The organism is Bacillus sp. XT-4, assembly GCF_050864245.1.
Lineage (GTDB): Bacteria > Bacillota > Bacilli > Bacillales > Bacillaceae > Bacillus > Bacillus altitudinis.
In genome coordinates this window covers 172,541-349,509 of the sequence record NZ_JBPAFI010000004.1, presented here as the reverse complement: position 1 = coordinate 349,509, position 176,969 = coordinate 172,541, and the positions used below count along the sequence as shown (strand labels likewise).

Annotated in this window: 192 protein-coding genes, 1 tRNA gene, 1 rRNA gene, 5 pseudogenes and 1 riboswitch (1 of these 200 cut by a window edge); of the genes and pseudogenes, 57 read left to right on the top strand and 142 right to left on the bottom strand. The window is 41.1% G+C overall.

Annotation, left to right across the window (positions count from 1 at the left end):
• Positions 1 to 80: ribosomal RNA gene (locus ACRRMM_RS13975) — 16S ribosomal RNA — on the bottom strand; the annotation flags it as partial.
• Positions 81 to 516: 436 nt separating this feature from the next.
• A riboswitch (TPP riboswitch) is annotated at positions 517 to 619 on the top strand.
• Between the two features lie 97 nt (positions 620 to 716).
• Between ACRRMM_RS13975 and thiT the strand changes: the two genes are divergently transcribed.
• Complete coding sequence (gene thiT, locus ACRRMM_RS13970) at positions 717 to 1,292, top strand: energy-coupled thiamine transporter ThiT (RefSeq protein ID WP_007500615.1); 576 nt, start codon at positions 717 to 719, stop codon at positions 1,290 to 1,292.
• A gap of 240 nt (positions 1,293 to 1,532) precedes the next feature.
• On the opposite strand, the gene ACRRMM_RS13965 is transcribed toward thiT, so the two are convergent.
• A complete protein-coding gene (locus tag ACRRMM_RS13965; protein WP_081114809.1) occupies positions 1,533 to 2,087 on the bottom strand; it encodes a GNAT family N-acetyltransferase in 555 nt (184 codons plus the stop codon).
• 149 nt (positions 2,088 to 2,236) lie between these two features.
• Here ACRRMM_RS13965 and ACRRMM_RS13960 point away from each other — a divergent pair, with 149 nt between their 5' ends.
• Genes ACRRMM_RS13960 through ftsW form a run of 3 tightly spaced genes read left to right on the top strand, consistent with a single transcriptional unit; the run spans position 2,237 to position 5,204 of the window.
• A complete protein-coding gene (locus ACRRMM_RS13960; protein ID WP_008344040.1) occupies positions 2,237 to 2,896 on the top strand; it encodes a DUF1232 domain-containing protein in 660 nt (219 codons plus the stop codon).
• Between the two features lie 14 nt (positions 2,897 to 2,910).
• Positions 2,911 to 4,065: a rod shape-determining protein RodA gene (rodA, locus tag ACRRMM_RS13955; RefSeq protein WP_428828572.1), complete on the top strand. Its 1,155-nt coding sequence runs from the start codon at positions 2,911 to 2,913 to the stop codon at positions 4,063 to 4,065.
• A 5-nt stretch (positions 4,066 to 4,070) separates the two neighbouring features.
• A complete protein-coding gene (ftsW, locus tag ACRRMM_RS13950; RefSeq protein ID WP_414834422.1) occupies positions 4,071 to 5,204 on the top strand; it encodes a putative lipid II flippase FtsW in 1,134 nt (377 codons plus the stop codon).
• Between the two features lie 31 nt (positions 5,205 to 5,235).
• Here ftsW and ACRRMM_RS13945 read toward each other — a convergent pair whose 3' ends face one another.
• Complete coding sequence (locus tag ACRRMM_RS13945) at positions 5,236 to 6,783, bottom strand: flotillin family protein (protein WP_007500611.1); 1,548 nt, start codon at positions 6,781 to 6,783, stop codon at positions 5,236 to 5,238.
• Between the two features lie 11 nt (positions 6,784 to 6,794).
• On the bottom strand, positions 6,795 to 7,325 hold the full coding sequence (locus ACRRMM_RS13940; protein ID WP_056702380.1) for a hypothetical protein: 531 nt from the start codon (positions 7,323 to 7,325) through the stop codon (positions 6,795 to 6,797).
• Between the two features lie 205 nt (positions 7,326 to 7,530).
• On the opposite strand from ACRRMM_RS13940, the gene ACRRMM_RS13935 reads away from it, so the two are divergent.
• Positions 7,531 to 8,010 (top strand): DinB family protein, encoded by a 480-nt coding sequence (locus tag ACRRMM_RS13935; RefSeq protein WP_019743389.1) that lies wholly within the window; start codon positions 7,531 to 7,533, stop codon positions 8,008 to 8,010.
• A gap of 40 nt (positions 8,011 to 8,050) precedes the next feature.
• On the opposite strand, the gene ACRRMM_RS13930 is transcribed toward ACRRMM_RS13935, so the two are convergent.
• Together ACRRMM_RS13930 and betB are read right to left on the bottom strand one after the other, a co-directional pair.
• Positions 8,051 to 9,259, bottom strand: a complete 1,209-nt coding sequence (locus tag ACRRMM_RS13930; protein ID WP_008344050.1) for an iron-containing alcohol dehydrogenase — start codon at positions 9,257 to 9,259, stop codon at positions 8,051 to 8,053.
• Between the two features lie 27 nt (positions 9,260 to 9,286).
• Positions 9,287 to 10,756: a betaine-aldehyde dehydrogenase gene (gene betB / locus ACRRMM_RS13925; protein ID WP_008344052.1), complete on the bottom strand. Its 1,470-nt coding sequence runs from the start codon at positions 10,754 to 10,756 to the stop codon at positions 9,287 to 9,289.
• Positions 10,757 to 10,962: 206 nt separating this feature from the next.
• On the opposite strand from betB, the gene cudC reads away from it, so the two are divergent.
• Together cudC and ACRRMM_RS13915 are read left to right on the top strand one after the other, a co-directional pair.
• Positions 10,963 to 11,520 carry a choline uptake/conversion transcriptional regulator CudC gene (cudC, locus tag ACRRMM_RS13920; protein WP_017359004.1) on the top strand — a complete coding sequence of 186 codons (558 nt, stop codon included), beginning with the start codon at positions 10,963 to 10,965 and terminating at the stop codon, positions 11,518 to 11,520.
• A 72-nt stretch (positions 11,521 to 11,592) separates the two neighbouring features.
• A tRNA-Ala gene (locus tag ACRRMM_RS13915) sits at positions 11,593 to 11,665 on the top strand.
• 59 nt (positions 11,666 to 11,724) lie between these two features.
• On the opposite strand, the gene ACRRMM_RS13910 is transcribed toward ACRRMM_RS13915, so the two are convergent.
• The 21 genes from ACRRMM_RS13910 to ACRRMM_RS13810 form a co-directional block, all read right to left on the bottom strand.
• Positions 11,725 to 12,171: a hypothetical protein gene (locus ACRRMM_RS13910; protein WP_017359003.1), complete on the bottom strand. Its 447-nt coding sequence runs from the start codon at positions 12,169 to 12,171 to the stop codon at positions 11,725 to 11,727.
• Between the two features lie 103 nt (positions 12,172 to 12,274).
• Positions 12,275 to 13,096: a peptidoglycan recognition protein family protein gene (locus ACRRMM_RS13905; protein ID WP_146270389.1), complete on the bottom strand. Its 822-nt coding sequence runs from the start codon at positions 13,094 to 13,096 to the stop codon at positions 12,275 to 12,277.
• 19 nt (positions 13,097 to 13,115) lie between these two features.
• Positions 13,116 to 13,379, bottom strand: a complete 264-nt coding sequence (locus tag ACRRMM_RS13900) for a phage holin (RefSeq protein ID WP_008361671.1) — start codon at positions 13,377 to 13,379, stop codon at positions 13,116 to 13,118.
• 12 nt (positions 13,380 to 13,391) lie between these two features.
• Entirely contained in the window at positions 13,392 to 13,604 is a 213-nt protein-coding gene (locus tag ACRRMM_RS13895) for a BhlA/UviB family holin-like peptide (protein WP_008344062.1), read from the bottom strand.
• 56 nt (positions 13,605 to 13,660) lie between these two features.
• Positions 13,661 to 13,807 carry an XkdX family protein gene (locus tag ACRRMM_RS13890; RefSeq protein ID WP_008344064.1) on the bottom strand — a complete coding sequence of 49 codons (147 nt, stop codon included), beginning with the start codon at positions 13,805 to 13,807 and terminating at the stop codon, positions 13,661 to 13,663.
• Complete coding sequence (locus tag ACRRMM_RS13885; protein ID WP_008344067.1) at positions 13,808 to 14,155, bottom strand: hypothetical protein; 348 nt, start codon at positions 14,153 to 14,155, stop codon at positions 13,808 to 13,810.
• A gap of 2 nt (positions 14,156 to 14,157) precedes the next feature.
• On the bottom strand, positions 14,158 to 15,576 hold the full coding sequence (locus tag ACRRMM_RS13880) for a hypothetical protein (RefSeq protein ID WP_008344069.1): 1,419 nt from the start codon (positions 15,574 to 15,576) through the stop codon (positions 14,158 to 14,160).
• Between the two features lie 33 nt (positions 15,577 to 15,609).
• The gene (locus ACRRMM_RS13875; protein ID WP_008344072.1) at positions 15,610 to 16,740 is read right to left on the bottom strand and encodes a pyocin knob domain-containing protein; all 1,131 of its coding nucleotides are present in this window, start codon (positions 16,738 to 16,740) and stop codon (positions 15,610 to 15,612) included.
• 7 nt (positions 16,741 to 16,747) lie between these two features.
• A complete protein-coding gene (locus tag ACRRMM_RS13870) occupies positions 16,748 to 16,921 on the bottom strand; it encodes a phage portal protein (RefSeq protein WP_017359001.1) in 174 nt (57 codons plus the stop codon).
• Positions 16,918 to 17,247, bottom strand: a complete 330-nt coding sequence (locus tag ACRRMM_RS13865; protein ID WP_146270391.1) for an XkdW family protein — start codon at positions 17,245 to 17,247, stop codon at positions 16,918 to 16,920. The genes ACRRMM_RS13870 and ACRRMM_RS13865 overlap by 4 nt, the downstream gene beginning before the upstream one ends.
• Positions 17,248 to 17,257: 10 nt before the next feature.
• Entirely contained in the window at positions 17,258 to 18,136 is an 879-nt protein-coding gene (locus ACRRMM_RS13860) for a hypothetical protein (protein WP_008344078.1), read from the bottom strand.
• 15 nt (positions 18,137 to 18,151) lie between these two features.
• Entirely contained in the window at positions 18,152 to 18,535 is a 384-nt protein-coding gene (locus ACRRMM_RS13855; protein ID WP_008344081.1) for a phage tail protein, read from the bottom strand.
• 11 nt (positions 18,536 to 18,546) lie between these two features.
• Positions 18,547 to 19,470: a YmfQ family protein gene (locus tag ACRRMM_RS13850; RefSeq protein ID WP_035701130.1), complete on the bottom strand. Its 924-nt coding sequence runs from the start codon at positions 19,468 to 19,470 to the stop codon at positions 18,547 to 18,549.
• Positions 19,457 to 20,503, bottom strand: a complete 1,047-nt coding sequence (locus tag ACRRMM_RS13845; protein ID WP_008344084.1) for a baseplate J/gp47 family protein — start codon at positions 20,501 to 20,503, stop codon at positions 19,457 to 19,459. The genes ACRRMM_RS13850 and ACRRMM_RS13845 overlap by 14 nt, the downstream gene beginning before the upstream one ends.
• On the bottom strand, positions 20,496 to 20,918 hold the full coding sequence (locus ACRRMM_RS13840; RefSeq protein WP_008344087.1) for a DUF2634 domain-containing protein: 423 nt from the start codon (positions 20,916 to 20,918) through the stop codon (positions 20,496 to 20,498). Before ACRRMM_RS13840 ends, ACRRMM_RS13845 begins: the two co-directional genes overlap by 8 nt.
• A gap of 14 nt (positions 20,919 to 20,932) precedes the next feature.
• Positions 20,933 to 21,199 carry a DUF2577 family protein gene (locus ACRRMM_RS13835; RefSeq protein WP_017358996.1) on the bottom strand — a complete coding sequence of 89 codons (267 nt, stop codon included), beginning with the start codon at positions 21,197 to 21,199 and terminating at the stop codon, positions 20,933 to 20,935.
• Positions 21,196 to 22,206 (bottom strand): XkdQ/YqbQ family protein, encoded by a 1,011-nt coding sequence (locus tag ACRRMM_RS13830; RefSeq protein ID WP_017358995.1) that lies wholly within the window; start codon positions 22,204 to 22,206, stop codon positions 21,196 to 21,198. The genes ACRRMM_RS13835 and ACRRMM_RS13830 overlap by 4 nt, the downstream gene beginning before the upstream one ends.
• 11 nt (positions 22,207 to 22,217) lie before the next feature.
• On the bottom strand, positions 22,218 to 22,886 hold the full coding sequence (locus ACRRMM_RS13825; RefSeq protein ID WP_008344093.1) for a LysM peptidoglycan-binding domain-containing protein: 669 nt from the start codon (positions 22,884 to 22,886) through the stop codon (positions 22,218 to 22,220).
• Positions 22,879 to 26,859 carry a transglycosylase SLT domain-containing protein gene (locus ACRRMM_RS13820; protein ID WP_432450826.1) on the bottom strand — a complete coding sequence of 1,327 codons (3,981 nt, stop codon included), beginning with the start codon at positions 26,857 to 26,859 and terminating at the stop codon, positions 22,879 to 22,881. The genes ACRRMM_RS13825 and ACRRMM_RS13820 overlap by 8 nt, the downstream gene beginning before the upstream one ends.
• A gap of 1 nt (position 26,860) precedes the next feature.
• Complete coding sequence (locus tag ACRRMM_RS13815) at positions 26,861 to 26,998, bottom strand: hypothetical protein (RefSeq protein WP_008344097.1); 138 nt, start codon at positions 26,996 to 26,998, stop codon at positions 26,861 to 26,863.
• Between the two features lie 41 nt (positions 26,999 to 27,039).
• Positions 27,040 to 27,480, bottom strand: coding sequence for a phage tail assembly chaperone (locus ACRRMM_RS13810; RefSeq protein ID WP_008344099.1), 441 nt, complete (start codon positions 27,478 to 27,480; stop codon positions 27,040 to 27,042).
• 150 nt (positions 27,481 to 27,630) lie between these two features.
• On the opposite strand from ACRRMM_RS13810, the gene ACRRMM_RS13805 reads away from it, so the two are divergent.
• On the top strand, positions 27,631 to 27,720 hold the full coding sequence (locus ACRRMM_RS13805; RefSeq protein WP_074041930.1) for a putative holin-like toxin: 90 nt from the start codon (positions 27,631 to 27,633) through the stop codon (positions 27,718 to 27,720).
• Positions 27,721 to 27,997: 277 nt separating this feature from the next.
• Here ACRRMM_RS13805 and ACRRMM_RS13800 read toward each other — a convergent pair whose 3' ends face one another.
• The 18 genes from ACRRMM_RS13800 to ACRRMM_RS13715 all read right to left on the bottom strand — a co-directional run bounded on the left by ACRRMM_RS13800 (position 27,998) and on the right by ACRRMM_RS13715 (position 39,264).
• The gene (locus tag ACRRMM_RS13800; protein ID WP_003213309.1) at positions 27,998 to 28,441 is read right to left on the bottom strand and encodes a phage tail tube protein; all 444 of its coding nucleotides are present in this window, start codon (positions 28,439 to 28,441) and stop codon (positions 27,998 to 28,000) included.
• Between the two features lies 1 nt (position 28,442).
• A complete protein-coding gene (locus ACRRMM_RS13795) occupies positions 28,443 to 29,789 on the bottom strand; it encodes a phage tail sheath family protein (RefSeq protein WP_041091932.1) in 1,347 nt (448 codons plus the stop codon).
• Between the two features lie 3 nt (positions 29,790 to 29,792).
• Complete coding sequence (locus ACRRMM_RS13790; RefSeq protein ID WP_008344108.1) at positions 29,793 to 30,005, bottom strand: hypothetical protein; 213 nt, start codon at positions 30,003 to 30,005, stop codon at positions 29,793 to 29,795.
• The gene (locus ACRRMM_RS13785; RefSeq protein ID WP_041091933.1) at positions 29,992 to 30,447 is read right to left on the bottom strand and encodes a phage tail terminator family protein; all 456 of its coding nucleotides are present in this window, start codon (positions 30,445 to 30,447) and stop codon (positions 29,992 to 29,994) included. Before ACRRMM_RS13785 ends, ACRRMM_RS13790 begins: the two co-directional genes overlap by 14 nt.
• Before the next feature lie 4 nt (positions 30,448 to 30,451).
• Entirely contained in the window at positions 30,452 to 30,949 is a 498-nt protein-coding gene (locus ACRRMM_RS13780) for an HK97 gp10 family phage protein (RefSeq protein ID WP_025207873.1), read from the bottom strand.
• Positions 30,946 to 31,302: a YqbH/XkdH family protein gene (locus ACRRMM_RS13775; RefSeq protein ID WP_017367938.1), complete on the bottom strand. Its 357-nt coding sequence runs from the start codon at positions 31,300 to 31,302 to the stop codon at positions 30,946 to 30,948. The genes ACRRMM_RS13780 and ACRRMM_RS13775 overlap by 4 nt, the downstream gene beginning before the upstream one ends.
• On the bottom strand, positions 31,299 to 31,682 hold the full coding sequence (yqbG, locus tag ACRRMM_RS13770; RefSeq protein WP_007500574.1) for a protein YqbG: 384 nt from the start codon (positions 31,680 to 31,682) through the stop codon (positions 31,299 to 31,301). Before yqbG ends, ACRRMM_RS13775 begins: the two co-directional genes overlap by 4 nt.
• Before the next feature lie 13 nt (positions 31,683 to 31,695).
• On the bottom strand, positions 31,696 to 32,619 hold the full coding sequence (locus ACRRMM_RS13765) for a phage major capsid protein (RefSeq protein ID WP_008344119.1): 924 nt from the start codon (positions 32,617 to 32,619) through the stop codon (positions 31,696 to 31,698).
• Positions 32,620 to 32,641: 22 nt separating this feature from the next.
• On the bottom strand, positions 32,642 to 33,730 hold the full coding sequence (locus tag ACRRMM_RS13760; RefSeq protein ID WP_428828574.1) for an XkdF-like putative serine protease domain-containing protein: 1,089 nt from the start codon (positions 33,728 to 33,730) through the stop codon (positions 32,642 to 32,644).
• A gap of 34 nt (positions 33,731 to 33,764) precedes the next feature.
• Positions 33,765 to 35,222 (bottom strand): phage portal protein, encoded by a 1,458-nt coding sequence (locus tag ACRRMM_RS13755; RefSeq protein ID WP_428828575.1) that lies wholly within the window; start codon positions 35,220 to 35,222, stop codon positions 33,765 to 33,767.
• Positions 35,219 to 36,520, bottom strand: a complete 1,302-nt coding sequence (locus ACRRMM_RS13750; protein WP_160758062.1) for a PBSX family phage terminase large subunit — start codon at positions 36,518 to 36,520, stop codon at positions 35,219 to 35,221. Before ACRRMM_RS13750 ends, ACRRMM_RS13755 begins: the two co-directional genes overlap by 4 nt.
• Before the next feature lie 8 nt (positions 36,521 to 36,528).
• A complete protein-coding gene (terS, locus tag ACRRMM_RS13745) occupies positions 36,529 to 37,176 on the bottom strand; it encodes a phage terminase small subunit (protein ID WP_007500563.1) in 648 nt (215 codons plus the stop codon).
• A gap of 152 nt (positions 37,177 to 37,328) precedes the next feature.
• The gene (locus tag ACRRMM_RS13740; RefSeq protein WP_428828576.1) at positions 37,329 to 37,847 is read right to left on the bottom strand and encodes a sigma-70 family RNA polymerase sigma factor; all 519 of its coding nucleotides are present in this window, start codon (positions 37,845 to 37,847) and stop codon (positions 37,329 to 37,331) included.
• Positions 37,848 to 37,971: 124 nt separating this feature from the next.
• On the bottom strand, positions 37,972 to 38,157 hold the full coding sequence (locus tag ACRRMM_RS13735; protein ID WP_370648332.1) for an XtrA/YqaO family protein: 186 nt from the start codon (positions 38,155 to 38,157) through the stop codon (positions 37,972 to 37,974).
• 17 nt (positions 38,158 to 38,174) lie between these two features.
• Positions 38,175 to 38,579 carry a hypothetical protein gene (locus ACRRMM_RS13730; protein ID WP_019743564.1) on the bottom strand — a complete coding sequence of 135 codons (405 nt, stop codon included), beginning with the start codon at positions 38,577 to 38,579 and terminating at the stop codon, positions 38,175 to 38,177.
• A gap of 102 nt (positions 38,580 to 38,681) precedes the next feature.
• Positions 38,682 to 38,876 (bottom strand): hypothetical protein, encoded by a 195-nt coding sequence (locus ACRRMM_RS13725; RefSeq protein ID WP_238548182.1) that lies wholly within the window; start codon positions 38,874 to 38,876, stop codon positions 38,682 to 38,684.
• Positions 38,854 to 39,006: a hypothetical protein gene (locus ACRRMM_RS13720; RefSeq protein WP_162835675.1), complete on the bottom strand. Its 153-nt coding sequence runs from the start codon at positions 39,004 to 39,006 to the stop codon at positions 38,854 to 38,856. Before ACRRMM_RS13720 ends, ACRRMM_RS13725 begins: the two co-directional genes overlap by 23 nt.
• 18 nt (positions 39,007 to 39,024) lie before the next feature.
• Complete coding sequence (locus ACRRMM_RS13715; protein WP_017358976.1) at positions 39,025 to 39,264, bottom strand: helix-turn-helix transcriptional regulator; 240 nt, start codon at positions 39,262 to 39,264, stop codon at positions 39,025 to 39,027.
• Between the two features lie 159 nt (positions 39,265 to 39,423).
• Here ACRRMM_RS13715 and ACRRMM_RS13710 point away from each other — a divergent pair, with 159 nt between their 5' ends.
• From ACRRMM_RS13710 to bioB, 3 genes are all read left to right on the top strand, one after another.
• Positions 39,424 to 39,801, top strand: coding sequence for a helix-turn-helix domain-containing protein (locus tag ACRRMM_RS13710; protein WP_007500560.1), 378 nt, complete (start codon positions 39,424 to 39,426; stop codon positions 39,799 to 39,801).
• Between the two features lie 243 nt (positions 39,802 to 40,044).
• On the top strand, positions 40,045 to 40,395 hold the full coding sequence (locus tag ACRRMM_RS13705; protein ID WP_003213146.1) for a hypothetical protein: 351 nt from the start codon (positions 40,045 to 40,047) through the stop codon (positions 40,393 to 40,395).
• 147 nt (positions 40,396 to 40,542) lie between these two features.
• Positions 40,543 to 41,538, top strand: coding sequence for a biotin synthase BioB (bioB, locus tag ACRRMM_RS13700; RefSeq protein ID WP_428828577.1), 996 nt, complete (start codon positions 40,543 to 40,545; stop codon positions 41,536 to 41,538).
• A gap of 40 nt (positions 41,539 to 41,578) precedes the next feature.
• Here the strand turns inward: bioB and ACRRMM_RS13695 are convergent, their stop codons facing one another.
• The 4 genes from ACRRMM_RS13695 to ACRRMM_RS13680 all read right to left on the bottom strand — a co-directional run bounded on the left by ACRRMM_RS13695 (position 41,579) and on the right by ACRRMM_RS13680 (position 44,781).
• Positions 41,579 to 42,052: a hypothetical protein gene (locus ACRRMM_RS13695; protein WP_007500557.1), complete on the bottom strand. Its 474-nt coding sequence runs from the start codon at positions 42,050 to 42,052 to the stop codon at positions 41,579 to 41,581.
• Positions 42,053 to 42,222: 170 nt separating this feature from the next.
• On the bottom strand, positions 42,223 to 43,056 hold the full coding sequence (locus ACRRMM_RS13690; RefSeq protein WP_024719699.1) for an undecaprenyl-diphosphate phosphatase: 834 nt from the start codon (positions 43,054 to 43,056) through the stop codon (positions 42,223 to 42,225).
• A 124-nt stretch (positions 43,057 to 43,180) separates the two neighbouring features.
• Positions 43,181 to 44,323, bottom strand: a complete 1,143-nt coding sequence (locus ACRRMM_RS13685) for an AI-2E family transporter (protein ID WP_099496708.1) — start codon at positions 44,321 to 44,323, stop codon at positions 43,181 to 43,183.
• 65 nt (positions 44,324 to 44,388) lie between these two features.
• Positions 44,389 to 44,781 carry a DoxX family protein gene (locus tag ACRRMM_RS13680; RefSeq protein WP_008344160.1) on the bottom strand — a complete coding sequence of 131 codons (393 nt, stop codon included), beginning with the start codon at positions 44,779 to 44,781 and terminating at the stop codon, positions 44,389 to 44,391.
• Between the two features lie 200 nt (positions 44,782 to 44,981).
• Here ACRRMM_RS13680 and ACRRMM_RS13675 point away from each other — a divergent pair, with 200 nt between their 5' ends.
• Positions 44,982 to 45,971, top strand: coding sequence for a Gfo/Idh/MocA family protein (locus ACRRMM_RS13675; RefSeq protein ID WP_019743561.1), 990 nt, complete (start codon positions 44,982 to 44,984; stop codon positions 45,969 to 45,971).
• A gap of 55 nt (positions 45,972 to 46,026) precedes the next feature.
• Here ACRRMM_RS13675 and ACRRMM_RS13670 read toward each other — a convergent pair whose 3' ends face one another.
• From ACRRMM_RS13670 to ACRRMM_RS13630, 9 genes and pseudogenes are all read right to left on the bottom strand, one after another.
• Positions 46,027 to 46,551: a type 1 glutamine amidotransferase domain-containing protein gene (locus ACRRMM_RS13670; protein WP_008344162.1), complete on the bottom strand. Its 525-nt coding sequence runs from the start codon at positions 46,549 to 46,551 to the stop codon at positions 46,027 to 46,029.
• Positions 46,552 to 46,641: 90 nt separating this feature from the next.
• Positions 46,642 to 47,595, bottom strand: coding sequence for a methyl-accepting chemotaxis protein (locus ACRRMM_RS13665; protein ID WP_370529237.1), 954 nt, complete (start codon positions 47,593 to 47,595; stop codon positions 46,642 to 46,644).
• Positions 47,587 to 48,489, bottom strand: a pseudogene (locus ACRRMM_RS13660) (HAMP domain-containing protein); the annotation flags it as partial. The gene ACRRMM_RS13665 and the pseudogene ACRRMM_RS13660, both read right to left, overlap by 9 nt.
• 510 nt (positions 48,490 to 48,999) lie before the next feature.
• Positions 49,000 to 49,947, bottom strand: a complete 948-nt coding sequence (locus tag ACRRMM_RS13655) for a methyl-accepting chemotaxis protein (protein ID WP_370539194.1) — start codon at positions 49,945 to 49,947, stop codon at positions 49,000 to 49,002.
• Positions 49,939 to 50,835: pseudogene (locus ACRRMM_RS13650) on the bottom strand (HAMP domain-containing protein); the annotation flags it as partial. The pseudogene ACRRMM_RS13650 and the gene ACRRMM_RS13655, both read right to left, overlap by 9 nt.
• 317 nt (positions 50,836 to 51,152) lie before the next feature.
• The gene (locus tag ACRRMM_RS13645) at positions 51,153 to 52,103 is read right to left on the bottom strand and encodes a methyl-accepting chemotaxis protein (protein ID WP_370529239.1); all 951 of its coding nucleotides are present in this window, start codon (positions 52,101 to 52,103) and stop codon (positions 51,153 to 51,155) included.
• A pseudogene (locus ACRRMM_RS13640) lies at positions 52,098 to 52,985 on the bottom strand (cache domain-containing protein); the annotation flags it as partial. The gene ACRRMM_RS13645 and the pseudogene ACRRMM_RS13640, both read right to left, overlap by 6 nt.
• A gap of 282 nt (positions 52,986 to 53,267) precedes the next feature.
• Entirely contained in the window at positions 53,268 to 54,095 is an 828-nt protein-coding gene (locus ACRRMM_RS13635) for a methyl-accepting chemotaxis protein (protein WP_370539193.1), read from the bottom strand.
• A 114-nt stretch (positions 54,096 to 54,209) separates the two neighbouring features.
• Positions 54,210 to 55,076, bottom strand: a pseudogene (locus ACRRMM_RS13630) (cache domain-containing protein); the annotation flags it as partial.
• 339 nt (positions 55,077 to 55,415) lie between these two features.
• Here ACRRMM_RS13630 and ACRRMM_RS13625 point away from each other — a divergent pair.
• Entirely contained in the window at positions 55,416 to 56,156 is a 741-nt protein-coding gene (locus ACRRMM_RS13625) for a protein-glutamine gamma-glutamyltransferase (RefSeq protein ID WP_008345763.1), read from the top strand.
• A 21-nt stretch (positions 56,157 to 56,177) separates the two neighbouring features.
• Here the strand turns inward: ACRRMM_RS13625 and ACRRMM_RS13620 are convergent, their stop codons facing one another.
• The 6 genes from ACRRMM_RS13620 to ACRRMM_RS13595 form a co-directional block, all read right to left on the bottom strand.
• The gene (locus ACRRMM_RS13620; protein WP_008345765.1) at positions 56,178 to 56,426 is read right to left on the bottom strand and encodes a hypothetical protein; all 249 of its coding nucleotides are present in this window, start codon (positions 56,424 to 56,426) and stop codon (positions 56,178 to 56,180) included.
• Between the two features lie 24 nt (positions 56,427 to 56,450).
• Positions 56,451 to 57,482 (bottom strand): nitronate monooxygenase, encoded by a 1,032-nt coding sequence (locus ACRRMM_RS13615; protein ID WP_428828578.1) that lies wholly within the window; start codon positions 57,480 to 57,482, stop codon positions 56,451 to 56,453.
• 14 nt (positions 57,483 to 57,496) lie between these two features.
• Entirely contained in the window at positions 57,497 to 57,898 is a 402-nt protein-coding gene (locus ACRRMM_RS13610) for a secondary thiamine-phosphate synthase enzyme YjbQ (RefSeq protein ID WP_008345770.1), read from the bottom strand.
• 135 nt (positions 57,899 to 58,033) lie between these two features.
• On the bottom strand, positions 58,034 to 59,326 hold the full coding sequence (locus ACRRMM_RS13605) for a hemolysin family protein (RefSeq protein ID WP_007500537.1): 1,293 nt from the start codon (positions 59,324 to 59,326) through the stop codon (positions 58,034 to 58,036).
• A 48-nt stretch (positions 59,327 to 59,374) separates the two neighbouring features.
• Positions 59,375 to 60,049 (bottom strand): zinc metallopeptidase, encoded by a 675-nt coding sequence (locus ACRRMM_RS13600; protein WP_024719711.1) that lies wholly within the window; start codon positions 60,047 to 60,049, stop codon positions 59,375 to 59,377.
• Between the two features lie 80 nt (positions 60,050 to 60,129).
• Entirely contained in the window at positions 60,130 to 60,354 is a 225-nt protein-coding gene (locus ACRRMM_RS13595; protein ID WP_008345775.1) for a hypothetical protein, read from the bottom strand.
• 126 nt (positions 60,355 to 60,480) lie between these two features.
• Here ACRRMM_RS13595 and ACRRMM_RS13590 point away from each other — a divergent pair, with 126 nt between their 5' ends.
• On the top strand, positions 60,481 to 61,467 hold the full coding sequence (locus ACRRMM_RS13590; protein WP_249670095.1) for a potassium channel family protein: 987 nt from the start codon (positions 60,481 to 60,483) through the stop codon (positions 61,465 to 61,467).
• Here the strand turns inward: ACRRMM_RS13590 and ACRRMM_RS13585 are convergent.
• The 5 genes from ACRRMM_RS13585 to ACRRMM_RS13565 all read right to left on the bottom strand — a co-directional run bounded on the left by ACRRMM_RS13585 (position 61,464) and on the right by ACRRMM_RS13565 (position 66,166).
• A complete protein-coding gene (locus tag ACRRMM_RS13585) occupies positions 61,464 to 61,865 on the bottom strand; it encodes a YugN-like family protein (RefSeq protein ID WP_008345780.1) in 402 nt (133 codons plus the stop codon). The genes ACRRMM_RS13590 and ACRRMM_RS13585 overlap by 4 nt on opposite strands.
• A 29-nt stretch (positions 61,866 to 61,894) precedes the next feature.
• The gene (locus tag ACRRMM_RS13580; RefSeq protein WP_008345782.1) at positions 61,895 to 62,113 is read right to left on the bottom strand and encodes a spore germination protein; all 219 of its coding nucleotides are present in this window, start codon (positions 62,111 to 62,113) and stop codon (positions 61,895 to 61,897) included.
• A 115-nt stretch (positions 62,114 to 62,228) separates the two neighbouring features.
• Positions 62,229 to 63,584: a glucose-6-phosphate isomerase gene (locus ACRRMM_RS13575; protein WP_024719715.1), complete on the bottom strand. Its 1,356-nt coding sequence runs from the start codon at positions 63,582 to 63,584 to the stop codon at positions 62,229 to 62,231.
• 126 nt (positions 63,585 to 63,710) lie between these two features.
• Complete coding sequence (locus ACRRMM_RS13570; protein WP_008345787.1) at positions 63,711 to 64,883, bottom strand: iron-containing alcohol dehydrogenase; 1,173 nt, start codon at positions 64,881 to 64,883, stop codon at positions 63,711 to 63,713.
• A gap of 119 nt (positions 64,884 to 65,002) precedes the next feature.
• Positions 65,003 to 66,166, bottom strand: coding sequence for an iron-containing alcohol dehydrogenase (locus ACRRMM_RS13565; protein ID WP_017358962.1), 1,164 nt, complete (start codon positions 66,164 to 66,166; stop codon positions 65,003 to 65,005).
• A gap of 144 nt (positions 66,167 to 66,310) precedes the next feature.
• Between ACRRMM_RS13565 and ACRRMM_RS13560 the strand changes: the two genes are divergently transcribed.
• Positions 66,311 to 66,547, top strand: a complete 237-nt coding sequence (locus tag ACRRMM_RS13560) for a DUF378 domain-containing protein (RefSeq protein WP_008345792.1) — start codon at positions 66,311 to 66,313, stop codon at positions 66,545 to 66,547.
• 66 nt (positions 66,548 to 66,613) lie between these two features.
• On the opposite strand, the gene yugI is transcribed toward ACRRMM_RS13560, so the two are convergent.
• From yugI to ACRRMM_RS13545, 3 genes are all read right to left on the bottom strand, one after another.
• On the bottom strand, positions 66,614 to 67,006 hold the full coding sequence (gene yugI, locus ACRRMM_RS13555; protein ID WP_008345795.1) for a S1 domain-containing post-transcriptional regulator GSP13: 393 nt from the start codon (positions 67,004 to 67,006) through the stop codon (positions 66,614 to 66,616).
• 198 nt (positions 67,007 to 67,204) lie between these two features.
• Complete coding sequence (locus tag ACRRMM_RS13550; protein WP_008345797.1) at positions 67,205 to 68,398, bottom strand: aminotransferase; 1,194 nt, start codon at positions 68,396 to 68,398, stop codon at positions 67,205 to 67,207.
• Complete coding sequence (locus ACRRMM_RS13545; protein WP_007500517.1) at positions 68,399 to 68,899, bottom strand: Lrp/AsnC family transcriptional regulator; 501 nt, start codon at positions 68,897 to 68,899, stop codon at positions 68,399 to 68,401. It abuts the gene before it with no gap.
• Between the two features lie 178 nt (positions 68,900 to 69,077).
• Here ACRRMM_RS13545 and ACRRMM_RS13540 point away from each other — a divergent pair, with 178 nt between their 5' ends.
• Positions 69,078 to 69,902 (top strand): alpha/beta fold hydrolase, encoded by an 825-nt coding sequence (locus ACRRMM_RS13540; protein ID WP_017358960.1) that lies wholly within the window; start codon positions 69,078 to 69,080, stop codon positions 69,900 to 69,902.
• Here the strand turns inward: ACRRMM_RS13540 and ACRRMM_RS13535 are convergent.
• Positions 69,899 to 70,159, bottom strand: a complete 261-nt coding sequence (locus ACRRMM_RS13535) for a DUF1871 family protein (RefSeq protein ID WP_025207895.1) — start codon at positions 70,157 to 70,159, stop codon at positions 69,899 to 69,901. The two genes, ACRRMM_RS13540 and ACRRMM_RS13535, sit on opposite strands and share 4 nt — an antisense overlap.
• A gap of 83 nt (positions 70,160 to 70,242) precedes the next feature.
• On the opposite strand from ACRRMM_RS13535, the gene ACRRMM_RS13530 reads away from it, so the two are divergent.
• Both ACRRMM_RS13530 and ACRRMM_RS13525 read left to right on the top strand, forming a co-directional pair.
• On the top strand, positions 70,243 to 71,418 hold the full coding sequence (locus ACRRMM_RS13530; RefSeq protein WP_428828580.1) for a MalY/PatB family protein: 1,176 nt from the start codon (positions 70,243 to 70,245) through the stop codon (positions 71,416 to 71,418).
• A 133-nt stretch (positions 71,419 to 71,551) separates the two neighbouring features.
• Entirely contained in the window at positions 71,552 to 72,844 is a 1,293-nt protein-coding gene (locus tag ACRRMM_RS13525) for an ATP-binding protein (protein ID WP_428828581.1), read from the top strand.
• On the opposite strand, the gene ACRRMM_RS13520 is transcribed toward ACRRMM_RS13525, so the two are convergent.
• Positions 72,845 to 73,021, bottom strand: coding sequence for a hypothetical protein (locus ACRRMM_RS13520; protein ID WP_008345810.1), 177 nt, complete (start codon positions 73,019 to 73,021; stop codon positions 72,845 to 72,847).
• 93 nt (positions 73,022 to 73,114) lie between these two features.
• Between ACRRMM_RS13520 and ACRRMM_RS13515 the strand changes: the two genes are divergently transcribed.
• Positions 73,115 to 73,507 (top strand): kinase-associated lipoprotein B, encoded by a 393-nt coding sequence (locus tag ACRRMM_RS13515; protein ID WP_041091822.1) that lies wholly within the window; start codon positions 73,115 to 73,117, stop codon positions 73,505 to 73,507.
• On the opposite strand, the gene kapD is transcribed toward ACRRMM_RS13515, so the two are convergent.
• Positions 73,504 to 74,121, bottom strand: a complete 618-nt coding sequence (gene kapD / locus ACRRMM_RS13510; RefSeq protein WP_025207898.1) for a 3'-5' exonuclease KapD — start codon at positions 74,119 to 74,121, stop codon at positions 73,504 to 73,506. The two genes, ACRRMM_RS13515 and kapD, sit on opposite strands and share 4 nt — an antisense overlap.
• Positions 74,122 to 74,339: 218 nt before the next feature.
• Between kapD and ACRRMM_RS13505 the strand changes: the two genes are divergently transcribed.
• From ACRRMM_RS13505 to ACRRMM_RS13495, 3 genes are all read left to right on the top strand, one after another.
• Complete coding sequence (locus ACRRMM_RS13505; RefSeq protein ID WP_220482436.1) at positions 74,340 to 75,518, top strand: MFS transporter; 1,179 nt, start codon at positions 74,340 to 74,342, stop codon at positions 75,516 to 75,518.
• 108 nt (positions 75,519 to 75,626) lie between these two features.
• On the top strand, positions 75,627 to 77,528 hold the full coding sequence (locus ACRRMM_RS13500; RefSeq protein ID WP_428828582.1) for a transglycosylase domain-containing protein: 1,902 nt from the start codon (positions 75,627 to 75,629) through the stop codon (positions 77,526 to 77,528).
• An 18-nt stretch (positions 77,529 to 77,546) separates the two neighbouring features.
• Positions 77,547 to 77,957 carry a thiol-disulfide oxidoreductase DCC family protein gene (locus ACRRMM_RS13495; RefSeq protein WP_035389247.1) on the top strand — a complete coding sequence of 137 codons (411 nt, stop codon included), beginning with the start codon at positions 77,547 to 77,549 and terminating at the stop codon, positions 77,955 to 77,957.
• Between the two features lie 42 nt (positions 77,958 to 77,999).
• On the opposite strand, the gene ACRRMM_RS13490 is transcribed toward ACRRMM_RS13495, so the two are convergent.
• Positions 78,000 to 78,557 (bottom strand): YufK family protein, encoded by a 558-nt coding sequence (locus ACRRMM_RS13490; protein ID WP_017367952.1) that lies wholly within the window; start codon positions 78,555 to 78,557, stop codon positions 78,000 to 78,002.
• Between the two features lie 185 nt (positions 78,558 to 78,742).
• Between ACRRMM_RS13490 and malK the strand changes: the two genes are divergently transcribed.
• The 7 genes from malK (at position 78,743) to ACRRMM_RS13455 (ending at position 87,733) form a co-directional block, all read left to right on the top strand.
• Positions 78,743 to 80,344: a malate sensor histidine kinase MalK gene (malK, locus tag ACRRMM_RS13485; protein WP_008345824.1), complete on the top strand. Its 1,602-nt coding sequence runs from the start codon at positions 78,743 to 78,745 to the stop codon at positions 80,342 to 80,344.
• Positions 80,337 to 81,044 (top strand): response regulator, encoded by a 708-nt coding sequence (locus tag ACRRMM_RS13480; protein ID WP_035389249.1) that lies wholly within the window; start codon positions 80,337 to 80,339, stop codon positions 81,042 to 81,044. The genes malK and ACRRMM_RS13480 overlap by 8 nt, the downstream gene beginning before the upstream one ends.
• Before the next feature lie 395 nt (positions 81,045 to 81,439).
• Positions 81,440 to 82,522, top strand: a complete 1,083-nt coding sequence (locus tag ACRRMM_RS13475; RefSeq protein WP_047945344.1) for a BMP family lipoprotein — start codon at positions 81,440 to 81,442, stop codon at positions 82,520 to 82,522.
• A 159-nt stretch (positions 82,523 to 82,681) separates the two neighbouring features.
• Entirely contained in the window at positions 82,682 to 84,217 is a 1,536-nt protein-coding gene (locus ACRRMM_RS13470; RefSeq protein ID WP_008345830.1) for an ABC transporter ATP-binding protein, read from the top strand.
• Entirely contained in the window at positions 84,210 to 85,256 is a 1,047-nt protein-coding gene (locus ACRRMM_RS13465) for an ABC transporter permease (RefSeq protein WP_428828583.1), read from the top strand. The genes ACRRMM_RS13470 and ACRRMM_RS13465 overlap by 8 nt, the downstream gene beginning before the upstream one ends.
• Entirely contained in the window at positions 85,257 to 86,216 is a 960-nt protein-coding gene (locus ACRRMM_RS13460) for an ABC transporter permease (protein WP_008345835.1), read from the top strand.
• 179 nt (positions 86,217 to 86,395) lie between these two features.
• Positions 86,396 to 87,733 carry a 2-hydroxycarboxylate transporter family protein gene (locus ACRRMM_RS13455; RefSeq protein ID WP_017367956.1) on the top strand — a complete coding sequence of 446 codons (1,338 nt, stop codon included), beginning with the start codon at positions 86,396 to 86,398 and terminating at the stop codon, positions 87,731 to 87,733.
• Positions 87,734 to 87,804: 71 nt separating this feature from the next.
• Here ACRRMM_RS13455 and ACRRMM_RS13450 read toward each other — a convergent pair whose 3' ends face one another.
• The gene (locus tag ACRRMM_RS13450; RefSeq protein ID WP_017358947.1) at positions 87,805 to 88,014 is read right to left on the bottom strand and encodes a hypothetical protein; all 210 of its coding nucleotides are present in this window, start codon (positions 88,012 to 88,014) and stop codon (positions 87,805 to 87,807) included.
• Between the two features lie 219 nt (positions 88,015 to 88,233).
• On the opposite strand from ACRRMM_RS13450, the gene ACRRMM_RS13445 reads away from it, so the two are divergent.
• The 7 genes from ACRRMM_RS13445 to mnhG are packed head-to-tail and all read left to right on the top strand — an operon-like array spanning position 88,234 to position 94,010.
• On the top strand, positions 88,234 to 90,645 hold the full coding sequence (locus ACRRMM_RS13445; RefSeq protein WP_407974479.1) for a Na+/H+ antiporter subunit A: 2,412 nt from the start codon (positions 88,234 to 88,236) through the stop codon (positions 90,643 to 90,645).
• Positions 90,642 to 91,073, top strand: a complete 432-nt coding sequence (locus ACRRMM_RS13440) for a Na(+)/H(+) antiporter subunit B (RefSeq protein WP_008345843.1) — start codon at positions 90,642 to 90,644, stop codon at positions 91,071 to 91,073. The genes ACRRMM_RS13445 and ACRRMM_RS13440 overlap by 4 nt, the downstream gene beginning before the upstream one ends.
• The gene (locus ACRRMM_RS13435; protein WP_003213576.1) at positions 91,073 to 91,414 is read left to right on the top strand and encodes a Na(+)/H(+) antiporter subunit C; all 342 of its coding nucleotides are present in this window, start codon (positions 91,073 to 91,075) and stop codon (positions 91,412 to 91,414) included. The genes ACRRMM_RS13440 and ACRRMM_RS13435 overlap by 1 nt, the downstream gene beginning before the upstream one ends.
• Positions 91,407 to 92,885: a Na+/H+ antiporter subunit D gene (locus ACRRMM_RS13430; RefSeq protein WP_249670092.1), complete on the top strand. Its 1,479-nt coding sequence runs from the start codon at positions 91,407 to 91,409 to the stop codon at positions 92,883 to 92,885. Before ACRRMM_RS13435 ends, ACRRMM_RS13430 begins: the two co-directional genes overlap by 8 nt.
• Before the next feature lie 6 nt (positions 92,886 to 92,891).
• Complete coding sequence (locus tag ACRRMM_RS13425; protein ID WP_008345848.1) at positions 92,892 to 93,371, top strand: Na+/H+ antiporter subunit E; 480 nt, start codon at positions 92,892 to 92,894, stop codon at positions 93,369 to 93,371.
• Positions 93,371 to 93,652, top strand: a complete 282-nt coding sequence (locus tag ACRRMM_RS13420; RefSeq protein ID WP_008345849.1) for a Na(+)/H(+) antiporter subunit F1 — start codon at positions 93,371 to 93,373, stop codon at positions 93,650 to 93,652. Before ACRRMM_RS13425 ends, ACRRMM_RS13420 begins: the two co-directional genes overlap by 1 nt.
• On the top strand, positions 93,636 to 94,010 hold the full coding sequence (mnhG, locus tag ACRRMM_RS13415; protein WP_008345852.1) for a monovalent cation/H(+) antiporter subunit G: 375 nt from the start codon (positions 93,636 to 93,638) through the stop codon (positions 94,008 to 94,010). The genes ACRRMM_RS13420 and mnhG overlap by 17 nt, the downstream gene beginning before the upstream one ends.
• A 90-nt stretch (positions 94,011 to 94,100) precedes the next feature.
• Here mnhG and ACRRMM_RS13410 read toward each other — a convergent pair whose 3' ends face one another.
• The 6 genes from ACRRMM_RS13410 to degQ form a co-directional block, all read right to left on the bottom strand.
• Positions 94,101 to 94,490, bottom strand: coding sequence for a hotdog fold thioesterase (locus ACRRMM_RS13410; RefSeq protein WP_008345855.1), 390 nt, complete (start codon positions 94,488 to 94,490; stop codon positions 94,101 to 94,103).
• 23 nt (positions 94,491 to 94,513) lie between these two features.
• A complete protein-coding gene (locus ACRRMM_RS13405; protein ID WP_007500477.1) occupies positions 94,514 to 95,155 on the bottom strand; it encodes a response regulator transcription factor in 642 nt (213 codons plus the stop codon).
• Between the two features lie 80 nt (positions 95,156 to 95,235).
• The gene (locus ACRRMM_RS13400; RefSeq protein ID WP_060781354.1) at positions 95,236 to 97,542 is read right to left on the bottom strand and encodes a sensor histidine kinase; all 2,307 of its coding nucleotides are present in this window, start codon (positions 97,540 to 97,542) and stop codon (positions 95,236 to 95,238) included.
• A 13-nt stretch (positions 97,543 to 97,555) separates the two neighbouring features.
• Positions 97,556 to 97,726 carry a competence pheromone ComX gene (gene comX, locus ACRRMM_RS13395; protein ID WP_017358941.1) on the bottom strand — a complete coding sequence of 57 codons (171 nt, stop codon included), beginning with the start codon at positions 97,724 to 97,726 and terminating at the stop codon, positions 97,556 to 97,558.
• A complete protein-coding gene (locus ACRRMM_RS13390; RefSeq protein WP_079920598.1) occupies positions 97,704 to 98,627 on the bottom strand; it encodes a polyprenyl synthetase family protein in 924 nt (307 codons plus the stop codon). The genes comX and ACRRMM_RS13390 overlap by 23 nt, the downstream gene beginning before the upstream one ends.
• A 151-nt stretch (positions 98,628 to 98,778) precedes the next feature.
• Positions 98,779 to 98,919 (bottom strand): degradation enzyme regulation protein DegQ, encoded by a 141-nt coding sequence (degQ, locus tag ACRRMM_RS13385; RefSeq protein WP_003213123.1) that lies wholly within the window; start codon positions 98,917 to 98,919, stop codon positions 98,779 to 98,781.
• A gap of 505 nt (positions 98,920 to 99,424) precedes the next feature.
• Between degQ and ACRRMM_RS13380 the strand changes: the two genes are divergently transcribed.
• On the top strand, positions 99,425 to 99,778 hold the full coding sequence (locus ACRRMM_RS13380) for a hypothetical protein (protein ID WP_019744042.1): 354 nt from the start codon (positions 99,425 to 99,427) through the stop codon (positions 99,776 to 99,778).
• Positions 99,779 to 99,814: 36 nt separating this feature from the next.
• On the opposite strand, the gene ACRRMM_RS13375 is transcribed toward ACRRMM_RS13380, so the two are convergent.
• From ACRRMM_RS13375 to ACRRMM_RS13335, 9 genes are all read right to left on the bottom strand, one after another.
• Positions 99,815 to 101,041: an EAL and HDOD domain-containing protein gene (locus ACRRMM_RS13375; protein ID WP_428828983.1), complete on the bottom strand. Its 1,227-nt coding sequence runs from the start codon at positions 101,039 to 101,041 to the stop codon at positions 99,815 to 99,817.
• Between the two features lie 140 nt (positions 101,042 to 101,181).
• A complete protein-coding gene (locus tag ACRRMM_RS13370; protein WP_017358937.1) occupies positions 101,182 to 102,651 on the bottom strand; it encodes a nicotinate phosphoribosyltransferase in 1,470 nt (489 codons plus the stop codon).
• 17 nt (positions 102,652 to 102,668) lie between these two features.
• Positions 102,669 to 103,220 carry a cysteine hydrolase family protein gene (locus tag ACRRMM_RS13365; RefSeq protein ID WP_428828584.1) on the bottom strand — a complete coding sequence of 184 codons (552 nt, stop codon included), beginning with the start codon at positions 103,218 to 103,220 and terminating at the stop codon, positions 102,669 to 102,671.
• 60 nt (positions 103,221 to 103,280) lie between these two features.
• Positions 103,281 to 103,688, bottom strand: a complete 408-nt coding sequence (locus ACRRMM_RS13360; RefSeq protein WP_007500468.1) for a YueI family protein — start codon at positions 103,686 to 103,688, stop codon at positions 103,281 to 103,283.
• Positions 103,689 to 103,715: 27 nt separating this feature from the next.
• The gene (locus ACRRMM_RS13355; RefSeq protein ID WP_008345876.1) at positions 103,716 to 103,964 is read right to left on the bottom strand and encodes a YueH family protein; all 249 of its coding nucleotides are present in this window, start codon (positions 103,962 to 103,964) and stop codon (positions 103,716 to 103,718) included.
• A gap of 94 nt (positions 103,965 to 104,058) precedes the next feature.
• Entirely contained in the window at positions 104,059 to 104,280 is a 222-nt protein-coding gene (locus tag ACRRMM_RS13350; RefSeq protein WP_008345878.1) for a spore germination protein, read from the bottom strand.
• Positions 104,281 to 104,381: 101 nt separating this feature from the next.
• Positions 104,382 to 104,603 (bottom strand): spore germination protein, encoded by a 222-nt coding sequence (locus ACRRMM_RS13345; protein WP_008345880.1) that lies wholly within the window; start codon positions 104,601 to 104,603, stop codon positions 104,382 to 104,384.
• A 68-nt stretch (positions 104,604 to 104,671) separates the two neighbouring features.
• Positions 104,672 to 105,775: an AI-2E family transporter gene (locus ACRRMM_RS13340; protein WP_008345881.1), complete on the bottom strand. Its 1,104-nt coding sequence runs from the start codon at positions 105,773 to 105,775 to the stop codon at positions 104,672 to 104,674.
• Between the two features lie 184 nt (positions 105,776 to 105,959).
• Entirely contained in the window at positions 105,960 to 106,196 is a 237-nt protein-coding gene (locus tag ACRRMM_RS13335; RefSeq protein WP_003213721.1) for a YuzF family protein, read from the bottom strand.
• A 180-nt stretch (positions 106,197 to 106,376) separates the two neighbouring features.
• Here ACRRMM_RS13335 and ACRRMM_RS13330 point away from each other — a divergent pair, with 180 nt between their 5' ends.
• Positions 106,377 to 107,861 carry an esterase/lipase family protein gene (locus tag ACRRMM_RS13330; RefSeq protein ID WP_428828585.1) on the top strand — a complete coding sequence of 495 codons (1,485 nt, stop codon included), beginning with the start codon at positions 106,377 to 106,379 and terminating at the stop codon, positions 107,859 to 107,861.
• On the opposite strand, the gene ACRRMM_RS13325 is transcribed toward ACRRMM_RS13330, so the two are convergent.
• The 8 genes from ACRRMM_RS13325 to ACRRMM_RS13290 form a co-directional block, all read right to left on the bottom strand.
• A complete protein-coding gene (locus ACRRMM_RS13325) occupies positions 107,858 to 108,391 on the bottom strand; it encodes an HD domain-containing protein (protein ID WP_017358935.1) in 534 nt (177 codons plus the stop codon). The two genes, ACRRMM_RS13330 and ACRRMM_RS13325, sit on opposite strands and share 4 nt — an antisense overlap.
• Positions 108,392 to 108,535: 144 nt before the next feature.
• Positions 108,536 to 109,279, bottom strand: a complete 744-nt coding sequence (locus ACRRMM_RS13320; protein WP_065461580.1) for a (S)-benzoin forming benzil reductase — start codon at positions 109,277 to 109,279, stop codon at positions 108,536 to 108,538.
• Positions 109,280 to 109,376: 97 nt separating this feature from the next.
• On the bottom strand, positions 109,377 to 109,874 hold the full coding sequence (essA, locus tag ACRRMM_RS13315; protein ID WP_008345889.1) for a type VII secretion protein EssA: 498 nt from the start codon (positions 109,872 to 109,874) through the stop codon (positions 109,377 to 109,379).
• On the bottom strand, positions 109,855 to 112,752 hold the full coding sequence (esaA, locus tag ACRRMM_RS13310; RefSeq protein ID WP_428828586.1) for a type VII secretion protein EsaA: 2,898 nt from the start codon (positions 112,750 to 112,752) through the stop codon (positions 109,855 to 109,857). The genes essA and esaA overlap by 20 nt, the downstream gene beginning before the upstream one ends.
• Positions 112,749 to 117,224 carry a type VII secretion protein EssC gene (essC, locus tag ACRRMM_RS13305; RefSeq protein ID WP_428828587.1) on the bottom strand — a complete coding sequence of 1,492 codons (4,476 nt, stop codon included), beginning with the start codon at positions 117,222 to 117,224 and terminating at the stop codon, positions 112,749 to 112,751. The genes esaA and essC overlap by 4 nt, the downstream gene beginning before the upstream one ends.
• A 51-nt stretch (positions 117,225 to 117,275) precedes the next feature.
• Complete coding sequence (gene essB, locus ACRRMM_RS13300) at positions 117,276 to 118,589, bottom strand: type VII secretion protein EssB (RefSeq protein ID WP_428828588.1); 1,314 nt, start codon at positions 118,587 to 118,589, stop codon at positions 117,276 to 117,278.
• Between the two features lie 14 nt (positions 118,590 to 118,603).
• Positions 118,604 to 118,843 carry an EsaB/YukD family protein gene (locus tag ACRRMM_RS13295; protein ID WP_008345897.1) on the bottom strand — a complete coding sequence of 80 codons (240 nt, stop codon included), beginning with the start codon at positions 118,841 to 118,843 and terminating at the stop codon, positions 118,604 to 118,606.
• Positions 118,844 to 118,938: 95 nt separating this feature from the next.
• Complete coding sequence (locus tag ACRRMM_RS13290) at positions 118,939 to 119,232, bottom strand: WXG100 family type VII secretion target (protein ID WP_003213769.1); 294 nt, start codon at positions 119,230 to 119,232, stop codon at positions 118,939 to 118,941.
• A gap of 407 nt (positions 119,233 to 119,639) precedes the next feature.
• On the opposite strand from ACRRMM_RS13290, the gene ACRRMM_RS13285 reads away from it, so the two are divergent.
• From ACRRMM_RS13285 to ACRRMM_RS13275, 3 genes are all read left to right on the top strand, one after another.
• Positions 119,640 to 120,869: a PucR family transcriptional regulator gene (locus tag ACRRMM_RS13285; RefSeq protein WP_007500450.1), complete on the top strand. Its 1,230-nt coding sequence runs from the start codon at positions 119,640 to 119,642 to the stop codon at positions 120,867 to 120,869.
• Positions 120,870 to 120,979: 110 nt separating this feature from the next.
• On the top strand, positions 120,980 to 122,116 hold the full coding sequence (gene ald, locus ACRRMM_RS13280; RefSeq protein WP_048002196.1) for an alanine dehydrogenase: 1,137 nt from the start codon (positions 120,980 to 120,982) through the stop codon (positions 122,114 to 122,116).
• Positions 122,117 to 122,232: 116 nt separating this feature from the next.
• Entirely contained in the window at positions 122,233 to 122,829 is a 597-nt protein-coding gene (locus ACRRMM_RS13275; RefSeq protein WP_017358928.1) for a biotin transporter BioY, read from the top strand.
• Between the two features lie 49 nt (positions 122,830 to 122,878).
• Here the strand turns inward: ACRRMM_RS13275 and ACRRMM_RS13270 are convergent, their stop codons facing one another.
• Positions 122,879 to 124,207: a Na+/H+ antiporter family protein gene (locus ACRRMM_RS13270; protein ID WP_008345907.1), complete on the bottom strand. Its 1,329-nt coding sequence runs from the start codon at positions 124,205 to 124,207 to the stop codon at positions 122,879 to 122,881.
• A 139-nt stretch (positions 124,208 to 124,346) separates the two neighbouring features.
• The gene (locus ACRRMM_RS13265; protein WP_206115701.1) at positions 124,347 to 125,837 is read right to left on the bottom strand and encodes a leucyl aminopeptidase; all 1,491 of its coding nucleotides are present in this window, start codon (positions 125,835 to 125,837) and stop codon (positions 124,347 to 124,349) included.
• A 326-nt stretch (positions 125,838 to 126,163) separates the two neighbouring features.
• Between ACRRMM_RS13265 and ACRRMM_RS13260 the strand changes: the two genes are divergently transcribed.
• Entirely contained in the window at positions 126,164 to 126,640 is a 477-nt protein-coding gene (locus ACRRMM_RS13260) for a divergent PAP2 family protein (protein WP_008346791.1), read from the top strand.
• A gap of 40 nt (positions 126,641 to 126,680) precedes the next feature.
• Here ACRRMM_RS13260 and ACRRMM_RS13255 read toward each other — a convergent pair whose 3' ends face one another.
• The 4 genes from ACRRMM_RS13255 to ACRRMM_RS13240 form a co-directional block, all read right to left on the bottom strand.
• Positions 126,681 to 127,325 carry a 3D domain-containing protein gene (locus ACRRMM_RS13255; RefSeq protein WP_065460986.1) on the bottom strand — a complete coding sequence of 215 codons (645 nt, stop codon included), beginning with the start codon at positions 127,323 to 127,325 and terminating at the stop codon, positions 126,681 to 126,683.
• A gap of 99 nt (positions 127,326 to 127,424) precedes the next feature.
• Positions 127,425 to 127,745, bottom strand: a complete 321-nt coding sequence (locus ACRRMM_RS13250; RefSeq protein ID WP_003212933.1) for a YuiB family protein — start codon at positions 127,743 to 127,745, stop codon at positions 127,425 to 127,427.
• Between the two features lie 81 nt (positions 127,746 to 127,826).
• Entirely contained in the window at positions 127,827 to 127,952 is a 126-nt protein-coding gene (locus tag ACRRMM_RS13245; protein WP_008346797.1) for a YuiA family protein, read from the bottom strand.
• 135 nt (positions 127,953 to 128,087) lie between these two features.
• On the bottom strand, positions 128,088 to 129,305 hold the full coding sequence (locus tag ACRRMM_RS13240) for an NAD(P)/FAD-dependent oxidoreductase (RefSeq protein WP_162149727.1): 1,218 nt from the start codon (positions 129,303 to 129,305) through the stop codon (positions 128,088 to 128,090).
• Between the two features lie 390 nt (positions 129,306 to 129,695).
• On the opposite strand from ACRRMM_RS13240, the gene yumC reads away from it, so the two are divergent.
• Complete coding sequence (gene yumC, locus ACRRMM_RS13235; protein WP_007500433.1) at positions 129,696 to 130,694, top strand: ferredoxin--NADP reductase 2; 999 nt, start codon at positions 129,696 to 129,698, stop codon at positions 130,692 to 130,694.
• Positions 130,695 to 130,740: 46 nt separating this feature from the next.
• Here the strand turns inward: yumC and ACRRMM_RS13230 are convergent, their stop codons facing one another.
• A complete protein-coding gene (locus ACRRMM_RS13230; protein WP_008346803.1) occupies positions 130,741 to 130,947 on the bottom strand; it encodes a hypothetical protein in 207 nt (68 codons plus the stop codon).
• Positions 130,948 to 131,149: 202 nt separating this feature from the next.
• On the opposite strand from ACRRMM_RS13230, the gene ACRRMM_RS13225 reads away from it, so the two are divergent.
• The 3 genes from ACRRMM_RS13225 to ACRRMM_RS13215 all read left to right on the top strand — a co-directional run bounded on the left by ACRRMM_RS13225 (position 131,150) and on the right by ACRRMM_RS13215 (position 133,332).
• Positions 131,150 to 131,566, top strand: a complete 417-nt coding sequence (locus ACRRMM_RS13225; protein ID WP_017358924.1) for a hypothetical protein — start codon at positions 131,150 to 131,152, stop codon at positions 131,564 to 131,566.
• Between the two features lie 118 nt (positions 131,567 to 131,684).
• Entirely contained in the window at positions 131,685 to 132,452 is a 768-nt protein-coding gene (locus ACRRMM_RS13220) for a MerR family transcriptional regulator (RefSeq protein WP_017367975.1), read from the top strand.
• The gene (locus ACRRMM_RS13215) at positions 132,436 to 133,332 is read left to right on the top strand and encodes a DUF2268 domain-containing protein (protein WP_407974482.1); all 897 of its coding nucleotides are present in this window, start codon (positions 132,436 to 132,438) and stop codon (positions 133,330 to 133,332) included. Before ACRRMM_RS13220 ends, ACRRMM_RS13215 begins: the two co-directional genes overlap by 17 nt.
• Before the next feature lie 231 nt (positions 133,333 to 133,563).
• Here the strand turns inward: ACRRMM_RS13215 and erpA are convergent, their stop codons facing one another.
• From erpA to ACRRMM_RS13200, 3 genes are all read right to left on the bottom strand, one after another.
• On the bottom strand, positions 133,564 to 133,926 hold the full coding sequence (erpA, locus tag ACRRMM_RS13210; protein ID WP_017358921.1) for an iron-sulfur cluster insertion protein ErpA: 363 nt from the start codon (positions 133,924 to 133,926) through the stop codon (positions 133,564 to 133,566).
• Positions 133,927 to 133,999: 73 nt separating this feature from the next.
• On the bottom strand, positions 134,000 to 134,854 hold the full coding sequence (gene dapF, locus ACRRMM_RS13205) for a diaminopimelate epimerase (protein ID WP_007500427.1): 855 nt from the start codon (positions 134,852 to 134,854) through the stop codon (positions 134,000 to 134,002).
• 270 nt (positions 134,855 to 135,124) lie between these two features.
• The gene (locus tag ACRRMM_RS13200; protein WP_008346813.1) at positions 135,125 to 135,361 is read right to left on the bottom strand and encodes a YuzB family protein; all 237 of its coding nucleotides are present in this window, start codon (positions 135,359 to 135,361) and stop codon (positions 135,125 to 135,127) included.
• Positions 135,362 to 135,616: 255 nt separating this feature from the next.
• Here ACRRMM_RS13200 and ACRRMM_RS13195 point away from each other — a divergent pair, with 255 nt between their 5' ends.
• Complete coding sequence (locus ACRRMM_RS13195; RefSeq protein WP_057079128.1) at positions 135,617 to 136,684, top strand: NAD(P)/FAD-dependent oxidoreductase; 1,068 nt, start codon at positions 135,617 to 135,619, stop codon at positions 136,682 to 136,684.
• Positions 136,685 to 136,732: 48 nt separating this feature from the next.
• On the opposite strand, the gene ACRRMM_RS13190 is transcribed toward ACRRMM_RS13195, so the two are convergent.
• Together ACRRMM_RS13190 and ACRRMM_RS13185 are read right to left on the bottom strand one after the other, a co-directional pair.
• The gene (locus tag ACRRMM_RS13190; protein WP_017367979.1) at positions 136,733 to 136,963 is read right to left on the bottom strand and encodes a hypothetical protein; all 231 of its coding nucleotides are present in this window, start codon (positions 136,961 to 136,963) and stop codon (positions 136,733 to 136,735) included.
• Positions 136,964 to 137,063: 100 nt separating this feature from the next.
• Complete coding sequence (locus ACRRMM_RS13185) at positions 137,064 to 137,393, bottom strand: YuzD family protein (RefSeq protein WP_008346819.1); 330 nt, start codon at positions 137,391 to 137,393, stop codon at positions 137,064 to 137,066.
• 121 nt (positions 137,394 to 137,514) lie between these two features.
• Between ACRRMM_RS13185 and ACRRMM_RS13180 the strand changes: the two are divergent.
• Positions 137,515 to 137,814, top strand: a pseudogene (locus tag ACRRMM_RS13180) (NifU family protein).
• A 194-nt stretch (positions 137,815 to 138,008) separates the two neighbouring features.
• On the opposite strand, the gene ACRRMM_RS13175 reads toward ACRRMM_RS13180, so the two are convergent.
• From ACRRMM_RS13175 to yutH, 6 genes are all read right to left on the bottom strand, one after another.
• On the bottom strand, positions 138,009 to 139,979 hold the full coding sequence (locus ACRRMM_RS13175) for a prolyl oligopeptidase family serine peptidase (protein ID WP_428828589.1): 1,971 nt from the start codon (positions 139,977 to 139,979) through the stop codon (positions 138,009 to 138,011).
• Between the two features lie 102 nt (positions 139,980 to 140,081).
• Positions 140,082 to 141,014 carry a homoserine kinase gene (gene thrB / locus ACRRMM_RS13170; RefSeq protein ID WP_017358917.1) on the bottom strand — a complete coding sequence of 311 codons (933 nt, stop codon included), beginning with the start codon at positions 141,012 to 141,014 and terminating at the stop codon, positions 140,082 to 140,084.
• Positions 141,011 to 142,075, bottom strand: coding sequence for a threonine synthase (gene thrC / locus ACRRMM_RS13165; RefSeq protein WP_041507721.1), 1,065 nt, complete (start codon positions 142,073 to 142,075; stop codon positions 141,011 to 141,013). The genes thrB and thrC overlap by 4 nt, the downstream gene beginning before the upstream one ends.
• On the bottom strand, positions 142,075 to 143,376 hold the full coding sequence (locus tag ACRRMM_RS13160) for a homoserine dehydrogenase (RefSeq protein ID WP_017358915.1): 1,302 nt from the start codon (positions 143,374 to 143,376) through the stop codon (positions 142,075 to 142,077). Before ACRRMM_RS13160 ends, thrC begins: the two co-directional genes overlap by 1 nt.
• A gap of 222 nt (positions 143,377 to 143,598) precedes the next feature.
• Positions 143,599 to 144,567 carry a 2-hydroxyacid dehydrogenase gene (locus ACRRMM_RS13155; RefSeq protein WP_017367983.1) on the bottom strand — a complete coding sequence of 323 codons (969 nt, stop codon included), beginning with the start codon at positions 144,565 to 144,567 and terminating at the stop codon, positions 143,599 to 143,601.
• A 74-nt stretch (positions 144,568 to 144,641) separates the two neighbouring features.
• Positions 144,642 to 145,682, bottom strand: a complete 1,041-nt coding sequence (yutH, locus tag ACRRMM_RS13150) for a spore coat putative kinase YutH (RefSeq protein ID WP_035389301.1) — start codon at positions 145,680 to 145,682, stop codon at positions 144,642 to 144,644.
• 113 nt (positions 145,683 to 145,795) lie between these two features.
• On the opposite strand from yutH, the gene ACRRMM_RS13145 reads away from it, so the two are divergent.
• Positions 145,796 to 146,296 (top strand): phosphatidylglycerophosphatase A family protein, encoded by a 501-nt coding sequence (locus ACRRMM_RS13145; RefSeq protein ID WP_024719755.1) that lies wholly within the window; start codon positions 145,796 to 145,798, stop codon positions 146,294 to 146,296.
• Positions 146,297 to 146,338: 42 nt separating this feature from the next.
• Here ACRRMM_RS13145 and ACRRMM_RS13140 read toward each other — a convergent pair whose 3' ends face one another.
• The 3 genes from ACRRMM_RS13140 to ACRRMM_RS13130 are packed head-to-tail and all read right to left on the bottom strand — an operon-like array spanning position 146,339 to position 147,860.
• Positions 146,339 to 147,109, bottom strand: coding sequence for a TIGR01457 family HAD-type hydrolase (locus ACRRMM_RS13140; RefSeq protein WP_008346835.1), 771 nt, complete (start codon positions 147,107 to 147,109; stop codon positions 146,339 to 146,341).
• A 21-nt stretch (positions 147,110 to 147,130) separates the two neighbouring features.
• Positions 147,131 to 147,565 carry a DUF86 domain-containing protein gene (locus tag ACRRMM_RS13135; protein ID WP_024719757.1) on the bottom strand — a complete coding sequence of 145 codons (435 nt, stop codon included), beginning with the start codon at positions 147,563 to 147,565 and terminating at the stop codon, positions 147,131 to 147,133.
• A gap of 19 nt (positions 147,566 to 147,584) precedes the next feature.
• The gene (locus tag ACRRMM_RS13130) at positions 147,585 to 147,860 is read right to left on the bottom strand and encodes a YutD family protein (RefSeq protein WP_008346837.1); all 276 of its coding nucleotides are present in this window, start codon (positions 147,858 to 147,860) and stop codon (positions 147,585 to 147,587) included.
• A 120-nt stretch (positions 147,861 to 147,980) separates the two neighbouring features.
• Here ACRRMM_RS13130 and ACRRMM_RS13125 point away from each other — a divergent pair, with 120 nt between their 5' ends.
• Positions 147,981 to 148,616 (top strand): YhcN/YlaJ family sporulation lipoprotein, encoded by a 636-nt coding sequence (locus ACRRMM_RS13125; protein ID WP_007500413.1) that lies wholly within the window; start codon positions 147,981 to 147,983, stop codon positions 148,614 to 148,616.
• A 39-nt stretch (positions 148,617 to 148,655) separates the two neighbouring features.
• On the opposite strand, the gene lipA is transcribed toward ACRRMM_RS13125, so the two are convergent.
• A complete protein-coding gene (lipA, locus tag ACRRMM_RS13120; protein WP_008360456.1) occupies positions 148,656 to 149,552 on the bottom strand; it encodes a lipoyl synthase in 897 nt (298 codons plus the stop codon).
• 311 nt (positions 149,553 to 149,863) lie between these two features.
• Here lipA and ACRRMM_RS13115 point away from each other — a divergent pair, with 311 nt between their 5' ends.
• A complete protein-coding gene (locus tag ACRRMM_RS13115) occupies positions 149,864 to 150,808 on the top strand; it encodes a M23 family metallopeptidase (protein ID WP_234805353.1) in 945 nt (314 codons plus the stop codon).
• 81 nt (positions 150,809 to 150,889) lie between these two features.
• Here the strand turns inward: ACRRMM_RS13115 and ACRRMM_RS13110 are convergent, their stop codons facing one another.
• Complete coding sequence (locus ACRRMM_RS13110) at positions 150,890 to 151,120, bottom strand: hypothetical protein (RefSeq protein WP_191219094.1); 231 nt, start codon at positions 151,118 to 151,120, stop codon at positions 150,890 to 150,892.
• Between the two features lie 223 nt (positions 151,121 to 151,343).
• On the opposite strand from ACRRMM_RS13110, the gene ACRRMM_RS13105 reads away from it, so the two are divergent.
• Positions 151,344 to 151,808, top strand: a complete 465-nt coding sequence (locus ACRRMM_RS13105; RefSeq protein WP_191219093.1) for a DUF2691 family protein — start codon at positions 151,344 to 151,346, stop codon at positions 151,806 to 151,808.
• 78 nt (positions 151,809 to 151,886) lie between these two features.
• Here ACRRMM_RS13105 and yunB read toward each other — a convergent pair whose 3' ends face one another.
• The 4 genes from yunB to ACRRMM_RS13085 all read right to left on the bottom strand — a co-directional run bounded on the left by yunB (position 151,887) and on the right by ACRRMM_RS13085 (position 155,388).
• Entirely contained in the window at positions 151,887 to 152,657 is a 771-nt protein-coding gene (gene yunB, locus ACRRMM_RS13100; RefSeq protein ID WP_007500406.1) for a sporulation protein YunB, read from the bottom strand.
• 69 nt (positions 152,658 to 152,726) lie between these two features.
• Positions 152,727 to 153,032, bottom strand: coding sequence for a YunC family protein (locus ACRRMM_RS13095; RefSeq protein WP_007500404.1), 306 nt, complete (start codon positions 153,030 to 153,032; stop codon positions 152,727 to 152,729).
• 67 nt (positions 153,033 to 153,099) lie between these two features.
• Positions 153,100 to 154,473: a bifunctional metallophosphatase/5'-nucleotidase gene (locus tag ACRRMM_RS13090; RefSeq protein WP_191219092.1), complete on the bottom strand. Its 1,374-nt coding sequence runs from the start codon at positions 154,471 to 154,473 to the stop codon at positions 153,100 to 153,102.
• Between the two features lie 63 nt (positions 154,474 to 154,536).
• Positions 154,537 to 155,388, bottom strand: coding sequence for a DUF72 domain-containing protein (locus ACRRMM_RS13085; protein WP_007500400.1), 852 nt, complete (start codon positions 155,386 to 155,388; stop codon positions 154,537 to 154,539).
• Positions 155,389 to 155,700: 312 nt separating this feature from the next.
• Between ACRRMM_RS13085 and ACRRMM_RS13080 the strand changes: the two genes are divergently transcribed.
• Together ACRRMM_RS13080 and ACRRMM_RS13075 are read left to right on the top strand one after the other, a co-directional pair.
• Complete coding sequence (locus ACRRMM_RS13080; RefSeq protein WP_191219091.1) at positions 155,701 to 156,873, top strand: PucR family transcriptional regulator; 1,173 nt, start codon at positions 155,701 to 155,703, stop codon at positions 156,871 to 156,873.
• A 64-nt stretch (positions 156,874 to 156,937) separates the two neighbouring features.
• On the top strand, positions 156,938 to 158,095 hold the full coding sequence (locus ACRRMM_RS13075; protein ID WP_191219090.1) for an oxalate decarboxylase family bicupin: 1,158 nt from the start codon (positions 156,938 to 156,940) through the stop codon (positions 158,093 to 158,095).
• Positions 158,096 to 158,143: 48 nt separating this feature from the next.
• Here the strand turns inward: ACRRMM_RS13075 and ACRRMM_RS13070 are convergent, their stop codons facing one another.
• Both ACRRMM_RS13070 and ACRRMM_RS13065 read right to left on the bottom strand, forming a co-directional pair.
• Positions 158,144 to 159,337, bottom strand: a complete 1,194-nt coding sequence (locus ACRRMM_RS13070) for an MFS transporter (protein ID WP_249476565.1) — start codon at positions 159,335 to 159,337, stop codon at positions 158,144 to 158,146.
• Positions 159,338 to 159,500: 163 nt separating this feature from the next.
• Positions 159,501 to 160,736, bottom strand: coding sequence for a pyridoxal-phosphate-dependent aminotransferase family protein (locus ACRRMM_RS13065; protein ID WP_249476564.1), 1,236 nt, complete (start codon positions 160,734 to 160,736; stop codon positions 159,501 to 159,503).
• 173 nt (positions 160,737 to 160,909) lie between these two features.
• Between ACRRMM_RS13065 and ACRRMM_RS13060 the strand changes: the two genes are divergently transcribed.
• A complete protein-coding gene (locus tag ACRRMM_RS13060; RefSeq protein ID WP_041507729.1) occupies positions 160,910 to 161,788 on the top strand; it encodes an endonuclease I family protein in 879 nt (292 codons plus the stop codon).
• A 15-nt stretch (positions 161,789 to 161,803) separates the two neighbouring features.
• Here ACRRMM_RS13060 and ACRRMM_RS13055 read toward each other — a convergent pair whose 3' ends face one another.
• From ACRRMM_RS13055 to ACRRMM_RS13010, 10 genes are all read right to left on the bottom strand, one after another.
• Positions 161,804 to 162,547, bottom strand: a complete 744-nt coding sequence (locus tag ACRRMM_RS13055) for an IucA/IucC family C-terminal-domain containing protein (RefSeq protein WP_428828590.1) — start codon at positions 162,545 to 162,547, stop codon at positions 161,804 to 161,806.
• Positions 162,548 to 162,568: 21 nt separating this feature from the next.
• Positions 162,569 to 163,606 carry a FecCD family ABC transporter permease gene (locus ACRRMM_RS13050; RefSeq protein WP_008346986.1) on the bottom strand — a complete coding sequence of 346 codons (1,038 nt, stop codon included), beginning with the start codon at positions 163,604 to 163,606 and terminating at the stop codon, positions 162,569 to 162,571.
• Positions 163,599 to 164,615, bottom strand: coding sequence for a FecCD family ABC transporter permease (locus ACRRMM_RS13045; protein ID WP_008346988.1), 1,017 nt, complete (start codon positions 164,613 to 164,615; stop codon positions 163,599 to 163,601). Before ACRRMM_RS13045 ends, ACRRMM_RS13050 begins: the two co-directional genes overlap by 8 nt.
• A 70-nt stretch (positions 164,616 to 164,685) precedes the next feature.
• Positions 164,686 to 165,639, bottom strand: a complete 954-nt coding sequence (locus ACRRMM_RS13040) for an ABC transporter substrate-binding protein (protein ID WP_007500381.1) — start codon at positions 165,637 to 165,639, stop codon at positions 164,686 to 164,688.
• Positions 165,640 to 165,778: 139 nt separating this feature from the next.
• Positions 165,779 to 166,681 (bottom strand): alpha/beta hydrolase, encoded by a 903-nt coding sequence (locus ACRRMM_RS13035; RefSeq protein ID WP_008346992.1) that lies wholly within the window; start codon positions 166,679 to 166,681, stop codon positions 165,779 to 165,781.
• A gap of 71 nt (positions 166,682 to 166,752) precedes the next feature.
• A complete protein-coding gene (locus ACRRMM_RS13030; RefSeq protein WP_428828591.1) occupies positions 166,753 to 167,664 on the bottom strand; it encodes an alpha/beta hydrolase in 912 nt (303 codons plus the stop codon).
• 299 nt (positions 167,665 to 167,963) lie between these two features.
• Positions 167,964 to 168,770 (bottom strand): HAD-IIB family hydrolase, encoded by an 807-nt coding sequence (locus ACRRMM_RS13025; RefSeq protein WP_008346996.1) that lies wholly within the window; start codon positions 168,768 to 168,770, stop codon positions 167,964 to 167,966.
• 216 nt (positions 168,771 to 168,986) lie between these two features.
• Positions 168,987 to 169,415 carry a phosphate-starvation-inducible protein PsiE gene (psiE, locus tag ACRRMM_RS13020; protein WP_052320794.1) on the bottom strand — a complete coding sequence of 143 codons (429 nt, stop codon included), beginning with the start codon at positions 169,413 to 169,415 and terminating at the stop codon, positions 168,987 to 168,989.
• A 38-nt stretch (positions 169,416 to 169,453) separates the two neighbouring features.
• Positions 169,454 to 170,761 (bottom strand): HAMP domain-containing sensor histidine kinase, encoded by a 1,308-nt coding sequence (locus tag ACRRMM_RS13015; RefSeq protein ID WP_428828592.1) that lies wholly within the window; start codon positions 170,759 to 170,761, stop codon positions 169,454 to 169,456.
• Positions 170,748 to 171,443, bottom strand: a complete 696-nt coding sequence (locus ACRRMM_RS13010; protein WP_008347003.1) for a response regulator transcription factor — start codon at positions 171,441 to 171,443, stop codon at positions 170,748 to 170,750. The genes ACRRMM_RS13015 and ACRRMM_RS13010 overlap by 14 nt, the downstream gene beginning before the upstream one ends.
• Positions 171,444 to 171,679: 236 nt before the next feature.
• On the opposite strand from ACRRMM_RS13010, the gene ACRRMM_RS13005 reads away from it, so the two are divergent.
• Positions 171,680 to 172,885: a DUF418 domain-containing protein gene (locus ACRRMM_RS13005; protein WP_428828593.1), complete on the top strand. Its 1,206-nt coding sequence runs from the start codon at positions 171,680 to 171,682 to the stop codon at positions 172,883 to 172,885.
• A gap of 77 nt (positions 172,886 to 172,962) precedes the next feature.
• Here ACRRMM_RS13005 and ACRRMM_RS13000 read toward each other — a convergent pair whose 3' ends face one another.
• Positions 172,963 to 173,901 carry a helix-turn-helix transcriptional regulator gene (locus ACRRMM_RS13000; RefSeq protein WP_428828594.1) on the bottom strand — a complete coding sequence of 313 codons (939 nt, stop codon included), beginning with the start codon at positions 173,899 to 173,901 and terminating at the stop codon, positions 172,963 to 172,965.
• Positions 173,902 to 173,984: 83 nt separating this feature from the next.
• Between ACRRMM_RS13000 and ACRRMM_RS12995 the strand changes: the two genes are divergently transcribed.
• Entirely contained in the window at positions 173,985 to 174,629 is a 645-nt protein-coding gene (locus ACRRMM_RS12995) for an FMN-dependent NADH-azoreductase (RefSeq protein ID WP_428828595.1), read from the top strand.
• A gap of 78 nt (positions 174,630 to 174,707) precedes the next feature.
• Here the strand turns inward: ACRRMM_RS12995 and ACRRMM_RS12990 are convergent, their stop codons facing one another.
• Both ACRRMM_RS12990 and ACRRMM_RS12985 read right to left on the bottom strand, forming a co-directional pair.
• Entirely contained in the window at positions 174,708 to 176,564 is a 1,857-nt protein-coding gene (locus tag ACRRMM_RS12990; protein WP_428828596.1) for an alpha/beta fold hydrolase, read from the bottom strand.
• A 57-nt stretch (positions 176,565 to 176,621) separates the two neighbouring features.
• Positions 176,622 to 176,969: the 3' portion of a TetR/AcrR family transcriptional regulator gene (locus tag ACRRMM_RS12985; RefSeq protein ID WP_428828597.1), read on the bottom strand. It continues 219 nt past the right edge of the window; the window shows 348 of its 567 coding nt (coding positions 220-567); the start codon falls outside the window, past its right edge — the gene reads right to left on this strand; the stop codon is at positions 176,622 to 176,624.

Here is a 176,969-nt window from a genome sequence, read left to right as displayed (position 1 = left end):
CTCCCTTCTGTCCGCTCGACTTGCATGTATTAGGCACGCCGCCAGCGTTCGTCCTGAGCCAGGATCAAACTCTCCGAGGTATGCAGGATGCATATCACACATGCGTTGCTACACGATGTAGCGAACTTAGCATGTGATCATTTCCTGCCTCGTCAGTCTGACTGACTACCTATGATGTATCATAGGATTTTTTTATAAAAACTCGAATTAACAGGTACGTTTTGTCTTGTTTAGTTTTCAAAGATCATCTTCGTTATCGCTCAGAAGCGACTTTATTAATATAACATTCTATCAAAATGAAGTCAACAACTTTTTTCTCGAATGTTATTTCTCAACCGCGCTGTTTCAGCGGCGAATACAAATATAACACCTTTTAAAAGAAGAAACAAGTATTTTTTCTAAATAATTTATTTTTCCTTATCTCTTTCTATATATTCGTACAAAAAGGGCTTCTCTCAGTAATTCACTATTGTTGATCCTGTAGGTCTTTAGTATATTTATAATAGATTGAAATTAAATAACCGCAGGGGGAGCTTCGTGCTGAGAGTGAACAATTCGTTGTTCTGACCCTTTGAACCTGTCAGTTAATACTGAAGTAGGAATGTGGAATCACTTGCATACATGCATTGTATTCAAGCCGATATGTTTTTCTATGAATCACATACTCATCCTGACATGGTCTCTCCTTGCACAATTCGTGAAAAGGGGATTTTTTTATGCAGCAATCAAATCAATTAGTACGACTGATGGAGATCGCCATCATGACTTCTCTTGCACTTGTTTTAGATTATTTATCAGGTCTCTTTTTAAGAATGCCAAACGGCGGGTCAATTGCACTGATCATGATTCCTGTCATCCTCATGTCCATTAGATGGGGCGTGTCTGCTGGATTTATCATCGGTGTGTTAATCGCAGGACTGCAGCTGATGAACAATCCTATTATTGCTACACCTGTACAAGGATTTCTCGATTACTTTGTCGCATCTGTTGTGATTTGTTTAAGCGGGCTATTCTCAGGATCAATTAAAAAAGCCATTCAGGATAAAAAGCGAAAGAAACAATTCTTCTATATTATCCTAGCTGTATTTGTCGCCAGTTTCTTCAGACTGCTGACGTTCTTTATTTCAGGTGTAGTTTTCTTTTCTCATTATGCACCAAAAGGAACACCAGGATGGGTGTATTCATTAGTTTATAACAGCACATATATGATTCCTTCATTTATCATTTGTAGTATTGTTCTTTGTTTACTCATCCCTAGTGCGTCTCGTTTGGTTTTTCCTCGACAAAAATAACCCAGCTGTTTCAGCGGGTTATTTTTTTATGCATAATTTGCTGCTCTATTGAATCTATTAATAGTAGAAGATTTCATGCTGGAGGTACGACAATGAATCCTTACTCCATTATGCTGTGCTGTTACATCCTCAGTCTCGCCTACTTTTTGGCCAGTTTCTATGAGGCATTAAAAATAGCAGGTGTGAAAGGAAAAGTAGAGGCTTCTCCTTTTATATCTTATATTTTACTCGCCACCCTTTTTACTTTTTTCTCTCATTATTACTGGAAGCTGACGATATAATTTGTTGAACATGATCACTTAGGACAGATAGTTCCCATCCATACCCTATTTCCTCATGTTTCTCACCAGCCATCTCGAACTGGCTGGTGACGGCAAAACTGGGTTGAAGCTTTTGATAAAATTGCTTAGCTGAATTTTGCTCAAATACCCAGAGCAGCATATTCTGATAGCCTTTCTCTATTAAATAATCCACACCTTTTGCAATCAAAGCCATACCCGCTCCTGATTTCTGTTTTCTCTGCAACAAATAGATGGCATAAAGCTCACCATCATATATTGAATATCTCTCATCACGCTGTTTTCCGAAGGAAGCAAAACCAAATACTCCGTCAGCATCCTCTGCGACAAACGTGCCTTCAAGCGACCTGCTTCTCCAGCTCTCTTCCCGCTCCTCTACATTCAAAGCATCTAAATACTCTTGTGAAATAATGCCGTGATAAGTCGTTTGCCAGCTCTTCACATGAATTTCGGCAATTTTAGGAATATCATTATGTACTGCATGTCTAACCTTCATCTGCACACCCCTTTTAGCCATTTCCTACTCTATGTTTCATATGATAAGTTGCTATTTTATAAAATTCAATCCCTAATGGATATTCGTTGACATTTTGTCAACACCCCTATATATTGGGTACGACTTCTTCTATTGAAGAGTTGAACTTTATGGAAAGGGTGAAGAAAGAGATGGAATTTAAAACAACTGAGCTTCGGCAGTTTTTAAAAGAACAACTGCAAATACGTTCTCTTTCATTAAGAGAACTCAGTACACAAACAGAAATTGATAAAGCGACACTGTCTAGAATCATGAACGGAAAAAGAAAACCGACTTTGAACCATTTACAGCGGCTTTCAGATGCTCTACACATTTCTTTAGATCATCTATTGGCCACGGCCGGATTCTCAATTAAAAACGAAAGAGTTCACGGTAATACGTTCATTCAAGCAGTAGAAGAGATTGAGCGAACGCTGAAAGATCATGATGTCTATGACGGGACGTTCAGCGAGAATGAATTGAAACAGAAGTTAAATGAATATGAAACCTATAGTCAATCAGATGAGGGAAAAGAAACAATCTCAGCAAAGTTTGAAAAAAAGATAGATACGATAAGTGGTGTTGGGCCATTTCTTGATCAATTGAAAAGCATGTACTGCTCGTTCATGAGCGGACGGGGGACTTCTCGAGAATTGATGTTGATGGGAGGCGCATTACTTTACTTCATTATGCCCGTTGATTTAATACCAGATTATATTTTTCCGATCGGCTATATTGATGACGCTGCAGCGGTGCAGGTCGTATTAAACCAGCTGACAAATAGGTCATAGCAGGTGACGGAGACATGAAAAAACAGAACAGCATTGACTTCGCATTATTATTCACTGTCATTTGCTTCTTTGTGATCAGCCTACTAGCTGTGTATAGCGGATCGGGACAGTATGAAACGCAAGATATGTTTTATTTCGTCAAAAGACAAGTTTTCTGGTATATCGTCGGCTTTGGCCTTATGGCGGCAGTTGCTTACTTTGATTATGAACTGCTTGAGCGGTTATCTTTTCGATTATTTGCAGGTGGTCTCTTCCTCATCATTCTCGTTCATTTTTTTGGCACGAATCAAAATGGCTCCCAAAGATGGATCAGCTTGGGGCCCATGAAAGTGCAACCATCAGAATTTATGAAAATTTTTGTCATTCTTCTGTTAGCGGCTATTTTAAATCGATACAAACATCAGCGCTTTTCGTTTAAAGAAAGCATGATTCCTACAATGAACATCATATGCTGGACCGCTGTTCCTTTTTTCCTGATTTTAATTCAGCCAGATTTGGGGACGGCACTTGTGATCTTGTCTATCGCTTTTACACTGATGCTTGTGTCAGGCATTTCAAGTAAAATGATCGCTGCATTAATCGCTTCTTTTCTCGCGCTTCTTGCATTTTTGACCTACTTGCACAATGAACATTTTGAGCACTTTACAAAAGTGATTAAACCTCATCAGCTTGATCGCATTTATGGGTGGCTTTCCCCAGATGAATTTGATTCGACATATGGGTATCAACTAAAACAAGCAATGCTTGGCATTGGGTCAGGACAATTATCAGGAAGCGGTTATACAAAAGGAAATCAAGTACAAGGGGGAAATATCCCTGAAGCCCATACAGATTTTATATTTGCAGTTATTGGTGAGGAGTTTGGTTTTATCGGCGCCTCCCTATTGATCTGTTTATATCTTATGATGATCTATCGAATGATTCATGTGGCTATGCATGCGAATACCCTTTATGGGCTGTATATATGTGCTGGGGTGGTTGGACTGATCGTCTTTCAAGTCTTCCAAAACGTAGGGATGACAGTAGGGCTAATGCCCGTGACTGGTCTTGCCCTTCCTTTTATCAGCTATGGGGGCAGTGCGCTTTTAACCAATATGATCGCCATTGGCCTTGTGTTTAGTGTCAATCTGAGGTCCTCATCCTACATGTTTGGACGTAACTGGGATTGAAGGTGATGTCATTGATTCTTTCTCACCTAAAAAAAATCGACCACATTCTTGCTGGGACGATTGTTTGTCTTTGTTTCTTTGGATTACTGATGGTGTACAGTGCGAGTTATCCTTTAGGCGAAATAAAATATGGACAGGGCAGCTACTTCTTCATGAAACAGTGGCAATGGCTTTTGATTGGGTTCTTCTTTTTCATCGCTGCGGCCCTGGTTCCATATCAAGCTTACCGTAAATATATTCGGTGGCTTGTGATGCTGTCATTGTTATGTCTTATCCTTGTCCTGCTTCCTGGAATTGGTGTTGTCAAAAACAATTCACAGCGATGGATTCAATTGGGCTCTCTGATCATCCAGCCGTCTGAGGCTGTGAAATTAGTGATGATCATCTATTTTGCCTATGTATATGCAAGGAAACAAGCGTACATTACATCCTTTAAAAAAGGAGTACTGCCTCCACTTCTTCTTTTAAGTCTAGCTTTTTTATTGATTTTAAAACAGCCAGATTTAGGTACAGCAGTTTCTATTTTATTGAGCTGCGGTATCGTCTTATTATGTGCTGGACTTAAAACACGCCACCTCATTCTACTAGGTTCGACGGCTGCGGCAGGGATCACTTTTTTTGCTGTGACCACTCCTTATCGCTTGAAACGAATCACTTCTTTTCGTGATCCTTTCATGTATGAGGATGGAGATGGTTATCAGCTAATCCATTCTTATCTCGCCATGAATTCAGGAGGGCTGACTGGGAATGGTTTAGGCGGAAGCATTCAAAAACTAGGGTTTCTTCCTGAAGCCCATACAGATTTTATTATGGCCATCATCAGTGAAGAGCTGGGAATCATGGGGCTGTCGTTTGTGTTGGGTGCCTACCTACTCATCATGTATCGCGCCGTTCGAATCGTTCAAGGTTTACAAGATCCATTTGGAAAGCTATTAACGATCGGGCTTACTTTTCAAATCATGATTCAAGCAGGCTTTAATCTAGGAGCTGTCTTCGGGCTTCTCCCCATTACAGGCATACCCCTCCCCTTTATTAGCTACGGCGGGTCTTCATTGGTGTTCATGATGATATCCGCAGGCATTCTTGTGAATCTTTCTTCATCTATCAAAAGAGACCGGCATGTGCCCCAAGTAAAATAGACACCCTCTATCAGAAGGTGTCTTTTGATTTTTATTCTTCTATTTGACGATCAGCGATTTCTTTTTTTCTTGGCTGTTTGATTTCATTCGTCAGTTCTTGGATGCTTTGTTTCACATTGCCTTTGCCAGAGAAATTCTCAATAATTTCTTTAACATCAATTCCAGAAGAAGCTTTCAGACTTTCTTGAAGACTGGACATAAGGTTTGTCGCATAGCTGGTCACTTTGTTGGCGCCGCTGCCTTCCCCGTTACCACCTGTATCAACAACTGTAATTTTATCAATGTTAGAAAGTGGAGCAGATACTTGTTTCGCATATTCAGGTAGCATTTTTACAATCATATCAAGAATCGCCGCTTGACCATACTGTTCGAATGCTTCTGCAATTTTCTCTTTCGCTTCTGCTTCCGCAAGTCCTTTCAACCTAATGACTTCTGCTTCTGTTTCCCCTTTTGCACGATCGGCTTCCGCTTTGGCAAGCCCGTCAATCCGAACTTTCTCTGCTTCTGCTTTTGCCATTGCTTCAATGCTGTATTTCTTCGCATCTGCTTCTGCAAGACGCTTCGCTTTTTCCGCCGCAGCCGACTGCTCAACAGCATAACGGTCCGCATCTGCTTTCTTTTTCACTTCAGAATCGTATTGACGCTCACGACGCTGGATCTCTTTTTCTTCTAATTCAATTTGCTTCTGACGTTCAATGATTTTGACTTGCATTTCTTGTTCAGTTACATGCTGACGATTACGAGCTGTTTCAAGATCGTACGCTTGGTCGGCGCTTGCTTTTGCTGTATCTTGTTCACGTCTGAATTCTGCTCTTTTCAGCTCGTTGATTTTTTCTGCTTCAGCGATTTCAGTGGCACGCTCAAGCTCAGATTTCTTCGCATCTTTATCTGCTTCTGCACGTTTGATACGTGTTTCTTTATCTGCTTCTGCTGTTGCAATATCTGCATCGCGTTTCACTTGAGCAATTCTAGGTTTACCTAGTGATTCTAAATAGCCATTTTTATCACGGACATCTTTGATTGTAAACGATACAATGACAAGACCCATTTTCGCTAAATCTTGAGAAGCGACACGCTGTACTTCTTGAGAAAATTTCTCTCTGTTTTTATAAATCTCTTCAACTGTCATTGACCCTAAAATGGAGCGAAGGTGTCCTTCTAGTACTTCTCTTGCTTCATTTTCACGATCTTCTTTTGTTTTCCCTAAAAACTGCTCTGCCGCAGTGGCGATTTCTTCAATTGATCCGCCAATTTTAATGATCGCCGTTCCATCGGCCATGACTGGTACACCTTGTTCAGTATAGACTTCAGGCGTTGAAACATCTAGCTTGCTAGATAGTAAGCTGAGCGGCTCTGCTTGTTGAAAAACAGGGAGTACAAAGGTACCTCCACCTCTTACAATCTTAATCTTGTTTCCACCTTCATCCACGTGGACATTTTTACTTCCGAGGTAACTTCCTGTGACGATTAATGCTTCATCTGGACCAGCTGTCCGGTATTTCGAAACAAATACACCAATAAGTGCAATGAGAATCACAAGCACAATTCCAATAATAATTAATATGGTTGTTCCTGGCATAGCATTCCCTCCTAGATTTCTTCATTTGGTATAACAGATAACACGCCTTTGTTCACTTCGACGACCAGCACCCGGGTTCCATATGGAATCTCCTCTTCGTCGAAACTGACGGCAGGCTTTGAGATTTTCCCGCTGTTACTAATTAACAGCACTTCTCCAAACCCATCTTTTGGTACAGATACAATGATCTCCCCAGTTCTTCCTTTTAGGTCGGCCTCCGTATATGAAAGGGATTCTTCAGCAGAGGAAAGCGGGACTAAGACAAATACATTTAAACAAGTAACGAGAACCACTGCGAGAATGGTAGATAATACTGCGCCAAGTCCACTTCCTACAATTGCTGTTTTTTCAGAGATAAATCCTCCAGCCGAGAAAAAGGTAAGAAATGCGAGGATCAATGTTGGTTGAAGGAACGGGACAGGAATCGCTTCAAACAATCCATCAAATACATCGCCAAAAAAGACGAAAACAAGCGTCAGGATTCCTGATACCATCAATATGTATAAGTACAGCGTCTGAAGAGGCAGCCCAAACACATCCATCTTCCTCACCCTTTCTTTATGAAATGAGCAGCCTTTCATTCATTTAGACCATGCTCACATCCAAGTGTATTCCTTCTAACAGGTAATACGAACCACTTTTGTAAAGGTTTCAAATTTCCTTACAATTCTTCAAAGGAATTCAACGATAGCTCAAGAATGATTGTCATGTACCAGTATGTTAAAATTTGATCTTGAGGTGATGAAAATGAGTTTATTACATGATGCAAGACAAGAATTGTGGCAAGAGCTGCAAGGTTTGAACGAAGAACAATTGAATCAAAAATTATCTGATGATACTTGGAGTATTCAAGAGGTGGCAGATCATTTAAAGAAGATGGACCTAGTTGCAGCAAAACATCTAGCTGCCGAGGGGAAAAAAGCACCGATTAAAGAATATGAGCCAAAGCCGGTGGAAATGGCAGAGGATCGTTCAAGAAAAGCCACTGCGCCTAGTATTGTTGAGCCAGAGCGCAAGCATGTGACACCTACACATTTAAAAGATGAGCTTGATACAGCTCGTGAGAAATTAAATCAAATTTTATCAACGTTTACAGAGGAAGATTTCAAACGCGTGATTGCACATCCTGTGTTTGAAGAACTTTCATTAAAGCAATACCTTGATTTTATCGGCGCACATGAAAAGCGCCATATTCATCAAATTAAAGAAATTAAAGAACAGCTATAAGATGTAAAAAAGACTCCCTTTTGGGAGCCTTTTTTCATTGTTACACTGTTTTAGGTGTTAAATCAAAGCAGCGAGCGTAAATCCAGTTGTATGCTTTTTCGTTGAGGTCTCTTGGGTTTCCAACTGTTTGCGGATCTTTCATTGCTTCTTTAGATAAACGGTCGATCATATCTTTTGGTACACCTTGTTCTTCTAATGAAGGAACTTCTAGGTCTTCCACTAAATCATACATCCAATTCACTGCTGCTTTTGCAGCTTCCTCTGTTGTCATTCTGCTTGTATCAATTCCGAATGCTTGCGCAATTCGAGCGAACTTCTCTGGGTACCCTTTCCAGTTATATTCCATGACAGGTCCCATCATTGCCGCTACACATTGGCCATGTGCGACAGGAATAATCCCCCCAAGCGTTTGACTCATCGCATGGGCTGCACCAGCTGATTCACTTCCATAGGAAAGTCCTGCAAGCATCGCAGCTTGTGCCATTCCATATCTTGCTTCTAAATCCTCTCCATCAGCAAAGGCACGGCGAATATAATGAGCAGCATATTCAATGGCCATGAGCGCTACCGCATCTGTAATTGGCTGAGCAAACTTCATCGTATAGCATTCGATCGCGTGCGCAAGCGCATCGATACCCGTCATAGCCGTCACATGCGGCGGCATAGATACATGAAGCTCAGGGTCAATCACTGTTAGGTGAGCTGCAATGAGTGGGCCACCTGTGTTGAATTTGAATTCCCTTTCTTCGTCAGTAATCACTGCCCACTGCGTGACCTCTGAACCTGTACCAGCCGTTGTCGGAATTGTGGTTAACGGAGGGATTCTATTTTCAAGCGGTTTTTTCCCCTCAGCCGCTTCGTAATCAAGAACTGATCCTTCATGAGTCGCTTCCACACCAATAGCCTTCGCTGTATCCATTGAGCTTCCGCCGCCTACTGCAACTAAACCATTACAGCCTTCTTTTTCATATAACGCAGATCCTTCATTCACTAAACGGACTGGCGGGTTTGGTTCTACTTTATTAAATAGAACCACATCAACTTGTGCTTCTTTTAATGAAGCAATCACTGGATCTACAACACCCGCTTGATAAATACCAGGATCTGTGACAAGCAATACCTTTGAAACGCCGTATGCTTTCACTTCTTCCCCAACATGTTTCACTGCCCCAATGCCATGCTTGATGACAGTCGGAATTTCAAACGTATGGAATTTTTGCATGCTTTCAATTTTCATATTTAAAGTCATATAGAATCTCCTCCAGATAAGTGATATTTATTTAAACCAATGAACCGCTTCTGGTTTTGTATTTCGATATAAATGTTTTAGTTCCGTATATTCTTCAAGGCCCGTACGTCCTAATTCACGTCCAAGACCTGATTGTTTATACCCGCCCCACGGTGCTTGGGCAAAATAAGGATGGAAGTCGTTGATCCATACCGTGCCTAATCTTAATTGACGAGCCACTCGTTCGGCTTTGCCGATATCAGAAGACCACACCGCTCCTGCTAAACCATAAATCGTGTCATTTGCCAGCTCGATGACTTCTTCCTCTGATCGGAAGGATTCGACAGTGAGGACTGGTCCAAACACTTCTTCCTGTACAATTCGCATGTCTGATGTACAGCCTGAGAAAATCGTCGGCAAGTAGAAGAACCCTTTTTGAAGCTCCTCTGCTTCAGGTCGTTTCCCACCTGTTTCTAATGTTGCGCCTTCGTCTAAACCGATGCTGACGTATTTTTCTACTTTTTCTCGATGCTCAGCTGAGATGAGCGGTCCGCTCTGGGTTCCTTCATCAAAGCCGTTGCCTAGCTTGATTTTTTTCGTACGCTTCACCAGTTCTTCTAAAAATTCATCATGAATAGATTCTTCCACTAACAAGCGTGAACCTGCTGAACACACTTGCCCTGCATGGAAAAACACAGCATTCATTGCCTGGTCAACCGCTACGTCTAAATCAGCATCTTGAAAGACGATATTCGGGTTTTTCCCGCCGAGCTCAAGGGCGATTTTCTTCACATTCCCGCTGGCTCCCTGCATGATTTTCTTACCTGTTTCAATACCGCCTGTGAATGAAATTAAATCGACTTGGTCATTGACAGCCAGCTCATCTCCAACAGTTGCTCCAGGTCCAAGTACTAAGTTGGCAACGCCTGCTGGAACACCCGCTTCTTCCATAAGTTTGAAAACTTTGATCGTGGTTAATGGTGTAATTTCACTTGGCTTTAGTACGATTGTATTTCCAGCTGCAAGTGCAGGAGCGATTTTCCAGCTCGCTTGAAGCAATGGATAGTTCCAAGGAGTAATTTGACCGCATACACCGACAGGTTCTCGGACTAATTCACTTTTTGAGTTTGGAATAGGCGATGCAATGATTTCCCCGCCATCCTTATCAGCAAGCCCCGCATAATATTGGAACACGTTCGCAATATCGTCCATATCCGCTTTGCTTTCTTCTAATGTTTTGCCGGTATCAAGTGATTCTAATTTGGCTAATTCATCTAGGTCTCGCCTAATCAATTCAGCAATTTTAAACACAATATTTCCTCTTTCAAGTCCAGGCATGTTTGCCCAATCACCTTGATCGAAGGTTTTTCTCGCTGCCTTAATGGCTAACTGCGCGTCATTTCTTGATCCTTCACTGACTGTCGCGATCACTTCTTGATTAAATGGATTGATGATATCTCTTGTGTCGCCACTCTTAGCGCCAACCCATTGTCCATCGATAAATAGTGTTTGACTCATAGAAGGAACCTCCTCTGATTCTCTTTGGTAAGTTTGTTAAATAAAAATTTAACGTTTTGAACATAATTAACTTAACATGTTCAAATTTTTCTGTCAAAGGGGGATATGCTTCTTTTATTTTGACATTTTGCATTCTTTCGTTAACATATAGTCCATAAAGATTTTTTTGAACGTATTGAATTCACTTAATAGAAAGCAGGGACAAGATGAAAAAGCAGGAACAGCCACAAGCAGAAGAACGCATTTTAGCTGCTAAAGATCTCGTCATTGATTCCATCGCTGAAACAATGGATCTCTATGGCATTACTAGAAGTGCGGGTATTCTATATGGGACGATGTATTTAAATGAGGAAATGACGCTGGATGAAATGCGTGAAGAGCTGCAAATGAGTAAGCCTAGTATGAGTACGGGTGTGAAAAAACTGCAAGACATGAATATTGTCAAAAAGACCTTTCACCGCGGCCGAAGAAAACACAGCTTTGTTGCTGAGAAAGACTTTTTTAAGTTTTTCATGAACTTCTTCCCGCAAAAATGGGAACGAGAGGTCGAGGTTAATCTAGCAGCGATTGAAGAAGCGCAAGAACGCCTTCAAGGTGTAGCTCGTGATGATCAGGCGGAGGAACATGAAAGAGAGGAAGCGAAACAGCTCATTGAACAGCTTGAAAGCTCAAAAGCCTACTACGACTGGCTTAGACGATTAGCCCACTCGGTTCATTCGGGAGAAATCTTTGACTATATTCCGATTGATCAGAAAGAAAAATAGCCGGAGTGTTTGTGTTTTACAGCTTGAATTTTACAGGAGGATTGATTATAATAAGTTATGTCGTAATGCTTCGGGGCATTAGCTCAGCTGGGAGAGCGCTACGCTGGCAGCGTAGAGGTCAGCGGTTCGATCCCGCTATGCTCCATTATCAAAAGCCTATCCAATGATGGATAGGCTTTTTCATTTGATTTTACTCATAAAAGCTTATTTGTCTGGTTCTTGAATTTGATAACCAAAGACTCCTTTTATCTCAACATCCCCACAGCCTTCTTTTTTGGTCAGTTTAATACCATGGGGTCTATAAATGTAGCGCCCACTTGATAAAATTCGGTCTGTTGCACTTAGATCATATTGGTTACCTGTATACTCTTTGACTGATGACGGAAAATCCGTTCCTGATAAGGATGTTCTGTAGAGTGTCACCTCTAAAGTACAACCCTCTGCATTTAGTATAGAAAATTGGTAGCCATAAGTAGATGGATATTGTTCAGGATTATTTTGACCTCCTGGTACCCACAGATCTTTTTCCTGTTCCGTCATGATGAAATCAACTTCTACTTCTCGATAAATGGTCTTAGCTGCAACCTTTTCCATATTAAAATGGAACATGACAATGAAACAAAGAGACATCATTACACATATCCGCTTCATACAACCCCTCCATTCATTTTTACCATTATACAACAAATAACGCCAAAAATGGTTTTATTTTACTTTTTTTATAATGGATAAGGGTTGATTCATTCCATATGTGTTAACTTTCTATGACCTTACTTAATGTTTCTTTGGTCTTTGGACCATATATGCCATCCGGGGTTAACCCATGCATCATTTGAAATCGAGACACTGCATTCGCAGTTTTGGGTCCGTAGTACCCATCGATTCCATTGTTGATCGCTCCCTTATCAGGATAAAAATAAATCGATGCTAAGGCTTGTTGTACAGCTTTTACAGCTGACCCTTTTGTAAGAGGCTTCGTCACTTTTAAAATACCTGCAGGCAAACTGTATGTTTTTTTGACCTTGTTGGTTTTAGATGTTGATCTCGTTGATATGGTTTTGATAGATGTTTCTTTCACAGGTTTAGCTGTTGTCATTTGACTTGTAGATGCTGATGCAATACCAGCTTTGAAGCCATCCCACCGATTTAACAGCTTACGCGGACACTCCTTCCCGCTCCAATGCTTATGTGGCACCACGTTAGATAAAGGAATTCCTAAATCCTCCATCAGTTTCCGAATAAGCCATTGGGCGTTTTTAACAGCCTGTTCAAAGTTAGCGCCTGCATTTTCACAAATTTCAATTCCAATTGATTTCATATTGCCGGTTCCCCTGCCATCTCCTGCGTGCCAGCCATTTTCGTTTAAAGGTAAATGCTGATAAATGACCTGATCATCGACCGTGTAGTGCCAGCTAACCCCGGTACTTGCCCGAGCAACAAATGCTGCATGATTTGCCGCATCAGCCCCCCGTCCAGTGTTCGATGTATTATGCACCGTAATATAGAGCGGCTTCATCCTGTTTCCTGGTCTGTTGCGATTTTGTTTTGGGATGAGTGCTTGAATGATCTTCACCATATTGTTTCTCCTTCAAAAATTATTTTGTTAACCCTCTTTGTTTCAGGGCATCTTTTTGCAATTGACCTTTATAGGTCACATAATTATTTTTAAACCAAGCGATCACGGCAGTGACCATAGTGAAAATTGTGGAACCTGCCACATATAGTGCCTCTCCTACGGTTTGCACTTGCTCCTCGCTAATCGGCAGCACTGTTTGTCCAAACATGACAAGCGTTTGGTTGATAAGCGCAATAAAAAGAAGCACTGTGCGAATCACAGTGCCTTTGTCGAATGTTTTCATGATGTTTTCCTCCTATTTTAAATTCCGTTCAATTTTATCGAGCTTGTCGATCACGACGTCATACTTCTCACTAAACTTTGCTAACACATCATTTTGCGCCTCGATTTGTTCATTGAGTTTGTTTTCTCTTTCCTTTGTTGTGTTTAATACGTAAAACAGCACCCAACAGAACAACACCGCAAACGGTCCTTGTGTCATTAAATATTGAGTCAAATCCATTTCCACTACACTCACCTACTCCCTCACTTTGCACATTCTAAAAGAAGGCAAAATAAAAACGCCTATTCAGCGTTAGTTGCATATTCTTCGTTTGTTATTTCTTTGTATTGTTCCGGCGTAATCTTCTCGAAACGAACAAATTTTGCTACATCTTCATTTTCATAACACTTCCATTGATAGAACAATGAAATACTACGGAACCAATCCAATTACATAACCCCCTTTTCAGTCAGCAGCATGACAAGTTCTGATGTTGTTTTTGATTGTTCTTTTGCTCTCTTTTCTGACTCGGCCAGCTGCTCAAGCAAATCGGCGTTTTGCTGTTTTAATAGATCCATATCTGATGTTGGCAGCGGCTTTACCTGAAAGTGATCAATGTATTCTAGAGTTGCCGACTCATACCATGCCCTTTTCTCTTCATTGTATTTACCTTTATACAAACCATCTTGAGGTCTTACATCTGTATGCCCTTTTAGGATGTCTTCGCCTTCTTCAATTTCTATTTCTTCTCCCGGGATGTAATTGAATTTATCATCGTATTTATATATCCATTTCAATTTTATCCCTCCTGTGCCGATATGAATTTAAAGCCGAAAGTAATAAATTCATTTGTATTTGTCGTATTGGAAACGCTTTGTATATACACATTACCATCAGTATTAATATGTGTCCTGTGTGTTTGCGGTGTTGAAGCAGCACCAATACTTGATGCTACCCCTATAAAATGCATCCCCTGTATAGGACGATAACCACTTGGCAATGTGAAAGCAGGTACTTCAAAACCTATAGTACCTCCTGTCATAGCTCCAATTAACTCCACCTCTCCAAATGGATTCTTATAAAATTGCACTTTTTGAGTGCCATATTGTTTCCATCCGTTTAATAGAGTGGTTGGGGACTTCCATTCTATTTTCTCTGTGTCGGTTAACAAACGTTTCCAGCCAGTAAAAACACCATCAGTATGCACTGTTCCAAACCAATGCATATTGTCATAACTTCTAATGATATGAAGAGTCTTACGTTTACCGGCTGCTTCTAGAATATCTACATTAAACCACGAGGCATCGGTCGTCGTTGGCATATTCACTGCATTCGTTCCAGAGACATAATAAAAACCAGAGGGCAAGGTGAGTATATCTGTGCCAGTTGGAATAAGCATTCTAGTTCCATTTGCATTTAATAATGGATGATCGTTCAGCCTCTTCCACCCGCTCCATTCTTGCTGAGTGCCCGTGACATCAGTCGTTGATCGATTGATGTACATATCACCTGTATTATTTGCCCCTATAATCCAGCCATAGGTATTTTCACTAAAAACAGATAAGGCTCTCATAGAACTTCTTGTTGGCAGATCAGGGTGTGCTTCATGGATATACCACGAATGGACGCCTGGTAATTTTGTGAGCTTATCTAAAATACTAGGATCATTTGCATTAATTCTTTCGTAAGCCCTTCCGTCATCAGCAGTAATTTTAGATAATTGTCCTGCATCCCATTTATTTCTTTCATTTTGAGTAGGTAATTGAAGCCAGTTGATTCCGACATCATTCACATGATAGGAAAAACAAAATGCGTTGCCCGATGTATCAATTGCAATTCCTACACCGATGTTATTTTGACCTACTAACTGAAAGCCTCTTAAAGCCGCATTCCCGATTGCGGGAGAATCGACTACTCCAGAACCTCCTGGCGCATAAAATGAACAGGCACCTAAAGATTTAATTCCATTATAAATACTCCCGCCAGCAGGGATATTAACCAACTGGGCCCCGTTATCATTCGTCATTTTATAGAGCTGGGATTGATTCCATTTCTGCTTTTCTGTTTCAGCTGCATGAGATGTTGTGTCATTTTTGTGTTGATTGATTTGGTCCAATAGTCCAGCATCATTTTCAAGAATTACTTTAACCATGTTATTAAACAGTTCCGCATGGGCTTTGTCACTGGTTTTGAAAATACGAGGTGTCTTTATCTCCATCAGATTCTCCTTTCACCTTTCAGTTTTATTACATTATCTTGTACTGAACTTAAAACCAAATGTAATAAACTCAGTGGGATTGGCATTATTTGAAGAAGACTGCACACATACATTTCCATTCTTATCTATTAATGTACGATGAAATTGAGGTACTCCTGGTGTCCCTATACTTGAAGCAACTCCTATAAAATGCATCGCTTGCTGCGGCCGATATGGTGCAGGCAAGTTAAACACTGGATTATTTCCTAAAATCCCACCTTTTATCGCACCTACGATCTCGACTTCCCCTAAGAGATTCTTTCGATATTTAACTGGTAAATTAACAGGATCATATTCTTGCCAGTTGCCTTTAATTTCTTTAGGTGTTTCCCAAGCACCATCTAATAAATCGGAAAGCGTTATTTGCTTCTCCCAAGGTGTCCATGATTCTGCATTGTGTTTAAGAACTCTAAAGTAGGTGTTCTTCCCATAAACAGATTCATAAGCTATTTGAACTAATGTATTGCCATAACTCATGACCAATAAAAACACTCGATTCAAGGAAGAAGAGGGACCGTTTACTCCTGTATTATATATGAGATACATCCCTGTCTCAGTAAGGGTATTGTAGTCTGTCTCGCTAGAAAATCCATGATAAAAGGGCTTTCCATTATCTTGAGTGATTTTTACTAATTGACCGTTATCCCACCTGTTTCTATCGCTTTCTGTAGGCAGCTTTGTCCAAGTAATCGATGTATGACCGGTCTGATAATAAAAGGAATAAGCAATCCCAGAACTATCCACCGCAAAGCCAGTGCCGATATTTTCTTGTCCTACTGTCTGCAGTCCCCTGATTGAAACATTCGATGAAGCCGGGGAATCCTCCACACCAGCAGCTGCATAAAATGTACAAGTTCCTTTATCTTTTATCGCATCAAATATTCTTCCATCAGTTGACACATTGATCAGCTGTCTTCCACTATCTGCTGTGATTTTATAGCTCTGTGAATCATTCCATTTTTTCTTTTCTATTTCAGATGCGTGTACTTTCGCATCATTTGTATGTTTTAAGAACTGCTCTATTAATCTATGATCATTTTCAAGAAGTACTTTGACCATGTCATTAAACAAATCAGCATGTGCTTTATCATTTACTTCAAAAGGCTTTGGTTCTTTTACTTCCATTCAATTTTCACTCCCTTTCTTTGATGCTTGGTGCCATTTCTTTCAGCTGCTCTAGAGTAAGAATTCTTTGCTCATATCCTTCATTTAAATCTTCCATTGAACAATCACCTAGTTCGACTGCTTGTTTGACCAATTCAGGGGTCACCCATTTAAAATATAATGCCATTACCCAATAATTCATGATTCACTATCTCCTTTAAATAAAAGGATCTCATTTTTTAGCTTCTTTAGTTCGCTTGTTAAATGATTACATTGATGTTCAAGCTGTTTTCTCATTAGCTTTTCTTTAGCTACTTCTTGTGCTAGATAATCTAGCGGCAGAGGTGGTTGATATCTTGGATTGATTTGACATTCCTCCCACCATTCTTTCAATTCTTCTACCGTTGGCTCGGGCACATCTAGATGCCACTCGTTTATATACGAACCGTCTCCGTCATTTCTAAGTTCAAAATCTTTTTGCGGGTCTGCATCGGGGTATTTATACTTAATGGCTTCATATAAAATCATCAGAATCCTCCTATACTCTCGGGAAATTTCGTCCGCCTATTTCTGTAATGTCGAAATAGTTGTACCAGCCTGAATTTTCCGACACATATCGACTAACGTCTCCGTCATACCCTACATATAGGTACATTTCTAAATAGTCTCCCTTATTCGCTGGCACATTGGCAGCACCATAAAGCCCGGTACTTAAGCTCAATGTATCAGATGGGCTTGCAGGGCTTTGTCTATGGTGAGCAATATTTTTATATCTTTTTCCATTCAAATAGATCGATAATTCAAAGTTCGCGTATCGTTGAAAGCTTTCAATATAAACACCTGCATTCACTGAATACATTCCGTTTTCAGGGCAGATGAACCGATTATTTTTGATATCAAAATTGTTATGACTGTCTTTAATTTTTCGATTAAAAAGGACTTTTTGATACTCTCCTTTGGTTAATAACTGCTTTCCAGTTGTACCTATATTGGCATGACAAAACCCTGAGATTTTGTGCCATTCAGTCCAGCCAGACCCCGTCCACCAGTGACGACACCACGTACCTGTACTATCAAAATAGCTGCCTGCTTCGTTTCCAGTTCCATAGTAATATTGAATAAATCGAAAGTTACTATATTTTTCATTTTTCACAAAGCCAAATCTCGTAGGATAACCGGTATCATTCGCTTGTCCAATATCCATAAACGTAATACCTATTGGATATTCCTCGCCGCTGACTGATGCATCTTGAATGGCTTGATCGCCTGTTAATTTGAATAAACTTTCATTCGTGATCCCTGCTATTTGTTGACTGAGCGCATTGTCATTCTCCACAAGTGTGTTGACCATCCGGTTAAATAAGTTGGCATGGGCTTTGTCAGAGGTTTCAAACGGTAAAGGTGATTTTATGTCCACTTCTTTTCCCCTCCATTAATAAATATCATCAATCTCAAAAACAAATTCGATGTCGCCGTCTTTTTGTTTGTCTGTCATGGTTCGGATGGCGGTGAATTTGCCCGCTTCGTCGACAAGGGCTAGTTCATTGATGACTTCGCCTGCGAGTTCTCCTTCAGCGATGGTGCAGGTGTAGCGGATTTTTGCCGGTTCCATGAAGGTAAACGAGTCAATATTTTTTTGAATCAGTTCTTTTTTGAGTGCTTGTTCGGTTCCGTCAAGAGAGATTGGTTTTCCATCCTTTGTTCCTCCACTTCCGAACGCCATTTTGACGACTTTTGTGAGTTTTGTTCCTTCTGCTCGTGCCTTTGCCATTTGTTGACGTGCATATAGTGTGGTTACGGTTAATTGATCAGCCATTGTGATCCTCCTTATAGGTCTATTTTTTTAGAAGTTGCTGCTAGCATTTTTGATCCATCAAGTGGAACGGATCCATCGAGAATCCAGTAATGCTCCTTAATCAGTAAACTGCCGCCTTGTTCATTTTGAACATGTACTGGTAAGCGGAACGTCATCCTCTTTTTTGTTTGATGTAAAAGCTGGTTCTTTGCGCGAAAAGTCAGCGTAGCTGCTTGCTTCGTTTCATGAGATGCTCCAGTCATGACATAATTCATACGATATGCTGTTTCTTTCTCTTGTTGAAGCGGCATTCTCATCTTTAATGAATGCCGAAAACGAGCTGGGACCTCCGTAGCACCTCGTATCCCGCTAAGATAGAACGTTCCATTTAATACGAATTCACCATTGAGTAAAATTGGAATATGATCGAAAAAGCCCACTCTGCTTCGCAGTGTGAGCCGCTGGTGATGATCATTTTTTTCATGAACATCTGTATGATGAATGGCGGTGAACGTATACGCCAAATGTGCTGGCTTTAACGTTTCGAGTATTTCGACGATATATCTTGTGTTTTGCAGGTCATCTAGGTTGACACGCAATGCAAAATGATAACGGTTGACTGTAAGACGGATGATCGCACTTGGATTTTTAAGAAATCGATTCACAGATTTCTCTAATGAAAGATACGTAATTGGTGGAATGTTCGACATCATATTGAGTAATCGTGCCCTGCGCAGCTCAATCGAATCATCTGACTCTCGCTGCACCTTGAGCATTCTCTCCCACCGATTCAATCCCCACGTCGCTGTTAAAGGGAAGAACTGATCCGTTACATCAAAAATGGATTCGTCCAATTGTTCAAACTCTGGCGCCTCCGTTTTTAGTAAATGATCCACATCATAAATCTCTGTGAAATATGGCGGCAAGTAGTTTTTCATTTCATCAAGTTTGCTCAATAACCTTCACCTGCCTCAGACGTGGTATCTCAATGTCCTGTAATACTAAGTTTTTTGACTCCCCATTCAATAAGACGTTTGCATAATCGGACACACTCTCTGAATGGTACAAAATATCATTTAAAGCGGACATTCGAATCGTACTTTTTTCAAATGCGATTGATTTTAACAGTGCTTTGACCTTTTCTTCTATTTCTTTTTGCGCACCCTCAAGTGTCCAGTCCATCTGAAGTTCGACGGACACTTCTACGTCAATATCCAGCCACTTGGCGCTTTCCACAGTTGCTTTTGAGCCAATAGGAGCTTGCCCTTCTCCTTCTCCCGGTACAGGATCGATATACTCCTGGACCCTTTTGACAAGAAGCTCAGAGGCTACATCTAGATTGCCGTCTGTGATGACAATTTTGACCGTTCCCTCTCCATTCCATAGCGGGAACACTTTCGCTCTGCCGACACCAACCACTTCCTCGGCCCACTTTTTGTAATGTGCTCTGTTGGCACTGACAGCCTCTCGCCTTGCGCGTATTAAATACCGATCGTATAATGACGCATCATCTTCTTCCTCTTGCCCTGGTATCACCAATTCCTTCATGATCATCGACTCTAGACCTGGAATGGTATCAAGCGATAGCAGCGGCTGACCTGTTAATTGCCCATTGCCGGCTGTACCAGTTGTCTCGCATTCTAGTGTACCGTCCTTTGAAAATTGAAAATAAACGTCTTCAATAAAGAATCTTGATCCTGCTGGAATGTTTACGTTCTCTGGTTGAATGGTTACGGACCACACCGCTTTGGTGGCTGGCTTTCGTTCAATCCCTACTTCTGCCGCTCGGCGATCTAAAAATTCCCCCTGTGCTGTATCAGCAAAGACAAGCTCAAACACTTGATCAAGCCAAATATACGACTGAGCCAGTTCAGCAGCAGCAGGCGCCAAGGCATTCCAAATGACGCTGTTTTCTCTTTTATCTATGTCATCTGGCAGCCTGTCCAGCATTCTTTCCATCAACGCCTCATACGTTTGCTCCTCAAACATCTCCCTCCATCACCTCCTCTATTTCTAATGTGCCTTCATCTGTGACAATGGTTAGTTTGACTTGAAAGGCATCATTTTGCTTCGTGACCTCTATCTCTTCAATATGATCAATCCGCTCATCAACGACCAATGCTTCTTCAAGCAATCTTGGAATCTCCATTTCTTTGTATTCATCAGTTGCTTCAGTATCAGTCAATAGCTCCTGAATTTCAGTGCCAATATCGTGACTGTAAATGGGATGTGCATAGCGCTCTGTTCGCAATGTCATATAAATAAATTGACGGATCGATTCAATGCCTGTAATGGCTTCATTTGTCAGCCTGCCATTTTCAAAATCTATGCGATACGTCGTCGAGGTTTCTACCTCTTCATCTTCCTCTGTTTCCTCGATTTCTTCCTCTGGTGAAAGTGCCACGTTCATCACCTCCCTTACAATTTGTCGATGATGTAAAAGGACTGCCCTCCTGCCATTGCAAGTACCATAATGCTGTCTCCCCTTTTCAACTCATCATCCTCACCCTTATTTAAGCGTTTAGGCCAAATAAGCAGTTCTTCCGGAATGATCAGCTTACTATTTTCATTTAATCGGATGTGAAGAGGCGAAGCCATTGTGACCTCTCCAATCACCAGATCAATTGGAGAAGCTGCGTCTACTGCATTGACAGCGAGTCGTTTAATTGCTTCACTTAATCTCATGCTTGATCACCCTTTGGCATGGAATTTTTCTCAACGACGTCAATTGTCATGGTGTGCTTCACTCCATTGAATTCATGCTTGTCTTGATCGATCCAGTAAGTTTTTTTGATGTTGATTTCAGGGATTTTCAAATAGATTGGCAAACCGCTTTGCAGTTCAGGGATTCCGAGTGCTTGTATGCTTTTCACTTCTTGTTTGACGCCTTTTTTTTCAGCTAGGCGTACTTTCGCTCTTTTTTGAAGCTGCGGCTGGTTGATTTGACCTGTGACCGTCTCCACATGCTGTAAAATGCCGTACTGACTCTGACCCGCTTTGTCCTGTTCGATCACCACAATATCTGATTTGCTACCTTTTTTCTTATTCTTACCCTGTTCGTCTACAGACGTGCGCATCTTCACACGTGTTGCTGTCTCTTCAATGGAGGTGCTGTACTGATAACCGATGAGGTTGACGCCTGATTCAATGACCCACACGTCCTCTGGATCGGGCCAAGCTCTCAGCCCCATCTTGCCTTTAGCAGAATAAATTTGATAATTTCTACCGGTTTGCCGCTTCGTTTCCTTCAATGCTTTTAAAATGATGTCATATAAACTCGTGTCATTTTTAAAGACGAGAGACTTCATGACATGTCCTGTATTTGTGATGGATGTCATAGGAATTTGAAAGTCTGCCCCGATCCGCCTCAAAATTTGATCTGCCCGTTGATTTGAAAAAACATATACATCTTGGTTTTTCACTAAATATTGGAGCATATCGTATGCGGTAAAGGTCAGCTTTCCTTCAACAGGCGTCCTAGAAAACACGATGCCTCTGAACAGCTCTTTTCCTTTCCATTTAAAAAGAACCGTGTCTCCTTCTGAGACACGGTAATATGTTTGACTGCCTTGCTTTGTGATAATATTCGCCTGAATAGAGCGAGGGGCCTGATACCTTTGCCCCTGAAGTGTCACACTCTCTGTGACAAGCTCATACATCGTGCCGCTTCTGATGGCAAAAAGCTCAATCAATGTCAGCCCCCCTATTGTGGTATTTTCAATTTTTGCCCTGGAAAAATCCAATATCCCGGCTGTTTAATATTGAGTTTACTTCGTTTGATCATCGCTGCTTTATTGGCATTCCAAATACGCCGCCATTTTGTACTATCGCCATAAAAACGGCCTGAAATGGCCCAAAGAGTATCTCCTTTTTTGACAGTGTACAATTTTGGTGGTGTTTTTGAGGGTCTTTTCTTTTTCGTTTGTTTCGCTTTTTTCTTTCGCTTGATTTTCCTAGGCGATGCGGTTTTATATTCCTTTAACTCGATCGTAAATTCACGATCGCCTATGTCATAAGACCCTTCCTTGTGTGTGAAGCTCTCAATGCTGCACGTCATATTGATTTTAGTCCCTGTCACAATCAGTCGCACTGACTTCTTTGAACGCATCATTCGTTCAATTTTCGCTATTGCATTCTCTGGTGATGGAATGCTTTTATATTCAGCAATTGGCGAATATTTCTTAGGAAATAATGAGGTGAATGATACTTGTTTAGCCGATGGTACATCAATAAAAGTCAGTTCTCCAAAGGAGGAGACCTTTACTGTTTCATTTTGTACATTATTTGTGATCTCAAGTTCGGATGGAAGCACAGGGAATCGCAACTTCTCCTTGCCTTGGGAAATCCACAATTGATACACTGATTTACCCATCGATCACGACCCCTTTCGTTCCTGTCTGAAGCTCTACTTCCAATTCGTCTACAAGCATTTGTCTAATTTTTTCGACAAGCGATTGCTGATCCTGTCCATTATGGAAATGCTGATCACCATTGAACTGGATGGTGATTTGTTTATTACTAGACGTTGTTGCAGTCCCAGCTGACTGTGCTGAGGTGACTTGCTGCATCTGTGATTCTGGTAAAGGAGCAGATGCATTTGATGGATCATAGACTTGCATCCCAAGTGCCTTGGCTGCCTGCGTCAATAAATATCTCCCGCGAATGCCTCTTTCTTCTGGAATAATCCATTCGCGTTTGTTTCCTTCACCGACTCTAGCTACCTGCTCCTGAGTAATCAGACCGCCATTGGCGTAGCCTTTATAAGGACCGCCTCTTCTCATACTCCGTAATCCCGGTGTATTGAAGACTGTTCCATATCTGCCCTTAATGTAGTTAATGGCTGCTACGGCATTATGAATTGGGTTCCAAATATCATTCATGCCCTTGCCTTTATTGGAATGGAAGGTCGGTCCAATGGTTTGCATTAACCCTTTAGAAGGCGTTCCCTTCTTGGCGTTGGAATCCCACAAGTTGATGGCTTTCGGGTTACCATTTGATTCGTGCTGAGCGATTGTCATAAGACCTGGAAGCCAGCTCATCGATGTACCAGTGGCCATCAGAGCTGCCATGAGCCATTGCTGAACACTAAGACCTGAAGCACCCATACCGCTGAACGCTCCGATTAATGAACCCGCTTGATTTTCAGCAAACTTTTTCACATCAACTGAATCGAGCCCTTTGACGACACCAATCGATGCGAATTTCCCTAGACTCATCATGACACGTGAAGGAGAATGAATGTCTAGTTCTTCTCTAAACGCCTGTTCCACTTTCTTCGCCATTTCTTTGGCAGCTTGTGTGACTTCACTTGCTTTTGAACGCATGCCGCTATTGAAGGCGTCAATCATTCCTGAACCCCATCCTGGTGATTCTTGTTTGGCTTGCTGGAATGGTTGTTTGACGTGTTGGTCTACATATTGGTTTGTGCCAATTGATGTGGCATTTTGACCTGATGCAAAGCCACTAACAGTTCCAGAACCCCAAGTTGGTGATGCTGTCATCACTTGTTGGTATGGTGCTTTTACACGACTTTGCAAAAAGCTGTCAGTTCCTGTTGGTGTCATTTGCTGGCCAGTAGCAAATGCCGATACCGTTTGTTGTCCGTACTTTCCTGAATCTGATGTCATTTGATTAAATGGCTGCTGAATGTTTTTTTGCTTCCATTGATCAAGTGAAACCACCTTTTGATTCAGCCCTTGTTCAAAATCATGATTAAATTGCTCGCCTATGCTGGCGGCTTGGATGTTTCCATTCATTGAAACCGTTCCACCAATCGAACCGGCAGAAGCATTTGGAGCTGCTGGAGCATTTGGCGTTATTGGAGTTGGAGAGCTAGAAACTGGACTTGCTGCTCCGCTGCTGCTTGGCACAACAGACATTCCAAGATGAGAAGCAGCCTGTGCAAGCAGCATCTTCCCACGTCCCCGATTATTTTGAGTTGGAATGACAAATTCGTTACCTGCTTCACCAATCCATGATAAGGTAGGTTGGGTGATATAGCCGCCTGTGGCTTTTTGATCAGGTTTAAAATCTTTCCGCCCTTTTTCCCGACCTTTTTCAAATTTCACAATATGCTTACCAATAACTTCCGCGCCTTTACTTTTAATTAAATCCCATGTATCTCCTAAAATATTTTTACCCCAAGACTTTACATCATTCCACTTATTTGTCCACCAGTTCTTATTAAATAGGGTAGAAGAAGCAGTTGCTTTTGCAGCTGACCAAATTGTTTTTGATTGTTCCCATTTATTTTTCGACCAATTTTTTACATCATTCCACTTCTCGCCCCACCAATCTTTATTAAAGACAGTTTCACGGATTTTTCCTTTAATTGAGTTCCATATATCAACGGCACCATCCCATTTTTCTTTGGTCCATTTTTTTACGCTATCCCATTTTTCTCCCCACCACTCTCCGTTAAAAACGGTCTCACCAAGTTTTTTTGTGATAGAATTCCATATCTCGACTGCACCGTCCCATTTTTCTTGCGTCCAATCTTTGATAGCATCCCATTTCTCGCTCCACCATTCTCCATTAAATACAGTAGATTCTAAAGCTCCAGTAACGTACCCGGCCTGTTCTGCCCACCATTCTGAATTAAATAGTGTATTAGATGCTGTTGTTTTTATATCTTCCCATTTTTCACTTAAGTTCCCTAAAGATTTCTCTGCGGAGGTTTTAACACTTCCCCACTTTTCACTCCACCAATCCTCACTAAATAACGTATTTGAAATATTCTCTTTTAATTTTGAGGTATCAAATAATTCCCCAAGTTTTGATCCACCTAAAGTTCCGGCGATGCTCCCAGCAACACCCCCAACAGCAGCTCCTACAAACGGTATAGGAATTAGAGTTTGGCCTATTGCTGCTCCACTGATTCCTCCTGCAAGCCCTCCAGAGAATCCACCTACTTTTTCTCCAACGTTTTCTTTCGTTGTTCCTATCAAATCTGTAGCACTTAATAAGTTCCCCAAGATAGGTACTCTCTTTAAAAGCTGGCTACTTCCTTTTCCTATATTTTTAAGTACACCTCCTAATCCACTTAGCCCTCCACTACCTTTCATCAAGCCCGCAAGTCCGGCTACAGAGGCTACTATGCCTGTGGTTTTCTTCAATCCACTAGGTACTTTTTCAAAAATCTTACCTGCACTTGTTTTAAGTTTTCCTAATCTACCTTGAGGTCTTCTATACCTCTCCGTTCTTGTTGTGGCGGTAGGATTTGAGGGTTGTCTTTGTGAACGACCATTTCTATTTCTTGTCCTATTAGAGCCACGCCTACTTAAACCACGAGCACAACAAGGGCAACAACTACTACGAAACAAACCTTTTCCATTTCGATTATTTTGCTGCGTATTAGGAGTTGGATTTGTTGGGGTTTCTGTCGTTTGATTTTGAGCTGATGAGTTAGTGTTGTTTTCGCTCGATTGGTTTTTCGGACCAAGTATCAAATCTAATCCTTTGTTAAACCATTTATCTAGATACTCTTCAGGATTGATTTTAATTTTCTCACTAATTCGTCCTATTACTTCTTGCTTGTATTCGTCTATTTTCGTTTCAACCCAAGGTAGCGCCTTCTCATCCCAAAATTTCCTTGGGCTTAATTTTTCCTTCAATTTATCTGAGACGTCACCTGCATATTTTTCAATTTCTTTTAACGCCTTGTTCCCCAAATTCCCCAGCCAGCTTTGTTTGTTTTCCTGCGTTTTTGTAGCAGCTGTCGCATTAGGTTTTTTTTTGATTTTCTTTTCTTTCACAACTGACTCTGCCTGATCTCGTTTTTTCAACTTACTCTTTGCATTGTCTTGAACAGACACTCTGATCTCATGTTTAGCCATTGTCAAGCTTTTGAGTGTCTTTTTGATTCGTTGAATGGCAGCAGTGGCTTGGTCAACCATGTTTAATCTCATATAGTACGTTCTGTTCATGAGCTGAAGGATTGATTTTTTGATTGATGACATTTTTCCTGACAACTGATCATTCAGTTTGAACGTCACCAGGATTGGACTTGTTCCGGATTGTTTCAATCGATCTATACTGGATTTAATGACATCTAGTCCTTTTGCTTGAATCGATATGACCATCTGTTTCGGTATCATGTTCAGCTGGTTTGTTAATGATTTGAGATCACGATAGATTCCTTGATCTAGCTTCATGGACAATACAGAAAACCTTCTCATCGATAAATTGAGGTTCCTTAGCTTCTTTTCATCCATTTCCAGGCTTATTTTCACCGGTTTTCTAAATGGTTTGAGCTGCTTCTCAAACGTTTGAAATCGTTTTTGAATGCGCAATAGCTTCTTTGATACTTTGTCTTCTAATTCAAATCGTGCAGTGAGCTTCGCCAGTTTATTTCCCTCCTTTCTTTGCTTCTTTTTCTAGCATGTCGAGTTTGTAGCTGATGAGTCCGAATAAGAATGCCTTAAATTGTCTTGGTGCTTCGTATAAATCGAGGAGTTCTGATGGGGAATAGTGAAGCTCGTGCATGGCGTAATATAAAAACACCGCTTCCTTATCCCCATCTTTTATTAGTTTTTTGCTGCGTCTTCTAAATCTTCAATTTCGTCTTCGAATCCATTGATTTCAATGGCCTTGTTTAACCAGTTTGCGTATTCACCGCCGACAGATAAAACACGTTTTGCAACTTCAACTGGATCTTGTGTGCTGTAGGCTTCTCTTAATTCCTTTGAGCGGAAATCTGGATAAATCGTCGATTCAATGGCAATTCGTGCATAGAAGCGCTGGCTGTCTAAGTCTTTTACGCGGCCTCTGCCTTTGACATTTTTGAACGTGGTGTTTTCTTTTTCCAGTTCATCAATACGTTCCGTAGTAATCGCTTTGAAGACAAAAGGAATGACATTCCCTTTTTTATCAACAAAACGCTTAGAAATTGGTACTTTGACCTCTTCTGCTTCTACTGTTTGTCCTGGCATAAAAAATGAAAGATCAAATGTTTGTTTTTCGCTCATGTTTAAAAACTCCCTTTTGTTTGTTTTTTGAATACAAAAAAGCACATCCATTTTTGAATGTGCTTTCCAATCTTTTCATGTATAATATAACTCGTACAATTGAACGGCTTGCTCAAGGGTGTCTGGCTCATCCCCGATAGGAAGGGGGTGATGCTCATGTCAACGTTCCAAGCGATTTCCCTAATGCTTTTATTCGGGATGTTTATCCTTGCTTTGTTGACGTATATAAACAAAAAATAGACTCCCCCTTGAGCTTTGGTAGGTGAAAGGGAAAGTCTATCCTTAAAACTATCTAATTGATAAGCCAGCCCCTTGAAGGGCCTCATTGTACATTGCCGGGATGTTAGCGCATCCTGGCTTCTTTTTATTGTATGCAAATCGCTTTGCATGTAAACATCATTTTGTGTGTTATTGAATGCAATGTGCATTACAAATGCATTCATTTTTCATTACATTTGCATTATAGCATATTTGGTTTTTATTTAGCTAATTAATTAGCTAATTTCCTCCACATTACTTAGAAAGAATTCTTCAGCTTTTCAGGCAGATCAAAGTCTTCAAATGTAAATGGAACTTCTTCTTCAAGTGCCTCTGAATCGACATCTAGTCCAGCAATTTTAGCTGAATCAAAGTTGACATCGAATAATGTCACACGCTCTGTGCCTCGGCCTGATGATTTATCATCAATTACCGCTTGAAGAGTGAAATAAGGATCTTCCCCTTTTTTCACATAGTTGAGCATGAGTTGAACGAATCGTGACGTAACTTTATAGAATGTTGCCGTTCCTGTTCCGTTTGCCCCTGTTGTTTTATGACCAGTCATTCGGCGGCCCATTACGTTCACTTCTGATTTATTTTTCTCCACGTTTGCTTCAAACGTTTTGATAAAGGCAAGTTCCTCACCTTCTAAGAAAAGACGACCTTCTTTACCTGAGATTGTATTTTGCGCTTTAAAAGCCATCTTACTTCACCTCCACATTGAAATAGAATTTTTCTGCTGCGTCTACTGGCTGTACTGCTAAATCGATGATAAATCCATCACGATCTTCATTGAGGCCAATGACGATGTCTGTTTCTGAGTTAAAGCCTGTAATGCCGCTTCCATCTTGAAGTTGTGTGAGATACTGTGTAATCAGTGTTTTCACAAGCTGCACTCCATCATCAGATGCTGGAATGTCATTGCCATTGGCTTTGCGTAATTTAATCAAATTTTTCAGTTCAAATGTTAAATCATTGTTGATTGCATCTAGCACACGGATGATTTTGTTTTTCGCCATTTGCTGGTTCTTTTCAACCGTGAAGCTTGTCAAAGAGTTAATATCTTTTTCAACGCTCACCGTGCGGTCTCTTGCATCGAAAGTGAAAAGAAACTCTCCTTGTGATAAACGGTATTCTACTTGATCATTATCAAGACGCTCTAATGTATCGACTGCGCCTTCGTATTCAACAAAGGTCAGTGACTGATTAAAAGTCGCTCCTGCACTTGCTCCTGCGACCCAAGCTGTTGTTTGAGCAGGCGTCAGTTCTGTTCCGTCTTCTAAAACAACACCGCTTGTGACATTGATGATTCCTTCTTGATCAGCTGCATAGTTAGCCACAACGCCTTGCACCTTACGTCCTTGCTTATCACGTAAACGCTCAATAAATGACGCGAATGTTGCTTTTAATTGCTCACTATTATCGACTGGGAGTGCAATGACATCAAAGTATTCCGTTTCAGCTGCTTCTAGGAAAGCTGTATAATCTGCGACACTTGCCACACCGTTTTTCCCGCCGCTTAAAGCCGCGCCAGCAGTAATGACCGCTTCACCTTCTCCAGAAAATTGAACGTATTTGTTTTTCACAAGATCTTTGACATCTTTGACCACCTGTTTATCGACAATATCTGTTCCAAGATAGGTGATGACGTCACGTTTTGTGCTGTCGAGTACATTTTCTGCTACTTGAATGGTGATCTCATTTCCTTTTTGACCACCATAATTGGCTGTGACCACAAAGTTTTCTGCGATTTCCGCTTTGGCAGGCTCTCCTTCGTTTAGGCGGTAAAGCAAGACCGTTTGCGCTTTTTTCTTCGCTTCACGGAAAAGAAGAAGTGACTTATCATCAATGTTGAGCCCGACCTTTTTATTTAAGTCTTCCATATCGGAAACGGAAATAAAGGTTTTTGGTTCTCCCCAGCTCATGACAAGAGGAAGTGCAACTGTTCCTCGCTCGCCTAAAGTAATTCGCTGCTCTGCTGTTGTTTTAAAATTAAAGTAAATGCCAGGACGCTTTTTCTCTGTACCTGGTGTAAAAGTGCCTCCGTTCATCCTTTAAACCTCCTTGGACAAAAAAGCATCGATGTGCTTCTTTGCTTCTGTTTTTGTAATTGGTTGATGTTTGATATAAAAAAGAGCACCTTCAAGGATTTCTGGTTTTACCCCAAAAAGATCCTTGCTGTGCTCTTTTAAGGCTTCAAATGAAAAGCCAAATTCTTTTTCTTCGCCCGCTGTTTGATCGAGCTGTGTTTTTTTAGTCTTGCTCACGTTTGATCACCCCATCTGAAAAATTGATATCTTCTAGGCTTGGCTGTTTATCTCGGTTGTACCAATAGCTGCTATCCCACGTCAGGACAATCGCTGCTACACCTTGATCTATGATTCTTGTTTCCACTCTTTTTATGCGGACATAATCATCAAGCACCTCTCCATCTTCACTGATCATTTGAATGATTTGACGATCAGCAAGCAATGCATCGACGACTGTTTCCGCCGCATCATGCGCTTTTTCTGTATCCATATGAAACACTTTCACTTGCAGCGAATAAGATTTCATAAAAGTAGACACTGTATCTGGACCACTAATGACAGTCACTGGCGGCACATAAACAGATGGCACTTGGAAACGCTCTGGCAGAAGACGATCATACATTTTCACAGGAAAGTGTGTGTATATATAATGCATGATTGCCCCGACTTCTTGATTCATTCCATCACCTCCCAAAATGTCGATCGATCCAGCTTTGAAGCTTTCGATCCAGCGAGTGTTCAAACATTTGTTCATAGAGCATGACGGCATGATCCCAGTACCCATTTCCTTCAATCCATTGAGATGAAAGCATCATGCCAGTACTGGCATTCGGATCATATTCAAAGCGGCTGCCGTTCCATCTGCCAGGCACCCATCTTCGTTCTCCATTTGAAGAAATGGCATGTCCATCATTCACGTAAGAGGCATAATCAAGCTGTGTCCCTACTTCTAGCGTGAGCCCGCCTCGGGAAGTGAGAAAGTGATTCTCCTTGTCACCTTTTTGAAAGGAATTGAGGAGACGGCCTGTATCAACAGCCTTTTCTTTGATGATTTCATCTTGAATGATGTCTAAAAACTGTAAGCCCATTTCCTGTAACCACTCTTGATATTGCGCCGTTAAGCCGCCACTATTTGCCTGTTGGAGCTGAGATAGCAGCCGGTCAAGTCCATCAATTTTCATAGGTTTTCCTTTCTGACGGCCATCACTTCCATGTGATGATTTTTCACTCTTTTTGGCTGCTGCAACTTGAGTGAGATGCCGTTCCACACCATTTTGTCATGCAAACGAATGTCGCTTGCTAAAGGGAAATGGACGAGATAGGACTGATAGATGACTGTATTCGGTTCTTCTTGCACGAGTGACTGGCTTTTTTCTACAACATAGCAAGCCACATCTCTCATACTTGGTGTATCAGGATACGTGAGATCCGTTTGCAGATCCCCTGCTGGTATACCAAATTTGCCGCGGACTGCCTCCTCATTCTCCAAGTGAAAAAGATCACAGCGATCCGTTAATAGAGAATCATAGCTCATAATGATCTCACCTTTAAATTGGCGCTGCCGCCAGTTAATGAAGGTTCAATATAATCAACAAGAAGGGCATACACATAAGGTCTGCCTTTCACTTTGTCCGCTGCCTTTGCATATGAATAATCACCCATTTTTTCTGAAGTCAAGCCTTTCATCATGGATTCGTCATCATTCAGCATGGCAAAATACTGGGCCATTTTTAATAAGGCGATCCTTGCTTTTTCAGGAATGGGCTGATATTTTTCATGTGTAAAATCGTGCCCGACCATTTGAAATACCGCTGCTTCTGCTTCAATAATATCTGCCGCTAGTCTCTCTACAGAACGATTTTTCACGCGATCAAATACAGAATAGGCTTGTAGTTCCTCAGCAGAAATGATCATAGCCTGCTGTCACCTACTCTTTCACTTTCATTACTTTGGCTACAGCATCCTCTTCCTCAAATTTGCTGTCGAGCTTCGCTGTTAGAACAATGATAAACTTACGGCTGCGAATATCTTTTTCTACTTCAATACGAATATTGCGAGAAAACCCTACGATAATGTTTTTCGGGTGTGTCAGTAAAATATCTGATACGTCTGTTCCTTCTTCATCATATGGCTGCATATTGGCAAGACCTTTGACCGGAACACCGAATGCAGAAGAAAGTCCGCCTTGAATCGCCGCATCTCCGAGACCTGTCTGACGGTTTGCTACTTGGTCTTTCCACTCGACCTCTAAACTTGGGGATGTATAAAAACGGAAATCCTGAGGTACACGTAAATATTTTGACGGCATCGCTTTATAGGCTTGTTTGAACATTTGACGGCTAATTTCCGCTCCATTTGCATCGACAATATGAGAAACTGCCTGTTTTCGTACGCCATCCATTTGAGCTAAAAATGGATCTTGTGATGTTGTATCACCGTTAACGATCAGTTCTTCAATATCGACTGCCGCTCGTTCCGCCAGCATTTGCATAATAGTCTGCTGAATCCCGTCTTTTTCAATGTTGTTTTCAATGCTGTCGTACGTCATATGAATCTCAGCAATGACTTCTTTTGCATTAAGCTGAACAGTGCTTGTCGCTGGGACAACACGGTCTTTTGCATCCAGCGCTTTGCCTTCTTCTGCTGGGCGTAAAATGCGCTGACCGAAGCCGATTTTTTCGATTTTTTGTGAATCACTTTCCATTGGAATGATACGTGCATCATTTAAAACGGTTGGTGTATTTTGCATCATTCTAATGAATGTGTTGGATTGGGCTGCGTTCATGAGACCGCCTGTTTTTAAGCTGGCAAGTGTCATTTCAGCCTTGCGAATCAACTCTTGATTTCTCACACTTTTTCCTCCTTATTTAGGCTTATAGTAAGCCATCCCATATGGGCTTTGTCATATCATTTTGTGTATCGTGATTTGTTTGTTTAGAAATGCCCCGCGCTTTTTCAAGCATGTGTATCCGCTCTGAAATAGGCAGTAGCTGCTGCTGAAGCACATCCTGAATCGCTGCTTTTTCTCTGCCTGCTGATTTCTCTAAGGAAGAGAGCTGATGACGAATTGGCGCAACCACTTGCTCCAGCACTTTTTGTACAGGTTCTTCTTCACCTGTTTGATCTGTCCCTTGTTTATCCGCTTGTAAAACGTTGTCGATGGCCATTTTTGCTTTTTCTAGTTCGCGTACTTGATCAGTCGTTAATCCGGCATCTTGCTTTTGAACGGATGCTGGTCTTTCGCCAATCGTTTGGAGGACATCATTTGTTTTCAACACATCCTGCACGATTGGAATCAATTGTTCAAGTGCCGCTCTTACGCTAGACTCATCACCATCACTTGACTGCAACGTTTCCAGCAGATGATCTAAAACGCTCCAAAATTGTTGTGGCATATTTGCACCTTCCTCTTTCAAAAAGAAATTTTTCAGCAAAGAAAAAAGCCCTCTCTCGCTCGTTTCTTGAGATAGGAGCTGATCGTGTTCCTCTATTGCGATGATGTCTGCTGTTCCAGCCATTGAGTAGCCTGTAATATGGCCTTGCTGAATTTGGTCCCAAATATCTTGTGATGCCTTTGTCACAAGTACCCAAGATCCTTTTTGAATCAGCTCCCCGCCTACTTCAAAATCCGCTGGGGCAATGTATGATTCGACGACTTCGCCAACACCGTCTTGAAAATCATGCTGTTTATCAATATGACGGGCATCTTTCATAAAACCGTGTGCTGCCCTTTCAATTTCTTTGGCCGACATAAAGTCTTGATGTGCATCAGGTGTATTCGGTTCATACACGACACCATATACGAGGCGATGCGCATCCTCTGCCTTCGTCAGGACACTGACTTCTTTTTGAAAGTCAGGCTGCTTTTTCTTTGCTTTCATAAAGAAAAATTTCTTTTGATTGGCGGCCTTGTCCACATAGGAAACATGTGTAATTTTTGCGTTTTTTAATTCCCTTGGCATATGTTCACCCCCTTTCAAAAAAGCTCACGTCCTTTTATTTCTCCAGCTGGTTTGATTCGGATAGAGACAGCCCATCAGCTGTTTTTATGCGGCTTTCTAAAGGTCGGTGGTAGAATTCTTCCGGCCATTCCTCTAACGTCTTACCAAGAATACGCCCCGCAAGATCTCGTAAATCATTTGGCGATACTGCCCCAGCCTGAATAAATGGTGTTAGAACCTTCGCTATCTCTAATGGATCTCTAAAGTCAGGACCATTTAATAGAAAGCGGACATGCCATATATCTAAATCCGGGAGAAAAAGAGTATTGAGTTTCCCTGTAATAAGATGCCGCTCTGGCTGAAACACTTGCTCCTCCGTTGTTTTTCGCGCGGTATCTGCTGTAGCCTTGTTATAATCTTGTGACTCTCCTGTGTAAATAGGCGGCAGACGAAAAGCGGAGCGGATTTTATTTCTCGTCTTTTCATCGTATTCTAAAAAGAGCGCATCCTCTTGCAGGATTTCCGCCAAGGATTTAAAGTTCACTTTGACATTTGATACATCTTCTTCACCTGTTAATCCTTTTTCTGTCGGAAGTCCTTCTACTTCAAGCAATAAAAACTTATGCGCATGGTCAGAGCCTTCAATATCATCCATATAATCTTGTAGCTGCTGATAAGAAGTCTCTGACAGCATGCCGTTTTCAACAATGATGGCACCAGGTACATGCCGTCCTTGCTTAAAATAAAGATAATTCAGCTCTTCTGCTTTTCGTGCGCCATACATATTGACGATGTTGCCAATCCAGCGGGGAATCCCATACGTCCCACTGCCAATTTTAAAATGGATGACTTCTGTTGCTTGAAGTGGTTCTGGTGTAGCATCATCGTACTTGCCTGTTTCACAATTTAATATGCGCGGATCACCATACTCCTTGAAAAAGACTTTCTTCTCATTGATGACCTGCACATATTTTCGGAATCGTTTCTTGCGATTCATCGTCTTTAATTCGCCGTTTTCTGTGTAGCGGAATTCGACGTCGACTGGCTCACTTAGCTTGCAAATGCGGATATGGAGTGCATCCAAATACTCGATTCCTGCCGGCTTTCCTTGTCCATCCCGCAGCACCTCTAAAAAGCCATTTCCTGTTTTCTCCCGGTCTTCTAGGACATAACCAAGAATTACGTCAGCAGACTCATCATAGTTCATGTATTTCGTAAACTCTTCGAGTCTTGTCCATTCCTTCTCGGCTGTCTTCTTTTTGACCGGTTTCACATCTTCCGCATTAAAATCAAAGGCGTATTCCACCCCAAATCCAAAACCTAAAATGTTTGTTCGATACGCATCTATACATTGCTGAAGAATCGTTGAGTATTCTGCCATGCTTTTTAATTCATTGATATGGTAGGGCGGGGGGACAATGTCATCTTTTTCGTATGAAAATTCATCCTCATACATTTGTTTTGTATGATCAGACATGTTGGCCTTCATAATCGTTGCTTTTAATTGTTTCATTGTATGGACCTCCTCTCTCGGTTTGGACGGACACGCTCTGAAGCAGTCTGTTTCAAATCGGTCACCTCATAATCATCTAGCGCATACCAAATGGCAGATAATGTGTGTGGATCGATTTGAAATTCATCTTCCTCTAAGCGGCCGTTCTTATCTGCCTTATAGGTTAGTGATTGAAGTTCATAGATGGTATAAGGGCAAGCATCGGAACAAATGATTTTCTTAAATCGTTTGATTTTCTTTGTATATTGCAAACGTGACCCTTGGAACTTATGCGCAGCGACCATTTGAAATCCGCGTTGCCGAAAATAGTGAATCGTTTTAGGTTCTGCTGCGTCTGCCTTAATGAGTTCCTTTGATTCAACAAATTCTTTCAGATCAACAGCTGTTTCATCATCCGTTTTCCCGCGGTCGTAATATTCCCAATAAATATATAAGTACTTTTTTTCATGATCGACAGCTAACCGAATGAGCGCATTGTAGGATTCGACAAATCCAAAATCCATCCCCGCCCGTTTCAGCGGTCTTTCAATCTGCCCGATCGCTTCTAATACGTCAGCATGCTGTCTGACCTCAAATTGCGGAAACACTTTTGTGCCATTGATACCGAAGTATCCCTTCCTTGCAATTCGATAAAGATCTGGATCGTATTCTTTTAGCTCATCCAGCTGCTTGACATAGCTTTTAGGAAGAAATAGATTGTCTTCTGCTGTTGAGTGGTGATAGTACGTATCTTTTATCACGATGGTTCGCTGTTTGTATAAGGTTTCGTCATCAAGGACAAAACGTTTCAGCTGTTCATCTCGAAAGAAATGTCTGTACGTCCAATTATCCTGACCAACGGGATTCGTCGATAACATCATATAAAGAGGTAAAACCGGATGTCTCAGCCTTCCAAGCAGTTCTTTAAACCCTTCATAAGAAACCTCGGAACACTCCTCAATCCAAATAATTGAGATGTTGTTGATCGACTTCAATTTCTCAGGCTTGTCCAGTCCTTTAAATAAAATGCTGCTCCCATTGCGAAAAGTGAGTGCAAGCGGTGAACTGCGGCACTTTACTAGATGATCGATGCCAAGATCGCTGACGATTTCTTGTAAAAGAGAGTAGGTCGACTCCCGGTGCGTATCATACACTTCTCGAATGACAAGTGCTGTCCGTTTTTCCTCAAGCAGTTTTAAAATCAGCTTTAAAGCAATGTGATAGCTTTTGGAGGAGCCATAACCGCCTACTAAAAACTGAAACTTTTGATTCCAATCGAACAAAAAGTGTTCAAAGTGAGGATTGACTTCTTTTTCAATCAACGGCGTCATGAATCGTCCTCTTTTCTTTTGATCATGATATGAAGATCTTCTTCTTTTTCCTCACGAACTGCTTTTTTTGTTTTTTCGATTGTTAGCTCAATTTGCTTCAGCTTTAATCTTCGTTCATCTTTCGCATGAGCGAGCTCTTCAAACTGTTTAATCAGCCGTCTTAGTTCTCCCATTGCACGAGATTGGGCATTTAAAAAAGTAGCATGCCGATCCCATGAAAATTGAAACGAAAATTCCTCTGCCGTGATCTCTGGCTCTGGATGAATACCTTCGCCTGTTTCTTCCTCTAATGAAGAAGGCAAGTACGTCGCCTTTTTCAGTTCTTTGATCATGTCATCTTGATCTGCTACATGCATGATGCGCTGCGCTCGAATAATGGCTGCGTATTGAATTTGAATTTGATCCCAGATGATATCAAGAGATGTGCGCCCATCCATTTTTTCCATGATCTCAATCGTTTCATCTGAAAGAAATTGATGAAAGATCGAGTGCGCCTGCTTTGACGGTGTTTTTTGTCTTTGCCAGCCGTATCGTCTTTTCCATGATTTAACGGTATGGATGGAGACGTTGTAATGATCGGCTAGTTGCTGGTACGTCATCCCTTTCATATAATCCTGCTTAGCCTCTATCCGTTTATCTTTCATTTACATTCACCTGCCGCCTCCTTTTAGTTCGAATGATTCCCTGATGAGAAATCATTTGTGCCGGGCTAGCAAACATTCGTTTGGTCTTTCTAACTATAGGTGGCAACTGTAAGACAAGCTTTTGAAGATTGATGTGATGAAAGAAAAAACGCCTATTCAGCAGCTCTGAATAGGCGTTCTTGTACTTTTTTGGACATTTTGGTCCGAGCTCTTTCCATATGTTTTTGGACTGTTCCTTTTTTTACATCTAGCATGATCGCAATCTCGCTAAATGACAGACCCTGCGTTGTGTGCATAAAAAATACGTCCTTCTCTCGATCTGTCAAAACGGATAAGGCTTCGTCAATTCGCCTTTTGTCCCGCTCACTTACCTCTCTTTCTTTCTCTTGAATGAGGGTGTATTCATGTGATAAAGCCTCTAATACCTCTTGATTAGCAAGAATGGTGCGCTGATACACAGACCGTCTATCTAATCCTCTGCGTGCGCCTGGCTCTCTACCGATTTGAAGCCATTCCACCACGTATTCTAAATCACTGACCATACTGGCGATCATTTTTTGATCATGTTTGTCCTGATCTGACATCTGTTTCTCTTCTTTTTCTTTCAATTGTTCATATCGTTTTCTGGCATCTTTTAAACTTCTTTTATATTCAATCAGTAAATCTTGCATCTATGCTCTCTCCCTTTTTTAAGAAAATAAAAAACGGACACCAATCAGCCCCTTTTTATAGGGTCTTGATCAGTGTCCGCAGGCTTTCCGTCTTGGACTTATTCAGTTGTTCTTGTTCATCAGACTAGCTGATTTTAAAACCAATCTCATGATCGACTCTTGCAAAATGCCCTTTTGCTGTTTGAATAATCGTTTTTCCATGCTCAGGTACATCCATCATATAAGCCGTTCCTACGTTTCCATCTAACACAATGACTTGAATCTTTCCTTTTTCCATTTCACCGACAAATGTCTGGTTTTCTTGAATCATGAGTTGTTTTGGCTCGTTCATATGCTTGTCTCCTTATTTGGTGGTGAGGATCTCATATCATCACCCATCGTATTTAAAATGATTTCCATTCGAGGACGCATGCTATAAAACTGTGAAACTCTTAATTCTACAATCTGTAAAGAGGCGTCATCGGCAATGGCATGAAGTGCTTCTTGTATATACTGCAAACTTGGTTGAAGAATGCTGATGTGTACTGGGCGTATCAAGCCTTTTTCAGCAGATGTACGCGTGTCTTGGCTGTTCGCTAGATCAATGGGCATATTGTAAAATAAGCGAATGTCGAGTGATAATGCGCCTTTTATTCTGCTTGAGCATTGCGCTTTTGCGGCTGCTTGAATTCTGTTTATCAATGTCTCTTTTGTGCATAAATGTTCTTTTTCAATGATAAAATGAAGGACCATGCTACGATCTCCCGTCATCCTTCGCCCACTGCCGAATGTCTTGTTCGTTTTGACCCGCATTGAGCAAACATTTCAGGAATGTCATGATTTGCTTCAATCGATTCATGTCGCATTCATCCTTTCCTTCTTCTTGTCATCAACGGCTTTTTCTGCCATGAGGGTCATGTATGTGCGTTTTTCTTTTGCCGTGGGGAAAGCAAACATCGGCTCTTTTTGATGAAAAGTGATCCAGCCGCCAGCTTGTACTAGGCAATGCTGTGCTTCTTTTCGGGCATCAAATGTCATCTGATGTCTCATCATCATCAAATCCTTTCTCACGGTCCTCGTCCTCTAATCGATAACCATTTCGGGACATTTCATATGGCCAGTAACGTTTTGGATAGCCGAAATCATTCATTTGTGTCACCATCGGATGTTCGATATTCATTCTGTTTGTCTCCCCTTTTTAAGAACGGTCTTCCTCAAGACTATTACTCTTTTTGTGTAACTTTTGACCAAAAAAAAGTTCTTGAACACCGATATTTAGCAAATCTGCAATATGCTTGGCTATTTCTAAGCTGGGCTTTGTTCGGCCCATTTCTATATTTGCATAGCCACTCGTGTACTTATATCCAAGTTTTTTTGCCATATACGTTTGTGTTTTTCCTTGTAATATTCGTTCTTCTCGTAAATTTTCAAGTTTCATGTTTCCACCTCTTACTCATTATGTGTAAGTTATATTCATTATGATAATATACACAAAACGAGTAAGTCAATCATATTTTTATTCTTTTTGTGTATTTATTTATCTTTTCCGTGTAATTCATGATAAAATTTACACATAATATGAAAAAAGGTGTTTCCGATGGATAATTTGACTGGAAAGATTCTAACTGAATTAAGAGAGAAACATGGATGGAGTAAGTCTACCGTTGCCAAAAAACTCGGATTAAAGGCGATGTCAACCTATGCTAACTGGGAATATGGATTGAGAAAGCCAGATGGTGAAATGATTGTGAAAATCGCCGAGTTATACGGGGTCTCAACAGATTATCTTCTCACAGGTAAAGACAAAAACGCCTCTGATGACGATCTTGCAGATGATCCTGATTTGCAAATTGCGTTTAAAGCTGCCTCCGATTTTTCTGAAGAAGCACGAAGACAAACCATCGACTTTATTAACTACATTAGAGAGAAAGAGAAACAAAAAGGCCGTCAGCCAAAACAGACAGACGACAAATAAAAGATCTCTTTTTATAAAGCATCACATAGCTGGGTAGATACCCAGCTTTTTTTATGTCTCTTTTTCCTCCTAAAAAAGAATGACATATGAATAAAAAATCATGTGTTTTTTGGGTAAAATCGTCTTTCCCTACATAATATGTGACAATTTTCACCAAAAATACTCATTTTTCCACTTATTTTTATTGACATATAATTCTATTATTATTAATATATGTATATACCAAAAAAAGGAGTGTTACCGATGAAAAAATTAATGAAAGCTTGTACATTGTCTTTAGCTGCTTTAGGTGCTCTTACGTTCTTCCAAACTGAAGGTGCTCATGCAGCTGCACAGCCTAAAGAACCAGTTATAGCAAAAGCTCCTATTATGAATAAAGTGATTACAGTGAACCGCACACTTACTGTAGGTTCTTCGATCGCTGTTTCACTTCCAGCAAGTCAAATTTCTGTCTCAGGCGCAACGTATGCCATTCAATTAGACCAAACTGCTCCAAATTTCACTTGGATCCGTGCTGTACAACGCGGTTCTGTTACAGTGTCTTACTATAATTCACTAGGTGAGCTCGTCATTAACTATATTACTGTTCGTTAAGCGATTTTTTTCATATGAAAAGGCGATGACTACATGTTCATCGCCTTTTTGTGTTTTTTAATTAAGCCGCTTACCAGTGCTTGCCAATCTCTATCCATTATGTTAACTTTTAATAAAAATAAGTTTACATATTGAGAGGGGCTTATGATGGGAAAAATAACGTCTTTGTCTTGGGAAACGATCGTGAAGAAAGCCATCAATCATGAACAGATTACGATGGAAGAAGGTCTAAAAATTCTTGGAGCAGACGACGCAGAGTTGCTGCCTATTATGCATGCAGCTTATCAGGTGAGATTTCATTTTTTTCAAAAAAAGGTGAAGTTAAATATGATCTTTAACGCCAAAAGCGGATATTGTCCTGAAAACTGCGGGTATTGTTCACAATCGGTGATTTCAACAGCTCCTGTTGAGAGGTATACAATGCTTGACCAAAAAACCATTGTGGCCGGTGCGCGTGAGGCGTTAAAAAGAAAAGCAGGGACTTATTGTATTGTAGCAAGCGGGAGAGCACCTTCGCACCGTGAATTAGATGAAGTCACCGCAGCAGTGAAGGAAATTACTGAGACAATGCCTTTGAAAGTTTGTGCATGCCTTGGGTTATTAAATGAAGAAAAAGCGAAGCGGCTGAAGGAAGCGGGTGTTCATCGGTATAATCATAATCTCAATACACATCAAGATCATCATGCTCAAATTACAACGACCCATACGTATGATGACCGCGTATCGACCCTTGAGAAGGTCAAACAGTCAGGGATGTCACCATGTTCAGGGATTATTATTGGGATGGGCGAAACCAATCAGCAAATTGTCGAAATGGCTTTTGCGCTTAGAGCCCTTGATGCGGATTCGATTCCCGTCAACTTTCTCCATGCAATTGAAGGAACGCCTCTTGAACATCAAGAACGCACACATCCGATCAAAGCGTTGAAGGTTTTGGCACTGATGCGATTTATCAACCCGGCTAAGGAAATTCGAGTATCTGGGGGAAGAGAGTTTAATTTACGAACGCTTCAGCCTCTCGCATTATATGCAGCGAACTCTATTTTTGTAGGCGATTATTTAACGACAAAAGGACAGCAAGTTCAAACCGATCATCACATCATTGAAGATTTAGGTTTTGAAATAGAAGAATGTGCGCTTTAAAAAAGTCTGCCGATGAATCGGCAGACTTTAGACGTTGAGATTAGAATCTTTTATGGAAATCGACAGTACCGCTTCCTTCTTCGCGGTCAAAGCTGCCAACAAAAGTCCAGTTAATATAGCCGCCGTCACCATTGTTGACAAACGTACCATCTTCAAATACCCAAATACCAAACGTAATGCCGTCATATTCAACACTATCATAATAGACAACATTGTTCAGTCCGCTAAAGTCATGATCTTGGCTTAAGTTTTGAACAACTACGTTGTAATTTTGACCTGCTTCATAAAATGCACTGTATGCCGCATTTTTTACAAATCCATCACGATTTTGAGATGATTTTACTGCTTGTTCAATTTTATCGGCAATGGCTACTGGATCAATCGAGACACTTCCATCGACACCTGTTGTCGTAGCAGCTTCAGCCTTTTGACCAAAAGTCGTAAGAGATAAAGGGACAGCAACCATTGACGTAGCAATCATAGAGCTAACAAAAAATTTACTTGTTTTCCTCATTATTTCTAACTCCTCCTTTAATTGGTATGTTTATGTACTACCCTTTTCTTTGTCACTTAAACACTAATTTAAGAAAAAACTTCTTTTTCTACCAATTAAGAGGCCATTTTTACTGTTTAAAAGGGCAAAACAACAAAAAACTACTCTTTTAAAAGAGTAGTTTTCCATCATTACATAAACAGGATAAATAAAATCAGACCTAGGATGATTCGGTAGATCGCAAAAGGCACAAGTTTGATTTTATTAATCAGTTTTAGGAAGAATCGAACAACAAAGAGAGCCACAATAAACGCACTCACAAAGCCCACAATAAAGAATGGAAGCATGTCTGTTGTTAAATATTCGGCATTTTTAACAAGTGTTAAGAGGCTTGCTCCCGCCATAATCGGCATGGCCATAATAAACGTAAAGTCAGCCGCCGCTCGGTGATTCAGTCCAAGAATAACACCACCTGCTATTGTAGAACCTGAACGCGAGAAGCCTGGCCATAGTGCTAAACATTGAAATAGCCCGATATACAGCGCTTGTCTGTACGTCATATTATCCACAGAGCTTGTTTCTGTTTTACGTTTATTGATCCAATCAGCGACAAGCATCAGCACAGCCCCCAAAATCAAACCGACAGCGACCGTTCTCACATCAAACAAATATTTATCAATATAATCTTCAAATAAGAATCCTAAAATGACGGCTGGGACGAGTCCAACAGCAATTTGAGCAATGGTCAGCTTATGTCCGCTGCGCTTTTGTTCTTCTGTGATATTTTTCTTTAAGCCTAACAAGTTCAAAATACGATCTTTGAACACGATCATGACAGCTAAAATAGAACCTAACTGAATCACGACTTTAAATGTGTTTGCAGCCTCTGGCGTAATGATGTCTTTTGATTTTAGCCAAAGATCATCAACAATGATCATATGCCCTGTAGACGAGACAGGTGCATACTCTGTTAATCCTTCGACAATTCCTAAAACCAGTGCCACGAATAAATCCCATAGATTCATGATTTTCTTTCCTTTCAATTCTGATCTTTTGAAGGCAAACATCTATGTCCACATAAAGACAAGCTTTCTTTTTCGAAAGCTCGTCTTTATGATACTATATTTTTTTCTAAAAAAGATTATGACATCAAACCTTTTCTTCTTTATACAAATTGGATCGCATTTTGAACCAATCAAACAGGTGGGTCGTGATCACTTTCAGAACGGCATACGTCGGAATCGCGACAATGATGCCGACTACGCTGAACAATTTACCTGCTGTTAATAGAACAAAAATAATCGTAATCGGATGGATATGAAGGTTTTTCCCCATGACCTGAGGAGAAATGAATTTCCCTTCAATAAGTTGAACCACTGTCCAGACAATGATGAGTTTTAAAAGCATCACTGGTGATGTCACAAGCGCAATCACAATCGCTGGTGTAATCGCAATGGTTGGACCAAGGTATGGCACTACACTTGTACATGCCGCAATAATCGCCAGCAGCAGCGCATAGTCAAGTCCAATAATCATATAGCCAATTAAAAGAAGAATACCGATACAGAAGCTGACAATGATCTGCCCGCGTATATAAGAACTTAGACGATGGTTCATTTCGTGAAGCACGATATGTGTATGCTCTCTAAACTTATTCGGAATAAATTTCAAGAAATAGTCAGGCAGTTTTTTGCCGTCTTTTAATAGATAAAACAGAATGAACGGAACCGTCACGATCGAGATGATAATTTCAGTAAGCGCCCCTAAGAAAGTGCCGACTCCGGTAAAAGTACTTTCCAAAATCTTCGTTGCTTGACTTGACGCTTTACTTACCAATTCAGAGACGTTAAAGTTCATCGTTTTCTGCACTTGACTAATAAAGTTGCTTCCAGTTAATTGTCTAATCTGTTCTTCTACCGTATCAACGTATTTTGGCAGATTATGAAACAGACTCATCGTTTGTGCTTGTAAAAAAGGAATAATAGATACAATGGTCACAGTAATGATCCCAATAATGACGATATATAAAAGCAAAATCGAAAAGATCCGTTTGACCTTAAATCTCTCTAATAAATTCACAATTGGATTTAATAAATAATACACAACCCCCGTTAAAATAATCGGTAAGGCAATGGTTTTGATGAGTACAATGAGCGGTGTGAAAATAAAAGATGCTTTCATGAAAACAAGGATATTCAACCCTATTAATAGCAGGATGAGTAAAAAGAGAACAAACTTGTTATCAAGAAAAAATTTTCTAAATCGACTGCTCCACATTTGCATAGAATTCATATCTTTCCTCCAAACACGGGCTATTTTATTAGTAAATTGTACACTACTTGATCATCATTTTGTGATCATTGTTTTAGCTTTTTTTCACGTTTCGCAATGGACATGGCCCATCCAATCAAAATCGGTTGTCCGATTAATCTCATCCATAACAAGGCTTGTTCTGTGCTCTCTTGCCCTGGAAATGGAATCCCTTCTCTCGCAGCAAATAGGTTCGCAGGGAAAATGAGCACCAGATAGACAGCGATCATTTTTGCTGCCACAATCCTTACGTTTGGAAGAAGCAGTAATACGGCCAACAGCCATTCCAAGCATGCGGTGGCATAAATGATGCCATAGGGAAATGGCCATCCAGACATCATGCGGGCAAAGCCGCTTGGCTCTATCACATGAAAAACACCGGCTGCTATAAATAAAAGCGCGAATGCGTATGTACTTCCTATATGTAGGATGCGCTTCATGTTCGTTTCCTCCTCCCTCCTTCTCAAGTATTACCCGAATGAAGGAGGAAACTATCCACTTTTCGTACATTTATATTCTTTATGTAAGACGCATCAGCTAAGGTAAAGGTTTCATCCGCTTTTCAATAAAAAAGAAGATTCTTTCATACAAACGCTTTCAAAGCATGTATAATCAGAGAAAAGCAGAAGGAGGGAATGTGATGATTCGATTTGCTGTCATCGGAACGAATTGGATTACAGATCGATTCTTACAGGCTGGTGAAGGAGTGGCGGATTTTACATGTACGGCCGTCTATTCTCGGTCTGCTGAAAAAGGACAGGCATTTGCAGACAAGTATGGCATTGATACCGTCTTTACTAATTTACAACAAATGGCGGCAAGTGATGCGTTTGATGCTGTGTATATCGCAAGTCCAAACGCCCTTCACAAAGAGCAAGCGATGCTGATGATGGCGCATCAAAAACATGTATTATGTGAAAAACCATTGGCCTCTCACCGTAAAGAGGCTGAAGAAATGATTGCTGCTGCGAAAAAATATCAGGTGTGCTTAATGGAAGCGATGAAGACCACATTTCTGCCGAATTTTCTTCAAATCAAGCAGCATCTTGATCAACTAGGCCCCATTCGGCAAGTGATCGCTCATTACTGTAAATATTCCTCAAGATACGATGCCTACCGAAACGGTGAGATTCCAAACGCTTTTAAGCCGGAATTATCCAATGGCTCCTTAATGGACATCGGCGTGTATCTTGTCTTTCCCATCATTTATTTATTCGGGCTGCCACATCAAATCACCGCGAGAGGCTATACACTTTCTTCTGGAGTAGATGGGAGCGGTTCATTACTTTTACAATATGAAGGACATCAAGCACTTCTTTTCCATTCAAAAATCTCAACATCTCATGTATCTGCTGAAATTCAAGGGGAGGATGCCACGATGGTGATTGATCAATTCCATCGCCCTTCTCGTATCATCATCCATGATCGGAATGGACAGCAAACCGATATTTCTATCAAAGATGATCAACCGGCTATGTATTATGAAATCGATCACTTCATTCAATGCATCAAGCAAAAAAAGGGACAGTCTCCAATCAATACATTTGCCTTATCCGTTCAAACCATGTCCGTCATGGACGAGGCGAGAAGACAAATGGGCATTATCTATCCAGCCGACAGACAAATGTAATGAGGCATTGAATGAACAAAGGGCGTTTTACAGCCCTTTGTTTGTTCATGTGAATCTAGTTTGCCGCTAATACATCGGCAAATGCTTTCACATATGGCGGAAGGTCCGGCGGGCGTCTGCTAGATACAATATGACCATCTGTCACAACGGCTTCATCAAACCATTCTGCTCCAGCATTCGTCATATCATCTTTAATACCAGGTGTACTCGTTACTTTTTTACCTTTCAGGATACCAGCTGAAATGAGCACCCAGCCGGCATGACAGATTTGTCCGATCGGTTTGCCCTTTGCATCAAACGTACGAACGATGTCTAATACTTCTGGATATCGGCGCAGTTTATCGGGCGCCCATCCCCCAGGAACGAGAACCGCATCATAATCATCTGCTTGAATGGAATAGAAGTCTGCATCTGATACAGCCGGCACTCCGTACTTCCCGATATATTCATGATCTGCTTTTTCGCCTACGAGATGGACAGTTGCCCCCTCTTCTCTTAATCGCAAAACGGGATACCATAGCTCTAAATCTTCAAAATCATCACTGACTAACGCAATGACCTTCTTATTTGATAAACGCATAACATCTCTCCTTTTCTTCGGATTTCCTCTATTGTACGAGATCATCTCTTAAAAAGAAAAGCGGTTCCCCTTGAGGAGAACCACTTTCCATTATTCACTGATCTTGAATTTTTTAATTAAGTCACGCAATTCTTCCGCCATTTGGGAAAGCGTCGTCGAAGAAGAACTAATCTCTTCCATTGATGCCAGCTGTTCTTCTGCTGATGCTGCGATATCTTGAATACTTGCTGAACTCTCTCTCGATACATCTGCAATTTCATTCACTGCTTTAGAAATTTGCTCAGATCCTTTTGAAAGCTCACGAACTGTCGTATTCATTTCATTGATTCTTGTCGCAATTTCTGCCGTTTGCTGATTGATTTGTGAGAAGCTTTCTTTTGTTTGGTCTGTAATTGATAGACCATTTTTTACTTCTTCATTCACAGATTTGAACATATTTTGAGACGTTTCAATTTCAGAGACAATTTCTTTGACGAGTTTTTCAATCTCTTTTGCAGAATCTGATGATTGAACTGCCAGTTTACGGACTTCTTCTGCTACAACCGAGAAGCCTCTGCCTGACTCACCCGCACGTGCTGCTTCAATGGCTGCATTCAGAGCCAGTAAATTCGTTTGATCTGCTATACCGTTAATGACACCTAAAATGTTGGTGATATCTTTTGATTTATGCTCTAATCCGTTAATCACACTTTCAGCTTCTTTCACTGAATGATCAATCGTTTTCATTTGGCCAACTGTCTGTTCAACAAGCTGTCCGCCTGTTTCTGCGACTGTTTTTGATTGAACCGATGATTCTGTAATGACATCAGATGTTTGCGCAACTTCATTTAGCCCTTCGTTCATTTGTTTCAAGTGGGCTGCACTTTGTTCCACCATTTCACTTTGATTTTCGTTTCCGTTCGAGAATGTTTCAATGGATGATGTAATATGTTCGGTTGCTTTTGTCGTTTGACCTGCACTTGCCGTCAATTCTTCCGACGATGACGCCACGTTTTCAACAGATGTCTGTACAGCTTGGATGACGTCTCTGAGTGACTCACTCATTTCATTAAAACTTGTACCGAGCTGACCAATTTCATCCTTTGATTTAACATCAATTTTTTCTGTTAAATCTCCTTCGCTAATCTTCTTAGAAGAGGAGACAAGCATGGAAAGTGGTTTTGTAATAGAACGGATGATAAAGAAGATGAGAATCCCGCCAATGATGAGCGCACCAGCTAATATAATGGCCGCCATGTTGAAAACTGGCTGCGCCGCTTCTTCTACTTCATTGACAAACATTGTACCGGCAATTTTCCAACCAGTCGCTTTGTTTGTTGTGAACTCCATTTGCTTTTCTTTTCCTTCAAACATATAACTCATTGAACCTTTGTCTTGTGTATAAAGCTTGTCTACCCAATCACCTGTTAATTTTGTTCCTGCTTTTTTCGTTGGGTGTGCCACGTATGTTCGATCTGGGCTTCCGATAAAAGCATGACCTTCTTTACCAATATTAATACTATTAGACTCTTTTACTAGATTCGCAATGTCCAGGTTCATGGCAATAACACCAGAACCATCCTCTAGTTTTTTAGAAATCGTCACAACAAGCGTACCAGTTGATGCGGTTGGATATGGAGCGGAAACAGACAGCTCACCGTTTTTCGCCCAGCCATCTTTGTACCAATCCCGCTCAGTTGCGACATAATCAGCAGGCATTTTTTGATTTGGATATCTTGAGAATACTTTTCCATCACTTGAAGCAACAAAGATGCCTTCTGTGTCATCATTCATGCTCATGAATTGCTCAAAGCGCCCTTGAATATCAGTCGTTCCTTTTTGCTCCAGCTTTTTCTTCGTAATCCATTTGCTAAAGAAATCGGCTGCGTCTGTTTTTACTTTTACAACCTTCGTAATGTTTTTGTCCAGCTGTTCTACATTTTCCTTTGCACTTTGCATGATTTGATCATTTAAAGAGGTGCTCGCCGTATGATATGAAGAGAATGCCAATACGATAATTGGGCATAAAAGAATAAATAAGAAAGAGAAAACGAGCTTTTTTGATATCGATGGTTTTTTGAAATACTGTATGAAATTCATAAAAAAGAAAACTCCTTTTAGTAAGATAGTATATATATCGGAAGTACTACTAGGTTCTTTACTTTTTTAACTTATTAAAGTCTAGATAAGTCCAAAATACCCAAATTATGTGCAAATAACGGAAAAACCCCTGACGCCAAAACGTCAGGGGTTCCAAATTATTGACAAAGGGCTAAAATGAATTTGATTTTAGCCCTTTTCTTCTTTTCAGCGTGATAGAAAACCTTTGCAGCCCTAGGAAGAACGAGTACTGGCGCGGAGCGAATTTGAATTCGTGAGCACCAGTACGCAGGACTGACACCGAATGCGAGGGTTTGTCTACACGCTGAAACACCTGACGTCAAAACGTCAGGTGTTCCTCTATGACTCTTATATTTTAAATTGTTTGATGAGCTCTCTCAGTTCTTCTGCCATTTGAGATAAAGTGGCGGAAGATGAGCTGATCTCTTCCATTGATGCCAGCTGTTCTTCTGCTGAAGCCGCAATATCTTGGAAACCTGCGGAACTTTCACGTGAAAGCTCTTTGATTTGATTGACTGCTTGTGAAATATCGTTTGAGCCATGAGAAAGTTCTTGGGCTGATCCGTTCATTTGTTTCATTTGCTCTGTCATTTCTGATGTCTTATGGGTGATTTTCTCAAAACTCACTTTCGTTTCATCTGTAATGTTTAATCCAGATTGAACTTCACCTGCTACTTGTCTAAACATCTTCTGCGACTTTTCAATTTCATCTACAATTTCGTTCGTTAGGCTTTCAATTTCTTTTGAAGAGCTGCCTGATTGCTCTGCCAACTTGCGGACTTCTTCTGCGACCACAGAGAAGCCTCTTCCTGCCTCACCTGCACGCGCGGCTTCTATCGCTGCATTTAAAGCGAGGAGGTTCGTCTGATCTGCAATGCCGTTGATGACTCCAAGAATGCTTGTAATGTCCTTAGATTTCTGTTCTAGCCCTGCAATCACAAGCTCTGCTTCTTTCACTGCTTGTTCAATCGTTTGCATTTGACCTGCTGTTTTTTGAACGAGCTCTCCACCAGCCTGAGCGGTTTTGCTAGACTCAATAGATGATTCCATCATATGAGAAGTCGTGTTGACCATATGTGATAAACTGCGATCCATATCGTTTAGCTGGACAGAGCTTTTTTCAATCATCTCATTTTGATGTTCATTGCTGTTTGAGAACTGTTCAATAGATGAGGTAATATGCTCAGTTGCTTGGGCTGTCTGTCCTGCACTAGCTGTTAATTCTTCAGATGAAGCAGCAACATTTTCAATTGAATTCTGAACGGCTTGAATGACTTGTTTCAGCTTTGCCGACATATCGTTAAAGCTCTGTGCAAGTTTGCCGATTTCATCATGTGTGCGCACCTCAATATGCTGGGTAAGATCCCCCTGACTGATTTTCTCAGCCGATTCAGAGAGCTCTATGAGTGGTTTTCGGATCGATTTAATAATAAAATAAATCGCGATTCCACCGATGACAATCGCAGCAGCTAGGATGATCATGGTTAAGTCAAGCACTGGCTGTGCAGCTTCCTTCACTTCGTTGACATACATGGTTCCCGCGAGCTTCCAGCCTGTCGCTTCATTTGTGTCATAAAACATTTGCTTCGGCTGTCCGTTGAATTCATATTCGAAACTTCCTTTTTTATTGTGATACATTTTTTCGATGAAATCGCCTGTCAGTTTCGTCCCGGCCTTTTCCGTTTTATGAGCAATGTAACGTTGGTCTGAGGTAGCGACAAACGCATAACCTTCTTGACCAATTTTGATGCTATTTGTATCTTTCACAATTGTGTTCAATCGTACATTTATGCCGATAACACCAGAACCATCTGCTAACTGTTCTGATATTGTGATGAGCAGGTCATCTGATGACTTGTCTGTAAAAGGATCTGAAATGATGAGTTTGTCATCTCCCATTGATTGTTGAAACCATGGTTCATTTTTTGCGCTTTTGGCACTACCTTTATGAATCTCGGAATATTCAGTTAGTTTACCATTCTGATCTGCAACAAATACTTCTACGACATCGTCGTCTGTTTCCGATAGTTGCTCTAATTTCACCTTAAGTAAATCCTTATTTTTAGAGGCCAGTTCCTTTTTTTTCACCGATTTAGATAAATATGAAACAATATCAATTTTAGGCTGTACATCTTTGTTGATCAGTTCATTTAATTGATTCACACCATTTGCTGCGCTAGACATAATCTCATCATTGAGAGACTTAGACGCCACTTCATAGGAAAATGCGGCCAACACAAGAATGGGCACTAGGAGAATCGCTAAGAATGCAGTAATTAATTTCTTTGACATCGTAAAGTGCTTAAAAAAGTTGATTTTTTTCATGACTCTACTCCTTTTGGTTTATGATTTGGGATCATCCCCCTCTATTCTTAGGTAATACGGATTATTTTTCAAGGTGTAATGTTCAAAAAACCATTAAAATAAGCATATTTACCTATTCCTTTCGATTTATTCAGTTCAAAAAAGAACCCCCTAGCTGGAGGTTCTTTTCATTTGGTTTATTCGACTTTAAATTTGCTAATCAAATCACGTAATTCTTCTGCCATTGAAGAAAGGGTGGCAGAGGATGAGCTGATCTCTTCCATTGATGCCAGCTGTTCTTCAGCTGAAGCGGCAATGTCTTGGATATTGGCGGAGCTCTCACGTGATACGTCTGCAATCTCACGGACAGCCTCAGAAACATGCGCAGATCCTTTTGACAACTGGACAACTGTTCGATTCATTGTTTGGAGCTGATCTGAGATTTCTTTGGTCATGTCGAAAATATTGTGGAAGCTGACTTTCGTTTGTTCAGTAAAGCTTAAGCCTGATTGAACTTCTTGATTTACTGCTGTGAATACTTCTTGTGATACATCAATATCTTGAACGATTTCTTTGATTAAGTTTTCAATTTCTTTCGCTGAGTTGGCAGATTGAACAGCAAGTTTTCTTACTTCTTCTGCTACAACGGAGAAGCCTCGACCAGATTCGCCAGCTCTTGCTGCCTCAATCGCTGCATTCAGCGCAAGTAAATTCGTTTGATCTGCGATGCCATTAATGACACCAAGAATCTGGGTAATATCTTTTGATTTGCTTTCTAGCGCACTGATGACATTCTCTGCTTTTTTCACTGATTGATCAATCACGTTCATTTGAGAGGCTGTTTTTTCTACTAGCTGTCCGCCTTCTCCTGCAATCTCTGTTGATTTGATGGATGAAGCGGTAATCGATTCAGCCGATTCATTCATGTGCTGAAGGCCTCTGTTCATTTCTTCTAACTCTTCTGAGCTTGATTCCACTTTATCATTCTGGCTTTCGTTACCAGTAGAGAATTGTTCAATGGCTAATGTAATATGCTCTGTTGCTTTACTTGTTTGTCCTGCGCTTGCGGTCAGTTCTTCTGATGAAGAAGCGACATTTTCAACGGAGGTTTGGACGGCACCAATGAGGGATCTTAATGAGTCAATCATCGTATTAAAGCCTTTACCAACTTGTCCTATTTCATCATCTGATTGAATCTGAAGTTTATCACGTAAATCACCATCGCTGACCTTTTTCGAGAAACGGGCCAGATTGGATAATCTATTTGAAATAGAGCGGACAATAAAGAAGATGAGGGTTCCTGCTACGATCAGTGTCACACTGAACACAATAATGGCTGTATTGAAAACGGGTTTAGCTGCATCCTCTACTTCTGATACGAGCATCGTTCCGCCGATTTTCCAGCCGGTTAGTTCATTGGTGACATACGCCACCTTTTTATCTGTTCCATTGAGTGTATAGCTGCCGTTTCCTTGTTTGTTTTTAAAAATAATGTTCGCCAAATTCTCATTGACTTTGCTTCCAGCCTCTTGGGTTGGATCTGCTAACACGGTTTTATCCTTCTCCATGATGAAAGCATATCCTTTTTGACCTATTTTGATTTCTTTTAGCTTTTGAATGAGGCTGTCAATTTCCATATCAAGACCAATTACCCCTGAGCCATCTTTCGTTTTTTGGGCAATGGTGATGACCATTTTACCTGTAGATGCTGCGACGTATGGCTTCGTGATGACTTGTTTACCATCAGCACTCATGGCCTCTTGATACCATGGACGCTCTCGCGGGTCATAGCCATCAGGCATTTTTTGAACTGGGTATTGCATGAACAAGCCCTTTTCTGAACCTGCATAAATGGCTGAGACATCTTTTTCATTAATTTTTCCGTATTGCTGCAATTCTTTAATGGTAGCTTTTCTATTTTTTTCTTGAAGATTAGCCGCTTTGAGATCATCTGTAAACAGGGTCACAGCCTCTGCCTTGTTCCCAATATTCTCATCGATTAAGGTATCAAATGCATTGACCTGACTCATCGCACTGCCCATAATCTGTTTGTCTAACTCTGTTTTTGATGTAAAAAATGCACTGATTGTGAGTGCGACGGTTGGCAGTATGAGGACTACCAAAAAGGCAATAATTAATTTTTTAGAAATGGATGGTTTTTTGAACCATTGGATCATTTTTCCCATTTTCTCTTTCCCCCTTTACTTCTCTAAAGTTATTATCGGATGAAAGGTTTATTTTTAGAGGGCTGGAAATGACGTTTAAAAATAAAAAAAATACCCAGACAATTCTGGATATTTTTTCATCGTTTTTTAATCAATTTTAAATTGACTTGTCAGCTCTTTTAGTTCCTCAGCCATATTGGCAAGTGTGACAGAAGAGGACGAAATTTCTTCCATAGATGCCAATTGTTCTTCAGCAGATGCCGCAATATCTTGAATGTTCGCCGCACTTTCTCTTGAAACTTGACGCATCTCCTGCATAGCTTGTGACACAAGTTTTGATCCGCTTGATAGGTCAACCGCTGTATCATTTAATTGAGTGAGCTTTTTCGACATACCTTCTGCCGCCTCATAGATGTTTTGGAAGCTTTCTTTTGCTTCTTCTGTCATCCCAAGTCCTGCATTTACTTCTCGGTTAACAGCTTTGAACATCTCTTGAGATTTGGAAATTTCCAACACAATTTCTTGGATCAGCTTTTCAATTTCTTTCGCTGAATCTGCGGATTGGACCGCTAGTTTTCTGACTTCCTCTGCTACGACAGAGAAGCCGCGCCCTGATTCACCTGCTCTTGCTGCTTCAATGGCTGCATTGAGTGCAAGTAAATTCGTTTGATCTGCGATGCCATTAATGACATTTAAAATGCTCGTAATATCTTTAGACTTGTATTCTAATTCTTTCATGACTTGTTCTGCTTCTTGTACAGATGTGTCGATATGTTTCATTTGATTCGCTGTGCTTTCAACGATACGTCCGCCTTGTCCAGCCGCTTCTGTCGATTGAATGGAGACAGCAGTCACTTCTGATGAAGTTTGTGACATACCTTGTAATCCTTCATTCATTGCGACAAGCTGATTCGTGCTAGATTCGACTTTCTCATTTTGTGCTTCATTCCCATTTGAGAATTGTTCAATCGACATTGTGATATGCTCTGTCGCCTGACTTGTTTGGCTGGCACTAGCAGTCAGCTCTTCTGAAGCTGAAGCCACATTGTCGACAGATTGCTGGACCGCTCGAATAACTTCACGCAAAGATTCACTCATCTTACTAAAGCTTCTTGTGAGGTCTCCTATTTCATCCTTCGATTTGGTTTCGAGGGTTTCCGTTAGATCCCCTTCACTCACCTTTTCTGAGAAATCAACAAGCCTTCTAAGTCCAATTGTGATGGAGCGAACGATAAAGAAGATCGCAATACCGCCAAGGATAAAAGAAGAAATTAAAAGAATAATGGCAGAATTCCAAACTGGCTGTGCTGCTTCTTCTGTTTCTGATACAAACATCGTTCCAGCAATTTTCCAACCTGTTAAATCATTTGTCACAAAAACGAGGCGTTTTTGCTCTCCTTTATTCTCATAAGTTGATGTTCCTTCTTTGCCGCTGTAAAGGATTGATGAAATATTTTCTGTAACTGCAGAGCCTGATTTTTCTTCTGGGTGAGCTACAATCTGTTTGTTTTTATTTGCAATAATTGGGTATCCTTCTCGTCCAATTTTAATATCTTTGATTTTATCGACGATATCTTGAACATCAATATCAATCCCAATGGCTCCCGACCCGTCCTTCAGACGCTGAGCGATTGTGACAACCATGCCGTTTGTTGTGGCAGAGATGTATGGATTGGTGACCACAGGTTCGCCTTTTTCGTCCTGCATCGCCGCTTTATACCAATCACGAGTTGTTGGATCATAGCCTTTTGGCATGTCCACTTTAGGGAACTGAATAAAATCACGATTTTTACTTGCTGCATAAAATCCAACTACATCATCTTCATTGATTTTACTGTATATCTCGAAATGCTCATACAGTTCGTCCTGGTTTTTCTTTTTAAAGTCTGCAGCACTGGATGTTTCGGTAAACAGTTTGACTGCGTTCTCCTTATTCAAAAGCTTTTGCTCGATCATGTCATTCAGCTCATTGACTCTTGCGTTGGCTCCGTACATGATTTCATGATCTAATTCTTCTTTAGCAATCTGATATGAAATCGTACTGAGTGTAATGATAGGCAAGACGAGAACAAGTGTGAATGAAATAATCAGCCTTTTAGAAATCGATGGTTTTTTCAACCATTTTATGATACTTTTCATGTTTTTCCTCCTTTTAAACGTTATGTTTTATATCGGACAGCTTCATATTATTTTCATGTTTTTCAAATAAAAAGGATGTCTTTTTGTTTATTTTCACAAATTGATTCCTTGCCCAAGCATCCCGCATACGCTAATACAAAAGGGGGCGCTTTTCATATGATTATCCTTTCAGGACAGCCAGTAACAAATGAGCAGCTGGCATCGTTTCAGCTAGAAGGACAAAAGCGGATCATTTTGATGCAGTTACAAGCCTCAAATGATACGTTCCGTTATAGGCAGGCATCTGATTTGTTATTTGAGGTGACTTTACGATCGAATATCATGAATGCGGCAAGAGATTTGAACAAGAGCGGTGCCTCATTTGCTATCTTTCAAAGGTCCCGTGCGAATGACGCCTATTGGCGTGTATCAGAGGCCGGAGCGTTAGAACTGCGCTATCAAGTCGAGCCATCTACGGGGATTAAAGACATCTTTGAAAATGGCTCAAAATATGCCTTTGAATGTGCCACAGCGATTGTCATTGTGTTTTATATGGGAGTCCTGCAAACGGTAGGAGACGAGAAGTTCAATCGAAGACTTAGAAGTTTAACGCTGTATGACTGGCACTATGATACATTGTCCATTTATACAGAGCGCGGAAATGATTTTATTTATGGGGATTGCCTATATTTCGAGAATCCAGAGTTTAGCTATCAACAGTCTCAATGGCGCGGAGAAAATGTGATTTACTTAGGGGAAGATCAATATTATGGGCATGGGCTTGGGATCTTAACAGCTGCAGAGATTATCGATAAATTAAATGCCAGAAGACGGCCAGGGGCTGTTCAGTCCGCTTATTTACTGCCGCAGACTACTAGGATGGATGTTATTTATCTCAGGCAAATGTTTGGTAGTTAAAAAGGGCCTCTTGTCTATAGGTTATGACAAGGGGCCTTTGTATGCCTTGCGTTTGCGGTAATCATGGAGCGTGCCAAGCATTGTGTTTGCTAGGATTTCCATTTCTTCTAGATCGTTTCTTGTGACTGGAGGGTCGTGCTGATTCCATTTGACATAACGAACGAAATAGTAATGACGAATGGGGGTAAGGACGGCAGGGGAGTGCGGAAAATCATCAAATAGAAATTCAATTTGTCCTTTTTTCCGATATGAATGTTTTAAGATTTGCATCCTGTCACACCACCCATTATCAAATTATTTCTGCGTGAGTTCATGCATGATCTCTTCAACGGTTAAAATCGAGAGAATGCGGCCAACCCCCTGACCTGCCCAAAGAGCCATTTGTTCTCGGTTTCCTGCAGCAGCTGCCGCTTTTCGCATCGGTGTTGTCCATACATGCTGTATGGGATAGGGGAGAACCCGGTCTTCATTTCGTCTTTCTTCCTCCATCCACTGATTGACAATGCCTCTGGCTTTTTTTCCAGAGAAAAGCCGTGTCATCACTGTTTCACTGCCTTCTGCCTGTAACAGCGCCTTTTTGTAAACATCTGCCGCAGCACTTTCTTGACTCGCTAAAAATCGTGTCCCTATTTGAACCGCATCTGCTCCAAGTGCTAGTGCTGCTTTCATAGTGGTCCGGTCTGTGATCCCTCCAGCGGCGATCAATGGGATATGACAGACGGATCTGACATCACTGATCAAGCAGAAAAGTCCCTGCAGAGCATCTCCCTTTGAAGGTAAGAAGGTGCCTCGGTGCCCTCCTGCTTCGCTTCCTTGAAGAACAATGGCATCCATTCCTTTTTCTTCTAAAAGCAGTGCTTCTTTTTTTGTTGTAGCTGTTCCAATGAGAAAGATCCCCTTTTGTTTCAGATGATGAATTGTTTGTTCATTTGGACAGGCAAATGTAAACGACACAGCTGGGACTTCTTCTTCTTGAAGAATCTTGATTTTTTGTTCATAGTCCTTCCATAATTCTTCTTCTCTAGGGATCATCTGTGCTTCTTGTATGACAGGCAGCCGGTCTGTCCAAAATGATACATCTTCTGTTTTCGTTTCTGAAATGGGTTCAGGAACAAACACATTCACTTGAAATGGACGAGATGTCAGCTGTTTGACCTGTCTGATTTGCTGCCTCATATTTTCTGGCTGTACATAACCACTTGCTAAGCTACCGAGACCGCCATATTGTGAAACAGCGGCGACAAGCTGCGGCGTCACCGCTCCTCCTGCCATTGGTGCTTGGATGATGCCATGTTCAATTTGAAGTAACGCTGTGAATTCTCCCATCTTCTCCCCGCTCCTTACTCGTTAGTTGACACCTGTATATAAAAGTGACGATGTCTCGGTCCGTCAAACTCACAAAAATAGATTCCCTGCCACGTTCCAAGCACAAGATCACCATGATGGACAAGAACGTGCTGAGATGCCCCCACATAACTAGCTTTCATGTGTGCTGCTGTGTTGCCTTCCATATGACGATCTTTTGGATGTTCCCACGGAAAGACTTCGTCAAGCCGGCGCAGCATATCTCGTTTGACGTCTGGGTCGGCATTTTCATTAATGGTGATTCCAGCCGTCGTATGTGGACAATAGACCATAACCGTTCCGTTTTGAATCCCAGTTTCCCGGACATATTGCTGAACTTCATGGGTAATGTCTATCATGTCATCGTGTTTGTCTGTTTGTACGTTGATTTTTTTCATTTCTCTGCTCCTTTTGATCATGTCTATAAAACCATACCCTTTTTATGTGAAACCAATCACTGCCGGTTGGCAGAAACAAATCTTCTTACCTAAAGTTTACCAAGCAAAAAAACCTCGTCAATAGCTCCGAGGTTTTTAGGAAAAGTGAACCTTTTTTACTTCTATGGTTCGAATATGATGATCTTCTGCATCGACGATTTTAAATTCACAGCCTTCTGCTTCAATGATATCTCCAATGTCAAAATCAATTTTATGCGTCATCATCCACCCTGCAATTGTATCAACATCATCATTTTCAATCGCTAAATCCAATAAATCATTTACTTCATCGATCAAGGCTTTCCCATCCATCACATAATGAAAGTCACCTTTTTTCACAATATGAGGGGTCTCATCTTGATCATATTCGTCCCGAATCTCCCCCACAATTTCTTCTAATATGTCTTCAACTGTGACGAGACCAGCTGTTCCGCCGTATTCATCTACAAGCACCGACATATGAATACGTTCCTTTTGCATCAAAATCAGCAGTTCTTGAACTGGTGTACTTTCAATGACACGAATGACAGGGCGCATTAAGTCTTCAATGGACACCTCTTGATTAAGAAAACTTGCTTTAAATACGTCTTTGCTATTGATCACACCAATGACATGATCTTTATCTTCTTTAATGACAGGATAACGTGTATACCTTTCGTTCAGCATATAATGCGTCACGTCTTCCAGGCTCTGTTCAATTTCAATGGCAGAGATTTCTGTGCGCGGGATCATGATCTCTCTCGCCACTCGGTTATCAAATTCAAATATTTTATTGACATATTTGTATTCAGATTGGTTGATCTCGCCCTTTTCGTAGCTTTCAGACAGGATGAGACGCAATTCTTCCTCACTGATCGCCACTTCATGTTCTTTGACAGAATGAAAACCAAATAATTTCACAATGCCTCGTGCAGCCCCATTTAATGCTTTAATAAACGGGTACATGACTTTATAGAAAAAAATAAGAGGTTTTGCCGTCACAAGACTGACGGCTTCTGCCTTTTGAATGGCAATCGTTTTGGGAGCAAGTTCCCCAACGACAACATGCAAAAACGTAATGATCACAAAGGCAATGATAAACGATATGATGTCTGTCAAAGCGGAATGAAGCCCTGCCTTTTCAAAAAGCGGATGCAGGAAATGTTCCACTGTTGGCTCCCCTAACCACCCTAAGCCTAATGCCGTGATGGTAATACCAAGCTGACAGGCAGATAAATATTCATCAAGGTTGGTTGTCAGTTTTTGAACATGAATGGCTCTCTTATCACCGCTTTCAATCAGCTGATTGATTTTTGAGCCTCTAATTTTCACAATCGCAAATTCAGTGACAACAAAAAATGCTGTCGCAGCAATGAGTAATAGGACTAAAAATACGTTTAAAATATACAAAAAAACCCTTACCTAACACGGGTAAGGGCTCACCTCCTCTGGCGTCAATTAATCATTACGGCCATTTAGGAAGATCATTACAAAACGGAGCAATTCAAACAGGGAGACAAGGGCCGCTGCTACGTACGTAAGAGCTGCAGCATTTAACACCTTGTTCACGCCTCTTTCTTCACTGCTTCTAATGATTCCTTCTGAAACAATGATATTCTTTGCACGAGAACTTGCGTTAAACTCAACAGGCAATGTCACTAGCTGAAAGAACACAGCAGCTGAGAACAGAACGATCCCAAGCCCGATTAAGTTAAGGCTGCCGAGCAATAATCCACCTAGGAAAAGAAGCGGGGCAACACCAGATGCAAAGTTCACGACAGGGAAGATCTTATGTCTCAAGACAAGCGCACCATAGGATTCCTGATGCTGCAAGGCATGTCCAACCTCGTGTGATGCGACTGAAATGGCCGAAATGGAATGGCCATAATACACTGGTTCAGATAAACGAACCACACGCTGCGTCGGGTCGTAATGATCAGTCAAAGTTCCTCTTACCGGTTCAACGGGTACGTCGTATAACCCGTTGCGATCTAAAATATATCGAGCGGTTTCAGCACCTGTTTTCATACTGGCAGCTTCAACCTTTGAATACTTTTCAAAATTATTCTTTACTTTAAATTGTGCCCAAAAAGACAATCCCAATGCGGCAAATGTTAAAAAATAAAAAAACAGCATGCTCATCAGCTTCCTTTTATTTTATATATTTATTTACAATTTTAATGACTTTTATGTAACGTGTACAGCAAAAAGCACTAGGTCTTTTTAAGGGGAATCACTACACCAATGAAAAAGAAGAACATTCCGATGCATGCTGTATAAAATGTCACCGTTCCATATAGGTCTTGAAAAAAACGAAGCCACGAGAAATCATTCATAAAATGGTTCACCGCATTTAAATCAAACACGAGTAAAATCACCGCAGATGATAAAAAGTGTGCGCCGATAAAAAGAAGTACGGTCTTTTGAACAAACGACATTCGCATTCCCTCCTTCTTCTCTCTTATTTTAAGATATGGGTTCTGTTTCAATACATGACGATGATGAAAAATTGTTTCCTAATCGGGCATACTGACATTAGCAGTCTCCCTGAAAGGACGAGTTCGATGAAATCAAACCGTATCTTCATTGCCTGGCTAAGATGGCCTCTTTATGTTCGCATTGCAATTATCATCTGTTTTGTGCTTCTCTTTTTTGGACAATTAATCGTCATACTTGAACCAAAGCAGTATCATACGATCTTTGATGGGATTTGGTGGGCTCTCATTACAATTTCTACTGTGGGATACGGTGATTTTGTGCCGCAAACCATGCCTGGGCAAGTAGCAGGGATGGCGCTCATTTTGATCGGCGCCAGCTTTGTCACTGCATATTTTGCCACACTTGCTGCCGCTGTATTTAGCAAACAGCACCAGTATGTAGAGGGAAAGGTGGCTTTCAAGGGGAAGGGACATCTCATCATTGTCGGCTGGAATGAGAAAACGAACAAACTGCTTCAATCGTTTCAAACCATTGATCCCGCCATGCCGATTGTACTCATTGATGATTCCTTAAAGGAAGGACCTCTTTTAGAGAATGTTCATTTTATTAAAGGCCATGGTACAGAGGATGCCACACTTCGCAGAGCAAATATTATGAGTGCTGATACATTGATGATTACCGCCGACCAGCATGAAAATGAAGTGACGGCTGATATGCAGAGTGTCTTAACCTTGCTTGCGGCAAAAGGATTAAATCCTTCGTTATATTGTTTAATTGAAATTTTAACCGATCGCTATGTGAAAAATGCTGAGCGGGCTGGAGCCAATCAAGTCATCCACACTTCTGATGCCGTGAATCATTTAATGGTGGAGCATTTTCTTTTAAAAGAACAGCTCATGGCGTTAAAAATCAAAAGAAACATGACCCTCCATAAACAGATCACCATCATTCCAGTACCGGCTTCATTAGCTGGAGAGACATTCTTAACGGCACTTCATCACTTTCTAGAGCACCATGTCATCATTGTAGGCGTACAAAAAAAAGAAGGACCCATGATGAATCCTCCTTTTGGATATGAGCTTCATCCAGAGGATGAGCTGATCAGCTTTTAAAGCAGTGCATCTTCTAATTCTTTGACGAGTGAAAAGCCAATTTCGGCATAAGCCTTTGACACATCTCCGTCTTTCTCTTTCGGTTCTTGGAATTGGTTAAAAGATGCCCCTACATTTCCAACCATCGCATGGTCATCTAATTTATCTTGATAGACATGCTTTAAGAGAAATGGATGTCCCATTTTCACCACAACGCCTGGCTGATCCAGCTGTCCTTTCTCGGCTGTAAACGGAACTCTGAGAAAGGTATAGCCGTCACGGTTGTCAATTTTATAATCAAAATATCCATGATCATAATCCCAATTCCCATTAATGACATATCCGAGCGGCTTCATGTTTTCTTCTAAATGGTACAGTGAAAAGCTTTCACCAGTTAGCCTAGATGGTACATGAATCATACAGAACCCTCCTTTTTGTATAGGGTTCGTTAAAGAGAGGAATTCATACATTTGCCTTTCGTGATTTGCACATTGTTTGTAAAAGCAGCATCAAATAAGGCCTGGCTGGATGATGCATTTGTTTCGTTTGCACTGCCCGCTCCTGATGTTTCTTTCGTAGCACTCATTGGACAAATCCGCCCAACATTCCCAAAGTTAACGATGGCCTGCCCTGAAATGTCATGGATATAAATATGATTTGTTCTCATCGCTTCATCAACCTCCTCCATTGATTATTCTATGTACAGAGCTTAGGGAGGCTTGCACTGACACCATGAGAACATAAAAAAAGGCACACCTTATGCAAAGATGTGCCTTTTATTCTTATGATTGTTTGAGACGGCTCTCAAGTTCTGCCTTTTTCTCTTCGAAGCCCGGTTTTCCTAATAAAGCAAACATGTTCACTTTATACGCTTCTACTCCAGGCTGGTCGAATGGATTGACGCCTAGTAAATAACCAGACATCGCACATGCTTTTTCGAAGAAGTACACGAGATATCCGAATGTATAAGCATCCATTTCAGGAATCGTCACAATCAGGTTCGGTACTTTTCCATCCGTATGAGCAAGCATTGTGCCTTCAAATGCTTTTTTATTGACGAAATCAACCGTTTTTCCTGCAAGATAGTTTAACCCATCAAGGTCTTGTTCTTCTGCTTCGATGACAAGTTCATGTCGTGGCTTGTCTACATTCACGATGGTTTCAAACAAGTCTCTTCTTCCTTCTTGTACATATTGACCAAGTGAATGAAGATCCGTTGAGAAGTTGGCAGATGAAGGATAGATTCCTTTTTCATCTTTCCCTTCACTTTCGCCGAATAACTGCTTCCACCACTCCGCAAAGTACTGTAAGCCTGGCTCATAGTTAATCAGCATTTCAATTGTCCGTCCTTTATTGTAAAGAACATTACGAACAACCGCATATTGATAAGCCGCATTTTCTGAGAGCTCAGATGAAGCGAAGTCTTCACTTGCTTTCGCAGCACCTTCCATCATTTGATCAATGTCTGCACCGCTTACAGCGATTGGCAATAGACCAACTGCTGTTAAGACGGAATAGCGTCCGCCGACGTCATCAGGGATGATAAATGATTCATAGCCTTCTTCAGTTGCTAATGTTTTGAGTGCCCCGCGTGCCTTGTCAGTTGTCGCATAGATGCGTTTTTTCGCTTCTTCAGCACCATATTTTTCGATAAGGAGCTTTTTAAAGATACGGAACGCAATGGCTGGCTCTGTTGTTGTACCAGATTTTGAAATCACGTTAATGGAGAAATCGGCATCTTCTAGCAGATCCATTACATCTGTTAAATAAGAAGAACTGATGTTGTTTCCAATAAAGATGATTTGCGGTGTTTTGCGTTTGCCTTTTGGCAAACTATTATAGAAAGAATGGTTTAAAAACTCAATGGCCGCACGTGCGCCAAGATAAGAACCACCAATTCCAACAACGAGTAATACATCAGAATCAGATTTAATCTTTTCTGCACTTTTTTTAATGCGGGCAAATTCTTCGCGATCATATTGCTTCGGTAAGTCAACCCAGCCTAAATAATCACTGCCAGTACCCGTTTGTTCATGAATATTATGATGGGCCACCTTCACAAAATCTTTTAAATATGTAAGCTCATGTTCTTGAAAGAAAGGTAACGCTTTCGAGTAGTCAAATTGAATATGTGTCATCGCTTGTAAGCCCTCCATTACGTTAGTTCTGTCCCTTTCACTTTAGCGGAACTAGCTATTGAAATCAAGTGATCGTCATTGATGCAGCAAAAAGCCGCTCCTCATGAAGAGAAGCGGCCATCCAAATTATAGAGAAGCTTTCAAAATCGCTAAAATGTCATCACGGCCAAGTTTCATAAAGTTACCAAAACCACCATATTCCATTTCTTTTGCTGCGATGTCAGCAATTTTGTCCAGTTGATCTTCACCAATATCATAATCCGCTAAACGGCTCGGTGCACCTAGGCTTGTCCAGAAGGCTGACAGCTTGTCGATTCCTTCTAATGCGATGTCACGATCCGATTTTCCTTCTGTCTCAATGTCAAACATGTTCAACATGAGGTTTTTAAAACGTTCGACATTATGATCAAGTGTATGACGCATCCAGTTTGGGAAGAGGATCGCAAGTCCACCTGCATGCGGAATGTCATAAACAGCTGATACTGCATGCTCAATCGTATGTGATGCCCAGTCGCCAAAATAGCCCATTTGCAGCGTGCCATTTAAAGCAATTGTTCCTGCATAAAGGATGGTTTCACGGTGCTCATAGTTTTGTAAGTCTTCAAGTAGCTTTGGCGCTGTCTCGATGACTGTTTGAAGAACAGCAAAACACATCCGATCTTGTAGAGGCGTGTTTTTGACATTATGGAAGTATTGTTCAAATACATGGCTCATCATATCAACCATGCCATACACCGTTTGATTCTCTGGCACAGAATATGTGTGCTCAGGATCTAAAATTGAAAAAGCAGGGTGCGTGACTGAACTGCCCCACACATACTTTTCATTTGTTTCCCAGTTCGTGATCACAGAATCCGGGTTCATTTCTGAGCCTGTCGCTGCAAGTGTCAATACTGTGCCAAATGGCAGTGCTTTTTGAGCGGTCGTTTTCTTTGAAATAATATCCCAAACATTCCCGTCATATTCAGCTCCAGCTGCAATGGCTTTTGTACAGTCGATGACACTTCCCCCACCAACTGCTAATAAGAAATCAATGTTCTCATTTTGGCAAATGTCGATTCCTTTTTGCACTGTAGTGAGACGAGGATTTGGTTCAACTCCTGACAGTTCAAATACGTCAGCCTCTGCTTCATTTAAAGCGCTGATGACCTTATCATAAAGACCGTTTTTCTTAATACTGCCTCCACCATATACAAGAAGCACTCGCTTTCCATAACGAGCGAGTTCGCTTTTTAGTCCGTCTAGTTGTCCTTTTCCAAACATCAATTTCGTTGGATTATAGTAAATAAAGTTCTCCATCTGTTCTACATCTCCTTAAAACATTTATATCCAAAAACATGAAAGACTACTGTAACATATGTACATGCAGAACTCAAAAAAGATAACTGCTTAAAAGCAGCTATCTTTTCCATGTTCGATTATAAAGAAGCGTTTAAAATAGCTAGAACATCTTCTTTGTTCAGCTTTTTAAATTGGCCAAATTCACCACGTGCCATTGCACGGTCTGCAATCAGATCAATTTTCTCATCGTTGATGTCATAGTCAGCTAAACGGTTTGGTGCTCCTAAACTTGTCCAGAAAGCAGAAAGTTTTTCGATTCCTTCTAAGCCAACTTCTTCGTCTGTTTTGCCCGCAGGGTCTACATCGAATACACGCACTGCTAATTGCTTGAAGCGACCTGGGTTTTCTTGAATGACATGTTTCATCCAGTTCGGGAACAAGATCGCAAGTCCGCCTGCATGAGGGATGTCATACACCGCGGATACCGCATGCTCAATATTGTGAGATGCCCAGTCTCCGCGTGCGCCCATTGAAAGCATTCCATTCAGTGCAATGGTGCCTGTGAATAAAATCGTTTCACGAAGCTCATAGTTTTCCAAATCATTGATCAGCTTTGGTGCTGTTTCAATGACCGTACGAAGAAGTCCTTCACACATACGATCTTGGTAAGGTGTATTCTCCGTGTGATGGAAATATTGTTCAAACACGTGAGACATCATGTCGACCATGCCATAAATCGTATGGTTTTTTGGCACAGTAAATGTATTGACTGGGTCAAGAATAGAGAATTTAGGGAAGACAGCTGGACTGCCCCATCCGTATTTCTCATTTGTTTCCCAGTTTGTGATGACGGAGCCAGAGTTCATTTCAGAACCTGTCGCGGCAAGTGTTAATACTGTACCAAATGGGATGGCTTCCATTGGGACATGCTTACGAGTGACGATATCCCAAGCATCTCCATCGTATTTCGCACCAGCTGCGATCGCTTTGGTTGCGTCAATGACACTACCGCCGCCGACTGCCAAAATAAAATCAATTTGGTTCTCTTTGCAAAGCTCAACCCCTTTTCTAACCGTTGTTAAGCGCGGGTTTGGCTCAACACCAGCAAGCTCAGTGATTGCAGCTCCTGATTCTTTTAAAATGCTGACAACTTGGTCATAAAGGCCATTTCGTTTAATGCTGCCTCCACCATATACAAGCAATACGTTTTTTCCGTAGTGTTTTAGTTCATCTGAAAGGGCTGATACTTCTCCCTTTCCAAAAATTAATTTCGTTGGGTTCCAATAAGTAAATCGATCCATGTGATCTCCTCCTCGCGCTACATTATGCGCCTCTTTCATTCCAAAAGTAAAGTAATTTGCTTTCATCCATTTTCTTACGCATAGTTTGGCTAAAAATCTGCAAAATATAAATGTATTGATACTGTAGCGAAAGGAGGAATCACGATGAGTGCTATTCAGCGTATTGCCCTCGTGCTCACGATTATCGGTGCTATTAACTGGGGACTAATCGGCTTTTTTCAATTTGACTTAGTAGCAGCGATCTTTGGCGGTCAAGGTGCTGCATTATCACGTATTATTTATGGTCTTGTTGGAATTGCAGGCCTTGTCAATCTTGGTCTGTTGTTCAAACCTAGTGAAGAAGCTGTCCGCCGTGACGAGCCAAATCCAGAGGTCCGCTAATGAAAAAGACATAAAAAAAGACTGCCTATGAGGCAGCCTAAGGCACCGTTTGAAGCGGTGCTTTTTTTATTTCTTGATAAGGTCTTTACGGTTTGATTGCTCAATCCACTCTTCAAGTTTATCTTTCAGTGTATTGAAACCTTGTGGTGCAGCAGCTTCTTCTTTCACTTGCTGTGGTCTTTGTTTCTTTGGTTTGCTTTCTTTTCTTTCAGGTGCTTCTTGCGTTGCACGGATAGAAAGGCTGATTTTACCAGCATTTTCATCAACAGAAAGAACTTTCACTTGTACTTCGTCACCAATTGAAAGGTGCTCGTTGATGTCTTTTACAAAACCGTGTGTCACTTCAGAAATGTGCACAAGTCCTTGAGTTTCTTCATCTAATGCAACAAACGCACCATACGCTTGTAATCCTGTTACTTTACCAGTGTAAACACTGCCTACTTCAAACTTTGTCGCCATGATAACAACTCCTAAATAAATGTTTTAATATTCGTTTATACGCAATTAAAAACTATATCACAGAACGGTCTTTTACGCAAAATATTTTTTAATTGGGTTTAGATCCGTTCAAAAGGGGGAATACCTGAAAACAAGAATGCTTTCTAGTATTCCCCCCTAATTTGAGAGGCATGAATCCAGATGGATTGATGCCTTTTTTTATTTTAAGATAGCAGGTGCCTCTTCTTGCACTTGTCTATTCTGCAAAAAACGCTGGATTCTTGAAAGTGATTCCTGCAAGTGATCGAGTGATGATGCATATGAACAGCGAATATGTCCTTCACCACTTGGACCGAATACATTTCCAGGGACAACCGCTACTTTCTCGCTAAGCAGCAGCTCCTCGGCAAATTGTTCTGAAGTCATGCCTGTGCTTTTAATGGACGGGAAAGCGTAAAACGCTCCGTTTGGCTGGTGGCAAGTGAGTCCAAGTTCATTGAGAGAGCCGACAAACAAATTACGGCGCCTTCTGTAGCTTTTCTTCATTTTCTCCACATCTTCAAGTCCATTTTTTAATGCTTCTTCTGCGGCATATTGTGCCATAGCTGGTGCACACATCATAGAATATTGATGTATTTTCAGCATGGCATCACGGAGGACTGGCGGTGCTGCCACATAGCCTAAGCGCCACCCCGTCATAGCAAACCCTTTGGAAAAGCCTGAAATCAAAATCGTTCTTTCCTTCATATCTTGAATCGCCGCTACGCTCGTAAAAGCTTCATCGTACGTCAGCTCTGCATAAATCTCATCTGTAATGATTAAAAGATCATGCTCCTTTGCAAACTGAGCAATATCTTCAAGCTCTTCTTTCGAGTAAACAGACCCTGTTGGGTTTGATGGAGAGCATAGCAAGATGGCTTTTGTTTTCGGCGTCAGCTTCGTACGAAGATCAGCAGAATCGGCTTTAAAATCTTTTTCAGCCGATGTACTTAAATAAACCGGTACACCGCCCGCAAGTGTCGTAAGAGCCCCATATGCGACGAAACAAGGCTCTGGGATGATCACTTCGTCCCCGCTGTTTAAAATGGCGCGAAAGGCCAAATCAAGCGCCTGGCTACCACCAACCGTAATAATGAGTTCTTCTTCAGGACTGTACTCAATGTGAAACCGCTTATATAGATAATGGCTCAATTCTTTTCGCAAAGAGAGCAGCCCAGCATTTGCTGTATAAGAGGTCAGTCCTTGTTCTAAAGACATAATACTGGCTTCTCTCACATTCCAAGCTGTCACGAAATCCGGTTCGCCGACCCCGAGGGAGATAACCCCTTCCATTGTGGCTGCCAAATCAAAGAATTTCCGAATACCTGACGGCTGAATACTTTGTACCGTTTCAGATAAATAAGACTTTTTCATTTAAGGAGACACCACGATTCTTTTGTCATCGTCCCCTGTTTCAAAGACTTTCCCATCATGCTTATATCTTTTCAAAATAAAGTGGGTAGTGGTTGAAACAACAGAATCAAGTGTCGATAATTTTTCAGATACGAAGCGGGCGATATCAGACATGGATCTTCCTCTGATCACAACAGATAAATCATACACGCCTGACATTAAATACACGGACTCCACTTCTTGGAACCTGTAAATGCGTTCAGCAATTTCATCAAAACCGACGCCTCTTTTTGGGGTCACTTTCACATCAATCATCGCTGTAACGCCTTCGTGTCCGTCTACTTTTCGCCAGTCAATCATGGTCGAATAATCAATAATGACTTTTTGATCTTCGAGCTTTTGAATAATGGCTTCTGCTTCTTCTGATGTCACACCTGCCATTTTTGCAATTGTATTTAAATCGGCGCGGCTGTTTTCATCTAAAATCTCTAATATTTCAGTTTCTTTTTCGGTTAGTTTCATTGATTTCACACCTCTGATTGTAAAAAGCTAGTTTTAAAAAATCTTCTGAACATTATAGCACGTTTTTCCCATTATGCTAAGCAGGGAAAAGATTCTAATCGTAGCTTAAAATCCACTTTTTAGGGTACAATACAGTCACCTAACAGAGAGTGAGTATCAAATATCGGAGTTGATGAGTGTGGACATTGTACAGCCATCCTATATGAAAAGTAAATTCGGTTTAGATATCTATTACGAACACTATCCAAATGAAGGTAAGAAGACATTGATTTTGATTCACGGCCTTTTCTCATCTACCTTCAGCTATCGAAAGCTCATCCCGCTTCTGAAACAAGACTTCAATTTAATTGCGATTGATCTGCCTCCATTCGGGCAGTCCGAAAAATCGAATACGTTCATTTATAGCTATCGCAACATGGCAAAAATCATCATTGAACTAGCTGGTTATTTGCAGATTCAGCATGCGATCCTCGTGGGGCATTCCATGGGGGGACAAATTGCTTTATATGCTGCCTCTGAGCGTCCCGACCTATTTGAAAAAGCTGTTCTTTTGTGCAGCTCAGGGTATATGAATAAGTCCAAAAAGTCGCTAGTTTACAGCACATATATTCCTTATTTTTATCTCTATTTAAAAAGAAAGTTGTTCAAGCAAGGTATTATGAAAAATTTAACCGCTGTTGTGCATGATCATTCGATTATTGATCAAGAGATGGTAGACGGATATTTAAAGCCTTTTTCAGATGACCAAATTTTTAGAGGTATTTTTCGTTTGATCCGGCATAGGGAAGGCGATTTAGCGTCAGATGTCTTAAAGAAAATGGAGACACCTGTCCTGCTGATTTGGGGGGAGGAAGACCGGATCGTTCCTATTCAAATTGGCGAAAGACTGCACAAGGATCTGCCACATTCAACCTTTCACGCATTAAAAAAAACCGGGCACCTCATCCCTGAGGAAAATCCGGTCTTTGTGTCTGATCAAATTGGTCATTTCAGCCTGTCTTAAAACGAGCAGGAGCTACTTTCTCTTATGATAAAAAGCTGATTTGCGATATGCTGGCAGCTTTCCATCGGAAGAAGCTGATCAAATGAGTGGTGGTAAATGGCTTGAATGTCTTTCGCGAAAGATAACGGGTCTTCTGCGTCGTATAAGGCACTGATGACGTCAGCAGGCTCCGTTTCGTAAAAGTCCTCTCCATACTGAAAAGGGTCCCATGCCTTAATGATTTGAATCATCTCTTCTACAGCTTGACTATCTTTCATGGGGATCACCGCTTATAATAAATTTTGTGATGTTTATTTTAGCACAACCAAGAATGGTTGAAAAACGGCTAGAGGTGGGTTTCATGAATTTCGACGAACAGATCATACGTAAAGGTTCAAAATCAGTCAAATGGGATCAAGCAGAGTCTTTGTTCCTGACAACAGATGCGCTACCAATGTGGGTAGCAGATATGGATTTTAAAGCGCCGCAAGTCGTACTTGATGCTTTAAAAGAACGATTAGATCACGGCGTATTCGGCTATGCATTTCAGGATCAGGATACGCAGCAAGCAGTAGCTGACTGGGTCAAAAGAAGACACGGTTGGACGATACAAACAGATGCCGTCACCTTCACACCAGGTATCGTGACAGCACTTAGTTTTGCGGTACAAGCCTTTACAGCTCCGAATGATGAAGTGGTCATTCAGTCACCGGTGTATACGCCCTTCTATCAAATGATTGAAAGAAACGGACGTATCGTCTCAACCAACCCTTTAAAAATAGAAAACAACCGTTACATGATGGATTTTGATGATTTAGAGAAGAAATTAAGCAGGCCAGAAGCAAAGCTGATGTTTCTTTGTCATCCGCATAATCCTTCAGGGAGAGCTTGGTCAAAAGAGGAATTAAAGCGTGTAGGAGATTTATGTGTACAGTACGGTGTCACCGTCGTGTCAGATGAAATTCATTCCGATCTGATGCTTTACGGGCAGCCGCATGTGCCTTTTGCCAGCCTTTCTGATGAGATAGCTAACATCACGGTAACGTGTATTGCACCGAGTAAAACATTTAATTTAGCTGGTCTTCAGGCATCTGCCATTATCATTTCTGATGAAGAAAAAAGAACCCTTTTCACCAATGAAGTGCAAAGAAATGGATTGTCTAAACTGAATGCCTTTGCGATTCCTGCCATGGAGGCGGCCTATCGCCACGGAGATGAGTGGCTTGATTCACTTGTTCTTTATCTCGAAAATAATATGAAGATCGCAATGGATTATATTGATGAATATCTGCCGAGCATGCGTTATATGAAACCAGATGCTTCTTATCTATTGTGGCTGGATATTCGTGATTATGAGCTCACTCAAGCAGAATTGAAACGTAATCTGCTGAAAAAGGGCAAGGTCATACTAGAGCTCGGAAACGTATATGGGCACGAAGGAGACGGCTTTATTCGAATGAATCTAGGTTGTCCTGTCGGAACAGTGAAAGAAGGTCTGAAGCGCCTTCATCAAGCATTCACTCAATCATCCGAATAAAACCATTTCTATCAAAAGAACATCCTAACGGGTGTTCTTTTTAAAGAAAAAAACCCTCCTATTATCATATCTACTTTGTACATGAAATGATATAATGAGAGGAATTACAATTATTTACGAGGAGAGCATTTAAATGGAAATGTTCAAGGATTTTCTGCTCCATGTATCTTTTATTCTATTTCCAATCTTTTTATATCATGCACTATGGCTAAGCCGGACCCCTGCTCATTTCCCTAAAACGAATAAACTGCTCATCACCATATTTGCATCCATTTCATCAGCACTATGTATTATGTATCCAGTTGGTTCGATTTTAGATTTGCAGACTGGGCTTCAATCGATTCCCCTTGTACTGGCTATTTTATACGGGGGATATACCGCCGGAATCGTCGCTATCTTGGTTAGTTCAACCGTAAAGTTCGTGATGTATGGCTCTTTTTTATGGGTTGGATTGATTGTTGTACCGATTTACTTTTTCATTCCTTTCCTGCTTTACCGGAAATGGCGCCAATATTCTAAGCAGAGAAAGCTGTTATACGGAGTCCTGATTGCGTTATCAAAAGGGATGTTTATTTACATTGGACTGCTTATGGTCAGCTTAATAGAGTACAGCCCTGCATTCATTATGCAGCAAAAGCTGCTCGAATTATTTTTCTCAACTCTTTACTACATATTCTTTCTTGTGCTGAGTATTTATTCCATTGAGTTTGTGAAAGAGAATGCGCAAATGAGAACACAGCTTGTCCAATCAGAGAAACTGACGATTGTGAGTGAACTGGCAGCAAGTGTCGCCCATGAAGTCCGCAATCCGCTGACGGTGGTGAGAGGATTTATCCAACTGCTCTTTTCAAGTGACAATACGAAAGAGCCGTCAACCAATAAAGATTATAAAAATCTCGTTTTATCTGAACTTGATCGTGCGCAGGATATTATTACGAGCTATCTTGATATTGCGAAACAAAATTATTATCAAATTGAATCTCTCAATTTATCTAAATTACTTGAAGAGTGTGCATCGCTGATGACATCCTATGCGAATTTTAAGTCGGTCACGATTCATCAATCGATAGAACCAGACTTATACATCCAAGGGGATGAAACGAAAATCAAACAAGTCATGATTAATTTAATCAAAAATGCAATCGAAGCAGCGCCCGAACACGAAGGTAAAATCGAACTGTTTGCTTCAAAAGAAAATCATCGAATCTGCCTTTATTTCGTTGATAACGGTGTAGGCATGTCAGAAAGCCAAATGAAAAAGCTTGGTGAACCCTATTACACATTGAAAAATAAAGGAACAGGGCTTGGGTTGACAGTGACATTTTCCATCATTGAAAATCATCATGGAACCATTCGTTTCAAAAGCTCATTGCAGTCTGGTACAACAGTCACCGTGAAGTTTCCTGAAGATACAAGAAGAAAATGATCAATCCATTTTTTTTGTCCTTTTTTCATCGATCTGCTCCTGCTTCTTAGAAGCACGAACGATCAGACGAAAGCAAATAAATGCAGCAGCAAAGAAAAGCACCGTCGTGATTGCCGCAGGGATATACTCCCTTTTATCTTCAGGAAAATACAGTAGAAAGAATATGATGAACGACATGTTCCGCTCTTCCCCCTTTTGCTCGTTTACTTCACTATATTGGCTAAAAGAAAGGAAATACCTTCTTATGCGAAGGAAATGGAGGAATTTCATATGACAGACATTCAGATTGGACAAATCGTGAAAGGTTTTTACAAAACAGGTGTTTACATTGGGGAAGTGACAGCCATTAAACCATCTACTTATCTCGTTCAAGTAAAAGCGGTTTTAACACACCCCACTCAAGGTGACCTGCATCATCCAAAAGAAGCGGACGTACCTTTTTTTCAGGAAAGACGGGCTTTGGCCTTTAGGGAACAGACGAACATCCCTCATCATATGGTCAAGCCTTATGATGGCGACATACCTGATTATCAAGTATCACTGAAAGACGCCGTAGACAAATTGAAAAAAGGGCTCAGTGCGGATGATTCCAAGTGGGCTGAAAAATCAAGAGCGTGCCTCTCTTCTCTTGAAAAAGATTATTTTCCAGAAGACGCCCGCTAATCTGCCGAATCAAAAAAGTGAGAGAAGTCAATGAGTTCACCAATTTTGGTTGTTTGCGGATTTTCCACATAGGATCGATCTTTTTCAAAAAGGGTGAACAGCTGATAAGTGGTCATGGCATCATCAAGTGCTTTATGATGCTTACCAGCTCCTTCACTGCCGTACTCCTTAGCTGCTTTCCGAAGTCCTGTGAGTGTTCTATCCCCAAAAAAGGTTTTATATTCAAAAGCCAGATCCCTTTGATTCCCCTTAAAAGGAAAACCAATATGATTGAGCATACAGTTTTGCTTCAGTACCTTCATGTCCATATTTCCCCATGTGATAATCTCACAGTCTTCTCCCCCATCGAGTGACACGAGCTTCTCGATAAACGTCTCAAAAGAAATCCCGCTTTCTACATCCTGCTGCGTAATGCCAAGAAACGATTTACAGCGCTTTGTCAGCTTCGGGAACTTTTTCGGTTTGACATAGCTTGAGAATGTGTCTATGATCGTTTCATTTGATGCTTTAACGACACCGGCTTCAATGATTTCCGGGAAAAAATTTTGCGGATGATATTTCCCATCAGGCATCGTAAATTCAAAATCGACCACTAGCAGCGTCTTCTGTTCCATCAGTCTCACCCCACTTTCTCGTCTGTTTTCCATCCTGCTACTATTATATTAAGACGGACTTTGAAATCACTTCATTTTCGTGAAAATAATGCAGATTCACTATGCCCAACCTATTCATCAGATGAAAGATCGTTTATTTTCCTTTATAATTATTAAGGAACACGAAATAAATAAAGAAGGTGGTCTTTATCACAAACAGGAAGAAAAACTTGTACATCATGTGGTTTGTGAACTTTTTTGTATCTGCCAGCATTACAATGATCGTCCCTTTTTTATCACTTTACATAGAGTCTCTTGATAGCAGTTATTCGAATGAATTTGTTCAAAGATGGAGCGGCTATGTCTTTGGGGTTACGTTTTTAACAGCCTTTCTCATTTCTCCAATTTGGGGACGGATTGGTGACCGGCATGGCTATAAAAAGATTTTGCTCATTAACGGCATTGGGATTGCAACAAGTATTTTATTAATGGGGCTTGTTCAAACCGTTTATCAACTATTTGCGTTAAGGCTTTTCATGGGGCTTGTGACAGGCTTTATTTCGACTTCGATGGCACTGATTTCTGCACAGACCGAAAAGGCAACAGCCGGTAAGACCCTTGGTACGATGCAGATGAGTAATGTCGCCGGAGGGTTATTCGGTCCATTAATGGGTGGATTTATGGCAGACAGTGTCGGATTCATTTATACATTTTTCTTAACAGCTGCTGTCATATATGTGTCAGCGATTGTCATTATCTTCGGTGTGAAAGAACAGCCAATCCGTTCAAAAGAAGCAAAACGGGTTTCTTACTCACGGAAGGACGTCCTTGTCCATATTTTCAAACAGCCTTTACTTGTCGTCACCATGCTTCTCACATTTATTACGCAAGTCGGGAACTTTAGTATTCAGCCGCTTTTAGCCTTGTACATTCATGATTTACACGGCCCAGTCAACCTTGCCTTTTATGCAGGACTGGCGTTTTCTGCAACCGGGCTTGGCAATTTGCTGTTTACACGGAAATGGGGAGACCTTGGAGATCGTATTGGTCACGATAAGGTGCTGCTTGCCCTTCTCATCCTCTCCTCCATTTTATTCATCCCGCAAGCGATGGCGGATTCCTACGGGATGTTAGTGATCTTCCGTTTCTTATACGGGATGGCACTAGGCGGCATCATTCCTTGTACGACGGCCTATATTCGCATCAAAGCGCCGGCCTCTATGCAAGGGGAAGTGCTTGGTTACAATGTCAGCTTCCGCTTTCTTGGAAATGTCGTCGGACCCGTCATAGGCGGTATTGTGGCGAGTCATTACGGAATTCCAGCTGTCTTTTATGTCACCGCCGGCATTTTCCTTTTCGGGGCATTATTTTTATGGGCGGTCCGCTCACAATCAAAGACAAAAGAGAGGAGTGTCTGATCCATCATCAGATACTCTTTTCTTCTGTCTAAATGCCTTGTTTACTAGACTTCACGTCTATTCTTTTCTAAAAATAACCTTCTCGTAATCGCAAAAGAATGGTACGATATGGCTAGAAATCCGAAGAAAGTGAGTGACCTCATGTTTCGTGCAATCATTGGTTGGTTATTACTTGCTGCCCTCATCCCATTATTTGTTCTGACTTTTTATCTATCAAAGGAAGAAGCCGCAAGTGTAAAACCTGTTAACGAAGTGCTTGATCAAAAAATCAAGCTGGAAAAGGTAGACTTTTCCCAAAACAGTTATATGTATGATCGAGATGGTTCTCTTATCTCTGAGATCGTATCAAACGATGAGAACCGTGTTTTCGTGAAGTACGATAAAATTCCTGATTCCGTCAAGGAGCTGTTCCTCCGATCAGAGGACCGCAACTTTTATGACCATAAAGGCATTGACTTTATGGGCGTGATTCGTGCCCTTGCTGCAAATGTGAAAAACCATGGCATTAGCCAAGGCGCCAGCACCATCACACAACAGTTATCCCGTAATTTATATTTAAGTCATGAACGTTCATTCAGCCGAAAGTTTACAGAACTGCTCTATTCCTATGAGCTCGAGCGAAAATTTACAAAAGAGGAAATTCTCGAAAGCTATTTAAATACGATTTATTTCAGTAACGGGGTTTACGGTGTCGGTTCTGCGGCTAATTACTATTTTGATCAGCCTCTTAGTTCTTTGACACTTGCACAGATGGCATTTATTTCTGCGATTCCTAACAACCCTACGCTGTATGACCCATTGAAACAATTCAAACATACAAAGAAACGCCAGGAACGGCTGCTTGGTATTTTAGAAAAAGATGGTGTCATTACTAAGAAGCAATACAAAAAAGCAGTGAAAGAAAAAATCAGCTTGTCCTTAAGTGAAAAGAAAAATCTTTACCCTGACTATGTGACCTACGCCAATGAAGAATTTACCGATCTGGTGTCTGATCAGGAAGGCTTTACAAAACGATTGAAAAAAGCCAAAACAGCTGGCGCAAAAAAGGCAATTCAAAAAGAATTATCAGAAAAGGTCAGTGCATTGCTTCAAGATGGTGTGAAGATTTATACAGCACTAGACCCTTCCTTACAACAAAGAGCGGTCTATCAGCTCAATGCACAATTGCCTTATCAAGGTGTGGAAGGCGGTTCAGCAGTCATTAACCACCAAACCCATCAAATCGTCGCACTTGCTGGCGGGAAGAACTATAAAAAGTTTGATTTCAACTACGCCTATCAAGCGCAAAGACAACCAGGTTCCGCAATTAAGCCGCTGTTAGATTATGGCCCTTATATTGATCAAACCGGTGCCACGGCATCAAGCAAAATCAGTGCCGGCAAGTTTTGCAGTAGCGGATATTGCCCGCAAAACTATAATCATAAAACGTATGGAACTGTAACACTTGAAACAGCCTTTAAGAACTCTTACAATACACCAGCGATTCGTATGCTTGATACAGTCGGTGTCAAAAAAGGCTTCAGCTATTTAGAAAAGTTCTCATTCGAACATATTGTCGCAGATGATTACCGCCTCCCTTCTGCACTTGGAGGATTTACAAAAGGCTTCTCGCCGCTAGAAATAACCGATGCCTATACCGTGTTTGGCAATCAAGGTGCCTATACGCGAAATCACTCCATTACAAAGGTCACAGACTTAAACGGCAAAACCCTTTACAAGTGGAAAGAGTCGCCGAAACAAATCTACTCTCAGCGTACAAATGAAACAATGCGCAAGCTGCTTGCCTCTGTTGTGAAAAGTGGAACAGGGAAAAAGGCGAATTTCAATTCTCCTTACATTGGGGGAAAAACAGGCACATCCAATGACTACAAAGACATTTGGTTTGTTGGCCTGACAGATCAATACACAATGGGTGTATGGGTCGGAAGAGATAGAGGAACCGTTGAATCGATTTATAGTTCAAGCCCGCACTTACGTATTTGGAAACAAACTATGCAATACGCTAGATAAACAGGAGGATTGATTGCAATGCATTCAACACAACCCTCTCACTTCATTTTATTTGACGGTGTCTGCAACGTGTGCAGTGGTGCTGTTCAGTTTATCATCAAGCGCGACCCGAATGAGCGGATGATGTTTGCTTCTTTACAATCAGATACAGGGCAGCGTGTTTTAAAAGAAAACGGCTTGCCTTTAGATGAGTTCAATTCATTCATTTATATTGAAAATGGGACCCTTTATATGAAGTCAACAGGCATCTTAAAAGCCGCACGGCATTTAAAAGGGATATACAGATGGAGCTATTTACTCCTCGCGATCCCTCGTCCAATCCGTGACTGGTTTTATCAGCTCATTGCAAAGAATCGCTATAAATGGTTTGGTCAAAAAACATCCTGTATGATGCCTACACCAGAAATTCAGAAGCGGTTTCTTCCATAAAAAAGCATCCTCCATCATCGGAGGATGCTTTCTTTCGTCTGATTAAGCTGGCAGACTCGCCATCACACTGTTATAAAGCTTAATAAATAAGTACAAAATGCCAATCAAAAACGTGGCCCAAAACAGCAGATTAAACATCATAAACCCAATTAAATTCAGCATGGAAAGTGATTGATAAATGCGTACCACAACCCAGATAAAATAGACGAGACTTGCTAAAACAAAAAGCCCAACAAGCAAAATAAGCTGCTGCGTCAATAGAAATGCAAGTAAGCTGGCAAACAAATAGACAACCGATGCAATCCGAATTTTCTTTAAGTTCTCCCCTTCAGGGTCCTTTGCAAAAAAGAGCAGCGCCAACTCTAACACCGTATCTGCAATGAGTTTTAAAGCAGATAAAATCATAAAATAAACAAGTGCAAATGCGGCAAATAAAGCAAGACGAATGCCCTGTTCAGAGAAAAATTCCAGCATTCCTTTTAAAATCCCTGCTTGGGTCAAGAAGTCAGTCGTGATACCTACTGTAAAAATAGAAAAGGCAGAGCTGAATAGCAAAATCGAAATCAGCGGAAAATATCCAGTCAAATATGTATTTTTCATAAATAGATCCTTTCTCATAAGCTCATTTTTATTATGGCTCACTTAAAACGGATTGACAAGATGCTTTCCAAGTAAACTGGAATCTAAATCAAATTTGTGATTTTGCACGTACATTCCTTCACAAACTTACATTTTCCCGTTAAAGTATTACTATTACGAAAAAATTGCGCGTTAGGGGTATACTCGTGAAAAAAACTTTAAGACTGCAAACACGGCTGACGATCTTTGTCTGTATTGTTGTCCTGATCTCCCTCTGTATCACATTCTTTACGATCTGGTCAGAAACAGCCAAAAATATTCATCAGCAGGAACGTGATATCGCCCTCTCCACTGCCAAAATGGTCGCAGAGGCTCCGATCACAGCGAAATCATTGGAAAAAGATCAATCATATACAGCACTACGGAAATATACAACCAATGTGCAGCGTATCACCAAAACCGAATTCGTTGTCGTCATGGATATGAACGGTATCCGCAAAACACATCCGAATCCGCAAAAGATTGGGAAGCGATTTGCTGGCGGTGATGAAAAACCGGCATTACAGGGTAAAGAACATATTAGTACCGCATCTGGAACACTTGGCAAGTCCATGCGTGCCTTTGTTCCTGTTTATAACCAAGATGGCAAGCAGCTCGGGGCTGTGGCAGTTGGGATTACATTAAAGGAAATTGATTTAATTATTCATCAAAGCCTGCTCCCGCTCTACTTTGTCACATCTCTAAGCCTTTTATCTGGCATTATCGGCGCACTCATTGTGGCACGTAAAGTAAAGAAGATTATGTTTGGACTAGAGCCAGATGAAATTGCCACCTTATTAAAAGAACGAAGCGCTATGCTAGAGTCAACAAAAGAAGGCATTCTTGCTGTCGATCAGCACGGTAAAATCAAGCTGGCAAATGCAGAAGCTAAACGCCTTTTTCATAATATGGGCATTATGGTTGACCCTAGAGAACAAGATGTACAGGCCCTTCTACCTTCAAGCGGCTTAAAGCAAGTAATCGAAACACGGAAACCGCTGCTTGATCGCGATGTCAGAATGAACGGACTAGAGCTTGTCTTTAATGAGGTACCGATTACGGTAAAAGGAGAAATTGTCGGAGCGATCGCAACCTTCCGTGACAAAACAGAAGTCAAACACCTGGCTGAGCAGCTGAGCGGGGTGAAGATGTATGCCAATGCACTTCGTGCCCAGTCACACGAATTTATGAACAAGCTCCATGTCATTTTAGGATTGGTCCAGCTGAAGAACTATGATGACCTTGGCACCTATATTAAAGATATTGCGATTTATCAGCAGACAGAAACAAATGAAATCATCAACCATGTGAAAAACTCAGTCTTAGCCGGGTTTTTACTAGGAAAACAAAGCTACATCAGAGAACAAGGCGCAGCTTTAGAAGTCAATTGCAGTACACAGGTACCAAACTCGGAGGACCCAGCAGTCACACATGACCTTATTACGGTCATCGGTAATCTGTTAAATAACGCACTCGATGCCGTTTCCCATACAGAGAACAAAAATATTTCCATCTCATTCAGATATGTCCAAGAGCAGCTTCATATTGAAATTACAGACACAGGTGTCGGTCTGACAAAAGAAGAACAGGACATTATGTTTGATCAAGGCTTTTCAACAAAAGGAGAAGACAGAGGTTTTGGCCTTTACTTTGTTGACCAAAGCATCAAAAAACTGAACGGACATATGATCGTCACAAGCGAAAAAGGAGAAGGAACGACCTTTAGTCTCCGTATTCCATATAAACAAAAGGAGGATTCACATGATTAATGTGTTGATCGTAGAAGATGACCCAATGGTCGGGGAGCTGAATAAACGCTACTTGACCCAAATAGAAGGATTTGAATTAAAAGGGATTGCCACCTCATTTCAAAAGGCACTAGACATCTTAAAATCAGAAATCATTCACCTTGTATTGCTTGATATTTATATGCCTGGACAAAATGGGCTCGCCCTATTATCAGAAATTCGTGAGCAAAAGCATTCCGTTGACGTCATCGTCATTTCAGCTGCAAATGAAGTGGATGTCGTACAGCAAACGATGCGAAACGGAGCTGTCGACTATTTAATCAAACCTTTTGAGTTTGAACGCTTCCAATCAGCACTGGCAGAATATAAAAGAAAACATGCCCTATACCAAACGATGAACAGCATCTCGCAAAATGATTTAGACGCGAAGCTTTTTCATAAAAAAGCAGAGGCGGAAAAAGTCCTGCTGCCAAAAGGCCTGACGAAGAGCACACTCAAACTCATCTGGACAAGCATTCAATCATTCGGTCAGCAGGCTTTCACGACCGAAGACCTAGCCAATCATACTGAAATCTCCCAAGTTTCGATTAGAAAATATTTGAAATTTCTTGAGGATATCGAAGTGGTTGATGTGGAGATGGCATACGGGACAATCGGCCGCCCTGTTTTCCAATATAAACTGAATACAAGCAACATGAATTTGATTCAGCAATATCTTTAATTTGACACATCTGACCTTTCTCAAAGGCCAGATGTTTTTTTATGGCATACGATGTCACAAACCCCTTGATATCAGTGGTTCCACTGTAGTAGAGCACATCATAAAAGCGGCATTATATCATATTTCAGCACATAAAAAGACATCGAATTTAGCCTTTTAACATTTTTTTAAAAATAAAACAAATTTCTATTTATTTATTCGATGGGAAATGATAAATTATGATTGATTAGTTCAACGAGATATAAGTCTGATGTCTTACATCTTCTCTCCTGTTTCCATCAATTTTAAAAGAATGCAGGATAAAATACCCTTTTCACAAGGATAGGAGAAGGCAAGAGTCGGTCTTTTTTCGCGAGACTTTTCTGAAACTTTTAAATTTTATAGGGGGTTATGTTTTGAAGAAGCGCAAAATTGGACTTGCATTGTCCTTAGTCGTAGCAGCAGGAACCATCCTTGGAGCATGCGGCAACTCTGGCTCAAACAGCGGTGAAAACAAAAAAGATAAAGATCAATTCACTGTTGCAATGGTAACTGATGTCGGTGGTGTCGATGACAAATCGTTTAACCAATCTGCTTGGGAAGGTTTACAAGCATTTGGGAAAGACAACAATTTAACAAAAGGTAAAAACGGCTTTGATTACTTACAATCTAAATCAGACGCTGACTATACAACAAACTTAAACACACTTGCTCGTGAGAAATTTGATTTGATTTACGGAATTGGTTTCTTAATGCAAGATTCTATTACTGAAATTGCTGATCAACGTAAGAAAAACCACTTTGCCATCGTTGATGCAGTTGTAAAAAAAGACAACGTAGCAAGCATTACATTTAACGAAAATGAAGGTTCATTCCTTGTAGGTGTGGCAGCGGCTCTTTCTACAAAATCAAACAAAATTGGTTTTGTTGGCGGCGTTGATTCTGAATTAATCAGAAAATTCGAAGTTGGTTTCCGTGCAGGCGTTGAAGCAGCTAATCCAAAAGCAAAAGTTGAAGTGAAATATGCTGGTGCATTCGATAAAGCAGACATCGGTAAAGCAACAGCTGAAAGTATGTACAAATCTGGCGTTGACGTCATTTACCACGCAGCAGGCGGAACTGGAACTGGTGTCTTCACAGAAGCGAAAAACCTGAAAAAAGCTGATCCTGACCGCAAAGTGTGGGTCATTGGTGTTGATAAAGACCAGTATGACGAAGGTAAAGTACCTGGAACAAAACAAAGTGTCACTCTTACTTCTATGATTAAGAAAGTAGACACAGCGGTACAAGACTTAACAACAAAAGCAAAAGAAGGTAAATTCCCTGGTGGCGAAGTCATCACGTACGGTCTGAAAGAAGGCGGCGTTGACATCTCTCCATCTCAAGAGAATCTTGATAAAGATGTATTGAAGAAAATCGAAGAATGGAAACAAAAAATCATCAAGGGTGAAGTGAAAATCCCTGCAACACGTGATGAACTAAAAGATTTTAAAGCTTAATTTGTGCATCGGGATAAGCGCGTCTTATCCCCTTGCCTCTCCTTTACCTCCTCTTTATTCGTAAAAGGTGGTAAAAGAAAAGCTGCAGCCTTGTTTTGCAGCTTTTCTTTTGCTAGTTTTTATCTTCATCAGCACCCTAAAAAAGGAGCGGTTAAACCTGTGGATTATGTCATTGAAATGTTGAATATACGCAAAGAATTCCCTGGCATTGTAGCAAATGATAACATTACGCTACAGCTAAAAAAGGGCGAAATTCATGCGCTGCTTGGTGAAAACGGCGCTGGAAAATCAACGCTTATGAACGTGCTTTTCGGACTTTATCAGCCTGAAAAAGGTGAAATCAAGGTACACGGAAAACCGGTTACAATCTCAAGTCCAAATGATGCAAGTGATTTAGGCATTGGAATGGTCCATCAGCATTTTATGCTAGTTGATACATTTACTGTGGCTGAAAACATCATTTTAGGAAAAGAGCCAAAGAAATTTGGAAAGATTGACAAAGAACAAGCCATTCAGCAAGTGCAGGAACTTTCTGACCGTTATGGACTGAAAATAGACCCTGCCGCTAAAGTATCTGACATCTCAGTCGGTATGCAGCAGCGAGCAGAAATCTTAAAAACACTATACCGCGGCGCTGACATCTTGATCTTCGACGAACCAACAGCCGTCTTAACACCTCAAGAAATAAAAGAACTCATACAAATTATGAAAAACTTAATCAATGAAGGCAAATCCATTATTTTAATTACCCACAAGCTAAAAGAAATTATGGATGCCTGTCATCGCGTGACCATTATCCGAAAAGGGCAAGGTATTCGTACACTTGATGTGGAACACACAAACAAAGACGAGCTTGCCAGCTTAATGGTCGGCCGAGAAGTCTCATTTAAAACAGACAAAAAAGCAGCCTCCCCTGCTGAAGAAGTCTTGCAAATTCAAGATCTCACTGTCAAAGATGCGCGAGGAATTGAAGCTGTGAAACAACTCAATTTATCAGTGAAAGCTGGTGAGATTGTTGGAATTGCGGGTGTAGACGGAAATGGTCAATCTGAATTAATTGAAGCCATTACAGGTCTGAAAAAATCCGAATCTGGCACGATCATGCTAAACGGGAAAGCCATTCAAAATCTCCCGCCTCGTAAGGTCACAGAATCTGGTATCGGTCATATTCCTCAAGACCGTCATAAGCACGGACTTGTCCTTGACTTTTCAATTGGAGAAAATATTTCCTTACAAACGTATTATCAGCGTCCATATTCGAAGTTTGGCTTGATGAATATGAAAAATATTTATCAAAAAGCAAAACGAATCATTGCTGAATACGACGTACGGACACCTAGTGAATATACAGAAGCACGTGCGCTCTCAGGCGGTAACCAGCAAAAAGCCATTATTGGCCGTGAAGTGGACCGAAATCCTGATTTATTAATTGCTGCACAGCCGACACGTGGACTTGATGTCGGAGCCATTGAATTTGTTCATAAACGTCTGATTGAACAAAGGGATTCAGGCAAAGCTGTTCTGCTCATCTCCTTTGAGCTTGATGAAATTATCAATGTCAGTGATAAGATTGCTGTGATTTTCGAAGGCAGCATTATTGCCATTGTTGATCCAAAAGAAACAACAGAGCAAGAACTTGGTCTGTTAATGGCTGGAAGTACGCAACAGGAAGTGGGGAAAGAAGCAAATGTCTAATCGCTTAACAAATCTGCTGATTCCGCTTATAGCCATTGTACTTGGTCTTTTCGTTGGGGCCATCATTATGCTGGCAAGCGGTTATAGTGTCATCGAAGGTTATAGCGCCCTTTGGAATGGCGTCTTCGGTGAAACGTATTATATGGGAGAAACCATCCGACAAGTCACGCCTTATATTTTATCAGGACTTGCTGTTGCCTTTGCATTTCGGACAGGCCTCTTTAATATCGGGGTAGAAGGTCAAATGCTGATTGGCTGGGTAGCTGCTGTATGGATCGGCACAACTGTCCATGCACCTATGTATATCCATCTGCCTCTTGCACTGATCACAGCAGCAGTTGCTGGTGCATTATGGGGCTTTATTCCCGGATTTTTAAAAGCTCGTTTTTACGTACATGAAGTCATTGTCACCATCATGATGAACTACATTGCCCTTCATGTCACAAATTATTTGATTTCAAATGTCTTAACAAACAATAAAGATAAAACAGAAAAAATTGATGCAACAGCTTCCCTTCGATCTGGTTTTTTTGAGCAGATCACTGATTTCTCTAGAATGCATAATGGGATTTTTGTTGCCATTATTGCGGCTGTTGTCATGTGGATTATTATCCAGAAAACCTCTAAAGGGTTTGAATTACGCGCAGTTGGGATGAACCAGCAGGCCTCTCATTATGCTGGGATGAACGTTCGACGCAACATCATTTATGCGATGCTCATTTCTGGTGCCTTTGCAGGTCTTGCAGGTGCGATGGAAGGACTCGGAACATTTGAATATGCTTCGATTAAAGGATCATTCACTGGCGTTGGTTTTGACGGAATCGCTGTTGCCTTATTAGGCGGAAATACAGCTGTTGGTGTCGTCTTAGCGGCATTATTGCTTGGTGGATTGAAAGTCGGTGCTTTAAACATGCCGCTTGAATCTGGCGTACCGACTGAGGTCGTTGATATTGTGATTGCGATCATTATTCTTTTCGTTGCCTCAAGCTATATCATCCGTCTTGTCATTCAACAATTGAAGAAAAAGGGGGGAAAATAAGTGGGATTTCTGCAAATTCTTGAAATCATCGTCCCAGCTACACTCGTTTATGCTGCACCACTTATTTTAACCGCTCTTGGAGGCGTCTTTTCAGAAAGATCAGGTGTCGTCAATATCGGTCTTGAAGGTTTGATGGTCGTCGGAGCATTTTCTAGTATTATTTTTAACTTAATGTTTGCTGATACGTTTGGTGCCTTGACCCCGTGGCTCGGTCTACTTGTTGGTATGGCCATTGGCGGCGTGTTCTCACTCATTCACGCTGTTGCCACTATTACGTTCAGAGCAGATCAAACGGTCAGTGGTGTTGCGATTAACATGCTTGCCCTTGGTGCTACGCTGTTTGTTGTCAAACTGATTTATGGAAAAGCACAAACGGATAAAATTACAGAACCTTTCTATAAAGGAGATATTCCCCTTTTAAGTGACATTCCGATCATTGGTGATATTTTCTTTAAAGATGTGTATTATACGTCCATTCTCGCATTGGTTCTTGCGGTTGTCGCTTGGTTTGTTTTATTTAAAATGCCGTTTGGCTTGCGACTTCGTGCAGTCGGAGAGCATCCAATGGCAGCTGATACAATGGGAATCAAGGTATACCGAATGCGCTATATCGGCGTCTTCATTAGTGGTCTATTTGGCGGTCTTGGCGGAGCTGTGTATGCATCGACCATCGCTCTTGATTTCTCACACGCCACCATTACAGGACAAGGCTTCATTGCGTTAGCCGCCCTTGTTTTCGGGAAATGGCACCCATTTGGCGCTATGGGCGCTGCTTTATTCTTTGGATTTGCACAAAGCTTAAGCATCATTGGCTCTCTGCTTCCGCTGTTTCAAGATATCCCGAACGTGTACATGCTCATTGCACCATATGTGCTGACGATCCTAGCTCTTACTGGCTTCATTGGACGAGCAGACGCTCCAAAAGCACTTGGTACTCCTTATTTAAAAGGAAAACGATAAATAAATACCATGTATGATCACTCCCCTGAAGGACAAACTATCTTCAGGGGATTTTTGTATGATAAAAACGACAAAACCCCCGTTTATTTTACTTTTATTACACTTAATTTAGTTTAATAAATAGATGAGTGTCACAGAATCTTCTACAATTGAGACAAATAGCATTTGGGGGTGTTTATGTGGCTAATACACAACAATTGAAATCGATTACAAACGATTCTGACAATAATAAAAGCGTTTTCCGAAAAATTCTTTCTTGGAAAATTGGTGTTATTGATCTACCTGTGTATATAGTACTTGCAGCGATTATTTTAACTGCCGCTTATTTTAATAAAATTCCAGCAAATATGCTTGGTGGTTTCGCTGTTATTATGATTTTAGGGATTTTCCTAGGAGATGTAGGACAACGTATTCCAATCTTAAAAGATATTGGTGGACCGGCGATTCTTTCTTTATTCGTACCATCGTTCCTGGTCTTTTTTCATGTTCTGAATCCAAACTCGTTGGAAGCGGTTACGTCTCTGATGAAAACGTCGAACTTCCTATACTTCTATATATCTGCTCTTGTAGTAGGTAGTATTCTTGGGATGCAACGAACTGTTTTAGTACAAGGCCTTATTCGTATGTTTGTTCCTCTTGTTGCAGGTACAATTACTGCTGTAGCTGCTGGAATTCTAGTGGGTCTTCTAGTTGGTTACACACCGCATCATTCGTTCTTCTTTATCATTGTACCGATTATTGCCGGTGGTGTCGGTGAAGGGATATTGCCATTATCGATTGCTTATTCGCAAATTCTTGGTGTATCAGCAGAGTCATTAATTTCTCAATTGATTCCGGCTGCTGTTATTGGGAACGTCATTGCCATCATTTGTGCTGGCGCAATGAAAAAGCTTGGTGAAAAACGTCCTGAACTAAACGGGAACGGAAGACTTGTTAAATCAAAAGAAGCAAATGAAATCTTTGAACAGCCTGACATGGATACTAAAGTTGACTTCAGCTTAATGGGTGCAGGTGTGCTTGTTGCATGTACAACTTTTATCTTTGGCGGCTTATTAGAAAGTTTTGTTCATATTCCAGGTCCAATCTTAATGATTGTTCTTGCTGCATTAATCAAATACTTAAACGTGATGCCTCAGCATTTGCAAAACGGCTCACAACAGTTCTACAAGTTTGTATCGAAAAGCTTTACATGGCCTCTAATGGTTGGTTTAGGAATTCTATACATTCCACTTGATGATGTGGCCACTGTTATTTCGATTCCTTTCGTATGTGTATGTATTGCTGTTGTTCTAGGCATGGTTGGTTCTGGTTACTTTGTTGGTAAATTCATGAACATGTATCCAGTTGAATCTGCCATTGTGACTGGCTGTCACAGTGGATTAGGCGGTACTGGTGATGTTGCGATTCTTTCAGCTTCTGGAAGAATGGGCCTTATGCCTTTCGCTCAAGTCTCTACACGTCTTGGCGGAGCAGCAACCGTTATTTGCGCAACAATCTTACTCAGAATGTTTACTTAAAAAAGAAACAAAAAGCATGTCCCTTTCATAAGGGACATGCTTTTTTTATATTTCTTTTCTCCCATACATCCTCATTCATCAGCTAATACAATTCGTATATACTCCCGAGGCTGAAAAGGATACTGTTTCGCCTGCGGATAGGTCATATGGAGGAGATGTTCAGAAAATAGCGGCCATTCACTCCCAGCCTGCCACCTTTTTTGATCATTTCGTTCAATCAAGAATGCTCCTCCTAAAATCGTGCAGAATATGCTTAAGCTGATGGCGATCTTTCGTTTCATTTGATCAGCTCCTTTAAGAAAAGCATGTACGAAATACAAAACAATATACAACGAGTTTCATTTTTGATAAAATATTTTTTGTGGTCAAAAGAACTCAAAATAATTTCGATTTGCCGTAAATCAGTTCAAACCAATGCACTATGTCTGTATTTACGCTATAATTTTAGTTACCAGTTCTTTAGAACGTGAATTTATATTGATCAAAGGAGGTTCATTTTCTTGCAGCTTATTCACTTCGCCATCCTATCACCTTTTTTACTTGCCTTTGTCGTCCCTTTTCTCTTTAAATACGTAAGGCGTATACATACAGGATGGTTTGTTCTCATCTTGCCTATTCTTTTATTTACCTATTTCATCCAAATGCTCCAGATCACCTCGAATGGACGAACGTTGTTCTCACAAGCTGAATGGATTCCCTCTCTAGGGATGAATTTCACTGTGTATGTAGATGGTCTCAGCCTGTTATTTGCTTTACTCATCACAGGTATTGGTGCACTTGTGGTACTGTACAGTATTTTCTACTTATCAAAGGAAAAAGAACAGCTTGGCTCTTTCTATACGTATTTATTAATGTTTATGACCGCTATGCTCGGTGTTGTTCTCTCTGACAACATGGTCGTACTTTATTTGTTCTGGGAGCTAACTAGTATCTCTTCCTTCCTCTTAATTGGGTATTGGTATAAGCGTGAGCGTTCTCGTTACGGAGCAACCAAATCACTGCTTATTACTGTGTTTGGTGGATTAGCTATGCTTGGCGGCTTCATCCTCATTTACCTGATCACTGATTCATTCAGTATTCGCGAAGCAGTCAATCAGCTTCAGCTCATTATGGCATCACCTTATTTCATCCCTGCGATGGTTCTCATTTTACTAGGGGCCTTCACGAAATCAGCGCAGTTCCCATTTTATATTTGGCTGCCTGATGCCATGGAAGCACCAACCCCTGTAAGCAGTTATCTACATTCTGCTACTATGGTCAAAGCCGGTATTTATCTGGTTGCCCGCTTTAGTCCGATTTTTGCTATATCAGAGGTGTGGTTTTGGACCATTTCGATTGTCGGACTTATCACACTATTCTGGGGATCTTTCCACGCCGTTCGGCAAAATGATTTGAAAGCCATTCTGGCCTTCTCGACAGTGAGTCAACTCGGGATGATTATGCTCATGCTAGGAGTAGGCGCAGCTGCCATTCATGAAAACAACCCTGCCTTTTTTGGCGCAGCCGTTCTTGCTGCTATTTTTCATCTCATTAACCACGCAACCTTTAAAGGTAGTCTCTTTATGGCAGCAGGGATTATCGATCACGAAACAGGTACACGTGATATTCGCAAATTAGGTGGATTAATGACCATCATGCCAATTACCTTTACAATTACGTTAATTGGTACATTCTCGATGGCTGGACTCCCGCCATTTAATGGATTTTTAAGTAAAGAGCTATTTTTCACAAGTATGATCCGGATTTCTGACATCAGCTTTACGGATGTGTCAACATGGGGGGCTGTCTTCCCTGCTATCGCTTGGCTCGCTAGTGTGTTCACGTTCATCTACAGTATGATGATCGTCTTCAAAACATTTAGAGGCCGTCTGAATATCGATCAATTGGAGAAAAAACCGCATGAAGCACCGATTGGTATGCTGATCCCGCCAATTATTTTAGCTGCACTTGTGGTCACGTTCTTCTTTTTCCCTAATATTCTTGCCTATTCTGTCATTGAACCTGCCATTCAAGCGATCATTCCAGAAGCCATTCAAACAGGAAGCCGCTTTGCAGTAAAAATTGAAGCGTGGCATGGATTCCAGCCAGAGCTTTACATGACAATTGGTGTAGTTGCGCTCGGTACCATTGGCTATTTAACGCTGTCAAAATGGCGCCCAATGTACAACATATTTAAGGAAAAATGGTCATTTAACGCTTTGTATGATCGTTCACTTATAGGTGTAGAAAAAGGGGCTTACCGCCTAACAAACAGCTATATGACAGGATTCCTTCGTGACTATCTTGTCTATGTATTTGGGTTTATGATTATCGTGCTTGGCAGCGTGATGTTCTACAAGCAAGCCTTCTCATTTCAAACTGAGCACGCTGCATCAATCGGCACGTACGAAGTCATCCTTTCACTTGTGATGGTCGCAGCGACAGTCACGACTGTATTTGCTCGTTCACGCTTAACAGCTATTATTGCGCTAGGTGTTATGGGCTACACACTGTCACTATTCTTCGTGATTTTCAGAGCACCTGACCTTGCGCTGACACAGCTCATTATTGAAACCATTTCTGTCGCGCTGTTTTTACTTTGCTTCTATCATTTGCCAAAGCTGAGCCTGAAGCAAAAAACACGAAGATTTAAATTAACAAATTTGATCATCTCATTAGGTGTTGGAGTCGTTGTCACCTGTCTTGCTTTCGCTTCAACAAGCCAGCAATCTCTTGACACAATTTCAACGTACTTCATTGAAAACAGCTACAAACTGGCTGGCGGAGACAATATTGTCAATGTCATTCTTGTCGATTTCAGGGGCTTTGATACACTCTTTGAGATTACAGTGCTGGCCATTGCGGCACTCGGTATTTATGGATTATTGAAGGTAAAAGCACAAGGAAAACGGAAGAGAGGCTTACGGCGATGAGAAAGATTGATACGAATGATATGCTCTTACAAGTCACAACTAAAATTACAGCATTCATCATCTTGCTTTTCTCACTTCACCTATTTCTTGCAGGACATAACAATCCTGGCGGAGGATTCATTGGCGGTTTGATGAGTGCTGGTGCTGTCGTCCTTCTGCTTTTAGCCTATGACCTTAAAACAGTCAGACGCATTTTACCATTTGACTTTATTTATGTGGCTGGTGTCGGTTTGCTCGTTGCCATCCTAACAGGTATGGGATCTTTTCTGTTCGGAGCACCTTTCCTATCCCATGCATTTGATTATTTCCAACTGCCGTTTCTAGGGAAAACAGAACTGGCGACAGCGGTCCTATTTGATATCGGTGTGTATTTAGTTGTTGTTGGTGTCACCATGACCATTATTCAAACGATTGGAGAGAAGGAATAATGGAATTTCTAATGTCTATTATCGTCGGAATCATTTTTATGGCAGCGACCTATTTAATGCTTTCAAAAAGCCTTCTGCGGGTCATCGTCGGTACTGCCGTTTTAAGTCACGGCGTCCATTTGCTTCTATTAACAATGGGCGGCTTAAAAAAGGGAGCACCTCCTATTTTGAAAGAGGGGCTCACATCCTATGTAGATCCATTGCCACAAGCATTAATTTTAACAGCCATTGTCATTGCTTTTGGTGTAACATCCTTTTTGCTCGTGATGGCCTTCCGTGCCTTCCAAGAGCTGAGAACAGATGACATGGATCAAATGAGAGGAAATGATCAGCATGAATAATCTCGTGATCCTGCCTATATTAATTCCATTACTAGCTGCTACACTATTGATTTTTATGAATAAAAACACCATGCTGTCGAGAGGCTTTAGTGTGTTTGCATCTCTTTTAGCCATTATCTGTAATGTCTATTTGGTCCAAACGATTTTCACAAACGGCATACAAACCCTTTATTTGGGCGGCTGGAAAGCACCGTTTGGCATTGCCCTTGTGGCCGATCAGTTTGCTGCGCTTCTTGTGCTGACCGCTTCCATTGTTGGACTTGTCACAGTTCTTTTTTCCTTTCAAACGATTGGGAAAGAAAGAGAGCGGCTGTTCTATTATTCTGGTGTCCAATTCTTGTTAGCTGGTGTCAGTGGTGCCTTTTTAACGGGAGATATTTTCAACCTGTTTGTCTTCTTTGAATTGTTGCTGATGGCATCTTATATGCTCATTGTTCTGGGTGGTTCAAAGCCTCAGCTTCGTGAATCACTGAAATATATTGTGTTTAATATTATCTCATCGGCATTATTTATTGTTGGCGTAGCGTGTTTATATGCAGTCACAGGCACACTGAACATGGCTGATTTAAGTGTGAAAATAGCTGAATCTGGGCAAACAGGGTTAATCACCGTGATTTCGATTCTGTTCCTGATCGTATTTGGCTTAAAAGCTGGGGTCTTCCCGCTTTATTTCTGGTTGCCAGGGTCTTATCATGCTCCGCCAGCAGCGATTTCAGCTTTGTTTGGTGCACTGCTGACAAAGGTCGGGCTATATGCGATTGCCAGGGTCTTTACGCTCATCTTTATACATGATACAGGTTTTACACATACAATTATGGCCTGGCTAGCCGCTCTAACGGTTATATTCGGTGTCATTGGCTCTATCGCCTATTCTGATGTGCAAAAAATTGTGATTTATAACATTGTCACGGCTGTTGGTGTCATTTTGTTTGGGATTGCGGCCAATACACCGGCATCACTTCAAGGCGCCATTTATTACCTCATTCACGATATGGTGATCAAAGGAGCTCTATTTATGCTCGCAGGGGCACTGTTTGTGTATGCTGGAACCAACCATCTGAAAAAAATGGGTGGGCTGATTCAATCCCAGCCTCTACTCGGCTGGATGTTCTTCATATCGGCTTTATCACTTGCGGGTATTCCTCCGCTAAGTGGATTTGTTGGCAAGCTGAAAATTGTTGAAGGTGGGTTTTCTGCTGGGTACATGACGTTCTCTATCCTTGTTTTACTGTCCAGTCTTCTTGTCCTTTATTCTGTTATGAGGATTTTCATGCTCGCGTTTTGGGGAGAGGAACAGGATATGCGAAGAAGAAAGCCATCCATTAGAGGAATGGTGTATCCTGGGGTACTGCTTGTTGTCTTATCTCTTGCGATTGGATTAGGCACAGAATTCATTGCACCTTATATCAATCAAGCTGCGGAAATGCTTTCAACACCAGAAAAATATATTCAAGCTGTGCTGAAGGAGTAGATGAACATGGCCTTTCAAATATTATTAAACGCCCTCCTCGCCTTTACATGGATGTTTATGAATGATACATACAGAGCTGCAGACTTTGTATCAGGCTTTGCACTAGGGATGATCGCCATTTTTATGCTGCGGCGATTCTTCCCGCAACGTTTTTACGGCTATGCCCTGTATGCGATTTTCAAGCTCGTCATCATTTTTATCAGAGAGCTGCTTCTTGCTAATTTGAGTGTACTCAAGACGGTGTTATCTCCAAAGCTTAAAATCAAGCCTGGTATTTTCGCCTTTCGTACAGATTTAAAAACAGATTGGGAAATCACCATACTGGCCAATATGATTACATTAACACCTGGTACACTGGTCATCGATATTTCCGATGATCGCTCGATTTTATATATTCATGCGATGGATATTGAAGATGCTGAAAAAGCCATCCACGATATTCGGGTATCATTTGAAAAAGCGATTCAGGAGGTGAGCGGTAAGTAATGGAACTGATCTTGCAAATGTCACTTGGAATTCTTGCGCTGTCTACTTTGCTTTTTGTCATACGGGTCATCAAAGGACCTTCTATCCCTGATCGTGTCAGTGCGCTTGATGCGATAGGAATCAATTTAATTGGGATGACAGCCATCGTGTCTATCTTACTGAAAACCACTACGTTCTTTGAAATTATTTTACTGCTCGGTATTCTTGCCTTTATCGGCACTGTCGCTTTTTCCAAATTCCTTGAGAAAGGGGAAGTGATTGAAAATGATCGTCATCGCTAAAGCGATCGTGATTTTCTTTATTCTGCTTGGCTCTATCCTCTGTTTGATTTCAGCCATTGGTGTCCTTCGCCTGCCGGATGTTTACACACGTATGCATGCTGCATCAAAAGCATCGACACTTGGTGTTGTTCTCATTTTAGTTGGTGTGTTCTTTCATGAATGGTTTCTTGCAGGGATCATCTCTGCGAAAATCCTGCTTGGGATTGTCTTTATCTTTCTGACCGCACCAGTCGGCGCTCATTTGATCGGAAGAGCCGCTTACAACACTGGTGTGAAAATGGACAAACGAAGTGTCCAAGATGATTATGGCGGTTTCCGTAACTTTGTCATTAAACGAAAAGAAGACTCTTATTTATAAATGAAGAACCTGACATTCAGGTCTTGTTCACTTTACCTGCATGTTCATAAAAGGGTATTAAAAAAAGCTTCCGCTGCACCGGGAGCTTTTTTATATGCGATCAATGACAGCGAGTGTACATCTTGACGTACAGATATGACGGTCTCGATCATCTTTTATATCGATTTGGAATACCATTGTACGCCGTCCTACATGTACAGGAACAGCTGTAGCTGTCACCACTCCATCACGTACAGATTTTAAATGATTGGCATTGATTTCAATACCTGAACAAACCTGCTGAGTTAAGTCTAAATGAGCAGCAGCACCCATGCTTGCCACTGTTTCTGCTAGAGCAGCTGATGCTCCTCCATGCAGTAATCCAAATGGCTGTTTTGTTCGGTGATCAACTGGCATTGTCGCCACGCATCGTGACGTATTGCATTCCACAATCTCAATCCCCAGTGCCTCAAGCAGTGTATTTGAACCACTCACATCCATCAAGGCCCTCTCCCTTCACACGTTTACAGCACACTTTCCGATTTTGCAATTAACACCGCTTCTGTTCGAGATCCAACATTCAGCTTATTAAAGATGGAGGTCAAACTGTATTCAATCGAGCGTTTGCTCAAATGAAGCACATCGGCGATCTCTTGGTTTGTGTACCCTTTTTCCACTTCTCTTAAGATTAAACATTCACGCTCTGTTAACAGCTCATGATCCGTCTGCTGCGCCTGTTCTGGCTTCTCTTGCTGCTGTGAAATTAATTTCTTTAAATAGGATAGCTGAATGACAACTTCTCCTTGCAATGTGCGGTGTATGTATTCAATAATTTTGTCTTTTGTCTCTGTTTTACTTATTGCACCATGCAATCCAGCTCGAATGGCCTCTTCGAAATAATCATCTACTTCATATCCTGTATAAATGATAATTTTCACTTGTTGATTCGTTTCTAGAATTTGTTTGGCAATGTCCATTCCATTGATATCCCCGAGATTTAAATCCATCAAGATCACATCATAGATGGAAAAGTCATGCGTCTTTAAAAAGGCGCCTTCTGCATCAGGACTTAAACAATCGACTGATAGCTGCTGATCTGATTCTAATATGCTTTTTGTCCCTTCCATGACAGCCGGATGATCATCAATGACCAATATCTTCTTCATGTCTTCCTCCCTTTAAATCACTCACTTCCATTTTATATAAAAGACTTGGCAGATGCCAAGTCTTATTCCTTAAGAAATCGTTACAATTCCATTTCAATTTTCACCTTGAGCCCTTTTTCAGGTGCCGTGTGAATTTGAAGCTTTCCATTTAGAGCTTTGACTCGTTCCCTTATGCCAGAAAGACCCATGCTCATCGTGTGCTGATCAAGCTGGCTTGCATCAAATCCGACTCCATCGTCCTCATAATGGAGAACAACTTGATCTTTAATACAAATGAGCATCACTAAGACTTGGCTGGCCTTAGAATGCTTCAACGCATTGGATAACAGCTCCTGCACAATCCGGTAAATATTCAGCTGTGAGTCAATATCAATGTCCAGTTCTTTATCAAAGCGGGTTGTATTCAGCCTAATATGAAATGGCGCTTCCTCTTGAATTTGCGAAGTCAGCTTCGAAATTGCCTTCACTAACCCCAAATCATAGAGGAGCTGTGGCCGAAGTTCATGACATGTTTCTCTCGTGGTTTGAATCACCTTAGACATTTGTTCATTCCATGAGATCAATGAATTTTCAATAGATGTTGGGCATTGGTTGTTTTGGAAATTGGTTAAGAACATCTCGGACTGTCTCTTCAGTGAAATCAAATCCTGCAGCACAGAATCATGAAGATCCCTCGCTAAATCTGAACGCTGCTTCTCTTCCATGGCGAACATGACTTTCTTCAGCCAGGCGGGATTGGCTTCCCGCTGTTTCAAATCCTCAAGATGCTCCATCAATTCTTCAATCTTGACGACATTTTCTAAACTGACACTTGTGTAAAATGCCAATGTTTTCAGCCATGAAATTTCATCGCGGGTCAGCTTAGGTGTCCGTAAATTAGATAAACAGCAAATCACAAACGAGTGACCGCCCCGCTCACCAATTTTCATCATAAACCCTTTATCAAGCCCGATGATTTTACCAACTTCACCTAAAATATCTTGAAATTGGTCCACATAATCTTTCCATAGCTGGCTTTCTTCTATTGATTCATCAATTTCAACAATTTGTCCATCTGCCTTCACTTCAAGCACAAAGGCTTTGTTCACAACAAGTACTTCTAAGATGGTGTATTTTAAATGATACAATACTTGATGAAGTGATGACGCCTCACGAATAAGCTGTGTAAATTTAAATACACTATCCTGATAATTATGCTTCTCTGAAAAACGCTTCAATCGAAAACGGAAATCGATAATTTCTTTAAAGTAGAAGACGGTAAGCATAAGAATGTACGTGATAATCGTAAATTTCACTGTATAGAAATTTGCATTTGGCTTTTGAATAAAATCAAAAAGAACAACCACTAGTATTGTTGGTGTAATTGCTAAAAAACCGTAGTATTTAATCCTTCCCATAAAGAAATCAACATTATATAGCTTATTTGACATAAATTGATAGACTAAGAAAAAAGGAATTAAAAGAACAAACGATGCAACAACATACGGTGAAATAAAATATATACCAAAAAAATAAGGAATGATAAAAAATAGCATGAATGGACTGAATGCTGAGATTAAAATGAGTGCAAATGCTCGAAGTACATTGCTGACTTCATTGTCTTTCAATTTTTTAGCAGCCCTTATAGTGATAATAATCGAAAGGAAAGCCAGAACAAAAAATGAAAGTAAATTGACATATGCTAATAGATCTACTGGTCCTGCTTTATTTTTATAGAATAAAACTAATAAAACGTTAGTCACTGGAACTAGATACAAATAAAAAAGAACTCGACGACGAATAATCTCTGTTCCTAATTCTTTTAAATATTGATACATAAAGTGCATATATAGTGGAGGTACAATATTCATTGTAACGATTACAAGAATACGACTGATAGCCTCACCTTTTCCAGAACCACCAGAACTTACATAACCTATAGACACCGCCAAAAGAAATAAAGCTAAAATATAAGCTGACTCTTTTTGGTTTGCTTTATTCATTTTTAAAATCATAAATATACAAAATAGACAGATGGAATAAAGAATGACTGGTATTAGATAAATAAACAGATTCGCTTGACTCAATAACCTTACATTCTCTAAATCAATTTTATCACCATGTCTATCAACGACTAAACTTTTAACATTAGCTAAAAAACCTCTTTTAACTTCTTCAACTGGTTTTTTATTCCCATTCACTTCAAGTATGATATCGCCTTTCCTAACTCCAGCTAGATAGCTATCTGTAAAATTATCGACATCCACTACCTCAAGTTGACCCTGACTATTTTCCTTAACAGCTGCTCCAACAAAAATATTAAATACGTTGATATAAGAGATGTAAATCACATAGATGAAGCTAAGGATAACTAATATAACTGTTAACTTAGAGTAAAACTTTCTCATAATATTTATCTACTCAAGCAGTTGCCCATATGATTGCTTTAATAACGTCTTCTTTCTGGAATCCGTCAACAATAATACTTGCAGTTTCTTGATCAACGTGAAGCAATGATGCGTTCCCATTAGCAATTTGATTTAATGTTGAAGGATTCTCCACTAAATAACTAACCAATTCCTGAATTTTCATCTTCTCCATCTCCATTTAAAAAAAGTATCAGTTTTTTCTTTTTTGAAGCCTCTAAATGTAGTTTCTTGAATGCTTCTTTAAACTTATTTCTGAGAAGGTTTCTCATAATAAATACATATTGTTGAGCACCAGATTTTTTTAATTTATCCTTTAATTCTTCAGAGCCGGCACTCTTATCCTTTGATTGAAAATAACTGAGCAAGTCTGAACTAGATGGATTAAACTCATTTTTCAAGTAAACTAGCGGTAATGTTTGCATTCTTTTAAAGTCAACATTATCTTTATTAAAAAGACCTAGATAGTCATTTTCAAGCTGTTCCGCCATTCCTAGGTAATAAGCATATTCTTCTACCTTCTTTTCAAAAGAACCTGTTGCCAAAACAACACCTAACACACAAGGTAACACAAACAGTGACCCTGCTTTTAACTTCATGATATTTAAACAATCCTGCTCATTCTCTGGCTCCAGTGTCATATCTATATGCTGCCCTTGCATTGACTGAATGGAATAAGAATATACATTGTTTAAAAGCTTCGCTCCATGATCAAGCTTTGAAAACACATCAAAACTCAATGCAAAGAGAACATTCGCCGCATTAATCGCAATTCCGCTCTGACATTTCATCCAAGGATACGAATCATTATCCTGATCTTCAATATCATCTAATATATCGGCAGATAAGATGAGAAGTTCAATCCCTGCTGCCAGTTTTGTAATCGCTTGCTTGTCTTGTCCGCCAAATGCCTCATAATGTTGGTAAGCCAATTGCCCAAAATGAAATTCATTCTTTATATCTGTAAATTCGAGAAGCAGCTTTTGTAAATCATTTTGCCTGACTGCATGTTGAATAAAATCAGACATTTTCTGCTTGATTTTTGTATTCTCTAGATAGTTTAGCATACTCGATCTTGATCCTCACCCTCTCGCCTCTTATTTTACTAAAAAGAAATAAGCAAATGTCCACTGACATCACTATTTAACAATTATATAATAATATATCCTTTTTTTGTATGTATTTGGATAAAAAAAAGACTTGATGGTTATCAAGTCTTTAAGAAATTTTCACATATTCATATTTGTCGTATTGATCAATGCTTTTGTTAATGTTATGAAGAGAAGCCGTTGTTTCTCTAATTTCGTTTTCAAGTTTCCATAATAGTTGTTTAAGTTCTTCGATTTCATACTTTTCCATCGATTCCACTCTCCTTTTTTGGAAGATCAATGTATTTGTGTATGTTGATTGGGTCATAAGTATTTGATCTGTTACTAACAGTGTAAATGCTATTGAGTATTTTTTCACCGAAAAGTATGCACAAAATGTGTGCGTGATACCGCAAAATTCAATAGGTCTTTTTTCATCATTTTCAGACTTTTCAAATGATACTTTTATCTCAATTTCAAAGGAAATACGTCATTTTTGCGACATGAACAGGCATCATTCGTCACAATTCTCACGATACAGAACATACGATCCCCTCTATTTCCTCGGTTTTTCATGTTATAGGTCAGACGACAGGCTCTACTGTAGACACCGCAATTTTTTGGCGACATTCACCGAAATTGACCGCAAAAGTACCTATTTTTATGATGAATATGCAAAGGTAGAAAGATCATTTTGATTCTTTATTCGGATTTTCTTCATACATTTAGAACAGATATCCGTCCAAATTCACTTCAATGAGAGAAGAGGTGACCATGTGTTTTACTATGTTCCTTATCCGCCTTTGCAGGTTCCCGCAATGGGGAACGCATACCCGCGAACACCTATGACTTTTCCTCCAGTAGATGCTCATGCGTTTCAAAAGGCTGCAAAGGAATCAACCCGTCTCGTGGCTGATGCATCCCTCATTACACAGCAGATTTCCGGTTCGCTTTCGTTTGGACAGCGAATCATGGAAGCTGCTGAACGTGCTGACACCGCAAGTGTGATTCGAATGCTGAAGCAGATTGGGGTGAAAAGCAATATCGATATCCGCTTTAGTCCAGAAGGCATCCGTATCTACTTATCCCTCTCTTCCAGTAGGCTTTTTCTACTTTTACAGTGGGGATAACAAAGAAAAAGGCCGCTCTAGTGGGAGCGGCTTTTCTTAAGATTCAAACATTTTATGACACCATTCAATGGCTTCTATATAACAGCCGTAGGCTTCCTGCTTAGGGAGACTTCCACCTAACATCTCATCATCCCATTCATTTCGTTCAATACGTTTGGCAATGTCTAACACAAGGAAATAGTCATTTTCATAGCCAAGCAGTGCCTCACCTACTTCATCCGAAAGAGGCAGTTCTTTCACAAGTTCAGTAATGTCCGCCCTGACAAGCGTATCAATGAGTGAAAACATACCTGTCAGCATATAAGAAGCGGGATGCTCTCGTTCAGTCCGACTAGCAATGAGTTCACACGTTTTGGCACGAATGAACGACATTTTGATGATTTCCTTTTGGCTTGAGTTGGCTTGGACATTTAGTTCTTTAAATGAAAGGATAAAGATCCATCGCCGTATTTCATTAAACCCAAGCAGGATAATCGCCTGACGAATACTCTTGATTTGATAAAGACGTCTCATGCCGCCAGAATTCAGCATTTTTAATAATTGATATGAAAGGGAAAGATCACTTTCTATAAAGTGCGTCACGGTCTGAATATTCGGCTGCTCCTTGCTCAGCTCATTCAATAGCTGATGGTATGCGTGGAAGCTAGTCGATAAGGCTCGTCCCGAAATGACGTGCGGCTCACTAAAGAAATATCCTTGAAACAAATGGAAGCCAGCTTCTAACGCTTCTTCATATTCTTTTCGCGTTTCTACCTTTTCAGCAAGGAATCGAAGTCGATACTTTTTATATGTATGTAAAATGTCTCTTCGTTCTTTACATGTTGTTTTCAGAAAATCAATTTTTAAAATATCAATGCAATAGAGGAGTTCATCGAGTAACTTGTCATGAAAATGTGTTCCGCTCAGAAAGAAATCATCGAGCGCAATCGTGTATCCCCACTTTTTTAATTGCTTACATCTCATAATAAGTGCCGGGGTAATCGGTACATTTTCTAATATTTCGATCACAAGCTGATGTGGATCAAAATAAGTGAGCAGATCAGACGAAAGCAAGCTTTCGGTGAAATTGATGTAGCATCGTTTTCCTTCTGTCAGTGTTTCGATGCCAATGTTTAAAAAACTATTGATAATGAGGTCCGTTGTCGCTTGATCACCATCTTCAGCGCTATATGTATTGGTTTCACTATCTCTATAAAGCAGCTCGTATGATACGACTTGTTCTTTTCTGTTAAAAATAGGCTGCCTTGCAACAAACACCCTCAACTGCTCCATTCCTCCTTTATGCAATGACAAACAAGATGTGCCTTCAGTATACCAAATGATTGCCCATAAGGTTCATTTTGAATCGTCCAACATGAAAAAAAAGAGACCATCTGGCTTGATGATCTCCTTTCCCGGGGTAATCAGCTTTCATAAAGCTCTTTTTTGATTTTATTTTTCACATCATGGATAAACTGCATCTTATTATCCCAGCATTTTTGACTCAAATCGACTGGGTATTCTTCTGGTTTGCTGATTCGTTTGTATTCCTCCCAGAAGAGTCCGAGACTATCCTGCACATATGCTTGAATCGTTTGGATATCTGGATTATCATACACCAGCTTCCCTTGTTCAAAAATTGGGACATGAAGGTCCTTTGCCACAAAATTTGTCACAAATTTGCTGATAAATGTATGAACTGGATGGAACATTTTCAGCTTATCTTCACTTTGAACATCTTCTTCTTCAAGGGCAATGTAGTCTCCCTCAGAGTGATGATTCAATTGATTGATAATGCGATACACTCGTTTACGGCCTGGTGTTGTCACTTTCTCTGGGTTAGAAGAAATTTTGATCGTGTCATTCATCTGACCGTTTTCTTCAATCGATACAAGCTTATATACAGCACCAAGAGCTGGCTGATCGAATGCGGTAATCAGTTTCGTTCCAACACCCCATACATCAATTTTTGCACCTTGTGCTTTTAAGTTCATAATGGTGTGTTCATCAAGATCGCTTGATGCAATGACCTTGGCGTCATGGAATCCAGCTTCATCCAGCATCGTTCTCGCCTTTTTAGACAAGTAGGCAAGGTCTCCACTATCAAGTCTGACCCCAATAAAGTTGATTTTATCACCGAATTCTTTCGCTACCTTAATCGCATTTGGAATGCCTGATCTGACCGTATCATATGTATCCACTAAAAAGACACAGTCTGTATGTGTTTCGGCATATTTTCTAAATGCAGTATATTCGTCGCGATATGCTTGTACAAGGGCATGGGCATGGGTGCCTGATACGGGAATATTGAAGCGTTTCCCTGCACGGACATTACTTGTTGCCTGAAATCCGCCGATCAGTGCTGCTCTTGCTCCCCACATGGCTGCATCCATTTCATGCGCACGTCTTGTTCCGAATTCTAATGCTGTCTCATCTTCAATGATTCCTTTAATACGAGCCGCCTTTGTTGCAATTAGCGTCTGGAAGTTCACGATGTTGAGCAGTGCCGTTTCAATTAGCTGCGCTTCAACAAGTGTTGCCTCGATGCGCATAATAGGTTCATTCGCAAAGACAATTTCTCCTTCTTTCATTGAATGAAGTGTCCCTGTAAAAGACAATCCGCTTAAGTATTCAATGAAATCGCTTTTATAACCGAGTTCATCTTTTAAATATGCAAGGTCGCTCTCGGTGAAGGAGAAGTCCGATAAATATTCAATCGCTTTCTCTAAACCAGCAAATACAGCGAAGCCGTTGTCAAATGGAAGCTTTCTAAAGAAGAGTTCGAAGACTGCCTTCTTCTCATGAATGCCGTCTCTCCAATACGTTTCTGCCATGTTAATTTGATAAAGATCTGTATGTAGTGATAAACTGTCGTCAATAAACCGATGCTCCAACTTCCATTCTCCTTCCCTTACTTAACCACTTTCGCACCAAGCGTATGCTCAAAGTGAGAAAGTGCCCACTCGTGCCCCGCTTCATTAAAACTCGCTACGGCATTCTCATGAATCACAAGTTCAAAGCCTTTATTGTACGCATCAACAGCTGTATGAAGTACACAAATATCGGTACACACTCCGGCTAGGTGAAGTTCAGTGATGCCACGCTCGCGCAGTTTCATTTCTAATTGAGTGCCTGCAAAAGCAGAGTATCTTGTTTTTTCCATATAATAGACATGATTTAAATGTGTTGACGTGTGAAATAGTGAACTTAGTTTTCCGTAAAGTTCAATTCCTTCTGTCCCGCGAATATTATGGGGCGGAAATAACTTTGTCTCTGGATGATATGGATCTTGCTCTTCATGATGATCGACGGTAAAAACAACAAAGTGTCCTTCATCAATAAATGAGGAAGTGATCTCTGTGATCTTCGACTCAATCGCCTGTCCAGGCTTTCCGCACGTCAGTTTTCCATCGTCTGCAACAAAATCAACTGTATAATCAATACAAATCAATGCTTTGCCCATCCGCATCTCTCCCATATGCTCTTTTGAATCATTATAGCTTATTCATTTCACTAGGGAAACCTATTCAACAGATTCACGAGAAAAAGCTTTTTGAAAAAGCTCATCTTCTATATAGATGTGCTCTTGATTGATCGCATGCGGCACCTCTATCACAAGCCCAAAAGGTGAATGTGACTCGTGATGGTTGACCACTTTAAAAGAACAACCAGCGGCATTTGCCATTTTGACATATGGAGAATAAGAAGCATATGACAATTCACCATTTAAAAGAACAGTGGCCTCTCGGTTTGCCTTCAATACTTGCTCTACCTCTTGATACGATTTATGTCTCGATACTTGTCCTTTTGTCAGAGCGAGAAGAGCACGTTCTCTTAATGAGCCGAGAAACATTCTTCGTTCATCTGGTTTTGTTTCAGCATGTCCAAATATCCCTTGCTGCAAATAAAAGTCTACGGATTCTTCTTTCATTGCTGTGTTCACTCCTGGTTTCTGAATTTACATTTCTGTGACCCAGTGCACAATTTTTTGTGCAAGTTCACGGGCTTCGTCTATTTCTACTCTTTTGTTTAAAGATTGTTCTAGTGCTTGCTCAAGCTGCGTTTTTTCGTCTTCATACGCGATAGAAATACTCCATTCCATATCAGGTACAGCGACAAGCGTTTTATATTCTTTTTTATTTTCATGTAAATATACATTGTAGGTTGTTGGTTGCCCGCTTGTCAGATGCGCTTTTCTTATTTTCATTTGATGTGTTTTCCCCCCTTTTTCTTCTTCCTTCTTCTATCCATTGTACCATAAAAAAAGACAGCTTCTGAAAAGGAGACCCTTTCAAAGCTGGCTATGCGTTAAAGCTCTTTTGCTGGCTGATGAGGTTTGAATCCCAAACAAATGTGACGTTCGGATTGTTGAAAAATTGAACAAAGTCTCCTGCATTATAGGTGCCTGAACCACCAGCGGAATGATCCACACTTTTTGGCGAAATGGCAAACACATCGCCGAAATGTGCAGAACCGTTTCCTATGACACGGTCAATATGAATGGGTCCAACAATTGCTGGCATCTTTCCACCACCTTTACTACCCTCATCATATGCCTAGCGGAACAATACGTGTCTATCCAACATAAAAAAGACAGCTGATATGTCCTATGATCAGCTGTCTTTTATGCATTAAATGATTGAGGCTGGCCAAACAGTGTAAAGTCCCAAAGCATGGTGGCATTCGGATCGCTTGTCAGGGACATATAATCACCTGAATTAAAAGCTCCCGCTCCACCGGTCGAGTGATCTACAGCCAAAGGGGCAATGGCGAGAACGTCACCAAAAGTAGCCGAGCCGTTTCCGCCTAAAGACTCAATATGGATGGGTCCAACAATCGCAGGCATCTTCCTTCTCCTCCCTATTCGCTTATGTGAGTTATGTTATGCAAAAAGGGAAAAGTTGTGCATCTGCCCTAAACGTTTAAATGCTGTTCTTTTCGAGAGCGCTGACGCAGCTGAACCAATCTGACAATATTGAGTGTGATGGCTTTCAGCAGCGCATAGACAGGAACGGCAAAAATCATGCCAAGGATTCCGCCAAAACTTCCTGCCCCAATTAATAGCAAGATAATTGTTAACGGATGTGTGTTGAGACGTTTTCCAATGATCAATGGAGAAATGACGTTTCCATCGATCTGCTGAACAACAAGAATGACAATAACAGTCACAACCGCTTTTCCAGGCGAATCAAGAAAAGCAATGAGCACAGCTGGTGCCGCACCAAGATACGGCCCAAGATATGGAATGACGTTTGTCACCGCAATAATGATGCCGAGAATGAGCGCATATTTCACACCAATTAATAAGTATCCGATAAAACAAGCAACTCCGACAAATAAACAAACAACGATTTGCCCTTGTATGTAAGCAGCAAGCGTATCGTTTAATTCTTTAAAAATCTTCAATCCTTCCTTACGGTAAGGCATTGGCAAAAATTGAACGAGCTTGTCCGGAAACTTATGCCCGTCTTTTAGCATGTAAAATAAAATGAATGGAACGGTAATGACAGCGAGGGCAATATTCGCAATCACGCCAAACACCGCCGACATACTGGAAGCAATATTTTCCGGTAAATCTTTTAATGTCGAAACGATCGACTGTTCAAACTTCGAAACAGACACATAATCTTGGTTCATCATCCATGTAAATGTTTTAGAATGCGAGAAGTCGTTGATAAATTTCTGCATGTCCGTGACATACCCCGGGAAGCTTTTGACAAGTCCACCCACCTGCGTGACAATGACAGGTCCAGCAGCATTGACAACAAACGTGATAAGCCCGATGAATAGGAGATAAATAATCAGAATGGCGAGCGTCCTAGGTATCTTCTTCGACAAAAATCGAACAATCGGATTAAAGATGAAAAAGAGAATACCTGCCAGTAAAATAGGAACAAACAACGTTGAAGCAAATAAAATGATCGGCTGAAATAAAAATGAAACTTTTGTTGATACATACACAATCAGTAAAACCAGTAATATTTGGAATGTCCAAAAATGAACTTTAGATTTTAACAAAGATGCTCCTCCTGTTACGTATTGACCTTATTAAAAAACTACTATTCAACCCACCTTCTGTCAACTGCTTCTTGTTTTAGAACCATATTTTTTGAAAAAAAAAGAACAATTGGTATATCATGCACTTTTTCCAGATATACATTCTGTAAGCATTGAAAAAAGCAGACACCTGTGCGTCTGCTTGCTACACTCTTTCACTGTGATCAGGCATCACCGACACGATTTGCTGGATCCGCACATAAAACACTGATTTTGCCCCCGCCTCAATCACAATATGATCCGGCATCACTTCCTTCAACTTTCCACGTACTGTATCTTTCACTGTTTGAACAATCAATCTCATACCGACTACTTTCTGCAATGTTTGATAAACATATGGATCAACTAATGAAACAAGCTGTGGACTTCCTTGTTGTGCCATGCTACCTGCCCCTTTACTTGTGTATTTACCCACAGCGTATGCAATGACCCATGTGAGTGTCACTCAGCAAACCCACAACATTATTACCGTATTTTTACATTTCGTATTTTTTTACAATTTTTAGAAGTATAATAGATTGGTGCTGCCAACATCTTAAATTATTTGAAGAGGTGAATGATCTTGAAAAAATTAATCTGTATCGTTGCTGTCATGCTCTTACTATCCTCTGCAAGTTATGCGCACGCAGGCACAATTGGAGATGCACCTGGTACACCAGGGAAGTGGTTTAAAGGAGAAGAACCGGTACAAAAAGACCTGTCAAAACCCCCACTTGTTTTTGTTCATGGCATAAACAGTTCTTCCTCCACATGGTCTGATCGAAACGATATGGCAAAACAAGCTGTTCTGAACGGATACGAAAGCGCGTTCATAGATTTGTATCCAGATCAGGACATGAAAAAGAATGGGAAACTATTAGCAGAAAAGTTAAAAGAAATCTATGAATTTTTCGGCAGAAAACTGATCGTAATCGGTCATAGTAAAGGCGGAGTGGATACGCAGGCTGCACTCGTGTATTACAACGCTCATCCATATGTAGAGAAAGTCATCACACTTGGCTCTCCACACTATGGGACGCCGCTTGCGGATTTAGCCTATAGCAAAGGCGGAAGCTGGCTTGCGCAAATCCTTGGACAAAAGAGCGACGCGCTCTATTCTCTGCAAACCGGGATGATGGCAGCTTTTCGAAGTGAAACCGACCAGCTGGAGACGTTCCCTCATAAGTATGTAACCTATTCTGGTTCAGATTGGGGAACCTTTGGCGGAGTGCTTTATTTAGGCGGCATGTATTTAAAAAGCTTTGGTGCAAACGATGGCGCTGTGACGGTCAGCAGCACAAAGCTAGCATATGCAAACAATATTTTAACAGGAAAATGGGATCACTTTTCGATCAAAAACGGCACAAGCATGTTCCCCGTATTTCAGGCACAGCTGCGTGCAAGTACCGCAAGCGCTGAAAGTGAAGACGAACAAGAGCAAGAACCAGTCTCTTCGGAGCTAAATACAAACGTTTATGTGAAAGGTGGAGAAAGTGAAAAGGATAAAACAGAAGCGTTCTATGTAGAGGAAGGAACGAATGGCCTATCGATTCAATGGTTAAATGAAAGACAGGAAGTCAATCCAGAAATCGTTGCACCAAATGGCGATATCTTAACCAATTTGACGACATCCGAAGCATCATTCCCATATGAAGGCGCCTATTCACACCATGTGCAAATCAATAAACCCGTTCCAGGAAAATGGACGATTCGATCAAATTCAGGAAAAAAGGATCCTTATTTGCTACTTGTATCCTTTGATTCACCATTGAATGAAGAAATCAAAATCGCTGCAGCGAAATCAGGAGATGCATCGACACATTCGAGCAAGCTGATTAAACGATTAAGCAAAACTGTAGAGACCACTTATTTTAAAGATGCCGAGAAGGATCATCCACTGAAAACGAGCTCTTCATCAGCCGTTCAATTGAAAAAAGAAGGTGCTTATTCTGTCACGGTTCATTACACAGGTCTCACTGCGTCAGGGACGTCGGCATTTAACCGTACTGTGATCCGCACATTGTATGTGGATCAGCACGGAACGATTCATGGAGATATTCCATATTAAACAGAGCGTTTCATGGGCTGAAGCGCCTGCTGCACCTTCTCATCCAAATCAGCAATTTTTTGGAGCGCAAGTGATTCATCTATTTGTCTGTAATGATGGTGTCCACCAGGCTCTTCGTCCATTTCATCTGCTTTCTTCACAATTTGCTGGAGTGTGTCCTTATGCAGGTCGCCCTCTGGCAAATATGAATCTGTGTGAAGCAAAATCGCAAGGGCAATCTCTTTGGCTGCTTTTGGTTCCTCGCCGAGCCGTATGAGCAGTTTATGTGCCCGCTCTGCCCCTTTAATGGCATGAATATCATTTCGTCTATATGTCTCGTAATCCCATTCTCCGCCTGCTGTATACCATTCATAGTGGCCGATGTCATGCAAGAGTGCTGCTTTCACAGCAAGATCCGGGTTAATCCCCGCCTGCATCGCCAGTTTGAATGCGTGATAAGCACAAGCAATGGCGTGGGCTTTTCCTGAACGATTTAAATATTTTTGAGCGACTGGATGGGTGTAAACATCCATTAATGTAACCTTTCTCATGGAAACCCCTCCTTATCTATATTTTTAGCATCCTAACATATTCTGAAAAGAAACTCAAATGTTCTGTCATATTTCCGATGAGTCTCAAAATCAGCTTATGCTCGATAAGCTGTCTTTGCTTGTACAATACGAAAAAAGCAGCCGTTATGACTGCTTTTTTTCATACTCACGTGCATCATATACACAACCGCCAGCTGGGTCATCTGCTAGAAGGTCGAGTAAAATACCGGCCACTTCATCTGGGCTCTTTAGCGTGCCTGTTTCATGTAATTGCTGAAACCGCTCAATTTGTTCAAAGTCCTGTTTGGAGGATTTCCGAATCTCTCCCTGCATATCCGTATCAATCGTACCGGGTGAAAAGGAAAACGTGGTGACAGGATAAGCTTCGTCCTGCTGTTCCTCATGTAAAGTCCTCATAAACATATCAAGCCCTGCTTTTGAGCTGCAATAGGCACTCCATCCTTTGTACGGATTTTTAGCTGCCCCAGAAGAAAGATGCACGATGGTTTTCTTCCCTTCAAGAGATTGTGTCTCCCTCACAAACACATGACTGAGCAAAACAGGGATGACAAGGTTCAGCGTATAATGCTGATGAAGCGTATCTTCTCCGCCTTGCCCTGCACGTTTGATAGGAGTGACCATTCCTGCATTATTGACAAGCAAGACGTCATCAGCGTCTGCGAGAGTTTGCGAGGACAAGATGCCCTGAAGCCACTTTGCAGCCGATTCCTCATCAGTGAGATCAACCTGTGAATGCGTGAGGTGTGGGTGGGATAGTGGCGACTCACTTCTTGCAGCGGTATACACGTTATCCCCACGTGAAAGTAGCTGTTTGACAAGTGCTAAACCAAATCCTTTTGATCCGCCTGTGACGATTGAAATTCGAATGACAATCTCCTCCCTTGATAACACTATTTTAAATAGTGAATCGGTATCACATCAAGCAATCTGCATAAAGAAAAGCCTGCCCTTTTCAAAAGGCAGGCTATTTCTTTTCCGTCTTCACATTCACCTTTGGAATCAGAATGATCATGACAACGATGCCAAAGGCGATCAAGATGCCAAAAATGATTGGCAGAAGCGCCGATCTCTGCTTTTCATAATCATCGCCAGAAGGAGTTGATACAGCCGAATCGCTGAAAGAGATATTCATCTCTTTCATCATACGAGCTGGCGTTTTAGGCGGATTGTCTTTCAGATCACTAAAAATTTGCGGCGAAAGTTGACCACCAGAGGTCTTAGGCGGGTCAGCAAAGTGAATGTCCGTTTTGACTTTAGATGTTGTTTTGCTTTGTTCGTATTTCGTTTGATCCCTCAATATACTCGAATTAATATTGAGGTTCTTTTCTTGATATTCATTCGGCTTGACATTCGTATCCGTATCTTCACCTGTAGCAGCAAAAGCAGCCGGACTGAGGAGAAAAAGGGATATGACACCAAGTGCCATCCCTTTGACGAATAGATTAAGCCTCATGAGTGACATCACGTTCCTCTGTTTTGTCTTTCCATAGCTTTTTCACTAGTGGAATGACCATGAACAATATCGTTAAAATCAGTAGCCCTGTGATGCCCATACCGAAGTTGTCTCCATTTCCATATTGGATGGACAGATACACGTCTGTCACTGGATTTGTAAAATGGAAGTTTGGCATGACCAAATCAATTAACGGTGCAACAAAGAAGAATATAAGCGCCGTTGCTGCCATCCATCCGGCAATTGAACCGAAAAGGAAAGCTGTGCGAATAAAGGCAGAGCATGCCACTAGCAGCAAAATCGTAAAGATCGACCATTGAATGGCTTGGTCATCAGCTAGTTTGTAAATGTTGAGTCCAAACAGACTGATCATGAGCCCGACTAGCAGATTTAAAATACCAAACAGTGCACCTTTGACCAGCATTGGCGCTGACGCATAGTACGAGCTAAAAAAACCAATCAACAAACTGCTGATCATCACAATAACCAAAATGACTACTGGCGGTACAGTCTGCGTTTTTTCTTCTGGCACATCGCCGCTAATTTTCAGCGGATTGGCTAAATGGTTATACACATAGTTGCTGTTGCCTTGATCGTCTAAAGTGTTGCCTAAAATACCCTTTAAATCTTGTTGAACAAGCTTCGTAGAATTGACATTCTTACTCCAGTTTTCGTTCAACGTATCTGCTTTTTCTTGAACGGTTGTGACACTTTCTTCAATATTATTCGTATAATCCGCCACCCCTTTTTGGCGGTCGGTTAACGAACTCATATTCTCAGAAAGACGAAGCACTTCCTGACCAATTGAATCCTGTGCACTCACAACAATCGAACTGCCCGCAAGGTCTGCCGTATACACCGCATCTCCTTGATCAGCCATTTGTTCAGCTACTGTGTCCGCACTTTCAGAAATGGCATTTAACTCCTGTTCCATGCTTGCCTGCTGAGTCGAAATGTATTCTGCGTAGCCATCTGAGAATTTTTGCATCTCATCAATAAAGGTAGACACATCATCATTTGACGTCAGCATTTGATTTTTGAGTTTATCCCAGTTTTCCGTTTCTTCTTTTTTGATGGAAAGGATGGACTGGATTTCATCTCCTTTTGTGTCTAGTAGAGATGAGTTGTTTGTTGGTTGATATAGATTCCCAAGCATCATCTCTAGCTGAGACAGTTGATTGGAGTATTCCATTAACTTTTTGGTGCTTGTTGAATTTGTTTTAAACTCTTGATCAAATATTTTCGTATTCACAGTGTTGCCAATCGGCGAGTTTACTCGTTTCAGCTCTTGCACTTTGTTTAAAATAGAGGATTCCTGATTTTTGATTTCATTCGGAATGACGTTATATCGATCTTGTAACCTTAGAATCATCTTTTCAAGCTTCTCTACTTTTTTCGTGAGGCTTTCAAGCTCCTTACTCATTTGACTTACTTTGTCTTTCAATTGGTCGTTATGAGCGGTCGCTTTTTCTTGAATCTTCTTTTTCACTTCTTCTAAACGATTAGACAGTGCTTTTAGGTCATCTTTTGATTGATTCGTGCCGCTGTTATCTGGCTGAACAGCATCCTGACCGTTTTCACCCTCTTTATCATCTTCATTAGTAGGAGGTGCAGTCTGATCTTCTAATTGATCAGCTAGATCGTTCATTTCCGATGAAATTTGCGAGAGTTCATTTGTTTCATCATCTAAGTTAATGCCAATCTCTTCTGGGTTCTCATTATCTTGATCTGATTGCCCGTCATCATCAGGATCAGCTGGCTGCTCGGGTGCGTTGATTAGCTCTTGCCTTTTTGCTTCTAGCTTATTCTGCAAGGCGATGATCTTACTTTTATAGGCCTCTAAGTATTGACCTTCATAATTCTTCAACAGCTCTTCTTGAGACGCCTTCACAAGGTCCGTTAATCCCGACGATTGCTTAGGGATTGCGTCTTCTCTTGCCTTTTGAACAGATTGAATTGCGCTGTCCGTTGTTTTAAGCTGACTTTGGACCCCATTGATATTGGTTTTGAGTCCGCCCATTTGATCGCTAAAGCTGCGGGCATTTTGGTTTTGAATCTCCGCAAGCTGTTTGAGTCCTTGCTGGATTTGTTTTTTGCTTGTCGATTGCGCTTTGATCAAGAGATCCTTTTGTTTGTCTTGATACTGCTGATATTGATCGACTACTTTTACGAAATCCTTCAGCTGGCTTTTCGCTTCTTCTGTTGTACTTAAACCGTCTTTATACTGTTTTTGTGAATCGGCCATCGCATTTTTTAGTTCTTCTATTTGTTTCTTCTGCTGCTGGACGGCATCAGATAGTTTGTTTGAATTTGGCTTATAGAAGTTGTACATCGTGTTTTGGAATTCGACCTCTTTGCCAACAATATGCTCAAACTCTTCTCTGACATTGCCGATTTCCTGTGATACAAAACTCCAATATAAAGTCGACATTTGTTCATTCATTTTCTTTTGAGCATTTTCTAGCTCTCTTTGTACTTTTTCTTTATTCACTGCATTGAGCTGATCTTGGATTGAGAATTGGATAGATGCCTTCTCAGGATGATCCTTATCATAGCTCAGCACATTTTTAGAGAAGTCAGATGGAATATAAAGAACTGCATCGTACTTTCTATTTTTCAGGCCATTTTCTGCCGCACTTCGATTGACGACTGTCCATGTGTAATCTGGACGCTCTGATAATGCCGCCACCACATCCTGTCCGAAACGAGCGGTATTTTCACTTTCGCTCGCCCCCATATCCTCATTGACCACGGCAATGTTACGTGTGGCATTCTTTTTCTGTTTTGCCGGATCATCCCCAATGAGATGGAAAAATAGAACCGGCAAGACGAGAATCAGTATCATGGTCGACACGATTTTGATGGAGCTTTTTTGCTGCTCTGTCATTGAACACTCTTCCTTTCTACCGCACATAAAGGAACCTGGATTTTCTTCTCTTTCCCGTTTTCAACCAAATATCCGAATCCTGGCTGAATCTCTGGTTCTTGTCTTGCATACGGAAGCGGTATGATGTTTTGCTCTGATTTTTTCATCAGTAACATGGCATGACGAACCTGTTTGATTTCGTTTGTGAGTGCATCATAGCCTTTACTGAATTCGGTATGATTCCCTGATGCGATCAGGCTGAAGCCTAAGTGTGCATATGACTTCATGAAATCAGCCAATTGATCTTGAAGACGCGGGTCGATTGTCTGCTGAAAACGCGTAATGCCATCGATGACGAGCACAACTTGAGGAAATGACAGCTGATCAGTCTCCCCGCGGCGCACAGCTTCGACATACATTTCTTCTCGAACCTTAAATAAACGGTCCAGTTCCTCTGCCCATTCCGTGATATCATCCTTTGTTTCAAGATAATCAATGTTTTCTTCTTTCGCATAATGAGAAAGACCACGATCAATGGAATCAAAGACGGCCAATTTTTCTGGTGCTGCTTCTAGTAGCTGATCAAGCATCAGTTTTGTCACGTTTGTTTTCCCACGCTGCGTTTGTCCGATAATGAGGCAGTGTTTATTCTTTTTCAAATCAAAGTAAACAGGTGCCACAGATTCCTCATCTAGTCCGACTGGAATCTCATACGGCTGTTTTTGTCCTTCTAAGCGACTCTCTAGCTCCCAAATGGTCAGCTTATCAGGAAGCATTGGTACAGGTTTTGGTTTTTCAGCTGATTCAAAGCGAGCATCTAGAAGCTGGATCTCTTGTTTTAAATGCTCAAACAATTCGAGATCGTTCTCTCCTTCAACTGGCAGGAACATTTGTGCAAAGTAAAGCTCTTCTTTGTTGATAATGACTCGTCCTGGAACTGGCTCTAAGCTGAATTTCGGTCTGCCAATAATGGAGTATGCCTCTCCTTGATCCATTAAGTAATGGACAATCTTTGTTTTCAAGTTGTTCATAAGAGATTGACGGACTGCGTTGACACGAGTCGCTGTGATTAAGAAATAAATGCCTAACGATTGTCCATCACGGCTTAACTGAATAAATTCAGATTCGAGCTCATGCATTTCGTCTTTCACAATGTCAAAGTTGTCAATCACGATAAATATGAATGGAAGCTTTTTCTCATTCAACGCATTGTACATTTTGATATGACTCATTTCCTGCTGTCTAAATAAACGCTTGCGATATTCAACCTCTTCACGAAGACGCTTCATCGACTTTTGAATCTTTCTCATTTGATCCATTAAGAAATAATCAGCCGTATGCGGAAGTTTGGCAAGCGGTAGCAAGGTGCCGTTACCGAAGTCATAAATATATGCATGCCATTCTTCAGGTGAATATCTTTCTGCGAAGCTCATGAGCAGTGTTGTTGCAGCAAGTGATTTGCCGTAGCCGGATGAACCGAAGATGCCAATATTTCCATCCTCCATCATTTGATAAGAAAGTGGATGCTGGCTTTGCTGATCTGGCTCATCGACAAGAGCGAAATGGAAGACGTGCTCTTCACTTGATGCATAACGTGTTTTTGGAATACGCTCTTCAAGCGGTGGAAGCCATGGACTCGGAAGCTTTTCAATTCCAAGCTCCTGCTGCATACGTTCAATTTCATCCACAACAGCGGAAATTTCCGTCACTGTCTCTTTTTTCACAGCTGGCTCTGTACTTACCCCTGATAATGGGATCAGTCCAGTGTCCGTTACAATGGCGATGTCATCTTCTGATCCGTAGCCATCTTCCATATACGGTGCACCACTCCAAGCCGATTGGAATAATTCATAGATTTCATTGTTCCCCACTTGTAAATATCCACGACCTGTCACGGTAATCGACGCTGCATCACTATTTTTCAAAATTTCCTTACTGTCTGATGCATCTTGTACCTTTAATGCGACTTTAAAGCGGGAGTTACTCCAAATTTGATCATCAATGACCCCGCCGGGCTTTTGTGTCGCCAAAATGAGATGGACACCGAGACTCCGTCCAATCCGCGCGGCACTGACAAGCTCTCTAATAAAATCTGGCTCTTCACTTTTTAATTCAGCAAACTCATCAGAGATTAAGAACAAATGAGGCATCGCCTGTTCCGCCTTTTTCTCTTTATAGAGTTTCGTATAGTCATTGATATGATTCACATGATACTGATCAAACAAGCGCTGTCTTTTCTTCAGTTCACTTTTAATAGAGGCAAGCGCTCTTTCACTAAAGTTTTTACTGCCTTCAATGTTTGTGATCGTACCAAGTAAGTGCGGAATATTTCGGAACGGCTGCGCCATTCCGCCCCCTTTGTAATCAATGAGCAGGAACGCCACTTCATGCGGGTGAAAGTGTACAGCCAAGGATAAAATATACGTCTGTAAAAACTCACTTTTTCCTGATCCCGTTGTTCCTGCTAACAGACCATGCGGTCCATGTGCTTTTTCATGCAGATTCAGATCGACAATATCGTTTTTTCCTTTATAACCGATAGGCACAGATAATGACTTTGCTGTTTCAGATGTCAGCCATTTTTCACGAATGCCAATGTCATCTACCTGTTTGGCATGAAACAGGTCAAGGAAGGAGACCGTTTCTGGAATCGAGTTGGTCATCCCGACTTGATGATCTAATGTTCTTAAGGTTCTGGCAAACAGCTCATTGTCCGCTCGCTCATGTGCATCCAGCTGAAATGGAATTCGTACGGCCTTCTTATGCTGAATGAGAATATCTCCTTCTTCTTCGTTAATGTAACGAACAAGCGTTGAAATATTTTCAGCCAAGCTTTCCTTTGTTTCTGCTGCAAAGATAATTGAGATGCCTAAATCCGTCCGGCTGCCTTCTAGGTATTCTAAAATCACATGTTCCGCAATGAGTTCATGGTTTGTCACGATAAACACAAAGTGAGGCGTAAAGATTTTCTTCTCTTTTTCCTCTTCCAGATCACGCTCTCGTAAAATTTCATAAATAGAAGACAAGAGCTGATCACGTGTTTGTTCGTTGTAAATAAACCCTTTTCCGTATGTATGAGGAAGTTGGAAGTGCGGCAGCCATTTCATCCATTCCCAGTTCTCATACTCCTGTTCATTAAAGATAAAAACAAATCTCAAATCATGATAGCTGTGCGAGAAAGCAAGCTGGCCGACAAGCTGGTGAAGCTCATTTTTGACAATTGCTGGTTTTCCTATTAATCCGGTTGGACCGTCCGCAAGACCGAACGTAATCGGTACATCTTTTACCTCGCGATAGACGTTTTGCATATGCTGGGTTTGTTCCATTAAGTCATCGATGTCACGATTGGCCATATCGCCGCCGCTCGTCGATAATTCATAACTTGAAGGAACTGCACCTGTCCCTAGACGCAGCTGTAAAAAATCATCACTGACAAGCGTCTTTTCCCAAATACGCCCGCTGATTTCTGATGTCAAATATTTCATTTGTTCAAATGATGGATAATGATACGTTAAAATAAATTGTTGACGGTCATACAGCTCTTGCAGCTCTTTCCGCTTATTTTCTAAGTAAAGAGAGTAAACGCGTTGCCGCTTCTCTTCTCGTCTTTTGCGCTGTGATTTCTCTTTAAAATATTGAACGGACGATGTAATTAACGTCATAATAAACATTGCCATCGACACGACAATAAAGATGCCTCGCGGCTGTACAAGGGCCACGATCCCCATGACAATCAGCATGACAAGCGGCGGGAGAACTACAAGCCAAAGTCCTCTGCCGTTATTTTCACTCTCCTGTGAAGGAAAGCTGAAAGACACCCGGTCATCTGGCAGATCGTAAATCAAACGCGGTGTTCGTCTGTATAAAGGATATTTTTGTTTCGTTTCGGTACTCGGCGGCCTTGTTTTTTCTAAACGTGTTTGAAATGGTTCAAATGCTGTTACTTGCAATAAATCATCATCTTTCAATGACAGCGTCAAAAAGTTCCAAAACAGCTCATCTCCAGCAAGAAGCTGCTGTGGACCGTGCAGCTGTTTCCCGTTCACATAGATCGTTTCATCTTGGGGAATGACATACCAAGTGCCTTCTATTTTTTCCAACGTGAAGGATTTGGCATCTTGAAACATTGAATGAGCTTGTTCTTTCCACACATCCGCTTCATCTATTTCTTCACTTGAAATAGTCACTTCGACTCTATTTCCTAGGTAATAAATGGTTTGATCATGATGTGAATCCATCAACATGAGTGTGAGTGAACCAACCTGATATGGTTCATGTGGAAGTAAGTGACCTTTCTTTTTTTCGCCCTGATAAAGAGAAAAGCCGTCATTCGTTTCATCTGGAGATAAACGAATCAATCCTTCATCAAACGAAAGGGAAGGAATCGTTACTGTATGCTCTATTTCAGGTCCAATCACAGCTTCCCGGTTGAACTGCTCATCTAAACGGACGGTTTGATAATCTTCCTCATAAAAAACCCATAGAAGACTCAAACGCTCCACCTCCTCATCGGACAGCACCAACTGTCAGTTGTATCGAAAGAATTATTTTTTCTCATCTTTTTTCGTCTGAGAGGTTTTCTTTTTTGCATCAGATTCTTTCTCTTTTTTCTCCTGATCGGCTTTTGACTGCTCTTTTTGTTCAGCTGTTTCATCTGTTTGGCTTGCATCTGAGGAGTCATTGGTGCTCGTCTCCGTTGTTTCTTTTTCTTCATACTTCGCCATTTCCTTAATGATTGGGTCTAGCTGTTTTTGTTTTTCTTCAGCAGATAGGCTGTCGTCATTTTGAATTTCATTGCGGTAGGCGACGAGTGCTGTAAATATGTATCGGTCGTCCCCGAGCACCCTTGCAATATCCAGAGCTTCCTTGCTATTGCCTTGTCCAATATGAATCCAGAACAGGAAGTATTGCGGGTCTGTCTGCAATGTGTACGTATCCGTGATTTCTTTTTTGTGCTGGTCAAGCAATAGATTCCCTTGATTCGTTTGCACATACGAAATGGCCAGTTCATATTGAAGAGAGACTGGCATTTGACCGGCTTTGTATTTTTCGAGCGTATCCACCACTTGGCTGTACTGTTTGTTGAGATAATATTTGTTCGCTTCCACATACGCTTCTTGTTTCGGCATGGCGAAAAAGAACGTGTAAATGGTATACACCAATGCAGGAATCAAAAGAACAAGGAGACCAAGTCCAATGTATCGTTCGATCTTCCATTTCTTTTTTGGAATGGTTAAGAGCGTCTTTTCTTTTGCTTCGATGGCTTCTATTTTTTGTTGAATCAAAGCAGACAATTCTTCCAGCGACTGTGTATCACTTATTTCCTTTGCCTGCTCAGATAATTTCAACGTATCATGATAAGCCAAATATTCTTGAAACTGATATTCATGGTCCACCACTCGAAGAATGACGGCTTTGACCTCTTTTAACAAACGTTGTTGGTCGGTTTCATATGGCGGGATGCTTTCTTTGACCCCGTAATGCAAAAATGCAGGCGCTAAGCCTTGATGAAAAACAATGTTTTCAGGAGAAACAATAGGATGCAGCCGCTTCACGTCGTGTTTGCACACTGCATCGACAAGCTGGTATGAAAAAATCCATTTGCTTTTTTCATCCTTTGCATGGATGAAACGAAATTCCTGATAGGCAGGAGGCGGTTGAATCGAAATGATGACCTCACCTTCGGTTAATTGGATCTCTTTTTTAAATGAAGGATTGATGTCTTTAATCGGTGCCGCTTCTAAACCGTCTAAGAGTTTAATTGTCTCTCTTTGAAAAATGAAGGTGTAAGTGCCTTCCTCTTTTTTCATGATTGCTTCTAATTGTTCTTCTAAATAGGAACTCTTTTTATCTGCCATTTACAAAAGTCCTTTCATAGTATTTCCAGCCTGTCTCCTGTGGTGATTCCACAGTCTGACAGCTTATATTCGCCTGAAAACACAGCTTTCTTATTGACTACACGCACCCATCCGCCATCTCGTTTAGGTAGTGAGATTTGTTTTGCCTGCCAGGCGATATGGATGACTTGTTTAATATGTAAATAATTTGATAGTCTCAAATCAAACACACTGCCATCATAGTTTTTTAAGTCGATGGTAATATCGATATACACAAATTTCCACCTCACAAAATAGAAAGAGCGCCGGCATCAACTGACAGACTCGGCGCTTTTTCTGCTTTTCACACTTAGAAAGGAAATCCCCTTGATTAGCCGCGGATTTGGCTAGCGATGTCTTGGTCAGTGCTTTCAAGTGTATTTGCAGTTTGATCAAGCTGATTGCTGACATCTGTTAATAGATCAGACATTTTGATGAATGAAGGTTTAAGCTGTTCGTATTGATCAGCAAATGCTTCACTAGAAGCACCTTCCCACATTCCTTTTAGGTCAGAGATCATTCTATTTAGACGATCAACTTGGTTTAACACTTCTTGACTTTCAACACCATATTGCTTAGCGGTCGCTCTTAGTTCTTCTGGGGTTACGCGAATAATTCCTGACATATTCCTCATTACCTCCCGTGCATAGCCGCCATATAATGGGCTAATCCACTTATTTTTTGACGTTATTATTATAAAAACAGAAATGATACACAGTCAAACAAATCTGTTTTTATTTTACAAAATGAGTCTATAGAATTACTGTTTTTTCGCTCTTTATCTAGTATTTAACAATTTTTTGGTCATATATTCTTAATAAAAGGGCGTGCACTTCGATGAATCTTTCCGCCTATTGATTTTTTACTACATTATTATTGTACTATTTCTTTTTGTGATCAACGCATGACCAATGTGCTCATTTCTCAAGCTTTTTGTTTTTTTAATGATTATGGCATTTTTTTATTGATTTACGTACCTGATTCTCTTCATAATGTAAGTACGTGAAATATTCGAAAAAGCAGGGGTTTTTTATGACAAAAAAGACAGATCCGTTTAAGTATAGCCTTGATCGTTTAGAGGATGTGGCAGACCAAATTAGTGATGTGCTCAATTGCCCTATTACTATAGAAGATACTCATCATCGATTATTAGCCTATAGCACACATAATGATTTCACTGATCCCGCCAGAACTTCAACCATTATCTCCCGCCGTGTACCGGAAAAAGTCATTAATCGGCTTTGGAAAGACGGTATCATTCCTACACTCCTTAAAACAGATGAACCGCTTCGCGTACCTCAAATTGCAGAAGTCGGTCTATCCAGCAGGGTTGCCATTTCCATATGGAAAGACAAAGAGGTGCTCGGCTTTATCTGGGCGATTGAATCCACGCAGCCTTTTTCAGATGAAGAAATGGACCTTCTCAAGATGGCAGCACATGCCGTGAAAAACAAATTACTCAATTTACAAATTCGAAAAACGAAAACAGAAGAACGCAATCAGGAGCTATTTTGGAAGATGCTCACAGGACATATTCATGAAAAGGATGAGATGCTTGATCTCTTCTTGAGACTTGGGATGAGGTGTCCAGACACGTATGCCATTATTATCTTTCGCCTTCGTGATGAACTGACAGAAGATACGGAAAAGAAGCTCTCCTATCTACTTGAAACAACGCAGCAAGTGCAGGTGCTTTTAACGACTGTTGATTTTAACGAATTCATTATTCTTGTCTCGCCAAAAACAGAACATCCGCTTCAAGATATTAAACAATTCACAAGCGGCATGCTAAAGCAGTTGTCTGATCGGTATCAGCTCCATGACGTTCAGGCGGCCATTGGTGGAATTTACGATCACATTACTCATATTCAGCCATCCTATAAAGAAGCACTGGCCGTCTTAAAAACAAAAGAACGCTTTCCTGTGGAAACAGAACGTTTAAACAGCTTTTCTGAACTAGGTATTTATCAATACTTAGATGTGCTTGCAGAAAAAAGAAAGGGATCGTCTTATTCTAGTTACTCTTTATCAAAGCTTGAGGATTACGATCTCAGGCATCATTCCAACCTCGTCGAGACCCTTGAACGATTTATTGATTGTGACAGCAACGCCAATATCGCCGCAAAGCAGTTAAATATTCATATCAACACACTGAACTACAGACTGAAGCGGATTACGGACATTGCAGAAATTGATTTAAAAAACATGAATGAGAAAATGACCATTTATCTTGATATGAAGCTAAAAAACGTCCCTTTGTGAAATTTCACAAAGAGGCGTTTTTTAATTTTTTCATTCAACTGAAGAATTTTCTAAACTTTCAGGATACACTAGACATACAATATCAATAGATAAGCATAGGAGGAATTGATATGATCATCGGCATTCCGAAAGAGATTAAGAACAATGAAAACCGGGTCGCATTAACACCAGGAGCAGCATCTCAATTGCTTTCAGCTGGACACCAGATTTTAATTGAAACGAACGCTGGTTTTGGAAGCGGATTCACTGATGACGATTATGTATCTGTTGGTGCAGAGATTCTTGATCAAGCGAAAGATGTGTGGGCATCTTCTGATATGATTATGAAGGTAAAAGAACCATTACCAGAAGAATATTCATATTTCAGAGAAGGTCTGATCTTATTTACGTACCTGCATCTTGCAGCAGAGCCCTCCTTGGCTGAAGCATTAAAACAAAAAGGTGTGACAGCCATTGCTTATGAAACGGTAACGGACGGAAAATCACTCCCTCTATTAACGCCAATGTCTGAAGTTGCAGGTAGAATGGCTGCTCAAATTGGTGCTCAATTTTTAGAAAAGCCAAAAGGCGGAAAAGGCATTCTGCTCGCAGGCGTGCCAGGAGTATCGAGAGGGAAAGTCACCATTATTGGCGGCGGTGTCGTTGGAACAAATGCAGCGAAAATGGCGATCGGACTTGGCGCAGATGTCACTCTTATTGATTTAAATGCGGAACGATTACGTCAGCTGGACGATCAGTTTGGTCATCAAATGAAAACGTTAATGTCTAATCCTGTTAACATTGCAGATTCAGTGAGCGAGGCAGACCTGCTCATTTGTGCGGTTCTCATCCCAGGTGCCAAAGCTCCAACCCTTGTCACAGAAGAAATGGTGAAACAAATGAAGCCTGGTTCTGTCATTGTCGATGTAGCCATTGACCAAGGCGGGATTGTGGAAACAATCGATCATATCACAACACATGATCAGCCTACTTATGAAAAGCACGGCATTTTACATTATGCTGTTGCCAATATGCCAGGAGCGGTTCCGAGAACATCGACCGTTGCTTTAACAAACGTCACGGTCCCATACGCACTGCAGATTGCAAATAAAGGCGCTGCAAAAGCGATCAAAGAAAACAAGGCGATTGCTGAAGGCGTCAATGTGATGAACGGACATATCACCTATGAAGCTGTCGCTCGTGATCTCGGCTATGATTATGTGCCTGTTAGTAAAGCCCTTGAAACCTCTTCCATGACCGAAGCTTAATATCCAGCCCGCCCTTTTCAGGGGCGGGTTTTATTGTTAACCTAAAATAAAAATGAGTTGACAAAAGAACCTCTTCCCCTTAATCTATTTGTACAGATAAGACAGGGGGAAATATCATGCAAAAGAAGACAAGAACAGCTGACTTTGTGCTCGTCGGGATGTTTGCTGCACTCATGGCTATCGGAGCCAATATCACATCCATTGTGCCATTTTTGCAGGTCGGCGGAATCCCACTTACGATGCAGCCGTTTTTTTGTGTACTTGCTGGTCTTTTGCTGGGCAGACGACTTGGCGCATTGGCCATGATTGTCTATGCTCTTGTTGGGATCGCTGGTGCACCTGTATTCGCACAGTTCTCGGCGGGTCTCGGCGTTATTTTAGGAAAAAGCGGTGGCTTTGTGTTATCATACATTCCTGCTGCATGGCTTGCCGGATTCATTCTTGAAAAAAGACAAAACCCTGGTTTTGGCCGCTTTTTATTTGCAGCCATTGCAGGAACGACCGTGATGTATGTGATCGGGACAACTTATACGTACATCGCATTAAATGTATGGCTGAACGCACCAATCTCTTATCAAACCACATGGTTATTCATGATTTGGTTTATGGTAAAAGACTATGCACTGACCATCCTCCTTGCGATGCTGGCACCTAAAATTTATCGATCAGTTTCAAAAGCCACATCCTTTCGAAAAGAACAAACAGCTTCCTAATATCAGAAAAGGTTCCTTTACTCTATATGAGTAAGGAACCTTTTTTCATTTATAGCATAATTGCCGCAAGCCAGCCGAACAAGACGAGCGGGATATTATAAAAGGCGAATGTTGGGACACATGTACCCCAAATGTGGTGATGCTGTCCATCCATATTCAGTCCAGATGTTGGTCCGAGTGTACTGTCGCTTGCAGGTGAACCTGCATCTCCTACAGCCGCAGCTGAACCAATAATCGCAATAGTCGCCATTGGGCTGAACCCTAAGTGTAAACAAAGCGGTACAAAAATCGTCGTAATAATCGGAATCGTTGCAAATGATGAGCCAATGCCCATTGTCACTAGCAGACCCACCAGTAGCATTAAAATGGCCGCTAAGCTTTGGCTGTTTCCGATAAATTGAGAAGATGCCTTGACGAGAGATTCAATATCTCCTGTTTTCGTTAAAACATTGGCAAATCCAGCTGCAACAAGCATGACAAATCCGATAAATGCCATCATGTTCATGCCAGATGTAATCAGCGCATCTGCTTCATCGCGTTTCATCATTCCCGTTACAAACAAGACAAGCAAGCCTGCAAGCGCACCGAAGATCATCCCTTCGACTCCAAGGCTTTGAGAGAGATATAACTGAACAATAAGTGATACAAGGATCGCAAGTCCAGCAAAAAATAAGCTCTTTTTTGTATATGCTGATTTTTCTACATCCGTAATGTCACGATTTTCATATGTTTTTGGCTTACGATAGACAAAGAGTGAAACGATCAAGCCAAGAACCATGCCGCCTACAGGAATCAGCATCGCATACGGAATGTCTGCTAAATTCACTGTTAAACCTGCATCTTTCATGTTGTCACGAAGCATTCCGTGAAAAATCTGTCCAAAACCGACCGGAAGTAAAATATATGGTGCAGTAAGTCCGAAAGTCATCACACATGCTAGCAGTCTGCGGTCAATTTGAAGCTCGTTAAACACCTTTAATAATGGCGGGATTAAGACCGGAATAAAGGCAATATGAACAGGAACAACGTTTTGAGAAAAACAAGATACGATCAAAATGACCAGAATAATGAGCACTTTTGATAAGGTTTTTCTTCTTGAATCGCCTTCTTTTCCAAGAAGCTTCACAGCTCCTTCGACCATGGCATCAGGAAGACCCGTTTTCGTCAGTGCGGCTGCGAATGCACCTAATAGTGCGTAACTAATCGCCACTGTCGCATTTCCGCCAAGACCGTCAGTGAACGCTTGAACTGTTCCCCCTAGACCTAATCCACCTGCAAGTCCGCCCGCTAAAGCGCCAAGTGCCAGCGCAATCACGACATTGACCCGCAGCAAGCTTAATATCAACATTAAAACAACCGCTAAAACAACTGCATTCATGGTGAAACCTCCGAAATCCTTTAGTTTACTAATGTAGTAGATAATTAAAGTACCAACGTATGTTACCATAGAAAATTTACTTCGTCAAATGGCGTATGTCCTACATAAAAAGCTCTGCCAGTTGGCAGAGCTTCCGTCGTTATTTCTTCGGTTCAAATCGTTCCACAAATGTTGCTAATGATCTGACCATCACACCTGTTGCTCCTGTTGGACCAAAGCATGAAGGCTTTTCTGTCGTGGCTGTTCCTGCAATATCTAAGTGAACCCAAGGGGTGTCTTCAGCGAATTCCCCAATGAATGCACCTGCCATGATCGCATGACCATCACGACCTGGTGAGTTATTCAGATCAGCCATTTTGCTGTTTCTTACTCGTTTTTTATCTTTTTCGGTGATTGGCAGCTGCCAAATCATTTCCCCACATTCTTCTGATGCCTCTTTAAACTGGGCATACAGTTCATCGTTATTGGTCATCACGCCTGTTGTTTCATTCCCAAGTGCCACAATGACACCGCCTGTTAATGTCGCAACATCCACAAGCACAGAGGCACCATGCTGCTTCGCATAGGTCACACCATCTGCTAAAACAAGACGGCCTTCTGCATCCGTGTTAAGCACTTCGATTGTTTTGCCGCTTAGTGAGACAATGACGTCATCTGGCTTCATCGCATCTGCTGAGACCATATTATCTGTTGAGGCGATGACCGCAATGACATTCTGCTCTGGACGAAGTTCACCAATGATTTCCATTGTCCCTAAAACAGAGGCTGAGCCGCCCATATCTGTTTTCATCCCCACCATACTTGCTCTTGGCTTTAAGGAATACCCGCCTGTATCATACGTAATCCCTTTACCGACAAGACCGATGACGTCTGTCCATTCTTCCTTGCCTTGATATTTCAATACAATCAGCTTCGGTGGTTCTGTTGAGCCTCTATTAACGGCTAGAATAGCGCCCATTCCGAGCTCTTCCATTTGTTCTTTATCTAAAATTTCAATCTCGAATTCATATTTATAAGCAAGCTCTGCCGCATAGGATGCAAGATCAGAGGACGTGAGCATGTTCGGCGGCATATTCACAAGTGTACGAGCCGAATTGACCGATTGTCCGTAGACTTCGCCCACTTTCAGACTTGCCTGAATTTCGGCAGCATCATGATCCGTTGTTGCATAAACAAATTCGATAAAGCGATCCGGTTCATTCGTTTTATGTTTAAAATCTTGTAATTCATATGTAGCTAAAAGGCAGCTTTCAGAAAGGGCATGGGCTGCATCTTGAACAGGCAGATCCTTTCCTGTAAATGTATCAAGCAAAACCGAAACTGCTTGCTTTTTATCTTGATGAAGCTTTTTAAATAAATGCGCAAACACTTCCTTTGCCTCTTCAAACGTGTAATCTGACTCCTTCCCAAGCCCGACAAAATAAATACGTTTAATGCCGGTTTCAGGGGATGGGAAAAATTTCGAAAGCTGATTTCGCTTAGACGAAATATCGCCTTCTTTTAGTAATTCAGTGATTCTTCCTCCATGTAATTCATCCATTTCTTTTGCTTTTCCTGATAATTGGCTCTTTTGAAAAAGTCCGATGGCCAGTGTATCTTTATGTTGCAACTCATTTGTCGAGAAAAACATATTTATCACACGCTCCTTCAATGAACTCCATATTTCACATTGGAACTTCTATTATATCAAAATTTATGTGCTGATACGATCATTGCCAGCCTGTCTTCCCTTGAAGAACATTTATATTTTGGCACGCGGAAGGGTATCATGAAAAAGCGGCAGCGATCTATAGCAGCCTGTCCATGGTCTCCTCGTTCCACATCTACTTTCTTTAATGTTATAATGAACATGGACTTGGCAACAGTTCTTACTGCCATCATTTTTTTATCTTACTAGGGTAAATACTTTATCATTTCGCACGTTATTTTTTCTTAAAGAGAGGATGTTTCTTGTTCATGAGCGTACTGACGAATTTTCCGCTGCTTGCCAGCCTTGCAGCCATCTTTTTTGCACAATTTGTAAAAGTACCGATTCAATTTATCATTTCTAGACGACTAGATTGGTCGCTCATTACAAGCACAGGCGGAATGCCAAGTTCACACTCCGCAGCAGTAACAGCACTCTCAACAGCAGTTGCTTTAGAGCACGGGCTAGGAACATCTATTTTTGCCATTTCCGCCATCTTTGCCATTATTACGATGTTTGATGCGACAGGTGTTCGCAGACAGGCAGGAGAACAGGCAACTGTCCTGAACAAACTGGTCACAGATTTTAACCGGTTTGTTGCCGAGGCAAAGAACTTCCCAAATGCGGAAGAAAAAGAGAAGCAAAAGAAATTGAAAGAGCTTCTTGGGCATAAGCCGATTGAAGTCTTCTTCGGCGGCTTAACAGGAATCTTGCTCACACTCATCTTAGATTATTACTTCATGTAGAAACGAAAAAGCTTTGGACCTTTTGAGATCCAAAGCTTTTTTATTCTTTATTGGCTTGAAACTGCTGCCGGAACACTTGCATCGATTCTGCTTCATTCAACTGATTTAAGTCTTTTTCTGTCAGCGTTCCTTCACCCTTTTTAATCACATAAACGTCCAGCACTTTTTTACCCCATTCTCTATACACATCATCAACCGTTTCATAATATAAATCAAGCTTATGACCTTTAATCGCTTTCCCAGTATCTGCGACTACACCATAGCCATAATTGGGGATAAACAGGACAGTTCCTATCGGAAAGACAGATGGGTCCGCTGCCACGGTTGAATATAAATCACGTTTTACTTTGACGCCTGAATATGTAATGCCATATGCATGATGTTCTTTCGTCTTACCTGTTGATTCTACACCTGCTGTATAACCTGTGGCGACAACCTTTTGCTTCGGATAATCGTTCCAATTAAATGCTTCTTCGAGAGAAATAGCTCGCAAATCGTCACTTTTCACCGCCATCGTCTGCCTTTTTGGATGCTTTAAAAAAGAAGATACGTGCTTACCGGCATCGGTCTCTTTCACCCATGCAGCGAGATCACTTGGTTCTACGCCAGATATGCCCGTAAAGCTTGTCATCAAGGCAAGCATAAACAGACCTGTCATGAACAATCGTTTCATCCATGTTTTCATCTCTATTTGTCACTCCTCTACCCATCTATTTGTTTCCAAACAAAATGGAAACTATGCAAAGGAGAAACAAAAAAACCCACTTGCGTGTAGACAAGTGAGTTAAAACATTTGATAGCCTCTTTTACGAAGGGCATTGATGACAAAACCTGAGGCAATGGCACCAATTAGACCACTTAATAAAATGATGATATCTGCCGCAGCAAGAGAAACGATGCGGTCTCCTATCCCGGAAAAAGCAATGCCTGGTTCTCTTACATAAGCGATCATCTTTTGATTATTGATAATGAAAAGGCATACAATTGGATATAAAATTGCCATAATCCATGACATTCTCAGCAGCATATTCAGCAAAAAGCCAATGCCAAAGAATAACACGAAAAATAAAATAACTGAAATGATAACGACTGGTAAACTGATCACTTCATCTCCACCCCCAAATATCCCATCATTAGTTTAACTTGGAAATAGAGATGAAGTCAATCAATGGAAAAAGCCGTAAGATTAATGCTTCTTTCCTGTCCCTTTACATTCCTCACATGTTTCTGATCCGCCGAGCAATAACTGAAAATATCCTTTACCTGAACAATACTGACAAGTTGACTTTTTTTCTTTCGTTTGTGCATTCATATTGCTCACTCCTTAATCTAAATTTTCTGATAATTCATCATAACATATTTTTCTGTCCAGTACCAAGTGAGAAAATATTCCGTCAAACATGAAAAAACGTGTACCACAGGGATACACGTTTTTGTCTATATCGGTTTAGAAGAACTTGAATTTTCCTTTTTTCAGAACAAGTCCTGGTCCGCCAACCATGAATAATGAACGGTTGTCGATGATTTTTTTCATTGCAGAAGCTTTTGTTCCTTGAAGTTTTTTACCAAACGCAACACCTACAGCGTCGTGTTCACCAAGAGAAGCAACTGTTCCTTTGATGTCTGGCTTAAAGCTTTCAAGCGTGCCACCTTTTACTAGTGCTGCAAGGTTTTTCGCTACTGTTTCACCTTGCTGCATCGCAATTTGTGCAGTAGGTGGATATGGACGATTAATTTCTTCATTGATGATTAATGAGCAGTCACCGATGATGAATACATCTTCATTTTCTGGTACACGAAGATCTGGAGACACTTTTACGCGGCCGCGCATGTTTTCAAATCCAGCTTCTTCAACGATTGGGTTACCACGTACACCAGCAGCCCATACAACAGTTTCAGCTTTGATTTCTTCTGTATCATCGTCTTTTCCAACAATGATGCCTTCAGGCGTACATTCTTTGATCGCTGTACCGATTTTGAACTCAACACCTTTACCTTGAAGGTAGTTCATCGCATAGTCGATCAATTCAGGATCAAATCCTGGAAGAGCTGTTGGTGCAGCTTCTACACAGATAATACGCACGTCTTTTTGATCAATATCATACTCTTTGCAAAGCTCAGGTACACGGTTTCCAAGCTCACCAAGGAACTCAATACCTGTGAAGCCTGCACCGCCGACAACGATTGTCAGACGCTCTGGACGCTTTTCAGCATCTGTATTATAAGTCGCAAATTGAAGCTCAATATGCTCACGAAGCTGACGAGCAGAGTTGATGTTAGAGATTGAGAATGCATATTCTTTCAGTCCTGCAATACCAAATGTTTCAGGAACAGCACCAAGCGCAACAACAAGGTAGTCATAAGAAAGTTCGCCATCTGATGTCACAACTTTCTTCTCTTCCTTATTAATGCTTTCAACTGTTGCTTGTACAAAGTTGACACGGGAACTGTTAATCACATCTTTGATTTGATAACGACAACGGTCATGATGAAGAGTACCTGCACTTGCTTCATGTAACCATGTTGTTTCGTAATGATAATTGTGCTTGTTCACAAGAGTAATGTCCGCATCATTTGTGCCAAGCTGTTTTGTTAATCTTGTTACAGTCATTAATCCGCCATAACCTGCACCTAATACAACGATTTTCGGTTTATTCACTGGAATCACATCCACCTTTTTTAAATTTGCTGTAAAACGGATAAAGAATTACATATCGTTATTCTCAACCGCTTTGCGGCATTTTATGAAATTTAAACAAAAAAATAAGTATGTGAAAATCTGAACTTTCACCTACAAAAAACGAAAGCATTTGACCGTATCCGACAAAAATTCATAAAAAATTAATATTTAGTTCCCTTAACAATAATAGCGAGTTCTGCTCCTTTTTTCAAGGCTTTAAACTGAAAATCCTTAGGATAAACGGTCTTTCTCTCTTTTTTCCCCTTTTCACAGCATCGGCATCAAAAAACGACAAGTTTTTCAAAACAAGTCAAACGACGATATGTGGTATGATATGATATAGTGATAACAATTTTCATTTGGGAGGATTAAGGAATGCAAGAAGATTCTAAGGTATATGACATTACCGTTATCGGGGGCGGCCCAGTCGGATTGTTTACTGCGTTTTACGGAGGCATGAGACAGGCAAGTGTGAAAATCATTGAAAGCCTTCCTCAGCTCGGCGGTCAACTATCCGCTCTTTACCCTGAAAAATACATTTATGATGTGGCTGGTTTCCCAAAAATCCGCGCACAAGAATTAATTGATAATTTAAAGGAACAAATGGATAAATTTGATCAAACCATTTGCTTAGAGCAAGCTGTGGAAACGGTTGAAAAACAAGCAGACGGTATCTTCAAACTCGTTACGAATCAAGAGGTTCATTATTCAAAAACGATCATCATTACAGCTGGTAACGGTGCATTCCAACCGAGAAAGCTTGAGCTAGATGCAGCAGAATCATTTGAAGGAAGCAACCTGCATTACTTCATCAATGACTTGAACCAATTTGCCGGGAGACGTGTTGCTGTTCTTGGCGGTGGAGACTCTGCGGTTGACTGGGCACTGATGCTTGAGCCAATCGCAAAAGAAGTATCGATTATTCACCGTCGTGATAAATTCCGTGCACATGAGCACAGTGTAGAAAACTTGCACAACTCGAAAGTCAATGTGCTGACACCATTTGTCCCAACGGAGCTCATTGGAGAAGACCGCATTGAACAAATTGTGCTTGAAGAAGTGAAAGGCGATAAAAAGCAAGTACTAGATGTGGACGACGTGATCGTCAACTTCGGTTTTGTTTCCTCCCTTGGACCAATCAAACAATGGGGCCTTGAAATCGAAAAGAACTCTATCGTGGTCAAATCCACAATGGAAACCAACATCGAAGGCTTCTATGCGGCAGGAGACATCTGTACGTATGAAGGAAAAGTCAAATTAATCGCAAGCGGATTTGGTGAAGCACCAACTGCTGTGAACAACGCGAAAGCTTACATGGACCCGAAAGCCCGTGTACAGCCGCTTCATTCCACAAGCTTATTTGAAAATAAATAAGAACGGATCAAAAAAAGGAGTTCCATCTGCGGAACTCCTTTTTTGTTTATTTAAAAATCCCAATATAGGCATTCGCCATTCCAAGTACCATTGCAGCAAGTAACACCACAACAATTCCTGCCACAACCAAAATCACCCGATCCTTCACACGTTCCTTTTTCGGAAGCGGCTTGTCTATCCCGCAAGATGGACATGTTTTTGAACGATACGGAATCAGTTCATGACAGTTCCTGCAATTGATTTGTTCACTCAAACCTCAGCAACCTCTTTTCTGATGACAGTATATGTTTGGTTCTCATGATACTCTTTTCGAGGGGAAATAGCCAGTTGTGAGGACAAGCTGTAACAAAATTGAGCGATTTACAAATTGTTTAAGAAGGAATGGAATGAATGAAGGTTTGATTGGTTCAACCGATATAAGAAGTAGAAGATTGTCATGAAGGATAGGTGGAAAGATGATAAAGCGTTTCATGATTAGTTTGAGCTTGTTACTGATGATTGGCGGCTCAGTAGAAGTGTTCGCAAAAGATTATAACAAACATTATGCTCAATTCGCTGCCGGATCGAATATGGATGTTGATCAGCTAGAACCTTTTTTAACACATGTGTCCACTTCGATTTTAGATGCTGGTCTGAGTGATCAAGAAATCAAACAGATACTCACCAACGTTCAAAAAATGAATAAAAACAACGAAACGAAAAGAATGGGCACTTTTGAAGTGGTATACCATGAAAAAACAGCAAAGATTAAAATTGAAATTGAAGTCCACGTGGAAGATGGCAATAAAGAAGTCGTAATCTATATGTTTAGCACCCAAGAGTTGGTGGATGTCTTGGATAAAGAACTATTGAAAATAGAAGAAGCAATTTGAGAAAGAGACGCTGAATGAGTGTCTTTTTTTCATTTTTTACACCTTCATTGATCCCTTTCTATTGACCCTCACGTAACGTCATACTTTATAGTGAATATCATAAGGAGATGTGTTGAATATGAAAGTAAAAGAAGTCGCTAAATTGTTTGATATTAGTATTCGTACACTTCATCATTATGATCAAATTGGTTTGTTGACCCCAAAAGAAGTCACGGATGCTGGTTACCGGCTTTATTCAGAAGAAAACCTTGAAACACTACAGCAAATATTATTTTTCAGAGAACTGGGATTTAACTTAAAGGAAATAAAAGAAATCATAAACAATCCGTCATTTGATAAACATGAAGCATTTATATTACAACGAAAAATGTTGATGGAAAAACGAAATACACTCGATAGAATGATTGAAAATATTGACAAGACGCTAAAACATATAACGGGAGAAATTCACCTAACAAATAAAGAGAGGTTCAAGGGAATGAACATGAAATTCAACCAATATGAAGAAGAAGCTCGCTGTCGCTGGGGGAATCAGTCCATTGATAACGTGAACTTCAAATTAAGTCGATTGTCGAAAGATGAACAACATGATTTATCTTTGAGATGGGATAGAGTTTTTCAAAACTTAGCATCCCTCCGCAACCTCACTCCTCAATCCAAAGAAGTACAAGCCGCCATCAGAGAATGGTATGAATTTTTAAATCATCACTTTACTCAATACTCCCTCGAGGCATTTTATGGATTAGGTCAACTTTATATTCAAGATGAACGATTTACAAAAAATATAGATCAATATGGTGAGGGCTTGGCTTCATTCATGAGTGAAGCCATGAAAGTATTTGCTGATCAACAGAAAAGAGGTCCCAGCGATGAACATCATCATTGAAGATACAATCGCTCAATACGAAAAATTGTTTTCGCTGAAAGAAAATAAAGAACACTCTTTTCGATACAACATGATGAGACCTTTTGAAAAGATGTGGAATATGATAAACGTTCCGTTAAAAGCTACACAAAAAAATGGCTATGATGTCATCATGGCAACCAATATGCTTGGCTATCTTGATGTATCACAAACACAAACTGGTAAACAAGCGTTAAAAAAACTACAAGAAATTCAAGCTCTTCAAATGGCAAATACCACCTTGAACTATTGTATGAATTTTATCAAAAAACACAACCTTCATATAAATTCTGATGAATTGAGATTTGGTCTATATATAGCTGATCCGAAAAAGCTAGAACAACAAAAAGGGTATTGTGGCTTTGGAGGAATTCCGGGATTTATCCAATGCTCAATATATCCGAACTCTTATAACATCCCACGGATCCCCGCTCTAATTGCGCATGAATTCCATCATAATATTCGTTTTTCCTATTTTGAATGGGATTACGGAAATGTAACGGTTGGAGATTACTTAATTATAGAAGGTTTAGCTGAATCATTTGCAAAAGAACTTTATGGTGAAAAGATGCTAGGACCTTGGGTCACTTCTTTTGATCAACAGGACTTAGAATATTCAAAAGAAGTGATTAAAGACGCTTTATATACGAAAGGGTTTGCTGAGGTCAGTAGTTATATGTTTGGTGATAACATTGCAAAAGAACAAGGATATCAACCTGTCGGATTATCACCCTTTGCAGGCTATGCAGTAGGTTATCAAGCTGTACAATCTTTTATGAAAATGAATAATGTAGGAATTGAAGAAGCAACCGTACTTGATACAAATGAAATTTTAAAAAATTGCGGATTATTTTTCACCTAAACATTTTAATGAATTTCAAAGCAAATCGGTGTAATAATGAATTCTAATTATCGTACGAAACATACTGTATGCTCATGCTATATCTAATCATTTCAAATAGACTTGTTGAAAACCTTGTTAGAATTTTAAGCACCTTTAAAAAAGAACATAAAAAAACCTCCTCAAATTTATAATCTAATTGAGGAGGTTTTTATTCAAAATGGATTTACAGAATTCATTGATACTGAAATTCTAACACTCTTCCGGCGTACCGGTATTCGTGGCTGTTCTGAACGAAGAACCGCATCCGCATGATGCGATCGCGTTCGGATTGTCAATCGTGAAACCGCCGCCCATTAGTGATTGTTTGAAATCAATGATGGTGCCGTTCATGATGTCAAGGCTTTCGGAGTCGACAAGAACCTTGATGCCCTGCTGTTCGAACTGCGTGTCTTTCTCTGAGACTTCATGGTCAAAGCCCATCCCGTATGAAAGACCGCTGCAGCCGCCGCCTTTTACGCCCACTCGCAGGAACGCATTTTCTTCTTCATGTTCTTTCATCATATCTTTAATCTGCAATGCAGCAGCTTCTGTAATCGTTACTGGTGTACTCACGATCATCCCTCCTTTTGACTGGATGTTTCTTTTCAATTATAAACGTGATGTTGCCTTTTCTCAAATAAATGGTTTAGAGATAGAATGTGCCGTCACAAATCGTTTCAGCAGGTCCTGTCATCAGCACATGGTCATTGTCTTTCCAGCGAATGATGAGGTCTCCGCCAGCTAGATGAACGGTCATATCCGTTTCTTTTTTCGCATGTCCATTGACAATCGTTGATACAGCCGCAGCACATGCTCCTGTTCCGCACGCTTGCGTAATCCCTGATCCTCTTTCCCACACGCGAAAATGCAGTTCCGTTTCACTGACACGTTCCACAAATTCTACATTGACGCCTTCTGGAAACATGTCATGCTTTTCAATGATTGGCCCAAGCGAATCGAGCGGCGCCTGTTCAATGTCTTCTAAATAGAAAACGATATGGGGATTCCCCATTGAAACAGCTGTTCCATTTAAGGTCGTCGTGCCAAAATCAAGCGGTTCATTGATCGTTGTACTGGCCGGTTCACCAAGCATTGGCATCGCTTCTTTTTCAAAACGAGGTTTACCCATATCAACTGTCACTAACTGAACGTGACCATCCTGCACATGAACGGTCGCCTCAACGAGTCCTGACAATGTCTCAATCTGGAACGTTGTGTCTGTTACGATTTGATGCTCATACACATATTTTGCAACGCAACGCAGACCGTTACCGCAGTTTTTCCCCTCTGATCCATCATTGTTGAAAATGCGCATCTTCACAGGCGCAACATCTGATGGGCAAATGAGGATCATTCCGTCTGAACCGATACCTGTATAAACAGAAGAAACGCGGATCGCTATCTCTGACAGCTGCTCTTCTGGAAGCTGTTCCTTCATCTGATTGACGTATATATAATTGTTTCCTAGTCCGTGCATTTTCGTGAATTGAAATGATGTCATGAGCGTCCTCCAAAAATGTTGTTTCTTTATAGTATAAAAGGAGTCGATTCAGGAGACAATCTTATCATCCCCCGTTTTTCATACATAGAAGCTCTTTGCTGCCATGGCAAAGGGCTTTTATTATGCATATGCCTCTTTTTCTCTCGTGTGATGCTTCATTTTAATGATATTTTATTAGCATAACATATTGGATGCGCTTTCTACATTTTCTCCTGAAAAATGGAAACTGAATATATGAAAAAAATGCACCTCATGACCCATGTGGTGCATTTAAAACATGTCGTTTTCCTCTATAAAAGCATAAATACGCTCGACTAGCTGCTCTGCATTTTCTCCTGAAACAAATTCTCCATTCACAAGCGCAAATGGGGAGTCCATACATTTGCCGCAGTAGCTTAAACAGCCGTATTCCATTACATCTAAGTTTGGGTCTTTTTCAAGTTTCTCTTTTGCTTCTTGAGACCCTTGTGCAAGATTACTTACACAAAATTCGATCAGTGGAAACACTGTGCTTCACCTCACATTTGCCTTACTATCCTACCGAAATTCCTTCTATTAGTCAAAACATGAGCTTCAATAAATCGTTACGCCTATTCCCCGTAAAATGTTTTACTATTTAGGACTAAGTAATGAATATGTAGGTTATTTTGAAACAATTATTGTGGTTTCACAGTAAATTCGATATAATTTTATTTGGTATTTTAACTTAAAGTTTTTTAGTATAAGTGTTTTTCAATGTCTAGGGGGAAAAGGAGAATCGTCATGAAAAATTTAGTCTTGATCGGCGGAGGTTACGGGAATATGCGGGTTCTCCACCGCTTATTGCCAAATCAATTACCTGATGATGTTACTATCACATTAATTGATCGAAATCCTTACCACTGTTTAAAAACAGAATATTATGCACTTGCTGCTGGAACGATCTCTGATCATCACATTCGAGTATCTTTTCCAGAGCATCCAAAGCTGGATATTCAATACGGGGAAGTAGAAAAAATTGATATTGAAAACAAACAGATCTTATTTAGCGACCGTGAACCTATTCCATATGATGATACGGTAATCGGACTCGGCTGTGAGGACAAGTATCACAATGTCCCTGGGGCGAAAGAACATACATACAGCATTCAAACCATTGATCAGTCAAGACACGCGTATAACAAATTAAACAATTTGAGCGCAGGTGCAACAGTTGGCATTGTCGGTGCTGGACTTAGCGGGGTAGAGCTAGCCAGTGAACTGCGTGAAAGCCGCTCTGATTTAAACATCATTCTTTTTGACCGCGGAGAACTGATTCTTTCCAGTTTCCCAAAAAGATTAAGTTTATATGTACAAAAATGGTTTGAAGAAAACGATGTAAAGATCATTAACTGCGCCAATATTACAAAGGTTGAAGAAGGAGTTGTGTACAACCATGACGATGCAATTGAAGCAGATGTCATCGTGTGGACAGCAGGAATTCAGCCAAGTAAAGTCGTGCGAGATATGGATGTTGAAAAAGATGCACAAGGCCGTGTCGTCTTAACTCCTCATCACAATCTCCCTGGAGATGAGCATGTCTATGTCGTAGGTGACTGCGCAAGCTTGCCGCATGCACCAAGTGCACAGCTTGCCGAGGCACAGGCAGAGCAAATTGTGCAATCTCTACAGAAACGCTGGAAAAACGAGCCGCTTCCTGAGGCTTACCCGCAGTTTAAGTTAAAAGGCGTACTCGGCTCTTTAGGGAAAAAAGCCGGCTTTGGCCTAGTGGCGGATCGTCCACTTGTTGGTCGTGTTCCAAGACTCTTAAAATCTGGACTTCTTTGGATGTACAAGCATCACAATGGATAAAATGATGTGAATTTTTTCTCAAAGCTCCTTCTAATGAAGGAGCTTTTATTATGAAACGGCATGTACCGATGGATGGTTCACTTTGATAGGAGCAAGCGCAAGGATGCAGTCTTTACGAAACGTTCTGATCGTCTTCTTCGATAAACAATACGCTTGTATGAACTGTTCAGTTTGACGATGTACAATGATTTTTCGTTTCGAGCACTCTCCATTTTTCTTCATATAAATCATATCAATCGGTATTTGTTGATGAAGAGATTGTTTTAGTAAATAATTCATGATGCTCACGCTCCTTTCATCTCATTATAACCGAACAAACGTTCTAAATCAACCTAAAAAGGAACGTTTGTTCTGTTTATTTTCCTAAAAAAAGAACAGCTCATTCACTGCTCTCTTCGTACCCGTATTTCTCCATTTCTTGATAAATATCTTTTAATTTCGGATTGCCCTCTCCTACAATTTGATCCTCAACAAGGACAAGCGGATAAAAGAATTCATCATCAAGAATTCGTTCAGATAATTCTTTTTGGCGTTCGTTTTCAGGTGGGTGCTCAATATCGATATATGTGATGCGAAACGGCTGATTTGGATATTTTCGTTTTAATGCTGCATCTAACCACTCAAATGTATCTTTTGAAGAAGGCAGATTCACGCAGCTAGCGCACAGGACATCTCTTCCATATACATAAAGATCAACGGTTTTGTTCATTTGACAAGCCCCCTATTCTTTCTTTATTTTAGCTGAATTTTCTGTATGAAAAAAGTCAAAATCACTTTTTGTTTCAAGATGAGATTGTGCTATAATGAGAAGGAAACTTTGAAACCAATCAATAGATTTTTATCGTCCAGATGAATATAATGGTGATATGTTGTGAAAGGAGCGATTATATCTAATGACTGAAGTCGAAATGAAAGACCAAGTACAGGAAGTACTGGACAAACTTCGTCCATTTCTATTACGTGATGGTGGAGACTGTGAGCTTGTAGACATTGAAGATGGCATTGTGAAATTACGCCTTCTTGGTGCATGCGGCAGCTGCCCAAGTTCAACCATTACATTGAAAGCCGGTATTGAGCGCGCATTATTAGAAGAAGTACCTGGCGTTGTAGAAGTTGAACAGGTTTTCTAATTCATATATGACATGAAAACGACCCTTACCGGGTCGTTTTTTAATTGTTGACAAAGGGCTAATTTTAGCCCTTTGTCTTGTTTTCAGCGTGATAGAAAACCTTTGTGGTCTAGTAAGGACGAGAACGCAGGACTGACACCGAATGCGAGGGTTTGTCTACACGCTGAAACGACCCAATCAGGGCCGTTTTTTGATTAGGATAATTTCTCTCTAAACCATTCTTGAATAAAGGTCAGTCTTTGAATACGCTGCCCAGGGTGGCCACTTCTGGATAAATCATGAGAAGCCTTAGGAAACTTGACTAATCTCGTGTCTTTTCCAAGCTCCTTCAATGCCACAAAAAGCTGCTCTCCTTGATCGACTGGGCAGCGGTAGTCTTCATCACTGTGCAGGATGAGGAGCGGTGTGTTCACCTGTTTTACATACTTTAGCGGCGAACGATCCCATAGCTTATCAACCGAATCATAAATATCCCCATCCACCTGCCATTTTGTAAAGAAATAGCCGATATCACTGATGCCATAAAAGCTAATCCAGTTTGAAATGGAACGCTGTGTAACAGCTGCACGGAAACGGTCTGTCTGTCCGACAATCCAATTGGTCATAAAACCGCCATAGCTGCCGCCTGTTACGCCAAGCCTTGTTTCATCAAGAAAGTCATAGGCTTCGAGCACATGATCAACAGCCAGCATGACATCCTCATAATCAACGTCACCATAGCTGCCTCTTACCCGGTCTGTAAACATCTGTCCGTATCCATGACTGCCATGAGGGTTGATGTAAACAATCGCATACCCTTCAGCGGCGAGCATTTGAAATTCATGAAAATACGTATGACCGTACATCGCATGCGGCCCGCCATGAATTTCTAAGATAAGTGGATATGTCTTCCCCTCTTCCATCTGAGCAGGCTTCATAAACCAGCCATGTACAACGTCTCCTTCTTTTGACTGGAAAGAAATTGGTTCAGGTTCGGATATGACATGTTCCTTTAGAAAGTCATCATGCTCAAACGTGATTTGCTTGAGTGAGGATTCCCCTAAAGTCAGCTCATACAGCTCACTAGGCGAGACAGGTGAAAGACGGCTCATCAGCATTTTTGATTCATCTGGATGAAGACTGAAATTAGTCACATGTTCTGCCTCTAAACAAACGGGATAGGCTAAGCCTTCAATAGAGAAATAATAAATCCCGGTACTCCCTTGATCAGAAACAAGCGCATAAAACCCCTGACTATCCTTCGTCCATTGCGGAAGCTGATTGGCTTCACCTATGACACTATCCCCTGCCATACAGTTACCAACATACATATCGAGCATTTCTGACAGTTGAACGGTCTTTTTCTCCTTCAGATCATACAGCCACAATGATGGGAAGGTTGCATTCTGAAATTCACGCTCGTGTCCAATGTACAACAGGCTTTCTCCATTTGGAGAAAATGATACGGTCGAGTAAGCGCCTGTTGATTGGGTGATTTTCTTGGATGTACCGTCCTTTAATGACAGGAGACAGATATCACTTATGTAAAACGTCTGCGGGTTGGATTGAATATAGGCGAGCCACTTTCCGCAAGGAGAGACGACATGATTCACATGATGCTGCTGCTCACTCGTAACCGTCTCTACCTCCCCTGAGCAGACATCGATTTGTACAATTTGCGTCAGACGCCCGTCTAAAAAGCCTCTGCCATCTGCTTTATAAGTCAAATCATCATATACTGCCGGAGCAAAGTCATCGCACTCTTCCTTTTTTTCATCATGAACAGATTCTTCTTGTTTTAATGAGACCGATGCATAAATGAACGCTCCATCCGGTGAAAATACAGGATGAGATACGCCGTAAGGAATATTCGTTAAAGTACGAATGCCGCCGCCATCGCTCTGAATGAGTGCGAGCTGAGGGACTTCCTTTGGCTTCTGCAAAATAAACGCAAGCTGCTTCCCGTCATTTGACCACACTGGCTGATGATGCTTTCCATCATCGAATGTCCATTGTGACAGCTCCCCTGTCCCTTCATCTCGAACCCATAAATGAATATTGTAATCATCCTTTTTTTCATTCACCGATACTTTTGTAAAAACAGCCTTTTTTCCATCTGGTGAATAGACTGGATGAGAAACAGACACGATTTGTGTTAAATCCTCTGCTGTTATCAATTTCTTCATCAATAGATCTCCCCCTTTTATGTATCAAAAATAGTTCGCTTCTCTAAATAATAATCCCTGCTTTTGTTGTGAAAAACAAGGATAAAAAAAGAACGTGCTCATTTATAGCACGTTCTTCATTTGATTCACAGAATGATGCTCGACGATGACACCTTCTACCGGCACCGTCAGCACATCTACTTCACAATGAGGGAAATTTTGGGCAAGCTGTTCTTTCAACGCTTCTCCCTTCCCTTTTTCCACTAAGGTCAAAATGGTCGGCCCAGCACCGCTTAATGCTGTTCCATACGCGCCTTTTAATGAAGCAACGTGCTCCACCTTTGATAGCTCTGGGACAAGCATCGTGCGGTATGGCTGATGAAATAAATCTTTATTCATCATTTCCCCTACAAGCGGCCAGTTCTGCGTCATTAAGGCGGCGACAAGGACGTTACTCACTGCACTCGCGCTCACGGCCTGTTTATAGGAAAAATCCTCTGGCAGGACATCACGGGCATCCTTTGTGAGTACTTCATAAAAAGGAATCACGACGACGACATCTACATCCACATGCTGCACTTTAACGGCATGTGTCTTGTCTTCTTCATGAAGACCGATGAGTAAACCACCGAATAAAGAGGCACCCGCATTATCTGGATGACCTTCTACCTCACTTGCAAAAAAGAGCTTCTGATCATCGGTCATCTTTAATTCAAGCAGCTGATTGGCGAGCTCAATAGCGGCGACAATGGCAGCAGCGCTGCTGCCCAGCCCCCTTGCTAATGGAATATCACTCCACACTTTGACATGAACAGGCGGGAGTGTTTTTCCAAAGTCATCTGCGACCTTTTTAGCTGTTTGGTAGATCAGGTTATCGGTGCCTGATGGAATACCAGACACGACATCTGTTTCTGCTTCAAACAGCCAGCTATCATGGTCATAGACCGATAGCTTTAAATAGCGGCTGAGCGCCATTCCGACTGAGTCAAAGCCTGGTCCTAAGTTGGCAGTGCTTCCCGGTACTGTGATTGAAAAAAGCATGGAGGCGTTACTCATACGCGTGCGGCCTTTTCTAAATGTTCCAGAATTTGATCTTCATCTGCATCCAGTGTGACCGGTTTGATGTGCGAAATATCAATCGCCGTATTTGGATCTTTTAATCCGTTTCCTGTCAGTACAGCGACGACTTTACTGCCTGGCTTAATTTCTCCAGATTTCACTTGTTTGAGTACACCTGCAATTGATGCACAAGAGCCTGGCTCTGCAAACACACCTTCTTCACGTGCGATCAATTGATAGGCATGAAGAATTTCTTCATCTGTCACTTCATCAATTTTCCCGTTCGATTCATCTGCCGCTGCTACAGCTTGTTTCCAGCTTGCAGGGTTTCCGATGCGAATGGCTGTTGCGACTGTTTCTGGCTGCTCAATGACTTCATTTCGAACGATGGCTGCAGCTCCTTCTGCTTCAAAACCACGCATGACTGGCAGTCCAGTGCCTTTTTTCTCATGATATTCTTTGAAACCTTTCCAGTACGCTGTAATATTCCCCGCATTTCCAACAGGAATCGCCAGTACGTCCGGCGCAGCGCCGCCTAGCTGCTCACAGATTTCAAATGCCGCTGTTTTTTGTCCTTCAATTCGGTATGGATTGACGGAGTTAACAAGTGCGATCGGTGCTTTTTCACAGATGCTGCGGACAATTTTAAGTGCATCATCAAAGTTGCCGTCAATGGCAATGATCTCTGCTCCGTACATGACAGCCTGCGCCAGCTTACCGAAGGCAATTTTTCCATCTGGAATGATGACAATACATTTCATATCAGCGCGCGCCGCATAAGCTGCCGCTGCTGCAGACGTATTCCCTGTCGATGCACACATGATCGTATCATTACCTTCTTCTTTTGCCTTTGCGACAGCCATGACCATCCCGCGATCCTTAAAAGAACCTGTAGGGTTGACGCCTTCTGTTTTCACATGAAGTTCAATCCCCAGTTTTTCGGAAAGCTTTGCGAGATGAATCAGCGGTGTGTTTCCTTCATTTAATGTTAGTTTAGGTGTTTGTTCGTTTACTGGTAAAAATTCTTGAAATTCTTCAATGAGTCCATTCCACTTCATCAGCTTAAACCGTTCCCTTCTACTCGGTACGTGCTCTTCACTTGAACCACCACGTCGAGATCGTTTAATGTTTGCAGGATATTTGAGAAATCTTCTTCTGATGTCTGATGTGTAATAATCACAATTTCAGCCAGCTCATCATGCCCTTTGACAGGAAGCTGAAGGATCTTTTCAAAGCTGATGCCTCTTTCAGAAAAAATCGATGTAATGCGTGAGAAAGCTCCGACTTGATCTCTCACATGTATTCTTAAAAATTGCTGAGCAAATACTTCGGATGATGATTTGATTTTCTTCTCAAATTGCGGTGCAATAAATCCACTGCCATTCACACCAAGACGCATGTTTTTCATAACAGCGACTAAATCAGAGACTACAGCTGTTGCCGTTGGCAGGCTGCCTGCTCCAGGTCCGTAAAACATCGTTTCTCCGACAGCACTTCCGTAAACATAGACAGCATTAAATTCATTGTTGACAGAAGATAACGGGTGATGATCAGGGAGTAAAGTTGGCTGTACGCTGACCTCCACTTTCTCTCCGTCCCTTTGGGCAATTCCAATCAGCTTCATTGTATAGCCAAAACGTTTACTGAAATTAATGTCCTCATCCGAGATGTCAGAGATGCCTTTCACTTTCACATCCTCTAAGTCTACATTCATGGAAAAGCCGAGTCTTGCCAGGATGGCCATCTTTCTTGCCGCATCCAGTCCTTCTACATCCGCCGTCGGATCTGCTTCTGCAAAGCCAAGATCCTGCGCTTCTTTTAATACATCTTCATACGCACTTTTATCGACATTCATTTTTGTTAAAATAAAGTTCGTTGTCCCGTTCACGATTCCCATCATTTTTGTGATGCGGTCAGAGGCTAAACCTTCCTCTAGTGTACGCAAAATCGGAATCCCACCTGCGACACTTGCTTCATAGTAAAGGTCACAGCCGTTTTCTTTTGCTACATGTAAAAGCTCTGTGCCATATAGCGCCATTAAATCCTTATTGGCTGTAATGACATGCTTCTTCTCATTTAATGCATCTATTAAATATTGTTTTGTCTCTTCAATGCCGCCCATCACTTCAATAATGACGTCGACCTCTGGATCTCGAATCACATCGTATACTTCAGTTGTGAAGACCTCTCTTGCCACATCCACATCTCTTTTTTTATCGGGATTGCTCACAAGCACTTTTTGTATTAATACCGGACAGCCGATCTGGTGCATTAATTTATCCTGATGATCTTGAATAATCTTAACGACACCGCTCCCCACTGTTCCTAATCCTAGTAGTCCAACTCGAATTGCCTTCACCTGAAATTCCACCTTTCTCCGTAAATGTCCTCTCTAAAAAGACATTTGTTAACCTAACACAGACATTCAATGTACACACATTATAAAGGGGTATCCTCATTTTGACAAGGTAATAAAATAAGAGAATATGAGAATGAAACCGCTTAACAGCTATTTATATCAAGATTCTATATTTTCAAAATATTTTTGTGAGAAAAGCTCCCGAAGCCGGGAAGCTTGAGATTACGCCTGAACTGGCGTTTTGGCTTGCTGATCTTGCAGGACAAGCGCAATATTTTCAGCACATAAATGCATCATGTTTTTTCTCGTTTCAACACTTGCACTTCCGATATGAGGAAGCACTGTTACATTTGGTAATGTCGTTAACGGGTGATCTGGGCTGACTGGTTCCTTGCTAAATACATCAAGACCTGCTCCTGCAATTTTCCCTGTCGTGACAGCATCATATAAAGCATCTTCGTCTACCGTCTGCCCTCTGGAAACGTTGATGAAGTAAGCCGTGTTCTTCATCTGCTCAAATGCTTTCTTATTAAACATTTCTTTCGTTTCAGGCGTTAAAGGCGTCAAACAAACGATGAAATCAGACTGCGTAAGCAGCTCATCAAATGCGGCATAGGTCACACCTAGCTGCGCTTCTGCTTCTGGCTTTCTTGAACGATTATGATACAGAACATTCATATCAAAACCTTTTGCCCGCTTGGCCAGTGCGGTTCCAATACTGCCCATTCCGACAATCCCTAACGTTTTATGATGCACATCAGCACCAGCTAGAAGAAGCGGTCCCCAGCCTGTCCAGTTCCCATCCTTAATCCAATCACTCGCTTCGACAATTCGTCTTGCTGACGCCATCAAAAGCGCAAAGGCTAAATCAGCCGTCGATTCTGTTAAGACGTCCGGTGTATGACATACCGTGATCCCGTGCTTTTTAGCTGCCTTTAGATCAATATTGTCATAGCCGACCGCGAGATTCGCGACCACTTTTAGATTTGGAGCATTTGATAAAAGTGCCTCATCTACTTGATCTGACAGCATCGTGAGCAGCCCATCTGCTTGAGCCGCTTGTTTTTCTAACTCTTCTCTTGGACACGGCTCATCCTCGCTCGTCCACATGTCAATATGAGCGACTTCTTTTAATGGTGTAAGTGTTGTTTCATCAAGCTTTCTTGTGATATAGACATACGGTTTCGTCAAGAAGAACACTCCTTTGGTTGATTTCTTTAAGAATAACGAAAAACGCCTCAAGAGAAAAGAGACGTTTCGTCTGTTCACTGAAACTTCAAATCAGCGGATTGATGAATCCATCCAACAGGAGGAATGAGATGCCCACCGCTGCGCATGGCACTCAATTCTTGAAACACCTTGAGAAAATATTCGTAGCGATTCGCATCATTTAAAACGTAATCTAATCGTTCTTCATAATAAGATTTTTCATTTTCTCCTGACATATAATAACCTTCGACAATTTCAAAATAATGAAGCGGAAACAGAAGACGGCTGTACAGCAGACGCTTTGAAAATGATGAAAGAGGCGTAACCTGCTCATATTGCTGCAAAAAGGAAAATCCCTCTTCAATTAAATCCTCCTTATGCTGGACAAAGGTTTCTCTTAAATATTCCGCGATATCTCTTGTCGGATGGTCAAATACCCAGTCAACAGGTAAACGAAGCGGCTGCTCATGTGGCCAGGTCATACGTGAAAAGCGCTGATGACAAACAGTACCTGAATCACATTCTTTCGGTTCATCATCAAGCTCTGTATCCACTAAATATTGAATGGCATTTTCCGTTAATCCGAGATAATACGGAAAGGATTCAATAAATTTCTTTTCAAATCGTTCAAGTGGTTTTTGATGCATTTGCTGCATCCAAAAGCCTTCCAGCTGGTCTAACCGTTTTGCCCATAATTCCTTCCAAGCTCCGACACGTTTTGTTTCAGACACCTCATAAGGAAACCCTCTTCCCCTGACATGAAAGGCCGCCAGCTCTGATGCGTGCTGAAATGAGCGGCTTGTAACCCGCGGTGCTGCCTTTAATAGAGCGTACAGTTCTTTTCCATGGGTAAAAGTCGGTTTCTCTTCGTTTGTTAATTCAAACACGGCAACGTATGGGTCACCGTCATTCAGTAAATACTGACTGATATGATAAAGCTCTGTGAGTTCTTCTTCTCGCAAATGAGACACGGGAACAATGATGAAGAGAGCTTTCGCCGTTTGAAAGCTCTGATAACTGCCATATGGCATAAATTGACGCACATCAATACCAAATGTGTGATAAATGGTTTCTTTCATGATTTCACCTGCGTTCATAAAATCAGTCTCTTATCATATCGTAGTCGCAGGTTGAGGGATTTATGAATACTATTTACTATCCGAAGCTTTTTCACACGTTGTGGACAAATTACGAGGATTGGGTGAGGAACATGCCGCATCATCATGAGATGAACGAAGTAGAAAAAACAGCAAGACGCCGTTTACAAGAACGAGGCGTAACCATTCAAGATATAGCAGACCTTGTCTTCTTTTTACAGGAAAAATATCATCCTGGCTTAGACATGACAGAGTGCATCCACAATGTGGAACGTGTCATCGCAAAACGTGAAGTCCAAAATGCCATCTTAACAGGCGTTGAACTAGATGTTCTCGCTGAGCAAAAAAAGCTGACAGAACCGCTGCAATCTATTCTTGAAACAGATGAAAGTCTATATGGGGTTGATGAGATTTTATCCTTTGCCATCGTTAATATTTATGGCTCCATCGGCTTTACGAATTACGGATATATCGATAAAGAAAAACCAGGGATTCTTGGGAAACTCAACGATAAATCCTCAGGCGAATGCCACACCTTTTTAGATGACATTGTCGGTGCTATTGCTGCGGCAGCATCAAGCAGACTGGCACATAGTGCGAGAAATGCAGAATAAAACACAAAAGAGGACGTGCGTCTGACGCTTGTCCTCTTTTCATTAAGATAATCGTTCAATCCACTCAGATAATGAATCAATGACATAGGTTGGCTGTTTGTCATATTTCTGAAGCAGCTCTTTTGTCGTGACACCTGTATGGACAAGCAGTGTATCCATCCCTGCATTCATCCCTGCCATAATATCGGTATCATAGTTATCGCCCACCATGAGCGTCTCTGACACATCTGTCCCGAGCACCCGCATGGCCTGTTCCATAATGATAGACTCTGGCTTCCCGATAAATGTTGGCTGCACTGTTGTCGTAACCGTCAGCACAGATGTTAACGATCCATTTCCAGGTAACAGCCCTCTTTCTGTCGGAATGGCAATATCTCCATTTGTTGAAACAAATTGTGCACCTTGACGGATCGCAATGGCTCCTACCGCTAGTTTTTCATATGTAATACCGCGGTCTATTCCAACGACAACGAAATCAGCGTCTTCTTGACCAAACGACAAGCCTTTTTCTTCGATGGCCTGCTGAATGCCTTCTTCTCCGATCACATACACCGAGGCATCTTTCTTTTGTTCTGCGATATAGTTTGCCGTCGCCATACTTGTTGTAAAGACTTGTTCTTCCGTTGCTGGAATATCGAATGAAACCAGTTTCTCTGCTACTTGCTTCGGTGTGCGTGAAGAGTTATTCGTGACAAACAAATAAGGGATGTTCAACTCATTTAACTTGTGAACAAATTGCCCCGCCTCTTCAATCTTTTCTGTTCCTTTATACATCGTCCCGTCTAAATCAATTAAATAGCCTTTGTATTTCATGCTGCTTACAACTCCAATGGTTTATTTAAACGCTGATACTGGTCCAAGCTCCTGCTCCAAGTAAGTGCGAATTCGATTCGGGAAGACTTGCAGCGCCTGTTCTACCTCACTGATGACCTGCAACAAATCATGATGAACCACTTCTTGGTATTGCTGAACAAGTGTTTTACGGCACGAGACCAGTTTTTTCAGGTGAGTGCCTTCTTCTGTTGGTACAACCTTTTCGTCCACAAGAATATCCATGATGTCGTCATAGCTTCCTGGGTCCCGCATGATAAAGCCGTCAATCATATCATTTCCTGTATCAAGAATACATTCGACGAGCAAATGAACAATTCGTTCCAGCGCTTTTTTTTCTAAAGGGCTTGACCATGTTTGATGACTGCGCATCAAATCATATTGCTCCTCAAAAAAACGTAATGTCTCTTCAATCTTCTTTCTGTCTACGAAATACATCATGACGCTCCCCTTTGCGTTATTTTCTAATCCGCTTTAAGACAAAATAGGCACAGCCAAAATTACAGTATTCATAAATGTATTCATCGAGTGTACTGATTTTTGTATCGAATGTGGCCTTTTGGTTTTGGTCATCAAAGAACCCCTTCAGCCTTAGCTGGTTGTAGCCCCAATCCCCCACAATATAATCATACTTATTTAAAATATCTGAGTACCTTGCTTTAAACGCTTCCTCATCAAAGCCGTCTTTGATTTCTCTGACAAGATCAAAGGTAGCATTCTGAATGACGATCATCTTCTCACCTCTTTTTAAACGATCCACCTTTAATGATAATTCATTGGAACAACTCCATCAATTGCTAAAGCATGTTTTTTCCGATTTAGCCGAAGCTAAAGAAAAAAGGAGGTCACATTTATGATGAAACAACTGACAGCCACTATTCTCCTATGCATGCTTTTAGGCGGGTGCGGCTTTCAATCAGGCATGAACCGGCAAGTGGATGAAGATTCTTCCAGCAAGACAATCCGCCTGTCTGATCGTCATGAAGGAAATAATTCCAACATGCCAGAAGCAGATACGAATCGAGCAGGCTATGTTCGTTATCAGCGCCAGCAAGTAACCGATCAAAAGGAAAGAACCCCTGCTTTAAATCGTGAGCACCTTGCCCACGTGATTACAAGTTTAGCCATCCAGCTGCCAAATATAAAGGATGCAGCAACACTTGTCACAGACGAGGATGCCCTCATTGTGTATCGAACAGGCAACAAAAACCGAGATGAATCAGCCGATCAAGTGAAAAAAACAGCGGTTTCTGTTCTCCCTCGTTATTATCATGTGTACGTCTCTGATAACCCAGAGCACTTTCAATCCATTGCCAATTTTTCACGTCTTCAAACCAATTCACGTGATTTTGATCAAATTTTAACAAAAACGATTCAACAAATGAAATACTCTCCTCAAGGCGGAGATATTTCAACGAAAGAAGATGCCAATGGCATGACGAATTCCGATCGGACCATGAGACGAAACGCACCTTACGGCCAAAATTAATACGAGAAAAAACGCCAGAGAGCTCTGGCGTTTTCTTTGTTATGCTTGCGCCTGACGCTTCTTAGACGCTTCGTTTACTTGTTCGTCTGCATGATAAGAAGAACGGACAAGCGGTCCAGCTTCACAGTGGCTAAAGCCTTTTGACATGGCAATTTCCTTCAGCTCTGCAAACTCATCTGGATGGTAGTATTTTTGCACTTTCAAATGCTTTTTCGACGGTTGCAAATACTGACCAATTGCCATGATGTCGACGTTATTAGCAAGAAGATCATCCATAACTTCAATGATTTCTTCCTTCGTTTCACCGAGTCCAATCATAATGCTTGATTTCGTTGGAATGTCAGGTTGCATTTCTTTTGCACGACGCAAGAATTCCAATGAACGATCGTATGTAGCCCGTGCACGAACTCTTGGTGTTAACCTGCGTACTGTTTCAATATTGTGATTTAAAATATCAGGGCGTGTATCCATTAACGTTTTCAAATTATCATAATTGCCACCCATGTCTGAAGGGAGAACTTCTATTGTTGTGAATGGACTTTTTCTTCTAATGGCACGAACAGTTTCAGCAAATACACCTGCTCCGCCATCTTTTTGGTCATCCCTTGCAACCGCTGTTATAACAGCGTGCTTTAAATTCATCAAAGCCACTGAATCTGCCACGCGTTCTGGCTCTTGCAAGTCTAATTCAGTAGGAAGTCCGGTTTTCACCGCACAGAAACGGCATGCGCGCGTACAAACAGATCCGAGGATCATAAATGTAGCAGTTCTTCTCACTGCCCAGCATTCGTGAATATTCGGACATTTCGCTTCCTCACAAACGGTATGCAGGTTGTTTTCCCGCATCATTTTTTTCAAACCGGTATAGTTTTCATTCGTATTCAGCTTAATTTTAAGCCAGTCCGGTTTTCTTACGTGCTCTTCCTTCTTTGCCAATTCCATCATCTCCATATGAATTCGTTAAAGGTGCATATACAATCATCTTCCTGCTATATACGATGGATGCAGCTGTTGCCGCAAAAAATTGAATCTTCGGCCTAAGGCCTTTTCTTTAGACACTTTAACATAGTACAGATTGAACAACAAGGGAATGAGCTGCAAAAATACCCAAAAGACTCCTAAAATAACAGAAGAAAATTACTAACATTTTCTTCTTATGAAATAACGTGATCAAACCACACTAAACGGTAGAAGAAAGGAGATGGACGTTTGTGAAAGTGGTTTTAGCGATCATCATCGCTCTTTCAATGATTCCCGCATCAGTCCATGCACAAGGGGCAAACAAACAGCCTGATGAATTAAAACAGCGAATGGCACTGTATGAAAAGATCGCCATCACCACACAGGTCCCGTGGTATGTACTTGCTGCGGTTGATCAGTATGAACACAATATACGCAAAAGCAGAAGAGATTTACCCAAACAAACAGGTGTGATTGGCATCTACATTCCCCGGGAAATGTGGATAGGACCAGAAAATCCAAATAAGCAGGATACCTCTCCATTAAGCATTAAAGTGTTCGACGGTATTGGGCTTGATGGAAATGGGGATGGAAAAGCAGAAATCGATAACGATGAAGATGTCCTGTTCACGTTTGCTCAATACTTGCTCCATTACGGCAGCAGCATCGATCAATTAAAAATTGCGCTGTGGGATTATTATGGACGTGATCAAACCGTTGGAATTATTTCATCTTTTATGAAGCTCTATCAGCATTACGGCCATCTTGACCTTGGAAAGCATGCGTTTCCTCTTCCGGTTGGCGCTGACTACAGCTACAGGAGTACATGGGGTGATGCGAGAGGCTTTGGAGGCAGAAGAATTCATGAGGGCACTGATCTTTTTGCTCATTACGGTCTTCCTGTTCGTGCGACATCGTACGGCGTGATTGAAATGAAAGGCTGGAATCGCTTTGGCGGCTGGCGGATCGGCATTCGAGATATTCATAATCATTATCATTATTTTGCCCACTTAAATGGCTTTGCAAAAGGACTCAAAGCTGGGCAGATTGTAGAACCTGGTCAAGTCATCGGATCAGTCGGAAGCTCCGGTTACGGTCCACCTGGCACAGCAGGAAAATTCCCGCCACACCTTCATTACGGCATGTATAAAGACAATGGACGAACTGAATGGTCGTTTGATCCTTACCCTCATTTAAGGGCATGGGAAAGAGCCGAGCGGAAACGTCGATAAATAAAAGGAGAAGTTTAGCGATACCGCTTGCTTCTCCTTTTGATATGTATCAACATTTCCCAGGTCATCATTTGTCTACTATTACTGCTTATGCTTCTCTTTCAATCCTAAAACTAAAAAAAGAATACCCATAATGAAAAAAAGGAGATACACAACTGTTACTTCAAGTGGAATCATGTCAAACATCCCTCTAAATAAGTCGACACTCAAACTGTCACTCCCAGCTAATAATATCGATGCTGACATATATTTAGCACTAAATACAATGGCAAATACCAAAAAACAAAACCCGCTTACATGCATTTTCTTCATATCAATCAAATCCTCCTCTCACTTTCATAACAGACGATCGTGAAAAATCAGCCTTCAGGATAGCTACACTCTTCAAAAAAGGAAAACAATGAACATTTATCATGGCACGTGATTCGTATGGAATCAAGTGGTTAATTAGGATAAGATGAACAGATCACATAAAAAAGTTTAAGCATTGCAGCCAATGAATAATTACTTCACAGAGAGTTAGGGGGTTGTTTTTTTGAAAAGAGGAATGACCTTTACCATTCCAAATGAATACGGAGTCTTCCTTGGAGAAGTGCTAAAACCGATCGACATCACCAAATTCAGCTGGCGAATCGATACCGAAGACTCGAATATACTAGTTGATGGCGAAAAAGATGAAGAACTTTTTCCTGAAGGTAAAACAGAAATGGACGGTATAGAACTCAAACACCTCATTGAAAACAAGACGTATTATATGATTTTCGCAGATTTACAAGCATATCCAAAAGGGACATTGTCTCATATTAAGACCAATGAAGAATTTATGGAAAGCCAATGCGAGCTTGTTCTTTTAGTGGCCGATTGCTCCTATGTCACGATCTATTGCAAAAATAAGGGAACACTCGAATGGCTATACAAGAATGCAGTTGATTGTGGATTTGAAGACGTGACCTATATCACCGATGAAAATGATGCAAGGACAAGACTGTCTGTTTCGTAACAACAAAACGTTCATCACAAAAACACTATATGCAATCACAGCGTATGAAAAAAACAGCCCAATTCGTCCATTGGGCTGTTATTCTTTCTTCTCCTTTTTCTCTGGCAGAACAATCGATGGTGCGCCTGAATTTGTTCCGCTGCCATTATAATAATCTGGGACGTCTCCTTGAACGGCTTGGATGGAGACAGGCACGGAATTTTTGACGACGATGGTTTCTGAGGCGAAAGGGATGATGACTCTCACCTTCACCTCAATGAGCACACTAATATCAATCAAGGCATTGTTAATGCCATATGGCTTGATGTTTTTTTCAACGTCTGTATGCGGGTCACCAATGACACTAAATCGTACAGGTACTTTTGGTCCTAGGTTGGCGATAAGTGCATTTCCGGACGCTTGCCCAAGCGGAATGTTATATATAATGCCGTCATGTCCATCTGTTTGATCCTTTAATGCTTCTTTTGCCTCTTTTTGAAAATTCCCCTTTTCAATGTCCTCTAGATTTTTTTGAAGGTGACGTGACAGGTCAGCCATTGCTTTCGATGTTGCTTGCGCATTGAAGTCGATAGTTGTTACTTTGCCGTTCTCACTTGTATTCATCACAACCATATCCTTCATATTCTCCTGATCATCTGCAAAATCCTGAACAGAATATTGGATGAGATGATTGGCAATTCGTTCTGTTTCTAGTTCAGCAATGTGAATCAACGTTGGTTTAATGGAACGATTGATGAAGAATAGGCTAATGACAGTTGAGAGCACAAAAAATAATATGGCAAGCAGCATGACATAACGAAATGGCAGAGGGCCCTTTTTATAGGGGCGATAACGGCGGTTTAATCTCAATAAAAAATCCCCCCTTCTCCATTACAAGTGTATGCAGACAGGCGGGGGGATAGGAATCATCTGTTCATTTTATTTCACCATTTTTAATAATGCATCTCTTCCAATTGTGCCAGCATGAATGCCGAGCGACTCAGCGGCATATGTCACAGATTCTAAAGGTGCATCCAGCAATTGCTCGATGGTTCTTACACCGACTGCTCTTCCTGCGATGATTCCTCTATCTGCAAGCTTTTCATTTAGGAGCCCGACATCAAGTGCACCGCACATAATATAACCATGCTCATTTGTCACTGCCATGAAATTGGTCTTTGGCAGCTTGACGGTGACGGCTGTAAAGGAATGGCCATCAATTGTAATAGGTGTTAAATTCACCATATCCCTTCACTCCCTTCAACACAATCTATGTGAAGGGAGGGCAAGTGTTGTTAGGCTGGAGCGGATTTCACTTTGCGTCCTTCAATCGCCAGCTCAGGACATCACGTAAAAATTCCGGCATGAAATATTCAATGTGTTCATGGTCACGTATATGAGGAAAAAGAGAGCCAAGTGTATACATATCCACTGTGCCAACCGTATAAGAATCATCTTCTTTGACGAGTTGATCGTTTACATAGACATCTTTTACTCGTTTGGTTTCGCCCTCTTCTAATGAATAAGTCAAACCGCTGTATAGCATTTTCCCCATCAGTTCGCCTCTAAAGCCAAAGCCTTTGATGCGTAGCTGTTCCATTTTTTCTTCACAGCCACGAGACACTGTTTCGATCAATTGCTTCCCAGTAAGTGTCACCCTGATTGGATTAATTGGATGCGGGCATATCCGGTGAATGTCCTCTCTTGTGACGATGCCAGCCTCTAATGAATCAAGCACCATCCCTGCATTCATCATGCCGATATCTGCCTCGCACCATTCTCTAATGGCATCTGTTAAAAGCTGCGGAAGCGGGGAGTCATCAAACCACTTTGTTTCGAGCTTTGATTCAATGGATGTCACTTTTTCCTGCATGAGTGACTTCGCTCGTCTTTCAGCTTTCTGTAAAGTCGTGATCGCTTTATCGGATTCACTGATCAGCTGGTCCACTGATTGCACCGTCGCTTTTTTCTCGATGAGCTCGCTATTCGCTGTATCAATGGTCAGCTCGACACAGCCAATATAATGCCCATACTTTTCAGCACATGCAAGAAGAACTCCATTATCCATCTCGCCCTGTTCTAAAAGATGATGCGTATGTGAGCCTAAGATGATGTCGATTTCCGGGAAGTCATGGGCTACCTCTCGATCATGGATGATGCCTAGATGGGAAAGAAGAACAATGACATCGGCTTGTCCTTTCACTTCTTGCAGCATCTCCCGTATGCTCTCAAATGGGTCTGTAATGTCCCAGCCCAGCTTTTCATAGACAGGTGTATACGCAATGGTCACCCCTAAGATGGCGATTTTCAGTCCATTCTTCAATGTGATCACTTCATAAGGCTTTGCCCACGATGGTCTTTTGCCTTTTTCAAATAAATTAGATAAAATCACCGGGAATTGCGCGTCTTTGTACAATTGGTCGAGCTGCTCATGAGGCAACGTAATGCCTTCATTATTACCAATTGTGACGCCATCATAGCCAAGCTGATTGAGGAGTTTGACATTCACTTTTCCATAATCCGCTTCTGATACAAGGTTTACTCGATCCATATGATCGCCAATATCAAATAAGAGCATCTGATCGTGAACTTGACGCTTTTCTTCAATATAAGCTGCGATTTTTGGCCAATTTTCAAAGTGGCTGTGCAAGTCGTTTGTATGATATAACCATAGCTTCTGCAGCATGTTGATCTCTCCCTCAAGTTGTCACTGAACCGTCTCGTTCAAGTTGAAAGCCGCAGCTCTCGTTTAACTAAATAAATCTAACTGCTTCGGGGATAAGCTTGAATACGTCAAATCCAGCAAATCAATCATTTGCTGGCCATTCGTCGCCGCATCTCCGCCTGAGTTATTATTAAATACGACATATACATCTTTCGACTGCTGATGCAGGATGTCGAGGTTCTTTTTCCATTCCTTTAGTTCAGCTTCATTATATAAATATAAGTAACGAACTTCACGCCAGTTCTCATGATCTGCCGGGTGAAGCCAGCCTTGTTTATTTCTTCCGTGGAAACGGACCAATGTTTTGTCACGGTGTGTGGCTTTTATGACTGGCGGTATAGACCCTTCTCCGACTTGCGGTTCATCACAGACGGAATGAATCCACCCTTCTTTCTCCATAAAGGATAAGGTTTGTTCATAAAACTCGTCTGAAAACCAAGTTCGGTTTCGGAATTCGAGTGCACAAGGAATGTCCCCCATCTTCTCCTTACACCATCTTAAATAGTGGACGTGCTCCTTTTTGCAATCAAACCATGGTGGAAATTGAAACAGAACCATTGCCAGTTTCCCTGCTCGAATGAGAGGAGTCAGTGAAAGAATAAAGGCATCAAACATTTCTTCCTTTGAAGCAAACGGGATCTCGCCTCTTTGATGCCCGGTCATTCCTTGATATGCTTTCACGACAAATTGAAAGGCGTCTGGCGTATCTTTTATCCATTTTTCATGGTTCCGCTCAGGCTGAACAGCATAAAAGCTTGCATCCAGTTCCACAATGGGAAACGTTGATGCGTAGTGAAACAGCTTTTGAGAACTGCCGATTCTCGGCGGGTACAGACTGTCATGATCGCCCCAACCAGTTAATCCGATATAAATCATCTATCTCACCTCTTGCCACTTGCTTGTCTAAACGGATTTTCCCATTGAAAGTCTTTGTTTCTTGGGATACCCATCTTTCTGAAAGAAATTCTTATGTCTACAACATATCATATTTACCCATTTTTCTGAATGAAGATGACTGATGTGATGTTGCCCTGCCATCTTTTTTGTGATATTACATCACAACTTTCTATCTAAATTGAATGGAGCTGATAACATAATATTGATATCAGAGACTTTGACAGCGATTGTCCATTTTTTTATTCATCTTCACCAAAGGCTTCAGCTCTAAAAAAAGGAGAATGAGTGGATATGAACATTGTCGATCATTATGTTGAAGCATTGCAAAAAGTGGCCCAAAGAATTCATCAGCCTGTCTATTTGATCAATCAGTATGGACGTATTCTTTTCACCTCACCCCAAGGTATGACAAATCCAGATTGGATACAAATGCTCCGCTTGTTTCACAGTACGCAGCAGCATTATTTTTCTATGGTTCATTCAAAAGAAAGCGTTTCTGTTTTTCCTATCTATATAAACGAACAAGCTTATGATTATTTAGTCGTTCCCGCCTTCATTCATCCTCAAGACGACATGGGGCTGCATTTGATAATTGAACAAGCTGTAAATGCCATGTCCATTTCACGCATCAAACAACATGCCATCAAGCAATCGACAGAGCGAGCCAAAAATGAATGGTTTCGCAAATGGATGGAGGGGACGATTTCCTTAGAGCAAGATGTTGCCTGTCTGGCACGCATGTTTGGATTAAACACAACGATTCCCTATTTATGTATCGTCTGTCAACTTGATCAGAGCAGTCATTTCACTTGTTTCCTTAAGCAGCAAACCCTTGTAGATGATGTGTTTGCTTTACTTGAAAGCACCCTTTCGCACTGTCCATTTCCCGCCTTTCTTTTTGTCAAAGGAGATATCGGCATCTTCCTTATAGAAGAGACTGGCGGCTGGCTGGCAATGAACAAATCGATCTGCTCTTTTTTAAAACAAATGCAGATCCTTATTAAACAGCATGTGAATGCCACCATTTCCTTTGGTGTAAGCTTAAGCGGTTATCTCATCACCGATCTGCCAAAAGGATTCAGTGAAGCTGCCCATGCTCTGCAATCAGGCCAGCTCTCATTACGAGCTGAATATATTCAGTTCTATCAAGCAAAAGATGTGTCAGATTTACTGAAGCTCATCCCACCAAAAGATTTAACAACATTCTATGAGCGGTATCTCCACCCATTATATGAACAATCACAAGTCGATCCAAACCTTCTCCACACCTTATCTGTTTATGTCGAAACACATTGCCATATTTCAGAAACAGCCAAACGTTTATCTGTTCATCGCAACACCGTGATATATCGACTGGAGAAATGTGAAGAACTGCTCCAGATCAGCCTAAAAGATCCTGACGCAACATTGCGCTTGCGATTAGCTTTGCGGATTCAAAAGCACCTTTCAGCCGATTCCAATTGAATCTTTTTTTCTTACGCCTCATATATTTTGGAGGAGAAGTGTGAATGACAAGGAGTGGTGTCAAATGGATGAGGAGATTCGTCACATCCCGCAACCGATTCGAGACGATGGGGCCGGCGCAACCGATTTAGGCCCGCGAGACGTTCTGCGCGATTTGGAGAACCCAGATATGTTCGTCCCCCCAAAAACGGATGCGGGGACGATTCCTAATTTAAAATTTTCATATTCTGATACACATATGCACTTGAATCATGGCGGCTGGTCGAGGGAAATTACCGAGCGAGAGCTGCCTGTTTCAACAACGATTGCTGGTGTGAACATGCGGCTTACGCGCGGAGGTGTTCGTGAGCTTCATTGGCATAAGCAGGCGGAATGGGCATATATGATTTTAGGCAAAGCCCGGATCACATCTGTAGATGCAGAAGGACGGAATATGATCGCTGATGTAGAAGAAGGAGACTTGTGGTATTTCCCGCCCGGTATTCCGCACTCCATTCAAGGTCTTGAGGATGGCTGTGAGTTTCTCCTTGTGTTTGATGATGGTGCTTTTTCTGAATTTGATACGTTCACCATCACAGACTGGTTTGCTCATACACCAAAAAACATTCTTTCTGCTAATTTCGGCGTGCCAATCAAGCTGTTTGACCGCATTCCACATAAACAACGCTATATGTTTCAAGGCTCTTCACCGGCATCCATTGAAAGCCAAACAGTCTCTGATCCATACGGCGGCATCAAACCGCCATTTACCCACCAGCTCCTTCGTCAAAAACCAATCGTGACCTCTGGTGGAACCGTACGAATCGTCGACTCACGCAATTTTCCAGTATCTAAAACCATTGCTGCTGCACTTGTGGAGGTAAAACCTGGCGGGATGAGAGAAATGCATTGGCACCCGAATAATGATGAGTGGCAATACTATTTAACCGGTACAGCCAAAATGACGGTTTTTGGAGCAGGCGGGACAGCTCGCACCTTTAATTACAGAGCAGGTGATGTTGGTTATGTTCCTTTCGGGATGGGGCATTACATACAAAATATCGGGCAAACGAGCCTTTGGTTTCTAGAAATGTTTAAAAGCGATCGATTTGCAGATATTTCATTGAACCAATGGATGGCCTTAACCCCTCCTCAATTAGTGAAGGAGCATTTGCATGTAGACGATGCATTGATTCATGCGTTGCATAAAGAAAAATCACCAGTCGTGAAGTATGAGCGATGACGAAAAAAACCGATCCATTTGTGCTGATCGGTTTTTTCTATGCTGTCTTTACGATACGGCATGGGAATGTTGCTGCGCTTTTTTCGCCCATAAAATTGAAGCAATGAAACTCATACAAAGCACCAGCGTTCCAAACATAAATGGCAGCTCAATATTCACATCAAATAAAATACCCGCAAGACTTGGCCCGACGATATTCGCAAGGCTCATAAAGGAGGTATTGAGGCCGCCTGCTACCCCCTGCTGATTCCCTGCCATTTTAGAAAGTAATGTATTGAGAGCTGGGCGAACAAACGAGGTGGCCGATAAAAACAAAATGGAGCCCGTAAAAATGAGCCAAAAGGAAGGAGCAAAGCGGCAGGCGATCAGCATACATGCCGCAGCTAAAAGGGCATAACGGACGACACGCATTTCGCCAAATCGTTTCACAAATGGATTTACTAAAGCACCTTGAACGATGACACCCGCAAGTCCAGCTACCGTAATGACAAATGCAATATCCTTCGGTGTAAAGCCATGTTTTTGGTCGACATATAAGCCAAAGATCGATTCAAAATGAATGATTCCGAAATTCAAAACAAAGGCCAAGATAAACAAAAAACCGTATGATGTTTTTAAAGCCTGAATCATCTGCGTAAAAGGATTGAAATGAAGCTCTTTATTCAATCGTGCTTCTTCCTGCTTTTCCTTTGTTAAGGTTTCAGGTAAGAACAAGAAAGACAACAGCGTCGACAGGGCTGCAAAAGAACCAGCGATGAGGAAAGGAAAAGCAATCCCAAACTCAACCAAATAACCCCCAACACCCGGTCCAATGACAAAGCCTAACGTCATTGCTGCACTAAATAGCCCCATTCCTTTCCCTCGATCCTTTTCACTTGTGATATCAGCAATGTAGGCAAACATGGCGGGCATCAGCAGCGCACCAGCAGCTCCGCCTAAAAACCGAGACACAAACAGCATCCAAAGCTGATCGGCAAATGCAAAAATAAATTGAGCTACCGTAAAGCCGGCAATCCCGGCAATAATCAATTTTCTGCGTCCAAACCGATCAGTCAGCGCTCCAGCGACGGGTGATAAAGCAAATTGTGTGAGGCCAGTTGCAGCAACGAGGAAACCAAGTGTTTTTCCAGTTGCGCCAAAGGCTTCAATATAACTTGGCATGACAGGAACGATCAGACCAAATCCAAGCATGGCAATAAAAATATTGAGCATTAGAATGTACAATCTGCCCATTTTTTTCATATTAAAACCTCTTTCTTCAAAATAAATGAAAATGATGACAAAAATGATAAGAACTTCTTCAGTATAGCGATATCGCTCTCTATAAGTCTAGTTTTTCAAAAAACAGCGTTTTTTCCCAAATAAAAAATACCCGCTGGTGGCGAGTATTTTGAGTATCCCTTTTTTATTCAGCTTGTTCATAGATGGAAAGAGCCGCCTGTAACCCGGCGCCACAATTGATGGCTGCGCCATATTTCATCAAGATGGCTTCAAGGCCAGCTAAAACAAATAGAATATTTTCCTTTCGGCAGCTATAGCCCATTGAACCAATTCTCCATATCCGTCCTGCAAGCGGCCCAAATGAACTCGCAATTTCAATTCCAAAATGATGAAGAAGATCAGCCCGAACCGCTTCTCCGTCGATACCACTTGGAATGACGATACACGTCACGACCGGCATTTTGCAGTCTGGATCACCAAATAATTCAAGCCCCATCGCTTCAAGTCCTGCCATTAAAGCCTTCTCATGAAACAAGTGGCGCTGAAAACGTTCATCCAGACCTTCCTCTAGCACAAGTCGAACCCCTTCTCTCAGTGCATAAAGCATCGTTGTCGCTTCTGTATGATGATTTAACCGCCTCGGGCTCCAATAATCTTGCAGCTGGCTTAGATCAAAGTAATTGCTTTTGATTGGAGAAATGTCTACCTGTTTTTGCAGTTCGTCCTGTGTTGCAATCCCTTTTTCGACTTTCTTTCTCGATTGTACGACGTCTGCCACTCGTTCATTATATGTGATCGGTGACATCCCTGATGGAACAGACAGGCATTTCTGCGAGCCCCCAATTGCCGCATCGATTTTCCATTCGTCTATCTTGACCTCGACACCACCAATTGTCGCCACAGCGTCTACAATAAAAAGCGCATCAAGCGCTCGGCATGCTTCACCAATTTTCTCAAACGGCTGTAATCTTCCGGTAGATGTTTCACCATGAACCATCGCAACAATTTTCGGCTTGACTTGATGCATCTCTGCGATGATGTCGTCTTGCTTAAAAACCGTTCCCCATTCACATTCCATTGTATGTACCTCAGCACCATAGCGCTGTCCAATTTCAATCAGCAAATGACCGAAGCGTCCAAAAACCGGAACGAGCATGACATCTCCGGGCTCGATCACACTGGCAAGCACAGCTTCAAGTCCTGAGCGGGACGTCCCATCAATTGGATAAGCCCATTCATTTTCTGTTTGAAAAAGTGATCGTAATAAGGTCATCGTTTCATTCATGATCTCTGTAAATGCAGGGTCAAATTGACCAAGAATTGGTGTACTCATCACCCGAAGGACTCTTGGATCTACTTCGACAGGTCCTGGTGTCATAATGGTTCTAGTAGGTGTGTGTAGTTCTTTCACGTTATCCATCCTCTCCCTTGCTGTGTCCATCCTTATATGCCCACTTATACAGCAATGCTGATAAAATAGCAATCTCTTTTCTTACGAATTGGTTACATAAAATTTACGATAAATCCATTTATTTCTTTATGGCAATATGATAGAACTAAAGAGTATACATTCCCTATGAAGGAGGAAATAGAATGAAAAGATCTTTATTTGGAACTGTGGCCGCCGGAATCATGATTTTCGGTACATTTGCCGCTCCGCTGCCTCCCGCTGCAAATGCTCAAGGCTTTACTCTGAATGAACCGAGTCAAACCATCACCTTTTCCCCGTTACAGCTTCAAACCGAAACATCTGCTCAACATGCGAAAACAACCGCTTCAAGTCAAATTGATTCCTATTACCAATCTGCTGCTGGCAAATCTGGGCCTGCTCTTAAGAAAGCATTACACGATATTATTGATGATCATACACAGCTATCCTACAGCCAGGTTTGGGATGCATTAAAGAAAACGGATGAAGATCCAAAAAATCCAAGCAATGTGCTCTTGCTCTATAGCGGTATCTCTAGGTCAAAGCAAGCAAATGGAGGAAACGTGGGACAGTGGAACCGGGAGCATGTGTGGGCTAAATCTCACGGCAATTTTGGGACGAGCCAGGGACCTGGTACAGATCTCCATCACCTTCGGGCAACAGACGTACAAACGAATAGCACACGAGGAAATTTAGATTTTGATATAGGCGGAAATGAATACAAGGGAGCGCCGGGCAACTTCTACGACAACGACTCATTTGAACCTCATAGCCGGGTGAAAGGAGATGTAGCAAGAATGCTCTTTTATATGGCCGTCCGATATGAAGGCGATGACCGCTTCCCAGATTTAGAATTAAACAACAAAGTGAATAATGGAAGCGCCCCTCTTCACGGCAAAATGTCTGTCCTCTTAAAATGGCACAAGCAAGATCCAGTCGATCAAATCGAACGAAATCGTAACGAAATCATCTATCAAACGTACCAGCACAATCGCAATCCTTTTATTGATCACCCTGAATGGGTAAGCGATATTTGGGAATAAAAAAGAGAGGCACTGCTATGAACAAGCAGTGCCTTTCTTTTTTTCAAGCGGACAGACGAGACAATAATCAAGACTCTCTGATTTCTTCTCAAGCTTATAATACATACAGCAAGTCTTTCGATTTGATGTGTCTAGCAAACTTTCATCTAAATTTAAGCTGTGCTGGAAAGGATTTTGCTTCGCTCCGAAAAGATCACCCGACGCCTTCTTCAGAAACAAATAATCCTCCCGTATGCGCTCTTTCATTTTAGGCTCTTCCGTTTCTCGCATCATGCTACGGTAAAGAGAATTGATACGTACCGCTATATTTTCCCATAAAATCGAATACGGAAGTCTTGAAGTACGTTTCAATACATCTAAAAGTGGTGTGACACACTGCGTAAATAGCATGCGGACGACCTGTTCTCTCCACTCATGACGATCTCCTTCTAACTGAACAAATGAACAGAGCGTTTCATCTAGCTCAATTTTACGATCTTCTCTAAAGACACACGCCTCTGGTGAAAACCGGTAGACAGCATCATACATCGTCATCAAGTACAAAGTAGAACTAACAGCTAAATAGGCATAGCGTTTTGAAAACATGGACGCCGCCACTGCTATATTCGGTGCATGCATCGCTTCCTTTTCAGCTTCTAATAAACGTCTGATAGATGCTTCTGAAAAAAGCGCAGCAAGTGTGCGATCAGATGTCATTGGTCCATTTGTGATGTGTACCCCGAAATCAAGTAATTCTCTCTCAACCCACTCTGGCTTCATATCAAAACCCCCATCTTTCGTTTAACGATTTCGCTGTTGATATAACAAATAAATAAAGAACGGTGCGCCGATTGCAGCCGTAAACACACCTGCCGGGACATCTAACGGGAGAAAAGCCGTTCTCGCAACTAAGTCTGCCAGCATGACGAGAATACTTCCAACAAGCGCAGATGCTGGAACAAGCGCAATAAAGGAACGACCGATGATCATCCGTGCAACATGCGGCGCCATCAGTCCAACAAATTCAATACCACCTGCGAATGCAACGGCAATACCGGCTAATGTCACACTCATCAGTAGAAAGAATAACCGCTTCGCCTGAACCTTGACACCGAGACCTGTTGCAAGATCATCTCCAAGCTCCTTCACATTCATCGTTCTTGCCAGCACCATGACAATCGGTAAAATAATCAATACCCAAGGAAGCATTGCGATGACGTCCTTCATTGTAGAACCATATAAACTGCCCGTCAGCCAGATGTATGACTTGGTCGTGGTCATCGTATCGCTGAGCACAAGAGTAAACGTCACACACGCCTTCATAATGGCGGAGATCCCAATTCCCATCAAGACGAGCGTGATCGGCTTGACGCCTTTTTTCCATGAAAGCAAATAAATGAGGCATGATACCGCAAAAGCGCCTGCAATTGCCCACAACGACTGATAAGCAATAGGCACAGTGCCCATCCAAAAGACGATGAACATAATGGCGCCAAACGACGCACCGCTCGTAATTCCTATGATGTCAGGCGATGCAAGCGGATTTCGAATGAGACCTTGTAAAATAAGCCCCGATACCGCAAGTGCCGCTCCCACTAAAATCGCAAGCAGGGTCCTTGGAATCCTCAACGTATTTAATACAAACGTATTTCCCTCACCTTGTCCGAAGATATGCAGCAGCACATCAGTAGGCGGAATAAAGCGGCTGCCCATACAAAGGCTCAGAATAAATAAACCAAAGGCAACGCCTGTCAATAATAGTAAAATCAAAAACGTCCGCTTTGAAAATTGAAATGAAATGCCCCCGCCCTTTGAACGCACTGTATATGTTTTAGCCACCTGTCTTCAACCCCTTGCGCACGAGATAAACAAATAGAGGCGCTCCTGCAATTGCCGTCATGACACCAATCGGTACTTCCTGCGGCATGATCAGAAAACGAGCGGCAAGATCTGCGACAAGTAAAAGCGACGCCCCTACAACGGCACAATACGGCAGTACCCAGCGGTGGTCAGGTCCAACAAGCTTTTTCACAATATGCGGCACAAGAAAACCAACAAATCCAATGGATCCTGCGACAGCGACGGAACCTCCTGCTAAAAAGACGACAAGTACCCCCATCGTCATCTTCAAAAGCAACGTACGCTGGCCAAGCCCTTTCGCAATATCATCACCCGATAAAAGGACATTGATCGAGCGGCCAAGAAGCAGCGCCACCACAGTCGCCCCAAGAATATAAGGCAGCACAGGCAGCAGCATATCTATACTTCTTCCTGACACTGAACCAGCCATCCAGAACAGGATGCTTTGAATGGACTGTTCATTCACGATTAAAAGTCCTTGAGTAAAGGACGCAAACAGAGCAGATATCGCAGCACCTGCGAGTACAATTTTGACCGGTGTCAGTCCGTCTCTTCCAATGGAGCCTAGAAGAAAGACAAGCATACCTGCAATGGCAGCGCCTAAAAAGGCCGTCCACATATAACCTGTTAACGACTCGGTAGAAAAGAAAACAATCGAAATCACAATAAAAAAGAGTCCACCTGCATTAATACCTAAAAGATCTGGTGCAGCCAGCGGATTTCTCGTCAATGCCTGCATGAGTGCACCTGAAATCGCTAGACTTGATCCAACAACCGTCGCAATTAAAGCTCTTGATAATCTGGATGTCATGACAATCACACTGTTTGGATCTGACTCATCAAACTGAAGAAACGCATGGATGGTGGCTTTGAGGGAAATTGAGGTTTGCCCAAGAGAAATACTGAGCATAAAAAAGACCAACATCAACACGATGAATCCAGCAAATAGCAGTGCCTTGCTCGAATCCTTTTTTAATAAACTTCTCATCTGATTCCCGCTTTCAATCTGTTATGGAAAAAGGAGAAAATGGTTTTTCACATTTTCTCCTCTGCTACACTTATTTATCAAGCCCTAGACGATCATAAATATCATCAAGCATCATGTTTGCAGCGGTGATACCGCCAGCCATGTTCCAAGTGATTTCATCAACTTTATGCACTTGTTTCGCTTTCACTGCATCAAGCTGCTTCCATAAAGGATGACTTGTCCACTCTTTATATGCTTTTTCAACTGCTTTATCCTGATCATCCATGAAGTAATAGATCACATCTGCATCCATTTGTGGAATGCTCTCTTTGTCTGTAAGTGTAATGATATCTTGCTTTTTATCTTTGACATTTTTAGGACCTTCAAAGCCTAGCTCTGTTAAAATTGAACCTGCAAACCCAGTTTGATAGATTCTTGCATGATCTGCACGGAAGTTCACCACAGACACACTCATTGGCCAGTTTTTAATGTCTTTCTTTGCTTTTTCTTTGAAGTCAGCGACGCGGTCATCCCACTTCGTCAGCAATTCTTTTGATTTATCTTGCTTGTTTAACGCTTCACCCATTAAATTCACTGTGTCTTTAAAAGTGAACACTGTTTCTGTTGCAACCGTTGGAGCGATTTCTTTCAGCTGATCAAAAATTTGCTCGTGACGGATTTTTGATGCAATGATCAAATCTGGCTTCAGCTTTTCAATTTCTTCTAAGTTTGGTTGTGTTTCCTGCCCAACAATTTTGACACCCTTTAAATCATCTCTTAAATATTTATACGTAGGTGCTTCAAGCCAAGATTCTACAACACCCACTGGTTTAATGCCCATAGCGACGGCTGCATCAGTTGCTCCTTGATACAACGTCACCACACGTTTAGGCGATCCTTTAATTTCAGTTGAACCGATAGCGCTTTCAACGGTTCTTGTTTTCTCATTACTATCTGACTTGCCTTCGCTGCTATTACTGCCACAAGCTGCAAGTAATACGATGGAGAGCACAACTAGTAGCGACCAAAAAGATTTTTTGAACATGTACCTCACCTATCCATTCTATATGTAGTCATATCGTTTGATAACGATTCTCATTATCACACTATGATTTTATCATAGAAAAGGATGGTGTCAATGTAAATTTTTAAGAAAAAGGTAGAGTGTTGACTAGTTGTTCAGGTTAATTGGAACTTTTCCACATTTGGATGGTACGCCCAATCTTTTTTCCTGATTCTAGTAAAATGGACAAATGAGTATGGTTTTCTATCACTTGGTAAACAGATTGATTTTTCACCTGCTGATTTGGAAGCGCCAGATATGGATGAAATTTGTCTACGTCGTATAACTCATCCTCGCTTCCAACAAACATGCCATAAGGCTGGTCCAGCCTTGCAAATTGTTTTTGAGGTGCAGATGGCGTTAAGGCAAGAGACATATTGATGGTAATGCCTGTTAAAAGAAGTGGATCTTGTGCAATCACCCATGCTGGGTAGTGAAATCGTACAGCTTCTGAATGCCCCATCAGCCTTCCTTTTGTCATCGCAGATAGCACGAATTTCCAAACTTGAACTGTGGCAAAAGGGACTTGATTAGACTTCGCTGTGTCAGATTTGTAGCCAAATTCAGGAGCAATAAAAAAGTAACCGTCTACTTTTCTTTTTTCATCCCAAGATAGATATTGAAGCAGCAATCCAGCTCCAGAGGAATGACCACAAAGATAAAGTGCTCCTTCGTGCTGCTGTTTGATGACATCCACAACTTGCGAAATATCTTGCCACACGTCAGTGACTTTGGGTGTATCCCCCTTCTTTCCTTCAGAATATCCGTGGCCTCTCAAATCCAGCAAAAACACATTCACGTGAAAATCATGTTGCAATGTATAGGCGATATGCTCATAACCAGCCAAGCTGTGAGCGCCTCCGCCATGAATGATGATCACATTGGTCTGCGTGTTTGTTTCTGATAAAAACGGATAATAAGCAAGACGTATGCCGTCATGTGATTGAATGAACTGTCTTTCTGGAATAGCTACAGGAGCTACTTCCTGCATACTTGTAAATGAGAACGGTTCTGTTTCGTTCATAATTAACTTTTGATCCTCCAATTAGACACGAGAATGGCTAGAGCATTGCTGGCCATCCTCATGTTCGCATCCTATTTTGTCATATCCCTCAAAGGGAACGTCTTACTCTCAATAATAGCGACAATTTGTTTTAACGCTTGGTTCGCTTCGGGAATAGGGAAGACAGGAAAGACGTGATTCATTTTTGGGTATTCGATATAGTTGATGGGAACACCCTGCTTGTCTGCCATCTCTTTGAATTTCCGGGCATCTGGGAGAAAGAATTCATGAGTGCCAATAAAAACAGAAATTCGTCCTAACGATTTGATTTCTCCATAGATTGGACTGATCAAATGATGTGTTTCATCTGTATCACCTGCATAGGCTTTGCCCGATTCGATTAGTAAATCTAGGTTGAGCATTGGCTCTTTTGGAACCATTTTAGCGATATCAGGATTACTTAATGTCACATCAAGCCAAGGTGATAATAGAATCAAGTTTCCAGGCTGCGGAAGACCTTTTTTTGCTAAGTATTGAGCAAAGGCCAACGATAAACCGCCGCCAGCAGAATCACCCATGATGACGATTTTTTCTGGTGTTCCTTTTTCTAAAAGAGCTTGGTAAACTGGGAGAACACTCTCGATTGCATCCATATATTGATGATTCGGTGCTTTAGGATAAACTGGCACATACACCGTACTATTTAATTGCTTCGTCAATCGATCCAAGAAACGCCAATGCCATACGAGCGGCTGCTCAATATAGCCTCCTCCATGTAAAAATAGCACCTGATGATCATCTGGCTGCACATCTGATTTCAACATGTACGTATCGACTGAAAACATGCTGCTTTTGGTGATGCGATATTTCTTTTTCAACTTCTCAGGCAGCACATAAGGTAATTGATTCGCCATTCTTCGTTCCTCTAAATACCCCTCAACATTTAGTTTCTTCTTTGTAAGTACAAGTAACCATTCAACACACAAACTTTGAATACTTCGCATACGATCGACCCCTATAGATAGAATGATGACAATCAATGTCTAGGAAAAGAATGGTTTCTCTTTTTCTAAAGCATAACATAAGAACTTGTGAATCCGTTAACTGCTTTGGACAGAATACTTTTTCTATACATCTATTCATTTATGAACACCTGTCTATTTATATTATATTTTCTAGATCCATCATCATCAATTGTCAATCTTTCAATCAATGTTCATTAATCAACACATATTCAAAAACTGTTCATTTACATACAAAAGAGACGAACTGAATAAGTTCGTCTTTTACCAAATGTATACGTTCATGAGGAGGTCTGTAAACTGAGGATTTTTTGAATCGTGTGCATCACGCCGCTCTCTTCGTTTGAGAGTGTAATAAAATGCGCAGCATCCTTTACTTCCTGGGTGGCATTCCTTACGGCGAAGCTATACTGGGCAGCTGCCATTAATTCGAGATCATTACGCCCATCGCCAAACACCATCGTTTCCTCTTCCGTTACACTTAGCATGTTTTGCAACTGTTTCACGGTTGTTCCTTTATGAACGCCGATATTTGAGATGTCGATCCATGTATCCTCTGAAGCAACAATGTATACTTGTTCAAAGAATTCTTTTAATTTCTCTTTCGTTTGAACGCAGTTTGCTTCCGGATCATGCACCGTGATTTTCACAAAATCATCATGGATGTCTTGAAAGTTTGATACCTTGGTCACATGAGCATAAGAACCTGTGACAAATCTCATTTCACTTTCTGATACATGCTCATGCACAAAGGCTCCCTCTTTTGTACAGGCAATAATGGTCTGTTTTTTGCTCACCTCACCTAACTTCTCTATCAACGCTAACCCTAGTTCATTTTTGATCAATGATTCGTAAACAAATTGACCATTCTTTTTTATTCTCGTCGCACTATCTCCTAAAATCCAAAAATCTTTTGCATGCTCTCCAAACAATGCCTCCACTCGTTCACACTGCTTCCCGGTACAAGGTGCGAACGCCACCTTCTTTTCATCCATTAATACTTTTGTTTTATGAAATAACGCTTGATCAAACGACCCTTGACGATTTAAAAATGTACCATCTAAATCCGTAATAATTAATTTAATCATTTTCTTCCCCCAGTTCCTTTGTTGAACAAACAGCACATGAGCTTATGAAAATTGTATCGATATACGTGTCATCAAGTAAACACGTCACGCACGATTTGTTCTTGATCACACAAAAGGGTACTTGTTACATGTTCGGCACACAGCGTTTTATTGAGCCAGCAGTGACGAGATGGCGAACACAAAAAAGCGAATGTTGAAACCATTCGTCTTTCTTCCTCACTTCACTTCCTCATGCTCATGAGCAGTATCTCTTTTGCTCGCGATAAAGAGTGCACATGTCATCGCAAGAATGGCCAGTGCCCACCAGAATGTCGATACGGCCTGTTCATGATCAATGATAATCAAACGGATGACAGCTGTGATGCCAATATAAATAAAATAGCGCAGCGGAAAATGAAAGTTGGATTTAAAGTATTTAATAATTAAGGCGATAAATTCAAAATACATAAAGAAGATCAGCAGCTCGCCAAGCATTCCATAATAGCTTTCTCCTTTGTTAAACAATGTTTTATAGACGAATTGCACGATGTACCATGTTTCACTAATTAAGAGTACGCTTAGCGCAATCGCTAGAAAGAACAGGCAGATATTCAGAAGGCCTTGCAAGAGATCAGGTACCTTTTGGAAATTGTTGAATCGTTTCATCAGATTGTTTCCCCATTCCATGATGTTGTTTTTGCTCTCTACATTTTGGTATTCCAAAATCGCAGCACGATGTAGTAGGTATCGTTCTTTTCTACACTTTCAAACTGTCCATGCATTCGGGACATCATCCGCTTGATGCTTCGTTCCCCGAGTCCATTGCTTTCCGGTATGATGTCTGTCTTTTTTATCGCATTGCTCACATGGATTTCAAAGACATCTTGGTCGGATAAAAAAGTGATCTGAATGTTCTTTTCAGGATCTGCGTATTTACGTAAGTTAGACATCACATTATCAAATACTCTGCCAAGCTCCTCGACATTCACATTAATATAGCTATCCGGCATTTCGCCTACAATATGGACCGTGAAATTCTCCTGATGCAGCAGGGCGACCTGATCTGATAGAAGATCATAAATCACTTCTTTCACTGCAACGGTTTCAAGCTCTGACTCGTGCTCTTTATCTAGCAGGAAATAGGCAAATAGATTGTCAGACAGATTCTTTAATTGCAGGGCTTTTCCATACGCACTCGCTATATACTTCTCCTTGCGGGTATCCGCTAGAGCCTCCTCTTTTTTGGCAAATTCCAGATTCATGATGAGTGATGTCAGCGGGGTCCTCATATCATGCGACATTTCGGTCACCAAGCTGCGGCTCTCTTCCTGCAGATCATCAATAGCCTGAAGCTTGTCCAAAAAGGCTGTTCTTAAATCCTCAATGCTCTTTGCAATCATGGCCAATTCATCATGCCCCTTCACTGTCATCTCATAATCGAGCTCACCGCCTTCAAGAATATGAATCTCTTCACGGATCGTTTGCAAGTAACGTAGGCTTCGGCGAATGCCAACAAGCACAATCAGGAGAAAAATGAGTGTTGCACCAAGCAGTTCTAGTGTAAAGGCGAGATCGTGATATCGAGAGGAGTAAAACCCGTCTACCATAACCCTACCTTCTCCGTCGCTAAATTGAACCGGGTAAGAATGACGCTTTGCGTAGTCGGTCACCTTTTCTTTTCCATAGGCCGATTCATCAGCGGCAGAGTAAATCGAGTCATATTGAAGCACTTCATCCTTGTAAACAGTGAGATTAATATAATCTTCTTTTTTCACCCACTCACCGAATGCTTTTCGATCCGTTGAAGTCAGCTCATGTTCTGAAACGTAGCGGCTGAATGTTTGAATGTATCTAGCAGATTCTTCCTTATAGTACTCATCCGAACTTAAATATCCTTCAATCAGGTGATCGGTGATCTTTTGCAGTGTCAAAAAGACAACACCACTTACGATAGCAGCGACCAAAATGAGCAGTGACAGCTTTTTGGTCAGCGTATATTTACGATGTGCCAAACCGGTATCCTCTCCCCCATTCTGTTTTGATATACACGGGACGAGCCGGGTCATCTTCAATTTTGGCACGCAGCTTTCGGATATGCACCATGACCGTATTGTTTGAACAATAAAAATAAGGCTGGCCCCACACGCTTTCATAAATATTTTGAGCAGAAAATATTTTGTTTCGTTTGTTCATGAGCAGTTTTAATATCCGATATTCTAAATCAGATAACTTGATTTGCTGCCCATTTTTCCACACTTCATTAAATTCCTCACTCACCTTCAGGCTACCGCCAACTAAATAGGTTTCTTCCTGTTCCTTTTTTTCCTGATAGATGGTATATCTGCGCAATTGCGCCATGACCCTAGCGTGAAGCTCCTCTTCTGAAAAAGGTTTTGTCATATAATCATCTCCGCCAGCGAGTAATCCTTCGGTTTTATCCAATGTACTTGATCTGGCTGTCAGAAATAAAATGGGAACGTTTGAGGAGGCTCTTATTTGCTGGCACGTTTCTATACCGGAGATACCTGGCATCATGACATCCAAAATCACCAAATCAAGCGAATCATCTACAACATACAATGCCTGCTTGCCATTCATGGCTCTCAACACCTCATACCCTGTACGTGTCAGAGATTCCTGCAACAGGTCACTAATATCCTGATCATCCTCTACAACTAATATTCGATGGGTCATATCTCTCTCACCTCATCCTCCATGACTTCATTCTTATATGTTATTACTATATATCATCTAGCTATGTGAAAAGATACACCATAAATCTTAAGTGTTTATGAATATGATCAATTGCCATCAAGTTGTCACATTTATTTTCAAAAAATTGGATCTTCATAAATGATTAAGAATTGGCCTGTATATTGATTCATTGAAGGATCTATCTTTAGATCCAATACACGAAAAGGAGCATTGATATGAATGTAAGCAAAGTAGAACACGGACAACCAATGAGTCTCAAAGAACGGGTGCATTTTTTGGATATCGTACGAGGATTCGCCTTAATGGGGATTATTTTGGTCAACTATTTTTTGATTGTGGATTCGGTCAAGGGATTTGAGATGGAGTCTAATGATGTATTTCACAACTTGGTGAATTGGTTCGCCTCAGGGAAATTCATTACGTTATTTTCTTTTCTATTCGGGGTTGGTTTTATGATATTTATGGATCGAGCCGCTCAAAAGGTGGACAGCCCGAACAAGTTGTTTGCTCGCAGATTAACCATTCTCTTAGGGATTGGTCTTCTGCATGTCACGTTTGTATGGATTGGAGATATTTTAACCTATTATGCTGTCGCGGGCTTCTTATTGCTTTTCTTTTACAAACGCACAGCCAAAACCATCCTGTACTGGCTGATCACACTCTTTGTGATTCAATTGCTCACGCCTTTTTTCACCATGCTGCTCAATTCCATTAGTACGGGATCATCAGGCAAGCCGGATTTTGCCGATTTTGAATTGAACAGTCACAACAGTCTGACTTATTTAGCATCGATAGGTGACCGGTGGACGGATATGTTCACGATGGCTTCCAGCTCATTTTCCACTGTCTATTCGATGTTCTTCATGTTTTTACTTGGTGTGTATTTTGTGAAAATGTCGTTTTTCAAAAACATGGAGACGAAAAAAGCGATTTGGAATCGTATTTGGATGATTTGTACAATCGCTTTTCTTATCACACAAGGCAGTACGATTATGACAGCGGTCACCCCTTTTGAACATACGCCATGGATGAACATTGTCTCTGCACTTGAGCAAAACGGAGGATTAACTGGCAGTATGTTCTATATGAGTTCACTTGCGATGCTGTTTTTGCACGTTCCTCAGCTGCGAGGTGCTTTGATGGTTTTTACCAAGGTCGGACGGATGTCCCTGACCTGCTATTTGCTTCACTCGATCATTGGAACAGTGCTGTTTCTGAAATATGGAGCCGGACTTGCAGATCATCTTCAACCCGCTGGTACGTTCTTCATTGGCATTGGCGTGTATGCCTTCCTTGTCCTTTTCAGTACGTTATGGTTAAAGCGATTTAAGTCTGGACCGATGGAATTTATCTGGCGTCAGCTGACGTATGGAAAGGTCAATAACCAATCGAAAACAAATACATTTCAGGCAGCGAAGTAGAAGTAATAGAAAAAGGCGAATTACGACAGTTCGCCTTTTTTCATGTGTTGAGTTTTTGTGATTCAGATACAATCCGTTCATTTTATATATTGATCCATCATTTCTTGCAATTGTGTCAAATAACTCTCTTTTAATTCATCAGGGTATTCAATTTTCACATGTTTCCCAAATGAGATCAAATAGTGAGTCATATACGATAATTCTTCTTGGTTGTACCCACCCACTATATAAGGCGTATCATCAATGGTCTCCAATCTCATATTCGGATAATGATTCTTCAAAAACTTCTCTTTCCCTTGTTCCGTTAATCGACATTTAAAAGAGATATCATGATAGGTTTTTTCGTACTCGAGCTGCAGTGCTTTTAATTCTTCCTTCGTAAAAGTGTCTTTTGTTTCTTCTTCGATCATCATGTCCGTCATACAATCACATCTGTAGATGCCCCACTTTTTATTCAGAACATCATATGCTTCGGTAAACCAAATCCCATTTCGATAAAACAACTCAAGAAATTGTAGCCTGATCCTTTTATGTTCATATTGAGTGTATGTCATCTTCACGATTTGATCTTCCATCATTGCCTGCAATATCAAATCCAAATGATGTTGTTCACTCACTGGTGCGACATGATAGTAATGAATCACATCCAAAATCTCCGTGATCCGATGTTTTCTCTCATCAGACATTGTAGCAAACAGTTTTTGGCGAATCTGTGAGTAAGACTTTTTAAACGGTGTTGCTGACAACAGATCTAGCGCTTTAAGAGCGAAAAAAATGGCTTGAACTTCATCTATTTGAAAATAGATCGGAACCAATGGAGATTGATTCACGAGCCGATATCCTCCATGTCTGCCATTTTCAACATAAAAAGCTAAGCCCATGGACTCTAGTTCTTCCATATCTCTTAAAGCCGTACGTTTAGAAATGCCAAATTCAGTTTCTAAATCTTTTAATTGAAATGAATATTTATCACTTAAGAAAATAAGCTCTTGGTTTAATCGTTCTGATTTTTTCATTTGATTTTCCTTCTGAAAAAGGTGACATGTTTTGTCACCTTTATATTTTATACTCAGTTTATCAAAAGAAAAGGAGTATTTATATGAAAACATTCATTATTAACACGCACCCTGATTTCACTGATCGAGAAAGTTATTCAAGCAAACTACAAACACTATTTTTAGAACAGTTTAAAAAAAGATTCCCTCATGAGGAGCCAACAATTTTACATTTATATGGAACTGAAATTCCCCGTATCGAAAAAGACCAGCTGCTACGTATTTGGGAAAAGCAAGCATCTGAACAAACATTAACAGCTGCGGAGGAAAAAATCGCCGCTTCTTCCTCTGCTTTATTGGCTCAATTCAAAGCACATCATCGAATTGTGATCGTGTCACCTGTTCATAATTTCAATGTGACTTCACGAATGAAAGATTATATAGATAATATCTTTATTGCTAGAGAAACGTTTAAATATACAGAAGATGGTTCAGTTGGTCTGATGACTGACGGTTATCGTGTACTTTTGCTTCAAGCAAGTGGCTCAATTTTCACAAATAACGATCGGTACACACCACTGGAATTTTCATATTATTATCTAAAGGAAATATTCCAAAACTTGATGGGTTTTCAACAATTTCATATTGTCCGGGCACAAGGAACAGCGATTTTAGAGCAAGATGTGATCTTACAATCTGCATCTGATGATATGACGAAAACCTTAGATGCGTTTTATGCACCTCGTTAACCTCTATTTTTTCAAGACCCCGAACGAAAAATTTTGCTCACTTGTCATCAATCTTATTTTTTCGTTTTGGGGTGACTCCTATCTGCTAGTACAAATATTATTGATGACTAATGCTGCCGTTTCACTCGGATGGCTAAGAGGGAAATGATGGCCATACGGAACAAAATCAACCTTCCCAAGATGCGATGGCGCAGAATAGCCTCTGTCATACTCCCCCCAAATCATGTGAAGATGATCCTTTGTGACTTCTTTAAAGTCACCTTGATCGGTTTTCCGTAATAAATGGTTAAGCTGAACCGTCGTATTTAAAATTCTAGGAGAAGTAAAGCTGTTTCTGATTTTTTCAATATAATGTTCAGGGATGCTTTCCATGCTTTCAAACAAACCATTTCTTAATACATAACGCTCTATCATTTTAGGAGTTGCTAATTTTAATGACCATTTGTTCATCCATTGTGGAACATTTAGCGATTTAGCATTTTTTTTAGCGACAGGCGGCTGAAGTAAAGTGATGGAATACTCCTTATCTATGTACCCTTGTCCCAATGCTTCCAGTAAGATAAACGCACCGAATGAATGACCGATTAGATGTGCACCATTCGTCGCTTTCTCTATTACTTTTTTCACTACATTTAAATAGATATCTAGAAGATATTTCGCTCGTTTAAATGGAGAACGGCCCAAACCAGGAAGGTCCAAGATCCATACAGGTTGACCTGTTTTCTCATGAAGCTCTTGTGCTAAAGGAAATAAATCTTCTCCATCACTCAATAAACCATGTAATAAAATAAACGGCTTCCCCTCTCCTTGTAATTGGTAAAGGGTCGTGTTATCGCATAATGTTCGTTTAAATAAATGTTGGTGCTCACCATTTTGAGCCATCATTCGATAATCTAGATCCGCTACTACAGCAGGGAAAAATGTCATGACACTCGTCTTCTTAATCCAATCTTCTCCCATTATTTTTTTCACTGAAACATTTGAGAACGTTCGTTTTGTCATAAAATTCAATCCGTCAGAAGGAATGTTTGTGAGTTTACTTACGCCACTATTCATGATAGCTTTCATCAGCGGCATTGGGACAGAGATGTTTGGCGTCCTCATATTCATACTTTCTGACATCATACTTAATAGTCCAGCAACGTTCTGATCGTGCTCTTTGTCTTCAACAAGTGTATATGTTTGAATAGCCGGCTGCTCCAACTTGAAAACCTGTACAATAAACTTCGCAAACTCATCGTTTGAAATAAGTGGTAACCGATAGTCCTTACCTCCAGGAATCACCGGCATGAGCCCTCTTCGCATACTCTTTACAAGCAAACCTAATCCTGCAATTTGCTCTGTACTCCCTGTTTGACTACTTCCAACGACAGTTGGCGGATTAATGATAGAAAGCGGATAACCTACTGCTGATGCCTGCTGACGAATATAAAGATCTGCTAAAAACTTTGTTCTCTCATAAGGATTTTTTATTTTCAAGTAATCGTTCCCTTCTTCAAACACGTCGATGGCAATCTTGCTATTTTGATCATCAAAGGGACTCATATAACCGACAACATGGATAAATTGCTGTAAACCCTTCGATTGATGAATACTTTTAGCTAACTCACTAATGTGTTTGGCGCCATTTAAAAAGACGGAAGCTGCCTCTTTACTTGTCGCTTGAATATCCATCGGGCCTCCTGCGTGAATGATCACATCCGTTTTCAATACCTTCTCATGATCTTCAGGACTTAGACCCAAATCGACTTTCGTCAAATCACCTTCAACAAAGTGCATCACCGCCTCTTTTAAAATGCCTCTTTCTTGAAAAATGCGTGTTGCTTTACTTTTTGACCTTACTAAAAGAAGAATGTTCACATCCTCTTTGACTAATTCTTTCACTAATTGCTTTCCGATAAACCCTGTTCCACCCGTTAAAAATACTGTTTTCATGTGAAATCTCCTTTTTAGTACTATTCAGTACTAATTTGATGTAAAAAAAATGCTTCTTTATCGAAGCAAGTTAAATAAATGATCTGCTGTTTTTGTGATGACAGTTGCATCCTTCAATGTTTCTGAAATAAATAACGCTCCTTCAAGATTTGTCATAAAAAGTGATGCCACCTCATCAATCTGAATCGTCTTTCTGAATTCTCCATTCTCTACCCCTTGTTTTAGTAATAGAGAAACTTTCTTTTGTAATCCTGTGAAAAACAGGCCTATTTTTTCTTTTATTTGTGTGGCCTGTGCAGGACTTTGAATATAAAGAGTAATAAATGGACAGCCGCCCTTATACTCTCTCGACTGAACGCCTTGTGATAATTGCTTTAAAAACAGTTGAATACGATCTTCAACTGA

Bases quoted from the DNA above. Each gene is read 5' to 3' on its own strand.
- ACRRMM_RS13355 (WP_008345876.1), bottom strand. From the start codon at position 103,964: ATGAAAATAAGAAAAGCGCATCTGACAAGCGGGCAACCAACAACCTAC.
- ACRRMM_RS13910 (WP_017359003.1), bottom strand. From the start codon at position 12,171: ATGAAGCGGATATGTGTAATGATGTCTCTTTGTTTCATTGTCATGTTC.
- ACRRMM_RS13090 (WP_191219092.1), bottom strand. From the start codon at position 154,473: ATGCTGCAGAAGCTATGGTTATATCATACAAACGACTTGCACAGCCAC.
- ACRRMM_RS13260 (WP_008346791.1), top strand. From the start codon at position 126,164: ATGAGCGTACTGACGAATTTTCCGCTGCTTGCCAGCCTTGCAGCCATC.
- terS (WP_007500563.1), bottom strand. From the start codon at position 37,176: ATGAAAGATAAACGGATAGAGGCTAAGCAGGATTATATGAAAGGGATG.
- ACRRMM_RS13175 (WP_428828589.1), bottom strand. From the start codon at position 139,979: ATGAAGAAATTGATAACAGCAGAGGATTTAACACAAATCGTGTCTGTT.
- ACRRMM_RS13645 (WP_370529239.1), bottom strand. From the start codon at position 52,103: ATGATTGACTCATTAAGATCCCTCATTGGTGCCGTCCAAACCTCCGTT.
- ACRRMM_RS13490 (WP_017367952.1), bottom strand. From the start codon at position 78,557: ATGAAAAATACATATTTGACTGGATATTTTCCGCTGATTTCGATTTTG.
- ACRRMM_RS13620 (WP_008345765.1), bottom strand. From the start codon at position 56,426: ATGCAAATCTTAAAACATTCATATCGGAAAAAAGGACAAATTGAATTT.
- esaA (WP_428828586.1), bottom strand. From the start codon at position 112,752: ATGACAGAGCAGCAAAAAAGCTCCATCAAAATCGTGTCGACCATGATA.
- ACRRMM_RS13005 (WP_428828593.1), top strand. From the start codon at position 171,680: ATGAATGTAAGCAAAGTAGAACACGGACAACCAATGAGTCTCAAAGAA.
- ACRRMM_RS13590 (WP_249670095.1), top strand. From the start codon at position 60,481: ATGAAATCAAACCGTATCTTCATTGCCTGGCTAAGATGGCCTCTTTAT.
- ACRRMM_RS13670 (WP_008344162.1), bottom strand. From the start codon at position 46,551: ATGCGTTTATCAAATAAGAAGGTCATTGCGTTAGTCAGTGATGATTTT.
- ACRRMM_RS13065 (WP_249476564.1), bottom strand. From the start codon at position 160,736: ATGGATAACGTGAAAGAACTACACACACCTACTAGAACCATTATGACA.
- ACRRMM_RS13225 (WP_017358924.1), top strand. From the start codon at position 131,150: ATGATAAAGCGTTTCATGATTAGTTTGAGCTTGTTACTGATGATTGGC.
- ACRRMM_RS13325 (WP_017358935.1), bottom strand. From the start codon at position 108,391: ATGAGAAAGGTTACATTAATGGATGTTTACACCCATCCAGTCGCTCAA.
- ACRRMM_RS13940 (WP_056702380.1), bottom strand. From the start codon at position 7,325: ATGGATGTGTTTGGGCTGCCTCTTCAGACGCTGTACTTATACATATTG.
- ACRRMM_RS13720 (WP_162835675.1), bottom strand. From the start codon at position 39,006: ATGAATATCGAACATCCGATGGTGACACAAATGAATGATTTCGGCTAT.
- ACRRMM_RS13405 (WP_007500477.1), bottom strand. From the start codon at position 95,155: ATGAAGAAGATATTGGTCATTGATGATCATCCGGCTGTCATGGAAGGG.
- ACRRMM_RS13040 (WP_007500381.1), bottom strand. From the start codon at position 165,639: ATGTTCAAAAAATCTTTTTGGTCGCTACTAGTTGTGCTCTCCATCGTA.
- ACRRMM_RS13805 (WP_074041930.1), top strand. From the start codon at position 27,631: ATGCTCATGTCAACGTTCCAAGCGATTTCCCTAATGCTTTTATTCGGG.
- betB (WP_008344052.1), bottom strand. From the start codon at position 10,756: ATGAGTCAAACACTATTTATCGATGGACAATGGGTTGGCGCTAAGAGT.
- ACRRMM_RS13025 (WP_008346996.1), bottom strand. From the start codon at position 168,770: ATGATTAAATTAATTATTACGGATTTAGATGGTACATTTTTAAATCGT.
- ACRRMM_RS13880 (WP_008344069.1), bottom strand. From the start codon at position 15,576: ATGGAGATAAAGACACCTCGTATTTTCAAAACCAGTGACAAAGCCCAT.
- ACRRMM_RS13800 (WP_003213309.1), bottom strand. From the start codon at position 28,441: ATGGCTTTTAAAGCGCAAAATACAATCTCAGGTAAAGAAGGTCGTCTT.
- ACRRMM_RS13855 (WP_008344081.1), bottom strand. From the start codon at position 18,535: ATGGCTGATCAATTAACCGTAACCACACTATATGCACGTCAACAAATG.
- yumC (WP_007500433.1), top strand. From the start codon at position 129,696: ATGCAAGAAGATTCTAAGGTATATGACATTACCGTTATCGGGGGCGGC.
- ACRRMM_RS13675 (WP_019743561.1), top strand. From the start codon at position 44,982: ATGATTCGATTTGCTGTCATCGGAACGAATTGGATTACAGATCGATTC.
- ACRRMM_RS13580 (WP_008345782.1), bottom strand. From the start codon at position 62,113: ATGAGAACAAATCATATTTATATCCATGACATTTCAGGGCAGGCCATC.
- ACRRMM_RS13145 (WP_024719755.1), top strand. From the start codon at position 145,796: ATGCCGCATCATCATGAGATGAACGAAGTAGAAAAAACAGCAAGACGC.
- ACRRMM_RS13410 (WP_008345855.1), bottom strand. From the start codon at position 94,490: ATGGATGTGAGTGGTTCAAATACACTGCTTGAGGCACTGGGGATTGAG.
- ACRRMM_RS13390 (WP_079920598.1), bottom strand. From the start codon at position 98,627: ATGCTAAACTATCTAGAGAATACAAAAATCAAGCAGAAAATGTCTGAT.
- ACRRMM_RS13695 (WP_007500557.1), bottom strand. From the start codon at position 42,052: ATGAGGAAAACAAGTAAATTTTTTGTTAGCTCTATGATTGCTACGTCA.
- ACRRMM_RS13215 (WP_407974482.1), top strand. From the start codon at position 132,436: ATGAACATCATCATTGAAGATACAATCGCTCAATACGAAAAATTGTTT.
- comX (WP_017358941.1), bottom strand. From the start codon at position 97,726: ATGAAAATTCAGGAATTGGTTAGTTATTTAGTGGAGAATCCTTCAACA.
- ACRRMM_RS13075 (WP_191219090.1), top strand. From the start codon at position 156,938: ATGGATGAGGAGATTCGTCACATCCCGCAACCGATTCGAGACGATGGG.
- ACRRMM_RS13690 (WP_024719699.1), bottom strand. From the start codon at position 43,056: ATGAATCTATGGGATTTATTCGTGGCACTGGTTTTAGGAATTGTCGAA.
- ACRRMM_RS13835 (WP_017358996.1), bottom strand. From the start codon at position 21,199: ATGAGATTAAGTGAAGCAATTAAACGACTCGCTGTCAATGCAGTAGAC.
- ACRRMM_RS13900 (WP_008361671.1), bottom strand. From the start codon at position 13,379: ATGAAAACATTCGACAAAGGCACTGTGATTCGCACAGTGCTTCTTTTT.
- ACRRMM_RS13185 (WP_008346819.1), bottom strand. From the start codon at position 137,393: ATGAACAAAACCGTTGATCTTTATGTATATGGAAGAGATGTCCTGTGC.
- ACRRMM_RS13810 (WP_008344099.1), bottom strand. From the start codon at position 27,480: ATGAGCGAAAAACAAACATTTGATCTTTCATTTTTTATGCCAGGACAA.
- ACRRMM_RS13545 (WP_007500517.1), bottom strand. From the start codon at position 68,899: ATGAAACTAACCGAAAAAGAAACTGAAATATTAGAGATTTTAGATGAA.
- ACRRMM_RS13035 (WP_008346992.1), bottom strand. From the start codon at position 166,681: ATGAACGAAACAGAACCGTTCTCATTTACAAGTATGCAGGAAGTAGCT.
- ACRRMM_RS13685 (WP_099496708.1), bottom strand. From the start codon at position 44,323: ATGAATTCTATGCAAATGTGGAGCAGTCGATTTAGAAAATTTTTTCTT.
- ACRRMM_RS13365 (WP_428828584.1), bottom strand. From the start codon at position 103,220: ATGGGCAAAGCATTGATTTGTATTGATTATACAGTTGATTTTGTTGCA.
- ftsW (WP_414834422.1), top strand. From the start codon at position 4,071: ATGTCATTGATTCTTTCTCACCTAAAAAAAATCGACCACATTCTTGCT.
- ACRRMM_RS13945 (WP_007500611.1), bottom strand. From the start codon at position 6,783: ATGCCAGGAACAACCATATTAATTATTATTGGAATTGTGCTTGTGATT.
- ACRRMM_RS13755 (WP_428828575.1), bottom strand. From the start codon at position 35,222: ATGAAACAATTAAAAGCAACGATTATGAAGGCCAACATGTCTGATCAT.
- ACRRMM_RS13775 (WP_017367938.1), bottom strand. From the start codon at position 31,302: ATGAGCTATGATTCTCTATTAACGGATCGCTGTGATCTTTTTCACTTG.
- ACRRMM_RS13495 (WP_035389247.1), top strand. From the start codon at position 77,547: ATGCATTCAACACAACCCTCTCACTTCATTTTATTTGACGGTGTCTGC.
- ACRRMM_RS13930 (WP_008344050.1), bottom strand. From the start codon at position 9,259: ATGACTTTAAATATGAAAATTGAAAGCATGCAAAAATTCCATACGTTT.
- ACRRMM_RS13190 (WP_017367979.1), bottom strand. From the start codon at position 136,963: ATGAATTATTTACTAAAACAATCTCTTCATCAACAAATACCGATTGAT.
- ACRRMM_RS13570 (WP_008345787.1), bottom strand. From the start codon at position 64,883: ATGGAGAACTTTATTTACTATAATCCAACGAAATTGATGTTTGGAAAA.
- ACRRMM_RS13220 (WP_017367975.1), top strand. From the start codon at position 131,685: ATGAAAGTAAAAGAAGTCGCTAAATTGTTTGATATTAGTATTCGTACA.
- ACRRMM_RS12990 (WP_428828596.1), bottom strand. From the start codon at position 176,564: ATGAAAACAGTATTTTTAACGGGTGGAACAGGGTTTATCGGAAAGCAA.
- ACRRMM_RS13680 (WP_008344160.1), bottom strand. From the start codon at position 44,781: ATGAAGCGCATCCTACATATAGGAAGTACATACGCATTCGCGCTTTTA.
- ACRRMM_RS13055 (WP_428828590.1), bottom strand. From the start codon at position 162,547: ATGAAGCCAGAGTGGGTTGAGAGAGAATTACTTGATTTCGGGGTACAC.
- ACRRMM_RS13425 (WP_008345848.1), top strand. From the start codon at position 92,892: ATGGCCTTTCAAATATTATTAAACGCCCTCCTCGCCTTTACATGGATG.
- ACRRMM_RS13110 (WP_191219094.1), bottom strand. From the start codon at position 151,120: ATGAAGAAAATGCATGTAAGCGGGTTTTGTTTTTTGGTATTTGCCATT.
- essA (WP_008345889.1), bottom strand. From the start codon at position 109,874: ATGTCACTCATGAGGCTTAATCTATTCGTCAAAGGGATGGCACTTGGT.
- ACRRMM_RS13960 (WP_008344040.1), top strand. From the start codon at position 2,237: ATGGAAAGGGTGAAGAAAGAGATGGAATTTAAAACAACTGAGCTTCGG.
- ACRRMM_RS13785 (WP_041091933.1), bottom strand. From the start codon at position 30,447: ATGAATCAAGAAGTCGGGGCAATCATGCATTATATATACACACACTTT.
- ACRRMM_RS13655 (WP_370539194.1), bottom strand. From the start codon at position 49,947: ATGTCGGCAAAGCTGAAACAAGTCATTCAAGCCGTTCAGAATTCAATT.
- ACRRMM_RS13875 (WP_008344072.1), bottom strand. From the start codon at position 16,740: ATGGAAGTAAAAGAACCAAAGCCTTTTGAAGTAAATGATAAAGCACAT.
- ACRRMM_RS13400 (WP_060781354.1), bottom strand. From the start codon at position 97,542: ATGAGAAAGTTTTACTCTAAGTTAACAGTTATATTAGTTATCCTTAGC.
- mnhG (WP_008345852.1), top strand. From the start codon at position 93,636: ATGATCGTCATCGCTAAAGCGATCGTGATTTTCTTTATTCTGCTTGGC.
- ACRRMM_RS13515 (WP_041091822.1), top strand. From the start codon at position 73,115: ATGACAGACATTCAGATTGGACAAATCGTGAAAGGTTTTTACAAAACA.
- kapD (WP_025207898.1), bottom strand. From the start codon at position 74,121: ATGGAACAGAAGACGCTGCTAGTGGTCGATTTTGAATTTACGATGCCT.
- ACRRMM_RS13070 (WP_249476565.1), bottom strand. From the start codon at position 159,337: ATGAAAAAAATGGGCAGATTGTACATTCTAATGCTCAATATTTTTATT.
- ACRRMM_RS13715 (WP_017358976.1), bottom strand. From the start codon at position 39,264: ATGAAACTTGAAAATTTACGAGAAGAACGAATATTACAAGGAAAAACA.
- ACRRMM_RS13825 (WP_008344093.1), bottom strand. From the start codon at position 22,886: ATGGGTAAATCAGTGTATCAATTGTGGATTTCCCAAGGCAAGGAGAAG.
- bioB (WP_428828577.1), top strand. From the start codon at position 40,543: ATGGGAAAAATAACGTCTTTGTCTTGGGAAACGATCGTGAAGAAAGCC.
- ACRRMM_RS13635 (WP_370539193.1), bottom strand. From the start codon at position 54,095: ATGTCGATTGAACAATTCTCAAATGGGAATGAAGCACAAAATGAGAAA.
- yqbG (WP_007500574.1), bottom strand. From the start codon at position 31,682: ATGATCATTTCTGCTGAGGAACTACAAGCCTATTCTGTATTTGATCGC.
- ACRRMM_RS13010 (WP_008347003.1), bottom strand. From the start codon at position 171,443: ATGACCCATCGAATATTAGTTGTAGAGGATGATCAGGATATTAGTGAC.
- ACRRMM_RS13595 (WP_008345775.1), bottom strand. From the start codon at position 60,354: ATGTCGTTTGTTCAAAAGACCGTACTTCTTTTTATCGGCGCACACTTT.
- ACRRMM_RS13450 (WP_017358947.1), bottom strand. From the start codon at position 88,014: ATGAAACGAAAGATCGCCATCAGCTTAAGCATATTCTGCACGATTTTA.
- ACRRMM_RS13265 (WP_206115701.1), bottom strand. From the start codon at position 125,837: ATGTTTTTCTCGACAAATGAGTTGCAACATAAAGATACACTGGCCATC.
- ACRRMM_RS13290 (WP_003213769.1), bottom strand. From the start codon at position 119,232: ATGTCAGGAATTATTCGCGTAACCCCAGAAGAACTAAGAGCGACCGCT.
- ACRRMM_RS13780 (WP_025207873.1), bottom strand. From the start codon at position 30,949: ATGAAAATTGATGGACTTGACCGGCTGCTATCTCAGCTCCAACAGGCA.
- ACRRMM_RS13505 (WP_220482436.1), top strand. From the start codon at position 74,340: ATGTGGTTTGTGAACTTTTTTGTATCTGCCAGCATTACAATGATCGTC.
- ACRRMM_RS13030 (WP_428828591.1), bottom strand. From the start codon at position 167,664: ATGCGAAGTATTCAAAGTTTGTGTGTTGAATGGTTACTTGTACTTACA.
- ACRRMM_RS13115 (WP_234805353.1), top strand. From the start codon at position 149,864: ATGATTCCCGCATCAGTCCATGCACAAGGGGCAAACAAACAGCCTGAT.
- ACRRMM_RS13345 (WP_008345880.1), bottom strand. From the start codon at position 104,603: ATGCCTGCGATTGTTGGACCCATCCATATTGAGTCTTTAGGCGGAAAC.
- dapF (WP_007500427.1), bottom strand. From the start codon at position 134,854: ATGACATCATTTCAATTCACGAAAATGCACGGACTAGGAAACAATTAT.
- psiE (WP_052320794.1), bottom strand. From the start codon at position 169,415: ATGAAACGATTCAACAATTTCCAAAAGGTACCTGATCTCTTGCAAGGC.
- ACRRMM_RS13615 (WP_428828578.1), bottom strand. From the start codon at position 57,482: ATGGGAGAATTCACAGCGTTACTTCAAATTGAACATGGCATCATCCAA.
- ACRRMM_RS13195 (WP_057079128.1), top strand. From the start codon at position 135,617: ATGAAAAATTTAGTCTTGATCGGCGGAGGTTACGGGAATATGCGGGTT.
- ACRRMM_RS13740 (WP_428828576.1), bottom strand. From the start codon at position 37,847: ATGCAAGATTTACTGATTGAATATAAAAGAAGTTTAAAAGATGCCAGA.
- ACRRMM_RS13045 (WP_008346988.1), bottom strand. From the start codon at position 164,615: ATGAGAAGTTTATTAAAAAAGGATTCGAGCAAGGCACTGCTATTTGCT.
- ACRRMM_RS13815 (WP_008344097.1), bottom strand. From the start codon at position 26,998: ATGCACGAGCTTCACTATTCCCCATCAGAACTCCTCGATTTATACGAA.
- thiT (WP_007500615.1), top strand. From the start codon at position 717: ATGCAGCAATCAAATCAATTAGTACGACTGATGGAGATCGCCATCATG.
- ACRRMM_RS13845 (WP_008344084.1), bottom strand. From the start codon at position 20,503: ATGTTTGAGGAGCAAACGTATGAGGCGTTGATGGAAAGAATGCTGGAC.
- ACRRMM_RS13870 (WP_017359001.1), bottom strand. From the start codon at position 16,921: ATGAATTATTGGGTAATGGCATTATATTTTAAATGGGTGACCCCTGAA.
- ACRRMM_RS13135 (WP_024719757.1), bottom strand. From the start codon at position 147,565: ATGTATTTCGTAGACAGAAAGAAGATTGAAGAGACATTACGTTTTTTT.
- ald (WP_048002196.1), top strand. From the start codon at position 120,980: ATGATCATCGGCATTCCGAAAGAGATTAAGAACAATGAAAACCGGGTC.
- ACRRMM_RS13245 (WP_008346797.1), bottom strand. From the start codon at position 127,952: ATGAATGCACAAACGAAAGAAAAAAAGTCAACTTGTCAGTATTGTTCA.
- ACRRMM_RS13560 (WP_008345792.1), top strand. From the start codon at position 66,311: ATGAGTGCTATTCAGCGTATTGCCCTCGTGCTCACGATTATCGGTGCT.
- ACRRMM_RS13730 (WP_019743564.1), bottom strand. From the start codon at position 38,579: ATGGTCCTTCATTTTATCATTGAAAAAGAACATTTATGCACAAAAGAG.
- ACRRMM_RS13610 (WP_008345770.1), bottom strand. From the start codon at position 57,898: ATGAAAAAAATCAACGTACAAACAGACAAACACGATGACATGATAGAC.
- degQ (WP_003213123.1), bottom strand. From the start codon at position 98,919: ATGGAAAAGTATGAAATCGAAGAACTTAAACAACTATTATGGAAACTT.
- ACRRMM_RS13935 (WP_019743389.1), top strand. From the start codon at position 7,531: ATGAGTTTATTACATGATGCAAGACAAGAATTGTGGCAAGAGCTGCAA.
- ACRRMM_RS13360 (WP_007500468.1), bottom strand. From the start codon at position 103,688: ATGAAAGAAGAATCCGTAGACTTTTATTTGCAGCAAGGGATATTTGGA.
- rodA (WP_428828572.1), top strand. From the start codon at position 2,911: ATGAAAAAACAGAACAGCATTGACTTCGCATTATTATTCACTGTCATT.
- ACRRMM_RS13585 (WP_008345780.1), bottom strand. From the start codon at position 61,865: ATGATTCATGTACCATCTAGGCTAACTGGTGAAAGCTTTTCACTGTAC.
- ACRRMM_RS13430 (WP_249670092.1), top strand. From the start codon at position 91,407: ATGAATAATCTCGTGATCCTGCCTATATTAATTCCATTACTAGCTGCT.
- ACRRMM_RS13760 (WP_428828574.1), bottom strand. From the start codon at position 33,730: ATGCCAAGGGAATTAAAAAACGCAAAAATTACACATGTTTCCTATGTG.
- ACRRMM_RS13440 (WP_008345843.1), top strand. From the start codon at position 90,642: ATGAGAAAGATTGATACGAATGATATGCTCTTACAAGTCACAACTAAA.
- thrB (WP_017358917.1), bottom strand. From the start codon at position 141,014: ATGAGTAACGCCTCCATGCTTTTTTCAATCACAGTACCGGGAAGCACT.
- ACRRMM_RS13710 (WP_007500560.1), top strand. From the start codon at position 39,424: ATGGATAATTTGACTGGAAAGATTCTAACTGAATTAAGAGAGAAACAT.
- yutH (WP_035389301.1), bottom strand. From the start codon at position 145,682: ATGAACGCAGGTGAAATCATGAAAGAAACCATTTATCACACATTTGGT.
- ACRRMM_RS13465 (WP_428828583.1), top strand. From the start codon at position 84,210: ATGTCTAATCGCTTAACAAATCTGCTGATTCCGCTTATAGCCATTGTA.
- ACRRMM_RS13625 (WP_008345763.1), top strand. From the start codon at position 55,416: ATGATTATCCTTTCAGGACAGCCAGTAACAAATGAGCAGCTGGCATCG.
- ACRRMM_RS13965 (WP_081114809.1), bottom strand. From the start codon at position 2,087: ATGAAGGTTAGACATGCAGTACATAATGATATTCCTAAAATTGCCGAA.
- ACRRMM_RS13905 (WP_146270389.1), bottom strand. From the start codon at position 13,096: ATGGTGAAGATCATTCAAGCACTCATCCCAAAACAAAATCGCAACAGA.
- ACRRMM_RS13665 (WP_370529237.1), bottom strand. From the start codon at position 47,595: ATGAGTGAGTCACTCAGAGACGTCATCCAAGCTGTACAGACATCTGTT.
- ACRRMM_RS13480 (WP_035389249.1), top strand. From the start codon at position 80,337: ATGATTAATGTGTTGATCGTAGAAGATGACCCAATGGTCGGGGAGCTG.
- ACRRMM_RS13140 (WP_008346835.1), bottom strand. From the start codon at position 147,109: ATGAAATACAAAGGCTATTTAATTGATTTAGACGGGACGATGTATAAA.
- ACRRMM_RS13275 (WP_017358928.1), top strand. From the start codon at position 122,233: ATGCAAAAGAAGACAAGAACAGCTGACTTTGTGCTCGTCGGGATGTTT.
- ACRRMM_RS13350 (WP_008345878.1), bottom strand. From the start codon at position 104,280: ATGCCAGCAATTGTTGGACCCATTCATATTGACCGTGTCATAGGAAAC.
- ACRRMM_RS13705 (WP_003213146.1), top strand. From the start codon at position 40,045: ATGAAAAAATTAATGAAAGCTTGTACATTGTCTTTAGCTGCTTTAGGT.
- essB (WP_428828588.1), bottom strand. From the start codon at position 118,589: ATGGCAGATAAAAAGAGTTCCTATTTAGAAGAACAATTAGAAGCAATC.
- ACRRMM_RS13565 (WP_017358962.1), bottom strand. From the start codon at position 66,166: ATGGATCGATTTACTTATTGGAACCCAACGAAATTAATTTTTGGAAAG.
- ACRRMM_RS13060 (WP_041507729.1), top strand. From the start codon at position 160,910: ATGAAAAGATCTTTATTTGGAACTGTGGCCGCCGGAATCATGATTTTC.
- ACRRMM_RS13535 (WP_025207895.1), bottom strand. From the start codon at position 70,159: ATGAAAGATAGTCAAGCTGTAGAAGAGATGATTCAAATCATTAAGGCA.
- ACRRMM_RS13130 (WP_008346837.1), bottom strand. From the start codon at position 147,860: ATGATCGTCATTCAGAATGCTACCTTTGATCTTGTCAGAGAAATCAAA.
- cudC (WP_017359004.1), top strand. From the start codon at position 10,963: ATGAAAAAGCAGGAACAGCCACAAGCAGAAGAACGCATTTTAGCTGCT.
- ACRRMM_RS13500 (WP_428828582.1), top strand. From the start codon at position 75,627: ATGGCTAGAAATCCGAAGAAAGTGAGTGACCTCATGTTTCGTGCAATC.
- ACRRMM_RS12995 (WP_428828595.1), top strand. From the start codon at position 173,985: ATGAAAACATTCATTATTAACACGCACCCTGATTTCACTGATCGAGAA.
- ACRRMM_RS13095 (WP_007500404.1), bottom strand. From the start codon at position 153,032: ATGGTGAATTTAACACCTATTACAATTGATGGCCATTCCTTTACAGCC.
- ACRRMM_RS13435 (WP_003213576.1), top strand. From the start codon at position 91,073: ATGGAATTTCTAATGTCTATTATCGTCGGAATCATTTTTATGGCAGCG.
- ACRRMM_RS13550 (WP_008345797.1), bottom strand. From the start codon at position 68,398: ATGAAAAAGTCTTATTTATCTGAAACGGTACAAAGTATTCAGCCGTCA.
- ACRRMM_RS13725 (WP_238548182.1), bottom strand. From the start codon at position 38,876: ATGAGACATCAGATGACATTTGATGCCCGAAAAGAAGCACAGCATTGC.
- ACRRMM_RS13285 (WP_007500450.1), top strand. From the start codon at position 119,640: ATGACAAAAAAGACAGATCCGTTTAAGTATAGCCTTGATCGTTTAGAG.
- ACRRMM_RS13865 (WP_146270391.1), bottom strand. From the start codon at position 17,247: ATGATTTTATATGAAGCCATTAAGTATAAATACCCCGATGCAGACCCG.
- ACRRMM_RS13255 (WP_065460986.1), bottom strand. From the start codon at position 127,325: ATGAAAACATGGATGAAACGATTGTTCATGACAGGTCTGTTTATGCTT.
- ACRRMM_RS13525 (WP_428828581.1), top strand. From the start codon at position 71,552: ATGGAAATGTTCAAGGATTTTCTGCTCCATGTATCTTTTATTCTATTT.
- ACRRMM_RS13795 (WP_041091932.1), bottom strand. From the start codon at position 29,789: ATGAACGGAGGCACTTTTACACCAGGTACAGAGAAAAAGCGTCCTGGC.
- ACRRMM_RS13575 (WP_024719715.1), bottom strand. From the start codon at position 63,584: ATGACACATATTCAATTTGACTACTCGAAAGCGTTACCTTTCTTTCAA.
- yugI (WP_008345795.1), bottom strand. From the start codon at position 67,006: ATGGCGACAAAGTTTGAAGTAGGCAGTGTTTACACTGGTAAAGTAACA.
- ACRRMM_RS13530 (WP_428828580.1), top strand. From the start codon at position 70,243: ATGAATTTCGACGAACAGATCATACGTAAAGGTTCAAAATCAGTCAAA.
- ACRRMM_RS13520 (WP_008345810.1), bottom strand. From the start codon at position 73,021: ATGTCGTTCATCATATTCTTTCTACTGTATTTTCCTGAAGATAAAAGG.
- ACRRMM_RS13420 (WP_008345849.1), top strand. From the start codon at position 93,371: ATGGAACTGATCTTGCAAATGTCACTTGGAATTCTTGCGCTGTCTACT.
- ACRRMM_RS13270 (WP_008345907.1), bottom strand. From the start codon at position 124,207: ATGAATGCAGTTGTTTTAGCGGTTGTTTTAATGTTGATATTAAGCTTG.
- ACRRMM_RS13125 (WP_007500413.1), top strand. From the start codon at position 147,981: ATGATGAAACAACTGACAGCCACTATTCTCCTATGCATGCTTTTAGGC.
- thrC (WP_041507721.1), bottom strand. From the start codon at position 142,075: ATGAAGTGGAATGGACTCATTGAAGAATTTCAAGAATTTTTACCAGTA.
- ACRRMM_RS13085 (WP_007500400.1), bottom strand. From the start codon at position 155,388: ATGATTTATATCGGATTAACTGGTTGGGGCGATCATGACAGTCTGTAC.
- ACRRMM_RS13000 (WP_428828594.1), bottom strand. From the start codon at position 173,901: ATGAAAAAATCAGAACGATTAAACCAAGAGCTTATTTTCTTAAGTGAT.
- ACRRMM_RS13080 (WP_191219091.1), top strand. From the start codon at position 155,701: ATGAACATTGTCGATCATTATGTTGAAGCATTGCAAAAAGTGGCCCAA.
- ACRRMM_RS13735 (WP_370648332.1), bottom strand. From the start codon at position 38,157: ATGATTCAAGAAAACCAGACATTTGTCGGTGAAATGGAAAAAGGAAAG.
- ACRRMM_RS13335 (WP_003213721.1), bottom strand. From the start codon at position 106,196: ATGGCACAACAAGGAAGTCCACAGCTTGTTTCATTAGTTGATCCATAT.